Source organism: Streptomyces sp. Wb2n-11 (assembly GCF_001049855.1).
Taxonomy (GTDB): domain Bacteria; phylum Actinomycetota; class Actinomycetes; order Streptomycetales; family Streptomycetaceae; genus Streptomyces; species Streptomyces altiplanensis.
Map to the genome: position 1 here is coordinate 3,815,092 of NZ_CVPB01000001.1, position 225,247 is coordinate 4,040,338.

General features: G+C 72.0%; 196 protein-coding genes, 1 tRNA gene, 12 pseudogenes and 1 riboswitch (2 of these 210 running past the window's edge). Of the genes and pseudogenes, 110 read left to right on the forward strand and 99 right to left on the reverse strand.

Translation table 11 applies throughout. The annotated features are described in order from the left end of the window. The 3 genes from BN1555_RS17425 to BN1555_RS17435 form a co-directional block, all read left to right on the forward strand. On the forward strand, positions 1-466 hold the 3' end of the coding sequence (locus BN1555_RS17425; RefSeq protein WP_093800245.1) for an asparaginase. The gene continues 500 nt to the left of window position 1, outside the view; only the last 466 of its 966 coding nucleotides appear in the window; its start codon lies beyond the left edge, outside the window; it ends in the stop codon at positions 464-466. 123 nt (positions 467-589) lie between these two features. After that, positions 590-1,837 carry a GNAT family N-acetyltransferase gene (locus BN1555_RS17430; RefSeq protein WP_093800246.1) on the forward strand — a complete coding sequence of 416 codons (1,248 nt, stop codon included), beginning with the start codon at positions 590-592 and terminating at the stop codon, positions 1,835-1,837. 150 nt (positions 1,838-1,987) lie between these two features. Then, the gene (locus tag BN1555_RS17435) at positions 1,988-2,731 is read left to right on the forward strand and encodes an HAD family hydrolase (RefSeq protein WP_255306068.1); all 744 of its coding nucleotides are present in this window, start codon (positions 1,988-1,990) and stop codon (positions 2,729-2,731) included. Between the two features lie 39 nt (positions 2,732-2,770). Here the strand turns inward: BN1555_RS17435 and BN1555_RS17440 are convergent, their stop codons facing one another. The 7 genes from BN1555_RS17440 to BN1555_RS17470 all read right to left on the reverse strand — a co-directional run bounded on the left by BN1555_RS17440 (position 2,771) and on the right by BN1555_RS17470 (position 9,270). After that, on the reverse strand, positions 2,771-3,367 hold the full coding sequence (locus BN1555_RS17440) for a dihydrofolate reductase family protein (protein WP_093800248.1): 597 nt from the start codon (positions 3,365-3,367) through the stop codon (positions 2,771-2,773). Between the two features lie 139 nt (positions 3,368-3,506). After that, positions 3,507-4,313: an ABC transporter permease gene (locus BN1555_RS17445; protein WP_255306069.1), complete on the reverse strand. Its 807-nt coding sequence runs from the start codon at positions 4,311-4,313 to the stop codon at positions 3,507-3,509. Positions 4,314-4,427: 114 nt separating this feature from the next. Then, the gene (locus BN1555_RS17450; RefSeq protein ID WP_093800249.1) at positions 4,428-5,219 is read right to left on the reverse strand and encodes an ABC transporter permease; all 792 of its coding nucleotides are present in this window, start codon (positions 5,217-5,219) and stop codon (positions 4,428-4,430) included. After that, positions 5,216-6,211 (reverse strand): ATP-binding cassette domain-containing protein, encoded by a 996-nt coding sequence (locus BN1555_RS17455; RefSeq protein WP_176710057.1) that lies wholly within the window; start codon positions 6,209-6,211, stop codon positions 5,216-5,218. Before BN1555_RS17455 ends, BN1555_RS17450 begins: the two co-directional genes overlap by 4 nt. A 95-nt stretch (positions 6,212-6,306) precedes the next feature. Beyond that, positions 6,307-7,149 carry a DUF4097 family beta strand repeat-containing protein gene (locus BN1555_RS17460; RefSeq protein WP_093800251.1) on the reverse strand — a complete coding sequence of 281 codons (843 nt, stop codon included), beginning with the start codon at positions 7,147-7,149 and terminating at the stop codon, positions 6,307-6,309. An 81-nt stretch (positions 7,150-7,230) separates the two neighbouring features. Then, entirely contained in the window at positions 7,231-7,749 is a 519-nt protein-coding gene (locus tag BN1555_RS17465) for a toxin-antitoxin system HicB family antitoxin (RefSeq protein WP_093800252.1), read from the reverse strand. Between the two features lie 543 nt (positions 7,750-8,292). Further along, positions 8,293-9,270: a zinc-binding dehydrogenase gene (locus BN1555_RS17470; RefSeq protein WP_093803460.1), complete on the reverse strand. Its 978-nt coding sequence runs from the start codon at positions 9,268-9,270 to the stop codon at positions 8,293-8,295. 110 nt (positions 9,271-9,380) lie between these two features. Between BN1555_RS17470 and BN1555_RS17475 the strand changes: the two genes are divergently transcribed. Further along, the gene (locus tag BN1555_RS17475; RefSeq protein WP_093800253.1) at positions 9,381-10,025 is read left to right on the forward strand and encodes a TetR/AcrR family transcriptional regulator; all 645 of its coding nucleotides are present in this window, start codon (positions 9,381-9,383) and stop codon (positions 10,023-10,025) included. A 32-nt stretch (positions 10,026-10,057) separates the two neighbouring features. Further along, positions 10,058-12,043, forward strand: coding sequence for a HelD family protein (locus BN1555_RS17480; protein WP_093800254.1), 1,986 nt, complete (start codon positions 10,058-10,060; stop codon positions 12,041-12,043). A 252-nt stretch (positions 12,044-12,295) separates the two neighbouring features. Here the strand turns inward: BN1555_RS17480 and BN1555_RS17485 are convergent. Continuing rightward, positions 12,296-12,753, reverse strand: a pseudogene (locus tag BN1555_RS17485) (nitroreductase family deazaflavin-dependent oxidoreductase). Positions 12,754-12,885: 132 nt separating this feature from the next. On the opposite strand from BN1555_RS17485, the gene BN1555_RS17490 reads away from it, so the two are divergent. Beyond that, a complete protein-coding gene (locus BN1555_RS17490; protein ID WP_093800255.1) occupies positions 12,886-13,389 on the forward strand; it encodes a DinB family protein in 504 nt (167 codons plus the stop codon). A 200-nt stretch (positions 13,390-13,589) separates the two neighbouring features. On the opposite strand, the gene BN1555_RS38505 is transcribed toward BN1555_RS17490, so the two are convergent. Beyond that, positions 13,590-13,937: a hypothetical protein gene (locus BN1555_RS38505; RefSeq protein WP_141662862.1), complete on the reverse strand. Its 348-nt coding sequence runs from the start codon at positions 13,935-13,937 to the stop codon at positions 13,590-13,592. Between the two features lie 134 nt (positions 13,938-14,071). Between BN1555_RS38505 and BN1555_RS17500 the strand changes: the two genes are divergently transcribed. The 3 genes from BN1555_RS17500 (at position 14,072) to BN1555_RS17510 (ending at position 15,578) form a co-directional block, all read left to right on the forward strand. After that, positions 14,072-14,488, forward strand: coding sequence for a helix-turn-helix domain-containing protein (locus BN1555_RS17500; protein ID WP_176710058.1), 417 nt, complete (start codon positions 14,072-14,074; stop codon positions 14,486-14,488). A gap of 25 nt (positions 14,489-14,513) precedes the next feature. After that, on the forward strand, positions 14,514-15,092 hold the full coding sequence (locus BN1555_RS17505) for a hypothetical protein (RefSeq protein WP_093800257.1): 579 nt from the start codon (positions 14,514-14,516) through the stop codon (positions 15,090-15,092). A gap of 144 nt (positions 15,093-15,236) precedes the next feature. Further along, the gene (locus tag BN1555_RS17510) at positions 15,237-15,578 is read left to right on the forward strand and encodes a DUF2516 family protein (RefSeq protein ID WP_093800258.1); all 342 of its coding nucleotides are present in this window, start codon (positions 15,237-15,239) and stop codon (positions 15,576-15,578) included. A gap of 58 nt (positions 15,579-15,636) precedes the next feature. On the opposite strand, the gene BN1555_RS17515 is transcribed toward BN1555_RS17510, so the two are convergent. From BN1555_RS17515 to BN1555_RS17525, 3 genes and pseudogenes are all read right to left on the reverse strand, one after another. Beyond that, on the reverse strand, positions 15,637-16,995 hold the full coding sequence (locus tag BN1555_RS17515; RefSeq protein ID WP_093800259.1) for a PP2C family protein-serine/threonine phosphatase: 1,359 nt from the start codon (positions 16,993-16,995) through the stop codon (positions 15,637-15,639). 224 nt (positions 16,996-17,219) lie between these two features. Next, positions 17,220-18,295, reverse strand: a pseudogene (locus BN1555_RS17520) (NlpC/P60 family protein). A 160-nt stretch (positions 18,296-18,455) separates the two neighbouring features. Continuing rightward, positions 18,456-19,262, reverse strand: a complete 807-nt coding sequence (locus tag BN1555_RS17525; RefSeq protein WP_093800260.1) for a class I SAM-dependent methyltransferase — start codon at positions 19,260-19,262, stop codon at positions 18,456-18,458. 157 nt (positions 19,263-19,419) lie between these two features. Between BN1555_RS17525 and mshA the strand changes: the two genes are divergently transcribed. The 3 genes from mshA (at position 19,420) to BN1555_RS17540 (ending at position 21,834) form a co-directional block, all read left to right on the forward strand. Continuing rightward, positions 19,420-20,766 (forward strand): D-inositol-3-phosphate glycosyltransferase, encoded by a 1,347-nt coding sequence (gene mshA / locus BN1555_RS17530; protein WP_093800261.1) that lies wholly within the window; start codon positions 19,420-19,422, stop codon positions 20,764-20,766. Beyond that, positions 20,759-21,262, forward strand: a complete 504-nt coding sequence (locus tag BN1555_RS17535; protein ID WP_093800262.1) for a type III secretion system chaperone family protein — start codon at positions 20,759-20,761, stop codon at positions 21,260-21,262. Before mshA ends, BN1555_RS17535 begins: the two co-directional genes overlap by 8 nt. A gap of 344 nt (positions 21,263-21,606) precedes the next feature. After that, a complete protein-coding gene (locus BN1555_RS17540; protein ID WP_093800263.1) occupies positions 21,607-21,834 on the forward strand; it encodes a hypothetical protein in 228 nt (75 codons plus the stop codon). Between the two features lie 15 nt (positions 21,835-21,849). Here BN1555_RS17540 and BN1555_RS17545 read toward each other — a convergent pair whose 3' ends face one another. After that, the gene (locus BN1555_RS17545; protein WP_093803462.1) at positions 21,850-23,178 is read right to left on the reverse strand and encodes an MDR family MFS transporter; all 1,329 of its coding nucleotides are present in this window, start codon (positions 23,176-23,178) and stop codon (positions 21,850-21,852) included. Positions 23,179-23,308: 130 nt separating this feature from the next. Here BN1555_RS17545 and BN1555_RS17550 point away from each other — a divergent pair, with 130 nt between their 5' ends. Continuing rightward, positions 23,309-24,070: a phosphoglyceromutase gene (locus BN1555_RS17550; protein ID WP_093800264.1), complete on the forward strand. Its 762-nt coding sequence runs from the start codon at positions 23,309-23,311 to the stop codon at positions 24,068-24,070. A 117-nt stretch (positions 24,071-24,187) separates the two neighbouring features. Further along, positions 24,188-24,511, forward strand: a complete 324-nt coding sequence (locus BN1555_RS17555; RefSeq protein WP_093800265.1) for a hypothetical protein — start codon at positions 24,188-24,190, stop codon at positions 24,509-24,511. Between the two features lie 103 nt (positions 24,512-24,614). Here BN1555_RS17555 and BN1555_RS39005 read toward each other — a convergent pair whose 3' ends face one another. Together BN1555_RS39005 and phoU are read right to left on the reverse strand one after the other, a co-directional pair. Continuing rightward, positions 24,615-24,776 (reverse strand): hypothetical protein, encoded by a 162-nt coding sequence (locus tag BN1555_RS39005; RefSeq protein WP_176710059.1) that lies wholly within the window; start codon positions 24,774-24,776, stop codon positions 24,615-24,617. 101 nt (positions 24,777-24,877) lie between these two features. Beyond that, positions 24,878-25,558 (reverse strand): phosphate signaling complex protein PhoU, encoded by a 681-nt coding sequence (phoU, locus tag BN1555_RS17560; protein WP_093800266.1) that lies wholly within the window; start codon positions 25,556-25,558, stop codon positions 24,878-24,880. 190 nt (positions 25,559-25,748) lie between these two features. On the opposite strand from phoU, the gene BN1555_RS17565 reads away from it, so the two are divergent. Further along, positions 25,749-27,065 carry a two-component system sensor histidine kinase PhoR gene (locus BN1555_RS17565; RefSeq protein ID WP_093800267.1) on the forward strand — a complete coding sequence of 439 codons (1,317 nt, stop codon included), beginning with the start codon at positions 25,749-25,751 and terminating at the stop codon, positions 27,063-27,065. Beyond that, the gene (locus BN1555_RS17570) at positions 27,062-27,742 is read left to right on the forward strand and encodes a two-component system response regulator PhoP (protein WP_093800268.1); all 681 of its coding nucleotides are present in this window, start codon (positions 27,062-27,064) and stop codon (positions 27,740-27,742) included. Before BN1555_RS17565 ends, BN1555_RS17570 begins: the two co-directional genes overlap by 4 nt. A 95-nt stretch (positions 27,743-27,837) precedes the next feature. Here BN1555_RS17570 and BN1555_RS17575 read toward each other — a convergent pair whose 3' ends face one another. Beyond that, the gene (locus tag BN1555_RS17575; protein ID WP_093800269.1) at positions 27,838-28,518 is read right to left on the reverse strand and encodes a DUF461 domain-containing protein; all 681 of its coding nucleotides are present in this window, start codon (positions 28,516-28,518) and stop codon (positions 27,838-27,840) included. A 590-nt stretch (positions 28,519-29,108) separates the two neighbouring features. Here BN1555_RS17575 and BN1555_RS17585 point away from each other — a divergent pair. From BN1555_RS17585 to BN1555_RS17610, 6 genes are all read left to right on the forward strand, one after another. Beyond that, complete coding sequence (locus BN1555_RS17585; RefSeq protein WP_006380568.1) at positions 29,109-29,591, forward strand: CarD family transcriptional regulator; 483 nt, start codon at positions 29,109-29,111, stop codon at positions 29,589-29,591. Positions 29,592-29,890: 299 nt separating this feature from the next. Then, positions 29,891-30,658 (forward strand): 2-C-methyl-D-erythritol 4-phosphate cytidylyltransferase, encoded by a 768-nt coding sequence (gene ispD, locus BN1555_RS17590; RefSeq protein WP_093800271.1) that lies wholly within the window; start codon positions 29,891-29,893, stop codon positions 30,656-30,658. After that, positions 30,648-31,154, forward strand: a complete 507-nt coding sequence (ispF, locus tag BN1555_RS17595) for a 2-C-methyl-D-erythritol 2,4-cyclodiphosphate synthase (RefSeq protein ID WP_093800272.1) — start codon at positions 30,648-30,650, stop codon at positions 31,152-31,154. The genes ispD and ispF overlap by 11 nt, the downstream gene beginning before the upstream one ends. 154 nt (positions 31,155-31,308) lie before the next feature. After that, the gene (cysS, locus tag BN1555_RS17600; RefSeq protein WP_093803463.1) at positions 31,309-32,712 is read left to right on the forward strand and encodes a cysteine--tRNA ligase; all 1,404 of its coding nucleotides are present in this window, start codon (positions 31,309-31,311) and stop codon (positions 32,710-32,712) included. A 90-nt stretch (positions 32,713-32,802) separates the two neighbouring features. Continuing rightward, positions 32,803-33,759 (forward strand): 23S rRNA (guanosine(2251)-2'-O)-methyltransferase RlmB, encoded by a 957-nt coding sequence (gene rlmB, locus BN1555_RS17605; RefSeq protein WP_028814603.1) that lies wholly within the window; start codon positions 32,803-32,805, stop codon positions 33,757-33,759. 158 nt (positions 33,760-33,917) lie between these two features. Beyond that, a complete protein-coding gene (locus BN1555_RS17610) occupies positions 33,918-35,591 on the forward strand; it encodes a DoxX family membrane protein (protein ID WP_093803464.1) in 1,674 nt (557 codons plus the stop codon). 118 nt (positions 35,592-35,709) lie between these two features. Here the strand turns inward: BN1555_RS17610 and BN1555_RS17615 are convergent, their stop codons facing one another. The 3 genes from BN1555_RS17615 to BN1555_RS17625 all read right to left on the reverse strand — a co-directional run bounded on the left by BN1555_RS17615 (position 35,710) and on the right by BN1555_RS17625 (position 38,272). After that, complete coding sequence (locus BN1555_RS17615) at positions 35,710-36,426, reverse strand: nucleotidyltransferase family protein (RefSeq protein WP_093800273.1); 717 nt, start codon at positions 36,424-36,426, stop codon at positions 35,710-35,712. A 97-nt stretch (positions 36,427-36,523) separates the two neighbouring features. Beyond that, positions 36,524-36,940 (reverse strand): hypothetical protein, encoded by a 417-nt coding sequence (locus BN1555_RS17620; RefSeq protein ID WP_093800274.1) that lies wholly within the window; start codon positions 36,938-36,940, stop codon positions 36,524-36,526. A gap of 195 nt (positions 36,941-37,135) precedes the next feature. Continuing rightward, a complete protein-coding gene (locus BN1555_RS17625) occupies positions 37,136-38,272 on the reverse strand; it encodes an ABC transporter ATP-binding protein (RefSeq protein ID WP_093803466.1) in 1,137 nt (378 codons plus the stop codon). Between the two features lie 177 nt (positions 38,273-38,449). On the opposite strand from BN1555_RS17625, the gene BN1555_RS17630 reads away from it, so the two are divergent. Together BN1555_RS17630 and BN1555_RS17635 are read left to right on the forward strand one after the other, a co-directional pair. Beyond that, positions 38,450-38,526 (forward strand) — tRNA-Thr (locus BN1555_RS17630). Between the two features lie 323 nt (positions 38,527-38,849). Beyond that, a complete protein-coding gene (locus tag BN1555_RS17635; RefSeq protein WP_093800275.1) occupies positions 38,850-39,554 on the forward strand; it encodes an FG-GAP repeat protein in 705 nt (234 codons plus the stop codon). A gap of 134 nt (positions 39,555-39,688) precedes the next feature. Here the strand turns inward: BN1555_RS17635 and BN1555_RS17640 are convergent, their stop codons facing one another. Next, positions 39,689-41,089: an NAD(P)/FAD-dependent oxidoreductase gene (locus tag BN1555_RS17640; RefSeq protein WP_093800276.1), complete on the reverse strand. Its 1,401-nt coding sequence runs from the start codon at positions 41,087-41,089 to the stop codon at positions 39,689-39,691. A gap of 124 nt (positions 41,090-41,213) precedes the next feature. On the opposite strand from BN1555_RS17640, the gene BN1555_RS17645 reads away from it, so the two are divergent. After that, complete coding sequence (locus tag BN1555_RS17645; protein WP_093800277.1) at positions 41,214-42,128, forward strand: aminoglycoside phosphotransferase family protein; 915 nt, start codon at positions 41,214-41,216, stop codon at positions 42,126-42,128. Next, positions 42,125-42,595 (forward strand): GNAT family N-acetyltransferase, encoded by a 471-nt coding sequence (locus BN1555_RS17650; RefSeq protein WP_093800278.1) that lies wholly within the window; start codon positions 42,125-42,127, stop codon positions 42,593-42,595. The genes BN1555_RS17645 and BN1555_RS17650 overlap by 4 nt, the downstream gene beginning before the upstream one ends. Positions 42,596-42,635: 40 nt before the next feature. On the opposite strand, the gene BN1555_RS17655 is transcribed toward BN1555_RS17650, so the two are convergent. After that, entirely contained in the window at positions 42,636-43,211 is a 576-nt protein-coding gene (locus tag BN1555_RS17655; protein ID WP_093800279.1) for a TetR/AcrR family transcriptional regulator, read from the reverse strand. A 109-nt stretch (positions 43,212-43,320) separates the two neighbouring features. Here BN1555_RS17655 and BN1555_RS17660 point away from each other — a divergent pair, with 109 nt between their 5' ends. Continuing rightward, positions 43,321-44,193: an alpha/beta fold hydrolase gene (locus BN1555_RS17660; RefSeq protein WP_093800280.1), complete on the forward strand. Its 873-nt coding sequence runs from the start codon at positions 43,321-43,323 to the stop codon at positions 44,191-44,193. An 11-nt stretch (positions 44,194-44,204) separates the two neighbouring features. Here BN1555_RS17660 and BN1555_RS17665 read toward each other — a convergent pair. After that, positions 44,205-45,032: pseudogene (locus BN1555_RS17665) on the reverse strand (NAD(P)-binding protein); the annotation flags it as partial. Between the two features lie 158 nt (positions 45,033-45,190). On the opposite strand from BN1555_RS17665, the gene BN1555_RS17670 reads away from it, so the two are divergent. Further along, the gene (locus tag BN1555_RS17670) at positions 45,191-45,877 is read left to right on the forward strand and encodes a pentapeptide repeat-containing protein (protein ID WP_093800281.1); all 687 of its coding nucleotides are present in this window, start codon (positions 45,191-45,193) and stop codon (positions 45,875-45,877) included. Between the two features lie 31 nt (positions 45,878-45,908). Here the strand turns inward: BN1555_RS17670 and BN1555_RS17675 are convergent, their stop codons facing one another. Then, positions 45,909-46,412 carry a hypothetical protein gene (locus BN1555_RS17675; protein WP_093800282.1) on the reverse strand — a complete coding sequence of 168 codons (504 nt, stop codon included), beginning with the start codon at positions 46,410-46,412 and terminating at the stop codon, positions 45,909-45,911. 156 nt (positions 46,413-46,568) lie between these two features. On the opposite strand from BN1555_RS17675, the gene BN1555_RS41640 reads away from it, so the two are divergent. Both BN1555_RS41640 and BN1555_RS41645 read left to right on the forward strand, forming a co-directional pair. Then, positions 46,569-46,907: a hypothetical protein gene (locus BN1555_RS41640; protein WP_369688982.1), complete on the forward strand. Its 339-nt coding sequence runs from the start codon at positions 46,569-46,571 to the stop codon at positions 46,905-46,907. A 32-nt stretch (positions 46,908-46,939) separates the two neighbouring features. Continuing rightward, complete coding sequence (locus BN1555_RS41645) at positions 46,940-47,221, forward strand: Uma2 family endonuclease (RefSeq protein WP_369689034.1); 282 nt, start codon at positions 46,940-46,942, stop codon at positions 47,219-47,221. Positions 47,222-47,233: 12 nt separating this feature from the next. Here the strand turns inward: BN1555_RS41645 and BN1555_RS17685 are convergent, their stop codons facing one another. Together BN1555_RS17685 and BN1555_RS17690 are read right to left on the reverse strand one after the other, a co-directional pair. Then, complete coding sequence (locus BN1555_RS17685; RefSeq protein WP_093800283.1) at positions 47,234-47,857, reverse strand: response regulator; 624 nt, start codon at positions 47,855-47,857, stop codon at positions 47,234-47,236. Positions 47,858-47,889: 32 nt separating this feature from the next. Further along, positions 47,890-49,026, reverse strand: a complete 1,137-nt coding sequence (locus BN1555_RS17690) for a sensor histidine kinase (protein WP_255306430.1) — start codon at positions 49,024-49,026, stop codon at positions 47,890-47,892. Between the two features lie 322 nt (positions 49,027-49,348). Between BN1555_RS17690 and BN1555_RS17695 the strand changes: the two genes are divergently transcribed. Then, a complete protein-coding gene (locus BN1555_RS17695; protein WP_093800284.1) occupies positions 49,349-49,906 on the forward strand; it encodes a GlcG/HbpS family heme-binding protein in 558 nt (185 codons plus the stop codon). 94 nt (positions 49,907-50,000) lie between these two features. Then, positions 50,001-51,539 (forward strand): M1 family metallopeptidase, encoded by a 1,539-nt coding sequence (locus tag BN1555_RS17700; RefSeq protein ID WP_255306070.1) that lies wholly within the window; start codon positions 50,001-50,003, stop codon positions 51,537-51,539. A gap of 103 nt (positions 51,540-51,642) precedes the next feature. Here the strand turns inward: BN1555_RS17700 and BN1555_RS17705 are convergent, their stop codons facing one another. Then, on the reverse strand, positions 51,643-52,218 hold the full coding sequence (locus tag BN1555_RS17705) for a TerD family protein (RefSeq protein WP_093803468.1): 576 nt from the start codon (positions 52,216-52,218) through the stop codon (positions 51,643-51,645). 184 nt (positions 52,219-52,402) lie between these two features. Between BN1555_RS17705 and arfB the strand changes: the two genes are divergently transcribed. After that, a complete protein-coding gene (gene arfB / locus BN1555_RS17710; RefSeq protein ID WP_093800286.1) occupies positions 52,403-52,828 on the forward strand; it encodes an alternative ribosome rescue aminoacyl-tRNA hydrolase ArfB in 426 nt (141 codons plus the stop codon). A gap of 106 nt (positions 52,829-52,934) precedes the next feature. Here arfB and BN1555_RS17715 read toward each other — a convergent pair whose 3' ends face one another. After that, on the reverse strand, positions 52,935-53,435 hold the full coding sequence (locus tag BN1555_RS17715) for a flavin reductase family protein (protein WP_093800287.1): 501 nt from the start codon (positions 53,433-53,435) through the stop codon (positions 52,935-52,937). A 353-nt stretch (positions 53,436-53,788) separates the two neighbouring features. On the opposite strand from BN1555_RS17715, the gene cdgB reads away from it, so the two are divergent. Continuing rightward, a complete protein-coding gene (gene cdgB, locus BN1555_RS17720; protein WP_093800288.1) occupies positions 53,789-55,459 on the forward strand; it encodes a diguanylate cyclase CdgB in 1,671 nt (556 codons plus the stop codon). Between the two features lie 110 nt (positions 55,460-55,569). Then, entirely contained in the window at positions 55,570-56,544 is a 975-nt protein-coding gene (locus BN1555_RS17725; RefSeq protein WP_093800289.1) for a carbohydrate-binding protein, read from the forward strand. Between the two features lie 18 nt (positions 56,545-56,562). Here the strand turns inward: BN1555_RS17725 and BN1555_RS17730 are convergent, their stop codons facing one another. From BN1555_RS17730 to BN1555_RS17745, 4 genes are all read right to left on the reverse strand, one after another. Continuing rightward, on the reverse strand, positions 56,563-57,414 hold the full coding sequence (locus BN1555_RS17730; protein ID WP_093800290.1) for a class II fructose-bisphosphate aldolase: 852 nt from the start codon (positions 57,412-57,414) through the stop codon (positions 56,563-56,565). Between the two features lie 42 nt (positions 57,415-57,456). Beyond that, positions 57,457-58,383: a 1-phosphofructokinase family hexose kinase gene (locus BN1555_RS17735; RefSeq protein ID WP_093800291.1), complete on the reverse strand. Its 927-nt coding sequence runs from the start codon at positions 58,381-58,383 to the stop codon at positions 57,457-57,459. Positions 58,384-58,546: 163 nt separating this feature from the next. Beyond that, complete coding sequence (nagA, locus tag BN1555_RS17740; protein ID WP_093800292.1) at positions 58,547-59,692, reverse strand: N-acetylglucosamine-6-phosphate deacetylase; 1,146 nt, start codon at positions 59,690-59,692, stop codon at positions 58,547-58,549. Next, positions 59,692-60,651, reverse strand: a complete 960-nt coding sequence (locus BN1555_RS17745; RefSeq protein WP_093803470.1) for an ROK family protein — start codon at positions 60,649-60,651, stop codon at positions 59,692-59,694. The genes nagA and BN1555_RS17745 overlap by 1 nt, the downstream gene beginning before the upstream one ends. A 236-nt stretch (positions 60,652-60,887) precedes the next feature. On the opposite strand from BN1555_RS17745, the gene BN1555_RS17750 reads away from it, so the two are divergent. The 3 genes from BN1555_RS17750 to otsB all read left to right on the forward strand — a co-directional run bounded on the left by BN1555_RS17750 (position 60,888) and on the right by otsB (position 63,397). Next, a complete protein-coding gene (locus BN1555_RS17750) occupies positions 60,888-62,105 on the forward strand; it encodes an ABC transporter substrate-binding protein (protein ID WP_255306072.1) in 1,218 nt (405 codons plus the stop codon). A gap of 109 nt (positions 62,106-62,214) precedes the next feature. Further along, on the forward strand, positions 62,215-62,475 hold the full coding sequence (locus tag BN1555_RS17755; RefSeq protein WP_093800294.1) for a DUF3263 domain-containing protein: 261 nt from the start codon (positions 62,215-62,217) through the stop codon (positions 62,473-62,475). A gap of 52 nt (positions 62,476-62,527) precedes the next feature. After that, positions 62,528-63,397 carry a trehalose-phosphatase gene (gene otsB, locus BN1555_RS17760; RefSeq protein WP_093800295.1) on the forward strand — a complete coding sequence of 290 codons (870 nt, stop codon included), beginning with the start codon at positions 62,528-62,530 and terminating at the stop codon, positions 63,395-63,397. 71 nt (positions 63,398-63,468) lie between these two features. Here the strand turns inward: otsB and BN1555_RS17765 are convergent, their stop codons facing one another. Together BN1555_RS17765 and BN1555_RS17770 are read right to left on the reverse strand one after the other, a co-directional pair. After that, positions 63,469-64,872 carry an alpha,alpha-trehalose-phosphate synthase (UDP-forming) gene (locus BN1555_RS17765; protein WP_093800296.1) on the reverse strand — a complete coding sequence of 468 codons (1,404 nt, stop codon included), beginning with the start codon at positions 64,870-64,872 and terminating at the stop codon, positions 63,469-63,471. Positions 64,873-64,933: 61 nt separating this feature from the next. Further along, on the reverse strand, positions 64,934-65,887 hold the full coding sequence (locus BN1555_RS17770) for a glucosyl-3-phosphoglycerate synthase (RefSeq protein ID WP_093800297.1): 954 nt from the start codon (positions 65,885-65,887) through the stop codon (positions 64,934-64,936). 179 nt (positions 65,888-66,066) lie between these two features. After that, positions 66,067-66,194, forward strand: a riboswitch (SAM riboswitch). 17 nt (positions 66,195-66,211) lie between these two features. Between BN1555_RS17770 and thrC the strand changes: the two genes are divergently transcribed. The 5 genes from thrC (at position 66,212) to BN1555_RS17795 (ending at position 72,057) form a co-directional block, all read left to right on the forward strand. Then, entirely contained in the window at positions 66,212-67,516 is a 1,305-nt protein-coding gene (thrC, locus tag BN1555_RS17775) for a threonine synthase (protein ID WP_093800298.1), read from the forward strand. Continuing rightward, positions 67,513-67,788, forward strand: coding sequence for a MoaD/ThiS family protein (locus tag BN1555_RS17780; protein WP_093800299.1), 276 nt, complete (start codon positions 67,513-67,515; stop codon positions 67,786-67,788). The genes thrC and BN1555_RS17780 overlap by 4 nt, the downstream gene beginning before the upstream one ends. A gap of 420 nt (positions 67,789-68,208) precedes the next feature. Beyond that, the gene (locus BN1555_RS17785; RefSeq protein ID WP_005315736.1) at positions 68,209-68,412 is read left to right on the forward strand and encodes a cold-shock protein; all 204 of its coding nucleotides are present in this window, start codon (positions 68,209-68,211) and stop codon (positions 68,410-68,412) included. Positions 68,413-68,726: 314 nt separating this feature from the next. Further along, positions 68,727-70,349, forward strand: a complete 1,623-nt coding sequence (gene groL, locus BN1555_RS17790) for a chaperonin GroEL (RefSeq protein WP_093800300.1) — start codon at positions 68,727-68,729, stop codon at positions 70,347-70,349. A gap of 244 nt (positions 70,350-70,593) precedes the next feature. Further along, entirely contained in the window at positions 70,594-72,057 is a 1,464-nt protein-coding gene (locus tag BN1555_RS17795; protein ID WP_093800301.1) for an alanine/glycine:cation symporter family protein, read from the forward strand. A 135-nt stretch (positions 72,058-72,192) separates the two neighbouring features. Here BN1555_RS17795 and BN1555_RS17800 read toward each other — a convergent pair whose 3' ends face one another. The 3 genes from BN1555_RS17800 to BN1555_RS17810 all read right to left on the reverse strand — a co-directional run bounded on the left by BN1555_RS17800 (position 72,193) and on the right by BN1555_RS17810 (position 74,427). Next, a complete protein-coding gene (locus tag BN1555_RS17800) occupies positions 72,193-73,089 on the reverse strand; it encodes a hypothetical protein (RefSeq protein WP_176710063.1) in 897 nt (298 codons plus the stop codon). A 236-nt stretch (positions 73,090-73,325) separates the two neighbouring features. Then, on the reverse strand, positions 73,326-73,604 hold the full coding sequence (locus BN1555_RS17805) for a DUF397 domain-containing protein (RefSeq protein ID WP_093800302.1): 279 nt from the start codon (positions 73,602-73,604) through the stop codon (positions 73,326-73,328). Then, positions 73,588-74,427, reverse strand: coding sequence for a helix-turn-helix domain-containing protein (locus BN1555_RS17810; protein ID WP_093800303.1), 840 nt, complete (start codon positions 74,425-74,427; stop codon positions 73,588-73,590). The genes BN1555_RS17805 and BN1555_RS17810 overlap by 17 nt, the downstream gene beginning before the upstream one ends. A 115-nt stretch (positions 74,428-74,542) precedes the next feature. Between BN1555_RS17810 and BN1555_RS17815 the strand changes: the two genes are divergently transcribed. The 3 genes from BN1555_RS17815 to BN1555_RS17825 all read left to right on the forward strand — a co-directional run bounded on the left by BN1555_RS17815 (position 74,543) and on the right by BN1555_RS17825 (position 75,334). Further along, positions 74,543-74,758, forward strand: coding sequence for a hypothetical protein (locus BN1555_RS17815; protein ID WP_093800304.1), 216 nt, complete (start codon positions 74,543-74,545; stop codon positions 74,756-74,758). A 77-nt stretch (positions 74,759-74,835) separates the two neighbouring features. Further along, a complete protein-coding gene (locus BN1555_RS40390; RefSeq protein WP_255306484.1) occupies positions 74,836-74,976 on the forward strand; it encodes a hypothetical protein in 141 nt (46 codons plus the stop codon). A gap of 118 nt (positions 74,977-75,094) precedes the next feature. Beyond that, positions 75,095-75,334, forward strand: a complete 240-nt coding sequence (locus tag BN1555_RS17825) for a hypothetical protein (protein WP_093800306.1) — start codon at positions 75,095-75,097, stop codon at positions 75,332-75,334. Here the strand turns inward: BN1555_RS17825 and BN1555_RS17830 are convergent. Genes BN1555_RS17830 through BN1555_RS17840 form a run of 3 tightly spaced genes read right to left on the reverse strand, consistent with a single transcriptional unit; the run spans position 75,326 to position 78,905 of the window. After that, on the reverse strand, positions 75,326-76,855 hold the full coding sequence (locus BN1555_RS17830) for a PTS transporter subunit EIIC (protein WP_093800307.1): 1,530 nt from the start codon (positions 76,853-76,855) through the stop codon (positions 75,326-75,328). The genes BN1555_RS17825 and BN1555_RS17830 overlap by 9 nt on opposite strands. Positions 76,856-76,903: 48 nt before the next feature. After that, positions 76,904-77,920, reverse strand: a complete 1,017-nt coding sequence (murQ, locus tag BN1555_RS17835; RefSeq protein ID WP_093800308.1) for an N-acetylmuramic acid 6-phosphate etherase — start codon at positions 77,918-77,920, stop codon at positions 76,904-76,906. 37 nt (positions 77,921-77,957) lie between these two features. After that, positions 77,958-78,905 carry a MurR/RpiR family transcriptional regulator gene (locus tag BN1555_RS17840; RefSeq protein WP_093800309.1) on the reverse strand — a complete coding sequence of 316 codons (948 nt, stop codon included), beginning with the start codon at positions 78,903-78,905 and terminating at the stop codon, positions 77,958-77,960. A gap of 75 nt (positions 78,906-78,980) precedes the next feature. Between BN1555_RS17840 and BN1555_RS17845 the strand changes: the two genes are divergently transcribed. Together BN1555_RS17845 and BN1555_RS17850 are read left to right on the forward strand one after the other, a co-directional pair. After that, positions 78,981-79,340, forward strand: coding sequence for a hypothetical protein (locus tag BN1555_RS17845; protein WP_093800310.1), 360 nt, complete (start codon positions 78,981-78,983; stop codon positions 79,338-79,340). Continuing rightward, a complete protein-coding gene (locus BN1555_RS17850) occupies positions 79,337-79,609 on the forward strand; it encodes a DUF4031 domain-containing protein (RefSeq protein WP_093800311.1) in 273 nt (90 codons plus the stop codon). The genes BN1555_RS17845 and BN1555_RS17850 overlap by 4 nt, the downstream gene beginning before the upstream one ends. A 45-nt stretch (positions 79,610-79,654) precedes the next feature. Here the strand turns inward: BN1555_RS17850 and BN1555_RS17855 are convergent, their stop codons facing one another. Together BN1555_RS17855 and BN1555_RS17860 are read right to left on the reverse strand one after the other, a co-directional pair. Beyond that, positions 79,655-80,875, reverse strand: coding sequence for a Cmx/CmrA family chloramphenicol efflux MFS transporter (locus BN1555_RS17855; protein WP_093803472.1), 1,221 nt, complete (start codon positions 80,873-80,875; stop codon positions 79,655-79,657). A 102-nt stretch (positions 80,876-80,977) separates the two neighbouring features. Continuing rightward, a complete protein-coding gene (locus BN1555_RS17860; RefSeq protein ID WP_093800312.1) occupies positions 80,978-81,655 on the reverse strand; it encodes an HD domain-containing protein in 678 nt (225 codons plus the stop codon). Between the two features lie 175 nt (positions 81,656-81,830). Here BN1555_RS17860 and BN1555_RS17865 point away from each other — a divergent pair, with 175 nt between their 5' ends. Further along, complete coding sequence (locus tag BN1555_RS17865) at positions 81,831-82,520, forward strand: copper homeostasis protein CutC (RefSeq protein ID WP_093800313.1); 690 nt, start codon at positions 81,831-81,833, stop codon at positions 82,518-82,520. Between the two features lie 221 nt (positions 82,521-82,741). On the opposite strand, the gene BN1555_RS17870 is transcribed toward BN1555_RS17865, so the two are convergent. Further along, a complete protein-coding gene (locus tag BN1555_RS17870; protein ID WP_255306431.1) occupies positions 82,742-84,775 on the reverse strand; it encodes a HelD family protein in 2,034 nt (677 codons plus the stop codon). 360 nt (positions 84,776-85,135) lie between these two features. On the opposite strand from BN1555_RS17870, the gene BN1555_RS17875 reads away from it, so the two are divergent. From BN1555_RS17875 to BN1555_RS17885, 3 genes are all read left to right on the forward strand, one after another. Beyond that, a complete protein-coding gene (locus tag BN1555_RS17875) occupies positions 85,136-85,333 on the forward strand; it encodes a hypothetical protein (RefSeq protein ID WP_093800314.1) in 198 nt (65 codons plus the stop codon). A gap of 47 nt (positions 85,334-85,380) precedes the next feature. Continuing rightward, positions 85,381-86,847: a glycosyltransferase 87 family protein gene (locus BN1555_RS17880; RefSeq protein ID WP_255306073.1), complete on the forward strand. Its 1,467-nt coding sequence runs from the start codon at positions 85,381-85,383 to the stop codon at positions 86,845-86,847. 108 nt (positions 86,848-86,955) lie between these two features. Continuing rightward, the gene (locus tag BN1555_RS17885; RefSeq protein WP_093800315.1) at positions 86,956-87,576 is read left to right on the forward strand and encodes a flavodoxin family protein; all 621 of its coding nucleotides are present in this window, start codon (positions 86,956-86,958) and stop codon (positions 87,574-87,576) included. Between the two features lie 62 nt (positions 87,577-87,638). Here BN1555_RS17885 and BN1555_RS17890 read toward each other — a convergent pair whose 3' ends face one another. Further along, positions 87,639-89,294 (reverse strand): DNA repair helicase XPB, encoded by a 1,656-nt coding sequence (locus BN1555_RS17890; RefSeq protein ID WP_093800316.1) that lies wholly within the window; start codon positions 89,292-89,294, stop codon positions 87,639-87,641. Between the two features lie 103 nt (positions 89,295-89,397). On the opposite strand from BN1555_RS17890, the pseudogene BN1555_RS17895 reads away from it, so the two are divergent. Then, positions 89,398-89,847, forward strand: a pseudogene (locus BN1555_RS17895) (VanZ family protein); the annotation flags it as partial. A gap of 127 nt (positions 89,848-89,974) precedes the next feature. Here the strand turns inward: BN1555_RS17895 and BN1555_RS17900 are convergent. Then, complete coding sequence (locus tag BN1555_RS17900) at positions 89,975-92,515, reverse strand: helicase C-terminal domain-containing protein (RefSeq protein WP_093800317.1); 2,541 nt, start codon at positions 92,513-92,515, stop codon at positions 89,975-89,977. A gap of 78 nt (positions 92,516-92,593) precedes the next feature. Between BN1555_RS17900 and BN1555_RS17905 the strand changes: the two genes are divergently transcribed. Next, the gene (locus BN1555_RS17905) at positions 92,594-93,646 is read left to right on the forward strand and encodes a hypothetical protein (RefSeq protein WP_093800318.1); all 1,053 of its coding nucleotides are present in this window, start codon (positions 92,594-92,596) and stop codon (positions 93,644-93,646) included. Between the two features lie 7 nt (positions 93,647-93,653). Here the strand turns inward: BN1555_RS17905 and BN1555_RS17910 are convergent, their stop codons facing one another. The 4 genes and pseudogenes from BN1555_RS17910 to BN1555_RS17925 form a co-directional block, all read right to left on the reverse strand. Further along, a complete protein-coding gene (locus BN1555_RS17910; RefSeq protein ID WP_093800319.1) occupies positions 93,654-94,631 on the reverse strand; it encodes an ABC transporter substrate-binding protein in 978 nt (325 codons plus the stop codon). Between the two features lie 258 nt (positions 94,632-94,889). After that, positions 94,890-95,669: pseudogene (locus BN1555_RS17915) on the reverse strand (ABC transporter ATP-binding protein); the annotation flags it as partial. Beyond that, positions 95,666-96,729, reverse strand: a pseudogene (locus BN1555_RS17920) (FecCD family ABC transporter permease). The pseudogenes BN1555_RS17920 and BN1555_RS17915, both read right to left, overlap by 4 nt. Further along, positions 96,726-97,750: pseudogene (locus BN1555_RS17925) on the reverse strand (FecCD family ABC transporter permease). The pseudogenes BN1555_RS17920 and BN1555_RS17925 overlap by 4 nt, the downstream one beginning before the upstream one ends. A 76-nt stretch (positions 97,751-97,826) precedes the next feature. On the opposite strand from BN1555_RS17925, the gene BN1555_RS17930 reads away from it, so the two are divergent. After that, a complete protein-coding gene (locus tag BN1555_RS17930; RefSeq protein ID WP_176710064.1) occupies positions 97,827-98,474 on the forward strand; it encodes an HAD family hydrolase in 648 nt (215 codons plus the stop codon). Here BN1555_RS17930 and BN1555_RS17935 read toward each other — a convergent pair. Continuing rightward, positions 98,450-98,698, reverse strand: a complete 249-nt coding sequence (locus BN1555_RS17935) for a hypothetical protein (protein WP_093800322.1) — start codon at positions 98,696-98,698, stop codon at positions 98,450-98,452. The two genes, BN1555_RS17930 and BN1555_RS17935, sit on opposite strands and share 25 nt — an antisense overlap. 155 nt (positions 98,699-98,853) lie before the next feature. Between BN1555_RS17935 and BN1555_RS41325 the strand changes: the two genes are divergently transcribed. After that, positions 98,854-99,237, forward strand: coding sequence for a cold-shock protein (locus tag BN1555_RS41325; protein WP_093800323.1), 384 nt, complete (start codon positions 98,854-98,856; stop codon positions 99,235-99,237). 7 nt (positions 99,238-99,244) lie between these two features. On the opposite strand, the gene BN1555_RS17945 is transcribed toward BN1555_RS41325, so the two are convergent. Genes BN1555_RS17945 through BN1555_RS17960 form a run of 4 tightly spaced genes read right to left on the reverse strand, consistent with a single transcriptional unit; the run spans position 99,245 to position 102,667 of the window. Further along, on the reverse strand, positions 99,245-100,096 hold the full coding sequence (locus tag BN1555_RS17945; protein WP_093800324.1) for a 1,4-dihydroxy-6-naphtoate synthase: 852 nt from the start codon (positions 100,094-100,096) through the stop codon (positions 99,245-99,247). Next, positions 100,083-100,766 (reverse strand): futalosine hydrolase, encoded by a 684-nt coding sequence (locus BN1555_RS17950; RefSeq protein WP_093800325.1) that lies wholly within the window; start codon positions 100,764-100,766, stop codon positions 100,083-100,085. Before BN1555_RS17950 ends, BN1555_RS17945 begins: the two co-directional genes overlap by 14 nt. 2 nt (positions 100,767-100,768) lie before the next feature. Continuing rightward, positions 100,769-101,263 (reverse strand): DUF2771 domain-containing protein, encoded by a 495-nt coding sequence (locus BN1555_RS17955; RefSeq protein WP_093800326.1) that lies wholly within the window; start codon positions 101,261-101,263, stop codon positions 100,769-100,771. 27 nt (positions 101,264-101,290) lie between these two features. After that, on the reverse strand, positions 101,291-102,667 hold the full coding sequence (locus BN1555_RS17960; RefSeq protein ID WP_093800327.1) for an MFS transporter: 1,377 nt from the start codon (positions 102,665-102,667) through the stop codon (positions 101,291-101,293). Positions 102,668-103,052: 385 nt separating this feature from the next. On the opposite strand from BN1555_RS17960, the gene BN1555_RS17965 reads away from it, so the two are divergent. The 3 genes and pseudogenes from BN1555_RS17965 to BN1555_RS17975 all read left to right on the forward strand — a co-directional run bounded on the left by BN1555_RS17965 (position 103,053) and on the right by BN1555_RS17975 (position 108,382). Further along, entirely contained in the window at positions 103,053-103,976 is a 924-nt protein-coding gene (locus BN1555_RS17965; RefSeq protein WP_093800328.1) for a DUF3027 domain-containing protein, read from the forward strand. Positions 103,977-104,283: 307 nt separating this feature from the next. Further along, positions 104,284-107,441 (forward strand): annotated as a pseudogene (locus BN1555_RS17970) (sacsin N-terminal ATP-binding-like domain-containing protein). 107 nt (positions 107,442-107,548) lie between these two features. Then, on the forward strand, positions 107,549-108,382 hold the full coding sequence (locus BN1555_RS17975; protein ID WP_093800329.1) for a DUF5707 domain-containing protein: 834 nt from the start codon (positions 107,549-107,551) through the stop codon (positions 108,380-108,382). Between the two features lie 45 nt (positions 108,383-108,427). Here BN1555_RS17975 and BN1555_RS17980 read toward each other — a convergent pair. Next, positions 108,428-110,132, reverse strand: a pseudogene (locus tag BN1555_RS17980) (HAD-IC family P-type ATPase). A gap of 212 nt (positions 110,133-110,344) precedes the next feature. Continuing rightward, on the reverse strand, positions 110,345-110,671 hold the full coding sequence (locus BN1555_RS17985) for a DUF2530 domain-containing protein (protein ID WP_093800330.1): 327 nt from the start codon (positions 110,669-110,671) through the stop codon (positions 110,345-110,347). 217 nt (positions 110,672-110,888) lie between these two features. Between BN1555_RS17985 and BN1555_RS17990 the strand changes: the two genes are divergently transcribed. After that, positions 110,889-112,340, forward strand: coding sequence for an NCS2 family permease (locus BN1555_RS17990; protein ID WP_093800331.1), 1,452 nt, complete (start codon positions 110,889-110,891; stop codon positions 112,338-112,340). Positions 112,341-112,415: 75 nt separating this feature from the next. On the opposite strand, the gene BN1555_RS17995 is transcribed toward BN1555_RS17990, so the two are convergent. Then, entirely contained in the window at positions 112,416-112,601 is a 186-nt protein-coding gene (locus BN1555_RS17995) for a ribbon-helix-helix protein, CopG family (RefSeq protein WP_093800332.1), read from the reverse strand. 119 nt (positions 112,602-112,720) lie between these two features. On the opposite strand from BN1555_RS17995, the gene BN1555_RS18000 reads away from it, so the two are divergent. Continuing rightward, positions 112,721-113,158, forward strand: a complete 438-nt coding sequence (locus BN1555_RS18000) for a MarR family winged helix-turn-helix transcriptional regulator (RefSeq protein WP_093800333.1) — start codon at positions 112,721-112,723, stop codon at positions 113,156-113,158. 43 nt (positions 113,159-113,201) lie between these two features. After that, entirely contained in the window at positions 113,202-114,575 is a 1,374-nt protein-coding gene (locus BN1555_RS18005) for an MFS transporter (protein WP_093800334.1), read from the forward strand. Between the two features lie 78 nt (positions 114,576-114,653). Here BN1555_RS18005 and BN1555_RS18010 read toward each other — a convergent pair whose 3' ends face one another. Beyond that, positions 114,654-115,025, reverse strand: coding sequence for a hypothetical protein (locus BN1555_RS18010; RefSeq protein ID WP_093800335.1), 372 nt, complete (start codon positions 115,023-115,025; stop codon positions 114,654-114,656). Further along, positions 115,022-115,261, reverse strand: a complete 240-nt coding sequence (locus tag BN1555_RS18015) for a BrnA antitoxin family protein (RefSeq protein ID WP_255306074.1) — start codon at positions 115,259-115,261, stop codon at positions 115,022-115,024. Before BN1555_RS18015 ends, BN1555_RS18010 begins: the two co-directional genes overlap by 4 nt. A gap of 99 nt (positions 115,262-115,360) precedes the next feature. Here BN1555_RS18015 and thpR point away from each other — a divergent pair, with 99 nt between their 5' ends. After that, positions 115,361-115,933 carry an RNA 2',3'-cyclic phosphodiesterase gene (gene thpR, locus BN1555_RS18020; RefSeq protein WP_093800336.1) on the forward strand — a complete coding sequence of 191 codons (573 nt, stop codon included), beginning with the start codon at positions 115,361-115,363 and terminating at the stop codon, positions 115,931-115,933. A gap of 200 nt (positions 115,934-116,133) precedes the next feature. Here thpR and BN1555_RS18025 read toward each other — a convergent pair whose 3' ends face one another. Continuing rightward, positions 116,134-117,132 carry an aldo/keto reductase gene (locus BN1555_RS18025; RefSeq protein WP_093800337.1) on the reverse strand — a complete coding sequence of 333 codons (999 nt, stop codon included), beginning with the start codon at positions 117,130-117,132 and terminating at the stop codon, positions 116,134-116,136. Positions 117,133-117,429: 297 nt separating this feature from the next. On the opposite strand from BN1555_RS18025, the gene BN1555_RS40400 reads away from it, so the two are divergent. Continuing rightward, the gene (locus BN1555_RS40400; RefSeq protein ID WP_255306075.1) at positions 117,430-117,666 is read left to right on the forward strand and encodes a nuclear transport factor 2 family protein; all 237 of its coding nucleotides are present in this window, start codon (positions 117,430-117,432) and stop codon (positions 117,664-117,666) included. Positions 117,667-117,756: 90 nt separating this feature from the next. Here the strand turns inward: BN1555_RS40400 and BN1555_RS18035 are convergent, their stop codons facing one another. Beyond that, complete coding sequence (locus BN1555_RS18035; RefSeq protein ID WP_093800338.1) at positions 117,757-118,161, reverse strand: peptidase inhibitor family I36 protein; 405 nt, start codon at positions 118,159-118,161, stop codon at positions 117,757-117,759. Positions 118,162-118,446: 285 nt separating this feature from the next. Here BN1555_RS18035 and BN1555_RS18040 point away from each other — a divergent pair, with 285 nt between their 5' ends. From BN1555_RS18040 to BN1555_RS18055, 4 genes are all read left to right on the forward strand, one after another. Next, complete coding sequence (locus BN1555_RS18040; RefSeq protein ID WP_093800339.1) at positions 118,447-118,758, forward strand: WXG100 family type VII secretion target; 312 nt, start codon at positions 118,447-118,449, stop codon at positions 118,756-118,758. Next, positions 118,755-120,167 carry a putative T7SS-secreted protein gene (locus tag BN1555_RS39015; protein WP_093800340.1) on the forward strand — a complete coding sequence of 471 codons (1,413 nt, stop codon included), beginning with the start codon at positions 118,755-118,757 and terminating at the stop codon, positions 120,165-120,167. The genes BN1555_RS18040 and BN1555_RS39015 overlap by 4 nt, the downstream gene beginning before the upstream one ends. A 2-nt stretch (positions 120,168-120,169) precedes the next feature. After that, positions 120,170-120,694 carry a hypothetical protein gene (locus tag BN1555_RS18050; RefSeq protein WP_093800341.1) on the forward strand — a complete coding sequence of 175 codons (525 nt, stop codon included), beginning with the start codon at positions 120,170-120,172 and terminating at the stop codon, positions 120,692-120,694. Between the two features lie 72 nt (positions 120,695-120,766). Next, entirely contained in the window at positions 120,767-121,444 is a 678-nt protein-coding gene (locus BN1555_RS18055; RefSeq protein WP_093800342.1) for a hypothetical protein, read from the forward strand. Between the two features lie 12 nt (positions 121,445-121,456). On the opposite strand, the gene BN1555_RS18060 is transcribed toward BN1555_RS18055, so the two are convergent. Then, positions 121,457-121,642: a DUF397 domain-containing protein gene (locus tag BN1555_RS18060; RefSeq protein ID WP_093800343.1), complete on the reverse strand. Its 186-nt coding sequence runs from the start codon at positions 121,640-121,642 to the stop codon at positions 121,457-121,459. Continuing rightward, a complete protein-coding gene (locus tag BN1555_RS18065; RefSeq protein ID WP_093800344.1) occupies positions 121,639-122,415 on the reverse strand; it encodes a helix-turn-helix domain-containing protein in 777 nt (258 codons plus the stop codon). The genes BN1555_RS18060 and BN1555_RS18065 overlap by 4 nt, the downstream gene beginning before the upstream one ends. Positions 122,416-122,535: 120 nt before the next feature. Here BN1555_RS18065 and BN1555_RS18070 point away from each other — a divergent pair, with 120 nt between their 5' ends. Both BN1555_RS18070 and BN1555_RS18075 read left to right on the forward strand, forming a co-directional pair. Beyond that, a complete protein-coding gene (locus BN1555_RS18070) occupies positions 122,536-122,943 on the forward strand; it encodes a hypothetical protein (RefSeq protein ID WP_093800345.1) in 408 nt (135 codons plus the stop codon). A 98-nt stretch (positions 122,944-123,041) separates the two neighbouring features. Continuing rightward, positions 123,042-124,007, forward strand: coding sequence for a hypothetical protein (locus BN1555_RS18075; RefSeq protein WP_093800346.1), 966 nt, complete (start codon positions 123,042-123,044; stop codon positions 124,005-124,007). Positions 124,008-124,045: 38 nt separating this feature from the next. Here the strand turns inward: BN1555_RS18075 and BN1555_RS18080 are convergent, their stop codons facing one another. Continuing rightward, complete coding sequence (locus BN1555_RS18080; protein WP_093800347.1) at positions 124,046-124,540, reverse strand: MarR family winged helix-turn-helix transcriptional regulator; 495 nt, start codon at positions 124,538-124,540, stop codon at positions 124,046-124,048. A 143-nt stretch (positions 124,541-124,683) separates the two neighbouring features. Here BN1555_RS18080 and BN1555_RS18085 point away from each other — a divergent pair, with 143 nt between their 5' ends. After that, complete coding sequence (locus BN1555_RS18085; RefSeq protein ID WP_093803476.1) at positions 124,684-125,322, forward strand: LysE family translocator; 639 nt, start codon at positions 124,684-124,686, stop codon at positions 125,320-125,322. Here the strand turns inward: BN1555_RS18085 and BN1555_RS18090 are convergent. Then, the gene (locus BN1555_RS18090; protein WP_093800348.1) at positions 125,291-125,770 is read right to left on the reverse strand and encodes a hypothetical protein; all 480 of its coding nucleotides are present in this window, start codon (positions 125,768-125,770) and stop codon (positions 125,291-125,293) included. The two genes, BN1555_RS18085 and BN1555_RS18090, sit on opposite strands and share 32 nt — an antisense overlap. A gap of 158 nt (positions 125,771-125,928) precedes the next feature. Between BN1555_RS18090 and BN1555_RS18095 the strand changes: the two genes are divergently transcribed. Next, positions 125,929-127,173 carry an alpha/beta hydrolase family protein gene (locus BN1555_RS18095; protein ID WP_093800349.1) on the forward strand — a complete coding sequence of 415 codons (1,245 nt, stop codon included), beginning with the start codon at positions 125,929-125,931 and terminating at the stop codon, positions 127,171-127,173. A gap of 31 nt (positions 127,174-127,204) precedes the next feature. Here the strand turns inward: BN1555_RS18095 and BN1555_RS18100 are convergent, their stop codons facing one another. Together BN1555_RS18100 and BN1555_RS18105 are read right to left on the reverse strand one after the other, a co-directional pair. Then, positions 127,205-127,708 (reverse strand): Uma2 family endonuclease, encoded by a 504-nt coding sequence (locus BN1555_RS18100; RefSeq protein WP_255306076.1) that lies wholly within the window; start codon positions 127,706-127,708, stop codon positions 127,205-127,207. A gap of 159 nt (positions 127,709-127,867) precedes the next feature. After that, positions 127,868-128,587 (reverse strand): GDSL-type esterase/lipase family protein, encoded by a 720-nt coding sequence (locus BN1555_RS18105; RefSeq protein WP_176710066.1) that lies wholly within the window; start codon positions 128,585-128,587, stop codon positions 127,868-127,870. 58 nt (positions 128,588-128,645) lie between these two features. Between BN1555_RS18105 and BN1555_RS18110 the strand changes: the two genes are divergently transcribed. The 3 genes from BN1555_RS18110 to BN1555_RS18120 all read left to right on the forward strand — a co-directional run bounded on the left by BN1555_RS18110 (position 128,646) and on the right by BN1555_RS18120 (position 131,491). Next, complete coding sequence (locus BN1555_RS18110; protein WP_093800350.1) at positions 128,646-129,662, forward strand: hypothetical protein; 1,017 nt, start codon at positions 128,646-128,648, stop codon at positions 129,660-129,662. Positions 129,663-129,759: 97 nt separating this feature from the next. Beyond that, on the forward strand, positions 129,760-129,951 hold the full coding sequence (locus tag BN1555_RS18115; RefSeq protein ID WP_093803478.1) for a DUF6381 family protein: 192 nt from the start codon (positions 129,760-129,762) through the stop codon (positions 129,949-129,951). A 250-nt stretch (positions 129,952-130,201) separates the two neighbouring features. Continuing rightward, the gene (locus tag BN1555_RS18120) at positions 130,202-131,491 is read left to right on the forward strand and encodes an ATP-binding protein (protein ID WP_093800351.1); all 1,290 of its coding nucleotides are present in this window, start codon (positions 130,202-130,204) and stop codon (positions 131,489-131,491) included. A gap of 56 nt (positions 131,492-131,547) precedes the next feature. On the opposite strand, the pseudogene BN1555_RS40405 reads toward BN1555_RS18120, so the two are convergent. Both BN1555_RS40405 and serC read right to left on the reverse strand, forming a co-directional pair. Then, positions 131,548-131,685 (reverse strand): annotated as a pseudogene (locus tag BN1555_RS40405) (Uma2 family endonuclease); the annotation flags it as partial. Positions 131,686-131,842: 157 nt separating this feature from the next. After that, positions 131,843-132,961: a phosphoserine transaminase gene (gene serC, locus BN1555_RS18130; protein WP_093800352.1), complete on the reverse strand. Its 1,119-nt coding sequence runs from the start codon at positions 132,959-132,961 to the stop codon at positions 131,843-131,845. Between the two features lie 230 nt (positions 132,962-133,191). Between serC and BN1555_RS18135 the strand changes: the two genes are divergently transcribed. The 10 genes from BN1555_RS18135 (at position 133,192) to BN1555_RS18180 (ending at position 147,626) form a co-directional block, all read left to right on the forward strand. After that, on the forward strand, positions 133,192-136,092 hold the full coding sequence (locus tag BN1555_RS18135; protein WP_093800353.1) for an FAD-binding and (Fe-S)-binding domain-containing protein: 2,901 nt from the start codon (positions 133,192-133,194) through the stop codon (positions 136,090-136,092). A 59-nt stretch (positions 136,093-136,151) separates the two neighbouring features. Continuing rightward, a complete protein-coding gene (locus BN1555_RS18140; RefSeq protein ID WP_093800354.1) occupies positions 136,152-137,153 on the forward strand; it encodes an EamA family transporter in 1,002 nt (333 codons plus the stop codon). Positions 137,154-137,229: 76 nt separating this feature from the next. Continuing rightward, complete coding sequence (locus BN1555_RS18145) at positions 137,230-138,033, forward strand: TIGR03084 family metal-binding protein (RefSeq protein WP_093800355.1); 804 nt, start codon at positions 137,230-137,232, stop codon at positions 138,031-138,033. Then, entirely contained in the window at positions 138,030-139,751 is a 1,722-nt protein-coding gene (locus tag BN1555_RS18150; RefSeq protein WP_255306077.1) for an acyclic terpene utilization AtuA family protein, read from the forward strand. Before BN1555_RS18145 ends, BN1555_RS18150 begins: the two co-directional genes overlap by 4 nt. 121 nt (positions 139,752-139,872) lie before the next feature. After that, positions 139,873-141,480 carry an acyl-CoA carboxylase subunit beta gene (locus tag BN1555_RS18155; protein ID WP_093800357.1) on the forward strand — a complete coding sequence of 536 codons (1,608 nt, stop codon included), beginning with the start codon at positions 139,873-139,875 and terminating at the stop codon, positions 141,478-141,480. An 11-nt stretch (positions 141,481-141,491) separates the two neighbouring features. Then, a complete protein-coding gene (locus BN1555_RS18160; RefSeq protein ID WP_093800358.1) occupies positions 141,492-143,468 on the forward strand; it encodes an acetyl/propionyl/methylcrotonyl-CoA carboxylase subunit alpha in 1,977 nt (658 codons plus the stop codon). After that, positions 143,465-144,637, forward strand: coding sequence for an acyl-CoA dehydrogenase family protein (locus BN1555_RS18165; protein ID WP_093800359.1), 1,173 nt, complete (start codon positions 143,465-143,467; stop codon positions 144,635-144,637). The genes BN1555_RS18160 and BN1555_RS18165 overlap by 4 nt, the downstream gene beginning before the upstream one ends. Before the next feature lie 45 nt (positions 144,638-144,682). Further along, positions 144,683-146,269, forward strand: a complete 1,587-nt coding sequence (locus BN1555_RS18170) for a 4-coumarate--CoA ligase family protein (protein ID WP_093800360.1) — start codon at positions 144,683-144,685, stop codon at positions 146,267-146,269. Next, positions 146,266-147,000 (forward strand): enoyl-CoA hydratase family protein, encoded by a 735-nt coding sequence (locus tag BN1555_RS18175; protein WP_093800361.1) that lies wholly within the window; start codon positions 146,266-146,268, stop codon positions 146,998-147,000. Before BN1555_RS18170 ends, BN1555_RS18175 begins: the two co-directional genes overlap by 4 nt. After that, a complete protein-coding gene (locus tag BN1555_RS18180; protein ID WP_255306078.1) occupies positions 146,997-147,626 on the forward strand; it encodes a TetR/AcrR family transcriptional regulator in 630 nt (209 codons plus the stop codon). The genes BN1555_RS18175 and BN1555_RS18180 overlap by 4 nt, the downstream gene beginning before the upstream one ends. Before the next feature lie 73 nt (positions 147,627-147,699). On the opposite strand, the gene BN1555_RS18185 is transcribed toward BN1555_RS18180, so the two are convergent. Then, positions 147,700-148,800 (reverse strand): citrate synthase 2, encoded by a 1,101-nt coding sequence (locus BN1555_RS18185; RefSeq protein WP_176710067.1) that lies wholly within the window; start codon positions 148,798-148,800, stop codon positions 147,700-147,702. Positions 148,801-149,128: 328 nt separating this feature from the next. On the opposite strand from BN1555_RS18185, the gene pdxH reads away from it, so the two are divergent. Then, on the forward strand, positions 149,129-149,752 hold the full coding sequence (pdxH, locus tag BN1555_RS18190) for a pyridoxamine 5'-phosphate oxidase (protein WP_093803480.1): 624 nt from the start codon (positions 149,129-149,131) through the stop codon (positions 149,750-149,752). 419 nt (positions 149,753-150,171) lie between these two features. Beyond that, positions 150,172-151,533 (forward strand): PAS domain-containing protein, encoded by a 1,362-nt coding sequence (locus BN1555_RS18195; protein ID WP_093800363.1) that lies wholly within the window; start codon positions 150,172-150,174, stop codon positions 151,531-151,533. Between the two features lie 17 nt (positions 151,534-151,550). On the opposite strand, the gene BN1555_RS18200 is transcribed toward BN1555_RS18195, so the two are convergent. Next, positions 151,551-152,306 carry an SIS domain-containing protein gene (locus tag BN1555_RS18200; protein ID WP_093800364.1) on the reverse strand — a complete coding sequence of 252 codons (756 nt, stop codon included), beginning with the start codon at positions 152,304-152,306 and terminating at the stop codon, positions 151,551-151,553. Positions 152,307-152,472: 166 nt separating this feature from the next. Between BN1555_RS18200 and BN1555_RS18205 the strand changes: the two genes are divergently transcribed. Continuing rightward, positions 152,473-153,165: an iron-dependent transcriptional repressor DtxR gene (locus BN1555_RS18205; protein ID WP_093800365.1), complete on the forward strand. Its 693-nt coding sequence runs from the start codon at positions 152,473-152,475 to the stop codon at positions 153,163-153,165. A gap of 572 nt (positions 153,166-153,737) precedes the next feature. Continuing rightward, the gene (locus tag BN1555_RS18210) at positions 153,738-154,640 is read left to right on the forward strand and encodes an alpha/beta fold hydrolase (protein ID WP_093800366.1); all 903 of its coding nucleotides are present in this window, start codon (positions 153,738-153,740) and stop codon (positions 154,638-154,640) included. 143 nt (positions 154,641-154,783) lie between these two features. Here BN1555_RS18210 and BN1555_RS18215 read toward each other — a convergent pair whose 3' ends face one another. Genes BN1555_RS18215 through BN1555_RS18225 form a run of 3 tightly spaced genes read right to left on the reverse strand, consistent with a single transcriptional unit; the run spans position 154,784 to position 157,934 of the window. After that, positions 154,784-156,394, reverse strand: coding sequence for a transporter (locus BN1555_RS18215; protein ID WP_176710068.1), 1,611 nt, complete (start codon positions 156,392-156,394; stop codon positions 154,784-154,786). Next, positions 156,391-157,212, reverse strand: a complete 822-nt coding sequence (locus tag BN1555_RS18220) for an ABC transporter ATP-binding protein (protein WP_093800367.1) — start codon at positions 157,210-157,212, stop codon at positions 156,391-156,393. Before BN1555_RS18220 ends, BN1555_RS18215 begins: the two co-directional genes overlap by 4 nt. A 44-nt stretch (positions 157,213-157,256) precedes the next feature. Beyond that, the gene (locus BN1555_RS18225) at positions 157,257-157,934 is read right to left on the reverse strand and encodes a bifunctional DNA primase/polymerase (protein ID WP_176710069.1); all 678 of its coding nucleotides are present in this window, start codon (positions 157,932-157,934) and stop codon (positions 157,257-157,259) included. Between the two features lie 286 nt (positions 157,935-158,220). On the opposite strand from BN1555_RS18225, the gene BN1555_RS18230 reads away from it, so the two are divergent. From BN1555_RS18230 to BN1555_RS41655, 3 genes are all read left to right on the forward strand, one after another. After that, positions 158,221-159,606, forward strand: a complete 1,386-nt coding sequence (locus BN1555_RS18230) for an NsdA family TPR-like regulatory protein (protein WP_093800368.1) — start codon at positions 158,221-158,223, stop codon at positions 159,604-159,606. Between the two features lie 231 nt (positions 159,607-159,837). Then, entirely contained in the window at positions 159,838-160,824 is a 987-nt protein-coding gene (locus BN1555_RS41650; protein ID WP_369688983.1) for a hypothetical protein, read from the forward strand. After that, complete coding sequence (locus tag BN1555_RS41655; RefSeq protein ID WP_255306079.1) at positions 160,818-161,429, forward strand: hypothetical protein; 612 nt, start codon at positions 160,818-160,820, stop codon at positions 161,427-161,429. The genes BN1555_RS41650 and BN1555_RS41655 overlap by 7 nt, the downstream gene beginning before the upstream one ends. A 112-nt stretch (positions 161,430-161,541) precedes the next feature. Here the strand turns inward: BN1555_RS41655 and BN1555_RS18240 are convergent, their stop codons facing one another. Next, a complete protein-coding gene (locus BN1555_RS18240) occupies positions 161,542-162,876 on the reverse strand; it encodes an ABC transporter substrate-binding protein (RefSeq protein ID WP_093800369.1) in 1,335 nt (444 codons plus the stop codon). Positions 162,877-163,047: 171 nt separating this feature from the next. Here BN1555_RS18240 and BN1555_RS18245 point away from each other — a divergent pair, with 171 nt between their 5' ends. Next, entirely contained in the window at positions 163,048-163,494 is a 447-nt protein-coding gene (locus BN1555_RS18245) for an SCO4402 family protein (RefSeq protein WP_093800370.1), read from the forward strand. Positions 163,495-163,523: 29 nt separating this feature from the next. Beyond that, a complete protein-coding gene (gene purU, locus BN1555_RS18250; RefSeq protein ID WP_093800371.1) occupies positions 163,524-164,426 on the forward strand; it encodes a formyltetrahydrofolate deformylase in 903 nt (300 codons plus the stop codon). A gap of 36 nt (positions 164,427-164,462) precedes the next feature. On the opposite strand, the gene BN1555_RS18255 is transcribed toward purU, so the two are convergent. Then, positions 164,463-165,692: a maleylpyruvate isomerase N-terminal domain-containing protein gene (locus BN1555_RS18255; RefSeq protein WP_093800372.1), complete on the reverse strand. Its 1,230-nt coding sequence runs from the start codon at positions 165,690-165,692 to the stop codon at positions 164,463-164,465. Next, positions 165,689-166,273 (reverse strand): sigma-70 family RNA polymerase sigma factor, encoded by a 585-nt coding sequence (locus tag BN1555_RS18260; protein WP_093800373.1) that lies wholly within the window; start codon positions 166,271-166,273, stop codon positions 165,689-165,691. Before BN1555_RS18260 ends, BN1555_RS18255 begins: the two co-directional genes overlap by 4 nt. Positions 166,274-166,525: 252 nt before the next feature. On the opposite strand from BN1555_RS18260, the gene BN1555_RS18265 reads away from it, so the two are divergent. The 4 genes from BN1555_RS18265 to BN1555_RS18280 all read left to right on the forward strand — a co-directional run bounded on the left by BN1555_RS18265 (position 166,526) and on the right by BN1555_RS18280 (position 170,160). Further along, a complete protein-coding gene (locus tag BN1555_RS18265; protein WP_093800374.1) occupies positions 166,526-166,900 on the forward strand; it encodes an STAS domain-containing protein in 375 nt (124 codons plus the stop codon). Between the two features lie 40 nt (positions 166,901-166,940). Next, complete coding sequence (locus tag BN1555_RS18270; RefSeq protein WP_093800375.1) at positions 166,941-167,480, forward strand: EF-hand domain-containing protein; 540 nt, start codon at positions 166,941-166,943, stop codon at positions 167,478-167,480. A 436-nt stretch (positions 167,481-167,916) separates the two neighbouring features. After that, positions 167,917-168,384 carry an ATP-binding protein gene (locus tag BN1555_RS18275; protein ID WP_093800376.1) on the forward strand — a complete coding sequence of 156 codons (468 nt, stop codon included), beginning with the start codon at positions 167,917-167,919 and terminating at the stop codon, positions 168,382-168,384. Between the two features lie 537 nt (positions 168,385-168,921). Continuing rightward, positions 168,922-170,160: an MFS transporter gene (locus BN1555_RS18280; protein ID WP_255306432.1), complete on the forward strand. Its 1,239-nt coding sequence runs from the start codon at positions 168,922-168,924 to the stop codon at positions 170,158-170,160. 267 nt (positions 170,161-170,427) lie between these two features. Here BN1555_RS18280 and BN1555_RS18285 read toward each other — a convergent pair whose 3' ends face one another. Both BN1555_RS18285 and BN1555_RS18290 read right to left on the reverse strand, forming a co-directional pair. Continuing rightward, the gene (locus tag BN1555_RS18285) at positions 170,428-171,081 is read right to left on the reverse strand and encodes a pyridoxine/pyridoxamine 5'-phosphate oxidase (RefSeq protein ID WP_093800378.1); all 654 of its coding nucleotides are present in this window, start codon (positions 171,079-171,081) and stop codon (positions 170,428-170,430) included. A 268-nt stretch (positions 171,082-171,349) separates the two neighbouring features. Continuing rightward, a complete protein-coding gene (locus tag BN1555_RS18290; RefSeq protein WP_093800379.1) occupies positions 171,350-171,997 on the reverse strand; it encodes a TetR family transcriptional regulator in 648 nt (215 codons plus the stop codon). A gap of 368 nt (positions 171,998-172,365) precedes the next feature. On the opposite strand from BN1555_RS18290, the gene BN1555_RS18295 reads away from it, so the two are divergent. Both BN1555_RS18295 and BN1555_RS18300 read left to right on the forward strand, forming a co-directional pair. Further along, on the forward strand, positions 172,366-173,277 hold the full coding sequence (locus tag BN1555_RS18295) for an AfsK-binding protein KbpA (protein ID WP_093800380.1): 912 nt from the start codon (positions 172,366-172,368) through the stop codon (positions 173,275-173,277). Positions 173,278-173,483: 206 nt separating this feature from the next. Continuing rightward, entirely contained in the window at positions 173,484-176,021 is a 2,538-nt protein-coding gene (locus BN1555_RS18300) for a protein serine/threonine kinase AfsK (protein WP_093800381.1), read from the forward strand. 96 nt (positions 176,022-176,117) lie between these two features. Here BN1555_RS18300 and BN1555_RS18305 read toward each other — a convergent pair whose 3' ends face one another. The 14 genes from BN1555_RS18305 to BN1555_RS18365 form a co-directional block, all read right to left on the reverse strand. Continuing rightward, the gene (locus tag BN1555_RS18305) at positions 176,118-177,590 is read right to left on the reverse strand and encodes a cytochrome P450 (RefSeq protein WP_093800382.1); all 1,473 of its coding nucleotides are present in this window, start codon (positions 177,588-177,590) and stop codon (positions 176,118-176,120) included. Then, positions 177,590-178,507: an SDR family NAD(P)-dependent oxidoreductase gene (locus BN1555_RS18310; RefSeq protein WP_093800383.1), complete on the reverse strand. Its 918-nt coding sequence runs from the start codon at positions 178,505-178,507 to the stop codon at positions 177,590-177,592. Before BN1555_RS18310 ends, BN1555_RS18305 begins: the two co-directional genes overlap by 1 nt. A gap of 542 nt (positions 178,508-179,049) precedes the next feature. Then, positions 179,050-179,469, reverse strand: a complete 420-nt coding sequence (locus BN1555_RS18315; protein WP_093800384.1) for an ester cyclase — start codon at positions 179,467-179,469, stop codon at positions 179,050-179,052. Next, positions 179,466-181,949: a KR domain-containing protein gene (locus BN1555_RS18320; RefSeq protein WP_141662864.1), complete on the reverse strand. Its 2,484-nt coding sequence runs from the start codon at positions 181,947-181,949 to the stop codon at positions 179,466-179,468. The genes BN1555_RS18315 and BN1555_RS18320 overlap by 4 nt, the downstream gene beginning before the upstream one ends. Further along, positions 181,942-187,983: an SDR family oxidoreductase gene (locus BN1555_RS18325; RefSeq protein ID WP_093800386.1), complete on the reverse strand. Its 6,042-nt coding sequence runs from the start codon at positions 187,981-187,983 to the stop codon at positions 181,942-181,944. Before BN1555_RS18325 ends, BN1555_RS18320 begins: the two co-directional genes overlap by 8 nt. A 53-nt stretch (positions 187,984-188,036) precedes the next feature. Continuing rightward, a complete protein-coding gene (locus BN1555_RS18330; RefSeq protein ID WP_093800387.1) occupies positions 188,037-189,518 on the reverse strand; it encodes an acyltransferase domain-containing protein in 1,482 nt (493 codons plus the stop codon). Positions 189,519-189,634: 116 nt separating this feature from the next. Continuing rightward, positions 189,635-190,984 (reverse strand): NAD(P)/FAD-dependent oxidoreductase, encoded by a 1,350-nt coding sequence (locus BN1555_RS18335; RefSeq protein WP_093800388.1) that lies wholly within the window; start codon positions 190,982-190,984, stop codon positions 189,635-189,637. Positions 190,985-191,036: 52 nt separating this feature from the next. Next, complete coding sequence (locus tag BN1555_RS18340) at positions 191,037-192,500, reverse strand: MFS transporter (RefSeq protein ID WP_093800389.1); 1,464 nt, start codon at positions 192,498-192,500, stop codon at positions 191,037-191,039. Between the two features lie 72 nt (positions 192,501-192,572). Further along, entirely contained in the window at positions 192,573-193,886 is a 1,314-nt protein-coding gene (locus tag BN1555_RS18345) for a wax ester/triacylglycerol synthase domain-containing protein (RefSeq protein ID WP_176710071.1), read from the reverse strand. Positions 193,887-193,999: 113 nt separating this feature from the next. Beyond that, complete coding sequence (locus tag BN1555_RS18350) at positions 194,000-194,260, reverse strand: acyl-CoA carboxylase subunit epsilon (protein WP_107081089.1); 261 nt, start codon at positions 194,258-194,260, stop codon at positions 194,000-194,002. Next, positions 194,257-195,801 (reverse strand): acyl-CoA carboxylase subunit beta, encoded by a 1,545-nt coding sequence (locus BN1555_RS18355; RefSeq protein WP_218058247.1) that lies wholly within the window; start codon positions 195,799-195,801, stop codon positions 194,257-194,259. Before BN1555_RS18355 ends, BN1555_RS18350 begins: the two co-directional genes overlap by 4 nt. Before the next feature lie 219 nt (positions 195,802-196,020). Further along, the gene (locus tag BN1555_RS18360) at positions 196,021-196,383 is read right to left on the reverse strand and encodes a helix-turn-helix domain-containing protein (protein ID WP_176710072.1); all 363 of its coding nucleotides are present in this window, start codon (positions 196,381-196,383) and stop codon (positions 196,021-196,023) included. A 300-nt stretch (positions 196,384-196,683) separates the two neighbouring features. Then, entirely contained in the window at positions 196,684-196,830 is a 147-nt protein-coding gene (locus BN1555_RS40420; protein WP_255306080.1) for a hypothetical protein, read from the reverse strand. A gap of 2 nt (positions 196,831-196,832) precedes the next feature. Beyond that, complete coding sequence (locus BN1555_RS18365; RefSeq protein ID WP_093800394.1) at positions 196,833-197,507, reverse strand: helix-turn-helix domain-containing protein; 675 nt, start codon at positions 197,505-197,507, stop codon at positions 196,833-196,835. A 453-nt stretch (positions 197,508-197,960) separates the two neighbouring features. Between BN1555_RS18365 and BN1555_RS39020 the strand changes: the two genes are divergently transcribed. After that, on the forward strand, positions 197,961-198,488 hold the full coding sequence (locus tag BN1555_RS39020) for a hypothetical protein (RefSeq protein WP_093800395.1): 528 nt from the start codon (positions 197,961-197,963) through the stop codon (positions 198,486-198,488). Between the two features lie 384 nt (positions 198,489-198,872). Here the strand turns inward: BN1555_RS39020 and BN1555_RS39025 are convergent, their stop codons facing one another. Next, positions 198,873-199,034 (reverse strand): hypothetical protein, encoded by a 162-nt coding sequence (locus BN1555_RS39025; RefSeq protein ID WP_176710073.1) that lies wholly within the window; start codon positions 199,032-199,034, stop codon positions 198,873-198,875. A 213-nt stretch (positions 199,035-199,247) separates the two neighbouring features. After that, the gene (locus tag BN1555_RS18375) at positions 199,248-202,247 is read right to left on the reverse strand and encodes an SARP-family global regulator AfsR (protein WP_093800396.1); all 3,000 of its coding nucleotides are present in this window, start codon (positions 202,245-202,247) and stop codon (positions 199,248-199,250) included. Positions 202,248-202,617: 370 nt separating this feature from the next. On the opposite strand from BN1555_RS18375, the gene BN1555_RS18380 reads away from it, so the two are divergent. The 6 genes and pseudogenes from BN1555_RS18380 (at position 202,618) to BN1555_RS18405 (ending at position 211,580) form a co-directional block, all read left to right on the forward strand. Then, positions 202,618-204,186: an APC family permease gene (locus BN1555_RS18380; RefSeq protein WP_093800397.1), complete on the forward strand. Its 1,569-nt coding sequence runs from the start codon at positions 202,618-202,620 to the stop codon at positions 204,184-204,186. 259 nt (positions 204,187-204,445) lie between these two features. After that, positions 204,446-205,060 (forward strand): annotated as a pseudogene (locus BN1555_RS40425) (LLM class flavin-dependent oxidoreductase); the annotation flags it as partial. 418 nt (positions 205,061-205,478) lie between these two features. Next, entirely contained in the window at positions 205,479-208,133 is a 2,655-nt protein-coding gene (locus BN1555_RS18390) for a bifunctional FO biosynthesis protein CofGH (protein WP_093803484.1), read from the forward strand. A 113-nt stretch (positions 208,134-208,246) separates the two neighbouring features. Continuing rightward, positions 208,247-208,756: a hypothetical protein gene (locus tag BN1555_RS18395; RefSeq protein WP_093800399.1), complete on the forward strand. Its 510-nt coding sequence runs from the start codon at positions 208,247-208,249 to the stop codon at positions 208,754-208,756. Between the two features lie 79 nt (positions 208,757-208,835). Further along, positions 208,836-210,263 carry a flotillin family protein gene (locus tag BN1555_RS18400; protein ID WP_255306081.1) on the forward strand — a complete coding sequence of 476 codons (1,428 nt, stop codon included), beginning with the start codon at positions 208,836-208,838 and terminating at the stop codon, positions 210,261-210,263. Between the two features lie 201 nt (positions 210,264-210,464). Beyond that, positions 210,465-211,580: an ADP-ribosylglycohydrolase family protein gene (locus tag BN1555_RS18405; RefSeq protein WP_093800400.1), complete on the forward strand. Its 1,116-nt coding sequence runs from the start codon at positions 210,465-210,467 to the stop codon at positions 211,578-211,580. A 44-nt stretch (positions 211,581-211,624) separates the two neighbouring features. Here BN1555_RS18405 and BN1555_RS18410 read toward each other — a convergent pair whose 3' ends face one another. From BN1555_RS18410 to BN1555_RS18430, 4 genes are all read right to left on the reverse strand, one after another. Further along, complete coding sequence (locus BN1555_RS18410) at positions 211,625-213,187, reverse strand: sodium:solute symporter family protein (protein ID WP_093800401.1); 1,563 nt, start codon at positions 213,185-213,187, stop codon at positions 211,625-211,627. Positions 213,188-213,690: 503 nt separating this feature from the next. Next, complete coding sequence (locus BN1555_RS18420) at positions 213,691-213,900, reverse strand: DUF397 domain-containing protein (RefSeq protein ID WP_093800403.1); 210 nt, start codon at positions 213,898-213,900, stop codon at positions 213,691-213,693. Positions 213,901-214,085: 185 nt separating this feature from the next. Then, positions 214,086-214,943: a helix-turn-helix domain-containing protein gene (locus BN1555_RS18425; protein WP_093800404.1), complete on the reverse strand. Its 858-nt coding sequence runs from the start codon at positions 214,941-214,943 to the stop codon at positions 214,086-214,088. A gap of 295 nt (positions 214,944-215,238) precedes the next feature. Then, positions 215,239-215,985, reverse strand: a complete 747-nt coding sequence (locus BN1555_RS18430) for a GOLPH3/VPS74 family protein (RefSeq protein WP_093800405.1) — start codon at positions 215,983-215,985, stop codon at positions 215,239-215,241. Between the two features lie 185 nt (positions 215,986-216,170). Here BN1555_RS18430 and BN1555_RS18435 point away from each other — a divergent pair, with 185 nt between their 5' ends. Next, positions 216,171-218,456 (forward strand): D-alanyl-D-alanine carboxypeptidase family protein, encoded by a 2,286-nt coding sequence (locus BN1555_RS18435; RefSeq protein ID WP_093800406.1) that lies wholly within the window; start codon positions 216,171-216,173, stop codon positions 218,454-218,456. A 159-nt stretch (positions 218,457-218,615) separates the two neighbouring features. Next, entirely contained in the window at positions 218,616-220,520 is a 1,905-nt protein-coding gene (locus BN1555_RS18440; RefSeq protein WP_093800407.1) for an MFS transporter, read from the forward strand. Positions 220,521-220,563: 43 nt separating this feature from the next. Here the strand turns inward: BN1555_RS18440 and BN1555_RS18445 are convergent. Beyond that, a pseudogene (locus BN1555_RS18445) lies at positions 220,564-220,890 on the reverse strand (NlpC/P60 family protein); the annotation flags it as partial. 609 nt (positions 220,891-221,499) lie between these two features. Here BN1555_RS18445 and BN1555_RS18450 point away from each other — a divergent pair. Further along, a protein-coding gene (locus BN1555_RS18450) for a LamG-like jellyroll fold domain-containing protein (RefSeq protein ID WP_093800408.1) crosses the window boundary here: on the forward strand, positions 221,500-225,247 show its 5' portion. 410 nt of this gene lie beyond the right edge of the window; 3,748 of the gene's 4,158 nt are visible here — the first part of the coding sequence; its start codon is at positions 221,500-221,502; the stop codon falls past the right edge of the window.

Sequence of the window (225,247 nt, forward strand, 5' to 3'; positions counted from 1 at the left end):
GCGGCTCGTGCTGAAGGTGGTCGAGGAGGCGAGCGGCGAGCGCGTCACGGCGGTCGGGACCGACGGCTGCGGCGCGCCTCTGATGGCGATCAGCCTGACCGGGCTCGCGCGGGCCTTCCGCCACTTCGTCCTGGCCGGGCAGGGCACGGCGGAGCGCCGCGTCGCGGACGCGATGCGGGCGCACCCCGAGTACGTCGCGGGTACGCGCCGCCCCGACACCTGGCTGATGCGCGAGGTGCCGGGCACGCTGTCCAAGATGGGCGCCGAGGCGGTGCAGGCGGTGGCCCTGCCGGACGGCCGGGCCCTCGCGTTCAAGGTCGACGACGGTGCGACGCGGGCGCTGGGGCCGGTGCTGGCACGGGCGCTGCGGCGGCTCGGTGTGGACGCGCCGGTGGTGGACCGGATCGGGCGGGTGCCGCTGATGGGCGGGGCGGCCGAGGTCGGGGAGATACGCGCGGCGTTCTGAGGCCGTCGGGAGCGGCCGGGACGGCCACAGAGGGGTCGGGAGCGGCCGGAAGCCGGCCGGGGGCGGGCCGCCGGGGCGCGAAATGTACGCGACAGCCGTGGCCCGTGTGCCTAGCGTGGGCGCATGAGCGTCGACGTCCGTACGGTCACCGAGTCCGAGTTCCCCGACTGGCTGCGCGCCCTCGCCACCGGCTTCCTCCGGTCGCCCGTCCTCCGGGAGGACGAGACGGCGGAGCGCCTGTCGCACATGGGCCTGTCGCGCATGCGGGGCGCGTTCGACGGCGGGCGCTGTGTCGCGACGTACCGCTCCTTCGCGCAGGAGCTCACGGTGCCGGGCGGCGCGGCGGTCCCGGCGAGTGCCGTGACGCAGGTGACCGTGTCGCCGACGCACCGCCGCCGCGGCCTGCTCAGCCGGATGATGGACGCGGACCTCGCGGCGGCGAAGGAGCGCGGGGACGTCCTGTCGACGCTGATCGCCGCCGAGTACCCGATCTACGGGCGGTACGGGTTCGGGCCCGCCGCATCGGTCACCGAGTGGGAGATCGACGTGCCCCGGGCCGGGCTCGACGCGCGCTGGGCGGGGCCCGGCGACGGCGGAGGCCGGGTCGATCTGGCCGACGGAGCCGACGTGCGCAAGCTCGGGCCCGAGCTGCACGAGCGTTTCCGCGCGGTGCAGCACGGTGCGATCAACCGGGACGAGCGCTGGTGGCAGCTCGGCACGGGGCAGGTGGTGATGTCGTTCCAGCCCTGGACCGAGCCGTTCTACGCCGTCTACCGGTCGGCGCGGGGCGAGGTCGAGGGGCTGATGACCTACCACGCCGACGAGAAGTGGGGCGACGGCAAGCAGCCGCTCAACACGGCGACGGTACGCGACATGATCGCGGTGTCTCCGGCGGCGGAGCGCGCGCTGTGGCACTTCGTCTGCGCGGTCGACTGGATCACGACGGTACGGTCCGGGTACCGCGCCGGTGACGACCTGCTTCCCCTCCTGCTCCCGGATCCCCGGGCGGCCAGGACCCTCACGCAGGCCGATTTCCTGTGGGTGCGGCTGCTGGACGTCGTACGGGCCCTTGAGGCGCGTACGTACGCGGTGCCCGCCTCGCTCGTGCTGGAGGTGCACGACGCGGCGGGACTGGCCGGCGGGCGGTTCCGGCTGGAGGCATCGGCGGACGGGGCGGTGTGCGCCCCTTCGGCCGAGGCGCCGGATCTCACGCTGGACGTGCGGGAGCTGGGGGCGCTGTACCTGGGCGAGGAGTCCGCGGTGCGGCTCGCGGCGCTGGGCCGGGTCGCGGAGGAGTCGGCGGGCGCCGCCGCCGTGGCCGACGCCCTGTTCCGTACACCCAGGCGCCCGTGGTGCCCGGACATCTTCTGACCGGCCGGCCGGGCGGGCGCGGGCCGGACGGGCGCCCGGCGTTCGGCGGCCGCCGGAACGCGGCCCGCGGAACGGGGCGTCCGGGGAGCGGCCGCGGAAGTGGTCCGACGCGCTCTGGAACACCGCCACGTCGGGCCTGACACTCTCCTAGTGACCTCTGACACGACTCAAACCGAACAGGCGGCACCGGTGACCGAGGAACTGCGGGATCTGATCACGGGTGCGCACTGCGTGGTCTTCGGCTTCGACGGACCCCTCTGCCGGCTCTTCGCGGACCGTCAGGCGCACGACATGGCGGGCGGCCTGGTCGACCGGCTGGCGAAGCGCGGCCTGCATGTGCAGCTGACGGAGGAGGAACTGGCTTCCGGCGGCCCGCACGCCGTCCTGCGGGCCGCGGCACGGGCCCGCCCCGGCAGCGAGCTGCTGGAGGCCCTGGAGGAAGATCTCACCCGCGAGGAGCTGCGGGCCGCCGCCACCGCCAGGCCCGCCCCGTACGCCGACCCGCTGGTACGCACCTGGAGCGCGGTCGGCAGCCGTCTCGCGCTCACGACGGGCAGCTCTCCGCTGGTGGCGGAGCAGTACCTGGCCGGCCGGGGCCTCGCCGGCTGTTTCGGCCCGCACATCCACGGCCGTACGCCCGGCCCGGGCCGCCCCGCTCCCGGCCCGGACTGCCTCGGCCGCGCCCTCACTGGACTGGACGCCCGCCCCGCGGAGACCCTGATGGTCGGCGGCACCCCGGCGGACCTGACCGCGGCGCGGGAGGCGGGCGTACGGTTCCTCGGCTACGCGCGCGACGAGAGGCGGATGCGGGGGCTGCTCGGGGCGGGCGCGCCGGTGGTCGTGGACGACCTGGAACCGGTGCTCCGGACGGTGCGGGCGGCGGCTCGGGTCTGAAGGCCCGCCAGCTGCCCGCGGGAGCGGCCCGGCCCCGGCTCACCCCTCGGCGACGGGCCGGTAGGTGCAGACGTGCACGCCCGCGTCGCTGATGACGGTGGAGACCAGTTCGAGCGTGCGCAGCCCGCCGTCGTCGGGGAAGATCGTCTTTCCGCCGCCCAGGAGCACCGGCATGATCATGAGCCGGAGCTCGTCGGCCAGGCCCTCGCTCAGGAGGGTGCGTACGAGCGTGGGGCTTCCCATGACCACCAGGTCGCCGCCGTCCTTCTCGCGCAGCTCCCGGATGCGGGCGACGGCCTCGTCGCCGGGGATGCGCGTGGTGTTCTCCCACGTCAGTCCGGAGTCGTCCAGTGTCCGGGACACGACGTACTTCGGAAGGGAGTTCATCCGGTCGGCGAACGGGTCGCCGGCCCGCTCGGGCCACGCCCCGGCCATCGTCTGCCACGTGCGGCGTCCGAACAGCAGCCCCTCGGCCTTGGCCGTGGCGTCGTCGAAGGCGCCGCCCACCACCTCCGGGTCGAAGAACGGGTGCGACCAGCCGCCGTGGGCGAAGCCGCCGTCGGTGTCCTCGCCGGGGCCGCCCGGCGCCTGCACGATGCCGTCCAGGCTCATGAACTCGCTGATGACGATGCGCATGGGACTCGCTCCTCTTCCTCGCTCCGGGGTTACGGCAGTGGAGACGGCCGCGTCGCCCCGAAATCATCGCGCCCGCCCGGTTCCGCCCTTGTGTCGTGGGACACATGGCCGTGTGCCGGTCCCGTCCCGGCGCCGGACCTCACGCCGTCCGGCGCCGGAACAAGGCGTCCGACAGGGCGACGGACACCGCCAGGATTCCCGCGCACCACACCAGGGCGACCCACGGGGTGTTCCCCACGGGCTCGTTCGTGAGCAGGCCCCGGAGGGATTCGATGACCGGGGTGATCGGCTGGTGGTCGGCGAAGCCGTGGAGCCAGGCGGGCATCGTGTCGGTGCGGACGAAGGCGCTGCTCGGGTAGGGGAGGAAGGAGACGAAGAAGGTGAACCCCCCGGCCGCCTCGGGGGACTTGGCCAGGAGGCCCACGGCCGCCGACAGCCAGGAGAGCGCGGTGATGTACGCGAGCAGGACGGCCGCCGCCGTGAGCCAGTCGGCGGGGGAGGCCGAGGGGCGGAAGCCGATCGCGCAGGCGACGCCCAGGACCAGGGCGGTCGAGACGAGGTTGCGGACGGTGCTGGCCAGGACGTGGCCGGTCAGGATGGGGACGCCGCCGACGTCCAGGGTGCGGAAGCGGTCGATGACGCCTCTTCGGGCTCGAACGGCTGCTGGACGGGGTCGAGGTGCTGGTGCGCAAGCGGGCGGGGGGTTAGGGAGCGCCCGGGACCGGTCGGGTGGCCGGTGCCATCGGGTGCAGGGTGCCGGGCACCGTGGGCCGGGTCGAGGGCCGGCCGCTGCCGCCCGCGAGCCCGACGCCGGACCGGTCCCGGCGATGTGGCGGCGCGCAGTGGCCTCCGAGGCCGAGCTGCCGAAGGGCTCGCCCGGTCCCGCGGAACAACGAGGGGAAGCCTGGGCGGCGGGCTGGAGACCCGGCCGGCGGCGGTGGCGCACGCGCGCGCCGGCGGCCGGGAACGCGGACGGGGCGGCGTACGCCGACGGGGATGTCGGGGTACGCCGCCCTTGGGCGGGGCGGGCTGCGGGAGGCGGCCCGCGCGGTCGTCCCGGTTACTTCGGGTCGCGGTTGAAGGCCGCCTTCGACCAGAAGTAGCCGAACGCGGCGAGAGCCAGGCACCAGCCGAGCGCGAGCCACCCGTTGTGGCCGATCCCAGTGCCGAGCAGCAGTCCGCGCAGGGTCTCGATGGCCGGGGTGAACGGCTGGTACTCGGCGATCGGCTGGAACCAGCCCGGCATCGCGTCGACCGGGACGAAGGCGCTGGAGATGAGCGGGAGGAAGATCAGCGGCATCGCGTTGTTGCTGGCCGCCTCGGCGTTGGGGCTGGTCAGGCCCATGCCGACCGCGAGCCAGGTGAGTGCCAGAGTGAAGAGCACGAGCAGCCCGAACGCCGCGACCCACTCCAGGGCGGTGGCGTCGGTGGACCGGAAGCCGATGGCCACACCGACGGCGCCGACGAGGACCACGCTCACGACCGACTGCACCACGCTGCCGACGACGTGCCCGATGAGCACCGAGCCGCGGTGGATGGCCATGGTGCGGAAGCGGGCGATGATGCCCTCGGTCATGTCCATGGCGACGGACACCGCGGTGCCGATCGTGGTGGAGCCGATGGTCATCAGCAGCAGGCCCGGCACGAGATAGGCGATGTACTCGGACCGGTCCGCCCCACCGCCCCCGATGCCGGCACTCATCACGTCGCCGAAGACGTAGACGAAGAGCAGCAGGAGTATGACCGGCGTGAGCAGCAGGTTGAGCGTCATGGACGGGTAGCGCCGGGCGTGCAGGAGGTTGCGGCGCAGCATCGTGGACGAGTCGCGCACGGCGAGGGAGAGGGAGCTCATCGGACTGTCTCCTCGGAGGGCTGGCCGGTACGGCTGGTCAGGGCGAAGAAGACGTCGTCGAGGTCGGGGGTGTGCACGGTGAGTTCGTCGGCCTCGATGCCGGCCGAGTCCAGCCAGTCGAGGAGGGCGCGCAGTTCGCGCTGGCTGCCGCCGCTGGGGATCTGCAGCGACAGCGCCTCGTCGTCCCGGGTGGCCTCGCGCAGGGCGGAGGCGGCGGACCGGTAGATGGCCGGGTCGGTGAAGCGCAGCCGTACGTGGCCGCCGGGGACGAGCCGCTTGAGTTCGTCGGCGGTGCCTTCGGCGGCGATCCTGCCGTCGTTGAGCACCGCGATGCGGTCGGCGAGTTCGTCGGCCTCCTCCAGGTACTGGGTGGTGAGGAAGACGGTGACGCCGTCCGTGACCAGTTCGCGGATGATCTGCCACATGTTGTGACGGGAGCGGGGGTCGAGGCCGGTGGTGGGCTCGTCGAGGAAGATGATCCGCGGGGAGCCGACCAGGGTCATGGCGATGTCGAGGCGGCGCTTCATGCCGCCGGAGTAGCTCTGGGCGGGCTTCTTGGCGGCGCCCACCAGGTCGAAGCGCTCCAGCAGCTCGGCGGTGACCCGCCGTCCCTCGCGCTTGGACAGGTGGTGCAGGTCCGCCATGAGGAGCATGTTCTCCTCGCCGGTGATCAGGCCGTCGACGGCGGAGAACTGCCCGGTGACGCCGATGGCGGCACGCACCCCGTCCGGTGACGTGGTGACGTCGTGGCCCGCGACCCGGGCCTGCCCGCCGTCGGCGGTGACGAGCGTGGAGAGGATCTTGACGGCGGTGGTCTTGCCGGCGCCGTTCGGCCCGAGCAGCGCGAACACGGATCCGGCCGGGATGTGCAGGTCGATGCCGTCGAGCACGGTCTTGACGCCGTACGACTTGCGCAGACCGACGGTGGAGACGGCGGCGGGCGGCTGCGGGCCGTCGCCCCGCATGGACGTGGACATGACAGACGAAGGCATGGAGCCCTCCCGTTCGAAGGGTGAGGTGGCTGGGGGAGTGGGCGGGGTGAGGTGAGGCGGGGCGGTGCTTCTGGGACCGGGCCTCACTTCTGGGATCAGGCCTTGGCGCGGAGGACGTCGATGTTGCCCCAGTTGGTCCGTGCACGGACCCTGACGGTGCCCTCGGCCTGCTCCGGGGCTTCGGACGCGGTGAGGGCGTTGCGTACCTGCCCGCGGTTGGAGCTGACGTCGAGCCAGGCGGCGGTGCCCTCGTGGACGCCGACCTCGATGGAGCCGTGGGAGGTCTCCAACTGGACGGTGCCACGGGCGACTTCGGCGATACGGAGGTGGCCGTGGGTCGAGGTGCCGGTGACCGACCCCCCGGCGCGCGTGATGTCGATGCCGCCGTGGGCGCCGCCCACCCGCAGATCGCCGGTGACGGTGCCGACGGTCGTGGAGCCGTGCGAGTTCTTCAGGGCGGCGGGGCCGTCGACGGTGCCGACGCGCACGTTGCCGGTGCTGGTGGTGATCTCGGCCATGCCCTCGACCCGGTCCACCGTGATCGTGCCGTGCGACGCGTTCAGCGTCAGCGGGCCGGTGGTGTCGAGGCGGACGTCGCCGGCGGAGGTCTTCACGCGGACCTCGCCGAGTCGGCCCTCGCCGAGCACATTGGCCCCGGTGCCGGTCAGGTCGATGTCCGAGCCCGTGGGCAGTTCCACCGTCACGTCGACGGAGCCGCCGCGCCCGAGCAGATTGGCCTTGGGCGTGGTGACGGTCAGCACCCCGCTCGCGCAGGTGACCTCGGTCTGCTCGGCGGCCCGTACGTCCAGGTCCTTCTTCGGGGCGCGGGGCCGCACCTCGACGGCGGTGTCGAGGCGGTCGCCCGCGATGAACCGGATGGAACCGGCGTACAGGAAGGCGGACACCGAAATCGGTTCGGGAGTGTCGAAAGAAGGCATGGCTGTCCCGTCCTCTTGGGTCTTCAGGGCGTCCCCGCTGGTGGGACGTGGTGGGGTGAAGTGGTGCGGGCGCGGGCGCGGCTAGCGCACCCAGCCGGTGAAGCTCTGTCCGAAGGTCTGGGTCTTCTCCGTCGTGCGCGGCCGGGCGCCGCCGTCGACCGCGGCCGACACGGCCCGCACCAGCCACGCGTTGACCGACAGGCCCTCGCGGTTCGCGGCCTCCTCGGCGCGCGCCTTGAGGTGGGCCGGCAGGCGCAGATTGACGCGGGCGGTGCCGCCCTCGTCGCCGTCGGCCGGGGCCGGGGCCCTGAGCGGTTCGGCGGGCGCGGCGGGCTCCGCGGGGGCGCCGCCGTCGCCGGGCGGCCGCGTCACCACGAAGTCGGGGTCGATTCCTCGCAGCCGTACGTCGACCGAGCCGGGGGCGAGTTCGCGGGTGATCTCGTCCATCGCGGCGGAGAGCACGTTGAGCATGGTCAGCCGGGTCGCCGACTCCAGGGGAGCGGTGAGCCGCTCGGCCAGCTCGCGGGCTTCGTCACCGCCGGCTTCGGCGGCCACCGCGAGTTCGCGGCGGAGGGTGTCGACATACGGGGTGAGGTCCATGGCGCCATAGTGGCATCACAATGGCACCTCACGCAAGAGTGGCTGGCGCCTTATGGGGGCGAGCTTGACGTGAGCTCGGAGAGATGTGCCCTGAGCTGCGAAAACGTGCAGAGGTCGGCCTGGGGCATTGTGGTGCCATGCGTGCGCATGTGCTTTTCGGGGACACGAAATGGCGCCGGGTGGCACTACGTGGTGCCACCCGGCGCCACGTGGTGCCATGCGAGGTCGCAAGGGGTGGGGTCTGCCCCCGCCTCGCGGTCTGCCGCCGGGCCGGTCCCCTGCGCGGCGGTACGACCGGGCCCGCCCCGCCCCGCCCGGCCGGGGCGTGTGCGGGGTCGTGATCAGACGAGCCGGGCCGGGTCCGCCCCGGGGCGGACCCGGCAGGAAGACCGGCACCCCGTGTCACTCGAACTTCTCTACGGGGTTCTGCGGAGCCGGGTGGGCCCTCTGCGCGATCGGCCGCTCGACGCCCCGCGCCGGCTCGGAACCCCCGCGGAGCGGGCGGCCACCGGCAGGATCGGTCCTACCGGAATTTCCTGCGCCTCACCCGCTCAGGCTCGTGAGCAGCGCCTTGCCCGCCACCGCCCGCGCCTCGATCGCCGCGTGCGCCTCCGCGGCCCGGGCCAGCGGGAACGTGGCCGCGATCACCGGGCGCAGGCGGCCCGCCGCCGCCCGTGCCAGGGCCTGCGCCGACAACCGCGTGATGTCGGCCGCCCCGTACTGGACCTCGCTGATCCCGCGCAGCGTGATCCCCCGGCGCTCCGCCTCGCCCGCGTCGACGGCCGCGAAGCCGCCGCTGGACGCGCCGTGCGTCGAGACGCGGCCGCCGTCGGCCGTCAGCGCGAAGCCCGCCAGGCCCAGCTCACCGCCCACGCCGTCCAGCAGTACGTCCGCCCCCGCGCCGCCGAGCGCCTCGCGAGCCCGGTCGGTCCAGCCCTCCTCGGAGTAGTCCACCACCGCGTCGGCGCCCAGTTCCCGTACGAGTCCCAGCTTCCGCTCGCCGCGCGCCGCCCCGACGACACGGGCCCCGGCCGCACGGGCCATCTGCACCAGCAGCGTCCCCATACCGCCCGACGCGCCCAGGATCAGCACCCGCTCGCCGGGCCGGATGCCGGCCGCCTCGGCGATGCCGGTGCCGGTGACGCCGTCGTGCGCGAGTGCGGCGGCCTCGCGCAGGCCGAGGCCGTCCGGGACCGGGATCAGCCGGTCGAGCGGGACGGCGACCTGTTCCGCGTACGTCCCGAGGGCGCCCGGCCCCGCCACGACCCGGCGGCCGGTCCACGCGGGGTCCACGCCGTCGCCCACGGCCAGTACCGTGCCGGCGGCCGCTCCGCCCGGCACGTACGGCGGCTCGATGCCGAACTGCGGGCCCCAGCCGCCGCGGATCTGCGTCTCGACGTAGATGGTGTCGGTCACGGCGACTTCGACGACCACTTGTCCGGGCCCGGCCACCGGGTCCGGCAGCTCGGTCGCCACCAGTACCTCCGGGCCGCCGAACTCCGCCACCTGGATTGCGCGCATGACGTTCACTCCCACTCCGCCGGTACCTGTGCGACTGCCTGTGCGGCTGCCCGTTCCACGAGTCTGGGACCTCAAGTTCTGTTGAGGTCAAGCGCGTACGCTTCGTCGTCATGAGTGGTTTGCGCGAGCGCAAGAAGCAGCGGACGTACCGGGTGATCTCCGATGCCGCGATCGCCCTGTTCCTGGAGAAGGGCTTCGACAAGGTCTCCGTGGCCGAGGTGGCGGCCGCGGCCGAGATCTCCAAGCCGACGCTGTTCCGGTACTTCCCCGCCAAGGAGGACCTCGCGCTGCACCGGTTCGCCGACCACGAGGACGAGGCGGCCCGGGTGGTGGCCGCCGGGCGCGCGGACGGGCTCTTGCCGCTGGACGCCCTGCACCGGCACTTCCTGGACGGACTCGGCCGGCGCGATCCGGTGACCGGTCTCTGCGATGACGCGGACGTGCTCGCCTTCCACCGGCTGCTGTACGGGACGCCGAGCCTGGTGGCCCGGCTGCACGCGTACGTGAAGCGTTCCGAGGAGGCGCTCGCCGCCGCGCTCGGCGGGCCGGACCTCCTGGCCTCGCGGCTCGCGGCCGGACAGATCGTCGCCGTGCAGCGGATCCTCGCCGAGGAGAACTGGCGCCGGATCGACGCGGGGGAGAGCGCGCGGGAGGTGTCCGCGGGGGCGGTGGCGGCGGCGGATCTGGCGTTCGGGCAGCTGAGGGACGGGCTGCGGGAAGCGGGCTGCGGAAAACAGGATTCTGAGTCTCGGTAAAATTAGTTACTCGGTTACGTTATCTTGGGCGGATGACGTCACCCGACCATGCCCTCAGCCAGGAACGGACCTTCCACGACCTCTGCCGCGCGGCCCTCGCCCGGATGACCGAAGGCGCCGACGAGCAGGTCGTCACCGGCGAGGACGTCTCCGCCTCCGGTGCCGACGCCGAAGCCCTCGGCTTCCATCTGCGCTCGTACGCGAAGGAGTTGAGGCAGGAGCCCGAGGGCCCGCTCTTCTTCGGGCGGCTGGACCTGGCCGACGGCCGGAGCCACCACATCGGCCGCCGCCGCATCGCAGAGCACCCCGCGGACCCGCCGCTGGTCATCGACTGGCGCGCCCCCGTCTCCCGCGCCTTCTACCAGGCGAGCGCACGCGACCCGCAGGGCGTGGCGGTGCGCCGTCGGTTCGGCTGGGCGCCGTGGAGCAAGGGGGCGTCCGAGGACCTGACCGGGCTGGAGGACGAGCGGCTCGCGGCGGGGGAGGAAGCCGGCGGCGTACCGGGGAGCGGCATCCTCACCGGCGAGATCGAGCGCCCCCGCGTCGGCCCGATGCGCGACATCGCCGCCACCATCCAGCCCGAGCAGGACGACCTCGTACGCTCCGGGCTCACCGAATCCGTCTGTGTGCAGGGCGCCCCGGGCACCGGCAAGACCGCCGTCGGCCTGCACCGCGCGGCCTACCTCCTCTACACGTACCCGCAGCGCCTCAAGCGCGGCGGACTGCTGGTCCTCGGCCCCAACCGGACCTTCCTCTCCTACGTCTCCGAGGTGCTGCCCGCCCTGGGCGAAAGCGGCATCAGGCAGTCGACGGTCGAGGACGAGACCGGCCGCCACCCCGTGCGCGCCCGGGACACCCCCGCGGCGGCCGCCGTCAAGCACGACGCCCGGATGGCGGCCGTGCTCCACCGGGCGCTGTACGGGCGGGTGTCGGCGCCCGCCGAGACCGTCGTCGTGCCGGACGGTTCGTACCGCTGGCGGATTCCACTGGACGAGCTGGAGCGGATCGTCGCGGAGGTACGGGCCGAGGCGCCCCCGTACGCCGTTGGCCGCGAGCGCGTCCGCACGCGCGTCGTCCGGGCGCTCCAGCTCCAGGCCGAACGGCGGGCCGGGCCGCCGGACAACGCGTGGCTGCGGCGGACGGGGCGGTCCCGGGCGGTCGGGGCGTTCGTCGACTCGGTGTGGCCGAAGGTCCGGCCGGAGGAGATCGTCGCCGCCGTGCTCACCGACCCGTCCGATCCGCTCCTCACCCCGGAGGAGCGGCGGGCGGTCCGCTGGACGAAGCCGCCGCGCTCGTGGAGGAGCGCCAGGTGGTCGGCCGCCGACCTGGTGCTGATCGACGAGGTCGCCGGACTCGTCGAGCGCCCCGGAAGCTACGGCCACGTCGTCATCGACGAGGCACAGGACCTGTCCCCGATGCAGTGCCGGGTGATCGCGCGCCGGGTCGGCTTCGGGTCGGTCACGGTGCTGGGCGACCTCGCGCAGGGCACGACGCCCTGGGCCGCCCGCACCTGGCCCGAACTCCTCGCCCACCTCGGCAGGCCCACGGCCGCCGTCGTCCCGCTGACCACCGGCTTCCGTGTCCCGGCCGCGATCGTGGAGCTGGCGAACCGGCTGCTGGGAGCGCTGGACGTCGACGTACCGCCAGGGCGGTCACTGCGCGCGGACGGGGAACTGTCGGTGCGCCAGGTGCCGGACGTGGTGGCGGCGACGGTCGACGCGGTACGGGCGGCGCGGGCCCGGGAGGGATCGGTGGGCGTCATCGCGGACGCGGGGCGGGTGGCGGAGCTCAGGGAGGCGCTGGAGGCGGCGGGGCTGGGGGAGACGCCCCGGGTGTCCGTGCTGCCCGCCACGCTCGCCAAGGGCCTCGAGTACGACCACGTCGTCGCCGTCGAACCGGCCGAGATCGCCGGAGGCGAGGAGCGGGGCCTCCACCGGCTCTATGTGGTGCTGACGCGGGCGGTCAGCCGCCTCGACGTGCTCCACCGGCTTCCGCTTCCGGCGGAGATGCGGGCCTGAACGCCTGCCTGCCACCGTGGATCACCCCGGCGGCCGGGCGGCGCCCGTACGGGCCCGGAAGTTCCCCGGCGGCCCCCGGTGCGGGGACGGCGGCGGTCCCGGCCGTCACGGGCGCGGCAGGTGCGCTCCGAAGCGGCCGGCGCGGCTGGGGGGCCGGCGCGGCAGAGGGCCGGCCGGGACGCGGGGGCCGCCCGTACGCCGGACGCGGGGTCGCCCGTACGCCGGGTGGCCCATCGCCTCGCACGTCCCGCCTCACACGTCCGTACGCCGGAGCCGCACCACCGGAATGTCGCGGCTGGTCTTCTTCTGGTAGCTCTCGTACGGCGCGAAGACGTCCACCAGGTGCGGCCACACCCGGGCCTTCTCCTCGGGGAGAGCGTCTCGGCGCGGGCCGGGAACCGCTCGGTACCGACCCGGAGTCGCACATCGGGATTCTCCTGGATGTTCCGGTACCACAGCGGGTGCTTGTCGGAGCCGCCCTTCGACGCCACGATCAGATGGTCGTCGCCGTCGCGTCCGTAGATCAGCACGGTGCGCCGTGTGATGCCGCTGCGCCGCCCGACGTAGTCCAGCAGCAGGCACGGCGCGCCCTGCATCGTGGTGCCCCTGGTGCCGCCGGACTCCTCGTACAGCTCGGCCTGTTCGGCCACCCAGCCGCTGGGGCTGAGCTTCACCGCACCGCTGTCGTCGCCGCCGTTTCCGTGTGTCACGTGTGCCGCTCCTTCTCGCCGTGTCGCTGCTGTCCCGTCGTACTGCCGGGCATCCTCCAGATTCGCCCCTGGAGCCGCAGGCCGCACAAAATCACTCGACAGCGGGTGTACGGGCGAAGAACATTCACCCCGATGACACGAACCGACGAACCTCCCACGCCCGACGAGCGCGCCACGCTCGCCACCTTCCTCGACTACGTCCGCGACACCGCGCGCGCCAAGTGCGACGGCGTCTCGCCGGAGGACGCCCGCGGGGCGCCACTGCCCGGCTCCCCGCTGATGACCCTGTGCGGGCTCATCAGCCACCTCCACTGGGTGGAGTACTACTGGTTCCAGGTGGCGTTCCTCGGTGAGGAGGACGAGGGGCCGTGGACGGACGAGGACCCGGACCGGGAGATGCGCATCGCGCTCGACGTCCCCCTGGCCGATCTCCTCTCGGCGTACGAGGCCCAGTGCGCCCGCTACCGGAAGCTGGTCGCCGAGCACGACCTGGACACCGAGGCGAAGCGCGCCGGGCGCAACGGCAAGCACCCCAATCTGCGCTGGATCCTGCTGCACCTGATCCAGGAGACCGCCCGCCACAACGGCCACCTCGACATCCTGCGGGAACTGGCCGACGGCCGTACCGGCGAGTAGGCCCGCGCGCCGGCACCCTTCCTCCGCCCCCGTCAGCCGGTCGTGCGCAGCACCTCGTCCGGGAGCGGCAGGTGCCGGTGCAGCGCGTCGCGGCCCTCGGGTGCGCGGACCGTTGCCCGGCATCCGGTTCCAGCCGGTACGGCAACGCGCTCACGGCTGCCGACGAGCCGAACCCGGCGGACGGGCGGAGCCCGGCGGTCTCACCGCCCCCGCACGGTCCTGCGCGCGGTCACACCCGCCCACCAGGTCGTCCCCGCCCCGACGGCCGGCGGCCACAGCAGTCCCACAACGTCCGGCTCCGCCCCGCGCACCGGACCGGCCACGGCGGCCAGACAGCCGCGGGCCACCAGCGGCCCCCGCACCCGCCACGGCAGCGCGACGGCCGCGGCCGCCCGCGCCACCGCCCACACCAGCCGCCCGGCGCGCGCGGCAGTGCGGTCGCGTCCCGCCACGGGACGAGGAGCCACGCCCGGCGCGGGAACGGCGGGCGTACGCCGGACCGCGCGCTCCGGGGCCGGGTGGCCCGTACGGCCGCCCGTGCCTGCCACAGGTCCGGCGAGTACGGGGACGCCCGCGCCCGCAGCGCGGTGCCCGCGTGCGTCCGTGCTCGGTCACGCCGACACGTAACACTTTTGCAAGCGCTCGCTTGCAAAAGTTAGCAACCATGGCGCACTATCGGGACATGGCATCGCTCAACGTCGGCAATCTCGGTGAGTACCTGCGCGAGCAGCGGCGCAACGCGCAGCTGTCGCTGCGGCAGCTCGCCGACGCCGCCGGGGTGTCCAATCCGTACCTCAGCCAGATCGAGCGCGGGCTGCGCAAGCCGAGCGCGGAGATCCTCCAGCAGCTCGCGAAGGCGCTGCGGATCTCCGCCGAGACGCTGTACGTGCAGGCCGGCATCCTCGACGAGCGGGAGCGCGAGGAGCTGGAGACGCGCGCCGTCATACTCGCCGACCCGTCGATCAACGAGCGGCAGAAGCAGGTTCTGCTGCAGATTTACGAGTCGTTCCGCAAAGAGAACGCGACGGACGCCGAAGCGGACGCCGTGACGGACGCCCCTGCCGGCGACAGCGATGCAGGCACACCACCCTCACAGTGAACTGAGATCCGGGAGGACCACAGTCATGGCCATCACCGATGACCTGCGCAAGACCCTCACCGACCCGACTCCCCTCTACTTCGCGGCCGGCACCGCGGACCTCGCCGTACAGCAGGCGAAGAAGGTGCCCGCGCTGATCGAGCAGCTGCGTGCCGAGGCTCCGGCGCGCATCGACGCCGTGCGCAACACCGACCCGAAGGCCGTCCAGGACCGGGTGTCCACCCAGGCCAAGGAGGCCCAGGCCACCGTCCAGGCGAAGGTCACCGAGGTGCTCGGCGCACTCGACACCGACCTGAAGAAGCTGGGCGAGCAGGCGCAGGACCTGGCGCTGCGGAGCGTGGGAGTGGCCGCCGAGTACGTGGTCAAGGCGCGCGAGACGTACGAGAAGGTCGCCGAGCACGGCGAGCAGAGCGTGAAGACCTGGCGCGGCGAGGCGGCCGAGGAGATCAACGAGATCGCCATCGCCGTGGAGCCCGACCCGGAGACCGGGAAGAAGGCGGACGCGGACGAGCCGAAGGCCGCCGAGGCCAAGGCCGCCCCGGCGAAGAAGGCCCCCGTGCGCAAGGCGCCGGTGAAGAAGGCCACGCCGGCCGCCGACAAGTAAGGCGAGTAAGGCAAGTAAGGCAAGCGGGCCGGACAGGGCAGGCGGGCGATACGAGTGCGATCCGGGCACCTTTGTGGGTGTCCGGCTCGTTGTCCGGGTACCTTGGCCGCGAGGCGCTCATCCACTCTCTAGGCGGTGTACAGCATGTTGCTTTCGGCATTCGGCACTCTGTTGTGGTTGATCAACCTCGCCATGCTCGTCCTCGCCGTGGTGGCGCTGTTCTTCGCCGCGACGGCCCGCGAGGACGCGTACCGCGCCGCCGACAAGCAGACCAAGGTCTTCTGGCTGGTCCTGCTGGGCGTCACGGTCGCCGTGAACCTGTTCGTCCCGATGCTGTTCCTGCAGATCGCCGGCCTGGTCGCGACCATCGTCTTCATGGTCGACGTACGGCCCGCGGTCAGGCAGGTCTCGGGCGGCGGCGGTGGCGGCCGCAGGGACGGCAGCAGCAGTGACGGTCCGTACGGGCCGTACAACGGCGGGCGTTAGGGCGCCGGTCACGACCGGAACCGTCCCGGGCCGGCCCGCCGCCCGGGACGGGCGCCGCTCAGCCGCGGTCGAGGAGCAACAGGGCCACGTCGTCGGTCAGTTCGCCGCCGTTGAGGTCCCGTGCCTCGGTGACCGCGGCCTCCAGGAGGTCCTCGCCGCCGAGCCCGGCCGCGAGCTGGCGGTTGATCATCTCGACCATCCCGTCCTGTCCGAGCCGCCGCTTCGAGCCCGGCGGGCCGACGCGGCCCTCGATCAGGCCGTCCGTGTACATCATCAGGCTCCAGGAGCCGCCCAGTTCGACCTGGCGGCGCGACCAGCGGGCGCGCGGCAGCAGGCCGAGCGCGGGGCCCCCGTCCTCGTACGGGAGGAGCTGCGCGGCCCGGCCGTGGCGGGCTATCAGCGGGGACGGGTGACCGGCCAGGCACAGGCCGGCCCGCCGTCCGTCCGGCGCGATGTCGACCGTGCAGAGCGTCGCGAAGATCTCCTCGCTCTCCCGCTCGTGCTCCAGGACCTGCTGGAGCGTGGAGAGCAGCTCGTCGCCGCACAGTCCCGCGAAGGTCAGGGCCCGCCAGGCGATGCGCAGCTCCACGCCGAGGGCGGCCTCGTCCGGGCCGTGGCCACAGACGTCGCCGATCATCGCGTGGACCGTGCCGTCGGAGGTGCGGACCGTGTCGTAGAAGTCCCCGCCGAGCAGGGCGCGCGAGCGCCCCGGCCGGTAGCGGGAGGCGAAACGCAGGTTCGAGCCCTCCAGCAGCGGGGTGGGCAGCAGGCCGCGCTCCAGGCGGGCGTTCTCCTGGGCGCGCAGCCGTGACTCGGCCAGCTTGTGCTGCGCGGTGTCGGCGCGCTTGCGCTCCACGGCGTACCGGATGGCGCGGCTGAGCTGGCGGCCGTCGAGTTCGTCGCGGAAGAGGTAGTCCTGGGCGCCGACGCGTACCGCCTCGGCGGCCCGCTCGGCGTCGGCCTCGGCCGTCAGCGCCAGAACGGCGTGCCGGGGCGCGAGGCGCAGCACGTGCCGCAGCGTCGCCAGCTCGTCCCCGTCCCCGCCGGAGGGCCCCGGCAGGGCCAGGTCGAGCAGGATGCAGTGCACGTCGTCCGTGAGCAGCCGCTCGGCCTCGGTGAGGTTGCGGGCGGTGCGGATACGGACACGGGTGCCGGCGGCGTCGAGCAGCGACGGGACGGTGAACGTCCCCGCCGGGTCGCCCTCGATCACCAGCAGGGTGAGGTCGCTGCCCTGCGCGGACGGGACGGGGACGGCGGGGGCCGCCGGAGCCGCCGGGGCGGCGCGGTCTGCGGCTGCCCGGACTGCGACGGCTGCTGCGCTCTCCGTGCTGCTGCCGTCCTGCTGCTGCCGCGGCAGGACGGGCTGACCGTGCTCGACGGCCGGGTTCTCACGCTGCCGCGGTACGGGTACGGGCATCGGTCTCGGTTTCCTTCCCTCCCCCCGAGGGCGCGGCGGCACGCCGATCGACGTTCCGCCAGACGGGGACCATAGCGTCACCCGGCACCGCAATGGAATGCCGTGCGGCGGGCCGCCGGCGTCATATGCCGCCTCCCGCAACGCATCCGGCGGGGTCGGCGGGGTGCGGGGCCATGACGAACATCACGCCCCGCCGCACCCGCGCCCCGTCCGTTCGGCCGCCGCTACTTGTCCGGGCGCACGACGCCCAGGATCGGCATCGAACCGGCCCCGGCGACCGTCACGTCCCGCCCGGGACGCGGCGCGTGCACCATCGACCCGTCGCCCAGGTACATCCCGATGTGGCTGGCGTCGTCGAAGTAGACGATCAGGTCACCGGGCCGCATGTCCTTCACGTCGACGCGCGGCAGCTGCCTCCACTGCTCCTGCGACGTGCGCGGTATGACCCGGCCCCCGCGCGCCACGCCTGCGACGTCAGCCCCGAGCAGTCGAAGGAGCCGGGCCCCTCGGCGCCCCAGACGTACGGCTTGCCGATCTGCGCCGTCGCGTACGCGACGGCCGTCTCGCCGTCCCGCGTCGCCCTGCCGCCGGTGGCCCGGAGGGCGCCGGAGTCCAGCCAGGCGGTCTGCGCTTCGCGTTGCGCCTCCTGCTCCATCCTGAGGAGCCGTTCCCGCTCCTCCTTCTCCAGCGTGGCTTCCAGCTTCTCGGCGGCGGCGATCTGCTTCTTGATCTCCTTCTTCGCCGCTTCCTTCTTCTCGCGGTGGGACTCCAGTTTCTTCAACTGGGAGGTCGCGTCCTGGGTGTACGCCTCCAAGTCGGCCTGGGTCCGCGACAGTTCGGCGATGAGCGCCTTGGCCGCCTGCTGGCCCTGCAGGATCCGGCTCGCCCCGTCCAGGAAGTGCCGAGGGTCGTCGCTGAGCATCAGGTGCGCCTCGGGCGGCAGGCCGCCGCTGCGGTACCGGGCGCTGGCCTCGGCCCCCACCCGCTTCTTCAGCTCCTCGATGCGCTTCTCGCCCTCGGTGATCTCCTCGGCCAGTTCCGCGACCTCGGACGACTGCTTCTCGGCGCGCTCCTCGGCGAGGTTGTACGCGTCCGTGGCGGCCCCGGCCCTGCGGTAGAGGGCGTCGATCTCGCCGCGCACCTCCTGGAGGCGCTGCTCGCTCCTCGGCGGCCTGGGATCCGCGTACGCCTGCCCAGGCACGGCCGACACGGCCAAGGCGCAGACCAGCACGATCGCGCTCGCGGCGCTGCGACGTCGGTTCACGAGCTCCCCCCGGATCCCAGATCCCAGATCACACATCCACATGTGATTTACCGTCAGTAACTTAGATTTCAATGCCGTGATGCTGCCATGCCGTCCGTCAAAACGACAGAGGTCCCCGCCCACAGGTTTCTGACGAACGGGCAGAGGGCCGTGTTCCCCCCTGGCGGTCACTCGTCCGAGAAGATCCGTACCGGTTTCAGGCGGTGCGGGGCTGGAGAGCGGCCCAGTTCACCGTGACTTCGCCCTGCCGCCACCGGCGCTCCCCGTCCGCCAGCGGCCAGTCGGCCGAGAGGTCGCGCACGGCCTTGATCCAGCGCTGCCGGGCGCCGAGCGAGGCGTACGGAGCGGCCGCCGCCCACGCCCGGTCGAAGTCCCGCAGGAAGGCGTGGACCGGCTCGCCCGGCACATTGCGGTGGATGAGCGCCTTCGGCAGCCGCTCCGCGAGGTCCGACGGCCGGTCCAGCGACCCGAGCCGGGTCGCGAAGGTGACCGTCCGCGGCCCCCCGGCCCCGAGTGCGACCCACACGTGCCGCCGCCCGATCTCGTCGCACGTCCCCTCGACCAGCAGCCCGCCGGGTGCCAGCCGCCCGCACAACCGCGCCCAGACGGCGGCGACCTGCTCCTCGTCGTACTGGCGCAGCACGTTCGCCGCCCGGATGAGGGCGGGGCGGCGGCCACTGGGCAGCGGCACCTCGAAGCCGCCGTGCCGGAAGGCGAGGCCGTCGCGCTCGTACGGCTTCGCGGCGGCGACCCGGGCCGGCTCGATCTCGATGCCCACGACCTCGGCGGCGGGCGCGGCGGTGCGCAGCCGGCCGAGCAGCTCGACGGCGGTCCAGGGCGCGGCCCCGTACCCGAGGTCGACCGCGACGGGATCGTGGCTGCGGCGCAGCTCGGGGCCGTGCACGGCGGTGATCCAGCGGTCCATGCGGCGCAGGCGGTTCGGGTTGGTCGTCCCGCGGGTCACGGCACCGACAGGGCGCGAGGGGGGAGTACGGGAGGCCATGAAGCGAGGGTAGACGCCCGCCCGGACCCGTAGAGGTTGAGGCGGATTGGGTAATGATTTGGCAAAGCGGAAATTGGAGGGGGGTATTCCGCTGTTTGCGCTCAACGGAGGGTCCCACCCCTCTCCCTGTTATGCCCGAGCGAGGAGGACCTTCGACGTGAGCCAGTACGTCTCCCGACTCGCCGGCACACTGGCGACGCCGCCCCGCCTGAGGCTGCCCGGCGCCCACCACCGCAAGCCGCGCCGCATCGCCATGCTCAGCGTCCACACCTCCCCGCTGCACCAGCCGGGAACGGGCGACGCGGGCGGCATGAACGTCTACATCGTCGAGCTCGCCAAGCGCCTGGCCGCGATCAACATCGAGGTCGAGATCTTCACCCGGGCGACCACGGGCGGCCTGCCTCCGAGCGTCGAGCTCGCGCCCGGCGTACTGGTCCGCCACGTCGACGCGGGACCCTACGAGGGCCTCGCCAAGGAGGAGCTGCCCGCGCAGCTCTGCGCCTTCACGCACGGCGTGATGCAGGCCTGGGCCGGTCAGCGCCCCGGTTACTACGACCTCGTCCACTCCCACTACTGGCTCTCGGGACACGTCGGCTGGCTCGCCGCCGAGCGCTGGGGCGTCCCCCTCGTACACGCCATGCACACCATGGCCAAGGTCAAGAACGCCGCGCTCGCGGAGGGCGACACACCCGAGCCGGCCGCGCGCGTCATCGGCGAGACGCAGATCGTGCGCGCCGCGGACCGCCTCGTCGCGAACACCGCGGAGGAGGCCGACGAACTGGTCCGCTTCTACGAGGCCGACCCCGGCAAGGTCGCCGTCGTACACCCCGGCGTGAACCTGGAGCGCTTCCGTCCGGCCGACGGCCGGGCAGCGGCCCGCGACCGCCTGGACCTGCCCCAGGACGCGGTCGTCGCGCTCTTCGCCGGCCGCATCCAGCCGCTCAAGGCCCCGGACGTCCTGCTGCGCGCGGTCGCGGTGCTCCTCGACGAGGACCCGTCGCTGCGCTCGAAACTCGTCGTGCCGGTCGTCGGCGGTCCCAGCGGCAGCGGCCTCGCCAAGCCCGAGGGCCTCCAGAAGCTCGCCGCCCGCCTCGGCATCGCCGACGTCGTGCGCTTCCGCCCGCCCGTCGGCCAGGACCGCCTCGCGGACTGGTTCAGGGCGGCATCGGTCCTCGTCATGCCGTCGTACAGCGAATCCTTCGGCCTGGTCGCGATAGAGGCCGAGGCGTCCGGCACGCCGGTCGTGGCGGCGGCGGTGGGCGGTCTGCCCGTCGCCGTACGGGACGGGCAGACCGGCATCCTCGTCGAGGGCCACGATCCGGCCGGGTACGCCCGCGCGCTGCGCCGCTTCATCGACGAGCCCGGCCTGGTGGACCGGATGGGCGCGGCGGCGGCCCGCCACGCGCAGTCCTTCGGCTGGGACACCGCCGCGTCCGCCACGGCCGACGTGTACACGGCCGCGATGCACGAGCACCGCCGTCGCGTACGCTCGCACCATGGCTGACGCACGGCAGACCGCCGCCGAGACGCTCGAACGGACGCTGAAGGACGCGGACCTGAAGTGGGAGAGCCCCGAGCCCGGCTCGTACGTGGTCACGCTCCCCGGCACCCGCAAGCTGTCCACCACCTGCTCCCTGATCGTCGGCAGGCACTCCCTCTCGATCAACGCCTTCGTGATCCGGCACCCCGACGAGAACGACGCGGCGGTGCACCGCTGGCTGCTGGAGCGCAACCTGCGCCTGTACGGGGTGAGTTACGCGATCGACGGCCTCGGCGACATCTACCTGGCCGGGAAGCTCCCGCTCTCCGCGGTGACCCCCGACGAGCTGGACCGCCTGCTGGGGAGCGTCCTGGAAGCGGCCGACGGCGGCTTCAACACCCTGCTGGAGCTGGGTTTCGCGAGTGCGATCCGCAGGGAGTACGCGTGGCGGGTGTCGCGCGGCGAGTCGACCAGGAACCTGGACGCGTTCACCCACGTGACCCGGCCCGCGTCCGACTGACCCCGACGGAGTCCTCCTCGCCGTGCGGCGCCGTCAGGCCACGTACCTCCACTGGTAACTGACGGCAGCTCAGGTACCGGAAGGGGTGCGGCGGCCTGCCCGCCGCACCCCTTCCGCGTACGCGAACACAGCGGACGCGCCCCTTTCCCCGCCTCCGGCCTTCCCGCCATGCTCGCCGACGATGCGCCCCAGACCTGACGCCTGCTCACTTACACGGAGGCCGGGCCCACGGACACCGGTCGGGGCGCCCTCACCGGACGGAGCCTGATCGCCAGCGCGACGGCCGTCGCGGCGGCGACGCCTCCGCCGGCCCCCTCCACGGCGCCCGCCTCCCCCACGGGAACGTGAAGGCCGCCGACGTCCGCGCCGGACTCACGAGGACCGACACCGTCGCCCCGTACAGCGCGACCGTCGGCATCGGCGAGGTCAGGGATTTCGGCCAGAGCGACGCCCCCGGCGTCCCCGGCTTCACCGGACCGCTGCACTCGCGGCCGGCGGCGTACGGCGCTCCCGGCTCCGTACGGCCGCGCAATCCGTACGACGCCCAGCGCGCCCTCGCCCCCGGGCGCTGACGGCGGGCGCCGGCCTCAGGCGACGGCCCCGGGCTCCACCGCCGCCTTCCGCGCACCGGCGGCGGAGGGAGCCACCACCGCTTCCACCACCACCGTTTCCACCACTGCTTCCACCGCCGCTTCCACCGCCTCCGTCTCTGCCGGAAGGTTCCGCATCAGCAGCCAGTACCCGGCCGCCGCCACCGTCCCCAGCACCGCGCAGGCCCCCCACAGCCACTCCGCCCCGTACCGGTCGATGAGGAAGCCGGACATCAGCGGGGCGACCAGCGCCGCCGCCGACCACGACATCGTGTAGACGCCCTGGTAGCGGCCGCGCCCGTGCACCGGCGACAACCGCACCACCAGGCCCGTCTGGACCGGGGAGTTCACGATCTCCGCCAGCGTCCAGACGCACACGGTCAGCGCGTAGACGGTGATCGACCCGGCGAAAGCGGTGAGCCCGAAACCGTACCCCGCGAGCAGCGACGAGACGATCAGCAGCCGGCGCGGATCCCGGTGCTCGATGAACCTGGTCACCGGTATCTGCAGGGCCACGATCAGCACACCGTTGACCGCGATCGCCATGCCGAAGTCCGCGCTGGTGAAGCCGTCCGTGCCCATCGCCACCGGCAGGCCGACGTACCCCTGTTGGAAGATCAGCGCGATGACGAACGACAGCCCGACCACGCCCATGAAACGCCCGTTACGCAGCACGGACCCCAGCCCGGCGTCCGGCTCGGCCGGCCTGCCCGCCGCGTTCATCACCCGTACCGGCCTGGACTCGGGCAGCTTCACGAAGATCAGCACCGCGCACACCAGCGTCATCGCGGCCTCGCCGAGGAAGCCCGCCAGATAGCTGTACTCGGCGATGAACCCGGCCCCCGCCGACGAGATCGCGAACCCGAGATTGATCGCCCAGTAGTTCAAGGAGAAGGCGCGCACCCGGTCCTCGGGCTTCACGATGTCCGCCATCATCGCCTGCACCGCCGGGCGCGACGCGTTGCTCGCCATGCCGACGAGGAAGGCGACGCCCGCGATCGCCACCGGGTGCTCCATGAAGCCGAGCAGCGCCACCGAGAAGGCCGTCGACGTCTGCGCGACCAGCAGGGTGGGGCGCCGGCCGAGTCGGTCGGTCATCACGCCCGCGCCGAGGGAGGAGACGACACCGCCGAGCCCGTGCAGCGAGGCCACGAGTCCGGCGTACGAAGCCGAGTAGCCGCGGTCCAGGGTCAGGTACAGCGCCATGAAGGTCGCGACGAAGGCCCCGAGCCGGTTGACGAGGGTGCTCGTCCACAGCCACCAGAACTCCTTGGGAAGCCCGGCGACGCTCTCGCGCACGGCCCGTCTCATACTGTTCACGGACACGGTGGACATCGTGCTTCCCCCCAGGGATGTAAGCGGCTCAGCGGTATCCGCAACTTACAAGTGCTCTGCTCAGGGGAGCCAGTCAATTGACGGCAGGCGTCAATCGTGGCGCGTGGATTAGGCTCGGCGCATGGCCGAAGCACCGTACAAGCTGATCCTCCTCCGCCACGGCGAGAGCGAATGGAACGCGAAGAACCTGTTCACCGGATGGGTGGACGTCAACCTCACCGAGAAGGGCGAGAAGGAGGCGGTACGCGGCGGTGAGCTGCTCGTGGACGCCGGCCTGCTGCCCGACGTTCTGCACACCTCGCTCCAGAAGCGTGCGATCCGCACCGCCCAGCTGGCGCTGGAGTCCGCGGACCGCCACTGGATCCCCGTCCACCGCTCCTGGCGTCTGAACGAGCGCCACTACGGCGCCCTCCAGGGCAAGGACAAGGCGCAGACCCTCGCCGAGTTCGGCGAGGAGCAGTTCATGCTGTGGCGCCGCTCGTACGACACCCCGCCGCCGGTCCTGGAGGACGGCACGGCGTTCTCCCAGTCCGACGACCCGCGCTACGCGACGATCCCCAGCGAGCTGCGCCCGCGCACCGAGTGCCTCAAGGACGTCGTCGAGCGCATGCTGCCGTACTGGTACGACGGCATCGTCCCGGACCTCCTCGCGGGCCGCACGGTCCTGGTCGCCGCCCACGGCAACTCGCTGCGCGGCCTGGTGAAGCACCTCGACGGCATCTCCGACGAGGACATCACCGGACTGAACATCCCCACCGGCATCCCGCTCTACTACGAGCTCGACGCCGACTTCCACCCGGTCACCAAGGGCGGCACGTACCTCGACCCGGAGGCCGCGAAGGCCGCCATCGAAGCCGTGAAGAACCAGGGCAAGAAGAAGTAACACCTACGGATCGAGCCCCCTGCCGCGGATGTTCCGCGGCAGGGGGCTCGGTGCTGCGTGACGCGGCGTAAAGGTTTCCTGCGGTCCGAGAAGTACGCGAAGAGGCGAGAGCACAGTATGAGCGACACCCTGCTGACCACACTGGCCACTGCCATGGCGCAGTTGGTCACGACCATCGACATGACGGACGAGGACGAGGTCGATCCGGACCTGACCACGACCTGGTTCGAAGACGTCGCCTACAACCTCGGCAGGCTCTCCACCGAGGACCGGCACCGGCTCGCGGCGCTCTTCAGGGAAGCGGCCATGGAGGAGACGCGGCCCGAGTTCCGGGAGGCGATGCTGGAGGTGCCGGAGAACTTCGGCCTCGAGGACGACGAGGACGACGAGGGCGACGAGAGCGGCCAGTACGGCCGTTACGACGAGGACGACCGGGTGTAGGTCCGGGTCCGGGCGCAGGCCCGTACAGAAGGGGCCCCGTCCTCACCGGACGGGGCCCCTTCCGCGAACACCGGCAGCACTGTCAGCACCGGCAGCACCGGCCTCACTGACCGCTGCAGCCGCCGCACTGGCACGGCGCGCCCGACTGGCAGCCGCAGCCGCAGCCGGAGCCGCAGCCGCAGGCGCCGAGGACGGGCAGCGCGGGCAGGCGGACCGCCTCGGCCGGCGGGTCCTGCGGGGAGCGGGGTGTGGGGGAATCGGCCATGGGGATCCTCCTCGAAGAGGCACGTGGCGTACTCCTGCTGCTGCCCATTGGATCCCCACGGGGGCGGGCGCATCAACGGCGCACACGCGCAATTCCCGGGCTTACTCGCCCTGCGAGGGCGTGGCGGCCGCCTGGATCTCGTCCGCGTGCTCACCCGTCACCAGGTACACCACACGCTTCGCCACCGAGACCGCGTGGTCGGCGAAACGCTCGTAGTAACGGCCCAGCAGCGTGACGTCGACCGCCGTCTCGATGCCGTGCTTCCAGCGGTCGTCCATCAGGTGCTGGAACAGCGTGCGGTGCAGCAGGTCCATCTCGTCGTCGTCGTGCTCCAGCTGAAGCGCGAGGTCGACGTCCTTCGTGGTGATGACCTCCGCCGCCTTCGCCATCAGGCGCTGCGCGAGCTGGCCCATCTCCAGGATGGTCGCGTGCAGGTCGTGCGGCACGGCCGAGGCCGGGAAGCGCAGCCGGGCGAGCTTCGCCACGTGCTGGGCGAGGTCGCCCGAACGCTCCAGGTCGGCGCTCATCCGCAGCGAGGTGACGACGATCCGCAGGTCCGTCGCGACGGGCTGCTGACGGGCCAGCAGGGCTATCGCGCGCGCCTCCAGGTCGTGCTGGAGGTCGTCGACCTTCTGGTCGGCGGCGATCACGCTCTCGGCGAGCTTGAGGTCCGCGTCGAGCATGGCCGTGGTGGCCCGCCCGATCGCCGACCCGACGAGCCGGGCCATCTCGACCAGGGCTTCGCCGATCGAGTCAAGTTCCTCGTGGTACGCGTCGCGCATGAAAGTCCCTCTCTTGTCCTTCTGAGGTCAGCCTCTGAACCCCACGCTCCCACGTTCTGTCCGTTACGCGTCCGCTTCCGGCACCCCAAGTGAACCAACCCCGTCACCTCGGTGAACTCTGAGCGACGACTGTTCGAGCGTCCACCCTTTTGGCTGGGGCGGTGTCACCGTCCCGGCATAACCTGGACGCATGGACGTGAACGCGGCAGTCGCCGCAGCAGCAGCGATCGCCGGTCTGTGCACCGGCGTGGTCGCCGTGCTGACGTTCCGCTGGAGCGAGCGCGAGCAGTCCAGACCCACCCGGTCCTCGCTGCGCCCCGACATCAACGCGGTGCTGCCCCCGGGCGTCGACACCGTGCTCTCCGTACTCCGCTCCTCCGCCGTCGTACTGGACGAGAGCGACAGCGTCGTCAAGGCCAGCTCGGCCGCGTACGCCCTCGGGCTCGTCCGGGGCGGAAAGCTCGCCGTGGACCCCATGCTCCACATGGCCCGCGACACCCGCAGGGACGGCGAGATACGCCAGGTCGAGCTGGACCTCCCCCGTCGCGGCACGGGCCGCGGCGAGGCTCTCGCCGTGTCCGCCCGCGTCGCCCCGCTGGGCTCGCGCCTCGTCCTGCTCCTGGTGGAGGACCTCACCGAGGCCCGCCGCATCGAAGCGGTACGGCGCGACTTCGTCGCGAATGTCAGCCATGAGCTCAAGACTCCTACCGGAGCGCTCTCGCTGCTCTCCGAAGCCGTCATGGACGCGTCGGACGACCCGGAGGCGGTCACCCGGTTCGCGGGCCGCATGCAGATCGAGGCGACCCGCCTCACCAATCTGGTCCAGGAACTCATCGACCTCTCCCGCGTCCAGAACGACGACCCGCTGGAGGACGCCGAGCCGGTCCGCGTGGACGAACTGGTCGCCGAGGCCATGGACCGCAGCCGCCACGCCGCGTCCACCAAGAACATCACGATGGCCGCCGGCGGCACCGAGGGCCTGTACGTCTGGGGCAACCGCGGCCAGCTCGCCGCCGCACTCGGCAACCTCGTCGAGAACGCCGTCAACTACAGCCCGGCCCGCACCCGCGTCGGCATCGCCGGCCGCCGGATCTCCATGCCCGGCGGCGGGGGCGCCCCCCCGGCCCCCGGCGCCGGGGGACTGATCGAGATAGCCGTCACCGACCAGGGCATCGGCATCCCCGAGAGGGACCGCGAGCGGATCTTCGAGCGCTTCTACCGCGTGGACCCGGCCCGCTCCAGGGCGACCGGCGGCACCGGTCTGGGCCTCGCCATCGTCAAGCACGTGGCCGCCTCGCACGGCGGGGAGGTCGCGGTGTGGAGCTCCGAGGGACAGGGCTCCACCTTCACCCTGCGGCTGCCCGAAGCAGCCGCGCCGCGCGACCGGTCACCGGTCGCCGCTCCGGACGCCCCGGACATCCCGGACGACGACGTCGACGAGGACGACGGCGGCCCGTACAAGACCACTGATCGCGAACCCATTCCTGCCCCGGAGGTCCTTCCGTGACCCGAGTGCTCGTCGTCGAGGATGAGGAATCCTTCAGCGACGTCCTGTCCTACATGCTCCGCAAGGAGGGCTTCGAGGTCGCCATCGCGACCACCGGCCCCGACGGGCTCGACGAGTTCGAGCGCAACGGCGCCGACCTCGTCCTGCTGGACCTGATGCTCCCCGGCCTGCCCGGCACCGAGGTCTGCCGCCAGCTGCGCAGCCGTTCCAACGTCCCGGTCATCATGGTGACCGCCAAGGACAGTGAGATCGACAAGGTCGTGGGCCTGGAGATAGGAGCGGACGACTACGTCACGAAGCCCTTCTCCTCGCGCGAGCTGGTCGCCCGCATCCGCGCGGTGCTGCGCCGCAGGGGGGAGCCGGAGGAGGCCACCCCTGCGGCCCTGGAGGCTGGTCCGGTCCGCATGGACGTCGACCGTCACGTGGTCACGGTCGGCGGCGGCAAGGTCGACCTCCCGCTGAAGGAGTTCGACCTCCTGGAGATGCTGCTCCGCAACGCGGGTCGGGTCCTCACCCGCATGCAGCTGATCGACCGCGTGTGGGGCGCCGACTACGTGGGCGACACCAAGACCCTCGACGTCCACGTGAAGCGCCTGCGGGCCAAGATCGAGCCCGACCCGGGAGCGCCGCGCTACCTGGTGACGGTCCGCGGCCTGGGGTACAAGTTCGAGCCGTAGACCGGGACCGTTCACCGTTCACGCACGGGGGCGCCCCGCCGGTACGTACCGGCGGGGCGCCCCCGTGCGTGCTGTCCGCTGCGGCTGTACGGGCGTCAGTGCTCCGCGCCGTGCTCCTCGGCGTCGTCGCCCGCGGCCTCCCCGGAGGACGCGTCCTGCGGCGTGGACGAGGCCGTGGCGCCCGCGGCGCCGCCGTCCGCCTCGTCCGGGGAGCCGGTCGGCGTGCCCGTGGGGCTCGCGGTGGTGCCCGGCGGCTTCGGGAGCTCGCTCGGACCGAAGTCCTTGAAGTGGTGCGTCGCCGGGAACACCAGCGCCTGCAGCTCCACCGCACCGGTCTCGCTGAGCTCGAAGACCACCGGCTGCACGCCGCCGTCCTCCGCGGCCTCGCGGCCGTTCTCGATCACGGCGGAGGCGTTGCCCTCGCCGCCGAGGACGAGCGACCCGCCGGCGGGTACGGACACCGGGCCCGTGCCCTTGGCCGGCTTGAGCTTCACCTCGCCGCTCGCGCCGGGCAACTTGATCGATTCGAGCGTCTCGGCCCGGGCGCCGTTGTTGAACAGTGTCGCGGTGACGACCGCGGGGCCCTCGGCGTCGAGCTCCGGCTGGGTGACGACCGCCGCGTTCTGGATCTTGATATCGTCGACGGCGGCCTCGGCGTTGTCCGGCCTGATCTGCAGCGACTGCGCGTCGTTGCCCGCTCCGCAGGCGGCGAGCGAAGCGATCGAGAACACGATGGCGGTGGCGGCGAGGGCACCGCGTCGAAGGCTGCGGCTCACGGCGGCGGCATCTCCTGTCAGAGGTACGGACGTACGGGCGGACCCATCAGGTGCGAGCGACGTAAAGCCGCCCCAAGGGTGTGTCGGCGCGCTTAGGTTACCGAGCCGTCGACCGGCCCTCGCACCCGACCCGCCCCACCCTGCCCGCCCGTACCGGCCCACGCCTGCCCGGCGGCCTGTTTCGTACACCGCTCACATATCCGGGGAGGGACGAGAGCGCGTCCCGGACGCGGATTATCCGTAAGGAATGCATGGAGGCCCGGAATTGATCACAGCCGCACGTGATCAATTCCAGATTCGGGCCGAACGAGTGACCGGTCACCGAACGGAGTACGTCGACTTCACCGCTTGGAACCCGGCAAAACGGGACGTTCGGACTCTTCGGGGAGGCCCGTGATGTGTGTAACGTACGCGTTTCTCTCCGCCCGCACAGCCGCTCCGACCTGCGAATACCCGCTTCCGGAAGGCCCGCGCAGCACGTTCCTGTCGCTGTTGTCAAGCCCCGAGATATGCCCTGACCTGCGGAAACGCCATTCAGAAGAAGCCGTTTCCGTGTTACTCTGGATAGCCACGGAAGGGGTACCTGTCACATGACGTTCAAGGTTGGCGACACCGTGGTCTATCCCCATCACGGGGCCGCGCTGATCGAGGCTATCGAAACTCGCCAGATCAAAGGCGTGGACAAGACCTACTTGGTGCTCAAGGTCGCCCAGGGTGACTTGACTGTTCGTGTGCCTGCGGACAATGCGGAGTTCGTCGGTGTACGCGACGTAGTCGGTCAGGAAGGGCTCGACCGGGTCTTCGAGGTGCTCCGCGCACCGTATGCAGAAGAGCCGACGAACTGGTCCCGGCGCTACAAGGCAAATCTCGAGAAGCTCGCCTCCGGTGATGTCATCAAGGTCGCTGAGGTAGTGCGCGACCTGTGGCGCCGTGAGCGTGAGCGTGGTCTCTCCGCAGGTGAGAAGCGCATGCTCGCCAAGGCGCGCCAGATCCTGGTGAGCGAGCTCGCGCTCGCGGAGAACACGAATGAAGACAAGGCCGAGGCTCTGCTCGACGAGGTCCTCGCGTCCTGATCCCGGGTCGCAGGGGCTCCTTCCCTGATACCCAGCAACGATGCCGTGGTGCCCGCTGACAAGGCCGTCCAGCCCTTGTCGCCGGGCGCTGCGGCATGTCTCGTTCCCGTGCACCTCCGAACCGAACCGTCCCCCGGTGCTCCGGCATGCCGGCCCGGGCAACCGGCTCGACCGGTCCTCACGGAAGGGGCCGGTCAAGGCGTCGCGCCCGGCACGCTGTGGCCATACCCACGTAGGCCGCCGACACAAACCTGGCGGTCCCGAACCCGTTCCCGAAGCTGTCGGCCCCGGAGCTACCGATGACAGACGAATCGCGCCCCACGTCCACTCCGCAGACCACACCGCGCACCGCCGCCGTGATCCCCGCCGCGGGCCGCGGCGTGCGGCTCGGCCCCGGCGCGCCCAAGGCGCTCCGCGCGCTGAGCGGCACCCCCATGCTGATCCACGCGGTACGGGCCATGGCCAACTCCAGAGCCGTCGCGCTCGTCGTCGTGGTGGCCCCGCCGGACGGCGCCGCCGAGGTCAAGAACCTCCTCGCCGAGCACGCGCTGCCCGAGCGGACGGACTTCCTCGTCGTACCGGGCGGTGAGACGCGCCAGGAATCGGTGCGGCTCGGACTCGAGGCCCTGCCCGACGACATCACCGCCGTCCTCGTGCACGACGCGGCCCGCCCGCTCGTGCCCGTCGACACCGTCGACGCGGTCGTCGAGGCCGTACGGGACGGAGCGGCCGCCGTGGTGCCCGCGATGCCGCTCGCCGACACCGTCAAGGAGGTCGAGCCCCGGGAGAAGGGCGAGCCCGAACCGGTCGTCGCCACGCCCGAGCGGGCGCGGCTGCGTGCCGTGCAGACCCCGCAGGGCTTCGACCGTGCCACCCTCGTCCGCGCCCACGAGACGATCACGGCGAAGGGTGAAGGCGCGACGGACTGCGCCGGGATGGTCGAGCGGCTCGGCGTGCAGGTCGTGGTCGTACCCGGCCACGAAGAGGCGTTCAAGGTGACCCGGCCGCTGGACCTCGTCCTGGCCGAGGCGGTACTCGCCCGCAGGAGGGCAAACGATGGCTTCTGAGATCTCCGCGGGTCTCCCCCCGATGCCGCTGGTCGGCATCGGAACCGACATCCACGCCTTCGAGGAGGGCCGCGAGCTGTGGTGCGGCGGCCTGCTCTGGGAGGGCGAGGGCCCCGGCCTGGCCGGCCACTCGGACGCCGACGTCGTCGCGCACGCCGCCTGCAACGCCCTCTTCTCCGCCGCCGGCCTCGGCGACCTCGGCGCGCACTTCGGCACCGGCCGCCCCGAGTGGTCCGGCGCCTCGGGCATCACGCTGCTCACCGAGGCCGCCCGGATCGTACGGTCCGAGGGCTTCGAGATCGGCAACGTCGCCGTCCAGGTCGTCGGCGTACGACCGAAGATCGGCAAGCGGCGCGACGAGGCGCAGAAGGTGCTCTCGGCCGCGGCCGGCGCGCCGGTCTCGCTGTCGGCCGCCACGTCCGACGGCCTCGGCTTCACCGGCCGCGGCGAGGGCCTCGCGGCGATCGCCACGGCACTGGTCGTCCGCACCGCCTGAGCGCCGCGGGGCGCCCGAGGCGGGGCGGGGAACCCGCCGCGGGGCACCTGTCGGCCCGTACGGGTGAACCACAGCCGCGGCGCCCTCCGCGCCGCGGCCCCCCAGTACCGGAAAGGGTCGCTGGGCACTGCCGTCCGCCCACTACCCTGGTGTGGTGACTATTCGGCTGTACGACACCAGCGCCCGGCAGACTCGCGACTTCTCCCCGCTCACTCCGGGCTGCGTCTCGATCTACCTGTGTGGCGCTACCGTGCAGGCCGCCCCCCACATCGGGCACATCAGGTCGGGGCTCAACTTCGACATCATGCGCCGCTGGTTCGCCTACCGGGGCTACGACGTGACGTTCGTCCGCAACGTCACGGACATCGACGACAAGATCATCAAGAAGTCGGCGGAACAGGGCCGCCCCTGGTGGTCGATCGGCTACGAGAACGAGCGCGCCTTCAACGACGGCTACGCCGCCCTCGGCTGCCTCCCGCCCACCTACGAGCCCCGCGCCACCGGCCACGTCCCCGAGATGGTCGAGATGATGCGCGGCCTCATCGAACGCGGGCACGCGTACGAGGCCGACGGGAACGTCTACTTCGACGTCCGCTCGTACCCCGGCTACCTGGAGCTCTCCAACCAGGAGCTGGACAACCTCCTCCAGCCGTCCGGCGAGGGCGAGACCGGCAAGCGCGACCCGCGCGACTTCGCCATGTGGAAGGCCGCGAAGCCCGGCGAGCCGAGCTGGGAGACCCCGTGGGGACGCGGGCGCCCCGGCTGGCACCTGGAGTGCTCCGCGATGGCCCACAAGTACCTGGGATCCGCCTTCGACATCCACGGCGGCGGCATCGACCTGATCTTCCCGCACCACGAGAACGAGATCGCCCAGGCCAAGGCGTTCGGCGACGACTTCGCCACCTACTGGGTGCACAACCACTGGGTCACCATGGCCGGCGAGAAGATGTCGAAGTCGCTGGGCAACTCGGTCCTCGTCTCCGAGATGGTCAAGCAGTGGCGCCCGATCGTCCTGCGCTACTACCTCGGTACGCCGCACTACCGCTCCACCATCGAGTACAGCGAGGAGGCCCTGCGCGAGGCGGAGTCCGCCTTCTCGCGCATCGAGGGCTTCGTCCAGCGCGTCGTCGAGAAGGCCGGCGGCGACGTCGAGCCCGCGGCCGAGGTCCCGCCCGCCTTCGCCGAGGCGATGGACGACGACCTGGGCGTCCCGCAGGCGCTCGCGATCATCCACACCACGGTGCGCCAGGGCAACTCGGCGCTGGCCGCCGACGACAAGGACGCGGCCGTCGCGCGGCTGGCGGAGGTACGGGCGATGCTCGGCGTCCTCGGCCTCGACCCGCTCGACGAGCAGTGGACGGGCGGCGGCACGGACCGCGGAGAGGACCTCCACGGCGTCGTCGACACGCTCGTACGCCTCGTGCTGGACCAGCGCCAGTCGGCCCGCGACCGCAAGGACTGGGCCGCGGCCGACGCGATCCGCGACCAGCTCCAGCAGTCCGGCCTCGTCATCGAGGACAGCCCGTCGGGCCCGCGATGGACCCTCGGTCCGCGCTGACCGGCACGCGCGATGTGCCGCCCGGCCCCCGGGCGGCACACTTTCCCTTATACGCACGCACGTCTGAAGCAACGGAACAGGTAACAGGTCATGGCCGGGAACAGCCAGCGCAGGAACCGCCGCACGTCCAACAAGAAGGGCGCTACGGTCGGCAGCGGTGGCCAGCGGCGCAAGGGCCTCGAAGGCCGCGGCCCGACGCCGCCCGCCGAGGCCCGCAAGAAGCACAAGAAGAACCGCATCGCCACCGCCAAGGCCAAGCAGGCCGCGGTCCGCCGTCCGGCTCCGCGCCGCGGCGGCGTCAAGGGCACGTCCGAGATGGTCGTCGGCCGCAACCCGGTCTTCGAGGCGCTGCGCGACGGCGTCCCGGCGACCACGCTGTACGTCCAGCAGTACATCGACAACGACGAGCGGGTGCGCGAGGCGCTCCAGCTCGCGGGCGAGCGCGGCAACATCAACCTGATGGAGGCCCCGCGTCCGGAGCTCGACCGGATGACGAACGGCCTGAACCACCAGGGCCTCGTCCTCCAGGTCCCGCCGTACGAGTACGCGCACCCGGACGACCTCACGGCGGCGGCGTACGACAAGCACGAGGACCCGCTGATCGTCGCCCTCGACGGGGTGACCGACCCGCGCAACCTCGGCGCGATCGTCCGCTCGGTCTCCGCGTTCGGCGGCCACGGCGTGGTCGTGCCGGAGCGCCGCGCGGCGGGCATGACGGCCGGTGCGTGGAAGTCCTCCGCCGGCACCGCGGCCCGTACGCCGGTCTCCCGCGTCACCAACCTGACGCGCGCCCTGGAGGGCTACCAGAAGGCCGGGATCACGGTCGTGGGCCTGGCGGCCGACGGCGAGCACACGGTCCAGGACCTGGAGCAGCTGGGCGGACCGGTCGTCATCGTCATCGGCAGCGAGGGCAAGGGCCTCGGCCGCCTCGTCGGCGAGACCTGCGACTACCTGGTCCGCATCCCAATGCCGGGCGGTGCCGAGTCGCTGAACGCCGGCGTCGCGGCGGGCATCGTGCTCTGGGAGGCGGCGCAGCGCAGGCGCTGACCTCCTTGGGGCGAGAAAAGATGTTTTGCCCGGTAAGAGCGGCTTGACGGGTCTCGGACAGATCAAGCTCGTCAAGGCAGTGTCCTAAACGCCCATCACTCGGTTAGATGAGTGTGGACACCAGAACACCCGGGACCGACGATCAGCCCGTCCTGAGCATGGTCAAGGTGCCCTGCGACCCAGCGCAGGTCACCGCCAACCACGCCGTTTTCCGCGTGCAGTTCGCCCCGGCCCCGAGCAGGAGGCCCGTCCCGCCGTACGCGGGAGCGGGCGGTGTGGGCGCCGGCCTGGGGGACACGGGACGGTTCCCGGCCGGGAACGTCAAGGCCGTGGTGCGGCGCCGGGCGCCCATCGTCTGGAGCGGCAAGTCCGAGCCGGGGGACCCCGGCGCCACCGGACTGCTCCAGGCCGTACGCAACTCCTCGGTCGGCGGTGAGCGCCTCGACAGCGGCGCCACGCAGGTCATCCCCCGGACCGCCGTGGACGGAAACGCGGAGGACACGGCGGCGCTCCCCACCGTCATCGGGCCGCGCAGCCCCGAGTCGCCCATGACGCAGATGCTGCCCAGGACGAAGCCGGCCGTCGGCGCCTACGACGACCCCGGCCCGGACACCCGGGGCGCCTACGCGGACGACCGGTTCGACGAGTACGGCGACCCGGGCGAGGACGGCGAGGACGAGGCGTACGGCGAGGACGGCGCGCGCGGCCGGAACACCGAGGCGGCCGCCGTCCGGCACGGCTACTACCCCGGGCGGCGGATGAACCTCGGTGTGGTGCTGCTGCCGCTGAGGGTGTTCCTCGGCTTCATCTCCATCTACGCCGGCATGGGCAAGCTCTGCGACCCCGTCTACTTCGACGGCGGCGAGCGCGGCTCGATGGTCAAGTGGCTCAACTCGCTGCACCCCTGGACCCTCGCCGAACCGCTGCGCGACTTCGCGCTCACCCACCCGGTGGGCGCCGGCCTGACCGTCGCGTTCCTCCAGGTCGTCGTCGGCGTACTGACGGTGCTGGGGCTGTGGCAGCGGGTCGCCGCCTGCTTCGGGACGCTGCTCTCCGCCGCGCTGCTCGTGACGGTGAGCTGGAAGACCGTACCGGCGTACGACGCGCCCGACATCATCTACCTCGCCGCCTGGTCCCCACTGATCATCGCGGGCGCGCCCGTCTACTCCATCGACGGCCGCCTCGCCGGCGAAGCCTGGCGCAAGCTCGGGCCGCGCTCCGAACTGTGGGAGCTGCGGCGGCGTGTACTGCGGCGCGGCGCCCTCGTCGCCTCCCTGGTGGTCGGCCTGACGATGCTCGTCGGCTCGATGCTGGGCGGGGCCGTACGTTCCTCGGAACTGGTGACCGTGCCCGGCCCGAACGACGACCCGACCAACTACCTGCCGGGAGCCCCGCTCCCCCGGGAGACCGGCAGCGGCAAGGCCCGTTCCTCGCAGGCGCCGGCGAGCCGCAAGCCCACCCCCTCCGCCAGCAGCTCCGCCGCCCCTTCGGCCAGAGCCACGACCCCGGACGCGGTCCGCGAGACCAGCACGGCCGGCGCGGCCGGCACGGGCGCCCAGCCGAGCCAGACGCAGGGCAGTACGGCGGGCCAGGCCCCGCCCCCGCAGCAGCCCGCACCGCCGCAGGCACCCACCACCAGCGCCGGACCGTCGTCCAGCGGCGTGGGCAGCGGTGGAACCACCGGCGGCGGCTCCACCACCGGCGGGGGCACCACGGGCGGGGGCACCACCGGCGGCTCCACCACGGGCGGCTCCACCACGGGTGGCGGTGGGAGCGGCAGTGGCGGAAGCGGCGGCAACGACGGCAGGGTGATCGGCGGCCTGCTCGGCTAGACCGCCCCGCACGGCACGTACGGCGAAGGGCCCGGCGCACGGGACGAGTGGATGTGCGCCGGGCCCTTCGCCTTCGCCGTATGTACGGGTACGTAAGGACGTGCGGGTGCGGAAGGGCTCAACCGCGCGCGGCCGCGAGCTCCTTGGCGGCCTCGGTGAGGTCCTTGGCGGTGTCGATGGCCCGCCAGTACGCCCCCTGCGGCAGCGGGAAGCCCGCCAGACGGCGCTCTCGCGCCAGCCGGGGGAACGTGGTGCGCTCGTGGTCGCCCCGGTCCGGGAGAAGCCCTGTGAAGGCCGCGGAGAAGACGTACACGCCCGCGTTGATGAGGTACGGCGAGAGCGGCGACTCGATGAAGTCGGTGATGTGCCCGAAGGTGTCCGTCTCGACGGCGCCCCAGGGGATCCGGGGACGGGCGAGGGCGAGCGTGGCGGTGGCGTCGCGCTCGGTGTGGAAGGCCGCCATGTCGCGCAGCGAGAAGCGCGTCCAGATGTCGCCGTTGGTCGCGTACCAGGGGCGATCGGGGTGCGGGAGGTGCGCGGCGGCGTACTTGAGGCCGCCGCCGCGGCCCAGCGGCTCCTTCTCCACCACGGTGGTGACGCGCAGCGGGAGTTCGGCGGAATCCAGCCACTCCTGGAGGACGCCGGCGAGATGGCCGCAGGAGACGACCACGTCCCTCACGCCCTCGGCGGCCAGCCAGGAAAGCTGATGGCCGATGATCGGGGTCCCGGTGCCAGGGATCTCGATCATCGGCTTGGGGCGGTCGTCGGTGTAGGGGCGCAGCCGCGAACCCTGGCCGCCTGCCAGGATCACGGCCTGCGTCGGAGACGTAGTCATACGGGGCACGATATGCGGCGGGACGTCGGCGGCCCGACGGTGCCCGGTTCTGGTCAGCCTCTCGGCTGCTCGGATGCCCGGTCGGCCCGGCCGCCGCTCAGCCGGTCTGCCGGGCCACGCCGGAGGCGAAGGAGGTGTCGCAGACGGGGCGCGAGAACGACTGCGCGCGCGTCGGGCCGTAGTGGTCCACCGCGGCGCGGCCGAGCGAGCGGGCGATCGACATGCAGTGCTGGGCGAGCGAAGGACGCCGCTCGATCTCGCGCTGGAGGTGGGTGAGCGCGACGCCGGGGTCCTTCTCCTGGAGTTCGAGGAGGAGCTTGTCGCGCAGGATGTCCTGCGGGGCACGGGACTTGGCGCGTACGTTCACCTTCTCGGAGGACGCGGTCAGGACCTGTGACTCGGGTCCGCTCGTGGACCACGGGACACGGGTGACCGCGAGGGTCCCGGAGAGCACCAGGACGACGGGCAGGACGAGAGCGAGACTTCGGCCGATTCGGCGGGCTGTGTGGGTCACGCGAGCGAGCGTAGCGGCCGGTAATGATTTGGCGACATTTAGTCACCCTTGCGGGGGATGGTTCGAGGTAATTTTTCGAATCCGTGTTGACGTACAGAGTTCGAAATGGCCGTTCTGCCGGGGTATTTGTCGACACCTGAGGCGCATGCGAAGGGCCCCGCACCGGAGTGCGGGGCCCTTCGCGCGCAGTTGATGTCAGTCGCTGAGGCGCTCGCCGGTCGACGAGGAGAAGACGTGCATCTCGCCCGCGCGCGGCACGACGTGCAGCTCGACGCCCTTGTCCGGAACGGCGCGGCCGTTGACGCGGACCACCAGGTCCTGGTGCTCGCCGCCGACCTGCGCGCTGCCGTACACGTAACCGTCGGCGCCGAGCTCCTCGACGACGTTGACGGTGACGGCCAGACCGGCCGGGGCGTCGGCGGCGGCCTTGGTGAGCGACGCGGCGGCGGCGCCGCCCTGCTCGACGATGTCGAAGTGCTCGGGGCGGACGCCGACCGTGACGGTGGTGTCGCCCTTGTCGGCCGCGGCGGAGAGCGCTTCGCGGGAGACCGGGACGACGCTGTTGCCGAACTTCACACCGCCGTCGGCGATCGGGACCTCGACCAGGTTCATGGCGGGGGAGCCGATGAAGCCGGCGACGAAGAGGTTCGCGGGACGGTCGTACATGTTGCGCGGCGAGTCGACCTGCTGGAGCAGGCCGTCCTTCAGTACGGCCACCCGGTCGCCCATGGTCATGGCCTCGACCTGGTCGTGCGTGACGTACACCGTGGTGATGCCGAGGCGGCGCTGGAGCGAGGCGATCTGCGTACGGGTCGAGACGCGGAGCTTGGCGTCGAGGTTCGACAGCGGCTCGTCCATGAGGAAGACCTGCGGCTCACGCACGATGGCGCGGCCCATCGCGACACGCTGGCGCTGACCGCCGGAGAGCGCCTTCGGCTTGCGGTCCAGGTACTCGGTGAGGTCGAGGATCTTCGCGGCCTCTTCGACCTTCTTGCGGATCTCCGCCTTGTTCACGCCGGCGATCTTGAGCGCGAAGCCCATGTTGTCGGCGACGGACATGTGCGGGTACAGCGCGTAGTTCTGGAACACCATGGCGATGTCCCGGTCCTTCGGCGGCAGGTGGGTGACGTCGCGGTCGCCGATGCGGATGGCGCCGCCGTTGACGTCCTCAAGACCCGCGAGCATGCGCAGGGAGGTCGACTTGCCGCAGCCGGAGGGACCGACGAGGACGAGGAACTCGCCGTCCTCGATCTCGATCTCGAGCTGGTCGACGGCGGGCTTGGTGGAGCCCGGGTAGAGCCGGGTGGCCTTGTCGAACGAGACAGTTGCCATGGTGATGTGCTCCTTCACCGGCAGGAACGTGCCGGACGATCCGAGTAAGGGAGTGGTCTGGTCCACAGGCGTGAACCTGCCGTGACGCTACCTGGCGATGCCCGTTCTGTCAGTAGCCGGAAGGCGACGGAATTTTCGACCAGGGCGCCGGGCGATCCGGTTAGACTTCTCGGACGCGCCTCCTTAGCTCAGCTGGCCAGAGCAACGCACTTGTAATGCGTAGGTCGTCGGTTCGAATCCGACAGGGGGCTCCACCAGGGAAAACGCCCCGAACTTCGAAAGTTCGGGGCGTTTTGCTCTGCGAAGTGGCGATGGCCGACGACGGCCTTTCGGGTGGCCTGGGCAGAGTTCTCCCCAGGGTCCGTACAACCCCCACGCCCCGGAAACCGTCTCCTGTGCGCCGACCGCCGCGTGATGCCGTGCCTCATTCCGGACGAACACGGAGGAAACGCACCCTTTGGCCGAGGTCACTCCTCCGGGCGTGGTCCCACCGGCCGATCCGGTTTCCACCACAGCAACCGAACACCCCGGGCCCGCGCCCACCGCAGCGGTCCGGGCTTTCGGCATCTGGAGTCCCATGCGTACGCACGCCCTGTTCCTGACCACCGCTCTGGCCGCCGGCCTCCTTGCCGCTGCCCCCACCGCGGCCGCCGCACCCTCGGGCCTCAGCGGCGACTTCAACGGCGACGGACACCGCGACTTGGCTCTCGCCGCGCCGTACGCCGCCCTCCCCGGCAAGGGCATGTCCGGGTACGCGGCGGTGGGGTACGGCACTTCGGCCGGCATCAGTACGGCCAAGCGCACCGTCGTGCACCAGGACTCGACCGGTGTACCGGGTTCCGCCGAGGCCGAGGACGCCTTCGGCGCGGCCCTCGCCGTCGCCGACACCAACGGCGACGGTTACGGCGAACTCGCCATCGGCGTTGTCTTCGAGGACATCGGCGAGGACGAGGACACCGGCTCCGTGGTCGTCATGCGCGGTTCCGCCGCGGGTGTTTCCGGGACCGGTGCGAAGAACCTCACCCAGTCCACCTCCGGTGTCCCCGGCGCCGCCGAGGACATGGACTACTTCGGCTCCGACGTGCACCTCTCCGATGTGACCAGGGACGGCCGCGCCGACCTGGCCGTCACCGCCGGTTTCGAGAACGAAGGCGTCGGCGCCGTCTGGACCCTGCGTTCCACCACCGCGGGCGTCTCGACGGCCGGAGCGAAGAGTTTCGGGTCCTCCGCCGTCGGGATGCCCACGGAATACGGAGCGTTCGGCGCCAACCTCGCCAACTGACCCCCGTACCGCTCCTGGAGACCTCCTTCACGCGCAGATGCGACCCGGCCACGGTCTCGGCCACGACGCCGGCCGCAGGGCAAACGCCCCGGATCCGAAGGTCCGGGGCGTTTCCCTGCCCGGGCGGCGCTGTCTCAGTGGCGGCCGGCGATGCGGTCGGCTGCTCTTGCGAGGGGGTCCGTCTCCGTCGTGCGGCCGGACGCCTCGCGGCGGTCGGCGGTGCGGTAGGCGGCGTACATGCCCTGGACTCCGAGCCAGCGGAAGGGCTCGGGCTCCCACTTGCGGACCTTGTGGTTGACCCAGGGGAGCGTGGTGAGGTCGGTGGGGCCGCCCTGGCCCGAGTCCTGCTGGATCAGGTCGCGCAGGGTACGGGCGGCGAGGTTCGCCGTGGCCACACCGCTGCCCACATAGCCGCCGGCCCAGCCGATGCCGGTGGAGCGGTCCAGGGTGACGGTCGAGCACCAGTCGCGGGGCACGCCGAGTACGCCCGACCAGGCGTGGGCGATGGGAACGCCCGCGGTGGTGGGGAAGAAGCGGATCAGGATCTCGCGCAGCGCCTCGATGGTGGCGGGCCGGGTGCGGGCCGTGTCGTTGATGTGTGCGGCGCGTGAGCCGTAGCGGTAGGGGACGCCCCGGCCGCCGAGCGCGATGCGGTCGTCGGCGGTGCGCTGGGCGTACATGTAGGCGTGGGCCATGTCGCCGAGGGTTTCGCGGCCGTCCCAGCCGATGGTGTCCCAGACGCGCTGGGGGAGGGGGTCCGTGACGATCATCGAGGAGTTCATGGGGAGCCAGGCGCGGCGCTGGCCCTTGAGGCCGGCGGTGAAGCCCTCGGTGCAGCGCAGGATGTACGGGGCGCGGACCGTGCCGTAGGGGGTGACGGCGTGCTTCGGCTTGATCTCCGTGACCGGTGTTGATTCGTGGATGGTTACGCCGAGGGATTCGACGGCGGCGGCCAGGCCCTTGAGGAGTTTGACCGGGTGCAGGCGGGCGCCGTGGGGGGTCCAGGTGGAGCCGACGGCTCCGGTCACCCTGATGCGGTCGGCGGTCTCGCGGGCTCCGCGGAAGACGCGTTCTTTCTCGCCGAAGGCGATCTCGGTGGCGTGGAAGTGCTTGAGGCGGGCCAGCTGGGCGGGTGTGTAGGCGACTTCGAGTACGCCGCCGTGGTGGATGTCGGCGTCGATGTTCTCGGCGGCGGCGGTGGTGATGACCTCGGTGACCGTGTCGTTCATCGCCTGCTGGAGGCGGACGGCCGCGTCGTGGCCGTGGAGCTTGGCGTAGCGGTCGCGGCCGGCGATGCCGTTGTAGAGCCAGCCGCCGTTGCGGCCGGAGGCGCCGTAGCCGCAGAACTTGCCTTCCAGGACGGTGATGTTGAGGAAGGGGACGGCTTTTTTGAGGTAGTACGCCGTCCAGAGGCCGGTGTAGCCGCCGCCGACGATGCAGACGTCGGCCGTCGCGTCGCCGGGCAGGGGCTCACGGGGGGCGGGTATGCCCTCGTTCGCGTACCAGTAGGAGATGCCGCCGTTGACGGTGCTCATGATCCTGTTGCCCCTGCGTTCGTTTCTCGCTGCTGCTCAGTGGTGGTGGTGGCGCGGACGCTAGCGGGCGGGGGCGGGGTGCGGCAACGGCGGGGTGTGCGGTGCGCGGTCGCAGGATCCGGGCGTGATCGGGATTCCGGGAGCTCTGGTCGGGACGCGGGCGGAGTTCAACGGTGAGGCGGGGCGGAGGTGGATCGCCGCGCTGCCCGGGGAGGCCGCGGCGTACCTGGAGCGGTGGCGGCTCCGGCTCACCGGGCCGTCGATGCACGGTGCGGTCTCGCCCGTGCTGCCGGTGGAGCGGGCCGACGGGACGCCGGCCGCCCTCAAGCTCCAGCTGCTGGACGAGGGGAGCGCGGGTGAGGCCGCCGTGCTGCGGGCGTGGGACGGGGACGGCGCCGTGCGGCTGCTGGAGCACGACGCGCGGAGCGGCGCGATGCTGCTGGAGCGGCTGGACGAGGGGCGGCACCGGTCGGTGGTGCCGGACACCATGGCGGCGGTGCGGGTGGTCGCGGAGCTGCTGGTGCGGCTGAACGCGGTGGTGGCGCCCGAGGGCGTACGCCGTCTCGGGGACATCGTGGAGGGGATGCTCGACGACGTACCGCGACGGGTGCGGGGAGCGGCGGATCCGGCGGACCGGCGGCTTCTGGAGTGGTGTGCGGGGGCGGTGCGGGAGGTCGCGGGGGAGCCGGGCGGGCAGTTGCCGCACTGGGATCTGCGCTACGGCAACGTGCTGGCGCCGTTGGCGGGGTCCGGGCGCGGTGAGCCCCGGGTGGTGATCGATCCGAAGCCGCTGGCCGGTGATCCGGGGTTCGAGCTGCTGCCCGCGCTGGTGAACCGTTTCGAGGCGGACCAGGTGCCGGCGCGCTTCGATCCGATGACGGAGGTGCTGGGGCTGGACCGGGGGCGGGCGCGGGCGTGGACGCTCGGGCGCGTACTGCAGAACGGTCCCTGGGAGCCGGAGGGCGAGGAGGAGGGGACGGGGCGTGCTGTCGGGGAGCGGGTGGCTGTCGCGCGGGCGTTGTCTACGCTGCGGGCATGATTCGAAACGCCACGCCTGCCGATGTCCCCGTCATTCACGAGATGGTCCGCGAACTCGCCGAGTACGAGAAGGCGCTGCACGAGGCGCGCGCGAGCGAGGAGCAGCTGCGTGAGGCGCTTTTCGGGGAGCGCCCCGCCGCGTACGCGCACATCGCGGAGACGGCGGAGGGGGAGGTCGTCGGTTTCGCGCTGTGGTTCCTGAACTTCTCGACCTGGCGCGGGGTGCACGGGATCTACCTGGAGGATCTGTACGTGCGGCCCTCGCGGCGCGGCGGTGGGCACGGCAAGGCGCTGCTGGCGTCGTTGGCGCGGATATGCGTCGAGCGGGGGTACGAGCGGCTGGAGTGGTCGGTCCTGGACTGGAACGAGCCGTCGATCAACTTCTACCGGTCGCTGGGTGCGCAGCCGCAGGACGAGTGGACGGTGTACCGGCTGACGGACGGGGCGCTGGCGGAGCTGGGCGGTTAGGCGTTCCCCCTCCGTCCGCCGCCGGGGGCCGGGCGCCGCTTCAGGAGCGTACGTCCGCCGCGTCGAGGAGGGTCTCCGCCGCGTCGCGGGCGTGGCGGGCCGGGTCCTGGGAGCCGGTGATGCCTGCCGTGGCCATCGCTCCGTTGGCCAGGACGGCGAGCTGGGCGGCGAGCCGGTCCGTGTGCCCGGGGGGTGTGCCGGCGGCTGCGACGAGGGTGGCGAAGTGGTCCTGGAGCGAGCGCTTGTTGGCGCGGGCGATGGCGGCGACGCCCGGTGACACGCCGCCCAGCTCGCCGTAGGCGTTGATGAAGGAGCAGCCGCGGAACGTGTCCTGGCCGAACCACTCCTCCAGGTGGTCGAAGACGGCGAGGACGCGTTCGCGCGGGCTCTCGTGCGCGGCGGTGGCCCGCTCGATTCCGCTGCGGACGGTTTCGTCGCGGCGGCGCAGTACCGCTTCGAGGAGTTCGTCCTTGGAGGGGAAGAGCTGGTAGAGGCGCTTGAGCGACACGCCGGACGCGGAGCGGATGGCGTCCATGCCGACGGCCTGTACGCCGCGTTCGTCGAAGAGGGTCTCGGCCGCGTCCAGCAGGCGGGCCTCAGCGGTTGCGGCGTCCATTCCTCGATCACCTCTTGCGTGGAGAACCGTCGTTCTCTTACTCTACACGGCATGGGGAGAACGATCGTTCTCCGTCGATTCGTCCGTCTCACGTCGCCCGGGAGCAGCTATGTCCGTGTTCGGTACGCGCCACCACACCGTCGACATCGACGGACTGGACGTCTTCTACCGCGAGGCGGGCGACCCGTCCCGCCCCACGCTCGTCCTGCTGCACGGGTTTCCGTCCAGCTCGCACATGTACCGGGGGCTGATCGCCGAACTCGCCGACGAGTTCCACCTGATCGCCCCCGACCACATCGGCTTCGGGCGCTCCGCCGCCCCGGACGCCGGTGAATTCACTTACAGCTTCGAGAAGTTGACCGAGGTCACGCTGGCGCTGCTCGACCGGCTGGAGGTGGAGAGGTTCGCGCTGTACCTCCACGACTACGGCGCCCCGATCGGGCTGCGCATCGCCAGCCGCGACCCCGGGCGCGTGACCGCGCTGATCAGCCAGAGCGGCAACGCCTACGCGGAGGGCTTCACGCCCTTCTGGGACGTGCTGTTCGCGCACGCCGAGGACCGCGTGACGCACGAGCCCGCCGTGCGCGAGCTGCTGACGGCCGGGGCGACCAGGTGGCAGTACGAGCACGGGGTGCCGGCGGACCGGCTCGACCGGATCGGCCCCGAGACCTGGACGCTGGACCAGGCGGGACTCGACCGGCCGGGGAACAAGGAGATCCAGCTCCAGCTCTTCTGGGACTACCAGTTCAACCTGGACGGTTACCCGGCCTTCCAGGAGTACTTCCGCACCCACCGGCCGCCGGCGCTCGTCGTGTGGGGGCGGGGCGACGAGATCTTCGGCCCGGCGGGCGCGGAGGCGTTCGCCGGGGACCTGCCCGACGCGCGGATCCATCTGCTCGACGCCGGGCACTTCGCGCTGGAGACGCACGGCGGGGAGATCGCCGCTCTGGTGCGGGACTTCCTGCGGGGCGTGCGCGGGTAGCCGCCGGCCGGGCCGGCCGGGGCGAGGGTGGGGTCCTGGGCGGTGAACCGCTCGATCCAGCCCGGCGCCTCCAGGTCGGAGATGACGAACGGGTCGCTCCTGCGCGTCCGGACGGCCAGATCGAGCAGCGCCGTACGCCCGCTGTCCCAGGTCAGGGTGGCATCGTCGAGGAGCCGGCGGGCCGCTTCCAGGGACGTCGCGACGATCACCGGGCCGCCGTCGCCGGGGAGGGCGGTGACGCGCTCCGCCGTCGCGATGCGTACGCCGAGGTTCCAGGCCCGCGCGGCCATCCGGTCGACGACCGGGGCCCAGCCGCCTCGCGGGTAGTGCGCCTCGGGCGGGAGCTTGACGACGCGCCGCAGCCGCTCCTGCACGAAGCGGGCGGAGAGGGCGCCGGAGTCGTGGTGGAAGAGGGCGACGGCGATGTGGTGCGCCGCCGCGCGCGCCCCGGCCTCACCCACCTCGCCGGTGGCCCAGGTGAGGAAGTCGGTGTCCACGGGGGCCTTCGCGGTGGGGCGCAGGCTCAGCTTCACCATCGCGAGCGGCGGGGTCCTGCGCAGGGCGCCGCCGCGGTGGAAGCGCAGGCGGGCGCCTTCGAGCGGGGGCACGGCCATGACGGGGCCGAGCAGGCCGCGCTGCTTGAGCCAGGCCCAGAACGGCCCGCCGTTGTAGAGGGCGTGCGGGCCCTCGTTGGTCTTGTACGGGCCCTCGGCGGTGCGGGCCCGGCCGCCGAGCGTGTGGTGGGTCTCGCGCAGGGTCACGCTGGCGCCCGACTCGGCCGCGGCGACGGCTGCGGTGAGGCCGGCGACGCCGCCGCCGATGACAGTGATGTGGAGCATTTCCCTTTTCCCCTTGCCGTCGTTGGTCGCCCTCACGGGACTCACGGGTGATGACGGACGGCGGGGGCGCGGATGTGACATCGGGGCCGAGGGGCGCCGGGGGCCGGGGGCCGCCGGGAACCGCCGGGGATGTCAGTGGGGTGGTGCAGCATGGGCGAATGGCACGGCACACGAAGCAGACGCAGGCAGTACGTCCCGTACGGCGCCCCGAGGTGCGGCTGCCGCCGCTCGCGCCGTTCGGTCCCGGTGGGCTGGAGTCCGAGGGGGACTACGACGGGTTCGAGTTCCGGGACCTCGATCTGGGTGGTCAGGAGGGGCGCGGAGCCCGCTTCATGGACTGCGGTCTGTACGGCGTCGCGCTCGACGGGACGGTGCTGAGCCGGGCGCGCATCATCGACTCGGTGCTGGACGGGGTGCGGGGCGTGGGCACCGACCTGGCGGAGGCGTCACTGCGCGACGTGGAGGTGACCGACGCCCGGCTCGGCGGGGTCCAGCTCCACGCGTCGTCCCTGGAACGGGTGCTGGTGCGGGGCGGGAAGATCGACTACCTGAATCTGCGCAGGGCGCGCCTGAAGGACGTCGTGTTCGAGGGCTGTGTGCTGGTCGAGCCGGACTTCGGCGGGGCCCGCCTGGAGCGGGTGGAGTTTCGCGACTGCGTGCTGCGGCAGGCGGACTTCAGCTCGGCCACGATGGCCGGAGTGGATCTGCGTACGGTCGCGGAGCTGGACATCGCGCGGGGCGTGGACCGGCTGGCGGGGGCGGTGATCAGCCCGTCGCAACTGCTCGAACTGGCACCGGCGTTCGCGGCGCAGATGGGGGTGCGGGTGGAGGGCCCCGGGGAGTAGGGGCCGGGGGGCAGGCAGTGGAGGGCGGGGGCTAGGGGGAGACGCGGGGGAAGCGGGCCTGGAGGTCCCAGACCACCGGGTTGTCGGCGAGGCCGTCGTGCATGTCGGTGAGGTCCGCGATCAGGTCGTGCAGGAAGTCGCGGGCCTCGCGGCGCAGCAGCCGGTGGCTGAAGGTGATCGGGGGCTCCTCGGCCGGCATCCAGTCGGCGGCGATGTCGACCCAGCCGAAGCGGCGCTCGAAGAGCATCCGGTCCGTCGACTCGGTGAAGTCCAGCTCGGCGAACTGCGGCTTGGAGGAGCGGCTGCCGCGCGGGTCCTGGTCGAGCTGTTCGACGATGTCGCACAGGGCCCACGCGAAGTCGAGCACGGGCACCCATCCCCAGGCCGTGGACACTTCCCGGTCCGACGTGGTGTCGGCGAGGTAGACGTCCCCGCAGAAGAGGTCGTGCCGCAGGTCGTGGACGCCGGCGCGCCGGTAGTCGGTCTGCGGGGGGTCCGGAAAGCGGCGGGAGAGGGAGTAGCCGATGTCGAGCACGTGGTCGATGGTGTCACGTCTGCCGGACGGGCTCGCCCCGGCCGGTTCCGGCCTGTGGAAACGTCACCGCTCGCACGCTCGGGTGAACGGTTTCGGGTTCTGGCCGGGGGAGGGCACCTATTCTGGGAGTGTCGCTCGGCGCGAAGGTGGTCCGCCGTGGCACTGCCCGTACCGGGGCACGAGCTGTATGAGACCGAGCTCAACGGTGATGAGCTCGATGGCAGGACCCTGCTCAGGCTGGTGAAGAACGGGGTTCCGGCTCTGTCGGCAGCAGAAGCCTTCGACGTGTTCAGCGCGGCCGCCCCGGAGGGGTGGCGCGTGGAATTGATCGAAGGGGAAATCCACGTGACACCTCCCGCCGACGGCGAGCACGAAGAGACCGTGTCGGAGATCACCGGCCGGGCCCGGGATCACCGTAAGGATCTGGGTCGATATACCGGGATCGGGCTGTTTCTTCCCGGTGCGTCGAAAGCGGCAAGATCGAGCCGGATGTAGTCCTTGCGCCGAAGGGCAGCTTCGCGGACCAGCTGGAGTACCACGACCCCGCTCCCGTACTGATGGTCGCCGAAGTGACCTCGGCCTCGACCGCCGACAACGACCGGAACAGGAAGGTCCACGGTTTCGCCCGCGCCGGCATCCCGGTCTGCCTGCTGATCGACCGTGAAGCGGGCACGGCCACCCTGTGCACCGAGCCCGCGGGTGAGGACTACGCCGGCAAGGTCGCGCACAAGCTGTCGGAGACCGTCCCGCTGCCCGAGCCCCTCGGTTTCGACCTCGACACCAGTGAGTTCCGACCCCGCAAGGCATGACGGCTGACGGCGCTACGGCAGCAGGCGCTGCTCCTTGGCCACCGCCACCGCGCCCGACCTCGTGTCCACGCCGAGCTTGGCGTAGATGCGGCCCAGGTGGGTCTTCACCGTCGCCTCGCTGATGAACAGCGCGCGGGCGATCTCCCGGTTGCCCAGGCCGTGTGCCAGCTGGCCGAGGATGTCCGTTTCCCGTTCCGTCAGGGCCGGGCGGGCCGCGCCGCGCATGCGGTCCATGACGCGGCTGGCGACCGGCGGGGAGAGCGTCGTGCGGCCCTGGGCGGCCGAGCGGATCGCGGTGAAGAGCTCCTCCGGGCGCTCGGCCTTGAGCAGGTAGCCCGTCGCGCCCGCCTCGATCGCCCGCGTGATGTCGGCGTCCGTGTCGTACGTCGTGAGGACCAGGACGTGGACCCCGGTCGGAGCGATACGGCGGGTGGCCTCCACGCCGTCGATGCCGGTGCCCAGCTGGAGGTCCATCAGGACCACGTCCGGGGTCAGCTTGGCGGCCATCGCCACGGCTTCCTCGCCGCTGCCCGCCTCCCCGACGACCTCAATGTCGGGTTCGCTGCCCAGCAGGGCGAGCAGTCCGGCGCGTACGACCACGTGGTCGTCGCAGAGCAGGATGCGTACGGGGCTCACGGGACCTACGGGACTCACCGGATTCGCCGGGTTCATGGCTGGGGCTCCAGGGGGATCGCGGCGGAGAGCACGGTGCCCTCGCCTGGGGCCGACTCGATCGTCAGGGTGCCGCCGAGCTGGCGTACGCGGGCACGCATCGCGGGCAGACCGTGGCCGCGCACACCGGGGGAGGCGGACGGGGTGTGCGCGAAGCCCGTGCCGTCGTCGGCGACGTCCAGCACCACCTGGTCGCCCAGGTAGGTCAGGGTCACCGCCGCGGCCCGCGCGTTCGCGTGTTCGCGTACGTTCGCCAGTGCGCCCTGCGCGATCCGCAGCAGCGCCGACTGCACCCGGTCCGGCAGGCCGCCGTTCGGCGCCCCGTCCACCCGGAACGCCGCCGACTCCCGTGCGGCGAGCATGCGCAGCGCCTCCTCCAGGCTGCCGCCCTCCGCCAGGTCGGCCGGGGCCAGGTCGTGGACGAAGCGGCGGGCCTCGGCCAGGTTGCGCTCCGCGATGGACTCGGCCGTACGGACGTGACGGCGGGCCGTCGCCGGGTCGGCGTCCCACTGCCGGTCCGCCGCCTGGAGCAGCATCTGCTGGCTGGACAGGCCCTGCGCGAGCGTGTCGTGGATCTCCATGGAGAGACGCTGGCGCTCGGCGAGCGTGCCCTCGCGCCGCTCGGTCGCGGCCAGTTCGCGGCGCGTACGGATCAGGTCGTCGATCAGCGCACGCTGCCGGGCCGCCTGCCGCTGCATGTAGAGGAAGACGGCGGTCGCGACCGCCGCCACCGCGGGCGGCGCCAGCACCAGGTTGGGATCGAAACCGCCGTGCGCCAACTGGAGCTGCGCGGCGACCACGAACGCGGTGAGCAGGCCGACCAGGAGGAGTGCGGCGCGGGAAGGGAGCGTACGCAGCCCGGTGTAGAAGAGCGGCACCGCGCACCACGCGAAGCTCGGCGCCAGCACCACCAGCACCATCCAGACGGCGACGACCCCGCCCAGCCAGGCCAGCCGGCGGGGTGCGGGGCGGGCCGTGCCGGGGGCGGCGGGGCCCAGGACCGGGCCCAGTACGTACAGCAGGGCCAGCGTGATGCTCAGCGCGATGATCCACGGGGTGCGGGCCTCACCGGGGTGCCGCAGCAGGAACCGGGTGAGCGAGGCACTCAGCAGCAGGAAGAACGCGGCGTGCATCACGGGGGCGAGCCAGCGGGCGTCGGGGTCCGGCTGCTCGGGCTGTTCGGGGCGTTCCCGTCCCCGGCCCTGGTCCTGGTGCACCGTTCGCTCCTCGCCGACCTGCGCGTACGTCCCCATGGTGACCCGGTGGGACCAGGCCCGCATCAACCGATCGGCTGACGGACAGGTCGGCCGTCCCGCACGCCGTGTGCAGCCGGTACGCCGACGGTACGGGCCCGGAAGCGGCCGGAGGATCGACAACAGAGCCGAAGCGGGGTGCGACCGGCCCCCACCGCCACCGGCCCCCACTCGCAACCTTCCCAGCCCCAGGAGCCACACCATGAAGAAGCTTTCACCGCGTACCCGTGTCCTGACCGGTGCCGTCGCCGCCGTCGCCCTCAGCGCCGGCACCTTCGGCGCGATGTCCGCCAACGCCACCGAGCCCGCCGCCGCGCCGGCCGTCGCGGTCAAGGCCGACGCCGCGAACAAGAACCTCCAGCAGACCACCCACCTGACCGTCGCCGCCGCCACCAAGGCCGCGCAGGCCACCCTGGACGCCGCCGAGGAGGAGAACCAGCGCATCACCGTCGCCGTCGTCGACCGCAACGGCAACACCGTCGTGACGCTGCGCGGCGACGGCGCCGGCCCGCAGTCGTACGAGTCCGCCGAGCGCAAGGCGTACACCGCCGTCTCCTGGAACGCGCCCACCTCCGAACTGGCCAAGCGCCTCGCCCAGGCCCCCAACCTGAAGGACATCCCCGGCACCCTCTTCCTCGCGGGCGGCGCCCCGGTCCAGGTCAAGGGCGCCCCGATCGCGGGCATCGGGGTGGCCGGCGCGCCGAGCGGCGACCTGGACGAGAAGTTCGCGCAGGCGGGCGTCGCGGCGCTGGGCAAGTAACGCCCTGACACCGGTCCGTGCCCGCCCCGCGCCGTGCCCGCCCCGCGTTCGCCTGACCAGGTGAACGGAGCATTCCGCGCATATGATCCTCTCTGTGGATCAATGGTCTCGTGTACGACGCGCAGTCCACGCCGTCGCCGCCGCCACCCTGCTCGCGCTCACCTCGTGCACCGGCGCCGGGGCCGGCGGGCTCGGCGACGGCGTCCGCGGTGAACCGGGTGCGTCGGGTGTACGCGACCCGTACTTCCCCGGGCTCGGCAACGGCGGCTACGACGTCGAGCACTACACCCTGACCCTCGACTACGACCCCGCGCCCGGCGGCGACGACCGCACGGAAGGCGCGGGCAGTGCGGAAGGCACGGGCAGCACGGAAGGCGCGGGCAGTGCGGACCGCGCCGGCGGTGCGGACCACGGAGGGCCCGCGGGCCGCCTCACGGGCACCGCCGAGATCACCGCCCGCGCCACCCAGGACCTCAGCGCCTTCAACCTCGACCTCCACGGCCTGGAGGTCCGTTCCGCCACCGTCGGGGGGACCGAGGCCGCCGTCAGCCGGGCGGGCGACGAGCTGACGCTGCGCCCCGCCGCCGGGCTCGCCAAGGGCCAGGCCTTCACCACGGTCGTCCGCTACTCCGGCACCCCCGCCACGATCACCGACGCCGACACCTCGCAGGAGGGCTGGCTGACGACCGTGGACGGCGCGCTCGCGCTCGGCCAGCCGTCCGGGTCGATGGCGTGGTTCCCCGGCAACAACCACCCCAGCGACAAGGCGTCGTACGACATCACGGTCACCGTCCCCCAGGGCCTGAAGGCCATCTCCAACGGCGAGTTGAAGAGCGAGCGGACCCGCGGCGGCCGCACCACCTTCGCCTGGCACAACGGCGAGCCGATGGCCAGTTACCTCGCCACCGTCGCCATCGGCGCGTACGAGACGAAGGCTTCGCGCACCCCCTCCGGTCTGCCCGTCCACACCGCCGTCGACCCGGTCGTCGCCGAGAGCAGCACCGCGATCCTGGCCGCGGTCCCCGACGTCATGGAGTGGGCCGCCGAGCGTTTCGGCCCGTACCCCTTCTCCTCCACGGGCGCGATCGTCGAGCGCGGCAACGACGCGGGATACGCCCTGGAGACCCAGACCAAGCCCGTCTTCCCCGGCGCGCCCGACCAGGGGCTGCTCGTCCACGAGCTGGCCCACCAGTGGTTCGGCAACTCCGTGACGCCCGAGACCTGGCAGGACATGTGGCTCAACGAGGGCTTCGCGACGTACGCCGAGTGGCTGTGGGACGAGGACTTCGAGGACATCCCCGCGGACGACAACTTCGCCGTCGCCTTCGCCGACCCGGTCAACTGGGCCTTCCCGCCGGCAGATCCGCCCACCGCGGCCGAGATCTCACGGGCGCCCGTCTACGGGCGCGGCGCGATGGTGGTCCACAAGGTCCGCGAAGCGGTGGGTGACGACGCCTTCTTCGACATCGTGCGGGGCTGGACCGCCGCCCACCGCCACGGCAACGCGTCCACGGACGACTTCACGGCGTACGTCGAGAAGAAGTCCGGCAAGGACCTGAAGGACCTCTGGGACACCTGGCTCCACGGCCGGGAGAAGCCCGCTGCTCCCACCGGCCCGGGGGACGGGGCGTGAACCGGACCGCCGCTCGGCCGCGCGGCAACACGACCGCGCGGCAACGGGACAGGGCCCCGGCCGTGGCCGGGGCCCTGCTCGACAGGCGTGCGCGCGCCAGACGTCAGACGTTGACGCCGAAGTCCGTGGCGATGCCCGTGAGGCCGGACGCGTAACCCTGGCCGACCGCGCGGAACTTCCACTCCGCGCCGTTGCGGTAGAGCTCGCCGAAGACCATCGCGGTCTCGGTGGCGGCGTCCTCGCTCAGGTCGTAGCGGGCGATCTCGGCGCCGCCGGCCTGGTTGACGATGCGGATGTACGCGTTGCGCACCTGGCCGAAGTTCTGGCTGCGGGTCACGGCGTCGTAGATCGAGACCGGGAAGACGATCTTGTCGACGTCGGCCGGCAGGCCCGCCAGGTTGACGTTGATCGCCTCGTCGTCGCCCGCGCCCTCGCCACTGCGGTTGTCACCGGTGTGGACGATGGTCTGGTCCGGCGTCGACTTGTTGTTGAAGAAGACGAAGTGACTGTCGGAGTAGACCTTGCCGGTCGGGTTGACCGCGATCGCGGACGCGTCGAGGTCGAAGTCGGTACCGGTGGTCGTACGGACGTCCCAGCCGAGGCCGACCGTGACGGCGGTCAGGCCGGGGGCCTCCTTGGTGAGCGAGACGTTGCCGCCCTTGGACAGACTTACAGCCATCGGGATGTCCTCTTCCTTGAAGTCGTGCGGGCCGGACGGACCCGTGGGGTCCGAAGCTACCGTCACCCGTCATAACGCGGGCAGGTGGCCGCAAGGTTCCAGGTCTGCGGGGGAAAGGGGAAAGAAGGAAGGGGAAGGGAAAAGCGGGTGACGGGATGCCCGTGGACACGGGATCATTGGACGCATGTCCGGGCCTCATGTCATTCGCGGTGCTGTCTCCCTGCCGGAGGCAGAGCTCATGTGGCGTTTCTCCAGGTCCTCCGGGCCCGGCGGACAGCACGTCAACACCACCGACTCCCAGGTGGAACTCCGCTTCGACCTGGCGAAGACCGAAGCGCTGCCTCCGGTCTGGAAGGAGCGCGCGCTGGAGCGGCTCGCGCCCCGGCTGGTGGGCGGCGTCGTCTCCGTACGGTCGTCCGAGCACCGTTCCCAGTGGCGCAACCGCGAGACCGCGCTGGTCCGCATGGCCGCCCTGCTCGCCGAGGCGACGGCCCCGCCGCCCAAACCGCGCAGGGCGAAGAAGATCCCCCGGGGCATCAACGAGCGCCGGCTGCGCAACAAGAAGGCGCGCGGCGAGACGAAGCGCGGCCGCGCCGGCGGCTGGGACTAGGACCGGCCCGGGTTCGACCGCCCGGGGGCAGGACCGGCCCGAGGTCGACCACCCGGGGCCAGGGCCGGCCCGGAGCCGGACCCGGGGTGGGGCCGGGACCGGCCGGTCAGGCCAGGTGCCGGTAGCGGCCCCTGAAGTACGTGAGCGGGGCGCCGTCCGCGTTCGGCAGGCCCACCGCGAGCACCCGGCCGATCACCAGCGTGTGGTCCCCCGCCTCCACCCGCTGCTCGGTCCTGCACTCCACCACCGCCAGCGCGCCGTCGATCAGCGGGGCCCCGGACGCCGCGCCGCGCGTATGGGCGATGTCCTCGAACAGCAGGCGGTCGCTGAGACGGCCCTTCATCGCGAACCGTCCCGCGATGTGCCGCTGGTTCTCCGAGAGCAGTGAGACCGCCCACAGCGGCTGCTCGGCCAGCAGGTCGTCCATGCGCGAGCCGTTCCGTACGCTCACCAGCACCAGCGGCGGGTCCAGCGACACCGACATGAAGGCCGTCGCGGTCATGCCGGCGTCCTCGCCGCGGGCGCCGCTGTCCGGGTCGTGGGCGGTCACCAGGGTGACGCCCGCGGTGAAGCGGGACATCGCGGCGCGGAACTCGTCGTTGCTCACCCCTTCAGGATGGGGGATCGGGGCGGGGGGCTGGGGGGAGGTCGTCTGGAACACACAAGGAACGGTATGCCCGGGGCTCCTACCCGCACCATCGGGCATGGGGACCAGGAAGGGACCCTGCCCCGGTCCTAGGACCGGGGCGGGCCCGCGCGCGGCGGCCTCACGGGGGTCGCGGACCCTCGCACACCTCCCGCGCCGTTCATCATCTGACGTGACTTGAGTCACAGAGGGCACAATTTGCTGACCCTGTGTACCGGGTGGGCAGCTCGCTGTGATTCAGTGGCCGTGATAGTGCAACACGTGCGGCTATGGGAATCCTGGAGTTGCTGTCGAGGTCTCGGGGAGAGCGAACAATGGAGGCCGAGTCCGAGCCGTACGTCCGCCTGGCGACGATGCGGCAGCTGCACCAAGTGGTCGCCGATCTCAACCGGGCCACCAGCCTGGCCGACACCTTGCAGGCCGTGGCCGACGGAGTCGTCACGGGCCTCGGATACGAGCTGGCCTGCGTCAACCTCGTCCAGCCCGACGGCGACCTGGTCATCGCCGCCTTCGCCGGCAACGCGGCGGCCGAAGCCCTGATCACCGGCCGCGTCGGCTCGCGCGCCTCCTGGGAGCGCCGCCTCTCCATGGGCGAGGCATGGGGTGACCTGCACTTCATTCCGCACACCGAGGGCTGGGTCCTCATGGAGGACGACGTCCCCCAGTGGCACACCGACGGCCCCGAGCCCCGCTTCGCCGGCGAGTGGCACCCGCAGGACCGCCTGTACGCCCCCATGTACGCGTCGGGCGGCGGCCAGGAGCTCCTGGGCGTCATCTCCGTCGACCGCCCGCGCAACGGCAGGCACCCCGGCGCGTGGGGCCAGGAGGCGCTCCAGATGTACGCCTCCCAGGCTGCCATCGCGATCAGCAACGCCCGGCTCCGCGCGAACATGCAGCGCGCCCTCGTCCGCCTGGAACGCGAGCAGCAGGCCCTGCGCGCCAGTGAGGAGTCCTTCCGCCAGGCCTTCGAGTACGCCCCGAGCGGCATGGCCATCGCCGAGATGGGCGGCGACCAGCACGGCCGCCTGCTGCGCACCAACGACGCCCTGTGCCGTCTCCTGTGCCGTCCCGCCTCCACGATGCGCCGCTACTCCTTCGCCGACCTCGTCCACCCCGAGGACATCGGCACCCTGCTGCGCACCTCCGCCGAGGGCGGCCGGGCCGAGCTGCGGCTGGCCCGGCGCGACGGCACGTACGTCTGGGTGTCGCTGCGCAACTCCGTCGTCGCCGACACCACCGACGGCCCGCGCTTCCTCCTCACCCACGTCGAGGACATCGAGGAGCGCAAGCGCCACGAGCTGCACCTCGCCCACCGTGCCTCGCACGACCAGCTCACCGGCCTGCCCAACAGCGCCGAGCTGCGCACCCGCCTCGCCTCCCGGCTGTGCCGCCGCCCGCACGGGCACTCCTCCGCGCGCGCCACGGCCGTGGAGGCCCTGGACGCGGCGTACGGCGAACCGGCCGCCCCGGGGACGTCCGTGCCCGAGCACGACTTCGACTACAACCCGCACACGGACGCGGGCTTCTACGACCACCACGTCCACGCGGTCGCGCCCACCTCCGCCGCCGGCGGCGCCGACGACGGCACGAAGGGCCTCGCCGTCCTCTTCTGCGACCTCGACGGCTTCAAGTCGATCAACGACCGGTTCGGGCACCACACCGGTGACGCCGTCCTGATCGAGGTCGCCCGCCGCCTGACGACGTGCGTGCGCGACGGTGACACGGTCGCCCGCCTCGGGGGTGACGAATTCGTCGTCCTCGCCGACGGTCTCGGCAACGCGGACGCCGCCGACCTCGCCGTACGCTTGCGAAACGCCATCATTCCGCCCATCCGCGTCGACGGCAGGGCGGTCCGCGTCGGCGCGAGCTTCGGCATCGGCTGGGCGAGCTGCGGGATGACGGCCGAGGAAGTGTTGCAGTCGGCTGACCAGCGGATGTACGTGGAGAAACGCTCTCGTGCCAAGGTTCACAGGCGAGCGGGCTGAAGGACGCCCTACTACCGCACTGTGACCCATGCCAAACCTTCGGCTTGCCGGTTCAAGGTAGGCTCGCCGGGTCGGCGACGGCTGGCGAACATGGTGAGGAGTGACCAGGGATGACGGCCGCGAACAACGGCACGAGCACGCCTGAGGACGACGATCCGTTCGGCTACCTCTACGAGGACGGACAGGCGGCGGGTGCTGTCCCGCCCGGCTCGGGCGGCTACGGCTACCCGGGTCCGGCCGCGCAGCCCGGGGTGCCCAGGACCTCGTACAACCAGGTGCGGACGGTCGGTGAGCGGCAGTACGGACAGCAGGCTTACGGCCAGCAGACGCCTCCGCAGCAGGCTTACGGCCAGCAGCACTACAACCAGCCCAACGCGCACTACGCGGCCCCCGAGGCGCAGCCCGGCGGTCCCCCCACCCGCCCGGTGCCACCGGTGGGCGGCGGTGGCGGCCGCAGTGGCGGACCCAACACCAGGGGCCTGCTGATCGGCGCGGTGGCGGTGGTCGCGGTCGTCGTCCTCGGCATCGGTATCGCCCTGATGACCAGCGCCGGCAAGGAAGACAAGGACCCGCAGGCCGGCGGGACGGGCGGCGGCCCGACGGCCGGCGCGACGACCGAGCCGAGCGAGGAACCGACCAAGAAGGACGAGGAGCCGGCGGTCGAGCTGCCCAAGCAGGACGCGGCGCTCCTCAAACTCTCCCCCGGGATCTCCACGGACAAGGCGGTCCCCGGCGCCAGGTCGGCGAGCGGCGCGTATGTCCCGCTGAACGCTCCCGGCGCCTCGGCGACCTGGAAGGTCAAGGTGCCGAAGGCCGGGGCGTACACGCTGTCGATCGACTACGGCGTGCCCGGCAAGGACGCCAAGACGTCGCTGACGGTCAACGGCAAGCCGCACGGCGGCGGCCTCAACATGAAGAACTTCGCGCGCGCCGAGGAAGGCGCCTGGGACAAGGGCTGGACCAACACCTACGCCTGGGTCAACCTCACCGAGGGCGAGAACACCTTCGTGATCTCCTGCGGCAACGGCGACCGGTGCGAGGCCAACCTCGACCGGCTGGAGCTCAAGGCCGGCCACATCAAGTGACCTCCGTGTTCCAGCGCTCTAGGGGCGCATCAGCCCCAGGAAGTGCGCCACCGTCCCGGCCATCGCCTCGCGAGCCGGGACGAGGTACTTCCTGGGGTCGACCGTCGTCCGGTGCGCGTCCAGGTAGGTGCGTACCGCGCCCGTGAAGGCCGTGTTCAGCGCCGTGCCCACGTTGATCTTGACCATGCCGGCCGCCACCGCCCGCCGGATCTCCTCGTCCGGTACGCCCGACGAGCCGTGCAGGACCAGCGGCACCGGCACGGCGTCGCGCAGGGCGGTGATCAGTCCGTGGTCCAGGGTCGCCGTGCGGTCCGTCATCGCGTGGGACGAGCCGACGGCGACGGCGAGGGCGTCGACGCCCGTGCCGGCCACGTAGTCCACCGCCTCGCCGGGGTCCGTGCGTACGCCCAGCGCGTGGGCGTCGAGCGGGGCCTCGCCCTCCTTGCCGCCGACCTTGCCCAGCTCCGCCTCGATCCAGATGCCGCGCGCGTGGCCCCAGCGGACCGCCTCGGCGGTGGCCTTCACGTTGTCGCCGTACGTCAGCTTCGAGGCGTCGAACATCACAGAGCTGAAGCCCGCCGGGTGCGCGGCCCGCAGCAGTTCGACGGACTCGACGTGGTCGAGGTGGAGGGACAGGGGGGCCGAGGACGCGCGGGCCGCGGCCGTCGCCGCCGCCGCGACGGCGGTGAGGTCGCCGCCGTGGAACTTCACCGCGTTCTCGGAGATCTGGAGGACGGCCGGTGCGCCCGCCCGCTCCGCGCCCGCCGCGATCGCCTCCGCGTGCTCCAGCGTGATGACGTTGAAGGCGGCGACGCCGTGGCCGGATTCCCGGGCGGCGGTGACGAGTTCGCCGGTGCTGACGAGTGGCATGCGGTCCCCTGGTGCTCGTGTGCGGGCGCGGTGCGGGCGCGGTTACGCCGCCGTGGTGTGTGTCGTGACGTCGATCCTCGGCAGCAGGTCTTCGTACGCCGCCGCGTCGAACTCGCCCGCCGCCGGGGCCAGTACGGTCGCCGCCGACAGCGCCACCGCCCGTGCGAGCCGCCGCGGCCAGGGGAGTTGCTCGACCAGCCCCGAGAGCAGCCCGGCCACCGCCGAGTCGCCCGCGCCCGTCGGGTTGCCCCTCACGCGGGCGGGCGGGGCCGCCTGCCACAGGCCGCCGGGGGCGGCGGCGAGCAGGCCGTCCGGGCCGAGCGAGGCGACCACGGCGTGGGCGCCGCGGCGGCGGGCGTCGTGGGTGGCGCGCAGGGGGTCGCGGTCGCCGGTGAGCTGGGCGAGTTCGTCGGCGTTGGGCTTGACGAGGTCGGGGCGTGCGGCGATGCCCCGGCGCAGCGGTTCGCCGCTGGTGTCCAGGAGCACGGGGACGCCGGCGGTGCGGGCGTGGCGGATCAGCTCGGCGTACGCGCCGACGCGGACGCCGGGGGGCAGGCTGCCGCAGAGGGCCACCGCCCGGGCGCCGCGCAGGAGTTCGCCGTACGAGGAGAGGAAGGCGGCCCACTCCTCGGGGGTGATGACCGGGCCCGGCTCGTTGAGCTGGGTCGTGTCGCCGGTGGTGGCGTCGACGACGGCGACGGTGCGGCGGGTGGCGCCGGCGGTGGGGACGAGCGCGTCGACGGGGGCGAGGGGGGCGAGCAGGTCGCGCAGCACGGCGCCGGAGGAGCCGCCGGCGAAGCCCGTCACGACCGTGTCGTGGCCGAGGGCCGCCAGTACGCGCGCCACGTTGATCCCCTTGCCGCCGGGGCGTTCGGCGACGTCGCTCACGCGGTGGGAGGCGTGCGGAACGAGGGCGGGGACGCGGTAGGTGATGTCGAGCGCGGTGTTCAGCGTGACCGTCAGGATCATCCGCGTCACCCCCTGTGCCCCGTGGAAAACGCTTGTCGTGTGCGTGGCGTCGGGGTGATCATGCCAAAAAGAAAGCGGTTGGCCCAGGGTCCGGGGCCAACCGCTCTATGTCGCTTTGGTATCAACTGGTACAGAAATCAACCCAGTTGGGACGGCTTGGGACTTACGGCCCAATCACCCAGGCGCCCTTGCGCATCACGCCCCTGAGCGTGAAGTCCGCGTCCAGCACCACCAGGTCCGCGTCCTTGCCCGGCTCCAGCGAGCCGACCCTGTCGTCGACGCCGAGCAGGCGGGCGGGGTTGGCGGAGACGGACCGTACGACGTCCTCGACCGGCAGCCGGTCGACGGTCACCGCGCGCTTGAAGGCGGTGTCGAGGGTGAGCGTGGAGCCGGCGATCGAGCCGCCTTCGGCGAGGCGCGCGACGCCGTCCCTGACCTCGACCTCCAGCGGTCCGAGCAGGTACGTGCCGTCGCCGAAGCCCGCCGCGTCCATCGCGTCGGTGATGAACGCGACCCGGTCCGCGCCCGCCCGGTGGTACGCCAGCTCCAGCGCGGCCGGGTGCAGGTGCGTGCCGTCGTTGATCAGCTCGACCGTGACCCGCTCGTCCTCCAGGAGCGCGGCGATCGGGCCGGGCGCGCGGTGGCCGAGGGCGGGCATCGCGTTGTAGAGGTGCGTGGCGACGGTGGCGCCCGCGTCGATGGCCTCGGCGGTCTGCTCGTACGTCGCGTCCGTGTGGCCGATCGCGGCGATCACGCCGTGCTCGGCGAGCAGCCGCACCGAGTCGATGCCGCCGGGCAGCTCGGTCGCCAGCGTGACCATCTTCGCCGTGCCGTGCGCGGCGTCGATCAGCTTGCGGACCTCCGCCGGGTCGGGGTCGCGCAGCAGGTCCTCGCTGTGCGCGCCCTTGCGGCACGGCGAGATGAACGGTCCCTCGAAGTGGAGGCCGGCCAGGTCGCCCTGCTCGACCAGCTCGGAGAGCAGCGCGGCCTGCCGGGCGAGTACGTCCATCTCGCCGGTGACCAGCGACGCGGCGATGGTCGTCGTGCCGTGCTCGCGGTGCGTCCGTACGCCCTTGAGCACCTCGTCGGCGGTGCCGGAGGTGAAGGACGCGCCGCCGCCGCCGTGCACGTGCATGTCGACGAAGCCGGGCACGATCCAGTGGCCGGAGAGGTCCAGGGAGGGGGCGTCCGCCGGGGCGGAGCCGGCGATGCGGCCGCCCTCGACGATGACCCGGCCGTTCTGGACGGTCCCGGTCGGCAGCACCACCCGGGCGCCGGAGAGAACCTTGGTTGCAGCGCGTCCGGCCATCAGGCGGATACCTCCGTGCCTTCTGTGATTGCTGGGGCTTCCGTGGCGAGAAGATCCCAGGCGAGGAGCCCCGCGCCCAGGCACCCGGCGGTGTCCCCGAGGGCCGCCGGAACGATCGGGGGCAGCTTCTGGAACGTGACGCGTTCCGCGACGGCCGCCCGCAGTGGTGTGAACAAGGTTTCCCCGGCCTCGGCCAGTCCGCCACCGATGATCAGCGTGCGGGGGTCCAGGAGGGTGAGCGCGGTGACCAGCCCGTCGGCGAGCGCGCCGACGGCTTCGAGCCACACCTCCCGGGCCCGCGGGTCGCCCGACTCGACGGCCTTCGCGCAGTCCGCGGCGTCGGCGTCCGCGTCGCCGGAGGCGGCGGCCCAGGCGGCGGACACGGCGGAGGCGGAGGCCAGGCGCTCCAGGCAGCCGCGCTGGCCGCAGCCGCACGGGGGGCCGCCGGGGCGTACGACGATGTGGCCGATCTCGCCGGCGCAGCCGTGGGCTCCGGCCTCGATGACGCCGTTGATGCCGATGGCGCCGGCGATCCCGGTGCCGAGCGGTACGAACAGGAAGCGGTCCGCGTCCCGGCCCGCCCCGATGCGCCCTTCGGCGAGGCCGCCGGTGCGGACGTCGTGGCCGAGGGCGACCGGCACCCCGCGCAGCTTCTCGCCGAGGAGCGCGCGCAGGGGGACGTCGCGCCAGCCGAGGTTGGCGGCGTACACCGCGATCCCGTTCTCGGCGTCGACGATGCCGGGCACGGCCACGCCGGCGGCCGATGCGCTCTCGCCGTACCGCTCCTCGCCGTACGCGCGCAACTCGGCGGCGAAGCCGGTGATCGACTCGACGACGGCCTCGGGCCCCCGCTCCCTGCCGGTGGCCCGGCGGGCCTCGTGCAGCAGCGTGCCGTCCGCGCCGACCAGTGCGGCCTTCATCCCGGTGCCGCCCACATCGAGGGCGATGACGTGTTTCACGGACACAGTCTCGCGCGTCAACCGTGGAAAGGTCTAGTCCACTTGCATTCGTTCTGCCGTCCGCCGTGCGCGCAGGTGTTGCAGAAGCGATATTCGGGTGGTGTAGACCTCCCCGTGCGGAATAGGGGAAAATCGCAGCTCACATGCATGTCGGACAACAAATTGATGAATCAGGGTGGGACAGGGCTGTGCATCGGCGCTTCTTGGGTTTGACCGCGACAGTCGCCGTACTCGGTATGACAGTGGCTCTGTCGGGATGCGGGAGCAGCGGCTCCGAGGGTGAGGTCACCCTCAAGTTCGTCGCGGCGGACTACGACCCCGAAGGCGGCGACAGCACCAAGCGGTACTGGGACGGCGTCGCCACCGCTTTCGAGGCCAAGAACCAGGGCGTCAAGATCGACGTCACGATCTACGACTGGAAGGACGTCGACCGGAAGGTCGCCGAGATGGTCGCGGCCGGCAAGGCCCCCGACATCGCCCAGATCGGCGCGTACGCCGACTACGCGGCCCAGGACCAGCTCTACTCCGTCGACGACCTGCTCTCCATCCCCGTACAGGCCAACTTCCTCGCCCCGCTCGCCGACGCGGGCGAGGTCAACCGCGTGCCGTACGGCCTGCCGTTCGTGGCCAGCACCCGCCTGCTCTTCTACAACGAGACGCTCTTCACCCAGGCCGGTCTGGAGCCCCCGAAGACGTGGGGCGAGATCGGGAGCGCGGCCGCCGCGCTCAAGCAGCGCGATGTGAAGTACCCGTTCGCGCTGCCGCTCGGCAACGAGGAGGCCCAGGCCGAGACCATGATGTGGATGCTCAGCGCCGGTGGCGGTTACACCGACGCGGTCGGGACGTACCAGATCGACTCCGAGCAGAACGTCAAGGCCTTCGACTGGCTGAAGGACGACCTCGTCGGAAAGGGGCTGACCGGCCCCGTCGCCCCCGCCAAGCTCAACAGGAAGCCCGCCTTCACCGCGTTCGCGAACGGTGAGGTCGGCATGCTCAACGGCCACCCCTCCCTTCTTCAGCAGGCCGAGAAGAAGGGCGTCGAGGTCGGCATGGTGCCGCTGCCCGGACCGAACGGCAAGCCGGATTCCAGCATGGGCGTCGCCGACTGGATGATGGGCTTCAAGCAGAACGGCCACCGCAAGCAGATCGGCGACTTCCTCGACTTCGCGTACAGCGACGAGAACGTCCTCGAGTTCGCCGACCAGTACGACCTGCTGCCGGTCACCGTCTCCGCCTCCGAGACGATGAGCGAGGACCCCGAGCACAAGAAGCTGTGGCCGTTCCTCGAAGCGCTGCCGGAGTCGACGCTCTACCCGGTGGACAAGACGTCGTGGGCGAAGGTCAGCGAGAGCGTCAAGAAGCAGATCGGCTCCGTGGTCGGCCCCGACGGCGACCCGGCCGGGACCCTCGGCTCCATCGGCCGTGAGGCGATGGCGACGGAGAACGCCGAGTAAGCCGGGTAACGCGAAGCGACGCCGGGCGGCACAGAGCAGCACGGAGGAACACAGAGCAGCGCAGAGCGACGCAGAGCAGGGCGTTTCCGACCCGTTCTAGACTGCTCATATGCCTTACGACTCCGACGAAGAGGACGCGCGCGGTCCCGAGCTCTCCGAGCGGGACCGTGCCCTCCTCGCCGTGGAGCGGCGCTCCTGGGCCGGGCCCGGGGCCAAGGAACGGGCCATGCGCGAGCAGCTCGGCATCTCGCCGACCCGCTACTACCAGCTCCTCAACGCCCTGATCGACGACCCGCGCGCGCTCGCCCACGACCCCGTCACCGTCAACCGCCTCCGCCGGGTGCGGGACGCCCGCCGCGAACGCCGCTGAGCCGGTACGGGTCCGGTACCGGGCCGGGCGTGCGCCGGTAGGGTCGGGGGGCATGGGCAGCCAACCGCAACCGCATCCGCATCCCCTGCCGACCGACCTCACGCCGGTGACCCCCGCCGGCCGCGACGGCCTCGCCGCGCTGCTGGACGCGCCGGACCGGGCGCTGATCGCCCTCGACTTCGACGGCACGCTCGCCGACATCGTCCCCGACCCCGAGCAGGCCCGCGCCCACCCCGGCGCGGTGGAGGCGCTCGCCGCCCTCGCGCCCCACACCGGCGCCCTCGCCGTGATCACCGGCCGCCCGGCCGCCGTCGCGGTCCGCAACGGCGGCTTCGCGGGCGTCCCCGGCCTCGAACACCTCGTCGTGCTCGGCCATTACGGTGCCGAACGCTGGGACGCCGTCACCGGTACCGTCCGCGCCCCCGCCGCCCACCCCGGCGTGGAGGCCGTCCGCGCCGAACTCCCCGGCTTCCTCGACGGCATCGAAGCCTGGCGCGGCTCATGGGTCGAGGAGAAGGGCCGGGCCGTCGCCGTGCACACGCGCCGCGCCGCCGACCCGGTGACGGCGTTCGAGTCCCTGCGCGTCCCCCTGGCCGACCTCGCCGCCCGCCACGGCCTGATCGTCGAACCCGGCCGTCTGGTACTGGAGCTGCGCCCGCCCGGCGTCGACAAGGGCGTGGCGCTGACCGAGCACGTGCGCGAGACCGGTGCGAGCCACGTCCTGTACGCCGGGGACGACCTGGGTGACGTGGCCGCGTACGCGGCCGTGGAGGAGCTGCGCACGGAGGGCGTCCCGGGCCTGCTGGTGTGCAGCGGCAGCGAAGTCCCCGCCCTCGCGGACCGGGCGGACCTGGTGGTCGAAGGCCCGTCGGGAGTGGTCCGGCTGCTCACCGCTCTGGCCACGATCGCCGGAGGGGCCTGATTCCGGGCCGGACCGGGAAGCCGCCGCGCGCAGCCGCGCCGCGGCGGCTTCCCGGTCCGGCCCGCCCGGCTCTACTCCGGGGCCAGCGCCGCGAGCTGGTCCAGGAACCAGGCCGTCGGCGGCAGCGCCGTCGCCGCCGCGGCCAGCCGCTTCGTACGCTCGGCCCGCTCCTGCGGATCCATCACCAGCGCCTCGTGCAGCGCGTCCGCCGTCGCCATGACGTCGTACGGGTTGACGGCGATCGCGTCCTCGCCCAGTTCCTCGTATGCCCCCGCCTCCCGCGAGAGCACCAGCGCGCACCCCTCGTCGGAGACGACGGGCACCTCCTTGGCCACGAGGTTCATGCCGTCCCTGACCGGGTTGACCAGCGCCACGTCGGCCATCCGGTACGCCGCCAGGGACCGCGCGAAGTCGTCGTCCAGCTCCAGCAGCACCGGCTGCCAGTCGTCCGTCCCGTACTCGGCGTTGATCTCCTCGGCGAGGCGCCGTACGGACGCCATGTAGTCGCGGTACACCGCCAGGTCCTGCCGCGACGGGTACGCGAACGCGATGTGCACCACCCGCCCGCGCCACTCGGGCCGGTCCGTGAGCAGCCGCCGGTAGGCGAGCAGTCCGCGCACGATGTTCTTGGAGAGTTCCGTGCGGTCCACCCGGACGACGGTCCTGCGCCCGGCCCCGACCCGCTCCCGCAGCCTGACCAGCCACTCCTCCACGTCCTGCCGCTGCGAGCGCGCCCGCAGGAAGTCCGCGTCCGCGCCCAGGCCGTGCACCCCGACCGCCGTGCCCTCCAGCGCGCCGGCGCCCAGCACGTCCACCGCGCACGCCGCGAAGGTGTCCGCCCAGCGCCGGGTCAGGAACGCCACCCGGTCCGCGCCCAGCAGACCGCGCAGCAGCTGCCGCGCGATGTCGTCGGGCAGCAGGCGGAAGTAGTCGACGGGCGCCCACGGGGTGTGCGAGAAGTGGCCGATCCGCAGGTCCGGGCGCAGCTCGCGCAGCATGCCGGGCACCAGGCACAGGTGGTAGTCCTGCACCATCACCACGGCGCCCGGCGCCGCCTCGGCCGCCAGGGCGTCGGCGAAGGCGCGGTTGTACGTCTCGTACGCCGCCCACTGCCGCCGGAACTCCGCGTCGAAGGCCGGCTCCAGCGGGGTCTGGTAGAGCATGTGGTGGACGAACCACAGCACGGAGTTCGCGATGCCGTTGTACGCGTCCGCGTGCACCCCGGCGTCGATGTCGAGCATCCGCACGCCCGGCTCGCCGGTCCCGCGCCGCACCGCCTCCCGGTCGCCGTCCCCGAGCGCCGCGCACACCCACAGCGAGGAGGCTCCGTCCCCGTCCCGCCCGATCGCCGACAGACCGGAGACGAGACCGCCCCCGCCGCGCCTGGCGTCGAGTGAACCGTCCTCGCGGAGGGTGTACGAGACCGGGCCGCGATTGGAAGCGACGAGTACCTGTGCAGCGTGCTCGGAGACCATGTGGCGAACCTAGCCAGTCCTGGCTGCCCTCAAACGTGCGTACGGTCCGGAGCCTCCGGCGTCACGCCGCGCGGCGTGACGCGTACTCGTCGATCTCGCACATCGGCGGCCGCTCCTCCGTGTCCACCGCGTAGGTCCGCGGCACGAACCCGAACCCGCCGTCCTCGTCCCGTTCGAACTGCGTCAGCACGGGCCGCACCAGAGCGCCGCGCGAAAGCCGCTGCTGAGCCGTCCGGTAGATCGTGGCGGCCATCCGTCCGAGCGCCTGCCCGTCCTGGTGGCGGTGTTTGCGTACGCCCACGTCGACCTGGGCCAGCGCGTCCAGACCCACCGTGTGGAGCGAGTCGACGAGCAGGCCCAACTCCACTCCGTAACCGACGGGGAAGGGCAGCCGCTCCAGGAGCGAGCGGCGCACGGCGTACTCGCCGCCCAGCGGCTGGACGAATCCGGCCAGCTGCGGCCAGTGCAGATTGAGCAGCGGGCGGGCCACCAGCTCGGTCACCCGGCCGCCCTGACCTGTGGCTTCGCCGAGAGGGCGGTCGTACATCGCCTTCACGAAGTGCACGTCGGGCTCGGTGAGCAGCGGCCCGACGATGCCCGAGACGAACGAGGCGGAGAAGTCCTTCAGGTCCGAGTCGATGAAGCACACGATGTCGCCACTGGTCACCAGGAGTGACCGCCACAGCACCTCTCCCTTGCCGCGCAGGGCCGGTATGCGCGGCAGCACGGCGTCACGGTGGACGACCCGTGCCCCCGCCGCCGTCGCCACCTGCGCCGTGCGGTCCTTCGAACCGGAGTCGACGACGACGAGCTCGTCGACGAGCGGCACGGCCTCCATCAGCTCATGGCGTATCGCCGCGACGATGTCACCCACCGTCGACTCCTCGTCGAGGGCGGGCAGCACGACGCTGACGGTGTGGCCACGTCCGGTCTTGGCCGCGACCAGCTGGTCCAGCGACCGGTCGGCCGTGGTCCAGGACCGCAGTTCCAGCCAGCGCTCCACCTCTTCGAGCACGTGCTTCTCCCTTGCGTGCCATGCCGCAAAAGCGGCATATCAATACAGTCATCTCGCGGTGCGGACGACTGTCTCCGCCGCCCGGGGCTTCGGTTACAGTCTTGAACAACGCGGACCGCCCTCGCATCTCGGGGGGTCTCGCGGACACAAATGCGCCGGGTCCAGACCCGCCGCCATAGCGCTCATCCAGAGGGACAGAGGGAACGGCCCGTTGAAGTCCCGGCAACCATCCCGCCGACCGCGAGGTAACGGTGGGGACGGTGCCAATTCCGTCTCACGGCGAAACGCGCCGTGGGGAAGATGAGGAGAAAGGGCCTCGCCACCATGGCTGTGCAGACCGTCGAAACCGATGCAAGCGCCACCGACTCGCATTCCCTGCCCGTAGACCTGGGCCCCGCCGCCGCGCTTTCCTGCCGCGAGTGCGGAGAGCGATTCGAACTCGGCCCGATCTTCGCCTGTTCTTCCTGTTTCGGTCCTCTCGAGGTCGCCTACGACCTCCCGCTCGGTGACGCCGAGGCGTTGCGCAAGCAGATCGAGGCCGGACCGGACAACATCTGGCGCTACGCGCCGCTGCTGCCCGTGCCCGCCGACGTGGCGTCCAAGCCCAGCCTGAACCCCGGCTTCACCAAGCTCGTCAAGGCCGACAACCTGGCCCGCGAGCTGGGTGTCACCGGTGGTCTGTACGTCAAGGACGACTCCGGCAACCCGACGCACTCCTTCAAGGACCGCGTCGTCGCCATCGCCGTCGAGGCCGCACGCGCGTTCGGCTTCACCACGCTCTCCTGCTCCTCCACCGGCAACCTCGCCGGCGCGGTCGGCGCCGCCGCCGCGCGGGCCGGCTTCCGCTCCTGCGTGTTCATCCCGCACGACCTGGAGCAGGGCAAGGTCGTCATGGCCTCCGTCTACGGTGGCGACCTGGTCGGCATCGAGGGAAACTACGACGACGTCAACCGTTTCTGCTCCGAGCTCATCGGCGACCCGCTGGGCGAGGGCTGGGGATTCGTCAACGTCAACCTGCGCCCGTACTACGGCGAGGGCTCCAAGACCCTGGCGTACGAGATCTGCGAGCAGCTGGGCTGGGAGATCCCGGACCAGCTCGTCATCCCGATCGCCTCGGGCTCGCAGCTCACGAAGATCGACAAGGGCCTGAAGGAGCTCATCGCCCTGGGCCTGGTCGAGGACAAGCCGTACAAGATCTTCGGCGCCCAGGCGGAGGGCTGCTCCCCGGTGTCGACGGCCTTCAAGGCCGGGCACGACGTCGTACGGCCGCAGAAGCCGAACACGATCGCCAAGTCGCTGGCGATCGGCAACCCGGCCGACGGCCCCTACGTCCTGGACATCGCCCGCCGCACGGGCGGCGCGGTCGAGGACGTCGACGACGAGCAGGTCGTCGAGTCGATCAAGCTGCTGGCCGAGACGGAGGGCATCTTCGCGGAGACCGCGGGCGGCGTGACCGTCGGCGTCACCAGGAAGCTCATCGAGGCCGGCCTGCTGGACCCGGCCCTCACGACCGTCGTGCTCAACACGGGCGACGGCCTGAAGACCCTTGAGGCGGTGGCCCCGACCACGGGCCAGTCCGCCGTCATCCGCCCCAACCTGGACTCTTTCCGAGAGGCTGGCCTCGCATGAGTGTCAACGTCCGCATTCCGACGATTCTCCGTACGTACACGGACGGCAGGGCCGAGGTCGCGGCCGAGGGCGCGACCCTCGCCGAGGTCATCGCCGACCTGGAGAAGAACCACGCGGGCATCGCGGCCCGGGTCCTGGACGACCAGGGCAAGCTGCGCCGCTTCGTGAACGTGTACGTGAACGACGACGACGTGCGCTTCGAGCAGGGCCTGGAGACCGCCACGCCGGACGGCGCCGGCGTCTCGATCATCCCGGCCGTCGCCGGAGGCTGATCCGCCGCCGCACCGCCCTCGTCACGCGCCTTGCCCCCTCCGCCCCAGAAGCGGAGGGGGCAATTCAGTAGGGTTGGGCGGGGTAGAGTTGGGGAAGCCCCCTCCGCTGTCTTTGCCGGGCGCATATGAGAATGCGTCCCCGTGCGACAAGAAGCAGCCAAAGTGTTCGAGCCGATTGCCGCCAATGCGCGCTTTGTCCGGCCCGACTTGCCCTGGAAACCAGGGAATTCCTCATATTCGAGTGCTCGGCCGCGCCCAGATTTCTCGTCCGATTGACCTGTTGCAGAGGGCAGTTGGGCGGATACATTCAGCCGCGGTCGACGCGTTCCGGCGCACGCCCTCTCCTGTCGGAGGGTGGAGATCTGACCCGGGTCCGCGAAGTGCGGTCCCGTGCAAGGGCCAGTAATAGGGGAGTTAGGCATGGCTCAGGGCACCGTCAAGTGGTTCAACGCGGAGAAGGGGTACGGCTTCATCGCGGTCGACGGTGGTGCGGATGTTTTCGTCCACTACAGCGCGATCCAGATGGACGGGTACCGCACCCTTGAAGAAGGTCAGCGAGTCGAATTCGAGATCTCGCAGGGCCAGAAGGGTCCGCAGGCGGACATGGTCAAGCTCGCCGTCTGATCCCGGCGCGATCGGCCACCGACGCACTCACGCAGGAAGGGCCTGCACCCGCACCGGGTGCAGGCCCTTCCTGCGTGCCGCGCGCCCCCGGACCGTCTGTCCACATCGGAGGGGGACGCTTGCACTCGAAGGGGTCGAGTGCTAATCATTGGCGTTAGCACTGTTAGCACTCTCCCAGTGAGAGTGACAGAAGGACCGGGCCGGTGAGGCCCGCAGGCCGGGTGGGACAAGGAAAACCACCAGGCAGGCTGGCCGTCCGTCGCGGGCGCCACTCGGTCCGGAGAATCCACCCCAGTCCGGGAGGACCACTTCACATGGCCAAGATCATCGCGTTCGACGAGGAGGCACGGCGCGGTCTCGAGCGCGGGATGAACCAGCTCGCCGACGCCGTCAAGGTCACCCTCGGCCCCAAGGGCCGCAACGTCGTCCTCGAGAAGAAGTGGGGCGCCCCCACGATCACCAACGATGGTGTTTCCATCGCCAAGGAGATCGAGCTCGAGGACCCGTACGAGAAGATCGGCGCCGAGCTGGTCAAGGAAGTCGCGAAGAAGACCGACGACGTCGCCGGTGACGGCACGACGACCGCGACCGTCCTCGCCCAGGCTCTGGTCCGCGAGGGCCTGCGCAACGTCGCCGCCGGCGCCAACCCGATGGCCCTCAAGCGCGGCATCGAGAAGGCCGTCGAGGCCGTCTCCGCCGCTCTCCTTGAGCAGGCCAAGGATGTGGAGACCAAGGAGCAGATCGCTTCCACGGCCTCCATCTCCGCCGCCGACACCCAGATCGGCGAGCTCATCGCCGAGGCGATGGACAAGGTCGGCAAGGAAGGCGTCATCACCGTCGAGGAGTCGCAGACCTTCGGTCTGGAGCTTGAGCTCACCGAGGGCATGCGCTTCGACAAGGGCTACATCTCGGCGTACTTCGCCACCGACATGGAGCGCATGGAGTCGTCGCTCGACGACCCGTACATCCTGATCGTCAACTCCAAGATCTCCAACGTGAAGGACCTCCTTCCGCTGCTGGAGAAGGTCATGCAGTCGGGCAAGCCGCTGCTGATCATCGCGGAGGACGTCGAGGGCGAGGCGCTGTCCACGCTCGTCGTCAACAAGATCCGTGGCACCTTCAAGTCCGTCGCCGTCAAGGCTCCGGGCTTCGGTGACCGCCGCAAGGCCATGCTCGGCGACATCGCCATCCTCACCGGTGGCACCGTCATCTCCGAGGAGGTCGGCCTCAAGCTGGAGAACGCCGGTCTCGACCTGCTCGGTCGCGCCCGCAAGGTCGTCATCACCAAGGACGAGACGACGATCGTCGACGGCGCCGGTGACAGCGACCAGGTCCAGGGCCGCGTCAACCAGATCCGTGCCGAGATCGAGAACTCCGACTCGGACTACGACCGCGAGAAGCTCCAGGAGCGCCTGGCGAAGCTGGCCGGCGGCGTGGCCGTCATCAAGGCCGGTGCCGCCACCGAGGTCGAGCTCAAGGAGCGCAAGCACCGCATCGAGGACGCGGTGCGCAACGCCAAGGCCGCCGTCGAGGAGGGCATCGTCGCCGGTGGTGGCGTGGCTCTGCTCCAGGCCACGGCCGTCTTCGAGAAGCTCGAGCTCTCGGGCGACGAGGCGACCGGCGCCAACGCCGTGCGTCTCGCGCTGGAGGCCCCGCTCAAGCAGATCGCCGTCAACGGTGGCCTCGAGGGTGGCGTCATCGTCGAGAAGGTGCGCAACCTGCCGATCGGTCACGGCCTGAACGCCGCGACCGGCGAGTACGTCGACATGATCGCCGAGGGCATCATCGACCCGGCGAAGGTCACGCGCTCCGCTCTGCAGAACGCCGCGTCGATCGCCGCGCTGTTCCTCACCACGGAGGCGGTCATCGCCGACAAGCCCGAGAAGGCCGGTGCCCCCGCGGGCGGCGGCATGCCGGGCGGTGACATGGACTTCTGATCGACTCGTTCGGTCATCTGTCCCGCAGCACCGGGGCGGCATCCCTTCGGGGGTGCCGCCCCGGTGGCGTTTCGGCGCGCGCCGCGTCTCAGCCTGTGAGAAAGCGCACCGATCCCAGGGGTATTGTGCGGCTTTGCTCCTGGGTAGCCTGCCGGGAGCTTTGTATGGAATGAATACTTCCACGGCCGGCCGCATACGTGCGCCGTCAGAGCCGAGCACTCCCGACTCCGAGGACACGTCACGTATGGACACGCTGGACTCCATGATCATGGACGTCAACGACGTCTTCTGGACCTATCTGCTGATCCCGCTCGTCGTGGGCGCGGGCCTGTGGTTCACCGTCAGGTCCAAGGTGGTGCAGGGCAGGCTCTTCCCCGAGATGCTGCGCGTCCTGGGCGACAAGACGGCTCCCGCCAAGGACGGCCGTAAGCAGGTCTCCTCCTTCGGCGCCTTCACCATCTCCGCCGCCGCGCGCGTCGGCACCGGCAACATCGCCGGTGTCGCCACCGCCATCACCCTGGGCGGCGCGGGCGCCGTCTTCTGGATGTGGGTGATGGCGTTCATCGGCGCCGCTTCGGCGTTCGTCGAATCGACGCTCGCCCAGCTCTACAAGGTGCAGGACAAGGACGGCACGTACCGGGGCGGACCCGCGTACTACATGGAGCGCGCGCTCAAGAAGCGCTGGCTCGGTGTGCTCTTCGCCGTCACCATCACGCTGACCTTCGGTTTCGTCTTCAACGCGGTGCAGGCCAACACCATCACCGCCGTGGCAGGCGCCTCCTTCTCCGCCGACGACACCTCCTGGTTCGCGCCGGTGACCGGCATCGGGCTCGCCGTGCTGCTGGCCCTGGCCGTCTTCGGCGGCGTACGCCGGATCAGCTCCGTCACCCAGGTCCTCGTGCCGGTGATGGCCGTGCTCTACCTGGTGCTCGGTCTGATCGTCGTCGTCCTGAACATCGGTGACGTGCCGCGCGTCTTCGCCGACATCATCGGCGGCGCCCTCGGCTTCCGCGAGGTGGCGGGCGGCGCCATCGGCATGGCGATCCAGCAGGGCATCCGCCGCGGCATGTTCTCCAACGAGGCGGGTCTCGGTTCGGCCCCGAACGCCGGCGCCACCGCCGAGGTCTCCCACCCGGTCAAGCAGGGCCTGGTCCAGTCGCTGGGCGTCTACTTCGACACCCTGCTGATCTGCTCGATGACCGCCTTCATCATCCTGACGACCAACCCGGAACTGGCCGGTGCCCGCCAGGGCGCGGACCTCACCCAGACCGCGCTCACCGAGACGCTGGGCGGCTGGGCCGGGCACGTGCTGACGCTGGTCGTCTTCATGCTGGCCTTCAGCTCCATGATCGGCAATTACTACTACGGCGAGTCCAACATCGAGTTCATGACGGACAAGAAGTGGGTCCTGCCGGGGTACCGCGCGCTCGTCCTGGTCGTGGTCTTCCTCGGTGCGCTCGGTTCGGTGAGTGTGGTGTGGAACCTCGCCGACGTCTTCATGGGCTTCATGGCACTGGTCAACCTGGTGGCGATCCTGCCGCTGTCGGTGATCGCGTTCCGGCTGCTCGACGACTACGTGGCGCAGCGCCGCCAGGGCCTGAACCCGGTCTTCACCAAGAGCCGGATGCCGGACCTCGACGGGGTGGAGTGCTGGGACGCGCCGCCGTCGCACCCGGCGCCGGAGAAGGAGCCCGCCGGTCGCGGCTGACGGCTGACGATTGACAGTACGAGGGCGGTGCCTCCGGGGAAGGGGCGCCGCCCTCGGGCGTTGTCGGCTTCGATGGGCGAAGTCCTCGAGCTTCTCGCCATCGTGCCCGGCTTTTGGCGCGGGTGAGCTGAACGGTCACCTGCGGGCCCTCTCGGGCGGGCGGGCCGCCGCTGCTCGCACCCTGGCCGCGTGGGCGCGCACCTCGGACGCGGGCAGGCCGCTGCCCGGCGGGCGCGCAGGCTCGTCGCGGCACACCCGGCACAGGCCGCCGGCCAGGGCTTCCGGGCGGCCCGGCACACGGCATTCCGTGCACTCCAGCATGCGCAGGGGCGGGCGGGCGGCCGTCTGCCCGGGCTGGGGCTCGGGTGCCCGCTGCGGCGGCAGCTTCCCCAGCCGGACACGGGCGATCGCGGGCGGACTGTGGACCGGCCGGGGCAGGCCGCCGGTCAGCGCGTGCACCAGCTCGGCCTCGGTGGCGCCACGGGTCAGCCAGTCGGCGGCCAGGGTCTCCAGCGCGACGCAGTCGGCCTCCGAGAGCGACATCGCGGGCTCGGTGCGGCCCAGCGAGGCGAGGATGCCGTACGCCCGGCTGCGCGGACGGGGCCGGCGCGGCTGAGCGGGGCGGGGCGTGCCGGGGGCGTTGCCGCCGCCCTGGAACGCGGCCCACCAGGCGTCGTCCCTGGCCGTGCGGGAGAAGAACGTACGGGTGACCCAGCGGCGGCTGCCCGTCCGGTCGGTGACGGCCTCCTTGCCCAGGCGCAGATGACCGGCTTCCGAGAGGCGGCGGAGGGCCGTGCGTACGGCGCACTGGCCGTAGTCCGGCAGGACCTTGGCCAGCGTCTTCACGGAGATGTCCGCGCCCTCGGGGAGCCGGTCGATGTACCCGGCGATGGACGCCTCGCGGCGGGGGAGGTGGGCGAAGTCGCCGTCGTGGGGGCGGCGTTGCTCGGGGGCGCTGCGCTTTCCGTACCCCGGATTGGCCAGGGGATGTGCGGGCGCGGGCAGGGCAGGATTAAGCTGGCTTGCAGCCATGGGATCGCCTCGTTCGATCTTGTTGGTTAAGCCCTCGTCGGTGCGGACACACCGGCGGGGGCTGTTCGTTATGCGGTTATGGGGGCACGCTAGACCGCCGCGACGCGTTGTGGCAAGCCGGTCACGGAAGGTCACGCGCGGTGGTGCGGGCGGGAGTTGGGGCGGGTGGTTGGTGTTACCCACCACCCCGTCCACTGAAAAGGGCTCGGACTCCGGGGCTTGAGCCCCGGGCCGAGTCAGGCAGCTGTGACCTGCCCGTTCTTCACGCCGGTGACGAACGCGGACCAGGCCCCGGCCCGGAACACGAGCGCCGGGCCGAGCAGGTCTTTCGAGTCCCGGACGGGGACGATGCCGGGGTGGCCGTCGGCTACTTCGAGGCAGTCGCCGCCGTCTCCGCCGCTGTACGTGGACTTGCGCCAGGTGGCGATCTCCAGGCAGTTGCCGCCGCTGCCGTCGCTGTAGCTGGACTTGTGCCAGGTCGCCGTGGACAGGTCGTACTCAGGGGTGATCTCCATGCGCGTAATCCTCCGCCACTGAATCGATCAGAGCCAGGGATTCCTTGGGTGACAGCGCCATGGCCCCAATCAGATCGTAGGCCAGTTGGTGGCGGGCGACCGTGGCCGGATCGTCCTCCAGCCGCCCTGTACCCGGGCCTTCGAGGTAGGCGAGCGGGGGTGCGTCGTCGAAGGCCATCAGCTTGAGGGCGCCGCCCATCGCCGCGTGCGCGCCCGCCTCGAACGGCAGCACCTGCACGATGACCCGGTGGCGCCGGACCATCGCCGTCACATGGCGCAGTGCCTCCGCCGTCTCGGCGGGCTCGCCGACCTTGCGGCGCAGTACCGCCTCGTCCAGGACCGTCCACAACAACGGCTTTGCTGGATCGTCGAGCAGGTGCGCGCGCTCCAGCCTCGCCGCCACCAGTTCGTCGATGACCGCCTCCGTCGCCGTCGGCTGGTACGCGCGGAAGATCGCCCTCGCGTACGCCTCCGTCTGCAACAGGCCCGGGATCAGCAGCGGCGCGTACTCCTTGATCGCCGTCGCGATCGCTTCCGCCTCGGCCGCTTCCGCGAAGTGGTCCGGGTACTTCGACTTCGTGGACGCCTTGCAGTTCCGCTCGAAGAAGCCGGCCGTGCCCAGGACTTCGTCTATCTTCACCGCGTACTCCGGCATCATCCGGCGCGTGCCCGCCTCCAATTGGCCGATGAACGAGCCGCTCACGAACAGCGGCTGGCCCAGCTCCTCCTGCGTGAGGCCGGCCTTCTCGCGGGCGTGGCGCAGTTCCGCGCCGAGCAGGGCCCTGGGGGAGGAAGACGGGTCGAGGCCCTTGGGTCCGGGCATGGCAACTCCCTGTCCGACATGCGGTGTTGTTGGCCGCTGTTACTGGTCAGGCTAGTGCGCTTTCGGCCACTCTGTGTGAGGAAAGCTAATACACAGCGTGCGGAGGTGCCTGGTCATGGTGGTGCGGTCGTCGGAGCGGTTGCGGGCTGCGGAAGAGGTGGTGGCCCAGTTGCGGGAGGGACTGGAGGTGGTGTCGGTGACGCTGCCGTCGTTGCGGGTGGACGTGGTGTCGCTGGCGAGCGAGGCGCCGTACCCGCTGGTGGACCTGGGGCGGTGCAACCTCGACACGGCGATGAGGCTCGCCGCCGTCCTGCACGGGCTCAAGCCGTGACGGTCGGCGGGCCGCCGGAGCCGGGGACGTACGCCGTGGATGTCCGGGACGGGCGGGTGGGGAGGGTGATGGGGCAGGTGGGGACGTATGTACAGCTGCGGCCGCCGGGTGGGGGCCGGGAGTGGGACTGCCCGCCGGAGGACGTGCGCCCGGCTCCGCCGGGGGAGGTGCTGAGGGTGCGGGTGCGGGAGATCAACGCGGCGGGGCGGCTGCCGTGAGGCGCGGCCGTGCCGGGGGCGGGTGGGAGCGTAATGGCATGAGGCTTCCGGCCGGCGCGAGCACGACGACACCGCCGGGCTGTGGACCGCCGTCGACGACGGGACCAGGACCCTGACCATGACGGCGGAGACGTCCGACGAGGCGAGTGCCCTGGTGGAGGAGGTTTTCGTGCTGTCTTCTCACCGGCCGAAACCGCCGCCTCCGCCCGGGTGGCGCCGCTTCGAACTGATTCACCGCTCGGTTGAAGGCTTCGGCTGCTTCGGCCTGGAGGGTGAGCGGCCCGCGCCGCGTCTGCTGGTCGCGGTCGCGGTCGCGGTCGCGGTCGCGGAACTGTGCGCCGATGCGTGCTTACGGTGACCGGGGTCCTCCGGCGCGGGGCAGGACGGCCGGGACCGGGCCCTGGGCCGGGGTGCCCGGGGCCGGCCGGGGCGTCGCGGGTTCGTCCGTGGAGACGTTGAGGTCGGTCAGCATCTGCCGGGTGAAACCGAAGTAGTACGTCGCCAGGAAGCCCGCGATGTAGCCGGCGACCAGGCCGGCGGCGTAGACCGCGGCGACCGCGGCCAGGCTCTTGTCACCGTCGAGGAGGGGGAACAGGGCCCAGCCGGACGGGCCGATGGCCGTTGAGCCCACCGAGTCGCCGAGCTGGTTGAGCAGGCCCACGACGCCGCCGCCGAAGGCGCCGCCGACGCACGCGGTGACGAAGGGGCGGCCCAGGGGGAGCGAGACGCCGTAGATCAGGGGCTCGCCCACGCCCAGGAAACCGGGCGCGATCGCGGACCTGATGGTGCGGCGGATCGAGGTGTTGCGGGGGAGGCGGAGATAGACCGCGGCGGCCGCGCCGACCTGGCCCGCGCCCGCCATGGCGAGGATCGGCAGGAGGACGGTGAAGCCCTGCTGCTCGATGAGGGTGGCGTGGATCGGGATCAGGGCCTGGTGCAGGCCCAGCATCACGAGGGGGAGGAACAGGCCACCGAGGACGAAGCCGGCGGCCACGCCGCCGGTGGACAGCAGCCAGCCGGCGAAGTCGCCGATGGCCGTGGAGATCTCACCGGCCACGAACATCAGGCCGAAGACGGTGACGAGGCCGGAGACCAGGACCGTGAGGGTGGGGGTGACCAGGACGTCCAGGGACTCCGGGACCCAGCGGCGGCACCATTTCTCGACGTACACCCCGAGGACCGCCGCGCCGAGCGCGCCCAGTACGCCGCCCTGGCCCGGGGAGAGCGACTGGCCGAAGACGTCGGCTTCGGCGACGCCCGGGAAGACGATGATCGCGGCGACCGCGCCGCCCAGGATCGGCGTACCGCCGAACTCCTTCGCCGTGTTCAGGCCCACGAAGACCGCGATCAGCGCCATGAAGCCGGTCGCGATGGCGGCGAGGGCGGGGGTGACGGCGGGGAGCCAGCCCAGGTTGATGAGCAGGCCGTTGAGGCCGGCGATGATGCCGCAGCCGATCAGGGCCGGGATCAGCGGGACGAAGATGTTCGCGATCCTGCGCAGGAACAGCTTGAAGGGGGTGGCGTTCTTCGCCTTCTGCCGGTCCTTGATCGCGGCGCCCTGTGCGGCCAGTTCGTCGGCGGTGGGGGTGGGGGCGGCCGTGGGGACGGGGGCGGCCGCTCGTTCCTCCGCCACCAGGGCCTCGAACTCCGGGGTGACCCGGGCGACCGCGCCCGGCCCGAGCACGATCTGGTACGTGTCGTCCTCGACCACGCCCATGACGGCGGACAGGGCCTTCAGTTCCTCGTCCCGGACGAGGGTGCGGTCGCGCAGGCCCAGGCGGAGCCGGGTCATGCAGTGGGCGATGGAGGTGACGTTCCCCGCGCCTCCGACGAGCGGAAGGATCGCGGCGGCGGTGGCGCGGTTCTTGGGTTCGGTCATGGTGCGGGTGCCTTGCTGTGCGGGAGGGGGGAGGAGGTGCGGGGTGGTTCAGGTGGTACGGGCGGCCCGGAGGGCGGCGCGGAGGTGGCCCTGCGCTTCGTCGAGCAGGGCGGCGGAGGAGGGGCCGTCGACTCCGGAGAGGAGGACGAGGATGGCGTTCTTGACCTCGCCGTCGGTGGCGGCGAGCGCGGCCTCGATCTCCGCGTCCTGCGCGCCGGTGGCCAGGGCGACGATGCGGCGGGAGCGGGCGCGCAGCTTCTCGTTGGAGGCGCGGACGTCGACCATGAGGTTTCCGTACGTCTTGCCGAGCCGGATCATCGTGATGGTCGAGATCATGTTGAGGACGAGCTTCTGGGCCGTGCCCGCCTTGAGGCGGGTGGAGCCCGTGAGGAGCTCGGGGCCCACGACGACCTCCAGGCCGTGCTCGGCGGCGGCCGCGAGCGCGCTGTCCGCGTTGCAGGACAGCCCGATGGTGAGGGCCCCCGCGGCGCGGGCGTGCTCGACGGCGCCGATGGCGTAGGGGGTGCGGCCGGAGGCCGAGATGCCGACGACGGTGTCGTCCGGGGTGAGGGCGAGGGCGTCCAGGTCCGCCGCCGCCAGTTCCCTGGAGTCCTCCGCGCCCTCGACGGCCTTGACCATCGCGGTCGGGCCGCCCGCGATCAGGCCGACGACCTCGGACGGGTCGGTGTTGAAGGTGGGCGGGCACTCGCTCGCGTCCAGCACGCCGAGCCGCCCGGCCGTGCCGGCGCCCGCGTAGATCAGCCGGCCGCCGCGGGCCATCCGCTCGGCGGTGGCGTCGATGGCCGCGGCGATCCGGGGGAGCTGGGCGGCGACGGCCTCGGGGACGGTGCGGTCCTCGCCGTTCATGATGCGGGCGATCTCGGCCGTCGGGAGCCGGTCGATGTCGGCGAGCTCGGGGCGGAACGCCTCGGTGGTGAGGGTGGCGAGCTGGGCGCGCAGTTCGCCGTAGGTGCGGGAATCCCCGGGGGAGGCTGTGTCCCGGGAGGCCGTGCCCCGGGAGTCCGTGGCCGGGGTGGAGTTCGCGTTCGCGCTGGTGGAGGTCATGAGGAAGGCGGCTCTTTCTCGTCGTACAGGCTGGCTTCTAGCGGGTGCTGCCGCGCGGGGTGTGGCGGTGCGCGAGGGCCTCGTAGGAGGCGGCGAGGGCGGGGGCGGCCGTGTCGTACGTGCGCTGGGCCACGCCTATGAACAGGCAGTCCACGACGAGGAGCTGACTCGTACGGCTGGACATGGCGGCCGGGCGCAGTTCGCTCTCGCGGGCGGTCGAGGTGGTGAGGACGTGGTCGGCGTACTGCGACACGGGCCCGTCCGGGCGGCCCGTGATCGCGACCGTCGTCGCTCCCCGGTCGAAGGCGACGCGGAGGGGTTCTATGACGTCACCGGTCGATCCCGAGTGCGTGATGGCCACGGCCACGTCGCCGGAGCGCAGCTGCACGGCGTTGGTGACGGCCAGGTGCGGGTCGGTGTGCGCGTGCGCGATGAGACCGATGCGCAGCAGCTTCTGGGCGAGGTCCATGCCGACGAGGGAGGAGGCGCCGACGCCGTAGATGTCGATGCGGCGGGCCCCGGCGAGGGCGGTGACGGCGGCGCCGAGCTGGACGGTGTCCAGGCCGGCGGCGGTGTCGGCGAGGGTCTGCTGCTCGTCGTACGCCAGCTTGGTGACGACGTCGGCGATCGGGTCGTCGACCGCGATGTCGGCGGTCACGGCGGGCGCCCGGCCCGACTGCTGCTGGGCGGCGAGCCCGGCGAGCGCGAGGCGCAGGTCGCGGTAGCCGGGGTAGCCGAGGAGGCGTGCGGTACGGACGACGGTGGCCTCGCTGGTGCCGGTGAGCTCGGCGAGACCGGTGACCGTGAGGGCGGAGCAGCCGGCCGGGTCGGCCGCGACGGCCTCGGCGACGCGCTGCATGGAGCGGGTCATGGACGGGGCGAGGGTCCGTACCTTGGCGGCCAGGGCGGCGGGCGCGGGCGGGGCGGAGCCGCTGCCGGTGGTGCCGGCGGCCCCGGTGAAAATTTCCTTCACTTCATTGGTCACTCTTGAAAGATATTTTCGAGCCAGTGGGCCGTCAACCCCACGTCCGCCCTGTACGGGGCGCGGGACAATGGCTCCATGGAACCCCTCGCGTCCCCGCTCGAACAGGCCCTGCACGTCGCCCGCGCCCTGGTCATGGCCGACCTCACGGCCCGTGACGTGGCTCAGGCGGACGTCGTGTCGATGGTCGAGGACGCGGTCGCGCAACGCCGGTGGTGGGTGGAGCAGTGGCCGGAGGGCGCGGCGTACGTGACGGGGCTGATAGCCCAGGACGTGCAGGACGCGCTTCTGGAGCGGTACGGCCGCTGGCCGCTCTGCCCGGTCTGCGCGGACGGGGAACCGCACGCCCTGGAGGTCGAGCCGGAGCTGGGGGCCGACCCGCACTGGGTGTGCACGAAGGCGGCCGTCATGGTGGCGCCGGTCGGCGGCCTGACGTGACGGTCTACATCGACCCGCCGACCTGGCCGGGGCACGGCCGCATGTGGTCGCACCTGGTGAGCGACGTCTCGTACGAGGAACTGCACGCGTTCGCGGCCGCCATCGGGTGCCCGGCGCGGGCGTTCGAGCGCGATCACTACGACGTGCCGGACGTGCGGTACGCGGACGCGGTGGCGGCGGGGGCGGTGGAGGTCGGCTCGAAGGAGCTGGTGCGCCGGCTCACCGCGGCGGGGCTGCGGCGGCCGAAGGGGCGGCCGGCGCCGGAGTGACCCCCGGAGGGCGTCCGGGGGCCGGGGCCGGGTGCGGGGATGCGCTCAGGCGCCGGTGCGCTGCGTCGCGGCCGTGTCCGGGGCCGGCGCGGGCGCCGACGCCGCGATCAGGCGTGAGCCGCCTCCGCGGTGGAGCCGCAGCGAGAACGCCACCGCCACCAGTGCCAGTACCGTCATCGCCGCGCCCGCCCACGCCGTCGAGGAGAAGCCGAAGCCCGCGTCGATCACCGTGCCGCCGAGCCAGGGGCCGCCCGTGTTGCCCAGGTTGAACGCGGCCGTCGTGGTCGCGCCCGCCAGGGTGGGGGCCGCGCCGGCGACGTTGAACATCCGGGCGTTGAGCGCGGGCGCCGTGTAGAACGTCGAGAGGCCGAGCAGGAACGACACCGCCACCGCCACCACCGCGTCCGAAGCGAAGAGGGCCAGTACGGCCAGGAAGACCGTCGAGGCCGCGACACCGCTGATCAGTACGCCGAAGAGGTGCGCGTCGGCGACCCGGCCGCCGATGGCCGTACCCACCAGCGCGCCGATCCCGAACAGGGCCAGGACCGTCGGCACCCAGCCCGCGTCGAGGCCCGCCACGTCCGTCAGCAGCGGCGCGAGGTAGCTGAAGGCGCAGAAGACGCCGCCCGCCGCGAGTGCCGTGATGGTGATCGCGAGCCAGACCTGGCCGTCACGGTAGATCGCCAGCTCCCGCTTGAGCTGCGGCTTCCGGGCGGGCAGCGGGATGCGCGGGATCAGCGTCACGACACCCACCAGCGCGACGGCCGAGGCGGCGCCCACCGCCCAGAACGCCGACCGCCAGCCGAAGTGCTCGCCGAGGAACGCTCCGGCGGGCACGCCGAGCACGTTCGCGATGCTCAGGCCGCCGATCATGACGGCCATCGCCCGGGCCCGGTGGTTCACCGGCACCATCGCGATGGCGACCGCCGCCCCCACCGCCCAGAACCCGGCGCACGCGAAGGCGCTCACGACGCGCGAGGCGAAGAGCAGCTCGTACGTCGGGGCCAGCGCGCCGGCGACCTGCCCGAGGCCGAAGACCGTGATCAGGGTGATCAGGGTCGTACGACGGGGGAGGCCCAGTGTGGCCACGGCCAGCAGGGGTGCGCCGATCACCATGCCGATGGCGAAGGCCGAGATCAGCAGTCCGGCCTGGGGGATGGACACGCCCATGTCGTCGGCGATCGGTGGCAGCAGCCCGGAGAGCATGAACTCGCTCGTTCCGAGGGCGAAGACCGCCATCCCGAGTATGTACACGGCCAGGGGCATGCGGGTGCGGCGATCGGCGGAGTCAGGCATGACAGTTGAAAACACCACTGTCGCCGCCCGCATTCCCGCCGGTGGTTCCGGCGGCTTCGTCGGCACCCCGGCTCAGGCGGTGAGGAGGTCCAGCTCCGTCGTCAGGTTCTGCCGCGCCCGCGCCTCCCACTGCGCTCGCCCGTGCGGCGTGCGGAACAGCGTGGGCAGCGCCAGGAGCTGCCGGAGCACCGCGGCGCGGCCCTCGTGGAACGTGTCGTCGGGGACGAAGCCGTACTCCTCGCGCACCGCCGCGGCGTAGGCGGCGTACGGCGCCGGGGGCGCGGCCAGGATCGCCAGGTCCGCGTCGCACAGGGCCTCGCCGTTGGTGTCGCCCGGGGCGGGGTCGTGGCCGGCGGTGAGGCGGACCAGACGGGCGACTTCGGCCGTACGGGCGTCGTCGAGACCCAGCTCGGACAGGGCGCGCTCGGCGAGTACGGCGCTGCGCTCCTCGTTCTCGGAGCGGTCGGGGCGGTAGACCGCGTCGTGGAACCAGGCGGCGAGGCGGACCGCGACCGGGTCGTCGGCGTGGGCGGCGAGCGTGTCGAGGTGGCCGAGGACCGCGACCAGGTGGTCGGTGGAGTGGTAGCGGCGCTGCGGTTCGGCCCAGCGGGCGAGGAGGTTCTCGGCGTACGGGCGAGGGTCGGCGGCCCGATCGTCGTCTTCGGCGGGGACGGTGTCCAGCCAGCGGCGGACCAGGTCGTCGTGCGCGGGGTGCCGGTCGTCGGCGGGGGTGGCGGCCGTGGCGTTCATGCCCCCCATTCTGCCGTCGGGCGCGCCGGTCCAGGAGGGGCCCGGCCCGTTCCCGCGGTGTCCCCGTGGTCTTCACCGGCGCGCGCTGATGCGTTGGCGGGGCGTGGGCCCTAGGGTGGATATTGGACTAGACCTGTAGTCGTCGTTTTCCCGAGTTCCCGAGGAATGGGGTCCCATGAGCAACCGTGCAGTCCTGGAGGTGATCGCCCTCGACGCGCAGGACGCGATCGCCGCCCAGTCCGGAGGGGCGGACCGGCTGGAGCTGGTCACCGACATGGCGGCGGACGGCCTGACCCCGTCCCGCGAGACCTTCGGACGCATCCGCGCGGCGGTGGACATCCCGCTGCGCGTGATGCTGCGGCTGACGCACGGATTCGCCGCGGGGGACGTCGACGCGCTGGTGCGGGCGGCGCGGGGGGTGCGCGCGGAGGGGGCCGACGAGTTCGTGCTGGGCTTCCTCGACGCGGACGGGAACCCCGACCTGGTCGCGGTCGAGCGGGTCGTGGCGGAGATCGAGGGGTGCCGCTGGACGTTCCACCGGGCGATCGACCGCGCGGCGGACCGCGACGCGCTGCGCAAGCGGCTCGCGGAACTGCCCGGCCTGGACGCGTACCTGACCGCCGGCGCGGCGGAGGGGGTCGACGCGGGCCTGCCGGTGCTCGTGGCGGAGGCGGCGCGGCGCGGCACACCGGGGTACGAGCCGCAGATCCTGGTCGGGGGCGGCCTGCGCCTCGACCACCTGCCGGAGCTCCGGGCGGCGGGCATCGACGCCTTCCACATCGGCGGGGCGGCGCGGCCGGGGGGCTGGACGGGCCCGGTGTCGGCGGAGGCGGTGCGGACCTGGCGGGCGACGCTGGACGCGTAGGGGGGGCGGGGTGCGGGTGCAGGGTGCGGCGCCGCTGCGCGGAGCTGTTCCCCTGCCCGCCCCTTCCCGAACCGGGGCCCCGCCCGGGCCCCGGTTCGGGAACGCCGGACAGGCTGAAAGCTGCCGCACGGACACAGTCGGCGCAGTCATGTCAAGCCCGTCCGGCGATGGAGGACACGCCCGGAGGGCGTCCGGGGTCCGAGCCCGGAGCGGAGACCCGGTCAGCCGAGGGCCGGTGGGAGCGGGGCCCGGTGGACGATGGTGAGGCCCGACACCGCTCGGGTCAGGGCCACGTACAGCCGCCTCAGCCCCGTCCGCTCGTCCGGCTCGCCCTCCACCACCGCCGCCGGCTCGTCCAGCACCACGTAGTCGTACTCCAGGCCCTTCGCCAGCGACGTCGGCACCAGCGTCAGCCGCGCCCGCGCCGTCGTCTCCTCGCCGGGGGAGAGGTACGCGTGGCCCGCCGCGGCAAGGGCCGCCGCCAGTTCCGGGATGCGCGCGTCCGCGGCGATCAGTCCCGTCGAGCCCTCGTGGCGCAGCGCCTCGGCGCAGGCCGACACCACCGCCTCGGACACCACCGCACCGGACTCCACCCGCCGCACCGACAGCGAGCCGGGGCTCTCCCGCACGGACGACACCGGCGCCAGCCCCGGCGAGATCGACGGCAGCAGCCGCGACGCGTACGCGATGACGTCGCGCGGCACCCGGAAGCCCGCCGTCAGTTCCTCGACCGCCGCGTCCGGTTTGCCCAGGTGCCGCAACGCCTCGGACCAGCTCGCGGTGGCCCACGGCGTCGTGCCCTGCGCCAGGTCGCCCAGTACCGTCGCCGAGCCCGTCGTGCAGCGGCGGCCCACCGCGCGGTACTGCATCGGCGACAGGTCCTGGGCCTCGTCGAGTACGACATGGCCGAGCGAGTGCGTACGCGAGACCAGGTCGCCGGCCTCGTCGATGAGCACCGCGTCCGCCGCCGACCACTTCGCCGACTTCACGCTCCTCGGCGGCTTCGGCCACAGGATCGTCTTCTGCTCGTCGGCGCTCAGCAGCCCTTCGGCGTGCTCCGCCAGGAATTCCGCGTCCGACAGCAGCCGCAGGACCAGCTTCGCCGGGTCCACCGCCGGCCAGACCGCCTTGACGGCCGCCTTCACCGCCGGATTGCGGGCCACCGTGTCCTGCACCCGGTCGTCGGGGGCCTCGCCCGCCTCCTCCATCCGTACGAGTACCGCGTGGGCGATGCGCTGCGGCAGCGCGTCGTGGGCGGCGCCGTAACGGATGTCGCGGGCCAGCAGCTCGGTCACGATCTTTTCCAGTTCGTAGGCCGGGATCCGCCAGCGGCGCGAGCCGCGCACCACGACCACCGGCTCGGCGGGAACGGTGACGTGCGAGCGCAGCGCCCGCCGCAGGACCTCCGCCATCCGCGCGTCGCCCTTGATCACCGCGGCGTCCGCCCCGTCCGCGCCGCGCACCTCGGCGTGCGGCGCCACCAGGTCGTCGACCGTGGCCTGCTTGACCTCCAGCTCGCCCAGCGCGGGCAGGACCTGCTCGATGTAGTGGAGGAAGGACTTGTTCGGGCCGATGACCAGCGTGCCGGTCCTGGCCAGCCGCTCGCGGTGCGCGTAGAGGAGGTACGCGACCCGGTGCAGGCCCACCGCCGTCTTCCCGGTCCCCGGCCCTCCCTGCACGCAGACGCTGCCGGACAGGCCCGACCGTACGATCTCGTCCTGTTCGGGCTGGATCGTCGCCACGATGTCCCGCATCGGGCCGACGCGCGGGCGCTCGATCTCCGCCTGGAGCAGCTTGCTGGTCCGCTCCCCGGACTCCGCCGGGTCGCAGAGGTGCTCGTCCTCGTACGCCGTGAGCTCGCCGCCCGTGTAACCGAAGCGGCGGCGCAGCCCGACGTCCAGCGGGTCCTTCCGGGACGCGCGGTAGAAGGGCTGGGAGACGGGCGCGCGCCAGTCGATGACCATCGGGTCGCCGTCCGCGTCGTGGACGTGGCGCCGGCCGATGTAGAAGCGCTCGCCCTCCGCGCCCTCGGCCCGCTCCGCGCCGACCGTGTGGAGGTAGTCGAGGCGGCCGAAGAAGAGCGGGGTGTGGGAGAGGTCGGCCAGCGACTTGATGCGTTCGTCGATCTGGGCGCCGAGGACGGCGGCGTTCACCCAGTTGGCGGTGACATCGCGGATGTCGAGGGCCTCGGCGTCCTCGCGCATGGCGCGCAGCGCGGCGCGCGAGGCGGTGAGGTGGGCACGCTCACGGCTCAGTGGATCGGTTCCGGGGCCGGAACCGGGCGCGGGCGCGGGCTTGGTTCCGGGCTCGGTCTCGGGGGTGGGGGCATGGCTGGGACTGGGCGCGGACACGGTGTTGCCTCCGGGGGGATCGCGACGTGGGCCGGCCGGTTTCCGTCCGGGCGGCGGCGCTCCACGGAGGGAGGCGGGAAGACCGGGGAGTGTAGCCGCGGTACCGCGCCGCGGGCCAATGGATTTCCCCCTCGGGCGGCGGCTCCCGGAACCGGCCGTCAGGGCGGGGTCGGGGTCGTAGGGGGACCTCAGGAGGAGGGCGGGGACGCGGAGTTCAGCCCGTAGACCGTTGTGCGCAGAATGTCCGGACCTCATCCTGGAGGTATGGCTTCAGCAACCTTCACCCCAGGCCCCTCCGCCCACCACGCCCGCCCCGCCGGTGCGACCGCCACGGGCGCCGCCCCCCACCCCGGCCACCGGATCGGTGACGCCCTGCGCGCCGTCAAGGTCTTCGTGGGCGCCGCGTTCGGCGTGGCCGTCCTCGGCGAGTACGCACAGGAGGCGGGTGTGAAGCGCCGCTGACCACGTGGCTCCGCGGGTCCGCCCGCCGATCCACTAGGGTCGCGGCCGTGGAACTCCGCAGCGTGACATCCCGATCACCGGGCGTACCGGCCCGGACGCCCGCCGGCGTCAACGGCATCACCGGCGTCCTGCTCGCCGTGTCGCTGGCCGCGCTGGGCGCGCTGGGCGTACTCCAGCACATCCCCATGGTCGACGCCCTCGTCTACCGGGCGGAAGGCGCGGCGGTCGCGAACGGCACCGATCTGTACGGGTTCACCGTCACCCAGTGGCAACTGCCCGCCACCTACCCGCCGTTCGCCGCGATCCTCTTCGTGCCGACCACCTGGCTGCCGCTGGGCGGCCTCAAGATCGCCTTCGCCGCGGGCAACGCCGCGCTCCTCGCGCTCCTCGTCCACCTCTCCTGCCGGTTCGCCCGGCTCCCCGCCACGCCCGCCCTCGTTCTCGCGGCCACCGCGGTCGGCCTGTGGCTCGAACCGGTCTTCCAGACCCTCCTCTTCGGCCAGATCAACCTCGCCCTCGCCTGTCTCGTCCTGTGGGACCTGACCCGTACGGACGACGCGATCGGCAAGGGCTTCGCGCTCGGTGTCGCGGCGGGCGTCAAGCTGACGCCCGCGATCTTCATCGTGTACCTGCTGCTGACGGGGCGGGTGCGCGCCGGCCTCACCGCCCTCGCGTCGCTGACCGGCACGGCCCTGCTCGGCGCGCTCGTACTGCCGCACGCCAGCGTCGACTTCTGGACCCGCAGGCTCTTCGAGACCGGCCGGGTCGGCAAGGCGTGGATCGTCGACAACCAGTCGCTGCAAGGGATGCTGGCCCGCGTCCTGCACACCCCGGAGCCGGGCCCGGTGTGGCTCGCGGCAGCGGCGGGCGTCGCGGTGGCGGGGCTGTGGGCCGCGCGCCGGGCGGTGGTCGTGGCGGGCCGCGAACCGTGGGGCGTGCTGGCCGCCGCCGCGACGGGACTGCTGGTCTCGCCGATCAGCTGGTCCCACCACTGGGTGTGGTGCGTGCCGGTGCTCGCGGTGCTCGCCGCCGAGGGGCGGTGGAGGGCGGCCGGAGCGGTGGCCGTCGCCTTCACGGCGCGCACGCTGTGGCTGGTGCCGCACGACGGGGCGCTGGATCTCCGGCTCCCGTGGTGGCAGCAGCCGCTCGCGTCCCCGTACCCGCTGCTGGGGCTGGCCCTGCTGGTCTACGCGGCGACGAGGCCGGCGCGGGCCCGGCGGGCCCCGTCCCTCCCGTGCTCCGTCCCTGCCCGCGGTGGGGCGGGCGGCCCGGCCGCCTGGCTTCCCGCGCCCCCGGGCGGGCCGGAATCCCGTCCGGGGGCGGACGGGGCCGTCGGACGGGACGGAATCGCCCGGGCGGGCAAGGCGGGCAAGGTGCGCACGGCAGGCAGGGCGGGTGTGGCGGGCGCGGCAGGCGCGGCGGGAGTGATGGGCGCGGCAGGCGCGGCGGGCGCGGCGGGAGTGACGGGCGAACGGGGCCGACGGGACGAAGCGGCCTGCCATCGGCCGGAATAGCTCCGGAAGAAGGGGAGTTGGAAGCGGGGACTCACCGATTCCCCCGGGCCGCGGCCGGCTTCACGCCCCTTCGGCGGTCGCGTCCAGGGGGCCGAGACCGGAGCAGACATGACCACCGAAACGCCCCGCGGCACGGACCGTTCGTTCCTCTTCGTCCTCGGCAGCTCCCGCCCCGACGGCAACACCGAGATCCTCGCGCGGGCCGCCGCCGAGCAGCTGCCCGCCGGTGTCCCGCAGCGCTGGGTGGACCTGGCCGGGCTGCCATTGCCCGACTTCCAGGACGGACGGCACGAGACCGACACCTGGCCCGCCGGGGAGAACGAGGAGACGCTGCGGCAGGCCACGCTGGAGGCCACCGACATCGTCCTCGCCTCGCCCCTGTACTGGTACACCCTCTCCGCGCAGACCAAGCGCTACCTCGACTACTGGTCGGGCTGGCTGGTGGACCCCGCCTCGGACTTCAAGGAGCGGATGGCCGGCCGGACCCTGTGGGGGGTGACGGTCATGGCGGACGACGACGAGGCCGTCGCCGACGGGCTGACGACCACCCTCAACCACTCGGCGGCGTACCTGCGGATGCGGTTCGGCGGGGTGCTGTTCGGCAACGGCTCCCGGCCCGGTCAGGTCCGGAACGACGAGCGGGCGGCGATCCGCGCCAAGACGTTCTTCCAGCGCGAGGCCCCGCTCGCCCGGTTCCCCCACGAGGAGGAGGCCGGGCGGCAGCGGTAGCCGGACCGGGCCCGAGACCGGGTCGCGGACCCGGGGCCCGCGATCCGGGCCCCGGGTCCGCGTTACGGCGTGGTGCCGTCGTCCGCCATCAGCTCGTCCGCGTCCACGATCCGGTACGCGTAACCCTGCTCCGCCAGGAACCGCTGGCGGTGCGCCGCGAAGTCCTGGTCGATCGTGTCGCGCGCGACCACCGAGTAGAAGTGGGCCTGGTGGCCGTCCGACTTCGGCCGCAGGACCCGGCCCAGACGCTGCGCCTCCTCCTGACGCGACCCGAACGTGCCCGACACCTGGATGGCGACCGTCGCCTCCGGCAGGTCGATCGAGAAGTTCGCGACCTTCGACACGACGAGCACACTGATCTCGCCCTGCCGGAACGCGTCGAAGAGCTTCTCGCGCTGCGCGTTCGACGTCTCGCCCTTGATGACCGGTGCGTCCAGGTGCTCGCCCAGCTCGTCGAGCTGGTCGATGTACTGGCCGATGACGAGGATCTGCTGGCCGGCGAACTTCCGTACCAGCGCCTCCGTCACCTTCCGCTTGGTCGCGGTCGTCGCGCAGAACCGATACTTCTCCTCCGCCTCGGCCGTCGCGTAGGCCAGCCGCTCGCCGTCGGTGAGGTTGACCCGTACCTCGACGCAGTCGGCGGGCGCGATGTAGCCCTGCGCCTCGATCTCCTTCCACGGGGCGTCGAAACGCTTCGGGCCGATGAGGGAGAAGACGTCCGACTCGCGGCCGTCCTCGCGCACGAGCGTCGCCGTCAGACCCAGGCGCCGCCGTGCCTGGAGGTCGGCCGTGAACTTGAAGACGGGTGCGGGCAGCAGGTGCACCTCGTCGTACACGATCAGGCCCCAGTCGCGGGAGTCGAAGAGCTCCAGGTGCGGGTAGACGCCCTTCCGCTTCGTCGTCAGGACCTGGTACGTCGCGATGGTGACCGGCCGGATCTCCTTGCGCGTACCGCTGTACTCGCCGATCTCGTCCTCGGTCAGCGACGTGCGCTTCACCAGCTCGTGCTTCCACTGGCGGGCCGAGACGGTGTTCGTGACCAGGATCAGGGTCGTCGCCTTGGCCCGTGCCATCGCGCCCGCGCCGACCAGCGTCTTGCCCGCGCCGCAGGGCAGGACCACGACGCCCGAGCCGCCGTGCCAGAAGCCCTCGACGGCCTGCTTCTGGTACGGGCGCAGCGCCCAGCCGTCCTCCGCGAGGTCGATCGCGTGGGCCTCACCGTCGACGTAACCCGCGAGGTCCTCGGCCGGCCAGCCCAGCTTGAGCAGCGTCTGCTTGATCTGCCCGCGCTCGGAGGGGTGCACGGCGACCGTGTCCGCGTCGATCCGGGCGCCGACCAGCGGCTGGACCTTCTTCGAGCGGAGGATCTCCTCCAGCACCGGGCGGTCGGTGGTCGTCAGGACGAGACCGTGCACGGGGTGCTTGGAGAGGGTCAGACGGCCGTAGCGGGCCATCGTCTCGGCGACGTCGACGAGCAGCGCGTGCGGGACCGGGTAGCGGGAGAACTCGACGAGCGCGTCGACGACCTGCTCGGCGTCGTGCCCGGCGGCCCGCGCGTTCCACAGACCGAGCGGCGTCACCCGGTAGGTGTGGATGTGCTCGGGGGCGCGCTCCAGCTCGGCGAAGGGCGCGATGGCACGGCGGCAGGCGTCGGCGCGCTCGTGGTCGACTTCCAGGAGCAGGGTCTTGTCACTCTGGACGATGAGGGGTCCGTTCACGCGGGTTTCGGCCCTTTCTGCGGCAGGTCGGCCCGTACGGCCAAACGTCCAGTGTGCCGTACCGCGTGCGATACGGGTCGGGAGCGCGGGTAGACGGATGTCCATGACAGCTGAAGCGGAACCCCGTGTCCCCTGGTGGCGGACGGTACTGCGGGCCCTCGCGGTGGTCGTGGCCTTCGTCGGTCTCATCCTGTTCTCGGCCGTACTGGCACGGCTGACGCTCGCTCCCTCGCAGGCCTCGGAAGACCTGGTCACCACCAATCTGACGCCCGGCGCCTCACTGCGGCAGTACGCCGAGGACTACACCTTCCTCGCCGCGTGCAAGCAGATCGGCGGCAACCTGCTGCTGGGCATGCCCTTCGGGCTGCTGCTGCCGGTGCTCGTGCCGCGCTCGCTGCGGCTGCTGCGCGTGGTGGTCCTCACGGTGGTGGTGATGGTGCTGGTGGAGCTGGCGCAGGGCGCGATGGTCACGGGCCGGGCGTTCGACGTCGACGACGTGATCCTCAATACGACGGGCGCGCTCATCGGCTACTTCCTCCTCGGCCGCAGGATCGGCCGGGCGGTGCGTGTGCGGCGTGCGCCGCGCGGGCGGGAGGAGACGGTGCCTTCGGGCCAGTGACCGCGCGGGGGCGGGTCCGGCTTCCGCCGCGTTCCAGGGCGCCGCTCCGGGGGCAGCGCCCCTACGGGCTGTCCGCCAGTTCCGCCACGCCCGTGATGCGGTGCAGCGGGTACGTCCGCACCTCGTCGGCCGTGTGGTCGTACGCCGTGACGAAGCCGCCCTCCACCCGCACCGGCGCGATCACGCGCTGGCTCGCCGCGCCGTCCGCGTTGACGTACCCGATCCACACCGCGGACCCGGTGAGGGCGGCGGCCTGGACCGTGGCGAGCGTCTCCGCGGACGTGGTGCGCGGCAGCTCGCCGGGGGCCGTCGTCCCGGTTCCCGACGCGGCCGCCGGGGTCTCCTTGCGTACCGCCGTGGACGCCATGTCCCCGGCCCGGATCGCCCGCAGCGCGGCGCCCAGCAGCGTGTCGTCCGGGGCCGGCGGTCCCTCGGGGACGGGCGCGGGGGCGGTGCGCGGCGGGGTGCGGTAGGAGTGGGCCCGGGTGATCAGCACGTCTCCGGCCGCCGACTCGGCGGCCGGCGCGAAGCCCATCGTGCGCAGCCCCTCGAGCAGCGCCGCCGGGTCGGCCTGCGCCGCCAGCACCGTGGGCGCGAGGCGCCGCAGGCCCAGCGGCTGCGACCGCTTGTCGGCGAGGATCTCGCCGAGCATCGCGTCGTCGTCGCAGCGCACGTAGGCGGAAGCGGCGCCGACCCGCAGGTGCCCGTGCTTCCTGGCCACGTCGTCGATGAGGTAGCTGAGCGGCTGCGGCACCGGTGTGCGGCTGTGCTCGGCCAGGAAGGCGTGCAGGTCGGACGCGGCCCGCCCGGCGTCCAGCGCGCGGCGCACGGACGCGGGCGTGAAGCGGTACACGGTCGCCCCGCCCTTCGACTCCACGTCGGCGAGTACGTCGAGGGTGTCCGCGAGCGGCCGTCGCAGCGGCCCCGGGGCGACGGCGGTGAGATCCGCCTGGAGGAGTACGTGGTCCAGGGGCTCCGGGATGAGCGGCGCGAGCAGCCCGGCGGCGCGCGCGGCGGCCGCCGCGTCCTCGGCGCCGGTGGCCGGGGCGGTGGCGCCGGTGGCCAGCAGCGCGCGACCGTGGGAGGAGAGCGCGCCGCGCCCGGTGACGCCCAGGAGCTCCGCCTCGGTGAGGGTCCACAGCGCGATACGGGAACGCAGGTCGCCGGGGGTGCCCGTGGAGGACCCCGTACCCCCGGCGCCGGCACCCGCCCCCCGCAGCGGCCGTTCCCAGCGCAGCCGGGCCAGCACCTGCTCCGGTGCGGGCACGGCGCCCTCGGGGAGTGCGGCGAGGAGGCCGAGGACACGGCGGCGCACCTCGGGGGCCGCCGAACGGTCCAGGTCGGGGCCGAGCGCCGCCAGCACGCGGCCCTTCGTGTCCTGGCTGCCGACCAGGCCGGCCGTGCGGGTGGCGTGCAGCCAGGCGGCGGCGAGGCGGGTCCACCGGTCCTGCGGCGGGAGGTCGAGCCATTCGTCGTACGCGGGCGTGGCGGCGTACCGCTCGGCGGCCTCGCCGTCGGACGCCAGCAGTCCGGCGGCGTAGGCGAGTTCGATCCAGAAGGCGGCCGTGTGCTCGGGCACGTCGAGCGCGGCGGCCGTCCGCTTCAGGTCGCGCACGCTCAGACCGCCGGAGCGCAGGACGGCCGGGCCGCCCTCGTTCCAGTCCTTGAGCAGTCCCTCGACGGTGGACAGTGCCGTGTACGCCTGGCCGGCGGCCGTACCGTCCACGACCCGCGAGCTGTGCTCGCCGAGGGGCACGACGGCGGGCGGCACCGGCTCCGGCGCCCGGTGCGCGCGTCCGGCACGCAGGTGCAGCGCGGCCTCGCGCGGCAGCACGACCGTACGCAGGCTCGTCGGCAGCAGCAGCCCCCGGTCGCGCAGCCACCGCACGGGCGGCGCGGGGTCGGAGGTCACCTCGCCGTACGGCGGCCCCCACACCAGCCGCTCCAGCACCATCAGCGCCTCGGGCGGGGCCGTGTCGAGCAGGGCGGACATCCGGGTGCGGTCGTTGAAGAGCGCGGCCAGGGCCGTCACCGCCGACACCGGGTCGTGGGTCGGCGGCAGCCCGGCCGCGGCCAGCGTCTCCTGCCACCGCCCCGGCGACATCCCGGCGGTCGCCTCGGCGACGGTCGGGCCCAGGCCGGTGGGGGACGGGTGCGCGGGGGAGGGGGCGAGCAGCTCGCGCGCCGTACGCACCAGGCGCAGCCGGTCGTCGTCGCCCCAGAGCAGGGCCTGTTCACGCAGCGCGGCGACGGCCCCCGGAAGCGCCGCCTCGACCGCGGGGTCGCCCTCGTCGCCGGTCATCAGCGCGCGCAGCGCCTCGTACGGAGCCGGGTCGGGGGCCACCGCCAGGGCCTCTGCGGTCTGGAGGGCGAACCGGTCGAGCCGCTCCAGCGCCCGTACGACGGAGGCGCGGGTGCCCGCCCGGGTGGCGAGCTGCGACACGTCGCCGGGCACGGGCGAGAGCAGGTCGGGCCGTGCGCGCAACAGTGCGGCCAGCGACGCGTCGTCGCGGGTGCGCAGGGCTTCCGCGAGCGTGCGTGGTGGCGTTGCGCCTGATCCTTCGGACACGTGCGCCTCCTGGTTGCGCTCGCCGGTCCCCATCCGCCCCACGGTAGCCGGTGTGGCGCTACGGTCGGTGCAGGCAGTTGGAGGTTGGAGGGCGAGGGGACGGAACGGCGCGTGGGCATCGAGAGCGATCAGCTCGTCTACGACTACCTGAGCCGGGTCGGCGACCTGGCGCAGCAGCACAAGCTGCCCGCGGCGACGCGGATGCGGCTGGTGGCCACGCTGCGTGGCGAAATCGACCGGCAGCGCTCCGGGTTCGGTACGCCGGACTCTCCCGCGGCGGTACGGCGGATCCTGAACCGGATCGGTCCCCCGGCCGATCTGGTGGCGGCGGCGTCGGGCGGCGCGATGCCGGAGCCGGAGCCCGCGGCGCGGCAGGCCGCACTGCCGGAACAGCGCGACGAGCCGGCGGAGGGCGGCGGGCCCGGTGGGCGTGGCGGGCGCGGCCGGTGGATCCCCCGGCCGCGCGGACGCGACCACGAGCGGGCGGGCGCGGTGGACGGGCCCGTCGCTTCGCCGCCCCACCTCGCGGGGTCGGACGAACTCGGCCCGCAGGGCAGCGAACCCGACTGGTGGCGCATCGAACCGGGGCCGCTCGGCATGGGTGCCACCGTGCCGGGGTTCGTCGGCGGTGTGGAGATCCCCGAAATACTCAAGCCCCCGCCGGCCGAGGAGGAAAAAGCCGGAGAGGAAGCCGAGGGGAAAGCCGGGGACGGTGGCGGAGCGGCCGTCGAGGCGGAAGTTCCGCCGCGCCGCCGCCGGTTGCGGTTGCGGTTGCGGCGTCGTACGGCCGGACAGGGCGAGGCGGCGGCAGCGGCAGCGACTGTGGTGCGCCGGCCCGCGAACGCCCTGCTCCTGCTCGCCGCCGCGCTGCTCGTCGTCGGCGCCGTCCTCGGCAACTGGCTCGCGCTGGGCGGCGGCTGGCTCCTCGCGTACGCCTCGCCCCGCCTCGGCCGCGCCGAGGCGAAATGGGCGGTGCTGGGCCTGCCCGGAGTGGTCGCGGCGGGCGCGGCCGTGTGGCTGTGGGGCAGGACCGAGGGGCGGTGGGGCGAGCCGCTCGCGCAGGGCGCGCTGGGCGAGGCGGTCTCGGGCCTGTGGCCCGTGGTCGTACGGACGGCGGCCGTCGCCTCCGCGCTCTACCTGGTGTGGCGGGCGCGGAGGCGTTAGCCGTCGGTCACTTCGTCAGGTGGCCCTGCATCTCGTCGAGGATCTTGTCGGCGGCGGTGTAGCCGATGCCCTGGATCCACAGTTCGTCCTCGACGCCGAACACCTTGCCCGCCTTCGCGGCGGGCATGTTCTTCCACAGCCCGCTGTCCAGGGTCTGCGTCTGCTTGGCCTTCTTCGGGTCGCCGTACGTCGAGTGGAAGACGACGTCGGCGTCCTCGCCCGCGAGGTCGATCTTCTCCGGGCTCACGTCGTACGAGAAGCCGTCCTTCGCCTTGTCGGTGATGGCCGGGCGGCCGAGGCCGACGTCGGCCAGGACGGTCGCGATGTAGTTCTGCCTGCCGTAGATGCGGATGTCCGCGCCTTCGATGAAGCGCACCACGTTGACGTTGGTCTTCGCGGCCTTGTCCTTGCCGCCGACCGCTTCGGTGACCTTCGCGGCGTGCGCGGTGTAGTCGGCGACGACCTGCTCCGCTTCGGCCTTCTTGCCGAGCGCGTCGGCGTGGACCTGGAAGTTCTCCTTCCAGGGGTAACCGGTGTTCTCCGTCATCACGGTCGGCGCGAGTGCCTTGAGCTCGTCGTACAGGGCGCCGTGCCGCACCTTGCTGGTGAGGATCAGGTCGGGTTCGAGGGCGGCGACGGCCTCCAGGTTGGGGGTCATCATCTCGCCGACGTCCTTGATGCCCGCGACCTCGTCCTCGGGCAGGTAGCTCAGGAAGCCCGGCTCGGCGGTGGTGCGGGTCGCGCCGACCGGCTTCACGCCGAGGGTGATCGCGGAGTCCAGCTCGGCGGTGTCGAGGACGACGACGCGCTTCGGGCTGTCCGGGACCCGCACGTCGCCCATGGCGGTCCTGACGGTGTGCGTCCCGTTCTTGGTGGAGGACGACGGCTCGTCCGTGCCGGAGGAGCCGCAGGCGGAGAGCGCGAGGGCGGCGGTGACGGCGAGGGAGCCGGCGGCTAGGCCGCGGCGGCGGAGGGTTCCGGTCATGGGGTGGGGCACCTTTCAGGTGGTCCGGGGGGTGTCGGCGGGGTCGCGGGGCGCGGCGGGCCGAGCGGTGCCTTCGGCGGGGGTGCGCTCCGGGGCGGGGGCTTCGGGGTCGGTGCCGCGCCGGGGCGTCTCCTCGGGCGCCGAACGTTCGGGCACGGGGATTTCTTCGGGGTGGTCGCGTCCGGTGCCCTGCGGGGAGCGCCCCGGCGCTTCCCCTCCCGGCACCGTGTCCCGCGGGGCGGTGGCGGGTGCCGGGCTCCACGGTGTGCCCGGGATCACCAGGGGGGAGCCCGTCACCGGGTCCGGGATCACTACCGACGTCAGGCCGAAGACCTCGCGTACGAGGTGTGCGGTGACGATCTCGGTGGGGTGGCCCTCGGCGACGATGCGGCCCTCCTTCATGGCGATCAGGTGATCGGCGTACCGGGCCGCCTGGTTGAGGTCGTGCAGGACCGCCACGACGGTCCGGCCCCGGTCGTGGTTGAGCCGGCGCACCAGGTCCAGCACCTCCACCTGGTGGGAGATGTCGAGGTACGTCGTGGGCTCGTCCAGGAGGAGGAGGTCCGTCTCCTGGGCCAGGGCCATCGCGATCCACACGCGCTGGCGCTGGCCGCCGGAGAGCGTGTCCACGGGCCGCTCGGCGAGTTCGGTGACGCCGGTGCGCGCCATGGCGTCCGTCACCGCCCGTTCGTCCCCGTCGGACCACTGCTGCCACCAGTGCTGGTGCGGCTGGCGGCCGCGCGCGACGAGGTCGGCGACGGTGATGGCCTCGGGGGCGACGGGGGTCTGGGGCAGCAGGCCGATCGACTGGGCGATCTTCCTGGTCGGGATCTTCGCGAGTTCGGCGCCGTCCAGCAGTACCGCGCCCGCCTTGGGCCCGAGCAGCCGGCCGAGCGCGCGCAGGGTGGTGGACTTCCCACAGGCGTTCGGGCCGACGATCACGGTCACCCGGCCGTCGGGCACGGCCAGGTCGAGTCCGTGCACGACCGTACGGTCCTCGTAGGCGAGCGTCAGCTCGCGAGCGGTGAGCCTGCTCACGCCTTGCCTCCAGTGCGGCCTTTGACGATCAGCCAGATCAGGTACGGGGCGCCGACCGCTGCCGTCAGCACGCCGACCGGTAGTTCGGTGGGGGAGAGGAGCCGCCGGGCCAGCAGGTCCGCCAGTACGACGATCAGTGCGCCCATCAGGGCCGAGCAGAGGAGCGGGATCTGCGCGGTGCGGGTCGTGCGGCGGGCGATCTGCGGGGCGAGCAGCGCCACGAAGTCGACGGGGCCGGCGGTCCCGGTCGCCACGGAGGCGAGCACCACGCCGGTGAGGACCAGGCCCAGACGGACCCTTCCCAGCCGTACGCCCAGCGCGGTCGCGGTGTCGTCGTCCATCGACACGGTGCGCTGGGCGCGGGCGGCCCAGAGGACGGCGGGGAGCAGTGCGAGGAGCACCCAGCCCAGGGGGCCGCCTCGTCCCAGCCGCGGCCGTTGAGGGAGCCGGTCATCCAGATCTGCGCCTGCTGGGCGACGAGGTAGTCGCCCTTGGTGAGGAAGAGGAGCGTGACGGAGCGCAGGGCGATCGCGAAACCGATGCCGATGAGCACGAAGCGGGTGGCGTGCAGTCCGCCGCGCCAGGCGAAGGCGTAGACGAGGACGGCGGCGAGGATTCCGCCGGCTGCGGAGAGGTAGGGGAGTACGGCGTAGGAAGTGATCCCGAAGGTCATCGCCCCGACGGTGAGGGCGCTCGCGCCCTGGCTGATGCCGATGATGTCGGGGCTCGCGAGCGGGTTGCGCGCGACGGTCTGGATCAGTGCGCCGGCCACGCCGAACGCCGCCCCGACGAGCAGCCCGACGGTCATGCGGGGCAGGCGGAGGGTTCCCACGACGAGTTCGTCCGCCGACGGCTGTCCGAAGACGACCTTCAGCACTTCGGCGGGCGGGACGCTGCTCTCGCCGACGCAGAGGTACGCGACGCACGCTCCGGCGAGTACGAGTGCGAGTGCGCCGGCGGCCACGGCGGCCCGCCGGTGCAGCAGGAACCGTCCCCGTCCGACCCGCACGAGCGCGTACCCGGCGGGCCGTATCCCGGCAACCGCGCTGTTCGCTGTCACGCCGGCACCGCCTTCCGTCGTACCAGGGCGACCAGGAACGGCACGCCGATCAGCGCGGTCGTCACGCCCGCCGGGACCTCGCTCGGCGGGAAGATCACGCGGCCCGCCACGTCGGACACCAGCAGCATCACGGGGCCCACCAGCGCCGCCATCGGCAGCACCCACCGGTGGTCGCCGCCCACGATCGCCCGCGCGATGTGCGGCACCGCGAGGCCGACGAAGGCGATGGGGCCGGCCGCCGCGACCCCGCGCCGGTCAGGACCGTCGCGCCGACGCCGCCCACGATCCGTACGGCGGCGACGTTCTGGCCGAGCCCCCTCGCGACGTCCTCCCCGAGCGCCAGGGCGTCGAGCCCCCGCGCGACGGACAGGACGAGCGCCACCCCGACCAGCAGGAACGGCCAGATCCGGCCGACGACCTCCGCGTCACGCCCGGCCACGGACCCGACCTGCCAGAAGCGGAACTCGTCGAGCGCCGCCGCCTGTGTCGTCAGGACCGCCATCGTCACGGACGTGAGCAGCGCGTTGATCGCGGCGCCGCCGAGCGCGAGCTTCACCGGGGTCGCGCCGCCGCGCCCGTTCGCCGCGATGGCGTACACCGCGACCGAGGCGAGGGCCGCGCCCGCGAAGGCGAACCACACGTACCCGGACAGCGAGTGGACGCCGGCGAAGGCGATCGCGAGGACCACACCCACCGACGCGCCCTGGCTGATTCCCAGGATCCCGGGGTCGGCGATCGGGTTGCGGGTGATGCCCTGGAGGACGGTCCCCGCGAGCGCCAGCGCGACGCCGACCATCAGGCCGATGAGCGTGCGCGGCACTCTCATGGTCCGTACGATCTCGGCGGCGTCGCTGTGGCCGCCGTTGAGCAGGACGTCGAGGACGGTGGACGGTGCGATGGAGCGCGCCCCGACCGCGAGGCTCAGCAGGACGGAGAGCAGCAGGGCCACGACAGCCGCGGCCGTCCAGCCGGTGCGGCGGGCCGACGGGGCGCGCCTGGGGTGGCTGGTGGCGGCTCGCATCTGGTCCTATCCGCGTCCGGAGGTTGGTAAGGCTTGGCTAAGTGTAAGGGTGGGTCCCGGACCCGCCGTGGGCACAATGGCCCCTATGCCCACTCACCTGTCCACGCCCCCGCTGACGGTCGGCTTCGACCTCGACATGACGCTCATCGACTCCCGGCCCGGCATCAAGGCCGCCTACGAAGTGCTCGCCGCCGAGACCGGCGCGCACATCGACGCCGACCTGGCGGTCACCCGGCTCGGCCCGCCGCTGGAGCAGGAACTGGCGTTCTGGTTCCCGGAGGACCGCATCCAGGAGATGGGCGACCGCTACCGCGAGATCTACCCGGCGTACGCGATCACGCCAACTCTCGCGCTGCCCGGCGCCCGCGAGGCGGTGGCCGCAGTACGGGCGGCGGGCGGGCGCGCCGTCGTCGTCACGGCGAAGCACGAGCCGAACGCCAAGCTCCACCTCGAACACCTCGGCATCGAGCCGGACGCCGTCGTCGGCTGGCTGTGGGCGGAGGCCAAGGCGGAGGCGCTGCGCGAGCACGGCGCCTCGGTGTACGTCGGCGACCACGTCGGCGACGTACGCGGCGCGCGGGCGGCCGGAGCCCTGTCCGTCGCCGTGCCGACGGGGCCCTGCGACGCCGCTGAACTGCGCGAAGCCGGTGCGGACGTGGTCCTGGACGACCTGGCGGCCTTCCCCGCCTGGCTGAGGGACTACCGCGACGCGGCGCGCGCCTGACGGCGCTGGGCGGCGATCGACCTGAGCACTCCGGCGGCGGCGATCACGAAGCCGACGCCCATCAGCATGCACACGGCGTACGCCACCGGGGGAAAGGGCTCCGTGCCCAGGAAGAGCGGAGCCACGGTGACCAGTGTGGCCAGTGCGCCGACGAAGAAGACGATCGCTCCGGTACGTACCAACCGGTCGCCGGGGCCGGCCTCGGACGATGGGGTTTCAGTCATCACCTGACCAGGGTAGTTCCCTGCTCCGAGGAACCGCCCGGCGACGTCTTGTCACCAGCCCCTGGACCATTAGCCTTGGTGGTGGCGGGTCCTACGACCCGCTGTAGTGCTATCCAGAGCCGTTTTCAACGACGAGTACGAGGACGAGGACAGACGTGCCTACCGGCAAGGTCAAGTGGTTCAACAATGAGAAGGGCTTCGGCTTCCTCTCCCGCGACGACGGCGGCGACGTCTTCGTCCACTCGTCGGTGCTCCCTGCCGGAGTCGACGCGCTGAAGCCCGGCCAGCGCGTCGAATTCGGTGTCGTGGCCGGTCAGCGCGGTGACCAGGCGCTTTCGTTGACGATCCTCGACCCGACCCCGTCGGTCGCCGCGGCGCAGCGCCGCAAGCCCGACGAACTCGCGTCGATCGTGCAGGACCTGACGACGCTCCTGGAGAACATCACGCCGGCGCTGGAGCGCGGCCGCTACCCCGACAAGGCGGCGGGCGCGAAGATCGCGGGCCTGCTGCGCGCGGTGGCCGACCAGCTGGACGTCTAGCCGGGGCTCAGACGAACGCCAGCGCGTCGCGGCCGAGGGGCGGCACCAGCCCCTCGGCCGCGGCGCGCGTGAGCAGCCCGCGCACCGCCGCGTAACCGTTCTCGCCGAGGTCGGCGGTGAACTCGTTGACGTAGAGACCGATGTGCTGATCGGCCACCGCGGGGTCCATCTCCTGCGCGTGCTCCAGTACGTACGGCCGCGACACCAGCGGATCGTCCCAGGCCATCCGCACCGAGGTCCGCGCCGCGTCCGCCAGGGCGCGCAGCCGCTCCGCGCCCAGCGAGCGCTTGGCGATGATCGCGCCCAGCGGGATCGGCAGGCCGGTCGTGTCCTCCCAGTGCTCGCCCATGTCGGCGAGCGAGTGCAGCCCGTAGTCCTGGTAGGTGAAGCGCGCCTCGTGGATGACGAGCCCCGCGTCTACCTTGCCGTCGCGCACCGCGGGCATGATCTCGTGGAACGGCATGACGACGATCTCGCCGATCCCGCCCGGCACGGCATGGGCCGCCCACAGCCGGAAGAGCAGGTACGCCGTCGAGCGCTCGCTCGGTACGGCGACCCGCTTGCCGGTGAGGTCGACGCCCGCCTCGCGGGTGAGCACGAGCGGCCCGCAGCCCCGCCCGAGCGCCCCGCCGCACGGCAGCAGCGCGTACTCCTCCAGCACCCACGGCAGCACGGCGTACGACACCTTGAGCACGTCGAACTCTCCGCGCTCGGCCATCCCGTTGGTGATGTCGATGTCCGCGAACGTCACGTCGAGCGCCGGCGCCCCCGGCACCCGGCCGTGCGCCCAGGCGTCGAAGACGAAGGTGTCGTTCGGGCAGGGCGAGTAAGCGATCTTCAGGGCGTCAGACGTCGTCATGTTCCTCATCCCGGTCTTCGTTCCGGTCTTCCCAGGCTTCGAGTACGGGCGCGAGCTTCCCGAACGCCCCGGTGAGCGCCTCCAGCGCCTCCTCGATGCGCCAGGCCGCCCGGTCGCGCGGTCCGACGGCGTTCGAGACCGCGCGGATCTCCAGCACCGGCACCCCGTGCAGGGCGGCGGCCTCGGCGACGCCGAAGCCCTCCATCGCCTCGGCGGCGGCGTACGGGTGCCGGGCGCGCAGCTCGGCGGCGCGGGCGGCGGAGCCGGTCACGGTGGAGACGGTCAGCACGGTGCCGGTGACGGCGCCGGTCGCGTCGGCCGCGGCCCGTACGAGCGGGGCGGGCGGCAGGTGTTCCACGGTGCCGAAGCCCAGCGCGGTCACCGGGACGTAGCCGTCGGGGGTCTCGGCGCCCAGGTCGGCGGCGACGACCGCGTCGGCGACGACGAGGGAGGCGGGCGGGGCCAGCTGGCCGAAGCCGCCGCCGATGCCGGCGGAGACCACCAGCCCGTACGGGCGGGTCGCGGACGCCAGCGCCGTCGCGGTCCCGGCCGCGCTCGCGGCGGGCCCGACCCCGCAGGCGATGACATCGACGTCACCGGCCCCGGGGGCGAACGCGCGCGTGACCGCGTCCCGCTCGGCGGGAACCGCGGTCACGACCAGGACACGCATCGTCAGGAGGTCTTCTCCAGCTTGAAGTGCCAGATGCCGGTGAGCTTCTTGCCCTTGGCCTCGACGACGCTGACCTGCGCCTCGTCGGGGCTGGGCGCGCCCGGCTGCTGCTGTTGCTGCTGTGCGAAGAAGGCACTGCCCGGGATGGTCCGGTACGTCTTCTTGAACGGCTCCTGCTCGGCCTGCTGGCCGTTGATGAAGAGCGTCCAGCCCTGGTCCGCGATCTCGGGGTCGACACCGAAGCGGACCTTGTCGTCCATGGAGACCTTGACGGTCTTCTCGGCCTTCTTGTTCAGGCAGTCCTGGAGCAGGGATTCCTTGATCGCGGAGCCGTCGTTGTAGCACGTGGCCTCGGTGTGCACCGATTCCGTGCCGACCGTCACGGTCGCGAGCGGCGTCGGCTTGTCGCATGCGGACAGGACGAGGAGTCCGGCCGACACGGCACCGAGAACGGTGGCGGTGCGGCGGGCCTTACCAGAGAGGAGCGCAACGGTCATGGGGCGAAGGCTATCGCCCGCCCCGTCTCACGCCACGCGGGGGTGCGGCGAGCCGCGCCGCGCCGCACTCAGGAGGCCCCGTACGGACAAGGCCGCGCCCGTCGCGAGGAGGCAGGCGGCGACCGACATGCCGAGGGCGCCGTTCAGCGGCAGGGCGATCCCGACGGCGCCGCCCACCACCCAGGCCATCTGGAGCAGCGTCTCCGACCGCGCGAACGCCGACGTCCGCACCTCCTCGGGCACGTCCCGCTGGATCAGCGCGTCCAGGGACAGTTTGGCGAGCGCCTGGCACAGGCCCGCCGTCGCGCCGAGCACCGCCACCATCAGCCCGCCGAAGAACAGCGCCGCGCAGACGGCCACGCCCAGCGTCAGCCCCAGCACCGTCGCGATGATCGCCTCGGGCCCGCGGTCCCTGAGCCACGCCCCCACCGCCGTCCCGCAGGCGTTGCCCACACCGGCCGAGACGCCGACGACCGCCAGCGACACGGCGGCGCTCTGCCCGGAGAGCGGGTGCTCGCGCAGCAGGAACGCCAGGAAGAAGATCAGAAAGCCGGAGAGGGAGCGGAGGGCGGCGTTGGCCTGGAGGCCGTGGAGTACGGAGGGGCCGACCGTGCGCAGGCCGGGGCGGCGCGGCGACTCCTGCTTCCCGCGGCCGTGGCCGTGCCCGTGTTCCAGCAGCCTGGCCTTCCGCTCGCCCTTCGCGGAGTCCACCTTGTGCGGCATCGTGAACGCCAGGAACGTACCGAAGACGAACAGCGCGCACGCCCCGTACAGCGGCCACGCGGACCCGATCTGCTGGAGTCCCACCCCGACCGGCGCGGCCGCGCCGGTCGCCAGCAGCCCGGCCAGGGTCACCCGCGAATTGGCCTTCACGAGGGAGAAGCGGGGCGGCAGGAGGCGCGGCACGACGGCGCTCCGTACGACGCCGTACGCCTTCGAGGACACCAGGACGCCCAGGGCCGCCGGATAGAGCTCGATCCCGCCCGTCGCCACCGCGCCCGACAGCGCCAGCGCGAGCAGCGCACGGGCCAGCATCGCGGCGGCCATCGCGGCCCTGCGGCCGTGCGGCACCCGGTCCAGGAGCGGGCCGATCACCGGGGCGAGGAGCGTGAAGGGCGCCATGGTGATCACGAGGTAGAGGGCGACCCGGCCGCGGGCCTCGTCGGTGGGGACGGAGAAGAAGACCGTGGAGGCGAGGGCAACCGTGATCATGACGTCGCCCGCGCCGTTCACGGCGTGCAGCTCGATCAGCTTGCCGAGGCCCGACTCGCCCGCGCCCTGCGCGTGCGTGGCGCGGCGGATGCCCTTCGCCGTACCCGTGAAGGGCAGGTGGAGGGCGCGGCCGACCGCCCGGCCCACCCTGCGCAGTGGACCGGATCCGTCGGACGAATTTGCGGCAGCCACCCCGCCATAGTGCCCCACACCTCCCGGCCCGAACCTGAAACAGGGCGGACGGGGCCGGTGAGCCGCCACTCCGGGCATTTGGGACTCTCTGCCGGGTCTCTCCGGGCCTTCCGGTCCCAAAGACGGCGTGCAGGTGGGCCCGGGGCGGCAGAGGGGGTAGCGTGCGTAGCGCGCCACCGGCGGTTGTCCTCGGCCGCGCGCCTCTCCGTCATCCCGCAGAATGGGTGGTGGAAAGTGCGCCCGAGACCGAGACGAGTCGGGCGAGGCGTGGACGTCGACGCGGCCCTTCGGTCCGCTCCGCCCGCAGCTCGCACCTCGTATCTCGTACCTCGTACGGGCATCCGTTGGCGCACCCGTGAGACGGCGTAGGAGAGAAGCGAGACCTGTGAGTGCTGCGACGACGCGAAGCCGAACCCCTGACCGCCTGTGCGCCGAGGCGGTAGACCTTGCCCGTGAGGCGGCCGAGGAGGCCGCCTTCCCGGGGGTGGTCGGCGAGCATGTCTCCCTCTTCGCCGAGGGTGACCGGGTGGTCACCCACCTCTTCGAGTGCAAGGAACCCGGCTACCGGGGCTGGCGCTGGGCGGTGACCGTCACCCGCGCCTCGCGGGCCAAGCTGGTCACCCTCAACGAGACGGTCCTCCTGCCGGGACCGGACTCCCTGCTGGCGCCGGAGTGGGTGCCGTGGAGCGAGCGGCTGCGCCCCGGGGACCTGGGGCCGGGCGACCTGCTCCCCACCGAGGCGGACGACCTGCGCCTGGAGCCCGGCTACACGGGCGCCGACGCGCCGCTGCCGGACTCCCCGGTCTCGGAGGAGATGGCGGAGCTCGTCGAGGCGGAGGACGCCGAGGTCACGGGCGGTGCGCCGGCGGCACTGCCGCTGGCTCCCGCGCGGGGTTCGATCGCGGCGGTCGCCGAAGAGCTCGGGATGCGGCGTGCGCGCGTCCTGTCGCGGTACGGGCTGCACGTCGCGGCGGACCGCTGGGACGAGGCGTACGGCGCGAAGACCCCCATGGCCCAGGCGGCCCCCGCCACCTGTGTCTCCTGTGCCTTCCTCGTGCCGATGGCCGGTTCACTGCGCCAGGCGTTCGGTGTCTGCGCGAACGAGTTCTCCCCGGCGGACGGCCACGTCGTCTCGCTCGCCTACGGCTGCGGGGGCCACTCGGAGGCCGCGGTCATGCCGAAGCCGCTGCGCCCGCCGCCCCCGGTCCTGGACTCGATGACCACGGACGTGTTCCCGCTCCGCCCGGACCCGGAGGGCGGCTCGGTCCCGGCCACGCCGGACCCGGCGGAGGACCTGGGCCACTCCTGAGCCCGGGCGCCCTCCGGGCGTCGTCCCGATGGCCGGACGGGCCGGATCCTTTGGCCGTCGGGGCCCGGGCCGGAGCCCCTCATGCGGCGGAGCCGCACGAGGTCACCGTGGGAAGAGGTGCGCGGGGGAAGCCCCGCGCGGCGGCGCATCCCACCGTCCCCGGATCCGCGCCGCGGCGACCCGGCGGACAGGTGGACGCCGCGGGGCCGCCCACACGCGATACTTGCGCCGCGTGGACGCGGGTAGGCGCCAGTTGACGAGCCGACCGGCGGGCAGCACCCGTACCTCAGGACGAGCGGAGACAAGCGTGAGCGTCAGGGCCACCGACGAGGCCGACCCCCTCGGGACGGCGCGGTTGCGGCGCGGGGTGCTCGACGCGTGGAGCGCGAGCCCCGCCCGGTTCCGCGAGGACGCCAACGCCGAGGAGGACCTCGCCCTCGGCGGCTACCGGGACCGCCTCGTCGTCGAGCTGGCCCAGAACGCCGCCGACGCCGCCGCCCGCGCCGGCGTCACCGGCAGGCTCCGGCTCACCCTGCACGCCGCCCCCGGCCACGGCGCCCCCGCGATCCTCGCCGCCGCCAACACCGGCGCCCCCCTCGACGCCGCCGGCGTGGAGTCCCTCAGCACGCTGCGCGCGTCCGCCAAGCGCGAGGACACGAGCAGCGCGGTCGGCCGCTTCGGCGTCGGGTTCGCCGCCGTACTGGCCGTCAGCGACGAGCCCGCCGTCCTCGGCCGCCACGGCGGTGTCCGCTGGTCCCTGGCGGAGGCCAGGGAGCTTGCCGTGGACGCCGCCGGCACCGCGCCCGGGCTCGGCGAAGAGCTGCGGCGCCGCGACGGCCACGTGCCCCTCCTGCGGCTCCCGCTCCCCGCCGAGGGCTCCGCCCCCGAGGGCTACGACACCGTCGTGGTCCTGCCCCTGCGCGACGGCGGCGCGGTGGACCTCGCCCGGCACCTGCTCGACGCCATCGACGACGCCCTGCTCCTCACCCTCCCCGGCCTCACCGAGGTGGTCGTCGAAACCCCGGACTCCACCCGGACGTTGACGCGGCACGAGCAGGACGCGTACGTACACATCGACGACACCGCGCGCGGTGCCACGCCCGCCGCCCGCACCACCCGCTGGCGCACCGTCACCCGCTCGGGAGCCCTGGAGCCCGCGCTCCTCGCCGACCGGCCCGTCGAGGAGCGCCTGCGCCCCCACTGGTCCGTCACCTGGGCCGTCCCGGTGGACGCCGAGGGGGCGCCGCAGCGCCCCCGTACCGCGCCCGTCGTGCACGCCCCGACGCCGACCGACGAACCCCTCGGCGTACCGGCCCTGCTGATCGCGTCGCTGCCACTGGACACGGCCCGCCGCCACCCCGCGCCGGGCCCGCTCACCGACTTCCTCGTGCAGCGCGCCGCCGATGCGTACGCCGAACTGCTCGGCGGCTGGGAGCCCGTCTCGACCGGGACGGTCGACCTCGTCCCCGGGCCGCTCGGCAAGGGCGAACTGGACGGCGCACTGCGCGCGGCCGTCATCGAGCGGCTGCCCCGCGTCGCGTTCCTCGCACCGGCGGCGCCGTCCGAGGAGTTCACCGCGCTGCGCCCGTTCGAGGCGGAGGTCGTCGAAGGCGCGGGCGCGGACACCGTCCGCGTCATGGCCGAGGTACTGCCGACCCTGCTGCCCGCCGGGTTCGAACGCCGCCCCGAGCTGCGCACCCTCGGCGTCGGCCGGCTGCCGCTGGGCGACGCCATCGAACGCCTCGCGGGCGCCGAGCGCGAGCCGTCCTGGTGGCGGCGGCTGTACGAGTCCCTGGCCGGCGTCGACCCGGACCGCCTGTCCGGCCTGCCGGTCCCGCTGGCCGGCGGCCGTACGGTGATCGGCCCGCGCCAGGTCCTGCTGCCGCTCCCCGGCGCGGACACGGGCGCGGGCACGGGCGCGGACGCCGCCGCCCCCGAGCAGCTCACCCGCCTCGGCCTGAAGGTCGCCCACCCCGACGCCGCCCACCCCCTCCTCGAAAAGCTCGGCGCGCTCCCCGCCACCCCCGCGCCGTCCTTACCACGCCGCAGGTGCGGGCCGCCGTCGCCGCCTCCATGGACGAGGGCGGCCGGATCTGGGACGAGGACGCCCCCGACGCCGAAGAGCTGGCGGAGACCGTCCTGGCGCTCGTGCGCGACGCCGACCTGCTGCCCGGCGACGAGCCGTGGCTCGGCGCGCTCGCCCTGACCGACGAGGACGGCGAGCTCTCGCCCGCCGGCGAACTCGTCCTGCCGGACAGCCCGTTCGCGCGGGTCATGCGCGAGGGCGAACTGGCCCTGTGCGACGCCGAACTGGCGGCTCGCTGGGGCGCACAGCCGCTCACCGCCTGCGGCGTCCTGGCCGGCTTCGCGCTCGTACGCGCCACCGACGTCGTCCTGGACCCCGACGAATTCGAGCCGCGCGAAGGCGACTTCGCCGAGCCCGACGACGCGGGCCTGCTCGACGCCGTGGACGTGTGGTGCGAGGACATCCTCGACCAGCTGCCGGAGACCTCCGTGCCGCCGGTCGCCACCGAGATCGTCGCCGTGCGGGACCTGGACCTGGTGGACGACGACAAGTGGCCGCAGGCCCTGGCGATGCTCGCCCGGCCGCCGCTGCGGGACGCGCTGACCCAGCCCGTGCGCGTCCTGCTGCCGGACGGCACGACGCAGTCCGTACGCCCGTACACCGCGTGGTGGCTGCGCGACCACCCCGTACTCGACGGGCGCCGCCCGGCCGGTCTGCGCGCGGCGGGCGGCGACCCGCTCCTCGACGGGCTCTACACCTCCGCGGACGCGACCGGCTTCGACGACGAGCAGGTGCTGAGGGCGCTGGGCGTACGCACCTCCGTGGCCACGCTGCTGGACGAGCCCGGCGGCGCCGCCGAGCTCCTCGGCCGCCTCGCGGACCCGGACCGTACGGTCACCGCTTCCCAGCTCCACGCGCTGTACGGCGCCCTGGCCGATCTCGACCCCGAGCAGGTCACGCTCCCCGACGAGCTGCGCGCGGTCGTGGACGGCGAGGTGCGGGTGGTCGACGCGGCGGACGCCGTGGTCGCGGACGCCCCCGACCTGCTGCCGCTCACCGCCGGACTGCCGCTGCTGCCGGTGGCCCCGTCCCGCGCCGCCGACCTGGCCGAACTCCTCCAGGTGAGCCGCCTCAGCGAGTCGGCCCGGGCCGAGGTGACGACGGAGGGCGTGGAGCGAGAGGTTCCGGAAGCGGTACGGGCCCTGCTCGGCGCCGCCACCCCGGCGACGTACGTCGAACACGAGGAACTCCTCACGGGCGGCGTCGAACTGGACTGGCGCCGCACCCCCGACGGCGTGGTCCACGCGGCCACCCTGGAGGGCGTCGCGGCCGGTCTCGCCTGGTCGACGGGGCAGTGGCCGCGCCGCTTCGAGGTGGCGGCGCTGATCGAGGACCCGTCGCGCACGGAAGAGCTGGCGCGCGACCGCTGGTTCGACTGATTCTTTGTTTACGAACTTTCCACGCTGTCCCTACACTTCGTTCGACACTCAAAGATCCCGCCGGGGGGAAACACGGCGGGTTCGCATCCATGTGGGGACATACATACATGCGCATACGTGCCACTGTGGCCGCCGTTTCGGGCGCCCTGGCCCTGTCCGCCCTTGCCGTCCCGGCCGCCCAGGCCGACGACAAGCCGGACCACCGCGTCTCGCCCTTCGCCGCCAACGCGCCGCAGGACGAGATCGAGGGTGACATCAAGATCACGAAGGTCGTCGTCAACGGCGGCAAGAACATCGTGGTCGGCACCACCGCCGCGAAGACCTTCAAGATCGCCATCACGGCCACCGACCCGTCCGGTATCGAGGGCGGTGACCAGTTCCTCTGGCACGGTTCCGCCTTCAACGAGAACGACATCGACGGCGCGCTCCTCTCGGAGCAGGAGGAGGCGGACTGCGTCAAGGCCAGTGCCACCACCTCCACCTGCACCGTGAGCGTGACGGTCGACCCCCAGCTCGACCTGTACAAGAACGCCCTGGCCGGCACGTGGAAGGTGTGGGCATCCGTCTACGCCGGTGACGGCGACTACGTGTTCAAGGAGATCGCCGGTACCGCCCGCGTCCAGCGCTACGCGAAGCTGACGGCCAACGCCTCGCCCGAGCCGGTCGTGAAGGGCAAGACCATCACGATCACGGGCAAGCTGTCGCGCGCCAACTGGGAGACCTCCGCCTACGCGGGCTACACCAAGCAGCCGGTGAAGCTCCAGTTCCGCAAGGCCGGTACCAGCACGTACACCACCGTCAAGACGGTGACCTCGAGCAGCACCGGCAGCCTGAAGACGACCGTCACGGCGGCCTCCGACGGTTACTGGCGCTACTCGTTCGCGGGTACGTCCACCACCCCCGCGGTCTCCGCGGCCGGTGACTACCTCGACGTGCGCTGAGCACCCGGAGCAGTAACCCCAGCAGCACCCCGGGCAGTACCCCCGCTACGCGGGGAAGCGGCGGCCGACCCAGCGCCACACCAGCTCCAGGGCGGCCGCCGCCACCGCCGCGATGCCCACCGCCGTCCACGGCATCGTCGTCCCCACCAGCCTCAGCGCGAAGAAGTCCTGGAGCCACGGCACCACGAGCACGACCACGAAACCGAGGCTCATCGCGGCCACCAGGCTGACGCGCCACCAGGTGTACGGGCGGGCGATGATCGCCAGCACCCAGACCGACACCAGGAAGAGCGTGAGCGTCGCCGAGCTGGTCTCGGCGGCCAGGGCCCCGGGCCCGGAGTAGTGCGACCGGGCGAGCAGGTACGTGCAGAAGGTCGCGGACGCGGCGATGACGCCGCCGGGGACGGCGTACCGCATCACCCGGCGTACGAAGTCCGGCCGGGCCCGCTCCGTGTTGGGCGCCAGCGCGAGGAAAAACGCGGGCACCCCGATCGTCAGCGTCGAGAGCAGCGTCAGATGGCGCGGCAGGAACGGGTACTCGACCTGCGAGCAGACCACCAGGACCGCCAGCAGCACCGAGTAGACCGTCTTCGTCAGGAAGAGGGTCGCCACCCGGGTGATGTTGCCGATGACCCGGCGCCCCTCGGCCACCACCGAAGGCAGCGTCGCGAAGCTGTTGTCGAGCAGCACGATCTGCGCCACCGCCCGCGTGGCCTCCGACCCGGACCCCATCGCGACCCCGATGTCGGCGTCCTTGAGCGCCAGTACGTCGTTGACGCCGTCGCCCGTCATGGCGACCGTGTGGCCCTTCGACTGGAGCGCCCCGACCATGTCGCGCTTCTGCTGCGGGGTGACCCGGCCGAAGACCGCGTTCTCGTCCAGCGCCCCGGCCATCTCCGCGCGCCCGGCGGGCAGCGTGCGGGCGTCGACGGTGTTCGCGGCGCCCGACATGCCGAGCTCGGCCGCGACCGCCCCGACGGACACCGCGTTGTCGCCGGAGACGACTTTCGTGGCGACGTCCTGGTCGGCGAAGTACCGGAGGGTGGCGGCGGCCTCCGGGCGCAGCCGCTGCTCCAGGGCGACCAGGGCGGTGGCGTGCGAGCCCTCCCTGCGACGCCTCCTCGGCGAGCCGGGTGGCGTACGCCTCGCGGCCGACCCTGGTGGCGGTGAACGCGCCGCCGCCCGCGACCACGAAGCTGCCGGACATCACCTGGTCGCCGGGTTGCTTGAGCACCGGATCGGCCTCACCGGTGAGGAGCGACTCGTCGACCTCCAGGCCGTCGGCCTCCACGACCTCGCCGTCGACGACGGCCTTGTCGCCCGGTCCCAGCTCCACCAGGTCGCCGAGGACGATCCCGGAGGTGGACACCTCGGCGGCGGCTCCGTCGCGGCGGACCTTCGGTCTGGCCTCACCGATGACGGCGAGGCTGTCGAGGGTCTTCTTGGCGCGCAGCTCCTGCACGATGCCGATGGCCGTGTTGGCGACGATCACGAAGCCGAAGAGGCTGTCCTGGATCGGCGCGACGAAGAGCATGATCACCTACAGCACGCCGATGATCGCGTTGAAGCGGGTGAGGACGTTCGACCGGACGATCTCGGTGGCGGAGCGCGAGCTGCGCACCGGTACGTCGTTGACCTCGCCCCGGGCGACCCGCTCGGCGACCTCGGCCGTGGTGAGCCCGGTGTGCCTGGCGGGCCGGGGGAGTTCCACAGGGTGTACGGGGTCGGGTTCGGCGCCCGCGTCGATCATGTGCCCGTCCGGCTCGGGCCCGCCCGTGCCGATCTTCGCCCGCAGCGTCATGGTTCCGACGGTACGACCGGACGTGCGGATCGACCCGTCGAGCGGCCGAGGACGGTACCGGGGGACGACGGAGGGGCGGTGAAGACGGGCCCGTGGTCGTACGGGATCCCGTACTTCCCCGGCCGGAGCTCTCCGCTCTCCCTGCCTACGCGTTCCCCTGCTTACGCGTCCGGGCCGGCGGTGCGGGCGTTCGCTCCCGCGGACTCCGCTCCCGCGGACTCCGTCCCCTCCGCCTCCGCCCGCTCGGCCTTCGCGCGCTTGATCGCCGCGTCGCGCCCGCGCACGTACCAGATGCCGATCAGCCCGAGACCGGCGCCGGCCAGGCAGGTCCACACCCACCATGCCCGGCCGCGGTCGTCGAACCAGGCGTAGAAGGGAAGCTGCACCAGGAAGAGGGCGAACCAGAGGATCGTGCCGCCGACGACGGTGGCGACGACGGGCCCTTCAAGGGGCTCGGGTGCCTCGTGCTTGGGGGTCCACTTCGCCATGGGGACAGTGTAGGCGGCACCCGCGCACGTGCTGCCGGGCCAGACGCCCCAAGGGTCTACGCGCGGAGATAGCGATCTTTCCCTTATGTATTCATACTGAAACAGGTTTCGTCTGACTGGTTTTGTTCGTCTGAACATCCAATGTCGACCACTTCCAGATGTACCCGAGTTGCCCCTCCGTCTGCCCTTCAGCCCCTTCTTCCGCATGAGGTCACGCATGTCTCCCTCGGCCACGGCTCCGGTCGACGCCAAGCAGCCGCCGTCTTCTCCGGAGCCGAAGAGCGGCCTCGACCGCTTCTTCAAGATCTCCGAGCGGGGCTCCACCGTTCCGCGCGAAATCCGGGGCGGTCTCGCCACCTTCTTCGCGATGGCCTACATCATCGTGCTGAACCCGATCATCCTGGGCAGCGCGAAGGACATGTACGGGCACCAGCTCGACGGCAGCGAGCTGGTCACGGCCACCGCGCTGACGGCCGCGTTCTCGACGCTGCTGATGGGCGTCATCGGCAACGTGCCGATCGCGCTCGCCGCCGGCCTCGGCGTCAACACCGTCGTCGCGCTCCAGCTGGCGCCCCGCATGAGCTGGCCCGACGCGATGGGCATGGTCGTACTCGCCGGTTTCGTCGTGATGCTGCTCGTCGCGACCGGCCTGCGGGAGCGCGTGATGAGCGCGGTGCCGATCGGCCTGCGCAAGGGCATCGCGATCGGCATCGGCCTCTTCATCATGCTGATCGGCCTGGTCGACTCGGGCTTCGTCTCCCGCATCCCGGACGCGGCGCACACCACCGTCCCGCTCCAGCTCGGCGCCACCGGCCAGCTCAACGGCTGGCCGGTCCTGATCTTCGTCCTCGGCGTGCTGCTCACGCTCGCGCTGATCGTCCGCAAGGTGCCGGGCGCGATCCTCATCTCGATCGTCGTGATGACCGTCGTCGCCCTCGTCGTCAACGCCGTCGCCGACATCCCCTCCTGGGGCCTGACCACCCCCGAGTGGCCCGGCAACCCGGTGGCCTCCCCGGACTTCGGTCTGGTCGGCCAGGTCAGCCTGTTCGGCGGCTTCGAGAAGGTCGGTCTGCTGACCGGCGTCCTCTTCGTCTTCACCGTGCTGCTGTCCTGCTTCTTCGACGCGATGGGCACGATCCTCGGCGTCAGCGACGAGGCCAAGCTGCTGGACGAGAAGGGCAACCTGCCCGGCGTCAACAAGGTGCTGCTCATCGACGGCATCGCCGTCGCCGCGGGCGGCGCGACCTCCAGCTCCGCCACCACCTGCTTCGTGGAGTCCACCGCCGGTGTCGGCGAGGGCGCGCGCACGGGCCTCGCGAACGTCGTCACCGGCGGTCTCTTCGCCGTGGGCCTGTTCCTGACGCCGCTGGTCACGATGGTGCCGTCGCAGGCCGCCACCCCGGCCCTGCTCGCGGTGGGCTTCCTGATCCTGTCGGGCTCGGTCAAGGACATCGACTGGGCCGACTACACGATCGCGATCCCGGCGTTCCTGACCATGCTGATGATGCCGTTCACGTACTCGATCACGAACGGCATCGGTATCGGCTTCGTCAGCTTCTGCGTGCTGCGTCTGGCGGCCGGACGCGGGCGCGAGGTGCCCGCGGCGATGTACGCGGTGTCGGCGGTCTTCGCCTTCTACTACCTGATGCCGGCGCTCAACCTCACGTAGGCAACCTCGCGTAACGGCCTCACGTAAGCAACCTCGCGTGGGCGGTCCCATACGAGCGGCATCGCGTGAGCGGCCTCACGCGATGCCGTCGTAGAACTTTTCCGTCTCGTCGACCGCCGTCTTGAAGCGTTCGTCGAAGTCGTCGCGAATGAGCGTCCGGACCACATAGTCCTGGACGCTCATTCCGCGTTTGGCGGCACGGTCCCGGAGGCGGTCGTGCAGCTCATCGTCCATCCGCAGGCTGAGCACTGTTGATCCCATGCGGGACAGCGTCGTCGCCCCGCCCCCGGCGATACGTCACTTTGCGGAGCGGTCTCACTCGTACGGGTGAAGCGATGTCTCGACTGTATTTAGCGTGGGTAATGAGTTAGGCTAAATACATGCCTGACCTGTCGCGCGACGGTAATGCCGCCGCCGTGAACTCCCTGCGCTCGGCCGTCATGCGGCTGGGCCGGCGCCTGAAGCACCAGCGCGTCGACGAATCGCTGAGCCCCACCGAGATGTCGGTACTCGGCACCCTCGCTCGCTGCGGCTCGGCCACCCCCGGTGAGCTGGCCCGCAAGGAGCACGTGCAGCCGCCCTCGATGACCCGCATCGTGGCGCTGCTCGAAGCCAAGGGACTGGTCAGGCTGGAGCCGCATCCCGACGACCGCCGGCAGAAGGTGGTCAGCCAGACCGAGACCGCCGAGGCGATGCTCGAAGAGAGCCGCCGCAAGCGGAACGCCTGGCTGGCCGGCCTCTGCGAAGGTCTGGACGAGGACGAATGGGCGAAGCTGCGCGCTGCCGCCCCCGTCCTGGAGAAGCTCGCACACCTCTGACCGCACAACCGACCCCGCGCGCCGCCAAGGAGGCGAACCCACTTTGAGTACGGGATCCGGAGCAGACTCCGCCCCCGCACCGAACACCCACCACGAGATACCCACCAGGGAACGCAAAGGGCCGAGCATGTTCTCGTCCTTGAGGATCCGCAACTACCGGCTCTTCGCGACCGGCGCCGTCGTGTCCAACACCGGCACGTGGATGTCGCGCATCACCCAGGACTGGCTGGTCCTCGACCTCACCGGGTCCGCGGCCGCCGTCGGTATCACCACGGCCCTCCAGTTCCTGCCGATGCTGCTCTTCGGCCTGTACGGCGGTGTCATCGCCGACCGGTACCCCAAGCGCACCCTTCTGCTCTTCAGCCAGGCCGCCCTCGGTCTGTGCGGCGTCGCGCTCGCCGCCCTCACGCTCTCCGGCCACATCCAGGTCTGGCACGTCTACCTGATCGCGTTCCTGCTCGGCATGGTCACGGTCGTCGACAACCCGGCCCGGCAGTCCTTCGTGTCCGAGATGGTCGGCCCCGACCAGCTGCGCAACGCCGTCAGCCTCAACTCGGCGAACTTCCAGTCCGCCCGTCTGGTCGGCCCCGCCGTCGCGGGTGTGCTGATCACGACGATCGGCAGCGGCTGGGCGTTCATGCTCAACGGCCTGTCCTTCCTCGCACCGCTCGCGGGCCTGCTGCTGATGCGCCAGAGCGAGATGCACAAGACGGAGAGGGTGCCGCGCGGCAAGGGCCAGCTGAGGGAGGGCCTGCGCTACGTCTCGGGCCGCCCCGAGCTGATCTGGCCGATCGTCCTCGTGGGCTTCGTCGGCACGTTCGGCTTCAACTTCCCGATCTGGCTCAGCGCCTTCGCCGACGGCGTCTTCCACGGCGGCGCCGGGCTGTACTCCTTCTTCAACATCCTGATGGCGGCCGGTTCGCTGGCCGGCGCGCTGCTCTCCGCCCGCCGCCGCTCCTCGCGGCTGCGGATGCTGGTCGCCGCCGCGATGGCCTTCGGCGCGCTGCAGATCGCGGCGTCGTTCTCGCCCGCCCTGTGGCTGTTCGCGATGCTGCTGGTGCCGATCGGCATGCTCGGCCTGACGGTCAACATCACCGCCAACACGAGCGTCCAGATGGCGACCGACCCGGCGATGCGGGGCCGCGTCATGAGCCTCTACATGATGGTCTTCGCCGGTGGTACGCCGGTGGGCGCGCCGCTCCTCGGCTGGGTCACCGACACCTACGGCGCGCGCGTCGGCTTCGCGACGGGTGGCGCGATCTCGCTGCTGGCGGGCATCGGCGTGGCGATCGTACTGGCGCGCCTGGGGGGCCTGCGCCTCAAGGTTGACCTGCGCCGGGGCCGCCAGCACGTGGCGTTCGTCCCGAAGGAGTCCAAGGAGCCGGTACGTCCGAAGGAACTCGCCACGGTGGCGTGACGCGGACCGGCGTGACGCCTCCGCCGGACGGCCGCGGCCCCGGACACGGACGTGTCCGGGGCCGTCCGCGCGGGAGGGTCACTGCTGGGACCAGCGGTGGAGGTGCTCGCTCAGGGCGCGGACACCGGCGGCGCCGGGCCGAATGGAAGCCAGCACTTTCCGCAGCTCGTCCGGTGGCGGCTGGAGGCGCAGGCCGTTGGCCCGCATGAACGCGCGGGCCGCGGTGAAGGCAAAGGCCTTGTTGCCGCGCTCCAGGGGAGCGAGCAGGGCGAGTGTCTGCATGAGCGCAGCCGCTTTCAGCGGTACAGAGCCGTACACCTCATGATCGAAGGCTTTGGCCTGGGTGCGGGCCGACCCCGCGATCAGTACACCCAGGTCGTCCGCCTGAGGGTCGCCGGGGACCTGCTCCGCGGTCCACAACAGCTGGCTCAGGTCGAGATGATGAGTCATGCGGCGTCGGCCTCCGTGCGGGGCGGAGCGTCGTCCGCGAGGTCCGCCTCGGCCAGCACGTCGCCGTACAGCTCGAACGTCTCGAGCACAGCCGCCCTGTACCGCTCGTTGAACTCGTCCCGCTGGAGCGTCGTGACGACGTACTCCTGGACGGTCATGCTGCGAGCCGCGGCCCGCTCCTTGATCGACTCGAGGGAGTCGCTGTCTATGCGCACGCTGAGCATCCTGGTAGCCATGCGTTCATGCTTGCACCTTGTCTGCGCAGGTGAAAGTGGAAGTGCGTATGCGAGTGGGAAGCGACCGCAGTCGATCATCACGTGCCGGAAACTGGTCGTATGAGACTCTTCGCCGCCGTACTTCCGCCCACCGAGGCCGTCGACGAACTCGCTGTCGCCGTCGACCGGCTGCGTGCCCTCCCCGGCGCGGGTGACCTGCGCTGGACGGGCCGTGACGGCTGGCACTTCACGCTCGCCTTCCTCGGGGAGGTGGACGAAGAGCTCCTGCCGGCCGTCGAGGATCGCTTCGGCCGCGCCGCCGCCCGCCAGGACCCCTTCCCTCTCCGTCTCCACGGCGGCGGCCGCTTCGGGCAGCGCGCCCTGTGGGCCGGGGCGGCGGGCGGCCTCGACGCGATGCGGCTGCTCGCGGACCGCGCGGACGCGGCGGCGCGGCGGGCCGGGGTGGCGATGGACGAGCACCGGGCGTACAAGGCGCACCTGACGATCGCCCGCAGCCGCGCCACCGGGCCGGCCGCGGACCTGCGGCCGTACGTCGAGGCGCTCGCCCCCTTCGAGGGCACGGCCTGGACGGTGGGTGAGCTTGCTCTCGTCCGCAGCAACCTGCCGGTGCACGGGGTGCCCGGTGCGCGGCCCCGGTACGAGCGGGTGCGGGTCTGGCCGCTGAGGCGCTGACGGAGACTCCGCCCCCGTCCGGTTACGCTCGATGGGTGGACCCGAAAAGCAGAAACCGGATCATGGCCGGTGTACTCGTGCTGATGTTCGTCGTCGTCGCCCTGGCGGCCGCGGTCGGCGGCTGACCGACCGGCCGGCCGCGACCACCACGGCGACGTGCTGCCGGACGTGCTGCCGGCCGTACTCCTACGGGGCCGGGCCTACCAGGCGAAGGCCTCGGGGGACGGCCCCGGCCCCGGGAAGATCTCGTCCAGCGACGCCAGCACCTCCTCCGACAGCTCCAGCTCGACGGCGCGCAGCGCCGACTCCAACTGCTCCGCCGTGCGCGGCCCGACGATGGGTCCGGTGACCCCCGGCCGGGTGAGCAGCCAGGCCAGGGCGGCCTCGCCGGGCTCCAGTCCGTGCTTGGCCAGCAGGTCCTCGTACGCCTGCACCTGCGCGCGGACGGTTGTGTTCGCGAGCGCGTCGGCCGACCTCCCGGAGGAGGACCGGGCCGCCCCGCCCTCGCGCTCCTTGCGCAGCACGCCGCCGAGCAGCCCGCCGTGCAGCGGCGACCACGGGATGACCCCGAGGCCGTACTCCTGCGCGGCCGGGACGACCTCCATCTCGGCGCGCCGCTCGGCGAGGTTGTAGAGGCACTGCTCGCTCACGAGCCCGTACGACCCGAGCCGCCGCGCGGTCTCGTTGGCGCGCGCGATGTGCCAGCCGGCGAAGTTCGACGACCCCGCGTACAGGATCTTGCCCTGCTGCACGAGTACGTCGATGGCTTGCCAGATCTCCTCGAACGGAGTGTTCCGGTCGACGTGGTGGAACTGGTAGAGGTCGATGTAGTCGGTCTTCAGCCGCCTGAGGCTCGCCTCGACGGAGCGCCGGATGTTGAGGGCGGAGAGGCGGTCGTGGTTGGGCCAGGGTGGTGAGTCGTCGAGCGACATGTCGGCGTACAGCTTGGTGGCGAGGACGGTCTTGTCCCGCCGGTCGCCGCCCTTCGCGAACCAGGAACCGATGATCTCCTCGGTCCGGCCCTTGTTGGCGCCCCAGCCGTAGGCGTTGGCGGTGTCGAAGAAGTTGACGCCGGCCCCGAGAGCGGCGTCCATGATGCTGTGGCTGTCGGCCTCGTTGGTCTGGGGCCCGAAGTTCATCGTGCCGAGGACGAGGCGGCTGACCTTGAGTCCCGTGCGTCCGAGTTGCGTGTACTTCATGGGCACCAAGCCAACGCCTTCGAGCGCGCTCGAAGCAAGAGGGCATGCGCGGAAGGCGGGCCGGAACAAAGCGGCTCGAGGGGACGCCGGCCCCGACGGAACAGCAACGACTGTCCGGAAGGTGTGAGCACACGGTGGGTGACACCCGCGCGGTGGTGGAGGAGCTGTACCGCCGGATAGGCGAGGAGCAGGGGGAGTCGCTGGGCGAGCTCTTCGCGGAGAAGGCCGAGTGGGACATCTACGGCGCGGAGACCGTGCCGTGGGCCGGCCGGCCGGCGCGGGACGCGGGAGGAGGCCGTGGAGTTCTTCCGGTCGCTGCCGGACCACCTGCGGGCGGAGAAGTTCGCGGTGGAGCGCATCCTCGTCGACGGTGAACACGCTGTGGCCCTGGGGCACATGAGGCAGATCGTGCTGGCGACGGGCAAGGTCTTCGACTCGCCGTTCGCGTTCCACGTGAAGGTCGAGAACGGTCTGATCACGCGCTGCATCACGTTCGAGGACAGCCTGGCACTGGCGCGGGCGTTCGAGAACTGATCCCCCGGCCCGACCGTGACGCCCGACGGCGACTGCCCCGCCAGGTGAGTGGCGGGGCAGCTCTGCGCACGTGACCGCGCGGGTGTCAGGTCAGCCGCAGGAGCCGCTGATCCACTGGTGCGACTTGAGCTTGTACGTACCCGCGAGGTTGCCCCGCGCGCCCTGGGGCGTGCAGCCCTTGCGGGTGTTGTAGTTCGCCCACTGGTAGTAGGCGACGCCGCTGGCCGAGCTGGTGCCCCGGTTCCACACCGACTTCACGTTGTGGGTCTGGGACCAGGAGCAGCGGATGGACCCCTGGGTCCAGTCCGCGTCGGCGACGCTCCAGGAACACTTGGAGCCGGTGCCGTAGGTCCCCGTGTAGAAGCAGACGTTGCCGCTGGCGCACGCCCCCCACTCCTGCGCGTCGGCCGGGGCGGCGGACGCCACGGGTACGGACACGGTGGCGAGGAGGGCGGCCGTGCCGAGGCCGGCCAGCATCGTACGAGTCTTACGCATGGTCTGGTGCTTCCTCTCCGTCGAGTTCCCCCGTCGCCCCGGGTCAGTGGGGCGACGCGGCCACGCTAGGGAAGCGGCGACCGGACGGACAAGGGACCGAATGAGCCAACAGCGGCTGTGCGTAAGGGAGTTGGCGCAGTACGCCACATCCTCAGCGTACGCGTCCTGCTCACTGTGAAGGTTTTGCGAACGGGCAGACCCCTCTTGCGAGCCCTCTTTCACCTGCTGGTTAACGTGGGACGAGGGTTGACGGTTGCGAATTCCGAAACAAGGGGGCCCGGCGCGATGGGAGCAGGTTTCAAGGTCGAGATCAGTGAGCTCGACGGGCTCGTCAGAGAGCTCCACCGGAGCCAGGAGGAGATGCGCTCGGCGCTGAACGCGCTGCGCGACACCGGCCCGAAGACCACGGGCAGCAAGGAACTCGACAACGCCTGCGACGAGTTCCACGACAGCTGGGACGACGCGATCAAGAAGATCGCCGACGGTACGCAGGTCATCGAGGACAAGGTCAAGCAGACCCGTACGACCTACCACGAGGTCGAATCGGCCATCCGGGACGGCTTCGCCGCCGGGGCCGGGAAGGGCGGCGGGAAGTGAGCGCCACCTACCCCTCCCTCGGCTTCGACCCCGCGCCGGGCGACGCCGGCAACGTGGGGTCCCTCGCGGCCCGTACGAAGAGGGCGGCGACCGCGCTCGACAACGCGCAGGACACCATCAGGCGCCTGACCGGGAACGTGAGCTGGGCCGGGGACGCGGCCTCCGCGTTCTCGCGGAAGGTCGGCGAGCTGCCCGGCTACCTGAAGGACAGCCACGAGGCGATGCGGACCGCGTCGACGGAGCTGTCGAAGTGGCGCGAGGCGCTCACGCACTACCAGAGCACGGCCCGTACGTACGAGACCCGCGCCAAGGAAGCCAAGGGCAAGGTGGCCTCGGCCGAGAAGGCCAACGAGGCCGCGACCGGCCGCTACAACCAGGCGGCGGCCGACCCCGCGTTCCGGCTCAGCGGCCAGTACTTCACGGGCCCCGCGCTCCAGGAGGCCCAGGCGAAGGTCGACGCGGCGAACGCGCGGCTGAAGCAGGCGGACGGTGAGCTCTCCTCCGCCTCCGCGCAGCTGGACCGGGCGCAGCGCGAACTCGAAGAGATCATCAAGCGGGCCGAGCAGCTGCTGGAGGACCACCAGGCCGAGGCGCGCGGGATCGCGGGGCAGCTGCGCAAGGCGACGGACAGCGCGCCGGATCCGGGGTTCTGGGAACGGCTCGGCGACACGTTCCAGGAGATCGGGCACGCGATCCAGGAGTGGTGCGCCCGCCACAAGGACCTGCTGAACAAGATCGGCGACTGGCTGGGGAACATCTCCGCCGTACTCGGCATCCTGGCGCTGCTGACACTGTGGTGCCCGCCGCTGTCCGGCGCGCTCGCGCTGGCGAGCGCGGGGTTCTCGGCGGGAGCGCTGCTCTCGCACGGCGCGGCGAAGCTGGGCGGGGCCGATGTCAGCTGGCTGAGCCTCGCGGGTGACGCGGTCGGCATCATTCCGGGCGCGGGGTTCGCGAAGACCGCGGTCACCGGTTCCGTGAAGGTCGTGGTCCGTGCGGAGCAGGTCGGGGAAGCGCTGGTCACGCGCGTTGACGATGTGCAGAGGATCACCCGGCTGAACCGCCTCGTTTCCGAGGGAGCCGCAGAGGTGAGCGACTTCACCCGAGCGGGCAACCGTATCCGTGATGCCGCCGATGTGCGGGTCTTCAAGGCCACAGACGGCGTCGGGAACCGGATACAGCTCGCCTGGGAGAATTCGGTCGCCAAGAACATGGGGGCCGGGTTCAGTGAAAACCGGCTCAGTGAAATCGTCACCAATACTCCGGTGCTCAAGGACATCGACTCCCTGAAGGCGGCGATCCGTCCCGACGGCAGCCTTGATCCGACGTCCTGGTGGTCGAAGGGCCCTCTGCTCGCCCAGTCCGTGCCGGGCACTGTCAGCGGCATCTACGACAGCGTGACGGGAGAGTAGGCATGGCCACGGCACGCCCCGAGGCGTCCGCCGACCCCGTACTTCCCCATGCGTCGAGGCTGGGGCTTGTCGTGTGGTTTGTCGCGCAGTGGGTCGTCGTCCCTGTGGACTTCGTCTTCCGAATCGTCTGGATGCTGGCGCTTCTCCTCGCAAACGGCGACGAGGACATGGTCCTGCGGCCCTCCGACGCTCTCGCACGGTTCCTGTCACCGGGCAAGTTCATGCTCCGCATGTCGCACGACCCGGCCAGGCACGAAGCCCACGTGGACCGGGAGTTCGCCCGGCTGTCCCGGGAGATGGAGCAGCAGCGATTCGGCCGGCGCACGAAGATCTACCACCTCGTCATGCACGTGGGCATGCCTGACGGCGGATTCCTGGAAGGCGTCGGCCTGCATCCCCGCGAGTTCCGGGGGATTCCGCTCAGTGTGCTGACGCGCACGGCACACAAGAACCGCCTTGCACTGGAAGCGTCGAAGGACCTCAGCCACGGCATGATCCTGGGCCCGGTCGGAATGAGGAACCTGTAATGCGGCCCACGTTTCGCGCCGACGAATCGCTTGGTCCCGCCTCTTCGAAAGAAAGCTGTGGTCGGAACTGCCATGTCCCTCTCTGCTGAGCCGGAACTCCACCTGGACGTCCCCGGTGGCTTCTACTCCCTGGGCCTCGACCTCGACGGTGAGGAACGCCTGGAACAGCTCTGGGCCATCGCGGAGGAGATCTGGCCGACCGGGACCGACTTCCAGCGCGAAGTCACCTTCCACTCCTACCGCGAGATGGCCGACCACGCCCTCGCCGGTAACGCCTTCTACGCGGGTTTCTGCCTGGACGACGCCCCGGACGGCCGCCGCACCACCGCCTCGCTGCTGGCCCGCCTCGACCCGCTGGACGAGGCCGACGCGGAGCTGTCCGCGCGCGGCCTCTTCGAAGCGCTCTCCGCGAACGAGAACAACACGGTCGAGTACATCCGCGTTCCGGCGGGGCCGGGCGTGCTCGTACTGTGCGGCCTGCAATGGCAGTCCGACCCGGACGACGACACGGCACCGTCCATGCCCCTCGCCCGGACCGACGTGTACCTGCCCCTGCCCCGCATGGGCCGGCTCCTCGTCCTGAGCCTCACCACGCCGTCCCTGCCGGACCTTCCCTTCTACGTCTCGCTGCTGTCGAAGACGGCCCACGACCTCACGGTCTCCAGCGGCGCCGAGCCTCCCTCCGTCCCGGAGACCGGTGGAGAGAGGGGGACTGCCATCGCCGAACAGGTCAGGTCCGACTTCGGGTAGGGGCAGGCGGGGTCAGCGTTCGTGGCGGTACGTCGCGACGAAGGCGGACCAGGTGGTGGGGGAGAGGGTGAGGGCGGGGCGGGTGACGTCTTTGGAGTCGCGGACGTGGATGGCGTGGGGGCAGGTGGCTACCTCGACGCAGGCACCACCCTGGTCGCCGCTGTAGCTGCTCTTGAACCAGTTGAGGTCGGTACTCATAGCGTGTCTGCCACCTGCTCAATCAGTTTCGCGGACTCTTCGGGGCTGAGTGCCTGAGCTCGCAGAATGCCATACCGGGCGAACAGATCGCCCAGGTGAGGCTGTTCGTCGACGAAGAAGCTGCCATTTTGGCCTTCGATGTATGCAAGTTGCCGACGTTCCGCTGTGTCCAGCAGGATCATCGGGCCGTTGAGCGCAGCATGAGTCTCCCGGTCCGGCGGCATGATCTGGATTTCGACGTTGCGCAGTCGGGCGATGCTGAGCACATGGTGCAGTTGTTCCTTGAGGACGTGAGAACCGCCGATGGGGCGGGTTAGAGCGATCTGCTCCAGAACGAAACTGACGACGGGTGCAGGCCTGCGCTCGAAGAGCTTCTGGCGCTCCAGCCGGGTCATTACTCGGTCTCCGACCTCTTCGTCGTCCAGTGGCGGGCAGTGACAGTTGAAGACAGCCCGCGCGTATGCCTCGGTCTGGAGGAGACCGGGGACCAGGTGGTTCTCGTACCAGTGAACGACGGCTGCTTTTGCTTCCTCCTCCGCGTACTCCTGGAACCAGGAGGGGAAGTGGCTGGCCTTCAGCTCTTTCGCGATCGCTAGAAGTGCACCTTGTGCACCTAGCACTTCGTCCGCGCTGGGGACGAACCTGTCCTTCGGTGGGCGTTCCCCCCTTTCCACCATGGCTACCTGGGACTTGGAAAAGCCGATGCGAAGGCTCAGCGCCTCTTGCGAGATACCTGCGCGCTCGCGGTAGAAGCGCAGCAACGAGCCGAACATCTTCGTGTTGCCGGAGCCTCGTTCACTGGCGTGCACAAAGTCCTCCCCGTAGTGCACAGACCTGCACAGTCGTCGTGTGGTGCTGGTCACAGTCAACTCCGGCGCGGGATCGTCTGTTTCATGAACAGAGAAACTGCGCCCTCATGGGTGCCCGCCTCCGGGCATGCCCTGCGACATGCCGGTATCCACTTCGACGCGGTGCGGATCGAGGGGATCCTGGGGGAGCAGGCCGCGTACGAACTGCTCCAGTTCACGGACTTCCGGGCCGGGCCGATCGTCCGTGAGGAGACCGGCGCGCGGAGCATGTACTTCCTGTTGCCACCGCAAACCGCCGCCGCCCACCGCTGGCCGGCGGGTGTGCGGGCGCTGAGCCGGGGTGCGGGGTGTGCGGCGTTCGTCGGCGTACCGGCGCTGGGGGGAGCCACCTGGCCGCTGGGGTGGCAGTCGCGTCCGACGGCGGAAGTGCCGTTCGTGGACGGGGCGTTGCTGCGCGAAATGGTCGAAAGAGCGGTCCGTGCGGTACGGTGACCGCGTCATCACACTCCGTTAATCGGAGCGGCCCCCGGCGGTGCTTACGACACCGGCCGAGGACCTACACACCGAATGGACAGTGAGGTTCCACCGGGATGCTTCGGCATGCTATCGCGCCCTCGCGCGACTATCTCAAGGCCCCGCACGCGATCGTGCGGCATGCACGCCTCAACAGCGACGCGAAAATGCTCCTGCTGTACGTCCTCGGGCTGCCCGAGAGCAAGTGCGGCAAGCCCCTGGGCGAGCACGCCGCCCGGCTCGGGATCAAGCCGCGGGCGTACCAGAAGGCCAAGGCGCTGCTGGTCGAGTGCGGGTTTCTGCGGGAGAACAAGTGGCAGAACGACCGCGGGCGTTGGGTCACCGAACAGATGGTGACCAACGACGTTTTGGCGTCACCGGGTGCGCGGTTCCCGACGGCCGGTGATTCGACCGATCGGGTGGTCGGCGCCTCTCCTGCGGAGAGGGAAGAACAGGGGAAGAACACTCCCCACCCCCCACCCGAAGGCGAGCCGGAGCCGGAGCCGGAGTCGCGGCCGGAACCGCAGGAGCGGCCGGAACCGCAGGCGCAGTCCCAGCCGCTCACCGGGGAACTCGCCGAGGCCGAACGCGTGCTGCTGTCGCTGCGGCACCTCGACCGGAGGCTGCACCTGGGCGTACCGGAAGCACGGAGGCTGGCGGCGACGGCGGTCGAGTGGCTGCGGCGCGGGGTCTCGCCGGGGGAGCTGCGACTGGCACTGGGCGCGGGGCTGCCCGCGGGCGGGGTCCGGTCGGCGGTCGGGTTCCTGCGGTACCGGCTGGTGGAGAAACTGCCCGAGGTGCCGTCCCTCGCCCGCACGATCGCCACGGCGACGCCCCCGCCCGGCCGGGACCGGGGTGAGCTGGTGCTGTGCGCGGGGCCGGGCGACGACCACGCCTTCCGGCCGGTCGCGGGCGAGACGGAGTGCGGGGAGTGCCGCAGGGAGGCGGCGGCCGGAGCGGCGGGCTTCGGTGCCCGGCCGCAGGAGGACGCCGTACGGCTGACGTGGCGGGAGCGGGTCGCGGCGGCCACCTGCACGGCGTAGGGCGCGGCGCGGGGTGGGGGCCGAACGGCGGGCTGGGCTCAGGGACTTCCGGCGCCCTCGGCGTTGGCGATCATCCTGCGCAGTACCTTGAGCGCGGCCGCGTACTCCTCGTCGCTGACGCCCTCGTGGACCACGGCGCGCACCTCCGTCACCAGCGCGCGCAGCCGCACCCTGGCAGCCTCCCCGGCATCGGTGAGGTGCAGGAGCTGCCCGGCGCCGGTCCGGAGCCAGCCGCGGTGGAGCAACTGGTCGACGACCCGCGCGATGTCGTGCGGCCCGTCCGCGAGGGGGGTCAGCCGGTCGACCACCTCCTCACGGCTGGGCGGCACCGGCCCGCCGTTCACGGTGTTCAGCACCCAGTACTGCGGCTGCGTGACGTCCACCCCGGCCATGACGTCACGCAGGTGCCGGGTGACCGCCGCGTGGGCGCGACCGCTCCAGTAACCGACGGGCTGGGTGGCCAGCATGTCGTCGGTGGCGGCGGGATCGGCCGGCGCCTGGTCGGTGGTGGTGGTTCCGGTCAATGGGTCCATGATCTTGACGCTATCCGCTGGGTGCACGCGCGCGCCCCGAACCTGCGCGGTTGTCTCAAACCACGACCTGGCACGGCTCGGACCGATGCGTTCGGTACGGAAAAGGAGTGCAGGCGCGGGCGGGCTCCGTGGTGCATGGCTCCATGGTGTCCACCGACCGGCTGCCGGCGTTCGCGGCCATGTCCTTCCTGCTGATCGTGATTCCCGGCCCCAGCGTGCTGTTCGTGATCGGGCGGGCGCTGGCGCAGGGGCGCCGTGCCGCGCTGACCACGGTCGCGGGGAACACGCTCGGTGCCTGTGCGCTCGTCGTGGCCGTGGCGCTCGGGGTCGGTTCCGTCGTGGAGCGTTCGGTGCTCGTCTTCACGGCGCTGAAGCTCGCGGGCGCCGCGTACCTGGTGTATCTCGGGGCCAAGGCGGTACGGCAGCGCGGGTCGCTGCACGCCTCGTTCACCGGTGACGGTCCCGCGCACGGCGGCCTGCGCACGTTGTGGGAGGGGTTCGCGGTCGGTGTGGCGAACCCCAAGACCATCGTGTTCTTCGCCACCGTACTGCCTCAGTTCGTCGACCGCAGCCAGGGGAACGTGCCGGTTCAGATGCTGCTGCTCGGACTGGTCTTCAACGTCATCGCGGTGACCTGCGACAGCGTGTGGGGACTGGTCGCGGCGACCACGCGGACCTGGTTCGCCCGCTCGCCGCAGCGGCTCTCCCTGATCGGCGGGGCCGGCGGGTTCGCCATGATCGGCCTCGGCGTCACCGTCGCCGCGACGGGCCGCAAGGACTGACCGCAAGCGTTTCCCAAGACCGTTCGGGGCACGGCGGGACCCCGCCGTGCCCGGGGCCGGTCACCTCGGCCTCTATCACCACGTCGACCCGGTCCGGATCGCTCTCGCCGGGCCGGCTGCCGACGACGACGGCTCCGCCCAGGTCCCAGTGGCGCACCGCGTTCCGGTCCTCGTCGTCGTCGTGGACATGGAGGCTCAGGTCACCCAGGTTGTCGCGCTCCCGCCCGGCCCCGTCGACGGCCTTGCGGAGCCGGCCGTCCGGAACGCACCCGACCAGGGTCAGCCGCTCCCTGCGCGGTGCGCGGTCCACGAACAGCCCCTCGACGTCGGCGCACCGTGTCCAGAGGGTCTGCTCGCCGTCCCACTCCTCGTCGATCAGCAGGTAGCGCAGCGGAAGGTCCCGCTTCCAGGTCCAGCGCACATCCTCGAACCGTTGTTCTTCCGTCACGGGGCAGACCCTAGTCGCCCCTCCGGGAGCCGTGCCCGGGGGCGCTTCCCGGCCGTGTGAGGGCCTACCGCAGTACGACATGACCCGGCAATCCCCTAGGGGACAGAGCTGACCGTCGTCGGATGTGGCGCCGGGGCCGTGCTGCGTACGGTCGCCGCATGGTCAACAGTCGCACGGTCACCAGCCGTCCCTTCACCCTTCGCCGCCGTACCGCAGCCGCCCTGCTCGCGCTCGTGCTGCCGCTGTCGCTGCCGGTCGTCTCCGCGCAGACGGCCTTCGCCGCGTCCGCCGGCTCCTCCGCCGCGCCTTCCCCGACCGCAGCCACCACCGAGCAGCTCCGACTCCCCCGCCCCACCGGCCCGTACGCCACCGGACGCCAGACCCTCCACCTCACCGACAAGAGCCGGCGCGACCCCTGGGTGCCGTCGGCGGGTGTGCGGGAGCTGATGGTGTCGATGTACTACCCGGCACGCCCCGGCACCGGTGGCCAGGTCGCCGAGTACATGACGACCGAAGAGGCCCGGCTGCTGCTGGAGAGCCAGGGGTACGCGGGTGTCTTCCCGCCCGAACTGCTCAGCTCCACCCGCGCCAACGCGCGCACGGACGCCCGCCCGGCAGCGGGCCGGCATCCGCTCGTCGTGCTCTCGCCGGGCTTCTCCCTCAACCGCGCCACCCTCACCCTCCTCGCCGAGGAACTGGCCGGACGCGGTTACGTCGTGGCTCTGATCGACCACGCCTACGAGTCCGTCGGGACGGCGTTCCCCGGTGATCGCACCCTCACCTGCGTCGCGTGCGAGAAGGTCGAATCGGTGCCCGACGGCAAGGAGAGCAGGGCGGTGCTGGCCGCCGTCGCCAACGGCCGGGCGGACGACGTCTCCTTCGTACTGGACCGGCTGACGGGACGCCACCGGGTGTGGAAGGACGCGGGGATGATCGACGGCAAGCGGATCGGGATGGCCGGGCACTCCATCGGCGGCAACAGCGCCGCCCGTGCCATGGCGTACGACAGCAGGATCCGGGCCGGGGTGAACATGGACGGCACGTTCTTCGCGCCGGTGCCCGTCGGCGGGCTCGACGGGCGGCCGTTCATGATGCTCGGCACCGATTCGCTCCACCGCCCCGGCGGCGAGGACAGGAGCTGGGACAAGGGGTGGAAGCGCCTGGACGGGTGGAAGCGCTGGCTGACCGTGACCGGTTCCGGCCACTTCACCTTCATCGACCTGCCGGTGCTGGGCGGGCAGTTGGGCGTGACCGATCCCAAGGCTCCGCTGCCCGGGAAGCGGTCCGGTGAGATCACCCGTGATTACGTCGGCGCCTTCTTCGACCAGCACCTGCGCGGGATCCACCAGCCACTGCTGGACGGGCCTTCGTCCGCGAACCCGGAGGTCGACTTCCAGCCCTAGTCGGGCCGGTCGGCGCGGCCGGTCGGCGTGGTCAGTCGCGGGGGAACCCGTCGGTGGAGAGGGCGAGGCCGACGAGCGTGCCGGTCAGGTCGACGGGGTCGCCGAAGTCGAGGGTCAGTTCGCCTCGGTACTCGTCGCCCTTGGGGAGCGTGTAGAGGTGGCACTGCCCGGTGTACGGGTCGGCGACCAGGCAGACGGGGACACCGGCGGCGGCGTACGCGGCCTTCTTGGGCCCGTAGTCGTTGGGCGCGGTGTCCTTGGAGATGACCTCGGCCACGAACTCGATGTCCTCGTAGCGCCAGCGGCCCTCGGCGTTCTTGGCGGCGCCGTCCGCGAGCGCGACGACGTCGGACGCGAAACCGTTGAGGTGGCCCGGGAAGTCGATGCGGACGTCCGAGGCAGTCCGCTTCCTCGGGTACTTCACCCGCAGCTGCTCGACGATGTCCAGGATGATTTCCCAGCGAGTCTGCCGTTGCGGCGACATGTGGATGGTCCCCTCGACGACCTCGACCTTGTATCCCTCGGGGACGGGCATCCGCTCGAGTCACTCGAACAACATGTCCAGAGTCGGCTCGTCGCTGCTGTCGGCCATCTCGGTCCTGTCGGCCTCTGCGACGGTCGTCGTGCGGCTCCTCCCCGCTGCCGCGTGTGCGCGGGCAGCCCGCGCAGTACAACGATACGCACGGTGGCCGGGTCAGGCGCGGCTGAATGAGGGGGAGGGCGCGGAGGAAGACAAGGGGTACGGCGCTCCCAGGCCCCACGCCCCGTGCATCGCGTCCGCGAAGGCCGCCGCCAGTTTGTGTTCGCCCGTCGGGCCCGGGTGCGTGCCGTCGTACGTGTCCCGGTGGATGTCGTACGCCGGGTGGGGCGCCGCCAGCAGCAGCGGGGACGCCCCGGGCGCGTCGAGGTTCGCGACCGCCTTGGACAGGAGCTCGTTGAAGCGGACGCACTCGGCGGCGAACGGGGCGTCGGACTCGGCCCGGACGTTGGGGATGACCGGGTGGATCACGATGCGGACGCGCGGGTTGGCGGCGCGGGCCTCGGTGATGAAGCGCTCCGCGTTGTCGGCGGTCTGCGCCGCGTCCGTGTAGAAGCCAAGGTCTATCAGGCCCAGGGAGACCAGGAGGACGTCCGCCCCGGACGAGGCGACCGCCTCCCGGATCAGGGGCGCCATGTGCAGCCACCCCTCGCCCCAGCCCGACAGGTGGCGGCGGGCGTGCGGCGGGAAGTCCGGGTCGGCGTACGCGCGGGAGAGCGGGGCGTCCACGGAGGCGTCGTACAGCCCGGTGCGGGGACCGACGACCTCGAAGGGGCCGCCGAACGACGCCGCGAGGTGCTGCCACATGCGATAGCGCCACGTGAAGTCGCCGGCGCGCCCGACGGTCATGGAGTCGCCGACAAACAGGAAACGCATTGCGTCATCATCCCGGATCACCGCCGTGGCCTGCGACATGATGATGAACACTTGGGCCATGCGCTCGCTCTCGTACGCCGCCGTTCCCGTCGTCGCCGCCGCTCTCCTGCTGGGCGCGGCCGGCACCGCCGTCGCCGACGACGGCTTCACGATCAAGGACCCGCGGATCACCGAGTCCAGCGGCCTGGCCGCCAGCCGTGTCCACCCCGGCGTCTACTGGACGCACAACGACAGCGACGACGGGGCGTTCGTCTACGCCGTGGACTCCAGGAGCGGAGAGACGGTCGCGACCCTCACCCTGCGCGGGATCGGTGCGCCGCGCGACGTCGAAGCGATCTCGATCGGAGCCGACGGGAACATATACGTCGGCGACATCGGCGACAACCTGGGCGGGACCTGGGACCACGTCTGGATCTACCGCTTCCCCGAACCCCGGAAACTCGGCGACGCGACGGTCGACGCGACGCAGTTCACGGTGGAGTACGCCGACGGGGCGCGCGACGCCGAGGCCCTGATGGTCCATCCCACAACCGGCCGGGTCTACATCGCCAGCAAGAACGAGGACGGCGGCGGGCTCTACGAAGGGCCCGCCCGGCTGTCGGCCGGCGGCACGAACGTCTTCCGGCGGGTGGGCGAGGTGCCGTGGGTGACGGACGGGGCGTTCTCGCCGGACGGGAAGGAGCTGGTGCTGCGCTCCTACCTCAGCGCGCGTGCGTACGAGTGGAAGGCCGGGAGCGGGGGCGCGGGGCGGCTGGGGGCCGACCGGGGGGTGGGCGCACCGTTCCAGCGGCAGGCCGAGTCGGTGACGTACACGGCCGACGGCACAGCCATGATGTTCGGCTCCGAGGGCGTCGGGAGCGAAGTCGAGCGGGTGGAAGTGAAGGGCCGGGAAAGCGGCGGGGGAGGCCAGGGTGCTGGGGGCAAGTCGCCTTCCGGGGAGGGGGGTTCGGGCGGTGACGGCGAGGGGGGCGGCAGCGGTGGCGGTGGTGACGGCGAGGTCACCCTGGGGCTCGTCGTGCTCGGGGGCGTGGTGGCCGCGTTCCTCGGGCTGAAGCGGCGGGGGCGTCGGTCCTAGGGGGCGACGTAACGGACGGTGACGGTTCGGCGTGCGGGGGTGACGGGTTGCTGCTTCGCTGGAGGGGACCCGCTCTTCCTAGCGTCAAGGAGTGATGATGAGCGTTGCAGGCGAATCCCGTGGCCGCGTACAGCAGATGCGAGACAAGGCCGAGCAGCTGAAGCAGGCGGCGGAGCGCGCGACCGACCCGCAGGAGCGCCAGAAGCTTCAGGAGAAGGCCCGGCGGCTGCAGGAGCAGAGCCAGCAGGAGGCTGCGATGGGCGGCCAGGGGCAGTACCCGCCCGACTAGTCGGCCCTCGGCGTCGTCAGCACCACCGCATCATCAGCACCTTCACGAGTCGATGGCCTTCCGTTCCGCACGCGCGGGCGGGGGCCATCGGTCCGTTCCCGGGAACGTCCCCACGCGTTCGCCGGCCGCCCTGGCTACGGACGGAACGTCGGGTTTCCCGCCGGGGATTGTGCGCAGCGGCGCAGGACCCGCCGCACCGTCGCCCCTAGCCTCACCGGAACAACACCAGCACCTACGAGGGGCGGTACCGGTGAACTGGCTGATCCATGACTACCGCGAGAGTGATCTCGCGGCAGTGGTGCACCTGATCGACACCACGGCCGAACTCGGGCAGGAGTCGGTCTTCTCGCTCGCCGAGTGCATCGGTGCGCTCACCTCGCGGCAGCCCGCCGTCGTCGCCGTGCACCAGGGCGTCCCCATCGGCGCGGCGCTCGCCTGTGTGGCCGGGGAGCGCGCCTGGGTGATGCGCATCGCGATCTCCTCGGCCTGGCGCGGGCGGGGACTGGCCAGTGCCCTCCTGGTGGAGCTGGAGCGGCGGCTCGTCGCGGCGCGGGTGGGGCGCATCGCGTACGTGCTGCCCGAGGAGGACCTGCTCGGCGAAGGGCTGCTCAACGCGGGTTACACGCGCCGGCCGGCCGTGGCGTACTTCGAGAAGGTCGAGCCGTTGCACGGCCCCGCGGCCAGCCTCCTGGAGGACCTGGGCGGGCGGTTCCTGCCCAGTGACCTCTGGGCGAAGGTGGCCGGCATGGAGGCGGAGAAGGACCTGATCGAGCGGCGCGTCGTACTGCCGCTCGCACAGCCGGAGCGCGCCGCCCGGCACGGGGTCCGGCCACCGCGCGCGATCGCCCTTTTCGGGCCTCCCGGGACCGGCAAGACGACGTTCGCGCGAGGCATCGCCTCCAAGCTGGGCTGGCCGTTCGTCGAACTGCTGCCGTCGCGGCTGGCCGACGAGGGCAACCTCGCGACGGCCCTGCGCGACGCGTTCGCCCGTATCGCGGAGCTGGAGCGGGTACTGGTCTTCATCGACGAGGTGGAGGAGATCGCTCCCGTACGGACCGAGCCCGCCCAGCCGGGCGGGATGCACGGGGTGACCAACGAGCTGCTCAAGCTCATACCGGGCTTCCGGGAGGGCGACGAGCGTCTGCTGGTGTGCGCCACCAACTCCGTCCGGTCGCTCGACCCGGCGTTCCTGCGGCCCGGCAGGTTCGACTACCTGATCCCCATCGGTACGCCGGACACGGCGGCGCGGGCGGCGATCTGGTTCCGGTACACGGACGGCCGGGCCGGCGTGGACGTGGCGGTGCTGGTGGCGGCCAGCGAACTGTTCACCCCGGCGGACATCGAGCACGCGGCCCGCATCGCCGCCCAGGCCGCGTTCGAGCGGGACCTGGAGGAGATCGGGGCCGGTGCGGGCGATCCGCGCGCGCCGGGCGCGAGCACCGAGGACTACCTGGCGGCGATCGCGCAGTGCCGGCCGACGGTGACGCCCGAGATGGTCGACCAGTTCGGCGCGGACATCACGGCGTACGCGAGGTTCTGAGAGGGCGGGGCGGTCCTGCGGGTGCGGCACCGCGCGGGGGCGGCCCGTGGTGCGGGCGGTGGGGCCGCAGTGATGGCGCCTCCGAGGATCTCGACGCGGTAGCCGGGAAGCCGGTCCCTGAGGATGTTGGCCTCTGTGAGCAGGGCCGGCGGCTCGCCGTCGTCACAGGGGTGCTCGACTGCTGCTGCAGACACTGCGGGCCTCCTGGGCGGCTGGTGTCGGGAGCATCATCGTAGGCAGGCACGCCCGTGCGTGTCCTGTATGTGAGCGTCCGCCCGGTCGAGTGAACGCGAGGGGCCCCGGTGCACAGATGATGCGCCGGGGCCCCTCGCTCGTACACGGGCTGAACTGCTACAGCTTCTCGATCACGTAGTCGACGCAGGCCGTCAGGGCCTGGACGTCGGCCGGGTCGATCGCCGGGAACATCGCCACGCGCAGCTGGTTGCGGCCCAGCTTGCGGTACGGCTCCGTGTCGACGATGCCGTTGGCGCGCAGCGCCTTGGCGACGGCCGTGGCGTCGATCTCGTCGGAGAAGTCGATCGTGCCGATGACCTGCGAGCGCTTGGCCGCGTCGGTGACGAACGGCGTCGCGTACTTGGACTCCTCGGCCCAGCCGTACAGGTTGGCCGCGGAGGCCGCGGTGCGGCGGGTCGACCAGTCGAGACCGCCCTGCGTGTTGATCCACTTCAGCTGGTCGTCCAGCAGGAAGAGGGTCGCCAGCGCGGGGGTGTTGTACGTCTGGTTCTTGAGGGAGTTGTCGATCGCCGTGGGCAGGCTGAAGAACTCCGGGATGTGGCGGCCGGACGCGTGGACGCGCGCGGCGCGCTCCAGGGCGGCGGGTGAGAAGGCCGCGATCCACAGGCCGCCGTCGGAGGCGAAGGACTTCTGCGGGGCGAAGTAGTAGACGTCGGTCTCGGCGATGTCGACCGGCAGGCCGCCCGCGCCGGACGTGGCGTCGACCAGGACGAGGGAGCCGGCGTCGGCGCCCTCGACGCGCCTGAGCGGGGCCGCGACACCGGTCGAGGTCTCGTTGTGGGTGAAGGCGTAGACGTCGACACCCGCCTCGGCCCGCGGGTCCGGGTGCGTGCCGGGGTCGGAGGCGATCACGGTCGGGTCGTCCAGCCAGGGCGCCAGCTTGGCGGCCTTCGCGAACTTCGACGAGAACTCGCCGAAGTTCAGGTGCTGGGACTTCCGCTCGATCAGGCCGTGGGTCGCGATGTCCCAGAAGGCGGTGGAGCCGCCGTTGCCGAGGATCACCTCGTAGCCCTCGGGGAGCTGGAAGAGGTCGCGTACGCCGTCGCGCACCGAGCCGACCAGGTTCTTGACCGGGGCCTGGCGGTGGGACGTACCGAGGAGGGAGGTGCCGGTGGCGGCCAGGGCGTCCAGCGCCTCCGTACGCACCTTGGAGGGGCCCGCGCCGAAACGGCCGTCGGCGGGCTTCATGTCAGCGGGAATCTGGATCTCAGCCACGAGCCGGAGCGTAGCCGGTTTGCAGGGGCACTGGAGACGCGTGTCCGGCGGGTGAGACGCGGACTCCGGGGGGTGAGACGGCGGACGCGGGCGCACGGCCGGGGCGCGGGTGAGCCGTGGCTGGGGTCAGGGCGGGGCGCGGGCGGGGTGCGGGAGCGGTGTGGCTCCGGCGCGGGAGCGGGGTGGGGACGGCCGGTTCGGGCAGGGCGCGCGGGGGCATTCTTGGGTGCATGGCCGAACAGAGGAACGCGTGGCGCAGGTCCGACACGGCGGCGCTGGCGCGCGAGCTGCGCGGGGCCGTCCGCGGTGAGGTGGCCTTCGACGCGGCGGCGCGCGCCCTGATGACGATGGACGCCTCCAACTACCGGCGCGTGCCGCTCGGTGTCGTCGCCCCGCGCGACACGGAGGACGTGGCCGCCGCGCTCGCCGTCTGCCGGACGTACGGGGTGCCCGTCGTGCCGCGCGGCGGCGGCACGTCGATCGCGGGACAGGCGACCGGCACGGGCGTCGTCCTCGACTTCACCCGGCACATGCGCGCCATCACGGAACTGGATCCCGGGACCCGCACGGTCGTGGTCCAGCCGGGTGTCGTCCTCGACGATCTGCGGGCCGCGGCGGGGGTGTACGGGCTGACGTTCGGGCCGGATCCCTCCACGCACAGCCGCTGCACGCTCGGCGGCATGATCGGGAACAACTCGTGCGGCTCGCACTCGGTGGCGTGGGGAACGACGGCCGACAACATCTACGGCCTCTCGGTCGTCCGTTACGGCGGAGAGGAGCTGCGCCTCGGCCAGGGCTGGCAGAGCGACACCCCCGAAGGACTGCGCGCACTGGTGAACGGCGACCTCGCGCTCCTGCGCACCGGGTTCCCCGAACTGCCGCGCCGCATCTCCGGATACGCACTGGACGCGCTGCTTCCCGAGAACGGCGTGAACGTCGCGCGGGCGTTCTGCGGAAGCGAGGGAACGCTCGCAGTGGTGAGCGAGGCGACCGTACGCCTGGTGGAAGCACCCCGCGCACGGGCACTCGCCGTTCTCGGGTACGCCGGTGAGAGCGCCGCCGCCGAGGCCGCGCCCGCGCTCCTGCCGTACGGCCCGCTCACGGTGGAAGGGATGGCCGAAGACCTCGTTCCCGAGAACGAGCGCAGGCTGCTCCCGCGCGGCTCCGCCTGGCTCTTCGTGGAGATGGGAGGGGACTCGCCCGCCGAAGCGCTCTCGCGCGCCGAGCGGCTCGTGAAGGCCGCCCAGGCGCTCGACGGAGCAGTCGTCACGGACGCGGCCGGACAGCGCGCCCTGTGGCGCGTCCGCGAGGACGCCAGCGGTACGGCGACGCGGATGCCCGACGGGAGCGAGGCCTGGCCCGGCTGGGAGGACTGCGCCGTACCGCCCGCACGGCTCGGTGCGTACCTGCGCGACTTCAGGTCCCTGCTCACCGAACACGGCCTGCGCGGCACGCCCTACGGCCACTTCGGCGACGGCTGCATCCACGTCCGTATCGACTTCGACCTGCTGAGCGAGAGCGGCGTACGGCGCTTCCGCGCGTTCTCCGAGGAGCAGGCGGAACTCGTCGTCGCGCACGGCGGCTCGCTCTCCGGTGAGCACGGTGACGGACAGGCACGCGCCGAACTGCTTCCGAAGATGTACGGGAACGAACTCGTGGCCCTCTTCGGCCGCTTCAAGGACGTGTGGGATCCGGCCGGCGGAATGAACCCGGGCGTGCTCGCCCGCCCCGCGCGGCTGGACGAGAACCTGCGCTTCGAGGTGCTCCCCGGGCACCCCGTCGACGTCGCCTTCTCCTACCCGCACGACGGGGGCGACTTCTCGGCCGCCGTACGCCGCTGTGTGGGCGTCGCGAAGTGCCGCACCGAGCAGCCGGCGCCGGGAGCGGGCGTCATGTGCCCCTCCTTCCGCGCCACCGGCGACGAACAGCACTCCACGCGCGGGCGCGCGCGTCTGCTGCACGAAATGCTCGCGGGGGAGGTCGTCACGGACGGCTGGCGGTCGGAGGAGGTGAGGGAGGCGCTCGACCTGTGCCTGTCCTGCAAGGGGTGCCGGAGCGACTGCCCGGTGGGCGTCGACATGGCGACGTACAAGGCGGAATTCCTGCACCACCACTACAGGGGCCGTGTGCGCCCCGCCGCGCACTACGCGATGGGGTGGCTTCCCGTGTGGCTGCGTGCTGCGGCGCCGTTCGCGCGTGTGCTGCGGCACGCCTCCCGGGTGCGTCCGCTGGCCGCTCTCGTGAAGCGCCTGGGAGGCATCGCACCGGAACGCGACCTGCCGGCCCTCGCGCCCGGCACCTTCAGAAGCTGGTGGCGGGCCCGGGACAGGGCCGGGCGGCAGCCGTCCCCCGCGTCCGGTGCCAAGGCGGTCGTGCTGTGGCCCGACACCTTCACCGACCACCTCTCCCCGGACGTCGGACGGGCCGCCGTGCGCGTGCTGGAAGCGGCCGGTCTGCGGGTCACGGTGCCCCCGCGGCAGCTGTGCTGCGGCCTGACGTACGTCTCGACCGGGCAGCTCGACAGGGCCCGCGCGGTGATGCGCCGCACCCTGGACGGCATGGAACGCGCCGCCGGACTGCCCGTCGTCGTCCTGGAACCGAGCTGCGCGGCCGCGCTCAGGACGGACCTTCCCGAGCTCCTCCCGGACGACCCGGGAGCGGCCGCGCTCGCTTCCTCGGTACGCACCTTCGCGCAGGCACTGGAGGAGTACGCCCCGCACTGGAGGCCACCGGTGATCGACCGCCCGGTCGCCGGCCAGACGCACTGCCACCAGCACGCCGTACTGGGCGACGCGGCGGAACGGCGACTGCGCGAGCGGGCCGGCCTCACCGGGTCCCTCAGCGGCGGCTGCTGCGGCCTCGCCGGGAACTTCGGCTTCGAGCGCGGCCACTACGACGTGTCGGTGGCCTGCGCGGAGGAACAGCTGCTCCCCTCGGTGCGCGACGCCGCACGGGGGACGGAGCTCCTGGCGGACGGCTTCTCCTGCCGCACCCAGCTGGAACAGCTGGCGGGCCGCCGGGCGAGGCACCTGGCGGAGGTACTGGCCGAGGGACTCGCGGAGGGGCGGACAGAGGAGCCGGCGGAGGGACCGGCGCCCGGGTCGGCGCCCCGGCCGGCGGAGGGGCCGTAGGCGGACCCCGGTCAGGGGTGTGGGCAGTAGACGGTCCTGTTCCCTTTACCGTGGAGCACATGGACCAGCCCACCTCCGCCGCCCCCGGCCACGCGCCCGCCCCCACCCCCGTTCCTTCGGCGTCCGAGCCCGCCCCCGGCGGGAGCACCGGCCCCGGGGCGCGTCCCGGGGTCCGGCTCGGTCCTGTGGCGATGGTCGTGGCCGGCGGGCTGTCGGTGCAGTTCGGGTCCGCCCTCGCGGTCACGATCATGCCGAGCACGGGAGCGGCCGGTGTCGTCGCCCTGCGGCTCGCCGCCGCGGCCGTGATCCTGCTCGTGGTGTGCCGGCCACGCGTGCGCGGGTACGCGCGTGCCGACTGGTGGACCGTCGTCGCCTTCGGACTCGCCATGGCCGGCATGAACGGCTTCTTCTACCAGGCGCTGGACCGCATCCCGCTGGGCGTGGCCGTGACCCTGGAGGTGCTCGGCCCGCTCGCGCTCTCCGTGTTCGCGTCCCGCCGCGCCATGAGCGTGGTGTGGGCCGCACTCGCGCTCGGCGGCGTCGCGCTGCTCGGCGGCGGCGGCTTCGGCCGGCTGGACCCGGTCGGCGCGGCCTGCGCGCTCGCGGCGGGCGGCTGCTGGGCGGCGTACATCCTCTTCAGCGCGCGCACCGGGCGCAGGTTCCCGCAGGCGGACGGGCTGGCGCTCGCGATGGCGGTCGCGGCGCTGTTCAGCCTCCCGTTCGGACTCGCGGGGGCGGGCGGCAGGCTGCTGGAGCCGCGCACGGTGGTGCTGGGCGTGGCGGTCGCGCTGATGTCGTCCGTACTGCCGTACACGCTGGAGCTGCTGGCGCTGCGCCGGCTGCCGGCCGCGACCTTCGCCGTACTGATGAGCCTGGAACCGGCCATCGCGGCGGTCGCCGGATTCCTGGTGCTGCGCCAAGCGCTCTCCGTGACCGACGCGTTGGCGATCGCGCTGGTCATCGGGGCGAGCATGGGAGCGGTCCGGAGCCAGACGCGGCACAGGGCCCGGGAGCGGTCCGCGTCCGTCGCGCCGTCCCGCGCGAAGCCGTCACAGAAATAATGCAAGCACGCTTGCTTGTTTTCTGAAGCACTGTCATGCTCCGGGACACACCGCCCTGCCCCGAGGGGAGCGCACCGTGTCCGATCCGGCAGCCGTGCTCGACGATCTCCATGCGGAAGGGGACGAACTCGACCAGTTGGCCGACGGCCTGAGCGAGCGGCAGTGGTCGCTCGCCACGCCCGCACCGGGCTGGAGCATCGCCCATCAGATCGCGCACCTGGCCTGGACGGACGTGGCGGCACTGCTGTCCGTCACCGACCCCGAGGGCTTCGCGGCGGAGGTCCGCAAGGCGCCGGCCGCGCCCGAGCGCTTCGTCGACGAGGGCGCCGAGGCGGGAGCCGGGCTGCCGGCCGGTGAGCTGCTGGCACGGTGGCGGGACGGGCGCGAGCAGCTCCGGCGCGCGCTGCGGGCGGCGCCGGACGGGGTGAGACTCCCCTGGTACGGGCCGCCGATGAGCGTTGCCTCCATGGCGACCGGGCGGCTGATGGAGACCTGGGCGCACGGGCAGGACATCGCGGACGCGGTGGGCGTACGGCGGGAACCGACGGCGCGGCTGCGGCACGTGGCCCGGATCGGGGTGCGGGCGCGCGGCTACGCCTTCGCGGTACGGGGACTGACGCCGCCCGCCGAGGAGTTCCGGGTGGAACTGACCGCGCCGGACGGGCCGGGGCTGTGGACGTACGGGCCCGAGGACGCCCGGCAGCGGGTCACCGGCCCGGCGCTCGACTTCTGCCTCCTGGTGACGCAGCGGGCCCACCGTGACGATCTCGCCGTACGCGCCGAGGGCGCCGACGCCGACCGGTGGCTGGACATCGCGCAGGCGTTCGCCGGACCGGCGGGAGCGGGGCGCGAGCCGAAGCGGGACGGGGGAGGAGCGTGACCGCCGTGACGGAGCGGCGGCCGCTGCGGATCGGCAACGCCTCCGGCTTCTACGGCGACCGCTTCGACGCGATGAGGGAGATGCTCACCGGCGGCGCACTCGACGTCCTCACCGGGGACTACCTCGCCGAACTGACCATGCTCGTCCTCGGACGCGACCGGCTGAAGGACCCGCGGCTCGGGTACGCCAAGACCTTCCTGCGGCAGCTGGAGGAGAACCTCGCCCTGGCGCACGAGCGCGGGGTGCGGATCGTGGCCAACGCGGGCGGGCTGAACCCGGGCGGCCTCGCCGACGCCGTACGGGAACTCGCCGGCCGGACCGGCGTGCCGGTGCGGGTCGCGCATGTGGAGGGCGACGGCCTGCCGCTGCCCGAAGGGGCCCTGACCGCCAACGCCTACCTGGGCGGCGGCGGGATCGCGGAGTGCCTGCGGGCGGGCGCGGACGTGGTGGTGACGGGACGCGTCACGGACGCGGCTCTCGTCGCAGGACCGGCCGCGTGGTGGTTCGGCTGGGGGCCCGAGGAGTACGACCGCCTCGCGGGGGCGGTGGTGGCCGGGCACGTGCTGGAGTGCGGGACGCAGGCGACCGGCGGCAACTACGCGTTCTTCGCGGACCGTTCCCCCGAAGACCGCGCGAGGCGTCCCGGGTTCCCGCTCGCGGAGATCCGTTCCGACGGTTCCTCGGTCGTCACGAAGCACCGGGGAACGGGCGGTCACGTCGACACGGGAACGGTCACCGCGCAGCTGCTGTACGAGACGGGCGCACCCCGGTACGCCGGTCCCGACGTCACGGCACGCCTCGACACCGTGCGCCTCGCCCAGGACGGGCCCGACCGGGTGCGGATCTCGGACGTACGCGGGGAGGCCCCGCCGCCCGTCCTCAAGGCGGGGCTGACCCGCGTCGGCGGGTGGCGCAACGAGGTCGTGTTCGTACTGACCGGCCTGGACGTCGAGGCGAAGGCCGCGCTCGTACGGGACCAGGTGGAGGACGCGCTGCCGGCGGCCGGGCGGCCGGCGGAGGTCCGCTGGGAACTGGTGCGTACGGACCGGCCGGACGCGGACACGCAGGAGTGCGCGAGCGCGCTGCTGCGGCTGACCGTGCGGGACCCGGACCCGGCGAACGTCGGCCGCGCGGTCAGCGGAGCGGCGGTCGAGCTCGCGCTCGGCAGCTACCCGGGGTTCCACGTGACGGCACCACCCGGGAAGGGCGCTCCGTACGGAGTCTTCGAGGCGGTGTACATCGACGCCGGGGACGTCGACCACGTGGCGGTGCTGCCGGACGGAGAACGGGTGAGGGTGCCGCACCCCGTACGGACGAGGGCGGTCGAGGCGCTCGACGCGGCCGAAGCGGCCGCTGCCCCGCCCGCGGCGTGGGCGGGGCCGGCGCCGACGCGCAGGGCGCCCCTCGGACTCGTCGCGGGCGCCCGCAGCGGGGACAAGGGCGGGGACGCGAACGTCGGCGTGTGGGCACGCCCGGACGACGCGTGGCGGTGGCTGGCGCACACGCTGACGGTGGACCGCTTCCGGGAGCTGCTTCCGGAGACCGCGGACCTCCCTGTGACGCGGCACGTCCTGCCGAACCTGCGCGCGCTGAACTTCGTGGTCGAGGGCCTCCTGGGCGAGGGCGTCGCCTCCCGGGCCCGCTTCGACCCCCAGGCGAAGGCACTGGGCGAATGGCTGCGCTCCCGCCACATCGACATACCGGAGGTACTCCTGTGACGGTACGACGTTCCCGAGGGGGCTTGTTCCGGCCCGTCCGGCGTACGAGGCCCGGGGCCCTGCGCGTACCCCCCGCACCCCGGGCGACCCCCGGCGCCCCGGTGGCCCCGGCGGTGGCCCCGTGACCGTGCTCCCCTCCGCACTGGATCCCCGGTCCCCCGAGTACGCCGCCAACCGCGCCGCCATGCTCGCCAAGCTGGCCGGCCTCGACGCCGAGCACGCCAAGGCCCTCGCGGGCGGCGGCGAGAAGTACGTCGCCCGCCACCGCGCGCGCGGCAAACTGCTCGCCCGCGAGCGGATCGAGCTGCTGCTCGACCCCGACACCCCGTTCCTGGAACTGTCGCCGCTCGCCGCCTGGGGCAGCGACTACGCCGTGGGCGCGTCCATGGTCACCGGGATCGGCGTCGTCGAAGGCGTCGAGTGCGTGATCACCGCCACCGACCCGACGGTCCGCGGCGGCGCCTCCAACCCCTGGACCCTCAAGAAGGCCCTGCGGGCGAACGAGATCGCGTACGCGAACCGCCTCCCCTGCATCAGCCTCGTCGAGTCCGGCGGCGCGGACCTCCCGTCCCAGAAGGAGATCTTCGTCCCGGGCGGCGCGCTCTTCCGCGACCTCACCCGCCTGTCCGCCGCCGGGATCCCGACCGTCGCGGTCGTCTTCGGCAACTCCACGGCCGGCGGGGCGTACATCCCCGGCATGTCCGACCACACCGTCATGATCAAAGACCGGTCGAAGGTCTTCCTCGGCGGTCCGCCGCTGGTGAAGATGGCCACCGGCGAGGAGTCGGACGACGAGTCCCTCGGCGGCGCCGACATGCACGCCCGTACCTCCGGCCTCGCCGACCACTTCGCCGTCGACGAACACGACGCCCTGCGCCGGGCCCGGCGGATCGTCGCGCGTCTCAACTGGCGCAAGGCGCACGCCGACCCGGCCCCCGCCGAGCCGCCGAAGTACGACCCGGAGGAGCTGCCCGGCATCGTCCCCGGCGATCTGAAGACCCCCTTCGACCCCCGCGAAGTCATCATCCGGATCGTCGACGGCTCGGACTTCGACGAGTTCAAGCCGCTGTACGGGCCGAGCCTGGTGACGGGGTGGGCCGGGCTGCACGGCTACCCGGTGGGGGTGCTGGCCAACGCGCAGGGCGTGCTGTTCAGCGCGGAGTCCCAGAAGGCCGCCCAGTTCATCCAGCTGGCGAACCAGCGCGACATCCCGCTCCTCTTCCTGCACAACACCACCGGCTACATGGTCGGCAGGGAGTACGAGCAGGGCGGCATCGTCAAACACGGCGCGATGATGATCAACGCGGTGTCGAACTCACGGGTGCCGCACCTGTCGGTGCTGATGGGCGCCTCCTACGGCGCCGGCCACTACGGCATGTGCGGCCGCGCCTACGACCCGCGCTTCCTCTTCGCCTGGCCCAGCGCCAAGTCCGCCGTCATGGGCCCGCAGCAGCTCGCCGGTGTCCTGTCGATCGTCGCGCGCGCCTCCGCCGCCGCGAAGGGGCAGCCGTACGACGACAAGGCTGCCGAGGCCGACGCCGGCCTGCGCGCCATGGTCGAGCAGCAGATCGAGTCGGAGTCCCTGCCGATGTTCCTGTCGGGGCGGCTGTACGACGACGGGGTCATCGACCCGCGCGACACCAGGACCGTGCTCGGCCTGTGCCTGTCCGCGATCCACACGGCACCGGTCGAAGGCGCGCGCGGCGGCTTCGGCGTCTTCCGGATGTGAGGGGCTTGCCGATGATTTCTTCCGTCCTCGTCGCCAACCGGGGCGAGATCGCCTGCCGGATCTTCCGCACGTGCGCGCGGCTCGGTATCACCACGGTCGCCGTGTACTCCGACGCGGACACGGGAGCGCTCCACGCGCGTTCCGCGGACGCTGCCGTACGCCTCCCGGGAACGGCGCCGGCCGACACGTACCTGCGCGGTGATCTCGTGGTGAGAGCCGCCCTGGCGGCCGGAGCGGACGCGGTGCACCCCGGGTACGGCTTCCTCTCGGAGAACGCCGGGTTCGCCCGCGCCGTACTCGACGCCGGCCTGGTGTGGATCGGGCCGCCCCCCGGGGCGATCGACGCCATGGCCTCCAAGACCCGCGCCAAGGAACTCATGGCCGCTGCCGGCGTCCCCCTCCTGGCCCCCGTCGCCCCCGACCGGGCCGCCGAAGCGGACCTCCCGCTGCTCCTCAAGGCGGCGGCGGGCGGCGGCGGCAGAGGCATGCGCGTCGTCCGCGACCTGGCGGCACTCCCCGGAGAACTCACAGCGGCCACCGCGGAAGCCCGCGCGGCCTTCGGCGACGGTGAGGTCTTCGCCGAGCCGTACGTCGAACGCGGCCGCCACGTCGAGGTCCAGGTGATGGCCGACGCGCACGGCACGGTGTGGGCGCTCGGCACCCGCGACTGCTCCCTCCAGCGCCGCCACCAGAAGGTCGTGGAGGAGGCTCCCGCGCCCGGCCTGGACGACGCCCTGCGCACCGCCCTGTACGACGCCGCCGTGGCGGCGGCGCGGGCGGTGGACTACCGGGGCGCGGGCACCGCCGAGTTCCTGGTCTCCGCCGAGGGCCGCCCGTACTTCCTGGAGATGAACACCCGCCTCCAGGTCGAGCACCCGGTGACGGAAGCGGTGTTCGGCATCGACCTGGTGGCGCTCCAGCTGCGCGTCGCCGAGGGCGAGGCCCTGCCGCCCGGACCACCGCTCCCCTCGGGGCACGCGGTGGAGGCCCGCCTCTACGCGGAGGACCCCTCCCGGGACTGGCAGCCGCAGGCGGGCCCCCTGCACGCCCTCGACGTCTCCCCGGCGCCCGGACTGCGGCTCGACACCGGGTACGCGGCCGGGGACCTCGTCGGGGTGCACTACGACCCGATGCTGGCCAAGGTGATCGCCCACGCGCCCACCCGCGCCGAAGCGGTGCGCAAGCTCGCCCACGCCCTGGAACGGGCCCGCGTCCACGGCCCGGTGACCAACAGGGAGCTGCTCGTACGCTCACTGCGCCACCCGGACTTCGCGGCCGGGCGGCTCGACACCGGGTTCTACGACCGGCACCTGGGTGAGCTGACGAAGGCGTCCCCGGACCCCTCGCAAGGGGCGCTCGCCGCCCTCGCCGCCGCCCTCGCCGACGCCGCCGCCCGGCAGACGGCGGGAACACCGGCCGCCCGCATCGGCGGCTGGCGCAACGTGCCCTCCCGGCCCCAGGTGAAGACCTACCGGACCGAGCCCGGCGGAGAGGACCACGAGGTCCGCTACCGCGCCACCCGCGACGGCTTCACCGCGGAGGGCTTCCCGGGCGTCCGCGTGTACGACGTACGCGCCGATCACGTGAGCCTCGAAACCGACGGCGTACTGCGCCACTTCCGCATCGCCGCGCACACCGGCGGCCGGGTGTACGTCGACACGTCCACCGGCGGCTCCCACACCCTCACCGCCCTGCCCCGCTCCCCCGGACCCGCCACCCGCACCGCACCGGGCTCCCTGCTCGCGCCCATGCCCGGCACCGTCGTCCGCGTCGCCGGAGGACTCACGGAGGGCGCACGCGTCACCGCCGGACAGCCCCTGCTCTGGCTGGAGGCCATGAAGATGGAGCACCGCGTCTGCGCTCCCGCCTCCGGCACGCTCACCGCGCTCCGCACCGCCCCCGGCCACCAGGTCGAGGTCGGCGCCCTGCTCGCCGTCGTACAGGCCGAAGAGGCCGTCGAAGAGCCCCAGGAGGAACAGCAGCCATGAGCCCCGACCCCGCCGTCGCGGAGACCGAGGAACACAAAGCGCTCCGGGCGGCCGTCGCCGCTCTCGGAAAGCGCTACGGACGCGACTACGCCACCACCGTCGTGCGCGAAGGAGCGCACCCCGACGCACTCTGGGCAGAGGCCGCCAAGCTCGGTTACCTCGGGGTGAACCTCCCCGAGGAGTACGGCGGAGGGGGCGGCGGCACGGCGGAACTGGCCATCGTCCTGGAGGAGCTGGGCGCCGCCGGCTGTCCGCTCCTCATGATGATCGTCTCGCCCGCCATCTGCGGCACCGTCATCGCCCGCTTCGGCACGGACCGGCAGAAGGCCGCCTGGCTGCCCGGTCTCGCCGACGGCAGCCTCACCATGGCCTTCGGCATCACCGAACCCGACGCCGGGTCGAACTCCCACCGGATCACCACCACGGCCCGCCGCGACGGTGAGGGAAACTGGCTGCTCACCGGACGCAAGGTCTTCGTCTCCGGCGTCGACATCGCCGACGCGACCCTGATCGTCGGCCGGACGGAGGACGCGAGGACGGGCCGCCTCAAACCGTGCCTGTTCATCGTCCCCCGCGACACCCCCGGCTTCCGGCGCTCACAGATCGACATGGAACTCCAGGCACCGGAGAAGCAGTTCGAGCTGGTCCTCGACGACGTGCGCCTGCCCGCCGAAGCCCTCGTCGGCGACGAGGACGCCGGCCTCCTCCAGCTCTTCGCCGGACTCAACCCCGAACGCGTCATGACCGCCGCCTTCGCCCTCGGCATGGGCCGCTACGCGCTGGGCAGGGCCGTCGAGTACGCCAGGGAACGCACCGTCTGGAAGGCCCCCATCGGCTCCCACCAGGCCATCGCCCACCCCCTCGCCCAGGCCCACATCGAACTCGAACTGGCCCGCCTGATGACGCAGAAGGCCGCCCGCCTCTACGACGAGGGCGACGACCTCGGCGCGGGCGAGGCCGCCAACATGGCGAAGTACGCCGCCGCGGAAGCCTGCGTGAAAGCCGTCGACCAGGCCGTCCACACCCTGGGCGGCAACGGACTCACCCGCGAGTACGGCCTCGCGTCGCTCATCACCGCCGCCCGGGTGGCCCGTATCGCGCCCGTCAGCCGCGAAATGATCCTCAACTTCGTCTCCCACCAGTCCCTGGGCCTCCCCAAGTCGTACTAGGACGCGCGATTCTGGCCACCACCCCTACCGCGGGAGGAAACCGTCATGGCGTTCCAGAGCGCGTACGCGTCCGTAGAACCCGTCGAACTGCCCATCCACGAAGCGGTGCTCGGAAAGGCAGCCGAGTACGGCGGAACACCCGCCCTGATCGACGGGACGAACGGCGACACGATCACGTACAGCCAGCTCGACGCCTTCCACCGGCGCGTCGCCGCCGCGCTCACCGAGGCGGGCCTGCGGCAGGGCGACGTACTCGCCCTGCACAGCCCCAACACCATCGCCTACCCGGTGGTCTTCTACGCCGCCACGCGCGCCGGGGCCTCCGTCACGACCGTCCACCCGCTGTCCACGGCGGAGGAGCTCGCCAAGCAGCTCACCGACTCCTCCGCCCGCTGGATCGTCACCGTCTCACCGCTCCTCGGCGTGGCCCGGCGTGCCGCCGAACTCGTCGGCGGGATCGAGGAGATCTTCGTCTGCGACCACGCGGAGGGACACCGGTCGGTGCTCGACATGCTCGCCTCGACCGCACCCGAACCACGGCTCACCATCGACCCGTCCGAGGACGTCGCGGCACTCCCGTACTCGTCGGGCACCACGGGCGTCCCCAAGGGGGTGATGCTGACGCACCGCAGCATCGCCACCAACCTGGCGCAACTGGACCCCTTCATCCCCATGGGCCCCGGTGACCGCATCCTCGCCGTTCTCCCGTTCTTCCACATCTACGGCCTCACGGCCCTCATGAACGCACCCCTGCGCAACGGTGCGACGGTCGTCGTACTTCCGCGCTTCGACCTCGCCCAGTTCCTCGCGGCGATCGACCGGCACCGCATCAACGGCCTGTACGTCGCCCCGCCGATCGTCCTGGCCCTCGCCAAGCACCCCTCCGTCGCCACGTACGACCTGTCCAGCCTGGAGTACATCGTCAGCGCCGCCGCCCCGCTCGACGCCGCTCTCGCCCGGGCCTGCTCGCACCGCCTCGGCCTGCCGCCCGTCCTCCAGGCGTACGGCATGACGGAGCTGTCCCCCGGCACCCACGTCGTTCCCCGGAACGCACCGAACCCGCCCCCGGGAACGGTCGGAAAGCTGCTCCCGGGAACGGAGATGCGCATCCTCTCCCTCGACGACCCCGGCAAGGACGTGGGCGTCGGAGAGGAAGGCGAGATCGCGATCCGGGGCCCCCAGGTGATGAAGGGCTACCTCGGCCGCCCCGACGCCACCGCCGCCATGATCGACACCGACGGATGGGTACACACCGGCGACGTCGGAAGGACCGACGCGGACGGCTGGCTCTTCGTCGTCGACCGCGTGAAGGAACTCATCAAGTACAAGGGCTTCCAGGTCGCACCGGCCGAACTCGAAGCGCTCCTCCTCACCCACGAGGACATCGCGGACGCGGCGGTCATCGGCGTGTACGACGCGGACGGCAACGAAGTGCCCATGGCGTACGTCGTCCCGCAGCCGTCCGCCCGCCTCACCGAGGACGACGTGACGGCGTACGTCGCCGAACACGTCGCCCCGTACAAGAAGGTCCGCCGCGTCGCGTTCATCACCAGCGTCCCCAGGGCCGCCTCCGGGAAGATCCTCAGGCGCGAACTGCGTGCCCTGCGCGCACGTGAAGGGGACCGCGCATGACCCTGGTACCCACCGCGCACGAACGCGGGATCACCACCCTGACCCTCGACTCGCCGGCGAACCGCAACGCGCTGTCCGCACGGCTCGTCGGCGAACTCGGCGACGTCCTGTCCGCCTGCGCGAAGGACCCTGCCGTACGGGCCGTGCAGCTCACCCACACGGGGAACACCTTCTGCGCGGGCGCCGACCTCAGGTCCCCGCCCGCCCCGGCGGCCTTCGTCGCACTCCTGCGGAGCATCACCGAACTGCCCAAGCCGGTGGTGGCACGGGTGGAGGGACACGTACGGGCCGGCGGCCTCGGACTGCTCGGCGCGTGCGACATCTCCGCGGCGGGGCCCGGCGCGAGCTTCGCGTTCACCGAGTCCCGGCTCGGACTGGCCCCCGCCGTCATCTCGATGCCGCTGCTGCCGCGCCTGGACCCGCGCGCCGCCGCCCGCTACTACCTGACCGGGGAACGGTTCGACGCGGCGGAGGCGGCCCGTACGGGACTGGTCACCCTCGCGTCCGACGACGTGGACGAGGCGCTCGCGCCCGTGCTCGACGGACTGCGCAGGGCCTCCCCCCAGGGGCTGGCCGAGTCCAAGCGCCTGGTCACGGCTACAGTGCTGGCAGCTTTCGACCGGGACGCGGACACGCTCGTCGAGCACTCCGCGCGCCTGTTCGCCTCACGGGAGGCGGCCGAGGGCGTGACGGCATTCCTCGAACGACGGGACCCCGCATGGGTGCTGTGACCCCGATCCCAGTCCCGCCTCCGCACCTGGCCCCGGGCAAGACCCCCAAGCAGGAACGCTCCAGGGCCACCAGACAGCGCCTCCTGGAGGCCGCCGTGTCCTGCCTGGCCGAGCGCGGCTGGGCAGGCTCCACCGTGACCGTCGTCGCGGAACGGGCCGGTGTCTCCCGAGGCGCCGCCCAGCACCACTTCCCGACCCGCGAGGACCTCTTCACCGCAGCCGTCGAGTACGTCGCCGAGGAGCGCTCCACGGCGCTGCGCGCACTGTTCCCGCAAGGCGCCGCCAACCGCGCGGCCGTCGTCGGCGCCCTCGTCGACCTCTACACGGGACCGCTCTTCCGGGCCGCCCTCCACCTGTGGGTGGCCGCGTCCAACGAGGACCAGCTCGGCCCCCGCGTCACCGAACTCGAAAGCCGCGTCGGCCGCGAGACACACCGCATCGCGGTGGAACTCCTCGGCGCCGACGAAACGGTTCCCGGCGTACGCGAGACCGTCCAGGGCCTCCTCGACATGGCCCGCGGCCTGGGCCTCGCCAACCTCCTCACCGACGACGCGACGCGACGCCGGCGCGTGGTGACGCAGTGGGCCGCCCTGCTCGACAGCGCACTCGACGGCGCGCCGGACTGACACCTGCACGCACGTGAAACCCCGAAGGGGCCGGGGAGCAGGCAGTCCGGCCCCTGAGCCGTCGTACAACCGCTCAGCGCGCGATGTCGTCGAAACCCGTGACCTCCTGCGGGCTGCGCGACGCCGGACCGACGTACCGCGCGGAAGGCCGCACCAGACGGCCCGTGCGCTTCTGCTCCAGGATGTGCGCACTCCAGCCGGCCGTACGCGCACACGTGAACATCGACGTGAACATGTGCGCCGGGACCTCCGCGAAGTCCAGCACGATCGCCGCCCAGAACTCCACGTTCGTCGCGAGCACCCGGTCGGGACGCCGTGCGTGCAGCTCCTCCAGAGCCGCCTTCTCCAGCGCCTCGGCGACCTCGAAGCGCGGCGCGGCCAACTCCTTCGCCGTACGCCGCAGAACGCGCGCCCGCGGGTCCTCGGCACGGTACACACGGTGGCCGAAGCCCATCAGACGCTCGCCCTTGTCGAGGGCCTGCCGCACGTACGCGGCCGCGTCCCCGGTGCGCTCGATCTCCTCGATCATGCCCAGGACGCGCGAGGGCGCGCCACCGTGGAGCGGCCCGGACATGGCACCGACCGCGCCCGAGAGGGCCGCGGCCACGTCCGCGCCGGTCGACGCGATCACCCGCGCCGTGAACGTGGAGGCGTTCATGCCGTGCTCGGCGGCCGACGTCCAGTAGGCGTCGACGGCCTTGACGTGCTTGGGGTCGGGCTCGCCGCGCCAGCGCTTCATGAAGCGCTCGACGACGGTCTCCGCCTTGTCGATCTCCCTCTGCGGAACCATCGGCAGGCCCTGCCCGCGCGCCGACTGGGCGACGTACGACAACGCCATCACGGCGGCGCGCGCCAGGTCGTCGCGCGCGGTCTGCTCGTCGATGTCGAGCAGCGGTTTCAGGCCCCACACGGGCGCGAGCATCGCCAGCGCGGACTGCACGTCCACGCGGATGTCACCGGAATGGACCGGGATCGGAAACGGCTCGGCGGGCGGCAGCCCGGGATTGAACGCGCCGTCGACCAGCAGGCCCCACACGTTCCCGAAGGACACGTGCCCGACCAGGTCTTCGACGTCGACCCCCCGGTAACGGAGCGCACCGCCCTCCTTGTCCGGTTCTGCGATCTCCGTTTCGAACGCGACGACCCCTTCGAGACCGGGTACGAAGTCGGACATCAGGCGGCTCCTCATGATGTGTTCGACAAGCATCGACAAGCGGCTCACGACCAGGGGTCAGGTTTCAGGTGCCATCGGTCACCCCGGCGATTCCCCGCGCGGCAGGTGGTCACCAACCGCTTCGGAAGCAGGCACGATATCCCCTGCTGTAGGGAGGTCACAGTGCCCGGCGCCCACATTTTGGCGGGTTCCGCCGATGCGGGGAAGCGTGATTACCGGCACACTTCCCCGTTTCCCGCGCAGAGGGTTGGTGGCACCGGGTGCCGGGCAGACTGGACCACTGCGGCAGGATGGCACCGTGCCGAACCGAGATTTCGATCCCGCCGCCATGCGCGAGCACTACCGCAGCGAAGCCTTCACGGAGGCGGAACTCGCAGCCGAGCCGATGGGCCAGTTCGACCACTGGTTCGTGCAGGTCGCCGCCGGGGGCCTGCACGAACCGAACGCCATGATCCTCTCCACGGCCACCCCCGACGGCCGGCCCTCGTCCCGCACGGTCCTGCTCAAGAAGTACGACCCCCGGGGCTTCGTCTTCTTCACGAACTACGCCTCCCGCAAGGGACGCGAGATCGCGTCCAACCCGTACGTCTCCCTGCTCTTCCCGTGGCACCAGGTCGCACGCCAGGTGGTAGTCACCGGTACGGCCGCGCGGATTGGCCGCGACGAGACGGCGGCGTACTTCAGAACACGCCCGCACGGCTCGCAGCTGGGGGCCTGGGCGAGCGCGCAGTCGTCGGTGATCGCGTCACGCGAGGAGCTGCTCGCGCGCTACGACGAGCTGGCGGCGCGCTACCCCGAAACGGAGCGCGTACCGGTGCCTCCGGAGTGGGGCGGATACCGGATCGTTCCCGAGACGATGGAGTTCTGGCAGGGCCACGCGAACCGCCTGCACGACCGCCTGCGGTACGTCGCCGAGGACGGTGCATGGCGCGTGGAGCGCCTCTGCCCGTAGGGCCCCGGCCCCCCGCAAGCCCCGGGCCCGTACGCCGCCCGTACGCCCGAGAGGACCCGTGGAACGCAGAAACCCGCGGGCTCTGGTCCCTCCGGAGAGGAGCCGGCCGGACTTACCGGCGAGCCCGCGGGTCGGTGACTGCTTGGGATTTCGGCCGACACCCTGCCGGCCTGCACTGAGTGCGACGACGGGCCGTCAGCCCGCAGTCACCTCACGAGTCCGAAATGACATCACTTCCGAACCACCTCCCTTCACGTGTACCGCAAGCCTAAGAACCTGTCCCGCTCCCCACAACCGCATTACCGGCAGGCATCTTTTTCCCTGAACCGGGTGTGTGCTGCGTCACGTTCCAGTTGAATGATCCCGGGTGCGGCAGTGCAAGCAGTGCAGAGAAGGTGAACACCTGCAGGGGGTGCCAGGTGAGTGCTTCCCGGATGGGCGAGACCACCGACGCGTTCGGTCCCGACGAGCCGGGGGCGGGTTCCGGCGGTCTCCTCGCCGCGCTTCTCGACGGCATGGACGCCGCGCTCTGCGCCTTCGACGCGGACGGAGTGATCACCCACTGGAACCGTGAGGCCGAGCGGATCCTCGGGTGGACGGCCGGCGAGGCGGTCGGGCGGACCGGTTTCGCGGGGTGGGCGGCGCGCCCGGCGGACGCGGACGAGGTGCAGGGGCGGCTGATGTCGGCGATGCACGCTCCGGGCCGGCAGGTGCACGAATTCGCGCTCCTTCGCAAGGACGGCGGGCGCGTGCTCGTACGGACGCAGGCGGCGGGCGTGCAGGGCGCGGAGGGCAAGCCCGCCGGGGTGTACTGCGCGTTCAGCGAGGTGCACGCGCAGATCGACCTGGAGCGGGCGATCGCGCTGAGCGAGGCGCTCTTCGAGGACGCGTCCTGGGGCGTCGTCCTGGTGGACGTGGACCTGCGCCCGACCGTCGTCAACGCGCACGCGACGCGTGCGCTGGGCGTGGGGCGTACGGCGCTGCTGGGCCGCCCCCTGGGGGAGCTCGTCGTGCAGGGTGTGGAGGAGCTGGAGGGCGCCCTCCAGCACGTACTGGCGGAAGGGGCGCCCCCGGCCCCCGCGGAGCTGTGGGTGACGCTGCGGGCGGCGGAGTCGGGCGGGAAGCGCGGACGGCGGCGGTGCTGGCGCAGCGGCTTCCTGAGACTGGCCTCGCCGCTCGCCGAGCAACCGGTTCCGCTGGGGGTCGGCTGGCTGTTCCAGGATATCACCGAAGCGAAGGCGGCGGAACAGGAGGCCGCGCGGCAGCGGTTCCGCGGCAACCAGCTGCACCGCGCGGGGCGCGCGGCCGCCGAGTGCGAGGACCCGATGGAGGCCGCGCTGTCGTACCTCGACTTCGCCCTCGCCGGTTTCGCCGACCACGCGCTGGTCGACCTGACCGCGGGGGACCACCCGGCCCGCCTGGTCCGGGCGGCGGCCACGCCGTCGGGCGCCCCGGGCCCGTGCCTGCCGGCGACCGGCGGAGCCGGGATCCCGGTCCCGTACCCGCCCGGTCATCCGGCGCTCCAGTGCCTCGACCGGCTCGGCTCGGTACGGGCGAGCGGGGGCCCGCGGGACTGGGCGGCGCAGCGCCAGTGGCCTGAGGGCACCGTGCACGCCCTGTGCGTGGTGCTGCGCAGCCGCGGCAGGACGCTGGGTGTGGCCACGTTCCTGCGCGGTCCGAGCCGCAGCGCCTTCGAGCGCCCGGACGCGGCGTACGCGGAGAACATCGCCGTGCGCGTGGCGGCGGCGATCGACCTCCACCAGTGCCTGCGCGGGTCCTAGCCGCCGGTCGGGCCCCCTCAGCGGCGGAAGAAGATCCGGTCGCGGTACTCCGTCATCACGCGGCCGTTCCATTCGTGGCCGCCGTCGACGTTGCCCGAGCGCAGCAGGGGCGGTTCGATGCCGCGCTCCGCCAGGTCGCCCGCCGCCGTGGCCAGGACGGCCTGCATCAGGGCGCTCGTCACCACCGTCGAGGCGGGGGCGAAGGGCGCCTCGATCCCCTCCGCGGTGAGTTCGGCGTCACCCACCGCGATCTTGCTGTCGAGGACGATGTCGCAGTGGTCCTTGAGGTACGTGCCGGAGACGTGCCGGGACTTCGTCTCGCGCGCGTACGTCAGCGAGGTCACGCCGATGACCTTCAGGCCGAGCGCCTGCGCGTTCATCGCCATCTCCACCGGCAGGGCGTTGCGGCCCGACAGCGAGACGACCGCCAGTACGTCGCCCGGTTCGGCGGGGCTGCTGTCCAGCACGGCTCCCGCGAGCCCGTCGACGCGTTCCAGGGCGGAGCCGAGGGTGGCGGGCGTGACGTCCACGCCGACGGTCCCGGGAACGGCGAGAAGGTTCATCAGGGCGAGGCCGCCGGCCCGGTAGACGACGTCCTGGGCGGCGAGCGAGGAGTGGCCCGCGCCGAAGGCGAAGAGCCGGCCTCCCGCCGCCACGGTGTCGGCGATGGCGGCGCCGGCGGCCGCGATGTTCCCGGCCTCCTCGTCGCGGACCCGGTGCAGCAGCCCGATCGCGGCGTCGAAGAACTGACCGGCCAGCTTGCTTTCGCTCATCGCGGAGGAGCCCCTTCCAGCGGTACGTCGTACGACGGTGGCGCGGATCACGTTGCGGTCTGGACCAGTGCCGTGTCAATACGGCTTCCCACCGGCGCGACACGGTTGTCGGTGCTATGCGTCAGAATTGGGTCAGGGCCAGCGCACGAGTAATCGAGGGGCACGTATGTCCGGACTGATCGACACGACGGAGATGTATCTCCGCACCATCCTCGAGCTCGAGGAAGAAGGCGTGGTCCCCATGCGCGCCCGTATCGCCGAGCGGCTCGACCAGAGCGGACCGACGGTGAGTCAGACCGTGGCGCGCATGGAGCGCGACGGTCTGGTGACGGTGGCGGGCGACCGTCATCTGGAGCTGACCGGCGAGGGCCGGATGCTCGCCACCCGCGTGATGCGCAAGCACCGGCTCGCCGAGTGCCTGCTCGTCGACGTGATCGGCCTGGAGTGGGAGCAGGTCCACGCGGAAGCCTGCCGCTGGGAGCACGTGATGAGCGAGGCGGTGGAGCGGCGCGTCCTGGAGCTGCTGCGCCACCCGACGGAGTCTCCGTACGGGAACCCGATCCCGGGTCTGGAGGAACTGGGCGAGAAGGCCGGGGCCGATCCGTTCCTGGACGAGAACATGGTCAGTCTGAACGACCTGGAGCCGGGCCCGGAGGGCAAGACCGTGGTCGTACGCCGGATCGGGGAGCCGATTCAGACGGACGCCCAGCTGATGTACACGCTGCGTCGTGCGGGTGTGCAGCCCGGATCGGTCGTGAGCGTGACGGAGTCGCCCGGCGGGGTACTCGTCGGCAGCAGTGGTGAGGCCGCGGAGCTCGGCGCCGAGGTGGCCTCGCACGTTTTTGTCGCCAAGCGCTGACACCGGCGTCCTGGCGGCAACGTTGCGCGGTCCGGCGGTGGTGGGGCCGGGCCGGCGATCCTCCGGAATCCCAGCGACCGGGCGGATCGCGTGCCAGGCTGTGACGGAGGCACATGACGTGAGGGCCGTCGGCCGGTCCGCCGGCCGGTCCGGCAGGGCCAGGTCGGTCCGGTCGGTCCGGTTCAGTCGTCCGGTTCGGTGGGGGAGGGGGCAGGGGATGCGCCCGTCGCGTCGGCACCCGCTGGGTGCCGCTCGTGTTCACGCTGTCCGTCGGGAAGCTGTCCGTCGGCAAAGGGGTGGCTCCGGCGCCCTGAGGCGCCGGAGCCCGTCCTCCCCTGTGCTGACCCGGAGCCCCGAGCTCCCAGGGTCAGCCCCCGCGGACCGTCTTCCCCGAGCGGCCCGCCTCCCGTTGAAGATCTCCCCTCGGCAGCGGGAGCCAACCCTTGAGAGCGGTCACTCGAACGAGGGGTGTTGCGCGCCAAAACCGTGTTCTCGAATGCGGGTTCGATAGTCTCGCTGGGCTCGACCACTCATCAATGGACCACCCGGGGACGAAGGGGGTGCCAGGACATATGGTGCGGCGCATCGATGTGACCGGAGCCGGCGGCGTACGCCTCGCGGCCTGGGAGTTCGCCGACCCGCCCAAGGGGAGCGGAGAAACCGACCGGGCCTCCGGGGTCCTCCTGCTCCACGGACTGATGGGCCGTGCCGCGCACTGGGCGGGCACCGCGCGCTGGCTCTCCGAGCGCTCCCGCGCGGTCGCCCTCGACCAGCGCGGACACGGCCGCAGCGAGAAGCCGGCCGACGGCTCGTACACGCGCGAGGCGTACGTCGCCGACGCCGAAGCCGCGGTCGAGCAGCTGGGCCTCGCACCCGTCACCCTCATCGGCCACTCCATGGGCGCCCTCACCGCCTGGCAGCTCGCCGCCAAGCGCCCCGATCTCGTCCGCGCCGTCGTCATCTGCGACATGCGGGCCAGCGCGCTCGGCGCCGCGTCGCAACGGGAGTGGGAGGACTGGTTCAAGTCCTGGCCCGTCCCGTTCGCCACGCTGGCCGACGTCCGCAAGTGGTTCGGTGAGGACGACCCCTGGGTGGAGCGGCCGAGCCCGGGCCGCGGCGAGTTCTTCGCCGAGGTCATGGCCGAGCGCGCCGACGGCTGGTACCCGCTCTTCTCCCGCCGCCAGATGCTCACCTCCCGCGAGACCTGGGTGTACGAAGCCCACTGGGAGGAGCTCGCGCTGGTCCGGTGCCCCACCCTGGTGGTCCGCGGCCTCGACGGAGAACTGGGCCGCGCGGAGGCCCAGGAGATGGTCAGGGTCCTGCCGCGCGGGCAGTACGCCGAGGTGGTGGACGCGGGACACCTCATCCACTACGACCGGCCGGACGGCTGGCGCGCCGCGATCGAGCCCTTCCTGGAAGCGACTGCCGAGGAGCCCGTCGCCCCCGCCCCTGAGGCGCCCCTGAGGCGTCCCTGAGGCGTCCGTGAGCCCGCCCTCCCCCCCGGTGGCCGTCGCTCCCGCTCCGGCGGAGCCGCAAGCGGCGGCCGCGCCCGGGGGGTGGGGGCCGGCAGGTGCCACCGACGGGGGCCGGTGGCCACCGAGCCGTCCGTGCCCGGCGGTCAGCCCTTGCTGACCGCCGTCAGGATCTCCGGCAGCCGCGCCGCCGCCTGCGGCGCCGCCCAACGCACGCCCGCCCACGAGATCAGCGCGCCGTACGCCGCACCCAGCGGCAGCACCAGCCACAGCCAGCCCCGCCCGTCCGCCACGTGCAGCCAGATCGTCAGCGCGATCAGCGGAGCGCACAGCAGTGCCGCCGCGACCATGCCGCCGAGGATCGAGATCCAGGCGAGGCCCGCCTGCCCCGGAGCGACGTTCTTGTGCGCGCTGTCCTGCGGGATCGAGTACGGGAAGCGCACCGAAGTCACCGCTCCCGTCGCCAGCATCGCGCCCAGCAGAGCGAAGGACAGTCCGAGCGCCTCGGGAAGGGCCCGCCAGTCCCCCACCAGCGCCGCCGTGACCACGGTGACCAGCGCCGTGTACGGAAGCGTGATCACCAGCAGCGCCAGGGCGCGCGCCCGCAGTTCCTCGTACGCGTCCCGCGTCGTGGAGATCGTCGTCGCGACCATCCAGAAGGCGGACGTGTCCTGGCCGAACTGGTTGTACATCTGGATGCCGAGCATCCCGGCCGCGAAGCACGCGAAGTAGACCGTGCCCGTTCCCTGGAGCGCGTTGAACACCGGGACGATCAGCCCGATCGCCAGCGAAGTCACCCACGCGGCCTTGGTCTTGGGGTCCCGCCGCACGTACCGCAGACTGCGCTCGATCACCGTTCCCGTACGTCCGCCGGCCAGGAACCGGCCGCCGAACCCCGGCGACGACTCCTGGCCGGCCGGCTCGCCGGCCTGGAGCGTCGAACCGTCCGGGGACGTCATCAGCCCGACCAGGCTGCGCTCCCAGGACCACAGCAGCGCGGCCAGCGCCGCCACGGCCAGCAGCAGCTGGGCCGCGCCACGGCCGTACGCCCCGTCGCCCACCGCGTCCACGGCGCCGATCGCAGACGCCGGCGGCACCCAGCTCAGTACGTCCGCGACCGGGTCGAGCCTCGCGAGCCCGCCCGCGTTGGAGAGCCGCTGCGCGCCGAAGTTGACCACCTGGATGCCGACGGCGATCACCAGGCCGCTCAGCACGGCCAGATCGCGTCCTTTGCGGCTGGTCAGCAGCCGCACGTTCGCCGCCGCCACGGCCCGCGCCAGCGCCACGCACAGGAGCAGCGTCAGCGCCACGGCGAGGACACCGGTGGCGGCGGCCGCCGCGCCGCGCGCCACGGCGATCACCGATCCCAGAGCCAGGCAGAGGGTGAACAGCGGTCCGATGCCCACGAGTGACGCCGTCAGCAGCGCCCGGATCAGCGGCCGGGGCCGCAGCGGCAGCATGACCAGGCGGGACGGGTCGAGCGTTTCGTCGCCGCTGGGGAAGAACAGCGGCATCACCGCCCAGCCGATCCCGACAAGGGCCGTCAGCAGCACCACGACGGTCACCGCGTGCTCGTTCCCGCGCAGCACGACCAGGCCGATCAGCTGGAGCGCCGCGAAGAGCAGCGCGAACACCGCGGACGCGATGTACGCGGCCTTGCGGCCGGACGACTGCCGCAGCCCGTTGCGCAGCAGCGACAGCTTCAGCCGTACGAAGACGGAGGTGATCCCGGGAACGGCCGTGGCGCCCGCGCTCACCGGGCGCCGCCGCCCAGCCAGTCGAGGCTCTCCCCGCTGTCCCGTCCGTTCGCGCCGACCAGTTCGAGGAAGGCCCTCTGGAGGGAGGGCGCGTCGCCCCGTACCTCTGCGAGCGTTCCCTGGGCGCGGATCTGTCCTCCCGCCATCACCGCGACCCAGTCGCACAGCGACTCGACGAGCTCCATCACATGGCTGGAGAAGACGACGGTCGCGCCGGACGCCGTGTACCGCTCCAGTACGCCGCGGATCGTCTGCGCCGACACGGGATCGACACCTTCGAAGGGCTCGTCGAGGAAGAGCACTTCGGGATTGTGCAGCAGGGCGGCGGCCAGGCCGATCTTCTTGCGCATGCCGGTCGAGTAGTCGACGACCAGTTTGTGCTGCGCGCCCGCCAGGTCGAGTACGTCGAGGAGCTGCGTCGCCCGCTTGTCGACCTCGTCGCCGGGCAGCCCCCGCAGCCGGCCGGAGTAGGCGAGGAGTTCACGCCCCGACAACCGCTCGAAGAGCCGTAGCCCTTCCGGCAGTACGCCGATCCTGGCCTTGACCGCGACCGGGTCCCGCCACACGTCGTGCCCGCCGATCAGGACCGTTCCCGCGTCGGGCCGCAGCAGCCCCGTGACCATCGACAAGGTGGTGGTCTTGCCCGCCCCGTTCGGCCCGACCAGGCCGATGAACTTGCCCGCGGGCAGTTCCAGATCGATGCCGGCGACGGCGATCTGTTCGCCGAACCGCTTCCACAGGCCCTCTGCACGTACGGCGGCGGGCGGCGCCGTGTGCGCTCCGCCCGCCTCTTCTGGTCCCACTGCCCGGTCACGCATGCAGCACAGCCTCCAAGTGTCCCCGTCCCGCTACGGGGAACACCCTACGGTCGGCGTGTGCGCGCAGCGGCTGCCTCTCGCCCGCAGGAATAGGCGAGGGGGCTGATCAGTTCCTCCACGTCCGGCAGCCACCGGTTGGCCGGTGTGGGGCGGCGCGCCCACTGCACCGCGCCCATCCCGCCGAGCCGGGTCGGAGGCGCCGCGACGTAGTCGCCCTCGCCCCGCGTCGTCAGGTCGATCGCGGTCGGTGCCCAGCCCAGCTTGCGTACCAGGTCCGGCACTTTGGCACCGGCTCCCGGCAGGACGAAGAACAGCATCCTGCGGTCGGGGGTGCAGGTCACGGGGCCGAGCGTCAGCCCCATGCGCTCCATCCGGGCCAGCGCCAGGAATCCGGCCGACTCGGGTACGTCCAGGGCGTCGAAGGAGCGGCCCGTCGGCAGCAGGATCGACGCTCTCGGCTGCTTCGACCACAGGCGGCGGGCCGCGGTGGCGCTGCCCGTCGCCTGGGCCGCCCAGTCGGCGGTGGCGGGGTGCGCGCCGGGAGAGGCGCAGGAGGGGACGCCGCACGAGCAGCGCTCGACCCCCTCGTCCGCCTCCAGCCAGGTGCCGGGGAACACGTCCCAGTGCCGTTCCTCCGCGTACCGCACGGCGCTGTCCAGCAGTTGATCGCCGCGCTGATGGGGGATCTGGGCGGCGTCCGTGACTCCGATGGTCTCTTCCACGAACAGCTCAACTCCCGCCGTCACCCCGGGTTACGGGCGTGCGCCGCCTTGCGGGAGGAGCATCGATCCTGCACGCGGGGCGCACCGGTGCATGGCCGGGGGCGCGCATGCGACTGAACGGCTGCGGGCGGGTAGCCACAGGTACGGAAGCCCGGGAATGACGGCCAAAAGACCACCAATACCGTTCTCTTCCGGCATGTTCCGCATTCTCTGCATATCCGCCGGGCAGTGATCAGCGTGATTCAGTCCATGAGTCACGGACCACTGCGGCACCAGGGGGTAGTCAATGGCAGCCAGGCCTCTCGTCGCCCGCCAGCCCAACGAACGGTTGCAGGCGCTCATTCAGGAAGCCGGATGCTCCAACGCCGGGCTCGCCCGCCGCGTCAACATGTGCGGCGCCGAACACGGTCTCGACCTGAGGTACGACAAGACATCGGTCGCCCGCTGGCTGCGCGGACAGCAGCCGCGCGGGCGCGCACCCGGCATCATCGCCGAAGCGATCGGGCGCAAGATCGGCCGTACGGTCACGATCGACGACATCGGCATGACCAACGGCAAGAACCTGACCTCCGGGATCGGCCTGCAGTTCTCGCCGACCGTGCCCGGCGCGATCGAGCAGGTCTGCGAGCTGTGGCGCAGCGACGTGGGGCGCCGCGGCTTCCTGTCGGGCACGGCGGTCGCCGCGTCGGCGCTCGTCGAGCCGAGCCGTGACTGGCTGATCACGGGCGCGGACACCCAGGTGGCCAGGACGGCGGGCGGCGGCCGGGTCGGCGCGTCGGACGTGGCGGCGGTACGGGCGACCACGGAAGCCCTCGTGGAGCTGGACCACCGCTTCGGCAGCGGGCACGTCAGGCCGGTCGTCGTGCACTACCTCAACAGCGTCGTGTCCGGGCTGCTCTCCGGTTCGTACCGCGAATCGGTCGGCCGGGACCTCTTCGCGGCGGTGGCGCGGCTGACGGAACTGGCCGGCTACATGGCCGTCGACACCGGCCAGCCGGGGCTCGCGCAGCGCTACTACATCCAGGCCCTGCGGCTCGCCCAGGCGGCGGACGACCGCGGCTACGGCGGGTACGTACTGGCCGCGTCCATGAGCCACCTGGCCGCCCAGCTCGGGAACCCGCGCGAGATCGCGCAGTTGGCGCGGGCGGCGCAGGAGGGGGCACGGGGACGGGTGACACCGCGCGCGGAGGCGATGTTCTGCGCGGCGGAGGCGCGCGGGCACGCGCTGATGGGCGACGCGCGGGCCTGCGACGCGATGGCGGCCAAGGCGCTGGGCGCGCTGGAGCGTTCCGGGGACGGCACGGGCGACGACCCCGCGTGGATCACGCACTTCGACCACGCGTACCTCTCCGACGAACTGGCGCACTGCCACCGCGACCTGGGGCAGGGGAAAGCGGCGGCGCGCCGCGCCCAGGAGGCCCTGGACGGCCATCCGGAAACGCGGGCGCGGCGCCGGGCGATCGGTCTGGTCGTACTGGCCACGGCGCAGGTCCAGCAGCGCGAGATCGAGCAGGCCTGCGACACGGGCACGCGCGCGGTGGAGCTGCTGGACACGGTGCGGTCGAACCGGGGAGCGGAGTACCTGGAGAACTTCCAGCAGCGGCTGGAGCCGTACCGCGACGAGCCCGCGGTGCGGGAATTCGGCGCCCGGCTGGAGATGCAGGCGGCCTAGGGACTTTCCCGGGGCCCGGCGGGGCCCTGCGGGGCCCTGACGGGGCCCTGACGGGGCCCTGACGGGGCCCTCAACGGGGCTTTATGGGGCACAACCTGTTACAGGACCCCCCGCCGGGCCTCCGGCGGTATGTGTGGGGACGGTGGGCGCGTGGCAAAGGCGCGGTGTCACCCGGTAGCGTGAACCGACGATTCCGTAGGTCCACACATACGTCCACACGTAGGAGTCCCGGTGACGCAGAGCGGACAGGGTGACGAGTCGCAGCTTCCCGCTGCGCGGCCGCCCGCGCACGAGGGTGTCGTGCTGCCCGCGGACGGCAGTGGCCCCTGGGCGCCCGGGGCACCCGAGGAGCGGGTGGCTCCGGCGGGTGGACAGCCGTGGGGCGGGCCGTGGGGCCCTCAGCAGCCCGCTGCCGCCCAGCAGCCGCAGCAGCAGTACGGCGCGCCGCAGCCGCAGTACGGGACGCAGCAGTACGGCGCCCAGCAGCCCGGCGCTCTGCCGCAGCCGCAGCCGGGAACGCAGCAGCACCAGCCGCAGTACGGCGCGCAGCCGCAGCAGCAGTACGGCGCCCAGCCGGCACAGCAGCAGCCGCCGCAGTACGGCTCCCTGCCCCAGCAGCCGCAGCAGCAGTACGGCGCTCAGCAGCCGCAGCCCCTGCCCCCGGAGGCCCCCGCGGGAACCCCGGCAAGCGAAGCGGATGCCACGCAGTACCTCCCGCCCGTGCCGCCGGCCGGACCCGGCGCCCTGCCGCCCGAGAACCCGGCGGACCCGACGCAGTTCCCCGGCCGTCACCAGAGCGCTCCCGCGCCCGCTTCCGGTGGAGCCCCGGCGGGCGACGCGGACGCGACGCGGTACCTCCCGCCCGTGCCGAACGCCCAGGGCGCTCCCGAGGCGCCCGCCGGCGCCCCCTTCGGCATCCGCCCCGGCGGCCCCGAAGACCGGCAGCCGCCCGCCGAGTTCGACAACCTCTTCCGGGCCGGCGCCGGGCCGCAGGCGGCGGAGGGCACCCGGCAGATGCCGCACTTCGACGGACGGCCCCAGGCGCAGCCTCAGCAGCAGCCGCCCTACCAGCAGCCGCAGTTCGGGGCCGCCCCCAGGGCCGTGCCGCGCGCCGCAACGCCGCCGCGCAGGCTCCGGCCGCGATGCCCGTGCCTCCCGCGGCCCCCGCAGGGGGCGCGGGGACTGCCCCGCGCCGGCGCAACTCGCCCTTGGTGCTGATCGCCGCGGTCGTCGCCGGCTGTTCCGTGCTCGGCCTCGGGGCGGGTGCGCTGCTCAGTGGCGGCGAGGAGGAGAAGCCCGAGGACAAGAAGCCGGTCGCCGCGGTGAGTTCACCGGCGGGCGAGACCTCGCCGCAGGCCGCCCCCGACCCGGCCGAGCCGCAGGCCGAGTCGCTCGACGCGCTGCTCGCCGACAGCAATGACAGCCGCGCCTCGGTCATCAGCGCGGTCCAGTCCATCGGGGCCTGCAAGGACCTGCCGAAGGCGGCGAGCGACCTGCGGACCGCCGCCAAGCAGCGCAACGAGCTGGTGACCCGCCTCCGGGGTCTGGCCGTCGACAAGCTGCCGAACCACACCGAGCTTTCGGCCTCGCTCACCAGCGCGTGGAAGGCGTCGGCAGCGGCCGACAACCACTACGCCGCCTGGGCCGACCAGGTCGCGGGCAAGAAGGGCTGCAGGAAGGGGCACGCGCAGTCGACGCCGCAGCAGCAGGCGGGCAACCGCGAGAGCGGCAAGGCGTCGCAGGCGAAGAAGGAAGCCGTCGGCATGTGGAACGCGATAGCGAAGCGCTACGGCCTGACGGAGCGCGACGCCACGCAGCTCTGACCGCGGCCGGCGAGCAGGAGCCGGGACGACAGGTCGGCAGGTCGCAGGAACAGGGAGGGGGACGGACGGCCCGGTTCGGGCGCCCCTCCCCCTCCTCCCGTCTCTCCGTGCGTCAGCCCGCGGAAGGTGCCTGCACCAGCGTCTTGCCCACGTCCACGAAGCCCTCCTTCACCGACACCAGCCGCCCCCGGCGCACCACTTGGAACGTCACGTACCTGTTGACGATGCGGGGAAAGTCCCGTGCCGCCAGCAGGTGCTCCAGGCGCCAGCTGAGAGTGGGCGTGAGGCCGCCCGTCTCCACTCCCTCGTTCTGGTTCAGGGCACCGACCACGTCGGACGCCGCAACGCTGTCCGTGCCGTTCTCCGCGAGCGATTCGATGATCCCCTTGAGCACGGTGTACGCGATCCAGGTGGTCTGCACTCCGGTGTCGGCCGGGTCGATCCGGTTGTCCGCGAAGGCGTGTTCCCGGATCACCTTGCGCATCGGGTCCCAGCGCGCGTCGCTCGCCACCGGGTACCAGCCCGTGACGTACGCACCCTCGAAGGGCCCGTCCTTGCCGCCCGTGCGGTCGAGGAGCGGCTGCCCGACGCTGCCGAGGACCGACGCGACCCGGACGTTCCCGTGAACCTCCGGCTCCAGTCTCCGGAACGAGTCGAAGAACGTCTCCGTACGGTCGCCGAGCACCGCCGTGACGCAGCCGGTCCCGGTCCCGTAGGCGTCGAAGGCGCCCGCGCTGCTGAGCGCCTCCCGTGCCTGCGCGGTGTAGTCGTTCGCGTCCTCCGCCGCCAGGATGTCGGTGGCCGCCTTGCGGTCGCCCTCCGCGAGGCCCGAACCGAGGAGCGTCGCCAGGTCGTCACCGGCGACCGTGTCGGGGCGTACCAGGGACACGCGGTCGCAGTCGCGGGCGAGCTGCCTGCCGTTGCCCGCGAGGAGGGCCGCCTGGCCGCCGTTGACGGGGTACGAGAGCGGGCTGTTGAACTCCTTGTCGGAGGCGCCGTAGCCGCCGAGGTAAGGGATTCCGGCGGTCTCCAGCGGCGCCATGAAGGCCCGGCCGTGCTGGCTGTACGAGCCGACGACCGCGATCACGCCCTGCCGCACGGCCTGTTTGGCGCACTGGGCCGCGCCGACGGTGGTGTTGTGCTCGTTGCAGGTGACGACCTTGAGCTCGTGACCCGCGAGACCGCCGTTCGCGTTGACCCAGCGGGCGTAGGCCTTCGCCATGGCGGGCATGCCCGGCATGTTCGTGGCCGGGGTCCCTTCGGGGGCCCACGTCATGACGGTCACGGGCTCCCCGGAGTCCCCCGAGGCCCCGGGGAGCAGCGCACAGCCGGCGAGCAGCGACGCCCCTACCGCCGCTGCCGTACCCGCGGCTACCGAGGCCGTGGCCTTCGAGAGGAATGTGAGGGAGGAGCGGGAGGAGGAGGAGGGACTTCGCCGTCCGGTCATGTGTGCACACGCTTCCGCCCCATGGGTAACGGAGGAGTGAGCATGTCTCAACGAAGGGTGACGTCGAAGTGAATTACGGGGGCCCGTACGTCCGTGCCATCAGGGAACGTACGATTTGCAACCGTGCAAGGTTCGGTGAACTCTTCCCGTCGCGGCCGTCGCTCCCCCACCATGGGCGGCATGCCGCTCAATGACATGCCGTGGTGGCGCTGGCGCACGAACGTGCGATCCGCGCTGCACATGCTCTCCGACCCCGTCTTCCAGCAGCAGTGCTGGCTGGCGGGCATCGAGGGCTACGGAGACGTGACAGACGCCGTGTACCGGCTGGTCGAGGACACCTGGCTGGACAACTGGTCGGCCGAGAAGTACGTCGGCACGATCTTCCGGGACTCCCAGGAGGCCTCGCTCGTCGACGCCGCGGTCCTGCGGGTGCTGAAGATCATGCACCAGGTGGGCGCGGACGCCCCCGTTTCGGCGTACCTGGAGCACCACGCCTGGCCGGAGGCGGTACGGGCGGCGCGCGAGGCGCACGTACGGCTGGCGGCGAACGACGGGGACGACCCGGACACCGAGCCGCGCACGCTGGAGGTCATCCGCATTCTGACCGGGGCGGCCTGACCTCCGCCGGATGTGGAATCCTCGGAGGCATGAGTGCCCCGCAGCCCGCCCCGTCCCCCCTGCCCCCGTCGGACCGGCCCTCCTCGGACCAGTACGTCCTCACCCTCTCGTGCCCGGACAAACAGGGCATTGTGCATGCCGTGTCGAGCTACCTCTTCATGACCGGATGCAACATCGAGGACAGCCAGCAGTTCGGTGACCACGACACCGGTCTGTTCTTCATGCGGGTCCACTTCTCCGCGGAGGCTCCGGTGACCGTGGAGAAGCTGCGGGCCAGCTTCGCCGCGATCGGGGACTCCTTCCGGATGGACTGGCAGATCCACCGCCCCGAGGAGCGGATGCGGATCCTGCTGATGGTCAGCAAGTTCGGCCACTGCCTGAACGACCTGCTCTTCCGGTCGCGGACCGGCGCCCTGCCGGTGGAGATCACGGCGGTCGTCTCGAACCACACGGACTTCGCCGAGCTGGTCGGCTCGTACGACATCCCCTTCCACCACATTCCGGTGACGCGGGAGAACAAGGCGGACGCGGAGGCGCAGCTCCTCGAGCTCGTACGTTCCGAGAACGTCGAGCTGGTCGTCCTGGCCCGCTACATGCAGGTCCTCTCGGACGACCTGTGCAAGCAGCTGAGCGGCCGGATCATCAACATCCACCACTCCTTCCTGCCGAGCTTCAAGGGCGCCAAGCCGTACCACCAGGCCCACGCGCGCGGTGTGAAGCTCATCGGCGCCACGGCGCACTATGTGACGGCCGACCTCGACGAGGGCCCGATCATCGAGCAGGAGGTCGAGCGGGTGGGCCACGACGTGACGCCGGAGCAGTTGGTGGCGATCGGCCGCGACGTGGAGTGCCAGGCGCTGGCGCGGGCGGTGAAGTGGCACAGCGAGCACCGTGTCCTGCTCAACGGCCGCCGCACGGTGATCTTCGCGTAGGCGCGTAGGGCCGGTGAGGCGGGCCGGGCCACGGGCCTACAGGCGGCTCAGAGACGCCGCCGCGAAGAGCACGTCGCGGATCGCCTCCCGGTCGCCGTTCTGTCCCGCCGCCGCGTCCTGCGGCGGCACGTGGCCCGAGGCCAGCCGGCAGAACTCGACGCCGTCCAGAGCGACATGGGCCACCTTGTGCGCGGCCGAGCCGACCGCCGCCGGGGAGTCCAGCGGGATGTACCAGTCGCCGCCGCCCGCGCCCTCGATCTCCAGGTGGAGCGAGCGGCCGGGCGAGCCCGGCGTCACCAGGTGCCGGGCCGGGGTCGCGAGACCGGCTCTGCGGCGGGCGGCGAGGGTCGCCGGGATCAGCCGGGCGACCAGGTCGATCATGCGGTTGAGGTGCGCGGCGGTCGGCGGCTCGTACGGATAGTGCACCGCGTTCGCGATGTCCTCGGCGTGCACCCAGCACTCGAAGGCGCGGTCCAGCAGCGCGTCGCGCAGGGGCAGGGCGAAGTCGCCGTACGAGACGGAGAGCTCGGCAGCGCCGCGGCCCGCGAAGGACACCGTGCGGATGAGGGCGTGGCTCTGCTCGCGCCACGGTTCGCGGACGGTGCGGGTCGGCGGGAAGCGGGAGGAGCGCCAGTACGACTCGGTGCGCTCCGACGGCGATTCCGGTCCTGCCGCGCCCATCGGGTCGTCGAGGCCGAGCGCCTTCGCGACCAGGCCGTCGACCGTCATCAGGTGGCCGATGACCCCGGCGACGGTCGTTCTGCGGGTCGTCGCCTCCTCGCCGGCGAACCACTTGAGGCGCACCGGCGCGTGCCACTCCGAGTCGCCGATGTCCCGCAGCAGGGCGTCCAGGCGTGCCGTCTCGGCGTCGTACGGCGTGGTCCAGCCGGGAACGGGGACGCGCGCGGGCCGGCGGCCCAGGCAGCCGTCGAGCACGCGGTTGCGCAGCAGCGGGTCGAGGTCCAGGCTGCGCTCGGTGTGGAGCAGGCCGACCGCGTCCCGCAGCCGCAGGGCCTCCTCCGCGCAGGGGGCGCACGCGGTGAGGTGGTCCTCGACCGCCTCGGTCTCGTCGGTCGCGCATGCGGACAGCGCCCAAGCGCCCAGCAGCGACTTGAGCACGTCGTGGGAGAGGACCTCGGGCGGCGGGAGCGGGACCGCCACCGCCGCCGGCACCTCGAGGTCGTCCGCCGCCGCTCTCGGCGCCGGGATGCGCGGAGTCCGGTCCTCCGGCGGTTCCGGTCCGGCCGGTCCGTGTCTCCCGCTCATCCGTGCTGCCCGTGTCCGGGAGGAAACGGCAGACCGTCCTGGTGGTGCGGGTTCGCCGTGGACAGCAGCTGCAGCCCGAGCCGCAGCCGCCTGCGCGCCTCGTCCTCCGTGACCCCCAGGTCGGCCGCCGTCTGCCGGTAGTCCCTGCGCTGGAAGTACGCGAGCTCCAGCGCGGCCCGCAGCGGCGCCGGCATCGACGTCACGATGTAGTCCGCGCGGGCGGCGGCCGAGGCCCTGCGGACCTTCTGCTCCAGCTCCTCCGAGGTGCCGTCGCCGCCGTCCGTCAGCGCAGCGGCCCCGGTCTGCCGCAGCCGCTGCACGGCCTGCCGGTGGGTGAGCCCGGCAACCCAGGACCTCATCGAGCCCTGTTTGGGGTCGTACGCGTCCGGGTGCTCCCAGACGTGACCGAAAACCTCGCGTGTGACCTGGCCGGCGGCCGCGTCGTCGTCGAGCACCCGGTGGGCGAGGCTGTGCACCAGCGAAGCGAACCTGTCGTACAACTCGCCGAGCGCCGCCGCCTCGCCGCGCGCGAGCCGCTGCTGCATCCTGCGGTCCCAGCGAGGCGGTGCGTCCTTCCCCATGCGGCCCCCAGCCCTGTGATCCTGCCCACCACGTGCCCTGCGCCCCTTGTCACTCCTTTTCGAATGTAGTGCGAGCCACTGACAACGCATGCCCCTTTACGGTAAGTGTGTCCGCGTGCCGGTCCGGGATGATAATGATCCGGCCCCTCGTTCCGGTCCTTCCGGGGCAGGGAGTGTTTCGTGGGAGAGCGGCGGGGGCAGCCGCGAGTGGAAGGACGACTTCCGCATCGGCAGAACGAAAGGTCCGGACGCGTGACGCTGAAGGTGATCGAGGCCGAGCACAACGCCTGGGCCGTACTGCACGTCTCCGGAGAGCTGGATCTGGTGACCTCGCCCGCCGTCCGCCAGCACGTGCACGAAGCCGTCGCGCACGGCCGCCACCGCGTGGTGCTGGACCTGTCCGAGGTTCTCTTCTGCGATTCCAGCGGGGTCGGCGTCATGATCGCCGCCCGCCGTCTGATGCACTCCTGCGGCGGCGACCTGCGGCTGATCCTGCCCGCCCGCGGCGCGGTCGACGGTTCGCACGTCAACCGGGTGCTCGCGGCCCTCGGCGTACGCCGCCTCTTCGAGGTCTTCCCCGACGTGGCCACGGCCGCCGACGACGAGGCGCAGGCGCTCTCCGCCTGAGAGGGCGCCGGTCCGCCCGCCCACGTCGTACCCTCCCTCCATGGACAGCGCAGAGCACGAGCGCAAGGCGGCCGCCCGCTTCGCGAGCTTCGACCAGGACGGCAACGGATACATCGACCGTGAGGACTTCAGCGCCGCGGCGGCGGCGCTGCTGGCCGAGTTCGACACGGCGGCCCGCTGCGACAAGGGACAGGCGCTCTACACAGGCGCCGAGGCCTTCTGGCAGGGCATGGCGGGCATCGCCGACGTGGACGGGGACCAGCGGGTCACCCGCGAGGAGTTCGTCACGGGTGCGGTGAAGCGGCTGGGGGACAACCCGCAGCGGTTCGCCGAGATCGCCCGCCCGTTCCTGCGCGCGGTGGTCGCCGTCGCGGCCGAGGAGGACGGCTCGGGAGTCGCCCCGCAGGCCGCGGCCCGGGTGCTGCGCGTGCTGGGTGTGCCCGAGGACACCGCGCGGGGCGTGGCCACCGCGCTCGACGCGGACGGTGACGGCCTCATCGGCGAGGAGGAGATCCTCTCCGCCTTCGCCCGCTACTACTGCACGGCGGGGCCCGACGGCCCTGCCGCCCCCGGCGCCTAGGACGCACCGCCCTGCCGGGGCCGCCGAGTCGGTTCGGCGGCTGATCCTGCGACTGATGAGCGATTACCGTGCGTCGATATCGGGTTGTGTCCTTCACGTGCACTCGTCACGGCCCGGAGTCGGCGTGTGCTCCGGTACTCTCCGTGGGATGCGAGTGGTTGTGATGCGCAGCTGTCCCGGCGTCGCCCGTGTGGTGACTCCGGGCCGCGGGATGTGCGCCGCTCGCACCGTGCGGGGGCGCCCTGCGTGCCCCTGTTCGACTTCCCGCAGCGTGCGTCGCACAGTATGCATCACGCGTACTCCTTCGCGCTGGAATATGCCCGAAGCGCTTGTTGCGGTGACTGTACGTCAACCATGCTGTCTCGCAAGGGAATCACGTTCCGTGACCCTGTGGAGACGCGAGGCGATGTGTCCGCCGGTTCGGATGGTGTGAGCGGTGCAGGTGCTTCAAGTGCAGTTGGAGGTAGGGGCCGACCCTGCCGAGGTGGGACGGGCCCGGAGATGGGCGCGCTCACGGCTTGTCGGCTCAGGGATAAGGGCCGACGAGCCACTGGCCGAGACCCTGATCCTGCTCATCTCGGAGCTGGTCACCAACGCGGTCGTGCATACGGGTTGTCCGGCCGTACTGCGGATGCTCTTCGGCACCGCTGACGACGGCACGGTCCGGGTCGAGGTCGCCGACACCAGTGCCTGCCCGCCGAAGCCCCGGCACGCGGAGGGCGACGACACCAACGGGCGCGGGCTGGAGCTGGTCGACGGGCTCGCCGACCGGTGGGGCTGGCAGTCCGAGGGGGCCGGCAAGCGGATCTGGTGCGAGGTCGACCGGGGGGCGCCCGTGGTGACGACGAGGGCGTACGAGGCGGTCACGTACGAGCCGTCGCGCGCTGTCACCCACAGCGCATGACCCGCACATCACCGAACGGGTGTTGACGGCTCGTGACAGCCTGATGACCCTGGGGTGAGGCGGTCCGTCGCGAGGGGACGCCGAGGATCAGAGGCGTGCTGTACTGCCCGTCCTTGGCGAGTGCGGTCCGTGGTCCGGCGTCAGCTCCTCCGGGGCAGGAGGGGCAGGGCCTGTACGCCGGAGCCGGGTGGCGGCCCTTGTGCCGTGCTCGGGGCGTGCGGAGGCGCGCCGCCACCCGGTTGCCCGAAGCGGGCGCACACCGACGGGGCGACGGCGCGCCCCGCGGTGCGGCCGGTTCCACGCCGTAACGCGAGACCGCCCGCCCGCCGGCCTGTCCTGCCCCGGCCCCTTGCTGCGATCGGCGCGGCAACCCCGGTCGCCGCGGCACCGCTCGCGGCCGCTCGCGCTCGTCTTCCCGATATTCCTGGTGCGGAAGCGGCACGCCGTACTCCTTGCCCCGATTAAACGGTGGCTGGTGTAGACCTTTACCTGATACATCTCTGCGCTGTGACGGACAAGCGTGCAGCGCCCCAGGAGATTCCCGAGAGGGCCGCGGAGAGGGCGCCAGGGCCGCGAGCGGCCTCCGGAAGCCTCTGGAACCACAACTTCCGGCTCTTCTTCGTGGCCCGTACGGTCGCCGTCTTCGGCGACGGCATGGTCCCCGTCGCCCTCGCGGCGGGCCTGCTCGGCGCGGGCCGCCCCGGCTCGTCCGTCGGTTACGCCCTCGCCGCGTGGATCGGCCCCTTCGCGGCGCTGGTCCTCTTCGGCGGCGTACTCGCGGACCGCTTCACGCCCCGCCGGATGATGATCCTCGCGGACGGCCTGCGGCTGGTCGGCGCCTCGGTGCTCGCCCTCTCCTTCGCGGCCGGCAGTCCGTCGGTGTGGGTGGTGTACGGGCTGAGCGCGGTCAGTGGCGTCGGTGCCGCGCTCTTCCAGCCCGGGGTCGCTTCGATCATTCCGCGCATCGCGCACGACGTACAGGAGGCGAACGCGGTCCTGCGCGTCTGCGAGGCACTGATGACCATGGCGGGCCCGGCCTTCGCGGGGCTGGTGGCCGGCCTCTCCGGCGGGGCGGGCGCGGTCTTCGCCGCCAACGCCGCGACCTTCGGGGTGAGCGGGGTCTGCCTGTTCCTGCTGCGGCTGCCACCGGCCGGCGTCCCGGTCGGGCGCGGCTCGTTGATGGCCGAACTGGTCGACGGGTGGCGCGAGTTCACGGCGCGCAGCTGGCTGTGGGGCGTCATCGCGATCTGGACGGTGTACGGGCTGACCGTGGCCGGCCCGATGCTGCCGCTGACGGCGGTCCTGGTGACCGAGGAGCACGGATCGGGGATGTACGGCGCGCTGATGGCGGTCAACGGCGCGGGCAGCGTCGCGGGCGGTCTGCTGGCACTGCGCCTGCGTCCGGGGCGCCCGCTGGCGGCGGGAGCGGTGGCAATGCTCGGGGTGGTGGTGGACCTGGTGGTGCTGGGACTCGGCATGCCCGTACCCGCCCTCGCGGCAGGGCAGTTCATCGCCGGCGCGGCTTTCGCGTTCTGGCTGGTGATGTGGTCGACGACGGTCCAGACGCACGTCCCGGCCGACGCGCTGAACCGGCTGCACGCGTACGACGTGTCCGGATCGCTGCTGATGATGGCGGCGGGGCGGGCGCTGGCGGGTCCGGTGGCGGAGGCGGTGGGGGCGGAGAGGGTGCTGCTGGCGGGGGCGGTGGTCATGGTGGCGGTGGTCGGGGTGCTGCTCGGAGTCCGGCCGATCCGGGAGCTGCGGCGCATGCCGTGACACCGGACGGTTCGGTGTCACGGTTCCTTCGGACGATGTCCTTCGGGCCGCTCGCCCGGGTTTTTACGCGCCGAAAGCCCGAAAGCCCGAAAGCCCGAAAGCCCGGAAGCCCGAAAGCCCGGAAGCCGAGCGGCGTGGCCGGGACGGCCGAATCCGCCGCGCACACCGTCCCCGTTCCCGTCCCGCCCATGCCCCGGGCCCGGCTCTCAGTTCCCTGCCGGTCCTGCCGACCGACCCGCGCCACCAGGGGTGTCGTCGCTCGGGTGCCTACGGCCAGAGCAGTTCCCGCGCCCACTCCGCGCCGCCGTCCCGCCGGTACCGCAGCCGCACGTGCCGGCGCCTGGCGTCCCCCTGGAAGAACTCCACCTCGGCGGGGTCGACGACGTACAGCGTCCAGGTCGGTACGCCGGCCTCCGGCTCGGTCTGTGCCCGTTCCCACGCGGACTCCGACGAACGCGCCAACTCCTCGTACTCCGGCAGGACTTCGCTCTGCCGCCCCACCAGCGCGGAGGCGAGCGCACCCGTCGACCGTGCGTGCAGGTCGGCCCGGCTCTCGTCCGGCGTCCCGGTGGTCACCGCGCCCCTGACCCTTACCTGCCTGCCCTGCGCCGCCCAGTAGAACCCGAGCGCCGCGTGCGGGTGTGCGGCCAGCTGGCGGCCCTTGGCGCTGGTGGAGTGGGAGGCGAAGTGCCAGCCGCGGTGGTCCGCGCCGTGCAGCATCACGGTCCGTACGTCGGGGAGCCCGGCCTCGTCCACGGTCGCCAGGCTCATCGTGTGCGGCTCGGGCTGTCCGGCGGCGACGGCCTCGGCGAACCACTGGTGGAACAGGGGGAGCGGCTCGTGCGGTGCGGCGGCCAGGTCGAACGCGGGGAGCTCCGTGTCCCATACGCGCTGGGAGCGGAGCAGGTCCTGGAAGGTCATCCGGTCATCTCACACCATGCGCGCGAGAGCCGCACCACGGCTCCCGGCCGGGCGGGCGCGGCGGCGTTGCGGACGCGACGGGAGCGGGCGGAGAATGCCGCAGCGGCGGACCGTGGCGCGGTCCGCCGCTGCGTAGACAGGACTGGGGGCAGGGCCCGGGGTTCAGTGACTCAGGAGGTATCGGACTCCGGGGCTCGAGGGCGTCAGGACTTCGGAACTCAGGACTTCGGGGCTTCGGGGTTCGAGGGCTCGGGGTCTGCTTCGCGTGCTACTTCGTGGGCTTCTTGCCGGTGATGCCCAGGTGTACCAACAGGGCCAGATGGGGCTTGAGTTCGTTCTGCTTCACACCCCAGGACTGGAAGCCCTTCTGGTGCGAGGCGACCGCCGCCAGCATCGCGACGAGCGAGCCGGCCATCGCCGCCGGACTGATGTCCTTGTCGACCTTGCCCTTGGACTGGAGCTCCTTCACCGCGTCCGCAAGGGAGTTGGTCACGGAGTTCAGGATTTTCATGCGGATCTTGTGAAACCGCTTGTCGCCCTCCGCCGCGCCGAGGTCGACCACCCGGAGGATGGCGTCGTTCTTGCGCCAGAAGTCGAGGAAACCCTCGACGAGGTCTTCGGAGGTCGACCAGCCGGCCTTTCCGACCCAGGAACGGCCGGAGGCGAGTTCGGCCAATCCGGCGCCTTCTTTGGCCATTTCTTCCGCGATCTCGAGGACGGCGCCCTCCACATCGGGGAAGTACTGGTAGAACGTCGCCGGGGAAGTGCCCGCTTTCCGGGCCACATCGATGACTTTGACGTCCCGGTAGGGTGAGGAGCTGAGCATTTCACTGAGGCAGTCGAGCAGCTTCTGCCGCGTCGCCTGACCGCGTCGTCCGGCCACACGGCCATCGACGGTGCGCACTTGTCCTGTCATGCCGTCAGCTTACCGACGGGTGATCGGAGCGCGATTTGGCCGACTGCAAATGGGGAATCGGCCTGCTGCGCCTGCCCGGCCGCAGCCTGCCTGTGGCCTGTCCGCGCTCGGCCTTCGGCCCTTCCGCGGCTCTTCCGTGACCTGTCCGCGAACCGTCACCGGGGTCCGCGGGCCGACTTCGACCCGAATAGTCTTATCAACAGCCTGTGGACAACTTCGGTGGAAAAGTCGTGCGCCCCAAGGTGAATGCCCTCGCGATTGGCCAAGTGTTCGATTTTCTTTCCTGCGCGAAGAGCGGCGGCCCGTTAGTTTTGCGGTGATGGGAGCCACGCATTGCCCTGCCCTGTGTGACGGAAGGACCCGGGCCCATGGCCGTATATGCAGAAGGCATGCCGTGCTGGGTGGATGTGACGCTTGCCGACGTCGAAGCGGGCAAGCGGTTCTACGGTGCGCTGTTCGGCTGGACCTTCGAGGACCCGGGCGCCGACGACCGGGGAAGAGCGGTGTGGGCCGGCTTCGTCAACGCCCTCAGCGAGGGCAGGAAGGTCGCCGCCCTCGCGCCCAAGCGCGACGGGCGCATGCCCACCGCCTGGGGCGTCTACTTCGCCACCGACGACGCCGTGGCACTCGCCCGGAAGATCAGGGACGCGGGCGGCCAGATGGTGACGGATCCGCTGCCCGTTCCCCCGCTCGGCACGATGGCCGTGGCCGCCGACCCGGGCGGCGCCGTCTTCGGTCTCTGGCAGGCGGGCAGCCACACCGGTTTCGAGAAGCGGGACCTGCCCGGCTCCTTCTGCTGGGCCGAGGTCTACACGCGCGACAAGGAGCGGGCCGACCCCTTCTACGAGACCGTCTTCGGCTTCCAGGGCTACGACCTCGAAGAAGCGGGCGAGGACTTCAGGACGTGGTCGCCCGCCGGCGCCGACCCCGGCCCCGACACGGCCATCGGTGGCCGCAGCGTCATAGGCGACGCCTTCCCGGCCGAGATGCCCGACCACTTCATGATCTATTTCGTGGTCGACGACTGCGACGAGGCCGCGTCGCGGACCGTCGGTCTCGGTGGCCGGATCCAGGCGCCGCCCTTCGACACGCCCCACGGGCGGATCGCGGTTCTCACCGACGACCAGGGCGCCGTCTTCGCCGTACTCGCCGAGCAGACCGGGCGCACCGAGTCCGCCGGGACCGCGGAGCACGCCGAGGTCCCGGAGCATGCCGGGGCCGCAGAGCCCGCCGGGGCCGGCGAGACCGCCGGATCCAGGGAAGCCGGAACCGGGGCGTAACGGGCCGGCGCGGAGCGGGCCGCCGCGGTTGTGGTGCGCCTGCGCGACCTGTCCGAATCCGGGTGAGACACCCCGTTCCGCCCCGGGTTCGCCACCGCCGCTTCGGACAGGAAGAATCAGGGTGCGCACCGCTGGGTGGTGCCCAGTGGTGAGACGCTTCACGGGGCTGTGTTTGCGGCCTCGTACGGGGAGGTGGCAGGCAAGTTATGGATCAGCTGACGCAGCACGACCCGCGGCGGATCGGCCCGTTCGAGGTGCTGGCACGGCTCGGGGCCGGCGGCATGGGGCTGGTCTATCTCGCGCGGTCGGCGTCGGGCCGGCGCGTGGCGATCAAGACGGTGAGGACCGAACTCGCCGAGGACCAGCTGTTCCGCGTCCGCTTCACGCGTGAGGTGGAGGCCGCGCGGGCCGTCAGCGGCTTCTACACGGCCGCCGTCGTGGACGCCGATCCGCGGGCGGCGGTGCCGTGGCTGGCCACCGCGTACGTACCCGCGCCCTCCCTCGAAGAGATAGTGAATGAATGCGGGCCGATGCCGGTCCAGGCGGTGCGCTGGCTGGCGGCCGGCATCGCCGAGGCGCTCCAGTCCATCCACGGGGCGGGCCTGGTCCACCGCGACCTCAAGCCGTCGAACGTCCTGGTGGTGGAGGACGGGCCGCGCGTCATCGACTTCGGCATCGCGTCCGGCGTCTCGAACACCCGGCTGACCATGACCAACGTCGCCGTCGGCACGCCCGCCTACATGTCGCCCGAGCAGGCGCGCGACTCGCGCAGCGTGACGGGCGCCAGCGACATCTTCTCGCTCGGCTCGACGCTGGTCTTCGCGGCGACCGGGCACGCGCCCTTCCACGGGGCGAACCCGGTGGAAACGGTCTTCATGCTGCTGCGGGAGGGCCCGGACACCGAGGGGCTGCCCGACGAGCTGCGTCCGCTGATCGAGTCGTGCATGCAGCGGGAGGCCGTACGGCGGCCCAGCCCGGCCGACCTCCAGGCACAGCTCTCGCCGCACCTCTTCGCCTCCGGCCAGGACGACAGCGGTACGGCGTCCGCGTGGCTGCCGGCGCGGGCCACCGCGATGATCGAGGAGCGGCGGGGCGGCCGCCCGGCGCTGCCGAGCGCGCCGCCGTCCCGGGCGCACTCCACACCGCCGAGACCGCCGGGACCGCCGCCGTTCGCCCCCGTGGCGTCCCGGGTCCAGTCCCCGCCGCAGTCCCAGCCCCACTCCCAGGCCCCGGTCGCTCCGTCCCAGGCCTCTTCCGCCTCCTCCGCCGCTCCGACCTCTCCGATCCCTTCCGCCTCTCCGGCACATGCGTACACCGGTGGCCACGCGGCTCACCCCCCGCAGCACGCCGTACGGCTGCCCGGGGCCAAGGTGCCGATCGGGCCGGGCCCCCGCGTGGCCGACGGCCGCACCGCCGCCGTCCAGGTGCCGGGCGAGCAGGCCACCGGGTGGATCAGGCCCCCGGCCGGGGTCGTCCCCGGGAACGGCGCGGACGCCGCCACCGGCGCCGTGCCTCCGCCCGTGTCGTCCGCGCCCCTGCCCCTGCCCCCGCCCCCGTCCATTCCGCCGCCCTCGCCGTCGGTGGACGGCGCCGGTCCCTCCGGGGGGTGGCGGCCGTGGCGGTTCCGCATGTCCAACGACGTGTGGGGGACGCCCGCCGTCGCGGACGACCTCGTCTACGTCACCTCCTTCGAGGTGCACGCCCTCGATGTGGCCAGCGGCCGGCGGAAGTTCAAGACGCGTGACGTCGCCTGGGCGATGGCGGTCGCGGGCGGGCGCATCCACGCCTCCGACGGCCCCACGCTGTACGCCCTGGACGCGGTCGACGGCCAGGAGCGGTGGCGGCTGCAGACCGACGCGTGGGTGTACTCCCTCAAGGTCGACCGCGGCACCGTGGTGACCGGCACGCGGGGCGGCGGCGTCCAGGCGCGGGAGGCGTCCAACGGCCAGAAGCTGTGGGAGCTCACCGGCGCGCAGACCGACTTCGAGACCCCGGAGGCCGGTCCCGCCGTACACGACGACACGGTGTACGTGTGGCAGGGCGCGAGGCTGCGCGCCCTCGACGCCCGTACCGGCCTGGAGCGCTGGTCGTACCCGATCGGCGACGCGGCGTCCTGCGGGGGAGTCCCGCTGCGGCTGACGCCGGCGCCGGACGGCTGTGTGTACGTCGCCGCCGGCACGCGCGTCCTCGCCATCGACGCCGCCGGCGGCCGTGTGCGGTGGCACTTCGAGGCCCCCGCGGTCTTCCTGAGCCCGCCCGCCTTCGCACCGGGCCCGGCCGTCACGGGCGGCGGCGTCTACCTCGCCGACTACCTGGGCACGGTGTACGCCCTGGACGCCTCCACCGGCAAGGACCGCTGGCGCATCGCCACCGAGTCCCGCCAGTCCATCGAGCCGGTGCTCGTCGCGGCGGGCAACATCCACGTGGGCAGCGGCAGCGCGCTCTACACCCTGGACGCGGTGACCGGCACCCCGAAGTGGCGCTTCGCGGCGGGCGGCGAGGTCGTCGGCGCCCCGGTCGTCTCCGACGGGCGCGTGCACTTCGGCTCGGCGGACCACTGCCTCTACACGCTGGACGCGAGCGGCGGCCAGCTGCGCTGGAAGCTCGCGACGGGCGGGGAGATCACCGGGTCGCCGGTGGCGCAGAACGGCGTGGTGTACGCGTGCAGCAAGGACCGGTGCGTGTACGCCCTGGACGCGGTGAAGGGCACGGCGACGGGCCGTACGTCGGGCACCCGGGCCTGAGCCCGCCGGCCTGCCGGTGGGGCGGAAACCGGTGGGACGGGAACCTGCGGGGCCTCCGCTTCTGCCGGAGGCCCCGCAGGTGCGGACCGCGCGGGTCTACGCGTCCGGGGTGCCGGTGTACGGGCATCCGGAGGGTGCGGGGCCCTCGGCCGGTGCCGGCACGGCTGCCGGTCCGGCGCTTCCGCGGCCGTGTGTCCGGTCGCGGGAGGCCAGCCGCACCATGACGTCCCGCAGCGGGCGCAGCGAGATCACCGGTGAGCCGTACTGCAGCGCGTGGCCCGGGATCATGCTGATCCTGAACCTCTGGTTGATCATCGCCACGATGGTCCGCAGTTCGAGCAGCGCCATGGAGTTCCCGATGCACTGGCGAGGCCCCGCCCCGAAGGGGAAGTAGGCCATGCGGGGACGTTCCCGTACGGCCTGCGGGGTGAAGCGGTACGGGTCGAAGGCCAGCGGGTTGTCCCAGTAACGGGGATTGTGGTGCGAGACCAGCGGCGAGACGAGGACGGAGGAACCGGCCTCGATGTCGTATCCGCCGAGGGTGTCCGGGCCGACCGCGGCACGCGGGAAGATCCAGATGGGCGGGTGCATCCGCAAGCTCTCGTCCACCACCATCTTCGTGTACGTCAGCGCGTCGGTGTTCTCGGCGTCCGGTGGTCCACCGCCCAGGACCCGGTCGATCTCGCCGCCCAGCTCCTCCTGCACCGGCGGGTGGTTGGCGATCGACAGGAGCGTCCAGCAGAGCGAGACGGCGGTCGTCTCGTGGCCCGCCAGGTAGATGGTCAGGAGCTCGTCGCGGATCTCCTGGTCGGTCCAGGGCTCACCGGTGACGGGGTCCACGGCCTGTTCCATCAGGGAGGTCAGCGAGCCGTCGCCGGTGCGCGCGTATGTCTCGCGGACGTCTGCGACCACCTTGTCGAAGACGTGGTGGATGCGGTCGATCTTGCGCTTGCGGTCGGTCGGAAGCCAGGAGGGCAGCATCTCGGACGCCGTGCCGCGCCGGAACATCACCTCGACCACGTCGTCGACGATCTGCTTGAGCACGCGGGACGAGGGCTTGATGTCGTAGGCGAACAGCGAGCGGCTGAGGGTGACCAGGGTGAGCCGGAGCATCTCGGTCATCAGGTCCACCGGCTCGCCGCGCGCGGCCTTGCCGTCCCACTCGTCGAGCATCTCCTCCGTGGCCCGGACGATGTTCGGGACGATGCCGAGGACGGCGTTCTTCTGGAACGCGGGCTGGACGGCGCGGCGGTGACCGCGCCAGTACTCGCCGTCCGAGGTGAGCAGGCCCTTGCCCATGACCACGCCGAACTGCTCGTACAGCGGGCCCCGTACGTAGTTGCCGTGGTTCTTCACCAGCACCTGGTGCACCGCCTCGGGGCCGGTGACCTGGTGGACGGTCATCGGGCCGAGCCGCATGCGGACGACCTCGCCGTAGTCGCGTTGCAGGCCCAGCAGGAACTCGGCGGTGTTGCGGCGCCAGGAGCCGAGGCTGCCGAGCAGCGGGACCCCCTTGGGGCCGGGGGCCGTGGTGGCGGCCCGGGGGGTGGCGGGCGTGGCGGCGGTCATCACTGGTCTCCTTGGTGTCGGGGCTGCGGCCCGCTCGGCGTCGTCCGCCGGGCGTCGGCGTTGTTCCGGGGCACGGGAAACACCCGCCGTACGAAGAGGTTGTCGAAGACGGCGTCCGGGGCCAGCCGGCGCAGCGCGATGGTGCTGCGGGCGAGGAGGCCGACGGGGTAGCGGGCGTGCGGGCGGGTGCTGCGGACGGCTTTCTCCACCACGCGGGCGACGTCGTCGGAGTGGATCGCGAAGGTGCCGGCCAGGGTGCGCCGGCTGCCGGTGTAGATGGCGTCGAAGTACTCGGCCGTGCGCCGGCGGAAGTCCTCGTACTCCTCGTTGACGGGTTTGAGGTTCGCCACGTAGGTGTCACCGAAGCCGGTGGTGCGTACCGGGCCCGGTTCGATGAGGACCACCCGGACGCCGAAGTCGGCGACCTCCAGCCGCAGGGCGTCGCTCAGGGCCTCGACCGCGTGCTTGGACGCCTGGTAGAAGCCCCCGCCGGGGACCGCGTAACGTCCGAAGACCGACGAGACGTTGACGATGGTCCCGCTGTGCGCGGCCCGCATCGCGGGGAGGACCAGTTGGCTGAGGCGGGCCAGACCGAACACGTTGGTCTCGAACTGCCGCCGCATGTCCTCCAGGCCGGCTTCCTCCACGACGCCGGACATGGCGTACCCGGCGCTGTTGACGAGCGCGCCGACCGAGCCGTGCTCCGCTTCGACGGTGTCGACGGCGTCGCGCATGCTGTCTTCGTCGGTGACGTCCAGGCGCAGTGTCCGTATGCCTTCGGCGGCCAGCCGGGCAAGTGTCTCCGGCTTGCGCGCCGTGGCGTACACGGCCGTCCCGGCCCGGTGCATCCGCAGTGCGCAGGCACGGCCGATACCGGAGGAACAGCCAGTGATCAGCACGGGAAGCGGTGCCGCCATCCCACTCTCCTATTCTCTGCCCCGACCGGCGGGGTATTTTCTGCGAGGGTGCCGTGGTGTCAATCGAGACGTGCGCAAGCAAGCATGAGGGGATGTGAAAAATGCGGCTCGCGCATTCGATGGGCAATTCACGCGCCATCGAATTGTTGCCGCAAAGCTCCGCAAGACCTCTTCTGGCATCAGCTCCGGAAACCGGCAGTCCGTGGCGGACGCGCCGGCGCCCGGGTTCACCCGCGTGTTCCACGAGAGGTACGCGCTCCCCGTGGAACGGCTGAACGACGTACGGCCGGGGCCGTGAGCCTGCGGTGGCGGCGGATGTCCAGGCTGTTTCCCGGAGCCGGATTCGAACCGCCGGAGACCGTCGTCTCCGGCGGGCGCTCGACCGGATCACCGCTTCCGGCAAACGCGGAGGCGCGTGCCGGGCCCGTCACGGACGCGTACGCGCGCTCCGTCCGGCAGGGCTGGCATCCCGGCCGGAGCCCACGTCCGTCCCGGGCCCCACGTCCGGCCCCGGCGCCGCGCGGCGCCGGGGCCGGACGCGTTCAGCCCAACGCCCCGAGCTGCTTGGCCAGTTCGAGCCCGTCCAGGGAGAACCAGCTCTCCACGATCAGCCCGTCCCGGAACTCGTCGATGACGATGCCGCTGACGGCGAACTCCCGGCCGATGGGCGGCACGCCCTCGTACGGCTCCCCGGTGTGGGTGCCCCGGGCGGTGAACCGGCTGACGACCTTGTCGCCCTCCAGGATCCAGTCGTCGACCGTCACGTGGAGGTCGGGGAAGGACGCGCGCTGGATCCGCACCCACTCCTTGAGGTGCTCCACGCCCTCCTTGCCGTTCGGGGCCGTGCCGTGGCTGACGTGGGAATCGGCGGCGCCCTCGTAGATCACATCGAGATTTCCCTTGTTGAGGCACTCCTCGTAATAGCGTTCCAGTACCGCTTTGTTCTCGGCAAGCGTCGTCATGACTGCATCGTCCTCTCTCCGATTGGCCCCGGAAGCCCTGAAACCGTCATCACGGGCTTCCCTGAGTCCATGTTTTTTACTTTCCAGACCCCGAGTGAGGGGTCCCCTTCGACAAGGGAATTCCCGTGCTCGTGGGAATGGAGTGCGATACGTCCGACGGTCAGCGGGTCGACCGCGACCGACAGTCCGTTCCCCTGTGTCGCACACGCCCTCAACACGTTTTCCAACGCGGATACCGAAAGCGCGGTGCGCGGCGCGTGGAGCGCCGCCCACAGGTCATTGGGCGCGCACGGTCGCACCTCGGCGATCCGGCGGCCGTCCGGCCCGTCGGACCAGGCGGCGGTCGGCACCACCGAGGACCGCCAGCGCAGCAGCGGCGGACCCGAGCGCCAGGTGGTCGTCCGGGTCACGTCGGGGCGGGGCGGGGCGGGCGAGCGCCCGTCCCCCGGCTCGTGGATCACGCGCACGCTCGCCTCCGGCCCGTCCGCGCCGTCCCCCGGCCGCCTGAAGCGCACCTCGGTCACCCAGGTGTCCCCCTCGTGGGCCCCGCGGACCTCCCGCTCCCACACGGTCGGGCCGGCGTCGAGCCGCAGCAGGTCCAGCGGTACGACCACCTCCTCCAGGCAGCTGACCCGCAGCGCCGGGTAGTCCTCCGGGACGATCCACTCCGCGCCCCGCACCGCGCTCTCCAGCAGGACGCTCACCGGGACCGCCTCGACGCCGTCCACCAGGAAATCCGTGAGGACCGGCGCCGTGTCGCGGTCGAACGTCACCCGCGACACCATCCGGACGTGCGGCTGGTACGTGGTCACCTCCCCCAGGTGGAAGATCCTCGGATAGGTGCCGGTGAACCCGGGCAGACCGGGCACGACCGGATAGTCGGTGGCCTGGCCGGGGCTCATCGCCCTGCCCAGCGGTCCCACGAAGGTGACTTCGCCGTCGGAGCCCGCCCGCAGCTCGTCCCGCCACCTGGCGAGGCCGTCGGTGATGTCGACGGCGGCCATGTAGCGCAGCGTCGCCGAGAAGTTGGAGATGAGCCCGATACGGTCCCAGGTCGGCCAGGCGAGCGTCATCACGGGGAAGTCCGCGTGGCGGCCCGCCCACCGCCCCAGGCGTGCCAGCCCCTCGTTGGCGGCGGCGTACTCGAGCTGGCCGACCATGCCGCCGAGCCGCCCGGTCAGGGAGCCCACGTTGCAGAAGAACTTGAGCCGGTGGTCCCGCAGTTCCTCGAAGAGGTGGACGAAACCCCCGATCTTGGTCCGGACGGTGCGCAGGATCTCCTCGTCCGTCTTCTTGGGCAGCCGCGCCGCGGTGTCCACTCCGGCGTTGTGCACGACGCCGGTCAGCGCGGCGCCTTCGCGGTCCAGCAGGGCGCGCACCTGCTCCCGGTCGGTGAAGTCGCACCGGGCGTAGTCGACGCGCAGCCCGCGGGCCCTGGCGTCGGTGATGTTGGTGGAGAGCTCCCACAGGCGGCGGGTGCGGGCGATGTCCCGGCGGATCCCGACGGGGGACCGCCCCTGACGGCGATCGGCCCACAACCGCGCCTCCAGCTCCTTGAGCCGGCCCTCGTCCGCGCCGAACCACGGCTCGTCCCCCGTGGGGAAGTCCTCCCGGCCGGTCACCACGACGCGCATGCCGTAGGTGTCCGCGAGGGAGCGGGCCAGTTCCCAGCCGATGCCCCGGCCACCGCCCGAGATCAGTACGCAGTCCTCGGCGCCGAGGGCGACGGCCGGCGCCCCGGCGGGGCGCGTGACCGGGGTGAGGGTCAGGCGCTGCCCGTCGCGGTAACCGATCTCCAGCGCGCCGGGCCGGCCCAGCTCGGCGGCGACGATCCCCGGCAGGTCGCGGACCGACGCGAGGCCGATGTCGACGACGCGCGCGTTGCAGTTGGGCAGTTCACGGTGCAGCGTCTTCGCCAGCCCCGCCCAGATGCCGCCCAGCGGCTGGGCCAGGTCGTCCCGCGGGTGCTGGCCCATCCCGCCGCCCAGGTAGGTGACGGCCAGGTAGAACAGCCGCCGCGCCGAGGTCTCCGACGCCCAGTCCTCGTAGTGCTCGCGCAGTGCCGCGACGGTCTCCAGCAGCGGCCCGCACCAGGCGTCCGCCGGGCCGTCGGCGCCGGACGCGGGGGCACGGCCCAGGGTGAGGTCGACGATCGCGTCCACGGCGCCGCCGTCCGGTGCCGGGGCGGGTGCCCCTGCACCGGGTGCGTACCGGCGTACCCGCGCTCCGCGGGCGGTCAGTTCACGCTCCACGGCGGCGGCGCTCTCCCGGTCGCCCCCGAGGAGGAGGACCCGCATCCCCACCAGCCGGGAAGGGTCCCCGGCGCTCGCCGGCAGGGTGGTGAGCTCCCATTCCATGCGGCTCACCGCCTGGACCGGAGCGTTGTCGTCCGCGCCCCGGGCGCCGGCGTCGGCGGGTACCGGCACCGGCGGCCTTTCCCGTACGGAAACCACGGTCCGTACACCTCCCTCGTCAGTCACGTTCGGCGTCGATGGCGACGGCGTCGCCGGTCCGGGCGTCGACGTAACCGATCAGGGTCGCCCGCATGTCCTTCATCTGCAGGAGCATCCGGCCGTCGGGGCGGGCGGCGACGAACCGGTTGTCGACCGGGACGGCGGCCAGGTCGAAGCCGGGGGGCGTCGCGTACAGGTCGATCCGGTCCGCGGCCCCGGCCAGGGACAGGTCACTGGTCTCCTCGTAGAGGTCGATGCGACGGATGGACAGCGGGGCGGCGACGGGTACGAGGTGGCCGTCGACCAGGTCCAGTACGCCGACCCTGGCCAGCCCGTCCAGCAGCACGCAGGGGACGGTGAAGCGTTCCCATGTCGGGTCGTCCGCCGGAAGCGAGGGGGCGTAGCGCGCCCGCTTGCCGTTGGGGTGGATGCGGGTGTCGGTGGTGGACACGAACGGGCCGGTGAGCCGCACCGGCGAGCCGGGCAGGTGGTAGGGGTCGGGGACCGGGGTGTCGTCCGCGGTGTCCCAGGGCTCCCACCGGGGAGCCGCCGGGAAGGCGTCCGCGAGCAGCACGCGGGCCGTGAAGTGCACACGGTCCTCGACGAGTACGACGCCGGCCGGTGACACCACGTCCTCGGTGATCCGGACCTCGACGACGGTCGTGTCGCCCGGTGTTCCGACGACCTTCGCGTAGATCCGCCTGGGCGTCGGGGGCAGGTCGCGGTAGACCCGCAGGAAGTGCTCGAACCGCAGGTCCTCGAAGGCGACGACGTGCCGGTCCGTCACCAGGTGCCGCGCGGCCTCGGCTGCCAGCTCGGTGACGAACGTGCCGGGCAGCGTCGGTTCACCGCGCACGGTGTGGTGCTCCAGGTAGCCGTCGGTCTCCAGGTCGAAGCGGCACTCGAACACCGCGGAGGTGCCGTCCGACCCGACCGTCCGGCGCAGGAAGAAACCGGGCGCGGGGGCGGGATCCGGCGCGTCGGTGCCGGTGTCCGCCGCCGTCAGGTAGCCGGGGTAGAAGTGCTCCACCGTGGCGCGCTCGGCATCTCCCAGGTGCACGAGGGAGGGCCGGCGGACCGGCGCGTGCAGTTCCTGCACGAAGTGGTGCACGCCCTCGGCCACCGGCATGCTGCTGTAGGAACCGGCCCGCTCGTAGTACGCCTTGGTCAGTTCGTCGGCCCCCATGCCGACGCCGGCCCACAGCGTCCAGCCGATGGTGAATTCGCGGGGGTCGTCCGAGGTGGCCGCCGCGTAGGTGGCCGCACTGCCCAGGAAGTCGTTGGCCGAGGCGTAGTCGGACTCGCCGAGCTGTCCGAAGTAGCCCAGCAGCGAACCGAAGTTGCACCACAGCCGGGGAGGGGTGTCGCGCAGCGCGTACTTGAGGTTGAGGTAGGAGTCGACCTTGAGGTCGCGGATGGAGGTGAACTCGGCGAAGTCCTTGTCCTTGATGAGCGCCGACCGCTGGAGCCCGGCCGCGTTGACGAGCAGGTCGATCCGCCCCTGCTCGTGGAGCACCCGGCCGATGGACTTCTCCACCTGGGCGCTGTCCCGCATGTCGCACGGCAGGTACGTGACCCGGCCGGCACCGCAGTGCTCCTCCATCGCGTCGAGGTTCCGCCGGGCAGCGCGGGCGTTGAGCATCCGGTCGAAGGACTTGTTGATGTCCGCGACGGTCCGCTTCCCGCGCTTGGCGAGTTCGGACGAGATGTACGCCGCCCGGCCCGCCGCGAACTCCTCGTCGCTCCCGGCGAAGGCCGAGGCGGGGTAGGTGTCGAGCGCGTTGCTGCCGAACACGTAGACGCGGGGGGCGAAGTGCTCCGCGACCGCCTTGAGGACCTCGGCGGTGATGCCCCGGGCGCCTCCGGCGACCACGACCACGGAGTCCCGGTCCAGCGCCGCGGGCGTCGAGGCGTCCAGGACGTTCGGTTCCTCCCGCAGCCGGTGGACCCGGCGTACGCCGTCGGCGTCGACGACCACGGGGAAGTCCCGGTGGGCCCGGCTCTCCTCCTCCGCGAGCCGGACCGCGGCGGCCGGGTCGGTGCCGGAGGTGAGCAGCGCGAAGCTGGTGCTGTCCGGGAGTTCCCTGCCCGCGCTCTTGAGCAGGCCGGTGAACAGGCCGGAGAAGGGGTGCGGGGTGCCGCCGGGCACCGCGTCGAGGAAGAGCATGAGGAGGGACGACCCGGCGGTGGACAGGCCGTCGTAGGCGTGCTGGACGGCCAGGTAGGCGGCGTCGTGCAGGGCGCGCAGGGGCGCGGATCCCTCGGCGAGGGCCCGGGACGGGGGCGCCGTACGGCCCAGGTCGCCCAGTACCCGCAGGTGGGTGACCGGCCGGCGGCCGCACGCCAGGACCTCGGCGACCGTGTCCGGGGTGATGTCCGGCAGGTGGTGCCAGCCGGGGCGGGAGGTGTCCAGCGGTGTGGTGGACAGGACGGTCAGCGCGGCCTCGGGGCCCGCCGCACGGGCGAGCAGCGCGGGGGCGTCGGTGACGACGACGGCACCGTCCGGCAGGAACGGTACGGGCTCCCGTACGCGCCGCGGCGGCGTGTCCCGGAGCACCGGGACCTGGCGGCGTACCCGCAAGGGGTCCTGTGCGCCGGTGCGGGTCGTGGACAGGAAGCCCCCGGGAACCGTGCCGGCGACGGCGGGCCGGCCGGTCCCGCTCTTCGCCGGGGCGGGTCCGGCGGGGTCCGGGACGGTCAGCAGGAGCCTGGTCCCGGAGCCCTCCCCGCTGTCGTCGCAGGCGACCTCGACCGTGCCCGCGGGGCCGTGCAGGGCCTTGAGGACGGCCAGCCCTCCTGCCGCGCCCAGGTAACGGGCGTGCTCGGGCGCCGTGCACCGTACGGATTCCCGCTCGGGTACGGCGCCGGCCTGTGCGGCCGCGCTGTCGAGCGCTTCGTCGACGTACGCGAGGACCGGCAGGCCCGCGCTCTTCGCCCGCTCCTCGGTGGTCAGGGCGAACAGGAAGGCGCCCTCGGCCAGGTGCTGTTCGCGCTCCGGGAGCAGCTCGCCGATCAGGGCGCGGTACTCCGGGAGGCTGTTGCCGTTGATGCCGCCGGCGAGGGCGAAGTCCAGTTCGCCGGTGCGCAGGTAGCGGCCGGCCGAGGTGATCGACGACAGCGCGGAGGCGAAGCCGGAGTCCATCGTCATGTTCGGGCCGTTGAGGTCGAAGTAGTTCGACACCCGCGCGGAGATGATGTTGGGCATCTGGCCGGGGAACGCGTCCTCGTTGGACGCCGGGATCATCCCCCGGACCCGCTCGCGCAGCCGGTCGAGGACCTGCGCCGCCGCGGGGGACCCGGCCAGCGGCGAATCGGCGAGCGCCCGGCCGACGTCGTCGAGGTAGCACCGGTTCGCGTACAGCATCGCGGCCCGGGTCGGGCCCATGTGGCCGACGAAGACACCGGTCTTGCGGGCCTGCTCGTCCCAGAACTCGGGCAGGCGGTCCCGGAGCTGGTGCGCGCACTGCAGGATCATCAGCTGGCACCGGTCCAGGGCCCTGATCGTCTTGGGCGGCAGCCGGACCTCGCTGAACGGCGGCGACGGGTAGTCGGCGCCGAAGCTGTCGAGCGGCTGCTTCCCGCCGGCCAGCCAGCGCGACACCTCTTCGTGTCCCGTCAGGCCGGGCAGGTGGGTCGACCAGCCGACGACGGCCACCCGGCTGTCGGTGTCCGGCTTCCGGGTGGCGGGGATGGTCCCCGCCGGGGCCGTTCCCGCCGGGGTCTTCGCTGCCGACGCCTCGGTGCGGGGCCGGTTCTCGGAGACGATGAGGTGGGCGTTGGTGCCGCCGAAGCCGAACCCGGAGACGGCCGCGAGCCGGGGACGGCCGCTGTGCCGGGGCCACGGCGCCGCCTCGGCGGAGATCTCCAGTTCGGTTTCGGCGAGGCGGAAGTCCTCGCGGGGGTTGGTGAAGCGGTACTGACCGGGAACGGTCTGCTGCTCCAGCCCCATCAGGTTCTCGATGAGCGAGACGACTCCCGCGGCCCAGCCGGTGTGGCCGATCAGGGACTTGTTGGAGGTGACGGCGGTCGGACGCGTCGTGCCGAAGTGCTCGCGCAAGGTGGTGAACTCCGCGAGGTCACCGGCGGGCGTTCCGGTCGCGTGCGCGTTGATCCAGTCCACGTCGGCGCCGTCGACGGCGCCGTTCTCCAGCGCACGCCGCACCGCCAGGCTCTGGCCGGCCGAGTTCGGGGCGTAGATCGCCTTGCCCTTGCCGTCGGAGGAGGAGCCGAACGCCCGCAGTACGCCGAGCACGCGGTCGCCGTCCTCCTGGGCCTTGCTCAGCCGCTTGAGGACGACCAGGGCCGCGCCGTCGGCGAAGATCACACCGTCGGCGGCCTCGTCCAGGGCGTGCACCTTGCCGCTCTTGGACAGCCCCTGGAGCTTGGAGAAGAGCACGGTGCCGCGCGGGGCCAGAGCGAAGGCCCCACCGCAGACGGCGATGTCCTGTTTGCCCATCAGCAGGCCCTTGGCGGCGATGTCGATGGCGTAGAGCGACGAGGAGCACGCGGTGTCGACCATGTGGAGTTCGGTGGACGACGGCAGGATGCCCTCCATGGCCAGCTCGCCGACCCGGTGCGGCAGGAAGCGCGACGGGTTCTGCTCTCCGCGCCAGTACCGGCGGGTGAGCGACTCGTCGATACCCTCACGCAGCGCGGCCCGCTCCCCGTCGGACACCGCCAGGTCGTCGACGATGCCGTGGGCCGTCCGGGTCATGCTGGCGAGGACGCCGGCCTCCTCCAGGTGCTGGCTGCCGTCCGGGGTGTAGCCGACCACGAAGGAGCAGCTGTCGCTGTCGCTGTAGTGGACTCCGTCGAGCGCCTGGACCAGGCTGTGGCGCAGCCACTTGGTGGTCAGCTCCTGCTCTTCGGAGCTCCCCTCCATCCCGTCCAGGGCGCCCGGGACGGGTGTGAAGTCGGTGATGAACACACAGTGGTCGGCGTACGCCTTGTCCTCGGCCGCCGTGTCCACCGCGTGGAAACTCTCGTGCCGCCAGCGGTCCTGGGGGACCTTGACGAACAGTTCGTCGCCCGTCATGCGGAGCTTCCAGAACTCCTCCGGGCTGTTCGCCCCCGCGACGGCCAGCCCCATGCCCACGACGGCGATCGAGTCGTCACCGAACTCCGCCACGGGCCCGGGCTCGGGATCGGGCTCCGCCCCGGGCTCAAGCTCAAGCTCAAGCTCGGGCTCGGACCGCCGTCCGGCGGGGGCCTCTTCGGTGTGCTCTTCGAGGACCTCTTCGGTGTCCTTCCCCATGACCGGCTCCGCGTCACGCCCCTCTGTCGCGGGAGGTGAGAGCAGGGCCGCGCCGAGCGTGAGCCCGCCGTCGGCGAGGACGACCTGACCGGTGATCCAGCGCGCGTCGTCGGAGGCGAGGAAGGCCACGACGGTGGCGAACTCCTCCGGTGTGCCGAGCCGCCCCCAGGGTGTGGCCCGCGCGATGACGTCCTGCATCTCCGCTGCCCGGGGGAACTTGTCCGCCACCTCACTGCTGAGCATGGCCGCGGACGCCGTGTTGACCCGGATGCCCAGCGGGGCCAGCTCCACGGCGAGGTACCGTGACGCGGCCTCGGCCGCGGCCTTCGCCGGAGCGCAGGCCAGGTAGTTCGCCATCACCATCTGCGAGCCGCCGAGCGCGGAGACGGTGACGACCGATCCACCACCGCCCCTGGCCATCAGCGGCGCGGCGGCGCGCGCACAGCGCAGCCCGCCCTTGTAGTTGGTTTCGAGCGCCTTGTCGAGGTGGTCGTCGGTGATCTCCTCCAACGGCAGCAGCGCGCCGTCCGCCGCGTTGTTGACGAGGATGTCGAGCCGGCCGTGCAGCCGGTCGATCTCCGCGAACATCCGGTCGACCTGTTCCTGCCGCGCCACCGAGGCGCGGACGAGGTCGACGCGGAAGCCTTCCGCGACCAGTTCGTCGCGCGTCCGCTTGGCCTGGTCGTGCGAGTGGAAATAGTTGAGGACGATGGAGGCGCCGCGCGCGGCGAGTTCCCGCGCGACGGCTTTCCCCACCCCCTTCGAACCGCCGGTGACCAGGGCCACCTTGCCGGTGAGGTCTGTCATGGAACACGTGCCCTTCTGGGACGGGAGAACGAGCGGGAGCGGTCCGGGCCTCGTCAGCCGGTGGTGACGGGCTTCTGGCCGGCCAGCTCCGCGAGCACGAATTCGACGACCTTGCCCATCGTGTTGTAGTTGTCGATGCGGAAGCCCGACTGCCGCGTCGGCAGGCCGTAGCGCTTGGAGACGCGGGAGAGCAGCTCGACCTGCTTGACCGAGTCGACGCCGAGTTCGGCCTCCAGCTGCACCTCGTCCTCGAAGACCTCCTCGGGGTACTCCAGGGCCTCGGCGTACAGGGCCCGCAGCTCGGCGGCGACCTCCGCGCGGGTCGGAACTCCCGCGGGGGCGCCGGTCTCCTCGGCCGCGGCCGAGGGCTCCTCGGGCACCGCGGCGGCCTCCTGCGCCCGCTGGTAGGCGACGAGGTCGCCGGTGACGCGCCGGACGACCTCGTCGCCGTGCTCGTTCCAGTACGCCTCGAAGACGTCGACGGGCACCGACGGAGCCAGCAGCCCGGCGAGTCCCGGGGTCCGGCCGGCGTCGGCCAGGCCCGCGTCCGACAGGGCCCGCACGGTGGCCTCGAGAGCCAGCCCTCCGTCTCCGTCGACCGCCAGCGAGGCCAGGACCCGTACGTCCGATCCCTTGGTCAGACGGGTGACCAGCTTGGACAGCGCGGCCCGGCCGCCCGCCTCCACGAACGTGGTGACACCGGCCTCCCGCAGGTGGCGCACGGCGGCGGCGAACCGGACCGGGGTGACGAAGTGCTCGGCCAGGCGGTCGGCCAGGGCGTCGTCGGGCTCGTAGTAGCGCTGAAGGATCGGCGAGTACACCAGGTTCCGCAGCGGGTACTGGTCCAGCTTGCCCACATAGGCGGCGAAGTCGGGGACCGCGGGAGCCAGGGCCGGGGTGTGGAAGGGGAAGGGCGCGTCGATCTCGATGGCGCCGATGCCCAGTTGTCCGGCGATCGCCACCACCCGGTCCAGGACCTCGCCCGGACCGCTCACCACGGTCTGCTCGTCGTGGTTCTCGGTGGCGACGGCCAGCATCGGGTCGTCCAGCAGTTCCAGGAGCCGGCGGGCCCGGTCGGCGTTCGCCGACAGGGCCACCATGCGGCCCTCGATGCCGTCCTGCCGCTGGATCACCGCCACGCGCTGGGCGACGATGCGTACGCCGTCCTCGACCGAGAAGGCACCGGCGGCCACCAGGGCGGTGATCTCACCGAGGCTGTGGCCGACGAGGACGTCCGGCCGCGCTCCCCGGGCCGTCAGCACCTCGCAGGCGGCCAGGCCCGCGCCGTAGATCGCCACCTGCGAAACCCACGGGTCGCCGTCGAGGAGCTCGCGCAGATCCGTCTTCTCCGGGCCGAAGAGCATGTCGGTTATTCGGCGCGAGAACAGGTTCAGGGTCTCCGTGTCGATTCGCTCGAAGACGCGCCGGACCTGCGGGTACTTGTCCTTCGCCATGCGGAGGGCTTCGCCGTCGAAACCCCCTTGACCGGGGAAGAGGAAGGTGGTGCGCAGGTCCCTGGAAGTGTGGTCGGACATGGTGGTGCCTCCATGGTGGTGCCGGTGACGGGATGTGCGGGAATCACGAATTCGGTGATCGGGGATCGGTGATCTGTGACCGGTAAGCGGTGAGCGGGAATTCGGGAACTGCGGGCTCAGGTCAGGTACTGGCCCATGGGCCCGAGGTTCTCGGCGATCAGCCGGTCGCCGAAACGGGTGGCCGCGGGAATGTGCCGGGGGGCTCCGCGTACGAGCCAGCGCACCATCCGCAATTTCCAGCTCGGCCCGCTGCCCGGCTCCAGATGGTCGAGCAGGGCGTGGATGTTGGCCGCCGAGTAGAACTCCGAGGGGCTGACCATGGTGGCGAACATTCCGACCATCTCACGGCCGTGGGTGGGACTGCGGCTCATCGCGCGAATGAATTCGATTTCCTCGCGCGTGTGGTTCGCGATCGTCGCGTGGTCGAGGGTGTAGCGGTAGTGGCCGGTGACCAGGTCGTCACGCTCCCGGCCGAAGCGGGCGAGCGCCGCGGGCAGCGGCTCGCTCCCGGAAAGGCCCGCGTCGAGGGCCTGCGCGAGGAGTTCGGCCCCGCGCAGCGCGTCGGTGATGCCCGCGGCGGTGATCGGGTCCCGGGTGTATCCGGCGTCCCCGACCAGGGCCCAGCCGGGACCGTGGGAGCGGCGCAGGAAGTTGGGCACCGCCCCCGTCATCCACCGGTCGACGCGGCTGGTCCGGCGCAGCAGTTCGGCCCGCTGCGGGTCCACTTCCTCGAACGCGGAGATGACCGTACGGTCCCGTTCCTCCTCGCTCGCCGCCTTGAAGTCGCCGACCGGCAGCGCCACTCCGACGATGGTCAGACCGTCGTGGGTCGGCCAGGTGAAGGCGTGCTTGCCGGCGTGGCGGTAGGTGCGTACCCGCCCGTCGTGCGGCAGCCCCTCCCAGTAGGACCAGTGGCTCTTGTTGAGGACCGGGTGGGCGTCGTACTTCTCGGCGCCGACCAGGCGGGCGAGCGTGGAGTTGGAGCCGTCCGCCCCCACCACGACGCGGGCGCGCTCGACCACCGGGGTACGGTCCCCCGTCTCCCCCCGCACGCCGGTCACGGTGCCGTCGTCGTCCGTGACGAGCCCGCGGAGCGAGACACCCGCGCGCAGTTCCGCCCCGGCCTTGACCGCGGCGTCCAGCAGGATCCGGTCCAGCTTGCCGCGGTCCGGCGAGTACGCCTCGCCCACCCCGTCGACGGTCGGCAGACGGGCCATCAGTTCCACCTGGCCGCTGCGCAGACCGTACTCGTGAATGGGCGGACAGCCGGTGGCCGTCAGCTCGTCGAGCAGTCCCCAGCGTTTCAGCCGGAGAATGCCCGGCGGATGGACCAGATTGGTCGCCGCCGCTTTTCCGCCCGGGAGCACGGCCCGGTCGAGCAACAGCACTTCGTAACCCGCTTTTGACAGCAGCAGCGCTGTGGAGGCTCCGCTGACCCGTGCACCCACAACAACAACGTCGTACATCTCGACTCCCGGGCCAATCGACTGGTGGGCGGATTCGTGACGTCCGGTGGACCTACCGGTGCGAGGGCTCCAGCCGGCCGGCGTCCGGGGACTCTTCGGCGTCCGGGCTCCCGCTTTCCTGCCATGCGTCCTGCTTCTCCTTGGAGCGGCGGGGGGCCGCGAGAATGGAGAGGCAGCCGAGGGCCGCGATTCCGGCGCCGATCCACGAGGCGGGAACCAGGCCGTCCACGAATTCCTGCGGGGAGCCGTATCCGCCCTGTGCGGTGAACACCGAGGTCAGTACCGCGACCCCGAGTACGCCGCCGAGTTCGCGGAAGGTGTTGTTGGCTCCGGAGGCGACTCCCTGGTCGCGCCGGGAGACGATGTTCATGGCCATCTCGGCGACGGGTGCGAAGAACAGCCCGAGTCCGATGCCGCCGAGCACCAGGCCGGGGACCTGGTCCGCGTAGTCGGTGTGCACGCGGGTCACCGAGGCGAGCCAGCCGAGGCCGACGGCTTCGAACAGCAGCCCCACGGCCACCACCAGCCGGTTGCCGAACCGTGCGGTCAGCAGGGCTGCGAGCGGAGCGACCAGGACGGGCATCGCGGTCCACGGCAGCATCCGCACACCCGCCTCCAGCGGCGAGAACCCCTGGATGTTCTGCATGAACTGGGTCAGCAGGAAGACCAGTCCGAACATGGCGGCGAACATCAGCAGGCTGGCGGCGTTGACCGCGCTGAACGAGCGGTTGCGGAACAGCCGCATCGGCAGCATCGGGTGGGGGGCGCGCACCTCCCAGGCGACGAAGGCCACGAGGAGCACCACCCCGCCGGTCAGGTAGGCCAGCACCTCGCCGCCGGCCCAGCCGTGCTCGGTGGTCCGTACGAGGGCGTAGACCACGCCGAACATGCCGACACTCACCAGGACGGTGCCGACCGGGTCGAGCGGGCTTTCGGGGAGCCTGCTCTCGGCCAGCTTCCACAGGCTCAGCGCCAGCACCACGACACCGATCGGCACGTTCACCCAGAAGATCCACTCCCAGGAGATCTCCTCGACGACGGCGCCGCCGATCAGCGGGCCGAGCGCGACCGCGAGACCGCTCAGCGCGCCCCAGATGCCGAGGGCGAGGCCGCGCCGGCGGGCCGGGACCGCGACGGTCAGCAGCGTCAGGGTCAGCGGCATGACGATGGCCGCGCCGAAGCCCTGCACCGCGCGGGCGATGATCAGCTGCTCCGAGGTGTCGGCCATCGCGCACGCCGCGGACGCGGCGGTGAACACCACGAGCCCCACCACGAACATCCGGCGGCGGCCGAAGCGGTCACCGGCCGCCGCACCGGCCATGAGGAAGACCGCGAAGGCCAGGGTGTAGGCGTTCACCGTCCATTCCAGGTCCTGCAGGCTCGTGTCGAGGGACTCCTGGATCGCGGGCAGGGCCGTGATGACGACGAGGTTGTCCAACGCCGCCATGAAGACCGCGAGGCCGGTCACGAGGAGCGTCCATACGGAATGTCCGCGTGAACTGGACCTGCTTGACATGAAGAATCCTCCGTGGTGGTGGGTGGTACGGGTGCGCCGGAGAGGGCGGAGCGGGACCGTGGTGGTGGCGGGTCAGTACGTGAACAGCTGGTCCGGAGCGGCCGGTGTGTTCAGTGCGGCCGGTGCGTCCAGCGCGTCCAGCGCGTCCAGCGCTTCGCGCCACAGGGCCGCCAGCCGTTGCGCTCCAGGAAGCCTGCGGTCGTACAGGAAGCTCACCTGGACCCGGGAGCCGCAGGACAGCAGCGTCACGGACAGGGGATTGCCCGGCAGGAGCACACCGAGCGGGATCGCGTCCGTCACGGGATCGCCCTTGAAGCAAAGGTTCTTCGGCACGGTGTAGTTGGAGGCGTACAGCGGCGCCGAGCGGGGGCTGAGCAGGCGCCTGACGGTCCACCGGGTCACAGCGGACGGCAGCAGGGCGACGAAGGCCCTGCTGGCCGGCCGCAGACCGCTGGAGCGCATCCGGTGGGTGCTCTCGACGAGCTGGGCGAAAGCCTCGGCGGGCGGCAGTTCCCGGCCGGGGAGCATGACGGTCGCTGTGGTGAGGTGGTTGCCGACGGCCGTCTCCTCGCCCGTGTGGCGGGTGCTCAGCGGCATGCGCACCGGCACGGGGGCGGACCGGAACGCCGACCGTACGTCGTTGCTCTCGCCCGACGCGCTCCAGGCGGCCAGCGCACCCCACAGCGCCATGAGGAAGGCGTCGTTGACGGTGCCGCCGTGCTTCCTGCCCAGTCTGCTCAGTTCGTGCCAGGTGGCGCCGGTGCTGCACACGGCGAGGTGTCCGGGTCCGGGCCGGGGCGCCTTCGGCCACAGCCGGGCGGGCACCAGAGCGCGCGCCAGCCCCGCACCCACGCTGAGCGTCCCGCGCAGCAGCTCCACGGGCCCCGCGGTGAACAGCGGACCGTTCCGCTGCTCGTCCTGTCGCGTCCGCCCCGGCTGCCGGGGGTCACCGAACAGGACGGTGGCGACGTGGGCCGCGCCCGTTCCGTCCTCCAGGCCGTGGTGGACCCGGTAGCACACGGCGTACTCCCCGACGGCGTACCCGTGGACGAGGTGGACCGACCACAGGGGGCCGGACGCGGGCAACGGCTGACGGGCCAGGACGCCGAGCGCCTCGTCCAGCGTGGTCCCGGCCGGGAGCTCCACCTCCCGCACGTGGTCGCGCAGGTCGAAGCCGGGACGGGGAGCGCGGGACGTCCTTCGCCCTTCGCTCCCCGCCCGGTGGGTCAGCCGGGAGAGCCGGGGCAGCCGGTCCGCCAGGTGGTCGTGCAGCACGTCCAGTGAAGGAGGAGTCCCGTCGAACCGCAGGAACTGGCCATGGACCATGCCGATGTTCCGGTCCATGGCGAGGAAGACCTCGTCGATCGGGTTGAGTGGGTGTTCCACGATCCGCTCCCAGTCGAATGCGTCGGAGAAGGCCGGCGGGAGAACAGGGGTCAGGGCGGGAGGCGCGCGTTCGGGGCGAACGGGTGCGGCTCCCCGGCCCTCGCGGGGCGCGGTCATGACGCGGGCCGGTCCGGTGCGGTCCGGCCCGGTGCGGGCTGTCCCGGCCGCGTACGGCCCCCGGAGCGCCAGGACCCGGCTGGGCGCGACCGGTGGCCGTCACCGCCCCAGGCCGCCCTCGCCGGACCCGGCGCCACGGCCGACCCGGCGCCGGGTCGCCCGGCCACGGTGCTCAGCACCGCGATGACGGCGGCCAGTTCGACGTCGTCCGGGCAACCCCGGACCACCTGGAGGCAGGTGCTCACGGCGCCTGTCACGTCGGCGGGTTGCCGTGCTTGCGCGACGGCAGGTCGGCGTCCTTGGCACGCAGCACACGCAGCGCCTCGACGAGCGCGGAGCGTGTGTGCGACGGGTCGATGACATCGTCGACGAGGCCGCGCTCGGCGGCGTAGTACGGATGCATCAGATCCGTCCTGTACTCCTTGACCAGCCGGGCACGGGTCGCCTCCGGGTCGTCGGAGGCGGCGATCTCCCGGCGGAAGATGACGTTCGCCGCGCCTTCGGCGCCCATGACCGCGATCTCGTTCGTCGGCCAGGCGTAGGTCAGGTCGGCGCCGATGGACTGCGAGTCCATGACGATGTACGCGCCGCCGTACGCCTTGCGCAGCACCAGCGAGATGCGCGGCACGGTGGCGTTGCAGTACGCGTACAGCAGCTTGGCGCCGTGCCGGATGATGCCGTTGTGCTCCTGGTCCACGCCGGGCAGGAAGCCGGGCACGTCGACCAGGGTGATCAGGGGGATGTTGAAGGCGTCGCAGGTGGAGATGTGCCGGGCGGCCTTCTCGGAGGCGTGGATGTCCAGTACGCCGGCCAGCACGGCGGGCTGGTTCGCCACGATGCCGACGGGCTGCCCGTCCATCCGGGCCAGCGCACAGATGATGTTGCCCGCCCAGCCCGCGTGCACCTCCAGCAGCTCCCCGTCGTCGACGATCTCCTGGATCACCGCGCGCATGTCGTACGGGCGGCTGCCCTCGGCGGGCACCAGGCCGACGAGCGCGTCGGTCCGCCGGCCGGCGGGATCGCCCGTGTCGAGCACGGGTGGCAGCTCCCGGTTGTTGGAGGGCAGCAGGGACAGGAGGTGGCGCACCTCCTCCAGGCACTCCTCCTCGTCGTCGTAGACGAAACCGGCGACGCCGGAGACCGTGCCGTGGACGTCCGCGCCGCCCAGACCGTTCTGCGTGATCTCCTCACCCGTCACGGCCTGGACCACGTCCGGCCCGGTGATGAACATCTGCGAGGTCTCGCGGACCATGAACACGAAGTCCGTCAGGGCGGGGGAGTAGGCGGCGCCGCCCGCGCACGGGCCGAGCATCACCGATATCTGCGGGATCACCCCCGACGCCCGGGTGTTGCGCCGGAAGATCCCGCCGTAGCCGGCCAGCGCCGAGACGCCTTCCTGGATACGGGCGCCCGCTCCGTCGTTGAGCGACACGAGCGGCGCGCCGGCCTTCACGGCCATGTCCATGACCTTGTGGATCTTCGCCGCGTGCGCCTCGCCGAGCGAGCCGCCGAAGATGCGGAAGTCGTGGGCGTACGCGAAGACGGTGCGGCCGTGGACCGTGCCCCAGCCCGTGACGACGCCGTCGGTGTACGGCCGGCGGTTCTCCAGGCCGAAGCCGGTGGCCCGGTGCCGGCGCAGCTGCTCGATCTCGGTGAACGAGCCCTCGTCGAAGAGGAGGTCCAGGCGTTCCCGCGCGGTCAGCCTGCCCCGCGCGTGCTGCTGTTCGGTGGCGCGCGAGCCGGGTCCCCGCTCGGCGTCCAGACGTGTGGCGTGCAGGTTGCCGACGCTGCCGCGCATGTCCGGCGGCGCGGCCTCGGGGGCGTGAGGAGGCGGAATGGGTGAGGGTGCCGGACTCCCGGTGGGAGCGGCGGGGCGGGCCGTCATGGGCGTGACCTTTCTCCGTCACCGTGAAGTGACGAGCGGAGGATTCATCGGAGCTGAATCCTCCGCAGGGTGCGTCCCGGAAAGTTCCTGGTGAATTCGGCCGGATCTCCGGCCGCTGTTTTCAGGAAAACCCTATCGAGCGCCCATTCGGTCGGGAACTGTACCTTGGTACAGGTGGCGATATGTGTGGGCGACGAGGCCGGCTTGTAACCTGGATTCAACACGTAATTTACTCAGTACCTGAGCCACGTGGAACTTGACGGTCCGCTCGGTGATGTCGAGGTATTGGGCGATGCTGCGGTTGGAATATCCCCTTCCGAGGAGCCCGAAAACCTCCGCCTCGCGCCGGGACAGCAGCGCCGCCCGGTCCGACGCCTGCTGCCAGAGCGGCAGTCCGGCATCGCCTTCGGCGGTCCGGCACGCGGCGCAGAGCACCGGCCCGGCCTCCCCCTCTTTCTCCTGCGCGTATGAACAGGTGCCTACGGTGCGGGTCAATTCAGCTCCCTCTGACAGCAGACCGAAGCTCTCGGCGCTCCGGTTCTCCGGCTCTCCGCCGTTCGAGTATCAACTGCCCGCAGTGGGGGCTGTCAAGAAAGATAATTCTTTCCCGCAGAGTGAGAATGCACAGGGCTCGGCCCTCCCGGCAGGCGAGAAACGGGCATCGTCTTTCGTCTGCCGAGAAAGCGGTATTTCCCGCTCCGTGAGAAAAGCAACTGTTCGGCCGAGGTAATGCGACAGCCAGGTTTCGACGTTATTGCGTGACCGGTCGGCAGGGCCGCGGCCGTCGCACGCGGTTCAGTAGGAGCTGGGGGTCTCGGACGACCAGGCGCCGCAGCCGCCCGTCTCGGTGAACGCGGCGGCGGCCCTCCTGAGGGGCTCGACGAGGCTGTCGGACCACTGCGGCACATCGGCCATGGGCTTGAGCACCAGGATGGACCCCATGATCAGCCCGTCCCAGAGGACCGGGGCCGCGCAGCCGCTCCAGCCCGCCGCGCACTCCTCGATCCCGATGGCGATCCCCTGCTCCCGCACGGTCTTGAGGGAGGCGAGCAGAGCCCCCTCGTCGCGGTACGCGCCCGGCCCGGCCTCGGGGGGAGCGGCTCGGCGAGGACGCCCTCCTGGATCACCTCCGGGAGGTGGGCGAGGATCGCCCGGCCGGAGGCACCCGTACGCAACGACTGGAAGATCACCAGCAGCGCGCGGTGGCTGAGGTTGAGTTCGGACAGGTCGGAGTCGCCGACAGCCATGTCCAGGCACTGCTTCCTGGCGCCACCGAAGGGAGCCACGGCGAAGAGGAACACGAGCCCCCCGCCGGTGTCCGCGCGCAGCTTCTCCAGCACGCCGTGCGCGACCTCGGCGTTGGGCGCGTGTGTGAGCGCCTTCAGGCCGAGGCGCGCGGCGCCGGAACCGAGCCGGTAGAGACCACGGCTCTCACGGAAGAAGATGCCGTCGTGGACGCCGGACTGCAGGATGCGGTGCACCGTGGAGTCGTCCAGTCCGGTCGCCTCGGCGAGCTCCCCGGGACCGTGCACCTGCCCCAGGAGCTCGGTGAAGGCCCGTTGGACCCGGAATACCCGGTTGGCGTGATTGCTTCCCCCTGTGCTGCCACCCTTTGCCATGTCCCCGTTCCCCGTTCCCCGTTGAGTACTACCTGGCACCAGGGCCGGCCGTGCCCGATGCCGCGATCAGTGTCAACTACCGACCATAGCCAGCCATTCCGATATGCCGGCGTGGAGCACCGGTCGTGTCCGGCCGTGGACGCGGCGTCTCCGGCCGTGGGCGCGGCGCCCTCGCCGTCGTCGCCGTCGGCGGCCGTGCGCGGTAGCGCTTCGAGGCCCCGGCGGCTTCCCGCGGTGGCGCGGAAACACCGGTGCGCGCACGCCCTGGTCGCGGCGATGGGCCGCACACCGGACACCCGCGTCCGACCCGCGTCCGACCTGCTCCCGGCCGGTGGCATCACGGTGTCAACGCGCCTGCAAACACATGTTTGCAGGCGCGTCCGGCACCGCACTAGGGTGACGTGCGCTTGTCAATCGAGCATCAGAATCTACGACTTCAACGGGGGTTGAAGCGTGCAGCTTCGCCATGTCCGCGCTGTCGCCGTTTTCGGTATCGCCGTCTTCGCACTGACCGGGGCCCGGGGCTCCGGCGGTGGCGGCTGCGACAACAGCAGCAGTTCGAGCAGTAGCAGTAGCAGTAGCAGTAGCAGTAGCAGTAGCAGCAGCGGCGGTTCGAGCTACGACGACGACTACTCCACGTCGGGCAGCTCCACCACGACCGGCTCCACCACTTCGGGGTCCGGCTCCAGCAGTAGAAGCAGGGACGTACGGATCGACTCCTGCGTGTACGACGTCTCCCGCGGCATGGTCGCCACCGTCAGCGCCACCAACAGCAGCTCGTCCCAGAACTACACCTACACCTTCACGGTCTCGTTCACCGGCCCGAGCGGCACGAGCCTCGGCGACCGCTACACCACCATGCCGATGGTGCTGGCGGGGGCGACCGACAAGCTCGACGTCGCCACCCCGTACGTTCCCGAGGAGGGCGAGACCTCCGGCGGCAGGTGCACCCTGTCCAACGTCGGGCGCGTCGTCTCCTGACGCCCGCACACCCGGCGCGCAAGCCCGCAGCCGTCCGGCGGATGCGCGATGACCTGCCGGTGGGGTGGGCGGAGTGCGGCTGCCCCCGACGGTCCGGAGCAGGGCTGCTCAGGCGGTGAGGACGGCACCGGGGAGTCCTTCCGGGCATGGAGCACGGGCGCGGACCCCGGTGACGGCCTCGCGGACAACGCGGCGCGGCCCCCGTCGGAGGTCGTGACGAACACGGCCAATGCCTGTGCGGGCACGGGCTGCTCGGCTGCCGCCGCGAGGCCGGCTGCGGCGGCGCCCCGGGGAGGCCCGGTCATGGCGGCCGCCGGACATGCGGCGGCCGCGGTGGCTCCCCCTCCACGCCACCGCGGCCGTTCCCCGTCAGGAAGGTCCTTGTTACGCAGGCTCGCTCGTGGCGTGGTTGTCCTGCGGGGCAGCAGCACCGCCACCCGTGCCTGCGGCGTGGTTGTCCATGGTGGTGATGGCGTCGTCACCCGTGCCTGTGGCGTGGTTGTCCTGCGGCTTGAGGACGGGCTCGGTCTTCTTCGTCTCACTCATGATTGTCTGCTCCCCTGTGTGACTGGCTCTGCTCGATGGACCGGCGATGCCCGCCCGGCTGTTCCCCCGTGGACTGCCGGACGGGCGTCTCAGGGCCGTTCACCTCAGTGCGCGGCCTTCTCCGGTGATCCGCATGCCCCCCGACGTGACGGATCGACAGGTACGAGCATGCCGGGCGGTGATAAACGTTCAATGAACGCCCTGCACGGGGCGTCAGGCGGTTGCCACCGGCGCCAGGAGCGACCGGACGTCGGCTGCTTCCGGTGAGTTCAATTCCTCGTAGATGGCAACGGCTTCGCGCCAGCAGACCTGGGCCCGGCCGATCTGTCCGACCTGATGAAGAGCGCGACCGAGGACGGTGAGTACATTGCCGCGCCGCCACTCTCCGCCGATACCTCGGAGGATGGCGAGTGCCTGCTCCGCCCTGGCGGCCGCCGCTGCCGGCCGGCACGCCGCCAGGTCGACCTCCGCGATTCGGAACAGCGTCATCCCCTCCCACAGGCGCTGACGACTGTCACGGAACACTTCCAGTGCCTCCATGAGCCTGTCCGTGGCATCGGAGAACTGTCCGGAGTGAGTCAGTGCCAGGCCGAGGGCGTACCGGCCGTTCGCGCCCCGGAGGGAGTGCCCCATGGAGTCGTAGATATCGATGCCCTGCTGGGCGAGGGCGACGGCGCTGGCTGTTTGACCCATCGCGAGGTGGACGCGTGACAGGTTGCACAGTGCACTGGCCTCGCCGGGACGGTTCTTGCCGAGGCGGAAATTTGCGATCGCCTGGTTCAGGTACCCCTCGCCGTCGGCGTGCCGGTTCTGATAGATCGCGATGATGCCCCTGTCGTTGGGGGCCCAACAGCTGGGGAGCGGGTCTCCTGCGTTCTCGGCAAGCAGCATCGCGCGTTGTGCGTCCTGATCGGCCTGGCCGAAGCGGCCGGCGACGAGGTGGACGTTGGTCAGCGCGGTGAGCGCGCGCCCCTCGGCACGCGCGTCGCCGCATGCCAGTGCCTTCTCGCGTACGGCCGTGGCCGCTGCCTCGTACTGTTTGGCGTTGGCGCCTGACTCGGCCAGGTCCTTGGCCGCCCACAGCAGGTCTACGGCCCGGCGGAGCATGCCTGGCTCGGAGGACTGCTGTACGCACGCCAGCAGGGAGTTGGCTTCGGAGTACAGCCAGTCCTGCGCGGTGTGACGGTCCGGAAACGCGAGGCCCGGAAACTCGGTGGGTTCAAGATGGTCGGCCAGCCGGTCCCCCGGCCGTTCCAGCGCGTACACCGCCGCCGCCGTCGCCAGGTAGAAGTCCAGCAGCCGGGACAGCGCCCGCTCGCGTTCCGCCGGGGGCTGTTCGTCGCGTTCCGCGCAGGCACGCGCGTAGAGGCGGACCAGGTCGTGGTAGCGGTAGCGGCCGGGGGCCGCCGATTCCAGGAGGGACGTGTCGACCAGGGACTCCAGGAGGTCCTCCGTGGCCTGGAGGGGCTGGTCCAGTACGGCCGCCGCCGCGGCCAGGGAGATGTCCGGGCCGTCCGCCAGGCCCAGGAGGCGGAAGGCGCGGGCCTGCTGCGGTTCCAGCTGGCCGTAGCCGAGCTCGAAGGTGGCCTTCACGGCCAGGTCGCCGGCCTGGAGTTCGTCGAGGCGGCGGCGTTCGTCCGCCAGTTTCGCCGCCAGGACCGAGACCGTCCAGGTGCGGCGGGCCGCCAGGCGGGCGGCCGCGATGCGGATGGCCAGGGGGAGGAAGCCGCAGGCGCCCACGACGTCCAGGGCCGCCTCGCGCTCGGAGGCGACCCGTTCCTCCCCCACTATCTTCGTGAAGAGCTGGAGGGCCTCCTCGGGGGACATGACGTCCAGGTCGATCAGGTGCGCCCCCGCCAGGTCCACCATCCGCGCCCGGCTCGTCACCAGCGCCGCGCTCCCCGTCGTGCCGGGGAGCAGGGGGCGGATCTGCGAGGCGTCCCGGGCGTTGTCCAGGAGGACCAGGACGCGGCGGCCGTCGAGGGTCGAGCGGTAGAGGGCGGCGCGTTCGTCCAGGGTGTCGGGGATGGCGGTGTCGGGGGTGCCCAGGGCGCGCAGGAACATGCCCAGGACCGTTTCCGGTTCCGCCGCACGCGAGTCCACGCCCTGGAGGTCGATGTACAGCTGGCCGTCCGGGAAGTGCGGGCGGGCCGCGTGGGCCACGTGCACCGCGAGGGTCGTCTTGCCCACGCCGCCGATGCCGGCCAGCGCCGACACCGCCATGACGCCGCTCTCGGCCGCGGCCAGGCGGCCGCCCAGCTCGCGTACGAAGGACAGGCGGCCGGTGAAGTCGGGCACGGTGGCCGGCAGCTGCGCGGGACGTACGACCGCCGGCGTGGCCGACGGCGGCGGTTCCACCGGGCGGGCCAGGTCCGCGTCGGCCGCCAGGATGCGCTGCTGGAGGTGGGAGAGCTCGGGGCGCGGGTCCACGCCCAGCTCGTCGGCGAGCAGGCGGCGGGTGTCGGCGTACACCGCCAGGGCCTCCGCCTGGCGGCCGCTGCGGTAGAGGGCGAGCATCAGCAGCTCGCGCAGGCGCTCGCGCAGGGGGTGCGCGGCCGTCAGCGCGGTCAGTTCCGAGATGGCCTCCGCGTGGCAGCCGACCTCCAGGTCCAGGTCGAGGCGGGTCTCGGTGAGCTGGAGCCGCCACTCCTCCAGCCGGGCGCGCTGGTTCTCGGCGTACGGGCCCGGGACCGAGGCCAGCGGTTCGCCGTCCCACAGGCCGAGCGCCTTGTTGATCAGGGCCCGGGCCCGGTAACGGTCGCCGGAGGCGCGGCACTTCTCGGCGTCGGCGGCCAGCTCCTGCGCGACGGCCAGGTCGAGGGTGCCGGCGCCCGCCCTGATCGCGTACCCGCCCGACTCGCTGACCAGGACCTCCGGGTCCAGTGCCTTGCGCAGTCTGGAGGCGTACGTCCGTACCGCGGCCAGCGCCTGTGACGGCGGGTCCTCGCCCCAGATGCCGTCGATCAGCTCGGCCGCCGTCGCGGTCCGGCCGTCGCGGAGCAGGAGGGCGGCCAGCAGGGCGCGCTGCTGCGGCGATCCGGTGCTGAGGGGTTCGCCGCCGCGCCAGGCGCGGACGGGCCCGAGCACGCTGAAGCGCACGGCGTCGCGCTGCGGGGGCCGGTCCTGGTGCCGGTTCTCGTGCCGGGTGCCCTCGCCGGGCTGCGGACCGGATGCCGGAGCCCGCTGCTCCGGTACCCGAGGTACGCCGTCCATCGCACTCCCCCTGCCTCTGCTGCCGCCGACGGTCTGCCCCACCGCCCAGTCGCAACAGTCAGTTTGCCTTGTCCGTGGCGAATGCGGCAGCACCGGAAGACGCCTCCCCATTACCTCCCCACCACCGGTCGCCCGCACCGGACGAACCCTCCGGAAACGCGTACGGGAAACTTTCGAATCGGGCAAAGTGGACAGCGTTGCGGTTTCCGCACCTCGGAAGTTCCTTTGATGGCCTACAAATATTCACCTTCTGCTCTTCATGGCCTTTGATCCGCAACCAATAGGCCGCTCAACGCCGTGGGAAGCAAGGATCTTTGGAGTGGAGTCAAGTGCTCCGGATATGGAAAACGCACCGGTTAACGTCCCGTTTATGACTCAGGTGGATGCCCGGCCCCAGGCCGGAGACACGGTGAGGGGCGTCCGCGCCCCGGACGGCGCGGCCGTACGCGACAAGGGCCTCAGCAGTAAGTCCGTCGGGCTCATGGGCAGTGCCGTCATCGGCATCTCCACGGTCGCCCCCGTGTACTGCCTCACCTCGACCCTCGGTTCGACCGCGGGCGAGGTCGGCCTGCAGATGCCGGCCATCTTCCTGGCCGGCTTCCTGCCGATGCTGTTGGTCGCCTTCGCGTACCGCGAGCTCAACCGCGCCATGCCGGACTGCGGCACCTCCTTCACCTGGACGGTGAAGGCGTTCGGGCCGCGCGTCGGCTGGATGTGCGGCTGGGGCCTGGTGATCGCGACGATCATCGTCCTCTCGAACCTCGCGGGCGTCGCGACCTCGTACTTCTGGCTGCTCGCCGGACAGCTCACGGGCAGTGACGCGATCAGCGCCCTGGACGACAACAAAGCCGTCCACATCCTCACCTGCCTCACCCTGATCGCCATCGCCACGGCCATCAGCTACCGGGGCATGACCGCCACCAAGGGCGTGCAGTACGCCCTGGTCGGCCTCCAGCTCGTGGTGCTCGCCATCTTCGTCGCGATGGCCTTCCAGAAGGCCGGCAGCGGCACCTTCGACACGGGCCTGGACTTCTCCTGGTCCTGGATGAACCCGTTCGCCGTCCAGTCCTTCGCCGCCTTCACGGCCGGCCTCTCCCTGTCGATCTTCATGTACTGGGGATGGGACGCCTGCCTGACCGCGAACGAGGAGACCACCGGCAGCACCAAGACGCCGGGCCGCGCCGCCCTCATCGCGATGCTCGTCCTCGTCGCCTCCTACCTGGCCACCGGCATCGCCGCCCAGATGGCCGTCGGCTCCGGCGACAAGGGCCTCGGACTCGCCAACCCGGAGAGCTCCGACAACGTCTTCGCCGTTCTCGGAGAGCCCGTCATGGGCCTCGTCCTCGGCGTCTTCCTCTCGCTCGCGGTCTTCGCCTCCGCCGCCGCCAGCCTCCAGACGACCTTCATCCCGGTCGCCCGCACGGTCCTGGCCATGTCCGCGTACGAGGCGCTCCCGGCGTCCTTCGCCAGGGTCCATCCGCGCTTCAAGTCCCCGGGCCGCGCGACGGTCGTCGCGGGCGTCGGCACCGGTGTCTTCTACTCGGTGATGACCCTGCTCAGCGAGAACGTGCTGATCGACACGATCTACGCCCTCGGCCTGATGATCTGCTTCTACTACTCGATCACCGCGTTCGCCTGCGCCTGGTACTTCCGCCGCGAGCTGCTGGGTTCCGCCCGCGACTTCGTCCACAAGGGCCTGTGCCCGGTCCTCGGCGGCATCCTGCTGACCGGAGTCTTCGGCAAGACCCTGTACGACATGTGGGACCCGGCGTACGGCAGCGGCTCCGCGGTCGGCGGCGTCGGCTCGGTCTTCGTCATCGCCGTCGGACTGCTGCTGCTCGGCGTCGTGCTGATGCTGGTCATGCAGCGCCGCAGCCCGGCGTTCTTCCGCGGCGAGGTGCTGACGAAGGAGACCCCGGCGCTGGTTGTCGAGGACTGACCCCGCGGAGTCCGCCCGGCCGGGCGGCGCACCGACGACGTACCCGAGTCATGACAGGCCCGGGGAGCCGGACCCGGCTCCCCGGGCCTGTTCCCGTGTGCGGTGGGGGTGCCGTGTCACACGCCTCCTGGCCGCATCAGGCCCAGGCGGGAGAGCGAGCCGCTGACCGGCGAGCCCCTGGCCCCGGACCTCGTCGGCACCCGGCCGGCCGGGAGGGCCGCACGGACCTGATCGGCACCCCGCAGCGGCCGGCCGCACGGCCGCCGCGGTCACCGAACGGCTCGGCCTGGGCGCCGGCACCACCCTGGTCGCCCAGCACGACCCGATCGACCTGGCCAAGCGGGTCGCGACCCTGGACCACCTCTCCGGCGGCCGCTTCACGCTCGGCGTCGGCCACGGATGGAACCGGGAGGAGGCCGCGGACCACGGCGTCGAGTGGCGCACGCGCCGCGAGCGGACGCGGGACCGGAGGGCGCTGATGCGGGCGCTGTGGGCGGCGGAGCCGACGGCGTACACGGGCGGAACGGCGTCCGTACGGGCGTCCTGGGCCTACCCGAAGCCGGCCGGCGCCGCGCCCCGCACGCTGATCGGCGGCGGCGCCGGTCCCCAGCTGTTCGCGCACGTCGCCGAGTACGCGGACGGATGGCTTCCGGTCGGTGGCCGGGGCCTGGGGGAAACGGTGCCGGTGCTGCGCGAGGTGTGGGAGAAGGCGGGCAGGCTCCCGGAGGACCTCCAGGTGGTTCCGTACGCGGTGATCCCCAGTCCGGGCAAGCTGGCGCACTACGCGGACCTGGGCGTCACGGAGGTGGTGCTGCAACTGCCGCCCGCGGCCGAGCCGGAGGTCCTTCGCGTACTCGATGAGTACGCCGCGTTTACCCGAGCGACGGCACGCTTTTCGCCGCGGCCCCCTGTGCCCGGTGGCCGGGCGCCGCTACCTTGGCCTCTTCGGCATGGACCGCGCCCGGCCGCACGGCCGGACCTCGGGGGAGAGGCAACGCACATGCAGAGAAGCCCGTTCAGCATCGTCGCGATCGTTTTCGGTGCGGTGGCACTGTTCTTCTGCCCGCCGCTGTTCGGCGTCCTCGGCCTGGTCTTCGGCGGGATAGCCAAGTCCAAGGACGAGCCGCTCGCCGTGACGGGTCTGATCGTCGCGGCGATCGGACTGGTCGTCGGCATGATCCTGGGATTCGTCGTCTTCAGCTCGATGTCGGCCCCCTGACCGGTGCTCCCGGCACCGCCGCCGGGCCCGGGCGCAACGGTCCGTGCCGGTGCGCGCTCGTATGCTCGGACGCATGACGACGAGCGCACCGCAGGCAAACGGGAACGGCCACCAGGACGGGAACGGCTCCGGGAACGGTCGCGGTGCCGGAGCAGGACCCACCGCCAACAGCATGCGGCGCGCCCTCAGGCGTGCGCGGGACGGGGTCGCGCTCGACGTCGCCGAGGCCGCCGTACTGCTCCAGGCGCGCGGCGACGACCTCCAGGACCTCGCCGCCTCCGCCGCGCGGGTGCGCGACGCGGGACTGGAGGCCGTCGGCCGGGCCGGGGTCATCACGTACTCGCGCAAGGTGTTCATCCCGCTGACGCGGCTGTGCCGGGACAAGTGCCACTACTGCACCTTCGTGACCGTTCCCGGGAAGCTGAGGCGCGAAGGGCACGGGATGTTCCTGTCGCCCGACGAGGTGCTGGACATCGCGCGCCGCGGCGCCGAAACGGGCTGCAAGGAAGCCCTGTTCACCCTCGGCGACCGGCCCGAGGAGCGGTGGCCCGAGGCGCGGGAGTGGCTGGAGGCCGAAGGGTACGACGACACCCTCGCGTACGTACGGGCCATGGCGATCCGGGTGCTCGAGGAGACGGGGCTGCTGCCCCACCTCAACCCCGGTGTCATGTCGTGGACCGACCTCCAGCGGCTCAAGCCCGTCGCCCCCTCCATGGGCATGATGCTGGAGACGACCGCCACCCGCCTGTGGGCGGAGCCCGGCGGACCGCACCACGGCTCCCCCGACAAGGAGCCCGCCGTGCGGCTGCGCGTGCTGGAGGACGCCGGCCGCTCCAACGTCCCCTTCACGACCGGGCTCCTGATCGGGATCGGCGAGACGTACGAAGAGCGGGCCGACGCGCTCTTCGAGCTCCGCAAGACCGCCCGCGCCTACCACGGCATCCAGGAAGTCATCGTCCAGAACTTCCGCGCCAAGCCGGACACCGCCATGCGCGGCATGCCCGACGCCGAGCTGGAGGAGCTGGCCGCCGCCGTCGCCGTGGCCCGCCACATCCTGGGGCCGAGCGCCCGCATCCAGGCACCGCCCAACCTCGTCGACGCGGAGTACGCGCTCCTCATCGGCGCCGGCATCGACGACTGGGGCGGCGTCTCGCCGCTCACCCCCGACCACGTCAACCCCGAGCGTCCCTGGCCGCACATCGACGAGCTGGCCGCCAGGACCGCCGCCGCCGGCTTCGAGCTGCGCGAACGGCTCACCATCTACCCGGAGTTCGTCCGGCGCGGCGAGCCCTGGCTCGACCCCCGGCTGGTCCCGCACGTACGGGCGCTCGCCGACCCGGAGACCGGGCTGGCGCGCGAGGGCGTGCGCCCGCGGGGACTGCCGTGGCAGGAGCCCGACGAGGGCTTCACCGCGACCGGCCGCACCGACCTGCACCGCACCATCGACACCGACGGACGCGCCTCCGACCGCCGCGACGACTTCGACGAGGTGTACGGCGACTGGGACGCGCTGCGCGAGGCCGCCGCCCCCGGCATGGTGGCCCAGCGCATCGACACCGACGTGCGGCAGGCGCTGCGGCAGGCCGCGGACGATCCGACGAAGCTGAGCGACGACGAGGCGCTGGCGCTGCTGCACGCGGACGGCCCGGCGCTGGACGCCCTGACCCGGATCGCCGACGAGCTGCGCCGTGACGTCGTGGGCGACGACGTCACGTACATCGTCACGCGCAACATCAACTTCACCAACGTCTGCTACACCGGCTGCCGTTTCTGCGCCTTCGCCCAGCGGCGCACGGACGCCGACGCCTACACGCTGTCGCTGGACCAGGTCGCCGACCGGGCCCAGCAGGCGTGGGAGGTCGGCGCGGTCGAGGTGTGCATGCAGGGCGGCATCCACCCCGACCTGCCGGGCACGGCGTACTTCGACATCGCGCGCGCCGTGAAGGAACGCGTCCCGGACCTGCACGTGCACGCGTTCTCGCCGATGGAGGTCGTCAACGGCGCCACCCGCACCGGCATGTCCGTCCGGGACTGGCTGACGGCGGCGAAGGAGGCCGGGCTCGATTCGATCCCCGGGACCGCCGCCGAGATCCTCGACGACGAGGTGCGCTGGGTCCTCACCAAGGGCAAACTGCCGACCGCCACGTGGACCGAGGTCGTGAAGACCGCGCACGAACTGGGCATCAGGTCCTCGTCGACCATGATGTACGGGCATGTCGACCAGCCGCGCCACTGGCTCGGCCACCTGCGCACCCTGGCCGCCATCCAGCAGGCCGCGCTGTCCGAGAACGTCGGCGGCTTCACGGAGTTCGTGACGCTGCCCTTCGTCCACACCAACGCGCCCGTCTACCTGGCAGGCATCGCCCGGCCCGGCCCGACGGACCGCGACAACCGTGCCGTCACCGCCATGGCCCGCCTCCTCCTCCACCCCCACATCACCAACATCCAGACGAGCTGGGTGAAGCTGGGCGCGGAGGGCGCGGCCGAGATGCTGCGCTCCGGCGCCAACGACCTCGGCGGGACGCTGATGGAGGAGACCATCTCCCGGATGGCGGGGTCCGGCTACGGTTCGTACCGCTCCGTCCAGGACCTCGTCGCGATCGCGGACGCCGCGGGCCGCCCCTCGAAGCCGCGCACGACGCTGTACGGCGACGTACCGCAGGAGCGGCAGCGGGCGGCGGCCGCGTCGGACGGACACCTTCCGGAGTTGCTTCCGGTGCTGGAGTGAAGCGGCATTAAGGGAGCGTAAAGATTGCCGGAACCCGGCAATGTTTCCTCCCGGTCACGCATGAGACGATCCCTTCTGTTCAACAGATCGGCGCGCACGGGGGAGGGCAGCGGATGACTGTTTTTCTTGGTCTCGGCATTGCGGGGATCGTGCTGCTGGCTCTCTCGCTGATCTTCGACGGGATTCTCGAAGGGCTGTTCGGGGGAGTCCTCGACGGCCTCTTCGACGGCCTGCTCTCGCTGCCCGTGATCGCCGGGTTCCTCTCGATGCTCGGCTTCGGCGGCGCCATCATGCTCGGCACCACGGGGCTCGGGGTCGGCGCGGCCACGGCGGTCGGGATGGCGGCGGGGATCGCGGCGGGCTGGCTCGTCTGGAAGTTCAGCCGTGCGCTGATGCGCGACCGGACCGACGCCACCCCGCGCGGTACCGACCTCGTCGGCACCGCCGGGTCCGTCGTGACCGCGATCCCCGCCGACGGGTACGGCGAGGTGATGCTGCGGCTCGGCGGGCAGCCGGTCAAACTCGCGGCCCGGAGCGAGGTGCCCGTCGCGCGGGGCGCCGAGATCTGGGTGGAGGCGTCCCTGTCGAGCACCTCGGTCGCGGTGCGCCCCGTCGAACGCTGACACCGCCGCGCGCCGCCCCACAGTCCTGCGTACCACTCCAACTGCTGCCGTCCCCTGGGAAGGCAGGGGGGAATTCCTCATGAGTCCAGTCATCGTCGCCGTCGTGGGAGTCGTCGTACTCCTCGTCCTGCTGGCCCTTGTCGTCGTCACGCGCTACAAGGTCGCCGGCCCCAGCGAGGCCTTCATCATCACCGGCCGCCGCGGCAAGACGTCCACCGATCCGGTCACTGGCCAGACCTCCACCGACAACAGCGGCCAGAAGGTCGTCGTCGGCGGCGGCGTCTTCGTCGTGCCGTTCGTCCAGCAGAAGTTCACCCTGGACCTGTCCAGCCGGCACATCCCGATCTCCGTGCGCGGCGCCGTCACCCTGCGCGGTGTGAAGGCCAACCTCGAAGGCGTCGCGATCGTCAAGGTCGGCGGCAGCGAGGACGCGATCCGGGCCGCCGCCCAGCGTTTCCTCCAGCAGCAGGACGGCATCGTCGGCTTCACGCAGGAAGTGCTGTCCGGTGCGCTGCGCGCCATCGTCGGCCGCATGTCGGTCGAGGACATCATCCGCGACCGGGCCGCCTTCGCCGGGCAGGTCGCCGAGGAGGCCGAGGCGAGCCTCTCCGGACAGGGCCTGATCCTCGACGCCTTCCAGATCCAGGACATCACCACCGAGGGCTCCTACCTGGAGGACCTGGGCCGCCCCGAGGCCGCCCGCGCCCGCCAGGAGGCCGACATCGCCGAGGCCATCGCCAAGCGGGCCTCGGAGCAGGCCCGGCTGAAGGCGGCCGAGGAGATCGCCATCGCGGAGCGGACCTTCTACCTCAAGCAGGCGGAGATCCGCGTCGAGACCGAGGCCGCGGCCGCCAAGGCCAACGCCGCCGGCCCGCTCGCCGACGCCGCGCGCCAGCAGGAAGTCCTCGCCGAGCAGGAGAAGGTCGCCGAGCGCCAGGCGGCCCTGACCGACCGCGAGCTCGACACGAAGGTCCGCAAGCCCGCCGACGCCGCCCGTTACCAGGCCGAGCAGGAGGCCGAGGCCCGGCGTATCGCGCAGGTCAAGGAGGCCGAGGCGGAAGCCGAGCGCGCACGCCTCACCGGTGAGGGCGAGAAGCTGCACCGCGCGGCGCTCGCCGAGGCCGTACGGATCGAGGGCGAGTCGGAGGCCGCCGCCATCGCCGCGAAGGGCTCGGCGGAGGCCGAGGCGATGCGCAAGAAGGCCGACGCGTTCGCGCAGTACGGCGACGCGGCCGTCCTCCAGATGCTCGTCGAGGTGCTGCCGCAGGTCGTCGCCAAGGCGGCCGAGCCGATGAGCGCCATCGACAAGATGACCGTGATCTCCACGGACGGCGCGAGCCAGCTGTCCCGTACGGTCACCGACAACGTCGCCCAGGGCATGGAGCTGCTCAGCTCCGCCACCGGGGTCGACCTCGCAGAGCTGCTCAAGGGCGCCACGCAGCGGGGAGCGAGGCAGGCCGCCACCGAGCAGGCCGGGGCGAACGGCAAGATCCAGGTCACGGACTGATCCGCGCGGCACGGCCTTCCTCGCCGGAAGGGCTGGAACCGAGCCCTCCGGCGAGGGGGGCCATGCCGCCGAGCCGCGGACCGCCTGCCCCCTGAACACCTTCTTCCCCTTCGGTTACAGTGCTGCGCCGGACGCCGGACGCCGGACGCCGGACGCCGGACGCCGGACGGCAGGTGTCGGCCACAGGGAAGGGCAGAAGCGGTGAGCGCACCAGTCACATCCGTATGGGGCCGTGCCGAGCAGCAGGACTTCCGCAGCCGGGTACGCGGCTGTCTGCTCGGCGGCGCCGTGGGCGACGCGCTCGGCGCCGGCGTGAGCGCCCTGAGCCTGGACGGGATACGCGCGGCCCACGGTGCCGACGCCGTCACCGACCTCGTCCCCGCCTACGGCAGACGCGGCGCCGTCACCGCCGGCACCCAGCTGACGCTCTTCACGGTCGACGGCCTCATACGGGCCCAGGTGCGCCGCGACACCGGCGCCTGGCACCCGCCCACCGACATCCACCGCGCACACCTGCGGTGGGCCGTCACCCAGCGCGACTGGGGCCCGGACGAACGACGCGAGGACAGCGGCTGGCTCGCCCGCGAGGAGTGGCTGTACGCCCGCCGCGGCCCCTCCCGCGAGTGCCTGACCGGCCTCGCCGACGAGACCATGGGGACCCTCGAACGTCCCAGGAACCCCACGGCCCGCGACTTCGGCGCCGTCACCCGCTCCGCGCCCTTCGGGCTCCTCGTCGGGTGGGACCCCCAGCTCGTACTCCAGCTCGCCGTCGAGTGCGCCGCCCAGACCCACGGCCACCCCGCCGCGTACCTTTCGGCCGGGGCGTTCGCCGTCATCGTGCACGGCCTGGCGCGCGGCGAGAGCCTCGACGCGGCCGTCCAGCGGATCCTCGCCCTGCTCGCCGCGCGCCCGGGGCACCAGCCCGTCACCGACGCCCTCAAGCACGCCCTCGGCGCCGTACGCCAGGGGATCCCCTCCCCGGCGCGCGTGGAGTCCCTCGGCGAGGGCCGTACCGCCGAGGACGTCCTGGGCGTCGCCGTCTACTGTGCCCTCGTCGGCGAGGACGTCCGCCACGGCCTGTGCCTCGCCGTCAACCACGGCGGAGCCTCCGAGGCGACCGGCGCGCTGTGCGGCAGCCTGCTCGGCGCCCTGCACGGCGAGACCGCGCTGCCGCCGGGGTGGCTCGCCGAGCTGGAGGGGCGCGGCACGGTCCTCGAACTCGCCGACGACTTCGCGATGGAGATGACCCAGGGCCCCGCCCTGCACGGCCCCGCGGTCAGCGCCCCCGGCTGGCTGATCCGCTACCCGAGGGCCTGAGCACGTCCGTACTCCGGCCCCCGGGCCCGCCCCTGCTCCTGGCCTCAGTCGGCCGCGCCTTCGCGTGCCTTCGCGTCCCCGGCGGCCGCCGGAGCCGGGACCGCCGCGCCCGCGACCGGGCCGTCGCCGTCGTCGTCCGAGTTGATGCGCGCGAGCACCGCGTCGCGCTCGGGGGTGTCCTCCGGCTTGACGAAGCCGATCAGGATGTACAGCACCAGGGAGACCGCGAGGGGCACCGACACCTGGTACTGCGTCGCGACGCCGTCGATCCCGTAGTTCAGCAGCCAGAAGGCGAACAGCCCGCACGCCCAGGAGACCAGCGCCGCCGTCGGACCGGACCTGCGGAACCGGGGCAGCAGCCCCAGCATGAACGGGATCGCGATCGGCCCCATCAGCCCCGCGACCCACTTGATGACGACCGTGATGATGTCCTTGAACGCCGGCGAGTTCACCTGGGTCGCGATCGCCATCGACAGTGCCAGGAACGCCACGGTCGACAGCCGCGCGGCCACCAGACCGGTCCGCTGGGACCAGCCGCGCGCCTTCTGCGACAGGGCGGGTGCGATGTCGCGGGTGAAGACCGCCGCGATGGCGTTGGCGTCCGAGGAGCACATGGCCATGGTGTGCGAGAAGAACCCGACGATGACCAGGCCCAGCAGGCCGTGCGGGAGCAACTGCTCGGTCATCAGGGCGTACGAGTCGGACGCGTCCGGCTTCTGCGCCTCGACCAGCAGTGGCGCGCACCACATGGGGAAGAAGAGGACCAGCGGCCACACCAGCCACAGGATCGCGGAGAGCCGGGCGGAGCGGGTGGCCTCACGGGCGGTCGCCGTGGCCATGTAGCGCTGGGCCTGGTTCCACATGCCGCCCGAGTACTCGAAGGTCTTGATGAAGAGGTAGGCCAGCAGGAACATCAGGGTGAAGTCGCCGGTCAGCGGGTCGTTGTGGCTCTCGGGGAGCTTGTCCCACACCGTCCACAGCGAGCTGAACCCGCCGAGCTCGGCCATCACCGCGAACAGCATCGCGAGACCCGCGAAGAGCTGGATGACGAACTGCCCGAGCTCGGTGAGGGCGTCGGCCCACAGCCCGCCCACGGTGCAGTAGATGCCGGTGACGACGCCGGTGATGAGGATGCCCTGGTTGAGCGAGAGGCCGGTGAAGACCGACAGGAGGGTGGCGATCGCCGCCCACTTGGCGCCCACGTCGACGATCTTCAGCAGGACACCGGACCAGGCGAGAGCCTGCTGGGTCGAGATGTTGTAACGGGTCTTGAGGTACTCCAGCGGCGAGGCGACATGCAGCTTCGACCTGAGCCGGTTGAGCCGGGGGGCGAACAGGCTCGCCCCGATCGCGATACCGATCGCGATGGGGAACGACCACGTCACGAAGGACGTGACGCCGTACTTGTACGCGATGCCCGCGTAGCCGGTGAACATGACCGCGCTGTAGCCGGACATGTGGTGCGAGATGCCGGAGAGCCACCACGGCATCTTTCCGCCGGCGGTGAAGAAGTCGCTGACGGTCTCCACGCGTTTGTGGGACCAGACGCCGATCGCGACCATGACGCCGAAGTAGCCGATGAGCACGGCCCAGTCAAGACTGTTCATGCCCCCTCCAGGGGTCCGCCTTATGCTGCATGCTGCGTTCAACTGAATGAACCGGATCGTGCTTCGTCAGTACGTTCCATTGGCGGAGTCCCCGTGCGGGAGCGGGGACTTCGGGGATTGAATCGCTCGACGCGGGGGCCGGTCAAGACTTTCTTCGGTCAGGAATGTGAACGCAGGACACAAAGCAGAACGTCTTTACCTTCCCTTGACCCTCTGGGCGGTTGTCGTGAACGCGGCGGCGGCCACACCATGGGCGGGCGCTTCGTCAGGCGCCGTACACAGAGCCCGGATACGCGAACGACCGCACGGGATGCGGGTCCCGTGCGGTCGGAAGAGGGAGGAGAGCGAGGAGGGGGAGGAGACGCATGGCTGCCGCTCCGGCGTGCCCGGAGGTGAGCGGGTACGCCAGAGCCCCCTCGGCCAGGACGGCGAACCGGTCGAGAGGGCTCACTGCGGTCTTGCTCCGCGCGCCTTGACGGCGCGTCGTGACCGGCGCGGGCCGGTCAGCCGAGGTCGAACGTCCCCTGGCCGACGCCGCCCACGAACGTGGTCCAGGACCCGGGGGCGAAGGTGATCGAAGGGCCCTCGGGCACCTTCGAGTCCCGCACCGCGACGGCGTGCGTGACGGGGGACTTGACTTCTACGCACGCGCCGTTGCCGCCGGAGTACGAGGACTTCGTCCAGGTGTCCGTAGCGCCCTGATGGATTGCCATGTTCGCTCCGATTTTGCTGGTCGTGGAGTGAGACACCAGCGTGCTTGCCGGCGGGAGCGACGCTACTCGCGAACGCCCCCGCCCGAAGCGGCCGTTCACTCGACCGGATGGCATATCCGATGAGGGCCTTCCGCTGCGGGACGGCCAAGGTGTACGGTTCCGATTCCTCCGGCGGGCCCTCTGGTTCAGCGGGCGTACTCCTTCGCGATGTCCGCGATGAACTGCCGCGAGGCCTCGACGTTCAGCGCCTGGGCGCGCAGATGCTCGTACATCACGCTGTACTTCTGGACGTCGTTCGCCTTCTCCAGGTAGAGGTCGCTCGTGACCCCCTCGATGTAGACCACGCTGGAGTCCGCCGCGTCCGGGAACTCCAGGATCGCGTAATGACCGCTGATGCCGGGGTGCGCGCCCATGTCGAACGGGAGTATCTGGACCGTCACATGGGGGAGCTGGGACTGCTCCACCAGGTGCTCCAGCTGCTCCCGCATCAGCTGCCTGTCCCCGACGACGCGGCGCAGCGCGGCCTCGTCGATGACGGCCCACAGGCGCAGCGGCTGCTCGGCGGAGAGGACGCGCTCCTGCCGGCGCAGTCTGACGTTGACCCGCTTCTCGACGTCGCCGGCCGCCGTCTCGGGCAGCGCGCCGGTGATGAGCGCCTCGGCGTACCGGGGGGTCTGGAGCAGGCCGGGGACGATCTGGGGGTCGTACACGCGCAGTGAGGCGGCGTCCGTCTCCAGGCCGATGTAGACGCTGTACGGGATGTCGCCGAAGGCGTGCCACCAGCCCTGCTGGCGGGAGTCCTTGGCCATCTGCATCAGCGAGTCGACGATCCGGTGGTCCTCGACCTCGTACACCCCGCACAGGTCGCGCACGTCGCGCTGGCTGATGGAGCGGCGGCCGTTCTCGAGGCGGCTGATCTTCGACTGGGAGACCAGCAGGCGCTCCGCGACCTCCTCGGCCGTCATGCCCTTGAGCTCGCGGAGCCGGCGGAGCTCCTGGCCCAATCGGCGTCGCCTGACGGTGGGGTTGACGTTGGACGCCACGGGAACTGCACCTCCGGCTGAGTGCGTTGTGCGTATGTACGGCTGTACCGCTTGCACGCTCTACTGCTCAGCAGACTGCCACCATTGCTCGCCGCCGCGCTGGGAAATGACCACAAGCGGTGCCGACGCGAACGCGCGGGGTGGCGGCCCGGTCCGGTCCAGGAAGGCCTGGACGGCCGGCCCACCACCCCGCGCGCTTCGGTGCGGCTCCCGAACCGGGTCTTGGGGACGTCGGTGCGGCATCGGTGCTGGTCTTGCGGGTGCTGCCCGGGCGGTGCCGGTACTGCGGCCCGGCTCAGTGCGCCGCGAGGCGCGTCATGCCGTCGCGGCGCGACTGCGCATGCGGCGGAGATTGCGATTGCATCGGTACGGACGGCTGCGGCCGGCCTCCCGCTGCGGGTGCTCGGCGGGGCTGTGCGGCCACACCGTTCTGGACGTCCATCACGGCGTGCGCCACGAGTCCGCCCATGGGGTCGTGCCTGATCAGATCCCGGAGGCGGGAGCGTGATGAGCGCCCCTCGTTGCCGGGGTAGAGGTGCTTGCCGAGTCCCACTGCGTGAGCGAGCGCGGCGAGCGCCGCGGTCCGCGGGTCCGGCGGTACGCCGGTGCGGATCGCGTTGTCCAGCCGGGTCCTGATCTCCCGGCAGATCACCGACTCCGTCGCCTGGTAGCGAGTCGTCGGCAGCACCCCGCACATCTGCCCCGCCACGGCATGCACCATGCCGCACCGTTCCAGATGCGAGAGATACGTCTGGCGGAGCCCCAGCCGGGGCCCGCCTATCCAGTGGACCGCCCGGACCGGGCTGCCGCGCCTGCGCAGCAGTTCCAGTGCGGAGTCCAGTGTCGGATCTCCTGTCGGCCGTGCCATCACCACGGCGATACGATCCCCGTCTGGGGCTATCCGTCCTGCCAGAGCCAGCTCTACTAGCTGTGCCCCGGCCAGGCCGAGGTCGAGCGACTGCGGCTGCGCTGTGGTACCCGTGGTCGGGTCCAGAGCGAGCAGCAGAAGCTCCTCCGGAAGTGTTCTGCGGCTCCTGCCCATCCATGCCTCCCCGCGTGGATGAATGACAGGGTGACCCCTCTCACATTCATCTGTCGAGAGCGCCTGGGTGCTATGTACGGGAACCGGAAGGTATGTCGTTCTCGTCTGGCGAGGAAGTCCGGGTCTCAGACAGGACACTGGTACATGGTTCGGACATCGGACAGCGGGCGTATGCGCAAGCGCGTATGAAGGAGGCATCGGTGGCGGGCGAGTCCCCCGACAAGTCGGAGCAGCGGAAGTCGTCGGTGGGGACGGCCCCGGGCGAGCACGATCCGCGGCTCGCCGTTTTCCGGGAATCAGCCGGTTCGGCCGAACCGGCTGCGAAGCCGGAGCCGGAAGGCCGCGGCCGCGTGGACCAGCCGACGGCGGTCTTCAGGATGCCCACGAAAACGGAGCCGGAGGAGCCGAAGGCTCTCGAAGGGGACGGAGAGGTCTCCTCGGAGGTCGAGGCGACCTCCGAGGAGTATCCGGACAAGGCCCTGAAGGGGCCGGAGAGCGCATCGGACGCGCCGGGCGGCCCGGAGGTGCCGGACGCCTCGCCGAGCGCGCCGGAGGGCGACGTACGCCTTCGGGTGGCGGTGGCGGCGTGGGTGGCGACCGAGGACGCGGACGGCAAGGACCCGTCGGGTGCGGCCCCGGCCGCCGGCGGGGGCGAGGGCGAGGCTCACGGTGGCGAGGCTGCCGACGCGGACGGAGCGGTCGCGGCGGCAGGCGGCGACGAGCCGTCGCGGGGCGAGGTCGGGGGCGACGCCGACGAGCCCGCGGCCGGCTCTTCCGAGTCAGATAAGGCCGACATGACCGGTAAGACCGTTAAGTCCGGAGAGGTCGAGCGGGACCGGGCGCCGGAAGGAGCCGAGGGCGGTTCCGGCGACGAGGCGGACCAGGCGACGGCGGTGTTCAGGGCCGTGCGGCCGCGCGGGGCCGTGGACCAGCCGACCACCGCGCTGAAGACCGTGAGCAGGCCCGAGTCCGCCGCCGAGCGCACCAGCAAGTTCGTGCCGTTGAAGCCGGACATCGTCCGGCCGCCGGCCGGAAGGCCGCGCAGCGCCCCGGCCGCCCCGGCCGCCCCGGCCGCCCCGGCCGCCCCGGCCGCCCCGGCCGCCCCGGCCGCCCCGGCCGCCCCGGCCGCGCCCGCCGCGCCCGCCCCCCTCCCGGAGACCGAGCGCACCCGGCAGCAGCCGTTGCCGCCCAAGCCGCCGCTCGACCTGCTCGCCGAGCTGACGAACACCCCGCCTCCGCCGGAGACCCCGGTCAGGACCGCCGTGCGGCGGGTCAAGATCTGGACGCCGCTGGCCCTCCTGCTGGTGGTCGTCTTCGCCGTCGCGCAGGCCGTGCGCCCGCTGCCGGAGCCGCAGCTGACCATGACCGCGGAGCAGACGTACACGTTCGACGGCGAGAAGCCCACGCTGCCGTGGCCCGAGAAGGGCCAGGCGTTCATGGCGGCGTCGGGGGCGGGCTCCCTGGGCTCGTCCGGCGAGCAGACGCCCGTACCGATCGCCAGTGTGACGAAGGCCATGACGGCGTACGTCATCCTCAAGGAGCACCCGCTGAAGAGGGGCGAGAACGGCCCGTCGATCGAGATCGACGCGAAGGGCGAGTCCGAGGGGCAGCTGGACAAGACGGACAACGAGTCCACGCTCAACACCGTCAAGGAGGGTGACAAGCTCACCCTGCGCGACGCGCTCGCGGCCATCATGATTCCGTCCGCGAACAACATCGCGCGCCAGCTCGCGCGCTGGGACGCGGGTTCCGAGGAGGCATTCGTCGAGAAGATGAACGACGCCGCCAAGGACCTCAAGATGACGAACACCACGTACACCGACCCGTCCGGTCTCAACGCGACGACGGTGAGCACGGCCGAGGACCAGGTGAAGCTCGGTCTGGAGCTGGTGGAGATCCCGGCGTTCATGGACATCACCAAGCTGCCGTCCTGGACGGACCCCTCGGGCAAGAGCTGGCGCAACTGGAACGGTCTCGTTCCGTACGACGGCGCGCTCGGCATCAAGACCGGCAGCACGACGAAGGCCGGCGGCAACCTGCTGTTCGCCGCGCACAAGATGGTCGGTGGGACCGACCAGCTGATCGTCGGTGCGGTCCTCGCCCAGCACACCCCGTCGATCCTCGACACCGCCATCGCGGCGAGCAAGGAACTGATGCTCGCCACGCAGGACGCGCTGACCTCGCGCACGCTCGTGAAGAAGGGCGACGTGGTCGGCACGGTCGACGACGGGCTGGGCGGTACGACGCCGGTCGTCGCGGCCGAGGACGTCAAGGCGGTCGGCTGGGCGGGCCTGGAGGTGAAGCTCGAACTGTCCGACGGCGGCTCGGCCGTTCCGCACTCGGCCGCGGCCGGGACCGAGGTCGGCATGCTGACCGTGGGCGAGGGGGCCAGCCAGGTGAAGGTCCCGGTCGAGCTCCAGAAGGACCTGGCCGAGCCGGGCTTCGGCGCCAAGCTGACCCGCGTCGGCTGACGTCCGGACCGTGAGTGAAGCGCTGCCGCCGGTCGCGGGAACCGGCGGCAGCGCCACGTGCGCTCCGTGTTAGCGTCCGGGCAACTGCGGGACGCGGGGACGGCGTCCTTGCGCATGTCGGGGGTTCGTCGGTACCCGGGGAAGACGGGGAGAGCAGTAATGACCACCGCTGAGCCCACGCGCGCCAGGGGCGAGGACGAGGACAGCAGGAACTTCGGTACACGCGGCTCCGGCACACGGAGCGGCGGCACACGGAGCGGCCCACCGGACGGTGCGACGCCACGCCGCACACCGGTGGCCACGCCCCGGAGCACCGGCCCCGGGCCCGGGCCCGCGTCCCCCGCCCGGGACGGAGACCGCCTGCGCCACGTCCTCCGGCACCCCGTGACGGTCGCGACGGCCGCCGCCGCGGTGGCCCACGTCGTCTGGTTCTTCTTCTTCGCGAACAGCGGCGGCGACCTCGCCGCGCAGGACGCCTGGGCCGAGTTCGTCGGCCGTCACCCCGACTCCGCGTACAACCTCGCCTGGTACGGCGGGATGCACCCCGTGTCGTACAGCGTGGTCTCGCCGTACCTGATGTCGGTCCTCGGCGTCCGTACGACGATGATGATCGTCGGCACCGTGTCGGCCGCCCTGACCGCGCTGATCCTGGTCCGCGTCAAGGCGGTCCGCAACCCCCTGTGGTGCTCGCTCGCCGGGGTCTTCGCCCTCCTCTGCAACGCCCTGTCGGGCCGCGTCACCTTCGGTCTCGGCATGATGTTCGCGCTCGGCGCGGTCGCCGCGGTGTTCTGCTGGCCGCGCCGCTGGGCCGCGAACCGGTGGGCGAAGGCGGCCGTCGCCGCGCCGCTGGCCGGTCTCGCGACGGCGAGCAGCCCGGTCGCGGGCCTGTTCCTCGGCGTCGTCGCGGCGGCGCTGTTCCTCAACAAGCGGCGCCCCGGTGCCTACGCGCTCGGCCTCGCGCCGGTCGCCGTCGTCGCCCTGTCGTCCTGGCTGTTCCCGTTCTCCGGTACGCAGCCGATGTCCTTCGGGACGGCTTCGCTGCCGTTCCTGTGCGGCGTGCTGATCCTCGTACTCGTGCCCGAGGACTGGAAGACGGTACGGACGGGAGCCGCCGTCTACTCCGTCGGGGTGCTCCTGACCTGGCTGATCGACTCGCAGATCGGCAGCAACGTGTCGCGCCTGGCGATGGTGTTCGCGGGTGTCGTCCTGCTGGCGGCGCTGCCGTTCGCCGTGCCCCGCACCGCCAAGTGGTACGCCCTCGTGGTCGCCTTCGCCGGCTTCAACGCCTGGATCGGCTTCAAGAGCGTCGACGACATCGCCCGTACCGCCCCGACGGCGTCCTGGACGCGGGAACTGGCGCCGCTGGTGAACCAGTTGCAGGAGGTCGGCGCGGAGAAGGGACGGGTCGAGGTGGTCCCGGCCAGCAGCCACCGGGAGGCCTCGGCGCTCGCCCCGTACGTCAATCTCGCGCGCGGCTGGAACCGGCAGGCCGACATGGAGCGCAACCCCCTCTTCTACGACGACACGCTCCGCTCCGACACCTACCGGGAGTGGCTGTACCGCTGGGCCGTGCACTACGTCGTACTGCCCGAGGGCGCCCCGGACCGGAGCGGAGCCACCCAGGAGTACGAGCTCGTGCGCTCCGGCCTGCCCTACCTGAAGCAGGTCTGGGGCGACGCCAACTGGCGGCTCTTCCGGGTCGAGGACCCGACGCCGCTGGCCGACCCGCCCGCTACGGTGGACCGCGCGGGCGCGGGCGAGCTGACGATCCGGGTGAAGAGCGCGGGCCGGGTGCTGATCCGTATCCCGTACTCGCCGTGGCTGGGCCTGGTCGACGCCGAGGGCGAGCGCGTCGAACCGCCGGCCGAGACCCCGGAGTCGAAGGCCCGCGGAGACGCGGCGGACCGGACGTTCACCAACCCGAACGGCTGCCTGATGAAGGCGGACGAGGACGCGGCGGGGGACGAGTGGACACAACTCCTCGCCCCCGCTCCCGGCGTGTACCGGCTGGCGGCCCCCTACGGGCTGACGCGGGGCACGGCCTGTCCGGAGGAGCTGCGCTGAGCGCCGCCGGAGGAGCCGTGCCGGGCGAGGACCGGGCCCGGCCCTAGACGCGCTTCGCGCTGCGCAGCGTGCTCGCGTAGTAGCCGTTGCCGTCCAGGCGCGACGTGCCGCCCTTGTCGCCGATGGTCGGCCCGTTGACCTCTTCGCGGCTCGACACGAAGACCTTGTGCCCGTCGGTGTCGTGGCCCATGAAGATGCCGACGTGGTCGAGCCGGTCCTTGGTGCGCTCGTCGAGCTTGAAGAAGACCAGGTCGCCCGGTTGCAGGACGTCGATGGACTTCGGCCGGGACCCGGCGTCCACACCCTTCAGCGCGATGACGTCCGCTCCCAGCTTGGAACGGGCCATGCCGTTGGCGGTGCGCGGCAGGCCGCGGGGCTCGGTGGTCGTGGGCTCGGTGAAGGTGCGGCTGGGGCCGGTGAGCGTGGCGGTGCGGGCGTCGTCGGTGAAGGTGGCCAGGACCGCGCCGGCCTTGGCCTGCCCCCTCTTTGCGGAACTCCGCGGTGAAGGGTGCGGTTCCCGTTGCATCGGGAAATCTGTGACCTCACGGCCTCCTGCCAGCTTATGGGCAACCGCTCAGGCCCAGAGCGCGCGTCTCACCGGCTTCCCCCGGTGCGCGGTTCGGTGCACGGCTTCTGGGGTTCTTCCACGTAGAGCCACGCAGTCGACGGTCATGCAGTCGAGACGTTACGTGATCATTTTGAAGCCGGAAGGATGCCGAGTCGTAGTAGGGATACGTACAACCATTAGTCGATGTGACGAGTGCCACTGCCCTGCTCGGGCCTTGGTCTTCGTTCGCCCCTTATGCGGGTTGTGGGGAGACGTGCACACGTAGTTACGTTCGCAACACATCAATGAGCGAATTGTGGGGGGACTGTGTTTGGCGTGGAGAGACGCGCACATCGCGTCGGTAGTGTTGGGGGGTTTGTCATCGGGTCGGCGTTGTTGGTGGGGTTGTTGCCCACTACCGGCGCGGTGGCGATGGCTCCGGTGGCCCAACGCGTCGAAACGGCCGACGAGGCTGAGACGGGGGCGGCACCGCATTCGGAGGCGGAGGCCTTCGCGGAAGCCAAGCGATCCGGTAAGGCCGTGGAAGTCTCATCGCTGCGCGGCGAGACCAGCGAGGTCTACGCGACTCCGGAAGGTGATCTGGAAGCGCGGGAGTACCTGCGTCCGGTGTGGGCGCGTGCAGGTGGCGCGTGGAAGCCGGTCGACACGGACCTGACAGTCGCAGCGGACGGGATGGTTGCTCCCAAGGCCGCCACCGTGGAAGTGGCGTTCTCGGGTGGCGGCAAGGGGCCAATGGTGCGGCTGAAGAAAGCCGGCCGTGAAATGGAGCTGTCCTGGCCGAAGCCGTTGCCCAAGCCGACGCTTGAAGGCGACACGGCGACCTATGCCCATGTTCTTCCGGGGGTAGACCTGCGGCTGATCGCTTCACCGGAAGGCTTCTCCCATCTTCTGGTGGTCAAGAGTGCGAAGGCGGCAGCCAGTAATGACCTGGCGAAGCTGCGCCTGAAGCTGGCTGCTCACGGGTTGGAGATCAAGGAGACCGCCGAGGGGGGCCTGCAGGCGCTGGACGCAGGTGCGAAAAACGCGGTGTTCGAAGCGTCGACGCCGGTGATGTGGGACTCGAGCGAGGGTGAGAACGCCTCAGCCGCTCGCACCTCGGCCACTCGGACCTTGGCAGCGGCCAACGATGATCAGACGCGTGGGGAGCCCGGGGCAGGGGAGTCGGGACAACTCGCACCGGTCGGTGTAGAGATCCCGGCCGACGGCGACGAACTGGTCCTGACCCCGGACACAGAGGTGCTGAAGGGCAAGGACACCGTGTATCCGGTGTTCATCGACCCGCAGTGGTACTCGCCACGGGCGACATCGTGGACCATGGCCTCGAAGTACTGGGCCTCGTCCCCGCAGTGGAAGTTCAACGGCAAATCGACCGAAGGCGTGGGCTACTGCGGCTGGTCGTACTGCGCACCGCACGACACCAAGCGGGTCTTCTATCAAATCCCCGTCTCGAAGTTCGCCGGCAAGTCGATCCTGTCGGCCGAGTTCGTGGTGCGAAACACCTGGTCTGCCTCATGTGCGGACCGGTCCGTGGAACTGTGGCAGACGAAGGGCATATCGACGTCGACCACGTGGAACTCCCAGAACGCATCCGGATTCTGGGTCAAGGAGCTGTCTTCCAAGTCGTTCGCCTACGGTTACGAAGGCTGTGAGGCCAAGGATGCCGAGTTCTCGGTGAGATCGGCCGTGCAGGCTGCTGCCGACGGCAGGGATCCGTCGATGACGTTCGGCCTGCGGGCCTCCAACGAGTCGGACGCGGACGCCTGGAAGCGTTTCTCCGACAAGGCGTTTCTGCGGGTGAAGTACAACCGGCCGCCGTCCCAGGTCAAGATGTCGCAACTGAGCATGGAGTACAGCGACACCTGCAAGAGGCCGGGGAGCGCCAAGCGCATCCGCAGTCTCGGCAAGATCCACGCCGACAAGATCACCGACCCCGACGGCGACAGGGTGTCGGTGCAGTTCCAGGCGACATGGGACGGCGGAGCCTGGAAGCCCTCCTTGACCTCGGCCAAGAGCTCCGGCTCCGACTTCTCGATCAGCCTGCCGTCGTCGATCCCGGAGAACAAGGAGGTCAACTGGCACGTCCGCACATATGACGGCGCACAGTACTCGCCGTGGTCGTACGCAGGCGACCCGACAGGCTGTTACTTCTACTACGACACCAAGGCTCCGAGGTCGCCGACGATTTCCTCGGACGAATATCCCGCCTCGAATACGGAGGACCCGGACGACCCGTGGTTCGACGGGATGGGCAAGTACGGAACGTTCGAGATCAAGGCCAACGACACGCAGGTCACCAAGTACTGGTACGGCCTCAACGTCAATCCCAGCTCCAGCAACTCGATCAGCACGGCGAGCGGTGCCGCCAAGACACTGCGGATACTGCCGCCCAAGATCGGGGTGAACACGCTCTACGTTTCCTCGCTCGACGCAGCAGGAAACGTTTCAGCAGCCACCGGTTACCGCTTCAGGGTCAAGGCAGGCCAGCCCGAGCGCGCTGCTTGGTCCATGGACGAAGGAGCCGGCGCCACGGAAGCGAAGGGGGACGCGGGGGTATACACCGCCTCCCTGTCAGGTGGCCCCGCACTCAAGGCTCCGGGGGCCAAGGGGACAGCCGTGACCTTCGACGGGGTGGACGACTACGCCAAGACCGACATCCCCACGGTGAGCACCGAGACCGGGTTCTCGGTCTCGGCTTGGGCCAAGCTCTCCAAGGCCCCTGACGGCGCGGCAATCATCGCCGCTCAGCCAGGCAATCACGCGCCGGGATTTGAGCTGTACTACTCCAAGGCGTATGACCGGTGGGCGTTCAACCAGTACCAGGCAGACACCGCTGACGCGGGCATCACCCGGGTCATGCAAGCCTCCGCAGGAGGCGCCACAGTCGGCAAATGGACCCATCTGGTGGGCACCTACAGCGCGACTTACGACGAGATGAAGCTCTACGTCGACGGTGAACTGGCCGGCACCATCACGTACGACTCGCCATGGGATGCCCGGCGCGGTCTGCAAATCGGGGCCGGCTCCTACAGCGGCAAGCCCGGAAGCTTCTTCCCGGGCTCCATCGACGAGCTGCAGATCTTCGACAAGCCGCTGGCGCAGGGTGAAGTGACGCGACTCAACGGAAAAGAATCCCTCATCTCCGCCCGGCCCGCACGTGCCGTCTTCCCGATGGACGAGGAGGCCGCCTCAACGACGCTGACCGGCACGCCAGAGGTGATAGCTGCCAGGTACCAAGGTGCTCCGACGACGGGTGCGGCAGGTGTCGCGGGCGCGGCGACCACGTTCGACGGGCAGGACGACTACGCCAGCACGGGGCGACCGCTCGTGAACAACCTGCGCAGCTTCGCAGTCTCGGCTTGGGTGAAACTCCCCAAGACGAAGCCGGACCACGCGGCGATCATTGCGACGCAAGCAGGCACGCACAAGCCAGGCTTCGAGCTGTACTACTCCGCCGCCTATGACCGATGGGCCTTCAACCAGTACTCCGCAGACACCCCCGACGCCACGCCCATCCGTGCCGTCGAGGCCGAGGGCAGGAGTGCACGCGGCGGGGAATGGGTGCACGTGGCCGGTGTGCATGACACGGTGGCCAACACCCTGACGCTCTATGTGAACGGTACGCCTGCCGGGCCTCCCACGAGTGTGTCCTCGACGTGGTACGCGGGCGGCGCCGTGCAGATCGGCGCCGGCTCGTACGACGGACAGCCCGGCGCACACTTCCCCGGCCAGATCGACGACGTCAGGCTCTTCGACCGGCCCGTTTCGGCCGGCGAGGTGCAGCAGCTGTTCAAGCAGCGTCCGCTGGTGAAGAACCGTTGGAAGTTCGAGGAGACGGCCGGTACCTCTCCGGTCACTACCCCGGATGCTGCCGGCACGGGCAATGGGCTCACGTTGTACGGAGGTGCTTCGAAGTCGGACGCGGCAAACATCGACTTCGGTGCCCTGCAGCTGAACGGTACGAGCGGCTATGCCGCGACCAGCACTGTTCCAGTTGATACGTCAGGCAGCTTCACGCTCACTGCCTGGGCGCAGGCGGCGGCAATGCCCAAGGACGCGGTGGCAGTGGCCAGCGCGGAGGGCAGCAAGCAAAGCGCGTTCGCGGTGCGTTTCGTGCCTGATGCCGCGGCCCCGGAGGCGAACCACGGCCGTTGGCAGCTGT

Bases quoted from the DNA above. Each gene is read 5' to 3' on its own strand.
- BN1555_RS18170 (WP_093800360.1), top strand. From the start codon at position 144,683: ATGGCGTTCCAGAGCGCGTACGCGTCCGTAGAACCCGTCGAACTGCCC.
- BN1555_RS18300 (WP_093800381.1), top strand. From the start codon at position 173,484: ATGGATCAGCTGACGCAGCACGACCCGCGGCGGATCGGCCCGTTCGAG.
- BN1555_RS18070 (WP_093800345.1), top strand. From the start codon at position 122,536: ATGAACAGAGAAACTGCGCCCTCATGGGTGCCCGCCTCCGGGCATGCC.
- BN1555_RS18015 (WP_255306074.1), bottom strand. From the start codon at position 115,261: ATGGCTACCAGGATGCTCAGCGTGCGCATAGACAGCGACTCCCTCGAG.
- BN1555_RS18260 (WP_093800373.1), bottom strand. From the start codon at position 166,273: ATGGGGAAGGACGCACCGCCTCGCTGGGACCGCAGGATGCAGCAGCGG.
- BN1555_RS17755 (WP_093800294.1), top strand. From the start codon at position 62,215: ATGCCTTACGACTCCGACGAAGAGGACGCGCGCGGTCCCGAGCTCTCC.
- BN1555_RS18330 (WP_093800387.1), bottom strand. From the start codon at position 189,518: ATGTCCGACCACACTTCCAGGGACCTGCGCACCACCTTCCTCTTCCCC.
- BN1555_RS18315 (WP_093800384.1), bottom strand. From the start codon at position 179,469: ATGACGACGCTTGCCGAGAACAAAGCGGTACTGGAACGCTATTACGAG.
- BN1555_RS17750 (WP_255306072.1), top strand. From the start codon at position 60,888: ATGACAGTGGCTCTGTCGGGATGCGGGAGCAGCGGCTCCGAGGGTGAG.
- BN1555_RS39025 (WP_176710073.1), bottom strand. From the start codon at position 199,034: ATGAGTGAGACGAAGAAGACCGAGCCCGTCCTCAAGCCGCAGGACAAC.
- BN1555_RS18335 (WP_093800388.1), bottom strand. From the start codon at position 190,984: ATGTACGACGTTGTTGTTGTGGGTGCACGGGTCAGCGGAGCCTCCACA.
- BN1555_RS17995 (WP_093800332.1), bottom strand. From the start codon at position 112,601: ATGGGATCAACAGTGCTCAGCCTGCGGATGGACGATGAGCTGCACGAC.
- BN1555_RS18375 (WP_093800396.1), bottom strand. From the start codon at position 202,247: ATGGACGGCGTACCTCGGGTACCGGAGCAGCGGGCTCCGGCATCCGGT.
- BN1555_RS18095 (WP_093800349.1), top strand. From the start codon at position 125,929: ATGGTCAACAGTCGCACGGTCACCAGCCGTCCCTTCACCCTTCGCCGC.
- BN1555_RS17765 (WP_093800296.1), bottom strand. From the start codon at position 64,872: ATGGTCTCCGAGCACGCTGCACAGGTACTCGTCGCTTCCAATCGCGGC.
- BN1555_RS17730 (WP_093800290.1), bottom strand. From the start codon at position 57,414: ATGCCACTCGTCAGCACCGGCGAACTCGTCACCGCCGCCCGGGAATCC.
- BN1555_RS17650 (WP_093800278.1), top strand. From the start codon at position 42,125: ATGATTCGAAACGCCACGCCTGCCGATGTCCCCGTCATTCACGAGATG.
- BN1555_RS17480 (WP_093800254.1), top strand. From the start codon at position 10,058: ATGACGTCACCCGACCATGCCCTCAGCCAGGAACGGACCTTCCACGAC.
- BN1555_RS18240 (WP_093800369.1), bottom strand. From the start codon at position 162,876: ATGACCGGACGGCGAAGTCCCTCCTCCTCCTCCCGCTCCTCCCTCACA.
- BN1555_RS17510 (WP_093800258.1), top strand. From the start codon at position 15,237: ATGTTGCTTTCGGCATTCGGCACTCTGTTGTGGTTGATCAACCTCGCC.
- cdgB (WP_093800288.1), top strand. From the start codon at position 53,789: ATGGAGGCCGAGTCCGAGCCGTACGTCCGCCTGGCGACGATGCGGCAG.
- pdxH (WP_093803480.1), top strand. From the start codon at position 149,129: ATGCGCGAGCACTACCGCAGCGAAGCCTTCACGGAGGCGGAACTCGCA.
- BN1555_RS18245 (WP_093800370.1), top strand. From the start codon at position 163,048: ATGGGCGGCATGCCGCTCAATGACATGCCGTGGTGGCGCTGGCGCACG.
- BN1555_RS17945 (WP_093800324.1), bottom strand. From the start codon at position 100,096: ATGACGACGTCTGACGCCCTGAAGATCGCTTACTCGCCCTGCCCGAAC.
- BN1555_RS18050 (WP_093800341.1), top strand. From the start codon at position 120,170: ATGGCCACGGCACGCCCCGAGGCGTCCGCCGACCCCGTACTTCCCCAT.
- BN1555_RS17525 (WP_093800260.1), bottom strand. From the start codon at position 19,262: ATGGCCTCCCGTACTCCCCCCTCGCGCCCTGTCGGTGCCGTGACCCGC.
- murQ (WP_093800308.1), bottom strand. From the start codon at position 77,920: ATGACCTCCACCAGCGCGAACGCGAACTCCACCCCGGCCACGGACTCC.
- BN1555_RS17635 (WP_093800275.1), top strand. From the start codon at position 38,850: ATGCGTACGCACGCCCTGTTCCTGACCACCGCTCTGGCCGCCGGCCTC.
- BN1555_RS17955 (WP_093800326.1), bottom strand. From the start codon at position 101,263: ATGACCGTTGCGCTCCTCTCTGGTAAGGCCCGCCGCACCGCCACCGTT.
- BN1555_RS18205 (WP_093800365.1), top strand. From the start codon at position 152,473: ATGTCCGGACTGATCGACACGACGGAGATGTATCTCCGCACCATCCTC.
- BN1555_RS17690 (WP_255306430.1), bottom strand. From the start codon at position 49,026: ATGCACGCCGCGTTCTTCCTGCTGCTGAGTGCCTCGCTCACCCGGTTC.
- BN1555_RS17885 (WP_093800315.1), top strand. From the start codon at position 86,956: ATGACCACCGAAACGCCCCGCGGCACGGACCGTTCGTTCCTCTTCGTC.
- BN1555_RS17975 (WP_093800329.1), top strand. From the start codon at position 107,549: ATGCGCATACGTGCCACTGTGGCCGCCGTTTCGGGCGCCCTGGCCCTG.
- BN1555_RS17440 (WP_093800248.1), bottom strand. From the start codon at position 3,367: ATGCGCATCGTCATCAGCGAGTTCATGAGCCTGGACGGCATCGTGCAG.
- BN1555_RS18165 (WP_093800359.1), top strand. From the start codon at position 143,465: ATGAGCCCCGACCCCGCCGTCGCGGAGACCGAGGAACACAAAGCGCTC.
- BN1555_RS18035 (WP_093800338.1), bottom strand. From the start codon at position 118,161: ATGCGTAAGACTCGTACGATGCTGGCCGGCCTCGGCACGGCCGCCCTC.
- BN1555_RS18305 (WP_093800382.1), bottom strand. From the start codon at position 177,590: ATGACCGCCGCCACGCCCGCCACCCCCCGGGCCGCCACCACGGCCCCC.
- BN1555_RS17640 (WP_093800276.1), bottom strand. From the start codon at position 41,089: ATGAGCACCGTCAACGGCGGCATCTCCTACTGGTACGCGAACGAGGGC.
- BN1555_RS17550 (WP_093800264.1), top strand. From the start codon at position 23,309: ATGGCCGAAGCACCGTACAAGCTGATCCTCCTCCGCCACGGCGAGAGC.
- BN1555_RS18075 (WP_093800346.1), top strand. From the start codon at position 123,042: ATGCTTCGGCATGCTATCGCGCCCTCGCGCGACTATCTCAAGGCCCCG.
- BN1555_RS17565 (WP_093800267.1), top strand. From the start codon at position 25,749: ATGGACGTGAACGCGGCAGTCGCCGCAGCAGCAGCGATCGCCGGTCTG.
- BN1555_RS18135 (WP_093800353.1), top strand. From the start codon at position 133,192: ATGGCCGAACAGAGGAACGCGTGGCGCAGGTCCGACACGGCGGCGCTG.
- thrC (WP_093800298.1), top strand. From the start codon at position 66,212: ATGGCTGTGCAGACCGTCGAAACCGATGCAAGCGCCACCGACTCGCAT.
- BN1555_RS17655 (WP_093800279.1), bottom strand. From the start codon at position 43,211: ATGGACGCCGCAACCGCTGAGGCCCGCCTGCTGGACGCGGCCGAGACC.
- BN1555_RS18000 (WP_093800333.1), top strand. From the start codon at position 112,721: ATGCCTGACCTGTCGCGCGACGGTAATGCCGCCGCCGTGAACTCCCTG.
- BN1555_RS17460 (WP_093800251.1), bottom strand. From the start codon at position 7,149: ATGCCTTCTTTCGACACTCCCGAACCGATTTCGGTGTCCGCCTTCCTG.
- BN1555_RS17985 (WP_093800330.1), bottom strand. From the start codon at position 110,671: ATGGCGAAGTGGACCCCCAAGCACGAGGCACCCGAGCCCCTTGAAGGG.
- BN1555_RS40420 (WP_255306080.1), bottom strand. From the start codon at position 196,830: ATGGGGTCCATCCTGGTGCTCAAGCCCATGGCCGATGTGCCGCAGTGG.
- BN1555_RS17735 (WP_093800291.1), bottom strand. From the start codon at position 58,383: ATGATCCTGACGGTCACGCTGAACACCGCGCTCGACATCACCTACCGC.
- BN1555_RS18400 (WP_255306081.1), top strand. From the start codon at position 208,836: ATGAGTCCAGTCATCGTCGCCGTCGTGGGAGTCGTCGTACTCCTCGTC.
- BN1555_RS17785 (WP_005315736.1), top strand. From the start codon at position 68,209: ATGGCTCAGGGCACCGTCAAGTGGTTCAACGCGGAGAAGGGGTACGGC.
- BN1555_RS18065 (WP_093800344.1), bottom strand. From the start codon at position 122,415: ATGTTCGGCTCGTTGCTGCGCTTCTACCGCGAGCGCGCAGGTATCTCG.
- BN1555_RS18160 (WP_093800358.1), top strand. From the start codon at position 141,492: ATGATTTCTTCCGTCCTCGTCGCCAACCGGGGCGAGATCGCCTGCCGG.
- BN1555_RS17695 (WP_093800284.1), top strand. From the start codon at position 49,349: ATGAAGAAGCTTTCACCGCGTACCCGTGTCCTGACCGGTGCCGTCGCC.
- BN1555_RS18010 (WP_093800335.1), bottom strand. From the start codon at position 115,025: ATGACTCATCATCTCGACCTGAGCCAGCTGTTGTGGACCGCGGAGCAG.
- BN1555_RS17535 (WP_093800262.1), top strand. From the start codon at position 20,759: ATGGCTGACGCACGGCAGACCGCCGCCGAGACGCTCGAACGGACGCTG.
- BN1555_RS17515 (WP_093800259.1), bottom strand. From the start codon at position 16,995: ATGCCCGTACCCGTACCGCGGCAGCGTGAGAACCCGGCCGTCGAGCAC.
- BN1555_RS18355 (WP_218058247.1), bottom strand. From the start codon at position 195,801: ATGCGCGGCAGCGTCGGCAACCTGCACGCCACACGTCTGGACGCCGAG.
- BN1555_RS18410 (WP_093800401.1), bottom strand. From the start codon at position 213,187: ATGAACAGTCTTGACTGGGCCGTGCTCATCGGCTACTTCGGCGTCATG.
- BN1555_RS18325 (WP_093800386.1), bottom strand. From the start codon at position 187,983: ATGACAGACCTCACCGGCAAGGTGGCCCTGGTCACCGGCGGTTCGAAG.
- BN1555_RS18285 (WP_093800378.1), bottom strand. From the start codon at position 171,081: ATGACCTTCCAGGACCTGCTCCGCTCCCAGCGCGTATGGGACACGGAG.
- BN1555_RS17845 (WP_093800310.1), top strand. From the start codon at position 78,981: ATGGAACCCCTCGCGTCCCCGCTCGAACAGGCCCTGCACGTCGCCCGC.
- BN1555_RS17795 (WP_093800301.1), top strand. From the start codon at position 70,594: ATGGACACGCTGGACTCCATGATCATGGACGTCAACGACGTCTTCTGG.
- thpR (WP_093800336.1), top strand. From the start codon at position 115,361: ATGAGACTCTTCGCCGCCGTACTTCCGCCCACCGAGGCCGTCGACGAA.
- BN1555_RS17900 (WP_093800317.1), bottom strand. From the start codon at position 92,515: ATGGGGACCGGCGAGCGCAACCAGGAGGCGCACGTGTCCGAAGGATCA.
- BN1555_RS17500 (WP_176710058.1), top strand. From the start codon at position 14,072: ATGGCATCGCTCAACGTCGGCAATCTCGGTGAGTACCTGCGCGAGCAG.
- BN1555_RS17815 (WP_093800304.1), top strand. From the start codon at position 74,543: ATGGTGGTGCGGTCGTCGGAGCGGTTGCGGGCTGCGGAAGAGGTGGTG.
- BN1555_RS17490 (WP_093800255.1), top strand. From the start codon at position 12,886: ATGACACGAACCGACGAACCTCCCACGCCCGACGAGCGCGCCACGCTC.
- BN1555_RS18085 (WP_093803476.1), top strand. From the start codon at position 124,684: ATGGTGTCCACCGACCGGCTGCCGGCGTTCGCGGCCATGTCCTTCCTG.
- BN1555_RS18080 (WP_093800347.1), bottom strand. From the start codon at position 124,540: ATGGACCCATTGACCGGAACCACCACCACCGACCAGGCGCCGGCCGAT.
- otsB (WP_093800295.1), top strand. From the start codon at position 62,528: ATGGGCAGCCAACCGCAACCGCATCCGCATCCCCTGCCGACCGACCTC.
- BN1555_RS17450 (WP_093800249.1), bottom strand. From the start codon at position 5,219: ATGAGCTCCCTCTCCCTCGCCGTGCGCGACTCGTCCACGATGCTGCGC.
- BN1555_RS17860 (WP_093800312.1), bottom strand. From the start codon at position 81,655: ATGAACGCCACGGCCGCCACCCCCGCCGACGACCGGCACCCCGCGCAC.
- BN1555_RS18025 (WP_093800337.1), bottom strand. From the start codon at position 117,132: ATGAAGTACACGCAACTCGGACGCACGGGACTCAAGGTCAGCCGCCTC.
- BN1555_RS17910 (WP_093800319.1), bottom strand. From the start codon at position 94,631: ATGACCGGAACCCTCCGCCGCCGCGGCCTAGCCGCCGGCTCCCTCGCC.
- BN1555_RS17810 (WP_093800303.1), bottom strand. From the start codon at position 74,427: ATGCCCGGACCCAAGGGCCTCGACCCGTCTTCCTCCCCCAGGGCCCTG.
- BN1555_RS18100 (WP_255306076.1), bottom strand. From the start codon at position 127,708: ATGCCCGTCCCCGAGGGATACAAGGTCGAGGTCGTCGAGGGGACCATC.
- BN1555_RS17470 (WP_093803460.1), bottom strand. From the start codon at position 9,270: ATGCGCGCAATCCAGGTGGCGGAGTTCGGCGGCCCGGAGGTACTGGTG.
- BN1555_RS18110 (WP_093800350.1), top strand. From the start codon at position 128,646: ATGCGCTCGCTCTCGTACGCCGCCGTTCCCGTCGTCGCCGCCGCTCTC.
- BN1555_RS18380 (WP_093800397.1), top strand. From the start codon at position 202,618: ATGACTCAGGTGGATGCCCGGCCCCAGGCCGGAGACACGGTGAGGGGC.
- BN1555_RS18420 (WP_093800403.1), bottom strand. From the start codon at position 213,900: ATGGCAATCCATCAGGGCGCTACGGACACCTGGACGAAGTCCTCGTAC.
- BN1555_RS18055 (WP_093800342.1), top strand. From the start codon at position 120,767: ATGTCCCTCTCTGCTGAGCCGGAACTCCACCTGGACGTCCCCGGTGGC.
- groL (WP_093800300.1), top strand. From the start codon at position 68,727: ATGGCCAAGATCATCGCGTTCGACGAGGAGGCACGGCGCGGTCTCGAG.
- ispD (WP_093800271.1), top strand. From the start codon at position 29,891: ATGACAGACGAATCGCGCCCCACGTCCACTCCGCAGACCACACCGCGC.
- BN1555_RS17930 (WP_176710064.1), top strand. From the start codon at position 97,827: ATGGCCCCTATGCCCACTCACCTGTCCACGCCCCCGCTGACGGTCGGC.
- BN1555_RS17855 (WP_093803472.1), bottom strand. From the start codon at position 80,875: ATGCCCCTGGCCGTGTACATACTCGGGATGGCGGTCTTCGCCCTCGGA.
- BN1555_RS18270 (WP_093800375.1), top strand. From the start codon at position 166,941: ATGGACAGCGCAGAGCACGAGCGCAAGGCGGCCGCCCGCTTCGCGAGC.
- BN1555_RS18340 (WP_093800389.1), bottom strand. From the start codon at position 192,500: ATGTCAAGCAGGTCCAGTTCACGCGGACATTCCGTATGGACGCTCCTC.
- BN1555_RS18440 (WP_093800407.1), top strand. From the start codon at position 218,616: ATGACCACCGCTGAGCCCACGCGCGCCAGGGGCGAGGACGAGGACAGC.
- BN1555_RS18105 (WP_176710066.1), bottom strand. From the start codon at position 128,587: ATGCGTTTCCTGTTTGTCGGCGACTCCATGACCGTCGGGCGCGCCGGC.
- BN1555_RS18115 (WP_093803478.1), top strand. From the start codon at position 129,760: ATGAGCGTTGCAGGCGAATCCCGTGGCCGCGTACAGCAGATGCGAGAC.
- BN1555_RS18140 (WP_093800354.1), top strand. From the start codon at position 136,152: ATGGACCAGCCCACCTCCGCCGCCCCCGGCCACGCGCCCGCCCCCACC.
- BN1555_RS18040 (WP_093800339.1), top strand. From the start codon at position 118,447: ATGGGAGCAGGTTTCAAGGTCGAGATCAGTGAGCTCGACGGGCTCGTC.
- BN1555_RS17455 (WP_176710057.1), bottom strand. From the start codon at position 6,211: ATGCCTTCGTCTGTCATGTCCACGTCCATGCGGGGCGACGGCCCGCAG.
- BN1555_RS17705 (WP_093803468.1), bottom strand. From the start codon at position 52,218: ATGGCTGTAAGTCTGTCCAAGGGCGGCAACGTCTCGCTCACCAAGGAG.
- BN1555_RS17865 (WP_093800313.1), top strand. From the start codon at position 81,831: ATGAGCAACCGTGCAGTCCTGGAGGTGATCGCCCTCGACGCGCAGGAC.
- BN1555_RS17660 (WP_093800280.1), top strand. From the start codon at position 43,321: ATGTCCGTGTTCGGTACGCGCCACCACACCGTCGACATCGACGGACTG.
- BN1555_RS18310 (WP_093800383.1), bottom strand. From the start codon at position 178,507: ATGGCGGCACCGCTTCCCGTGCTGATCACTGGCTGTTCCTCCGGTATC.
- BN1555_RS18390 (WP_093803484.1), top strand. From the start codon at position 205,479: ATGACGACGAGCGCACCGCAGGCAAACGGGAACGGCCACCAGGACGGG.
- BN1555_RS17615 (WP_093800273.1), bottom strand. From the start codon at position 36,426: ATGACTACGTCTCCGACGCAGGCCGTGATCCTGGCAGGCGGCCAGGGT.
- BN1555_RS18395 (WP_093800399.1), top strand. From the start codon at position 208,247: ATGACTGTTTTTCTTGGTCTCGGCATTGCGGGGATCGTGCTGCTGGCT.
- BN1555_RS17585 (WP_006380568.1), top strand. From the start codon at position 29,109: ATGACGTTCAAGGTTGGCGACACCGTGGTCTATCCCCATCACGGGGCC.
- BN1555_RS17430 (WP_093800246.1), top strand. From the start codon at position 590: ATGAGCGTCGACGTCCGTACGGTCACCGAGTCCGAGTTCCCCGACTGG.
- BN1555_RS17935 (WP_093800322.1), bottom strand. From the start codon at position 98,698: ATGACTGAAACCCCATCGTCCGAGGCCGGCCCCGGCGACCGGTTGGTA.
- BN1555_RS18430 (WP_093800405.1), bottom strand. From the start codon at position 215,985: ATGGGCAGGAGCCGCAGAACACTTCCGGAGGAGCTTCTGCTGCTCGCT.
- BN1555_RS17875 (WP_093800314.1), top strand. From the start codon at position 85,136: ATGGCTTCAGCAACCTTCACCCCAGGCCCCTCCGCCCACCACGCCCGC.
- BN1555_RS17830 (WP_093800307.1), bottom strand. From the start codon at position 76,855: ATGACCGAACCCAAGAACCGCGCCACCGCCGCCGCGATCCTTCCGCTC.
- BN1555_RS17800 (WP_176710063.1), bottom strand. From the start codon at position 73,089: ATGGCTGCAAGCCAGCTTAATCCTGCCCTGCCCGCGCCCGCACATCCC.
- BN1555_RS17950 (WP_093800325.1), bottom strand. From the start codon at position 100,766: ATGCGTGTCCTGGTCGTGACCGCGGTTCCCGCCGAGCGGGACGCGGTC.
- BN1555_RS17780 (WP_093800299.1), top strand. From the start codon at position 67,513: ATGAGTGTCAACGTCCGCATTCCGACGATTCTCCGTACGTACACGGAC.
- BN1555_RS18210 (WP_093800366.1), top strand. From the start codon at position 153,738: ATGGTGCGGCGCATCGATGTGACCGGAGCCGGCGGCGTACGCCTCGCG.
- BN1555_RS17825 (WP_093800306.1), top strand. From the start codon at position 75,095: ATGACGGCGGAGACGTCCGACGAGGCGAGTGCCCTGGTGGAGGAGGTT.
- BN1555_RS18185 (WP_176710067.1), bottom strand. From the start codon at position 148,800: ATGTCCGACTTCGTACCCGGTCTCGAAGGGGTCGTCGCGTTCGAAACG.
- BN1555_RS18220 (WP_093800367.1), bottom strand. From the start codon at position 157,212: ATGCGTGACCGGGCAGTGGGACCAGAAGAGGCGGGCGGAGCGCACACG.
- phoU (WP_093800266.1), bottom strand. From the start codon at position 25,558: ATGCGCGACGCGTACCACGAGGAACTTGACTCGATCGGCGAAGCCCTG.
- BN1555_RS17805 (WP_093800302.1), bottom strand. From the start codon at position 73,604: ATGGAGATCACCCCTGAGTACGACCTGTCCACGGCGACCTGGCACAAG.
- BN1555_RS18290 (WP_093800379.1), bottom strand. From the start codon at position 171,997: ATGACAGGACAAGTGCGCACCGTCGATGGCCGTGTGGCCGGACGACGC.
- BN1555_RS17505 (WP_093800257.1), top strand. From the start codon at position 14,514: ATGGCCATCACCGATGACCTGCGCAAGACCCTCACCGACCCGACTCCC.
- BN1555_RS39005 (WP_176710059.1), bottom strand. From the start codon at position 24,776: ATGGCCGATTCCCCCACACCCCGCTCCCCGCAGGACCCGCCGGCCGAG.
- BN1555_RS17465 (WP_093800252.1), bottom strand. From the start codon at position 7,749: ATGGACCTCACCCCGTATGTCGACACCCTCCGCCGCGAACTCGCGGTG.
- BN1555_RS17475 (WP_093800253.1), top strand. From the start codon at position 9,381: ATGAGTGGTTTGCGCGAGCGCAAGAAGCAGCGGACGTACCGGGTGATC.
- arfB (WP_093800286.1), top strand. From the start codon at position 52,403: ATGTCCGGGCCTCATGTCATTCGCGGTGCTGTCTCCCTGCCGGAGGCA.
- BN1555_RS18435 (WP_093800406.1), top strand. From the start codon at position 216,171: ATGAAGGAGGCATCGGTGGCGGGCGAGTCCCCCGACAAGTCGGAGCAG.
- rlmB (WP_028814603.1), top strand. From the start codon at position 32,803: ATGGCCGGGAACAGCCAGCGCAGGAACCGCCGCACGTCCAACAAGAAG.
- BN1555_RS18295 (WP_093800380.1), top strand. From the start codon at position 172,366: ATGGCCGTATATGCAGAAGGCATGCCGTGCTGGGTGGATGTGACGCTT.
- purU (WP_093800371.1), top strand. From the start codon at position 163,524: ATGAGTGCCCCGCAGCCCGCCCCGTCCCCCCTGCCCCCGTCGGACCGG.
- BN1555_RS17610 (WP_093803464.1), top strand. From the start codon at position 33,918: ATGGTCAAGGTGCCCTGCGACCCAGCGCAGGTCACCGCCAACCACGCC.
- BN1555_RS18255 (WP_093800372.1), bottom strand. From the start codon at position 165,692: ATGAGCGGGAGACACGGACCGGCCGGACCGGAACCGCCGGAGGACCGG.
- BN1555_RS18365 (WP_093800394.1), bottom strand. From the start codon at position 197,507: ATGGCAAAGGGTGGCAGCACAGGGGGAAGCAATCACGCCAACCGGGTA.
- BN1555_RS18060 (WP_093800343.1), bottom strand. From the start codon at position 121,642: ATGAGTACCGACCTCAACTGGTTCAAGAGCAGCTACAGCGGCGACCAG.
- BN1555_RS18175 (WP_093800361.1), top strand. From the start codon at position 146,266: ATGACCCTGGTACCCACCGCGCACGAACGCGGGATCACCACCCTGACC.
- BN1555_RS18200 (WP_093800364.1), bottom strand. From the start codon at position 152,306: ATGAGCGAAAGCAAGCTGGCCGGTCAGTTCTTCGACGCCGCGATCGGG.
- ispF (WP_093800272.1), top strand. From the start codon at position 30,648: ATGGCTTCTGAGATCTCCGCGGGTCTCCCCCCGATGCCGCTGGTCGGC.
- nagA (WP_093800292.1), bottom strand. From the start codon at position 59,692: ATGGCCGGACGCGCTGCAACCAAGGTTCTCTCCGGCGCCCGGGTGGTG.
- BN1555_RS17555 (WP_093800265.1), top strand. From the start codon at position 24,188: ATGAGCGACACCCTGCTGACCACACTGGCCACTGCCATGGCGCAGTTG.
- BN1555_RS17990 (WP_093800331.1), top strand. From the start codon at position 110,889: ATGTCTCCCTCGGCCACGGCTCCGGTCGACGCCAAGCAGCCGCCGTCT.
- BN1555_RS17725 (WP_093800289.1), top strand. From the start codon at position 55,570: ATGACGGCCGCGAACAACGGCACGAGCACGCCTGAGGACGACGATCCG.
- BN1555_RS17670 (WP_093800281.1), top strand. From the start codon at position 45,191: ATGGCACGGCACACGAAGCAGACGCAGGCAGTACGTCCCGTACGGCGC.
- BN1555_RS17625 (WP_093803466.1), bottom strand. From the start codon at position 38,272: ATGGCAACTGTCTCGTTCGACAAGGCCACCCGGCTCTACCCGGGCTCC.
- BN1555_RS18230 (WP_093800368.1), top strand. From the start codon at position 158,221: ATGGCAGCCAGGCCTCTCGTCGCCCGCCAGCCCAACGAACGGTTGCAG.